The following is a 230,686-nucleotide window of genomic DNA, read 5'->3' as shown; positions in this document are numbered from 1 at the left end:
AGGCCATCACGATCGACACGAGCCCGAAGGGGGCGAACCTCGTGGAATCCGCCGGTCGCGTGCCGCTGCTGATCCGTTTGCACTCCGGCAATTTCCAGTTCGACGGGCTCGAGGACAACGGTGCGGATATCCGTTTCGTCGCCACCGACGATAAAACGCCGTTGAACTATCACATCGAACAGTACGACGCGGTGCTCGGTGTGGCGCTGATCTGGGTGGACGTCCCGCAGATGCCTGCGGGCGCCACCGAGAACATCTGGATGTACTACGGCAACAAGAAGGCGCCCGACGGTGGCAAGGCCGCCGAAACATTCGATCCGGACTACACGCTCGTGTACCACTTCGATGGCGCAGCAGGTACACCGGCGAAAGACGTGACCGCGTACGGCAATAACGCGCAGAACGCGCCGGCGAAGACCGTCGAGGACGGCATCATCGGCAAGGCGGCGAAATTCGACGGCGCTACACCGCTGAACCTGCCGGCCAGTCCGTCGCTCGCCGTGAGCGCAGGTGGCAGCTTCACGTTCAGTGCATGGGTGAAGCCCGCGGCGCTGGCACCGAACACGCTCATCTATGGTCGCCGCGATGGTGCGAATGCACTGCTGATCGGACTTGATAACGGTGCGCCGTTTGCGGAGATCGATGGTATGCCAGGTAGCACGGGGCCCGTGCGGACGCCCGCTGCGCAGCCGGTGCCTGCAAACCAGTGGACATACCTCGCAGTGACGGCCGATGGAAAGAACCTGACCGTCTATGCGAACGGCAAGCAGGTCGCACAGGTTGCGGCAACGTTGCCCGCGCTGACCGGTGCCGCCACGGTCGCCGGCGACGCAGCGGGTTCGACGGCAGGCTTTGCGGGCTTCAGTGGTTCGATCGATGAACTGCGCCTGTCAAAAGTAGCGCGCTCAGCCGCACTGATCTCACTCGACTCGTTCTCCCAAGGTTCGGAATCGAAGCTCGTGAATTACGGCGCGGACGAAAAGCAGTCCGGCTTCGGCTTTGGCTACTTCGGCGTGATCGTCAAGTCGGTGACGGTCGATGCGTGGGTGGTCATCGGCATCCTGCTGGCGATGGCAGCGATCTCGTGGGTCGTGATGTGGAACAAGGCATCGTATGTCGGCACCGTCGACAAGGCGAATAACTACTTTGTGCAGCGTTTCCGTGAAGTAGCGGGCCGGCATCTCGTAGGGCTCGCTCATGTCGACGAGAAGAGCAATGAAGGCAGGCGCCTCTATCAGTCGTCGCTGTATCGGCTGTACAAGGCGGGCGTTCATGAAATCCACAGCCGGGTAGACGGCAACGGCCGCACGGTCATCACGACGGAGTCGATCGAAGCGATCCGCGCATCGATGGATGCCACGCTCGTGCGCGAAAACCAGCGTCTGTCGAAATCGATGGTGCTGCTGACCATCGCGATTTCCGGCGGCCCGTTCCTCGGCCTGCTCGGCACCGTGGTCGGCGTGATGATCACGTTCGCCGCGATTGCCGCCGCGGGCGACGTCAACGTCAACGCGATCGCGCCGGGTATCGCGGCCGCGTTGCTGGCAACGGTGACCGGTCTGTTCGTCGCGATCCCCGCGCTCTTTGGCTACAACTATCTGCTGATCCGCAACAAGAACGTGACCGCGAACATGCAGGTGTTCGTCGATGAATTCGTCACGCGTCTCGCAGAAGCCCATCGTAGCCCCGATCACGCACTGGCTGGCGACTGACCACACGGAGAGCTTCACCATGCAGGTTCAGGACGACGACAAGCCGTATGACGACATCAACATCACACCGATGCTCGATCTCGCATATGTGCTGCTGATCATCTTCATCATCATGACGACCGCGTCGGTGCAGGGCATCAAGGTGGACCTGCCCAAGGCGAGTTCGGCCGCGAGTCTCGCCAAGCCGAAGACCAAGGCGATCACAGTCTCCGATTCGGGGCAGATCTTCCTCGACGCGTACCCCGTGACGATGGACGAACTCGAGAACCGTCTGCGCACCGAGAAGGCGACGAATCCGCAATTCCCGATTGTGCTGAAAGGCGATTCGACGGTGGCTTATCAGAAAGTCATGGACGTACTCGACCTGTTGCGTCGACTCGATCTGTCGCAGGTGGGACTCGTGACCGGCAAGGCGCAGGCCGGGTCGGGTGCGGGCGGCTAGGGGACACGCGATGGAAATGACCTACCCCGACGGCGGTCCTGGCGACGGCCCTGGCCGCTTCATCAAGCCGGTGGTGATCGCGCTGATCGTGATCGGCTTAGGGGCGCTTGTCTGGCACTTCGCCAGCGACACCGCAGGGGTAAAGCGCGCCGAAGCGCCGCAGGTGACCACCGTCATCCCGCTGCCGCCACCGCCGCCCCCTCCGCCGCCGAAGCAGAAGCCGCCGCCCGAAAAGATCGATGAGGTGAAGACACCGGTGGACAAGCCGACGGTCGCACCTAAGCCGTCCGAGACGCCGAAGCCGTCGGACAACCAGCCGAAGCAGATGACGATGAACACGTCTGCGCAGGCCGGTACGGACAACTTCGGCATCGGTGCGGGCGATCGGTCCGGCATGGCGGGTAGCGGCGGTGGAGGCAAGTTCGGCAACGCGAGCTACGCGCAATACATGGTGTACACGCTGCAGCGCGCGATCGAGCAGGACAAGGGCGTGCAGGACGTCGGCGGAACACGCTTCGCGGGCAACCTGAATCTATGGATGGAGCCTTCGGGCCGCATTACGCGGGTGACGGTCGCGCAATCGACCGGCGACCCAAAAATCGATGCAGCCGTGATCGCCGCGGTCGAAGCGCTCGGCCAGGTGGACGAACCACCGCCACCCGCGACGACTTACCCGGTGCTCGTGAAGTTGCTCGGGCGCAAGCCGGGTTGAAACGACATCGACACAGAACAGATCCACGAATTTCGAACCCAGGGGCAGTCCCGATGACAACGGGACAGTGCCGGTAAAAAAACAGCGGTTATGCGGAGAATCAGAATGATTGGCAAGATGAGCTTTCGGGGTGAGGGTACGCGCGGTGGAGGTAAGCACTTTCGCCGCTCGCGCATCAGCGTAGCGGTCTTCACACTCGGCATGGGATGCGCCGCCGTTGCGCATGCACAGTCGCTGGAAACGCAGGCGGGGAATGCGAAGGCTGCGCCGACCGAGAGCGTGGTGATCAACCTGATCAATCTGCTCGTCAAGCGCGGGGTGCTGACACAGGCCAATGCCAACGATCTGATCAGCGAAGCAAAGAGCGAGGCGGCGCAGGCGAAGTCGGCGAACGTAGCCGCTGCTTCGACCACACGTGGCGGCGTAGCGGTAGTGAATGGACCGACCCAGCCCGGCGACGTAGCCGTGCCGTACGTGCCGCAGATCGTGCGCGACCAGATCCGCGATCAGGTCAAGCAGGAAGTGGTCGCGCAGGCGAAGGCCGAAAACTGGGCGCAACCGAATACGTTCCCGGACTGGGTATCGCGCATCAAGCTCGATGGCGATCTGCGCGTGCGTGACGAGTACCACTTCTACGGCAGCGGCAACGCAAACAACATCACGAACTTCGCCGCAATCAATCAGGCCGGCGGATTCGATATCAACGGGAACACGAACAACACGCAGTTTCCGACGCAGAACACGACGCAGAACCGCAACAACCTGGAACGCTATCGCGCGCGCTTCGGCTTGACGGCAACGCTGACCGACGATCTGAGCGCGGGCATCCAGCTCGCCACCGGCAACGACAACGCACCGGTCACGACGACTGCCTACGCGGGTAACAACTTCGGCAAGCAGAACATCTGGCTGAACAAGGCATTCTTCGCGTACAAACCGACGAGCTGGCTCAACGTCGTGGCGGGCCGTTTCGACAATCCGTTCTTCACGTCCGACCTGCTGTTCTCGAACGATCTCGAGATGGACGGTCTCGCGTTCACCTTCAGCCACGATCTGCCCGCGAATCACGACGTCCGCCTGTTCGGCACCTTGGGTATCTTCCCGATCCAGTACTCGGCCAATGGCTTCCCGAACAACAGCACCGACAAGGTCGGTACCGATACGCGCTGGATGTTCGGCGGCCAGTTCGGCGCGGAGTGGAAGATCAACGAGCAGAACCGGTTGAAGGGTGCAGTCGCCTACTACGACTTCCAGAACATGCGCGGCACGCTGTCCTCGCCGTGCGCGATCTATCTCGGCGCGACGAGCTGCGGCACCGACAACGAGGCCTGGGTGCCGGCCGACATGTTCGGCGGCAATACGCTGATCGCGCTGCGCAACATCGTGCAGAACCCGAATCTCGCACCGGGCCTGACACCCGAGTCGCAGCTGTTTGGTCTCGCGTACAACTACCGTTTGCTCGATATCAAGGCGCAATGGGATACGGTGCTGGCCGACCGGGTGAAGGTGCGGCTCGATGGCGAGTTCGTGCGCAACCTTGCGTACAACACGAACAAGGCGTTCAGCGCAGCGTCGCTGCCGGTCAACAACTACGACTCGACCTCGGCGAATGTGAACCAGGGCGACTATCGCAGCGGGCCGAACGGCTTCCTTGCGAAGGTCACGATCGGCGAGCCTGATCCGTCGAGCAAGGGTCAGTGGAACTTCACGATTGCGTACAAGTACCTGCAACCGGACGCGACGCTCGATGCATTCAACGACCCCGACTTCCACCTGGGCGGCACCAATGCGCGCGGTTATATTCTCGGCGCATCGTATGCGGTTGCACGCGATACGTGGCTCTCGGCGCGCTACCTGAGCGCGAAGGAAGTGTACGGACCACCGGTATCGATCGACGTGCTGCAGCTTGAACTGAACGCACGCTTCTGATGAGGCCATCGATGAAGACACGTCATCTCATCGTCGTTTCGACCGGCCTGCTGTTCGGGTTGCTCGGTGCGGCAGGGCCGGCTTCGGCACAAAGTATCGAAGAAAAACTGCGCGCCGCGTTGCGCGCGACCACCGAGCAGTTGCGACAGATCGAGGACACGCAGGCGCAGTTGCAAGCGGACAAGACGAGCGCCGAGCAGCAACGCGACAAGGCGCTCGCGGATCTGAAGCAGGCGCAGTCGCAGCTAGCGGCGACGCAGGGCAAGTCGAGCGGCGAAGCAGCGGCCCAGAGCGCGCTGTCCGCCGAGAAGGCGAGCCACGCGCAGGACACGCAGCAGCTCGCTAAATACAAGTCCTCTTACGAAGAGTTGCTGGCGGTGTCGCGCACGCGCGATGCGGAGCGCACTCAGGCGCAAACCGATCTGAAGACGCGTGACACACAACTGCAAACGTGTCAGGCCAAGAATAGCCAGTTGTATCAGGTGGGGCACGATATTCTGAATGCATACGAACACGTGGGATTCGGCACTTTGCTCTCATCGCGGGAACCGTTCGCACAAAGTGCACGTGTGAAGTACGATGACATCGCGCAGCGCTACGGCGACCAGCTGTATGACGGCAGGTTCGACCCGGCGGCACGGCCGGCCACCGCAGCTTCGGCTACCGGTGCGGCGAGCACGTCGGCGGCGCAGAAGTGACCTTCATCGAGTACACCACCGAAACGGAGACCATGATGAGCAACGAAGCAATCCATTCCAACGGCATCGAAGCCGGCACGAGCAACGCGGGTCTTGCTGCAGTCGACTCGGTGTTCGACGCGATCAGCGCCGAACAACTCGCGGAAATTTTCAAGGCATCGGGTTATCGCGTCACAGCCGCTGAACAGAATGGCGTAGTGCAACTGATGAGCGCGAGCCAGGGCGTTGGGTTTGTCGTGCGCTTTGGCAATGTGGCAACACCGGGCACGGTTCAGACGGCAGGCGATGCGCCGGTCTATCTGGACTACACGCTCAGTTGCGCGCTGCAGGTGCAGGGCGATCTGCCGGCGGATCTGGTACCGAGCTGGAATCGTACGAAGCGTTTTGCACGTCTCGCAGCGCACGCACAATTTCTCGTGCTGGAGCTGGACGTGGTGGTCGCGGGCGGCGTGGCGACCGCACACCTTCGTTCGATGATCGAGTTGTGGGACCGCTTGCTGCAGGAATTCCTGCTGCATCTGCGTAACCGTCCGGCGATGGCGGCTGCCGATGCAGCGGCGGCCGACACGGGCAGCGAGAGTGGATTTCAGGTGCACAACGCGGGAACGACGACGCAATAACGCAGGCTCGCGGGACTGGCTCGCAGGAGCCGATCTGCGTGTGCGGATGAGCGGTGCCTGCGAGTACAGCCTGTGAATGCAAACGATGGGGGCAAGGGTGAAGAAGCTGGCAAGTGTAGTGAGTGGTTTGATGCTGATTCTGCCGGTTGCCGGGCATGCTCAAGGCGATGTGATCGCGAGCACGGCTCAGGCATCGGTTACGCAAACGGACATCGATACGCTGATCAAGTCGTTGAATGCAGACAGTCGCACGCGGCTCGCAGCCGACCCTGCTGCCTTGGACCAGATAGTGCGTTTGACGCTGGCGCAGAAGACGGCGCTTGCCGAAGCGAAGTCAAAAGGTTGGGACAAGCAGCCGCAGGTACAGGCCGCCATCGATCAGGCGCAGCGCGACATCGTCATGCGCAGCTACCTGGGGTCGGTCAGTGCGCCGCCCGCGGGCTATCCGTCGGATGACGAGATTCAGGCCGCATACGACCAGAATCACAACGCGTTCGCGACACCGCGGGCGCTGCGTCTCGCACAGATCTATATCGCTGTGCCCGCCAATGCCGATGCGGCGACGCTCGAAAAAGCCCGCAAGAAGGCCGAAGATCTGGCCAGCCAGGCGCGCAGCGGCGACTTTGCCGCGCTCGCGAAAGCGAATTCTCAGGACCAGGGTAGCGCGGCGAATGGTGGCGATATGGGCTTTGTGCCCGAAACGGTGCTGCTGCCCGCGATTCGCCAGGCCGCGGATGCGCTCAAGCCCGGCCAGATCTCGGCGCCGCTGCGCACGCCGACCGGGTTCCATGTGGTGAAGCTCATCGATACGCGTGCCGCCGGCCTGCGGCCACTCGCAGATGTGAAGGAACAGATTCGCGCGACGCTGCGCGAACAGCGCACGCAGCAAAACGCGCAAGCCTATCTGGCGAAGCTCAGCGCAGCGGCGCCGATCAACGAGGATGCGCTCAAGAAGGCGCTCGCTGCCGCGCAGTAAGCGCAAGGAGAGCGGTCATGGAACACACCGCGCGTGCAGTCAACGGACGACAGGTGGAGCGTCCCGCGGTCGAACCCGCTGTCGTCAAGCCCGAACGCGAGCCGATGATCGATGCGCGGCCGTGGCTCGTCGCAGATGGCGTGGCGCGGCCGTCGCTGTCGCGCTGCCCGCTTTGTCTGGGCGAAGTCTTGCCGGTACTCGGGATACCCGAGTTCGTACGTCACAGGAGCGCGCTTCACGATGCGCGCTGTGTGCTGACAACCCGGACGTATCAGCCGGATGAACTGGTCGTCAGAAAGGCCTACGACGTCGCAGTGGGATTCGCGCACCGGATGCGTTTCGTCCGGCGCTGGGAGTTTCACTATGCAGCCGTGCAGCAGCTTTGTCCGTCGTTCACGATGAAGCGCTTTGCAACGGTGCTGGCGTACGCGGATGTGCTGAATCTGTGGTCGTACCCGAACCTGCGCGAAGAAGATCTGGCGAGCGTACTGCTCGTGCTTACGGGGTTTATGCGGTTAGCGGATTCGGCGGTTAAGGGCGCGCCCGAGTCGGTCGGCTGGGTGCGGTTCTGGTTCGATGCGAGCGTGCGTGACGTGGGCGATCTGTGGGGCGCACGAACAAGTGCGCCCGGGCTCTTTCGCATCGAATACCGGGAGCCGGGGAGCACGCCGTTTCCGACGGGCGCGGATGTGCTCGGCGGGATGCGGGTCGATACGCTGCAGATGCCGTGGACGGAACGCGTGGCTGGGCCTGCGCCTGAGCTGCATGCGGCTGACCGGGCGGCGTTCGGGCGGTTTGTCGCGCGGTCGCACAGGAATTGAGAGTCGTGGGGTGCTGCGAGTACAGCGACGTTGTGGAGCGAGGGGCGAAATGCTATTCAGGCAGGCCGTAACGTTGGTGCTGGTGAGCGTCATGCAGGTGTGCCTGGCGGGCACTTCATATGCGCAAGGCAGCAACGCAACGGCACCCGACATTGCCGCACCGAATGCGTCGTCGGGCACGAAGCCGGTGTGCATTGACGCCGAGGTCGACGGGCAACGGGCGCTGTCGTATGGCTGTCTGAGCGCGCAACTTGCGCCGAAGGCCGCGCCAGCCGCGACAGGTGTGGCTGCTTCCCAGACGGCCGCCGAGGCGCTCGCGAACGGCCCGTCGAACCGTGTGGGCACATTCAACCTGTCCGCCGAGCGGAACCGGTTTGGCTCGAACTGGGGCAAATCTGTCACGCCACAACGGCCGCTGCCGTCGGTTGCTGTGCCGCCTTGACGAGCGGACCGCAGGATGACGAGGGAATACGTGGTGGCCAGGATCGAACGGACGGGGCGGATGCGAGTGGCACGAACGGCACAAACGGCACGGGTGAAGCTCAAGCGAGCGCTACGAGTGGTTGCAGCATGCTGTGCGTTGACGTTGACCAGTGTTGGCATGGCCGCATCGGCGGCGGCCCAGGATGCAGCTGTCGTGCCGACGCAAGCCATGCCTGCACCGGCCATGCCGAACTTCGCGATGCTCGTCAAACGCTATGGCCCCGCGGTGGTGAACATCAGCGTGACGCGCGAAGTACCGCAGATGGGTATCCAGTTGCCGCCTGGCATCGCGCCGGGCAACCCGCTCGCGCCATTTCTTGCCCGCCGTGTGATCGGCAATCGCGAGGAAGTGAACCTCGGTTCCGGTTTTATCGTGAGTGCGGACGGCGTCATCCTGACGAATCGTCACGTGGTGGGAGATGCCAGCACCGTCGACGTGAAACTGACCGACAAGCGCGAATTCAAGGGCAAGGTGATCGGTAGCGATGCGTTGTCGGACGTCGCGGTGATCAGCATCGATGCGCAGAACCTGCCGGCGGTGGTGGCGGGTAATCCAGCCCGTACCGAGGTCGGTGACTGGGTGATGGCGATCGGCTCGCCGTATGGATTTGCGAACACGGTGACGCAGGGCATCGTCAGCGCGAAAGCGCGATCGTTGCCGGGGGCCGCATACATCCCGTTTATCCAGACCGATGTGCCGATCAACCCGGGAAATTCGGGCGGTCCGCTCTTCGATCTGAACGGCCGCGTGATCGCCATCAACTCGATGATCTACTCGAAGACCGGGGGATATCAGGGGCTGGCCTTCGCGATTCCGATCGATGTGGCGCTGGACGTCAAGGATCAACTGCTGCGCACCGGCAAGGTGAGTCGCGGGCAGCTCGGTGTGGCGGTGCAGGAGGTGAGCCAGGCGCTCGCGCGCTCGTTCGGGCTCGCGAAACCGGACGGTGCGTTGATCAGCGCGGTGGCGGCGGGTGGCGCCGGTGCGCAGGCGGGCTTGCAGGCCGGCGACGTGGTGCTGGCGGTAAACGGCAGCGATATCGCAGACTCCGTCGATCTGCTCAGTACGGTGGCGAAGATCAAACCGGGCAGGCAGGCGGACTTGCTGGTGTGGCGCTCGGGGCAGTCGAACCATATCAGGGTGACGGTCGGCGCGCTCGACAGTGCGCCAGACACACCGACAAACGTGCAGACGCCGGCGCGACTAGGCTTGTCTCTCCGGCCGCTGGCACCTGCGGAACAGCAAAAGCTCGGTGTCGACCACGGTCTGCTGATCGAGCAGGTTAGCGGCCGGGCCGCGAACGTGGGCTTGCGGACAGGCGATGTGGTGCTGTCGGTCAACGAGACGCCGGTGGTGACGATCGAAGGGCTCATCAGTGAGATCAACGATGCGCACGATCAGGTCGCGCTGCTGGTTCAGCGCGGAACAGCACGGCTGTATGTGCCGATCGATCTGGGGTGAGCGGCTGAGTCGTCCGGCGCTCAATAACACCGCGCGATATCCCGTGGCATCGCGTGGAATCGCAACACCAAAGGCAGGCGCATGAACGCAAGAGGGCGAAGTAACCCGAGCAGTCGACGTACCCGGCGTAACCGCGGCAACTGGTTCGGCATGCTGATCGCGCTGCTGACGATGACCGGAAGTATGTCCGCCTCGTCGCAAACGCTGAACGTGCCACAACCATGGATCGACTATGCGCATCAGGTAGGACGCCAGTTCCAGGCATCGCTGGAAACGGATGACGAAGCCGCTAACCAGCTGCATCGGTTTCTCGAAGACAGAGTATTGAACGCGAAAGGCGACACGCCGCCGCCGGCCATCGTGGTCCGCGCGTGGATCGGGGCGGACGGTGCGGTGACGCGGGTCGAGTTCGACACGCTGGGCGACGCGAAAGCAGACGCAACCTTGCGACAGATGCTGACCGCACACCCGATCGCCGAACCGCCACCCGCCGACATGCGCCAACCGCTACGCGTACGACTACAAATGACCGCAACCGCCGATCCAGCCTCAGGCGCGGCGGCGACCGCGCCGTGAGCGGCAGGTAAGGCATTTTCTGGAACGATGCAGCGAAACTGACCGACAACGGGGGAGTGGCAATGAGACGCGTGATGTGGAAACCGGTGCAGTTTGCCGGGGCGTTGGGCGGCATTCTGCTGATCCTGGTGGCGTGTGCCCCTGTTGGCAATAGCGGTCTTCCGACGACGACGCCACCCCAGCAGGTGAACGTGGGCTGCACGCTCGATACGTCACGCGACGATGAGCCGTGCATCGAGGCGGCACGGCGCGCCTGCGCCGGCAATGCCCGGTTGCGTACCGTCAACTCCAGAATGGCGATTCCCGTCACCCAGGGCGTCGACCAGCATCCCGCGCCGCTTTACCAGTACTCGGTGACTTACACCTGCGACGCGGCGGCGCCCGGCTGAGGCCCGTCTGACGCCCGTCGGGCAAGGCTCTGCCGGTTTCCGGATCGAGCATTTAAACGTCCCCGATCCACGCCAGGACGTGCTCGCCGTAGCCCCGAATTGCCGGCGATACCCGGCCAAGCCCATCGGTAGACACCCTGATAACGCCAGGCGCTTGAATCCGGGCTAAAATCCGCTCGGATCGAGCCACCAGCCCACGTACTGCGGTATTGCGCCGGCCTGTGAGGTTCCGTCATTGTTCTTAAACGATATATACTGTTTATATTGTTTATCGATCAGGAGGTAGTGATGAGTGAACCCCGCACCGCTGGTGCTGCAAAAAAAGCTGTTCGTCGACCGGCACCTACCCGGGGGCGCGCGGCAGCGGGCGCCAAACGGGCTACTGCGCAGGCCACCGAAGTCGTGAAGAAGACGCCGCGCGCAGCGACTCCGGCAAAAACGGCCAAGGTTGCGAAAACTGCGAAGGTCGCTAAAACCGCCAAGGTCGTGAAAGCGGTGAAAACCACCAAGCCGGTCGCCAAGCCCGTGAAAGCGGTCAAGGAAACCAAGGCCGTGAAAACGACCAAGGCAGTCAAGGTAGCGAAGCCGAAGACCGTTGCGCCGGAAGCAGTAGCACCTGCCAGCGTCGAGGCAAAGACAAAGCGCGTGAAGAAGGAAAAAGTCGTCCGCGACAGCTTCACGATGCCGAAATCCGATTACGAAAAAATCGCCGCACTGAAGCAGAAATGCGTCGAGGAAGGCGTGGCGGTGAAGAAAAGCGAACTGCTGCGAGCCGGTCTTGCGCTGCTCGAATCCGTGCCGACCAAGCGTCTGCTCGAGACGATCGCTGCAGTCGAAACGGTCAAGACGGGACGCCCGTCGAAGTCGTAAGCACGACCATTATCGTGTGATTGCCACGCAGGCAATCGACCGTGACGGCACACCGGTGTCGTCACGGTGTTGTCGTTGCACGCCGCTACGCAGCGGCGCTCATCTTCAGGCGCGTCTTCAAGCGCATCGTCAATATATCCCCGCCGTTCATCGCTCGACCAGAACCTCGGGGATCGCCTCGACCGCCGGCTCGATCGACTGATTGCTGATATACGCCCACAGTTGCTCGGCCGCAGCGCCACGCTGCTTGACGGGCCGATACAGGCGAATCTCCAGCTCGGTTGCCCATGCGTCCGGCCCGGCATGAACCAGCGTGCCCTCGCTCAACTCCTTCGCAATACAGCTTTCGGGCAGCCAGCCGATCCCATGTCCCGCCACCACCATGCCCTTCAACGCCTCCGACATATGCGTTTCGAAGCAGCGATATAGCGCGTACGGTTCGGCGGCATTCATCAGCAGCATCTCGACGACGTTACCGAGAAACGCCCCCGACGAATAAGCCAGCAACGGCAACGGCCGGCCGCTTTTGCCAGGCAGTTCGAACAGCGGCCGGCCATCGCTGCCTGCCGCCGACACCGGCAAGATCCGCTCGACCCCGAGCGTCATAAACGGAAAGTGATTGGGATCGAGCGCGATCGGCAGTTGCGGGTGGTGGTAGCCGATCAGCAGATCGCAATCGCCGGCCACGAGATGCTGCACACCCTCCGGCACATTGACCGCCTGCACGCGCGCCATGATGTTGCCAAACTCGTTGGTCAGGCGTTTCAGCCAGTCGGGGAACAGCGTGAACACCAACGTGTGGGCGACGGCAAAGTGCACCACATGATCGTTTTCGGCGAACTGTTCATAACCGCCGACGAGACTGCGCGCCGCATGCATGCTGCGCAGAATGTCCGCCGCGAGGCTGCGGAACATACGTCCGGCCGGCGTCAACGTGACAGGGTTAACGCTACGGTCGACCAGCTTCGTCCCCATCCATGTTTCGAGCGCCACGATTCGCCTGCTGAAAGCGGACTGGGTCAAATGCCGGCTGCGGGCCGCGCGCGAAAAACTCTTCATCTCCGAGAGGCTGAGAAAGTCTTCCAACCACTTTGCTTCCATATTGCTCACTTGTATTGGATCAATCGACTTCCGGCACGCGTGTCCAGCCAGCGACGCACGATGCCGGCGACACAGCCTGGCAGTCTGGCGCTACGCAATACGAATAATTCGCCCTGTCCGATGCGTTTTTCGCGAAGGGTTAGTCGAAATATGCATGGGCATTGCCTCGATAAATTGGGCTACATACCTTTTGGCTGCATACCCTTGTCATGCGAAGCGGTAGCCCGGCAAGAAGCCTGGCGGTCCATCAACCATCGTCATACACCCCCTGTGGTTGATCGCGAGCTTGTCCGTACGCGATTGCGTACGCGTCTTACGGTATCTCCCCTCGGTTTTTGAAGTCAAGCAAAGTCAAGCGCCCCTGTGAAAGGATGGAATCGATATGACTGCCCTCGATACACAAGCCCCCCCGGCGCCAGCCGCCCCGATGGATACGAAAACCTGGCTCGAATCGCATGAGGCCGGTTATCACAAAACGTTGGGTAATCGTCAGGTCCAGATGATCGCCATCGGCGGCGCTATCGGGACCGGGCTCTTTCTCGGCGCCGGCGCGCGTCTACAGGTGGCCGGCCCGTCGCTCGCCATCGTCTATCTCGTGTGCGGCCTGTTCTCGTTCCTGATCCTGCGCGCGCTCGGCGAACTCGTGATGCACCGGCCCAGCAGCGGCAGCTTCGTGTCGTACGCACGCGAATTCCTCGGCGAAAAGGCCTCGTACGTCGCCGGCTGGATGTACTTTCTGAACTGGGCAATGACCGGCATCGTCGACATCACCGCGGTCGCGCTGTACATGCACTACTGGGGTGCGTTCGGTGGAGTCCCGCAGTGGGTGTTCGCGCTGATCGCGCTGTGCATCGTCGCGGCGATGAACCTGATCGGCGTGAAATGGTTTGCCGAAATGGAGTTCTGGTTTGCGCTGATCAAGGTCGCGGCGATCTCCTTGTTTCTGGTGATCGGCACGGTCATCCTGGGCACCGGCATCCATGTGGGCGGCAACACGACCGGCGTGCACCTGATCAGCCAGAATGGCGGCCTGTTCCCGCACGGCCTGTTGCCTGCGCTGGTGCTGGTGCAGGGCGTGGTCTTCGCGTTCGCCGGAGTCGAACTGGTCGGCACGGCGGCGGGCGAATGCAAGGACGCGCGCAAGGTGCTGCCGCGGGCGATCAACAGTGTGATCTGGCGTATTGCGCTGTTCTATGTGGGAGCGGTGGTGCTGCTGGTTTGCCTGCTACCGTGGAGCGCGTACAAGGCGGGGCAGAGCCCGTTCGTCACGTTCTTCGCTGCGCTTGGCGTGCCGGGCGTGGGGTCGGTGATGAACATCGTGGTGTTGTCGGCGGCCCTGTCGAGCCTGAACTCGGGGCTATATTCGACCGGCCGCGTACTGCGCGCACTGTCGATGGGCGGTTCCGCGCCGAACTTCCTTTCCCGCATGAGTTCCCAATCGGTGCCGTATGCTGGCATTCTGGTGACCGTGGCGATTTACGTCATCGGCGTCGTGCTGAATTATTTTGTTCCGTCGAGCGTGTTCGAAATCGTGCTTAATATCGCGTCGCTCGGTATTCTGAGCACCTGGGGGTTCATCGTGGTCTGCCAGATGAAGTTCCGGGGCGCGGTGGCGCGCGGTGAAGCCGAACCGGTTAGTTTCAGGATGCCCGGCGCGCCGGTAACATCGTGGTTGACGCTCGCGTTTCTGCTCGGCGTGCTGGTGCTGATGGCTTTCGATTACCCGAACGGCACGTGGACCGTGGCGTCGATTCCGGTGGTCGCGGTGCTGCTGGTGGCCGGCTGGTACGGCGTACGTCGCCGCGCAGGCACGATGCTGAGGCCGACCATTCCGTCGGTGGTGCTGACGCAGAGCGTGCTCGAAGACCCGCCGCCGCATCAGTAATACCCGTTGAACCTGTGTGCTGAACCCGTTTGCTGTACCCACTACGGAGAACCGAAGTGAAGCCATTCGACGAGATGCTGACGTCCGGCGATGCAGTGCGTGCGCCCTATGAGCTGCTCAAGCAATGGCTCGATACGCAGGACCCGGCGAACCTGGCGCAGAAAGCCACCGACGCCGAAGGCGTGTTCCGCAAGACCGGCATTACGTTCGCGGTGTACGGCGAAGAAGAAGCGGCCGAGCGGCTGATCCCGTTCGACATCATTCCGCGCATCATTTCCGCGCGCGAGTGGGAGCGCCTGTCGCAGGGCATCGAGCAACGCGTGATGGCGCTCAATGCGTTTCTCGACGATATCTATCACCGTCAGGAGATCGTGCGGGCGGGGCGCATCCCACGCGAGCTGATCACGCAGAACGAAGCGTTTCTGCCGGAGATGATCGGCTTCCGGCCGCCGGGCAATGTCTATACGCACATCATCGGCGTCGATATCGTGCGCACGGCGGAAAACCAGTTCTACGTGCTCGAAGACAACGCGCGCACGCCGTCCGGCGTGTCCTACATGCTGGAAAACCGCGAAACGATGATGCAGCTGTTTCCGGAGCTGTTTCAGCAGGTCAAGGTGCGACCGGTCGAGGTTTATCCGCAGTTGCTGCGCGAGTCGCTGGCGGCGGTGTGCCCGCCGGGCGGCAACGCGTCGAATCCGACCATCGCGGTGCTGACGCCGGGCATCCACAATTCCGCGTACTACGAGCATGCGTTTCTGGCCGACCAGATGGGCGTGCATCTGGTCGAGGGGAGCGACCTGCAGGTGGTCGACGGACGCGTGGCGATGCGTACCACCGAAGGTTTCCGCGCCATCGATGTGCTGTACCGCCGGCTCGACGATGCGTACCTCGACCCGATGACTTTCCGGCACGACTCGGTGCTCGGCGTGGCCGGCATCATGGATGTCTACCGCGCGGGCAACATCACGATCGCGAATGCGCCCGGTACCGGCATCGCCGACGACAAGGCGATCTATTCATACATGCCGGAGATCGTCGAGTTCTACACGGGCCGCCAGTCGATCCTCGAAAACGTGCCGACCTGGCGCTGCTCGGAGCCGGACAGCCTGAAATACGTGCTCGCCCATCTCGACGAACTCGTCGTGAAGGAAGTGCATGGGTCCGGCGGCTACGGCATGCTGGTCGGGCCGGCTGCCTCGAAGCAGGAATGCGAGGACTTTGCACTCAAATTGAAGGCGCGTCCGCACAGCTACATCGCGCAACCCACACTCGCGCTGTCCACCACGCCGATCCTGACTGCGCAAGGTCTCGCACCGCGTCATGTGGATCTGCGGCCGTTCGTGCTGATGTCGGACCGCATTCGCATCACGCCGGGTGGGTTGACGCGGGTGGCATTGAAGGAAGGCTCGCTGGTGGTCAATTCGAGCCAGGGCGGCGGCACGAAAGATACCTGGGTGCTTGCCGCCGACTGAGACCCGCCCGACGCAACGCTACACACGGCGGTTGCCAGAGACGAAGATTCGCAGAGACCCGGCCATCTACACGCCGGGACCGTGCAAAACAGCAACGGGAGTTTGACAGAACATGCTTCTTGGTCGCACTGCAAGCGGGCTCTACTGGATGCACCGCTATATCGAACGCGCGGAGAACATCGCACGCGTCGTCGATGCCGGGTTGCGCATGGCACTGACCAGAGCATCCGACGCGCCGGCGACGTGGTTGTCCGTGGTGGTGACGTCCGGCACGGAAGAGGGGTTCCGCAAGAAACACGACGTCTGCACGGCCGATACCGTGTCCGACTATCTGCTGCGCGACCCCGACAATCCGTCGAGCGTGCTGTCGAGCATCGAAGCCGCACGCTCGAATGCCCGCATGGTGCGCACCGCGCTGACGCGCGAAGCGTGGGAGAGCATCAACGAAGCGTGGATGGTGATCCGCCGCGTGCTGGCGCAGCCGATACGGGCCAGCGAACTGCCGGTCGTGCTGGTTCAGATCAAGCGCGAAGCGGCGCTGATTCGCGGCACGTTCCACGGCACGATGCTGCGCAACGAAATTTTCGATTTCTCGCGCATCGGCACCTTCATCGAACGCGCGGACAACACAGCGCGGATTCTCGACGTCAAATATCACCTGTTGCTGCCGGCCATTTCCTACGTCGGCACGACGCTCGACAACTACCAGTGGGAGTCGATCCTGCGTTCCGTCGATGCACACCGCTCCTACCGCTGGGTCTACGACGTGCAGTACAAGCCGGTGAACATCGCGGACTATCTGATCCTCAACGGGCGCATGCCGCGCTCGCTGAACTTCTGCTACGTGAACATCGTCGAGAACCTGGGGTATCTGGCGCGCGACTACGGCGTGACTCATCCCTGTCAGCAAACGGCCCACACGACACTGGCGACGCTGCGGGACAACACGGTCAAGCGGATCTTCGCAGGCGGCCTGCACGAGTTCCTGACCGGCTTCATCGCGCAGAACAACCGTCTCGGTTTTGAAATCGCCGAAACCTACAACTTCGATTGAGCCCGGCCATGCGCATCGCCATTCGCCACACTTCGCGTTACGAGTATGACCAGCCGGTGCCGTACGCCCTGCAGCGGCTGCGCCTGCGTCCGCAGACGGGAGCCGGGCAGACGGTCGTCGACTGGCGTGTCACCGTCGACAATATCGAGCCGACCGTGACCTACACCGACGGCCTCGGCAACCGCGTCGATTTCGTGCGGCACAAACGCAATATGAGCGAGATCGTCATCGTTGCCGCGGGCACCGTCATCACCGAAGATCGCGCCGGTGTGCTCGGCATGCTCGACGGGATCGCTCCGCCGTGGATCTTCGAACGCGAGACATCGCTCACCCGCGCCGGCGAAGCCATCAAGGCGCTGGCCGAACCTTTACGCTCGGAAACGGCGCAACTGCAGGTTCTGCACGCTCTGATGGGTACCGTTCACGAGCGGATCGCCTACCGGCCAGGCACGACCGAAGTCAAAACCGATGCCGAAACGGCATTGCTGGCCGGACAGGGTGTCTGCCAGGACCATGCGCACGTCTTTATCGCCGTCGCGCGGCAGCTGCGCATGCCTGCTCGCTACGTGTCCGGTTATCTGCTGATGGACGGTGTCGACGAGCAGGCGGCGAGCCATGCGTGGGCGGAGGCTTATATCGACGGGCTCGGCTGGGTCGGCTTCGATGCAGCCAACAACCGCTGTCCCGATGACCACTACGTGCGCATCGCCACGGGCTTCGACTACGGCGATGCGATGCCGGTGTCAGGCATCCGCACGGGGCAGAGTAACGAGGCGCTGACCGTCGAGATCACGGTCCTGCCGGCGCAAGGGCAAAGCCAGAGTCAGAGTCAGGGGTAGCGGAGGGCGCGGCCAGCCCGGGGCTACCCCGCCCAGGGCTACGCGCCGCGACCCAACCAGCCCTCGTCCTCGCCCGCCTGCCCGGCTACAATTCTCCTCGACAGACGCCCGCCAGTCCCGGCGACCCTCGACAATGGAGATTCCATGCAATTCACCATCGGCCAGTTCGACACGCTTCATGCCAGATACCAATCGTATTTCTGCATGCTGCAACCGGGCCCGAGCCGGACGACGTCGGTGAGCGGTATCGAATGGAAGTGGTCGATTTTTCACGACGTCAATGGCACGCCGGACATGAGGGGTGCGGTCGCACAAGGCCGTGCCGATACCGCCGCGCTCGCACAGGATGCGATTAATGCGTGGCTCAGGGATCATCCGTCGGCATAGGCGCTAACCGGACAGCTTGCTTTATTCGATGCGATAATTCGTGTAAATAATTCCGGTTAATGAGTTGAAAATAAAAATTCGGTATTTTGTGGATGCCCGGACAAACTTAATGGCCGGAGCCGTTACTGAAATCCCGATTTGAGTTTTATTGAGAATATCGATTTTTCAAATGAATAATGAAAATGAAAGAAAATTTTCGGTAAATTGAAAGGAAACCGAGCACGGCCTGCCTCCTCAAGGGCCACGGCGTTGCGTTTCTCAAAACGAAAGATTCTGGAAGTTTGTTCACATAAAGCTCACCAATAGCAGGGCAGTTTGATTTTCTTTCGAAAACCAGACACTGCCCAATCTGCATATATTGGTTACTCTTTTAATGCCCGCATAATCCTTGACAAGGTCTTGGGGCACCGCCTATTTTTGCTGTGTCGCCGATTTCCGATGTCACTACTGCGGAAATCAGGACGGGGCTATAAGCATAATTCCAGCCAGCAGTTAGCAATACTCAGCGCATGTCATAGTCAGTTTTAATTCAGGCTCTTAAAAGAAGTTGAATCCCAACCGTCGTGTGCCCCGAGTGCAGCGCGAGTTGTCGGAGTTCCTGCGCGTCTCGCCGGCGCAAGCGGCCTTTGTGAAGCGGTATTGAAACCCACCCACCAAGGATAGAGATGAAGCCAGACAGGAGCTGTACCGGCAACAGCTACGGCCGCCACGGCCGGTTAGCCGGGCTAGGTGCCCTGACGCTAGGGCTCATGGTTCTCGCAGGATGCGGCGGAGGAGACAGCGGTTCATCCACCAGCGCAGCGAACCTCAAACAGGCTGCCAACGCACAGGCCAGCCCGGCACAGGACGCGAAAAGCGCGTCCGCCAATCAACCGTATGTCGATCCGGTGGCCTATTCGATGAATGCCGGCGACGGGCTCACCGCGTCGCAGGTCAGCGAAAAAGCCGCGATCATGCACTACCAGTGGAAGTCGGGCGGCACCACGGTCAACTATACGACTACCACGGGCCACCTGACCGCGATGGATTCGAAGGGCAACGCCGAAGCGTCGATGTCCTACGTCGCGTACACCGCACCGGGCACGAACGGCGCACCGCGACCGGTTACGTTCGTCTACAACGGCGGCCCGGGTTCGTCGTCGATCTGGCTGCGCCTCGGTTCGTTTGCACCGACGCGTGTCGCGACGCCCGATCCGCTGTTCGGCAACAACTGGCCGAACTACCCGCTCGTCGATAACAAGGAAAGCCTGATCGATACGACGGATCTGGTCTTCATCGATCCGCCGGGCACCGGGCTCTCCGAAGCGGTCCTGCCGAACACGAACAGCGTGTACTGGGGCAGCGACCCGGACGTCAACATCATGCGCGACTTCATCGAGCGTTATGTGGCCGTCAACAATCGCAGCAAGTCGCCGCTGTATCTGTACGGAGAGTCGTACGGCACGCCGCGTACCGACATGCTGGCGCTGGCGCTTGAATCGGCCGGCGTACACCTGACGGGGATCACGCTGCAGTCCGCGATCCTGAATTACTTCGCGGATGCGACAGAGGCCGTTGCGATCACGCAGTCGACAGAGGGCCTGCTGCTCGAGACGGATACCGTGGCGGGCTATCTGCCGGGGTATGCGGAGGTCGCGGCGTACTACAACCAGGCGTCGCCGGCGCCGATCAACCAGGGCCTGTACGCGCTGCAGATGGAGCTGTTCGCTACGCTCGCGTACAACCAGCTCCAGCAGTATTCGCAAGCGTGGGTGCTGAGCCAGCTGGGTATACCGGACGCACTGGGTACACCGGTCTTCCCCAGCAATGCAACGCTTCAGTCGTGGACGTGGCCAACGAGCCTGACGCTGCAGGCGCTGCAAGGCTACTTCAACGCGAATCCGTATTCGGCCAGCCTGCTGCCGGGAACGACAATCGGCCGGTATGACGGACGCGTGTCGTTGCCGAATTCGGATCCGCGGTTGCAGAGCGATGGCGACCCGTCGGACATCCTGATCTCGCAGCCGTTCACGAACGCACTCGCGACGCAGTTGCCGGACTATCTCGGCTACACGGCGCCGAATGCGACCTACGTGCCGTTGAACGACAACATCATCGGGGTGTGGGACTTCACCCACGATGGTCAGCCGATGCCCGATACGATCCCCGATCTGCTCGGTGCGCTGCAGCTCAATCCGCGTCTCGCGGTGTTCTCGGAAAACGGCTACCACGATCTGGCGACACCGTTCTTCAGCACCGAGAAGCAACTGGCGCGACTCCAGACCGTACCGGGTCTGAATCCGAAGATACAAGTCGGCTTCTTCCAGGGCGGACACATGATCTATCTGGATGACGTGGCGCGTCCGCAGATGAAGAGCGATCTCAAGACGTTCTACGCGAACCGGCGGATTCCGACTGCGCTGACGTTGCGCGAACTGCCGCCACCGTGGCAGGACGAGAACGCCGCGAGCGTGCCGACCGGTAGCATTCCGACCACCCAGGCGGCAGCGCCCTGATCGATGACGGGATACTCCTTCTTACAGGGAACTCTCTGTTCACCCATTCAATGCGAGTGATCATGTCTCTAACCAATCTATTGCGGCGTATTTCCCCGTTGATCGTACTCGGCGCGGCGATGAGCAGCGCCCATGCACTGCCGCCTCAAGCGGTGGCGCCTGTGACGCTGCCGCATGGCAGTCGAGGTGTCGACGGTCCGTTCTTTCCGCAGAACCGTGTGGCGGCGGTGCTGCCGTCCACCGGTACTACGCTGCAGCAACAGGCGCAGCAGCGCGTCGAAGCGCGACTCGGTGCTAACACCGTGCTCAGCAACGGCGCCTCGGTGACGAAGGCACAGGCGCAAAGCAGCGGCCTGGGTTACGTCTCCAAACACTTCGACGAAATCGACAGTGCCCATACCGGGCGCGTGTCGATGAGCGACGTGCGGACGTATATCCAGAAGCAACAACAGCTACAGCAGCAGTAAGGGCCTCGGACCCATTTATGGGCAGGCCATCGAACGAAACCGGAGTGTCCGCGTGGCACTCCGGTTTTGTTTTGTTGAGGGTTGTAAAAATGACAGCAGTTTGATTTTCTGCGGACTCGCTCGTTTTAATGCTGTGTTCTGCAGTTCAATCTGAATGTATCTCGGCGGGTTTCTCGGTTTTAGTGCAGGCTGGTGCATTTATTGTGTGTAGGTGACATTATTCAATCCAACAGGAAAAATAACTCGCGCTACCTTATGTATTAAGTAGTCGAGAGGATGCGTATTCTCATGGAGCCTTATTAGCCAATCTGATTAACGGGAAAATAACAGAGCCAAGTCGAAACTTTCAGAAAGCCAACATTAGTGATTATTCAATCCAACAGGAAAAATAACTCGCGCTACCTTATGTATTAAGTAGTCGAGAGGATGCGTATTCTCATGGAGCCTTATTAGCCAATCTGATTAACGGGAAAATAACAGAGCCAAGTCGAAACTTTCAGAAAGCCAACATTAGTGCCGCATCAAACCACGCCAGCGCTAAGGATGAGGGTTTTCACTCCTCCGGCAGGGAAATTTTGGTGAGTTTTTTTATGCTAGCTTCGCGATACGTCGGAGCAACAGGATTTTTTTCAAAGTTCATGAGGCGCCCGGCACTGCCTTGGTGATTATTTTTTACGTCCTCATAATCCTTGACAGAGCCTCTGCGGACCACTTATTTTTGCGATGCCGCCGATATGTTCATATCGGCTAAATGGAAATGAAGGCAGCGGAGTGCACACCACTTTAGCTGTCCGGCTGCATTGTTAAATGCGTAGAAGAAATATCTTTAAATCTGGATCTGCAAAAGAAATTTAATCCCGACCGCTGCAGGCCCGCGAGTGTCGCGCGGGTTACCCGCGCCCCGATGCATCACGCCCCGGCTGCGGCGGCCTTTGTGAAACGGTAGCGAAACCCACCACCAAGGATTGAGATGAAACCAGACAGAAGCTGTACTGGCAGCGAGCCTCGCCAGCAGGGCCGGTTCGCCGCACTAGGTGCGATTGCGATCGGCGTCATGGTCCTCGCGGGATGCGGCGGAAGCGATGGCGGTTCGTCATCGAGCGGCGCCGCGAGCCTGAAGCAGACCGCCAACGCGCAGGCCAGCCCGCCGACGGGCAACCAGCCCTACGTCGACCCGGTCGCCTATTCGATGAACGCCGGCGACGGGCTCGCCGCATCGCAGGTGGCCGAAAAAGCGGCCGTGATGAACTACACGTGGACTTCCGGCAGCACCACGGTCAACTACACGACGACCACGGGTCACTTGACCGCGGCGGACTCGAAGGGCAACCCCGAAGCGTCGATGTCGTACGTCGCGTACACCGCGCCGAGCACGAACGGCGCACCGCGACCCGTTACGTTCGTCTATAACGGCGGCCCGGGTTCGTCGTCGATCTGGCTGCGTCTCGGTTCGTTTGCGCCGACGCGTGTCGCGACGCCCGACCCGCTGTTCGGCAACAACTGGCCGAACTACCCGATCGTCAACAACACCGAAAGCCTGATCGACACGACCGACCTGGTCTTCATCGACCCACCGGGAACAGGCCTCTCCGAAGCCGTGCTACCGAACACGAACCAGACGTTCTGGGGTTCCGATCCGGACGTCAACGTGATCCGCGACTTCATCGAGCGCTATATCGCGGTCAACAGTCGCAGCAAGTCGCCGCTGTATCTGTACGGGGAATCGTACGGCACGCCGCGTACCGATATGCTGGCGCTCGCGCTCGAATCGGCTGGCGTACACCTGACGGGGATTACGTTGCAGTCCGCGATCCTGAATTATTTCGCGGATGCGACAGAGGCCGTGGCGATCACGAATTCGCAGGCGGGTCTGCAACTCGCGACCGATACCGTGGAAGGTTACCTGCCCGGTTTCGCGGAGGTGGCGGCGTACTACAACCTCGTATCGCCGGCACCGGCCAGTCAGGCGGCTCTGGCGGCGCAGGTCGAGCAATTCGGTACGGGACAGTACAACCACTTCGGGCAGTACGCGGCGACGTGGGCACTGAGCCAGGACGGCGCTCCTGGGTTCTTTGGTACGCCGGTGTACCCGGCAGCCCGCACGCTGCAGTCGTGGGTCATTCCGTCGAGCCTGACACTGCAGGCGCTGCAAGGCTTCTTCAACTCGAGTCCGCTCGAAACCGCCCTGATTCCGGGTACGACGATCGGCGGGTATGACGGACGCGTGTCGTTGCCGAACTCGGACCCGCGGCTGCAGAGCGACGGCGATCCGTCGGACATCCTGCTCACGCAGCCGTTCGTCAACGCACTCGCGACGCAGTTGCCGAACTACCTCGGCTACACGGCGCCGAACTCGGCGTACGTGCCGCTGAACGACAACATCATCAATGTGTGGGATTTCTCGCACGATGGTCAGCCGATGCCGGACACGATCCCCGATCTGCTGGGCGCACTGCAACTGAACCCGCGGCTCGAGGTGTTCTCGGAAAACGGTTACCACGACCTGGTGACGCCGTTCTTCAATACCGAGAAGCAACTGGCGCGGCTCCAGACAGTGGTCGGTCTCAATCCGAACCTGCAGGTCAGCTTCTTCCAGGGTGGCCACATGATTTATCTGGACGACGTGGCGCGCCCGCAGATGAAAGCGGATCTCGCGCTCTTCTATGGCGCGAGAGCGATCCCCGGTGCACTGACGCTGACGACACTGCCGCTGGCATGGCGTGACGAGGCTGCGCCCGGAACACCGACCGGCAGCACGCCGACCGCCACGGCAACGGCCCCCTGAGCGATGGACGGGAACGCTCTGTTCACCTATTCAATGCGAGTGATCATGTCTCCAATCAAATTGATGCGACGTATTTCCCCGTTGATCGTACTCGGTGCCGCGATGAGCAGCGCCCACGCTCTGCCGCCCCAAGCGGTGGCGCCTGTGACGCTGCCTCATGGCAGCCGGGGTGTCGACGGTCCGTTCTTTCCGCAGAATCGTGTGGCGGCGGTGCTGCCGTCCACCGGTACCACGTTGCAGCAGCAGGCGCAGCAGCGCGTCGAAGCACGACTCGGTGCCAACACCGTGCTGAGCAACGGTGCGTCGGTGACGAAGGCGCAGGCGCAAAGCAGCGGTCTGGGCTACGTCTCCAAACACTTCGACGAAATCGACAGTGCCCATACCGGGCGTGTGTCGATGGCCGATGTGCGGACGTATATCCAGAAGCAACAGCAGTTGCAGCAGCAATAGCGGGCAGGCCGACGCGGGTTCTCGAAGCGCACCCGGCCGCGACCGGGTTGCGTACGAAGTAAGCGAAACCGGAGTGTCGGCACGACACTCCGGTTTTGTCATGTCTGCCGCATCGCGTAAAATTTGCGCTTCGACTCGACGACCCGACTGTTCATGCCCATGCCCCAGGACAAGCCCGGCCCGAAGGAAAGCGAAGGCGTCGCGGTGCTCGACCGGGCCTGCTCGATCCTGTTCGCATTCGGTCCCGACGATGCACCGCTCACGCTCGCCGAACTGGCGGCGCGTACCGGCCTCTACAAAAGCACGCTGCTGCGTCTTGCCGGCTCGCTGATCCAGCATCGGTTGCTGCTGCGTCTCGACGACGGTCGCTATCAGCTCGGGCCCGCTACGTTCATGCTTGGCGCGCTGTACCAGCGCAGTCTGAAGCTCGGCGATATTCTCGTGCCGCTGATGCAGGAGCTTGCGCAGGCGAGCGGCGAGAGCGTGTCGTTCTACGTGCGCGATGAGGCGGTGCGGGTGTGTCTGCATCGCGTCGACTCGACGCATGCGGTGCGTTTTCATGTGCGCGAAGGCGACGTGCTGCCGCTGGAAACCGGATCGGGTGGGCGTGCGTTGCTTGCGTTCGGTGGAGCGGTGGGTGAGCCGTACGAGCAGATTCGGGAGGATTTTTACTGCGTCTCGGTGGGTGAGCGCGATCGCGAAACGGCCGGCATGTCGGCGCCGGTGTTCGGTGTACGCGATGCGCTGCGCGGCGTGCTCACGCTCGCAGGACCCGCTTCGCGGATCGACAGCGCGTTCATCGAGAGCAACCTCGGTGCGCTGTTCGACTGCGCTTCGCGCGCAACCGATGCGCTCGGCGGCGATTCGCGCGGGCTGCGCACTGCGTGGCGCCGCGTGCTCGATCGTCAGTCCAGGTGACGCTCGGGCTGCCCGGTATAGCGATAGGCCATCTGGCGCGGCATCGGCCCTTTGTTGCGCTCGTTGCGCGCGCGTTGTTCCCATGCGTGCGCGAGAATGCCGACCGCCCGCGACAGACAGAACACACCGCGCGCGAGTTCCGGCGCAAAGCCGAGTTCAGCGTAAATCACCGCAGTAGCGCCGTCGATATTCATCGGCACCGGCTTGTTCTTGCGCCGCTGCAATAGCGCTTCGATGCCGCGTGCTATCGCTGCGTATTCCCCGGACACCGTGCCGTTTGCCACCGCCGCATCGACGAGAGCGAGCAGTTTCACGGCGCGTGGATCGACGGGATGAAAGCGATGCCCGAAGCCCGGTAGATATTTGCCGTGAGCGGCAATGAAGGCATCGACGGCCTGTTCGACTGCAGTGTCGAGCGCTACACCCTGCGCGGTGCGGTCGCGCACTGTCTCATAGAGTTCAACCGCCTGCTGGCCAGCGCCGCCGTGCACGTCGTCGAGCGCATTGATGGCGGAGGCCAGCGCGCCGTTCAACGGCAAACCGCAACTCGTGGCCATCCGCGAGATCGCAATCGACGGCGCGTGCGGTCCATGATCGACCGAGGCCACGAGCGCGGCTTCAAAGAGTTGCGCCTTCGGCGCGTCGGGCAACTCGCCGCGCAGCATCAACCAGATCATCTGCGGAAAACTGACCGCGCCGATCAACTCCTGGATCGGGAAGCCGCGCACATTGATCGAGCCCGGATGGATGTCGATGATCGACGTGCTCCAGTAGTCGGCGGCGAGGGCGGCCGTATCGAGCGGTTGTGTCATGGTCAGATCACTCCTTCGGCATGCAGCGCATCGATTTGCGATTCGTCGTAGCCGAGCGCGCTCAAATGGGTTTTTGTATGCGCGGAAAGTGCCGGCGCTGCGGTGGAGGGCGCAGCATCCGCATCGGACAGAAGGAACCCCGCGCGTGTGACGCGCTGGGTTGCGCCGCCTCGCTCGTCGGGCAGTTCGCGCACGAAATGGCGCGACGCCAGATGCGGATGCGCGAGAATTTCCGGCACCGACAGCACACGCCCCGCGGGCACGCCGGCCGCGATCAGTTTCGTTTCCCAGTTTGCCGCGCTGTCGGCGGCAAGCGCGGCTTCGAGTTCCGCCTTAAGCGCCGCGCGGTTCACCTTGCGGGCGTTGCGTTCGGAGAAGCGTGCGTCGCCGGGCAGGTCGGCGCGCCCAAGCAGGGCACACAGACTGACGAACTGTTTCGTTTCGTTGGCTGCGATGTTGAGCAGGCCGTCGCCGGTCTTGAACGTACCCGATGGCGCAGCAGTGAAATTCTCGTTGCCCATTGGCGTCGGGACGACTCCGGCGTTCAGGTAGTTCGACACGACCCAGCCCATCGTCGCGAGCGTCGCTTCGAGCATCGATACGTCGAGCATCCGGCCGCGTCCGCTCGCGCGCGCTTCGACGAGCGCGCCGCAGATGGCCAGCGCCGCTGTCAAACCGCCCACGGTATCGGAAACCGGATAGCCGACTCGCAGCGGGGCGCTGTCGGCGTCGCCGGTCACGCTCATCACACCGGCGATACCTTGAATGATCTGGTCGTAGGCAGGCCGCGACGACAACTCGCCGTCCTGTCCGAAGCCGGAGATCGCGCAATAGACCAGCCGCGGATTCACTTCACTGAGCGCCGCATGATCGAGCCCAAGCCGCGCCATCACACCCGGCCGGAAATTTTCCACCAGCACGTCGGCGGTTTTCACGAGATCGAGCAGGATCGCCTTGCCGCGCGGATCTTTCAGATTCAGCGTCACCGACTGCTTGCCTGCATTCACCGCGACAAACGACGTGCCCATATTACGCGCCGACGCATCCTTGTCGGCGCCGAGCCGCCGCGCGAGATCGCCGCCGTCCGGATGCTCGATCTTGATGACTTCGGCGCCGAGCAGCGCCAGCTGATACGCACAGAACGGGCCGGCCAGGACATTCGATAGATCGAGTACCCGGATGCCGGTCAACGGAAGCGTCATGTCACACCTTGTAGTTCAATTGCGGAGTGTCCGCGGGTTCCGCAGGTCAATGCGAGATTTCGTCGAGGCTCAACTGATTGGTGCGCGGCCCGAACAGCCCGATCGATACCATCACCATCACCATCGACGCGCTGATCAACGCAAACACGCCGGTCGTTTCGAAGTGGCGCAGCGCGAACGCGATCATGAAGCCGGAGAACATCGCGGAGAGCCGCGACATCGAATAGACGAAGCCGACCGCGCGGGCCCGGATGCGCGTCGGGAACAGTTCGGTCTGGTACGCGTGGTAGCCGACCGACAGCAGCGTGCCCGACAACGTGATCAGTACACCGAGCACCATCAGCATGGCGGGCGAGGTCTGCGTGGCGAACAGACTGCCGAACACAGCGATGCCGAGCGCCGACAGCACGATCAACGTCTTGCGTTCGATGCGATCGGCGATCGCCATGCCGAGTAGCGGGCCGAACGGGTTCGAGATCGCGATCACGAACGAGTACAGCAGGCTGTGCGTGATCGTCACGCCCTTCGCGACGAGCAGGGTGGGGACCCACGACGCGAAACCGTAGAAGCCGATCGCCTGGAACAGGTTGAAGATCAGCATCGTGATTGCGCGGCGGCGATAGGGCGGTTGCCAGATCTCGCGAAACGACGCTTTAGTGGTGGCCGGTTCGACGGCCGCGACGGGCGGTGGCAGCGGCTTGCCGTATTGCGCGGCGACCCTGGCTTCGATCGTCGCGAGCACTGCAGACGCCTCCGCCGTGCGACCCTGTTGCGCGAGCCAGCGCGGGCTTTCCGGCAGACGCCGGCGAATCGCCCAGACGACGATCGCGCCGAGCGCCCCTATGATCACGACCCAGCGCCAGCCGTCGAGACCGAAGGGCGCCTGCGGCACCAGCCACCACGCGAGAAACGCCACCGACGGCACCGCGCTGTACTGCACCAGATGCACGAACGCAAATGCGCGGCCGCGCAGATGCTTCGGCATCAACTCGCTGACGTAGGTATCGATCGTGACCAGTTCGACGCCGACACCGATACCGGCGATCAACCGCCACAGGTTGATCATCGGTGCGGTGGTCTGGAACGCCATAATCAACGTGGCGATCGAGTACCACAGCAGCGACACCGTGAAGATGTTCTTGCGGCCGAAGCGGTCCGCCGTGCCGGCCACGACGAAGGTGCCGATAAAGAGCCCCGCAAACGAAGCCGCGACGAACGCGCCGAGCCCCGAGAAACCAAAGAACGATGCCGTCGTCGTCGCATAGAGGCTGCTCTTGACGAGCCCGGGGCCGACATACGCTGTGAAAAACAGGTCGTAGAACTCGAACCAGCCGCCGATCGACAGCAGGAACACGAGCATCCAGACGGTCCGGGTCGCGGGCAGGCGGTCGATGCGCGCATTGATCCCGGGCCCGGCCGCGGCGTTGCCGGGTTGCAGCGTGGACGATGGATCGGGCGCGTCGAACGGCAGGCTTGCCATGGAAATCCTCCGGGTCTCGTTTATCGAACGTCGTTCTGTCTAATAGAACGATGTTCTGTTTGTAGATCGTGCGAGATTAGAGAGGAACGTCGACAGCGGGAATTGGGGTTTCGCCTGAGTCAGTCGTCTTCGTCGAGCCGGTAACCGTGCGTGTAGATCGTGCGCAGGCGCAGGCCATTCACCGGATCGGCGAAGAGCTTCTGACGAATCCGGTAGATATGGGTATCGATGGTTCTCGACGTGCTGTCGATCTCGCGTCCCCACGCGAGTTTCGCGAGCAGATCGCGAGATATGACCCGGCCGGTATTGCGCAGCAGGAACGCGGCGACGTCGAATTCCCTGCCGGTCAGCTCGATCCGTTTGCCGTGCAGCGAGATGCAACGGTGACCCGAGTCCAGGATGTAATTCCCGACGCACAGGACATCCGCGGATTTGATGCTTCGCTGGTGACGACGTAAGAGCGCTTCGACCCGGGCTGTCAGTTCATCGAGGCGAAACGGCTTGGCGATGTAGTCGTCGGCCCCGGCGCGCAGGGCGCGCACGATGTCGACTTCGAGGACGCGGCTGGTCAGAAACAGCACCACCGGCCGATCCCCCAGGTTCACGCGCACCCATTGCAACAACTCGAAGCCATCGATGCCGGGCAATTGCCAGTCGATGATGATGAGATCCGCAAGATGCGTTTTTAGAAACGCTACGGCTTTCTGACCGTCGTTCACGTGATGGATCGGACCTTCGAGCGAACGCATCGCTCGCATCGCCGCTTCGGCATGAGCCGGATCATCTTCAACTAATAAGATGTGCATGATGTTGATCGAATATTTTTGTGGTGTGCACGAAACTCCGGCGATCGACACAGTGAGTTCCGAACGGAACATGTGGGTATATCGTCGCCTCCCCATCGCAGTGAGTAACATGAGTTCACACTATCTTCTTATTGGATTTGTCACGTTTTGTGAATCGTGAATCGTATACGTTTAGTTATCTTGAATTAGTAACTTGATGTTGTTTATCTGTAGAAAATTTTGAGCCGCTCACTCAGATTTATTCGGAGATAGTGGGTGGATGAAATCAGGACACCAGGCGGGCGCGCGATAATTTTTCGCGATTTCGTCTTGATCTGGAGCGCGATCGGGCTGAAAGTGAAAAGCCATCGGAGGAGTGCAACATCATGCGGAAAATAACCACGCGCCCCGTTAGCGGTACGGCGACCTCCCTGACGCTATGTATTGCCGCCGCAATCTGGACGACATCGGCAGATGCGGCTTCATTCGATTGCAAACGTGCCGCCACGCCGGTCGAGCAGGCCATCTGCGCCGATTCTGCGCTGGGCGATGTCGACAGCCAACTTGCTGAGATCTATAAGGACACGCAGGTCGCGTTGCCGGACGCTCAGGCGTCTGAGATCGCACGCATTATCGTGTTGACCTGGGCCAACGAGAGACTAGGGTTTCCTGGGGACGCGGGCGGTGAATGACCGCGTCGTGACCTCTGCTTGTTGCCCGGTTATTGCCCGCTTATTGCCCATTGAGCACCGCACTGACGGCAGCATCCGCCTGCTGCATCGCTGCGTCGTCGACCACCGGCGAGCTGCCCGCGCGCGGTCGCGCTGCCGCAGTCGCGATGTTGCCGTTGCGGTCGTGGGTATCGATCGACACATTCATCGACACACCGAGCGGCAACGGATGCACCGCCGTTTCGGCCGGATCGAGCGAGATCGTCACCGGCAGCCGTTGAACCACCTTGATCCAGTTGCCGGCTGCGTTCTGCGGCGGCAGCATCGAGAACACGCTACCGGTGCCCGGCGCGAGCCCGTCGACCCGTCCATGAAAGACCACGTCCGAGCCGTACAGATCGGCGGTCATCTCCACCGGTTGACCGATGCGTACGTGGCGGATCTGCGCTTCCTTGAAATTGGCCTCGATCCACAATTGCGAGGGCGGCACGACTGCCATCAGTTGCGCGCCCGAGGCAACGGGCTGGCCGATCTGCACCGAGCGCTGCGTGACGCAGCCGGCGACCGGTGCCGCGATCGTCGTGTGTGCGAGGTTCACATAGGCGAGCCGGAACTGCTGCGCAGCGTCGGCGACGGCGGGGCTGGCTTCGGCGCCCGGCGCGGCGCTGCCCTGATTATTTCCACCACCCGCCAATGCACGCCCCGCAGCCAGCTGGTTTTGTGCAGCGGCAAGATTGGCCTGTGCCAGCGACACATTGGCCTGAGCTTTCGCAAACTCCTCGCCCGACACGATATCCGCCGGCGCATTCGAGCGCGCCTTCAGCGCCTGCTTCGCAAGATCGAGATCGACCGTGCGCGCGCGCACCGCATCCTCGTTCATCGCATTCGTGAACCCGCTTTGACGGTTTTGCCGCACGGCCTGCACGAGATTGGCCCGGGCACGTTCGAGCGCGATCTGCGCATCGGTCGGGTCGAGCCGCACAAGCGTCTGTCCGGCCTTCACGCATTCGGTGTCGATCACCGCGACGTCGCGCACGACGCCTGGCGCACGCGCGGCAATCCGCACGATATTGCCCGTCACGTACGCGTTGTCGGTGCTTTCGTCATAGCGGGCCCAGACCAGCCAGTCGATGCCGGCGGCGAGCGCCGCAAGCAGCACGAAGGCCCCGAGCACCGCGAACATCGCGTTGCGTCGGCGGACCTTGCGCGGGTCGCGGACCACTGGAACAACGTCCGCTTCGACCAGATTGTCTCTATGCATTCCCGTGGTTCTCTTTGATGTCGTAGTCGAAGCCGCCGCCCAGTGCGCGGATCAAGGCGATTTTCGCGTCACGCCGTTGCGCGCGCAAGGAAACGAGTTGAATCTGGTCATCGGCGAGCGAGATGCGTGCCGACAGCAGCGTTTCTTCGGGCAGGAGACCGCGCTTGTGCCGCTCGTCGGAGATCCAGACGATGCGGTTGCGCGCGGCGACTACCTGCTCCTGCTCGGCGATCTGCGCGTCGGCGCCGCGCAGCGTGGCGATCGAACGCGCGACCTCGCCGAGTGCCGTATTCAACGCCTGATTGTAGAGCGCGATCATCGTATCGGCGTTCGCCTGTTCGCCATGCAGCTGCGCCCGCAGACGCGGCCGTTCGAAGATCGGCAGCGACACGGCCGGCCCGATCGCGAACAGCGCCGACGAACTGGAAAACAGCGAACCGATATTGAGCGTCGACAGGCCGGCCGTGGCAAGCAGGTCGATGTTCGGATAGAACTGCGCACGGGCGGCGTCGATCCGGCCTTCTGCCGAATCGACGCGCAACCGCGCAGCCACGATATCGGGTCGCCGGCCGAGCAGTTGCAGCGGCAGGTTCGCGGGCAACGGCAGCACTGTCTCGCTGGAGGTTGCCAGCTTCGGACGCGCCAGCGCGAGGCCGCGTTCCGGACCGTTGCCGGTCAGTATGCCGATCTGCAGACGGGTTTGCGTGATCGTGTCTTCGGCCTGTTGTAGCTGCAAACCGAGTTTGATGAGACGAATATGTGCGTCCTGCGCGTCGTAGCCCGTGTCGAGACCGCGGTTCATGCGCGTTTGCATGATCGTGTCGCGGCGCTGTTCGTCTTGCTGCTTCTGCGCGACGAGGTCGCGCAGCGCGTAGTCGGCATCGAGCTGGCCGTATAGCGTGACGACGGAGGTGACCAGCGACAGACGTGCCTGCTGCGCGTCGACCCGCGAGGCATCGCGTGCCGAGACGAGCGAGCGCGTCGCCGCGCGATTGCGGCCCCACAGGTCCAGGTCGTAGTGCGCCACGCCCGTCACGCTCGCCGGTGAAACCCACGGGTCGGTGAACAGGTTGATTGGGACGCTGTTGCCGGCGATATCCACGTTAGTGGCGCCGTCGACCTTCGGCAGACGAGCCTTGAGCGCCGATGCCGTCGCCGTCGCCGAGAGTCCCGAGGTCGAGCCGAACGTCTCGAGCTGAGCCTGAGCGCTGGCGACCCGAGAATTCGCGACATCGATGTCAGGGCTGTTCGCAACCGTTTCGTTGACGAGCGCGACCAGTTGCGGGTCACCGAGTGCGGCGATCCAGTCCGCAGACGGCCACGCCTGCGCAGCCGGTGTCACGGTGCCGAGCGTTTTCGCGAGTGCGTCTGCGGCCGGCGCGCGCATCGTGACCGCATGGCGCGCGGTGCCGTCGTCGACGCACGCGGTGAGCATGAGTGCAAGCACGATCGATGCGAGCGCCGTGCATGCAACGGGTAGGTTCGGGGCGCGCAGTTTCATCGGCGGGACCGTCCGAAGCGGGCGGCAAGACGCGGTCGCGCCTGATCGAGCGGACCGAGCCTTCCGCGCACACCGTCGACAATGCCGCAACCGATGCCCAGCAGTTTCGTCAGCTTGTCCTGCTCGAACAGGGTCACCTGCACGACCTGCCACAGCGTAATCAGATTCGGCACGATGGCGACCGGAAACGAGCGCAGGTATTGCCGACATAGATACATCGCGTTGCGCGCCATGTAGTAGCGGCGAAACGCGGGATGGTTCATCGACGTGACGTGCCAGAACGCGAACCGATGCGTGCGTTTTTCGCCGATCCGGTGGCGCAGCACGAGGTTCGGATCGAGATAGAACGGCACGCCGCGCTTCAACGCGCGCAATGAATACTCGGTGTCGACGTGATCGATGAAGAGCGCTTCGGTGAACGCGCCGAGCTGTTCGTACGCGAGCCGCGAGATCACCGCCCCCGACGACAGCAGAAACGAACAGCGTTGCAGCGGGCCGTCGTCCTGCACGTCGAGCGTGCGGACCGTAAAGCCATTGCTGTACATCTGCGGCAAAAAGCGCTCGGCGTTCTCGTCGTAGATTTGCGGTCCGATCGCAAATGCCTGCGTGCCGAGCCGCGCACACGATGCCTGCATGATCGCGAAGAAATCGTCGCTGGCGCGCGAGTCCTGATCGAATAGCGCGACTGCCGTCGCCCCCTGCGCGAAGAGTCGCGCAAGCCCGCGGTTATAGGCGCCGGCGATGCCGCCGTGGTTCGCGTTGTGCAGATAGTCGATGCCGACGCTGTTCAGCATCACGGGAATTTCGGGGCGCGCATCGGGCGAATTGTCTACCGCGAGCAGCGACGCGCAATGCGCGCGCAGCCCGGCAACGTGTAGCAGTTGCTGATCGGTCGGGCGGTACAGCACGACGAGTGCGCCGAGCGTGCTCGCATCGACGTCATGATCGAGCGATGGTGTAGCCACCTGGGTATCCGTATGACTGGAGCGCCGTTGCATGGGGCTGCCGGTCAATGTGTCCTGGTACGGGATCGGAGTGAGCTTCATGTGGTCAGTGTCCCGCATTGACGCCCGACACGCGCGCGGGTCTGGTCAGCCACATCGTCGCGGCGAGCCCGACACAGACGATGCTGGCCATATAGAAGAGGTCGTTGGTCGCCATCATGTAGGACTGTTGCTGGACGACTTCGCGGATCACCGGCAGCGGGCCGGTAGCGAGGCCCGCATCGTGGACGGACTGCACAAACAGATTGGTCCCGTCGGAAGCTTGCGTGACCGACTGGCGCAGCGTGCCGTAGTGAAACGCGGCGCGACTGTCCCACCAGGTGATGCTCAGCGCGGTGCCGAACGCAGCGGACACCGTACGCAAAAAATTCGATAGACCCGATGCGGCAGCGAGCTTGTGATCGGGCACGCGCGAGACGATCGCCGCGGTCAGCGGAATGAAGAAGCAGGGCAGCCCGATGCCCTGGATCAGCCGCGGCGTGACGATTTGCCAGAACGACATCGTCAGCGTGAAGTGCGCGTTCCACCACAGCACGGCGGCGAAGACGAGAAAGCCGAACGTCGTGACCATCCGCGCGTCGAGCTTCTTGAGGTAGATGCCGATCAGCAGCGAGAACACGAACGCGAGAATGCCGAGCGGCGCCGACGCCATGCCCGCCTGCATCGCGGTGTAGCCCATCACCGTTTGCAGCCAGAGCGGAAAGATCACGCCGATCACCGAGAACGCCATCATGCCGAGCGAGGTGATCGCGACGCCGAACGTGAAGGTCCGGTCGCGAAACAGCGAGAGGTCGATGACCGGCTGCGACTCGGCGGATTCCCAGATCAGCAGCGCCGACAGCGACAACGCGGCGACGACCGCGAGCGTGACGATCAGCGACGAATCGAACCAGCTGTATTCGCGACCCAGATCGAGCACGGCCTGCAACGACCCGACACCGACTACGAGCAGCACGATACCCGGCACGTCGATGCGCGGACGGCGTGCCGGCGCGCGCTCGCGTCGCAGCAGCGACACGCACACGAGGAACGCGAAGATACCGATGGGCAGGTTGATGAAGAAGATCCATGGCCATGAAAAACGATCGATGATCCATCCGCCGAACACCGGCCCGAGGATCGGGGCGAGCAGTACCGTCATCGCCCACAGGGCGAGCGCGAACACCCGCTTTTGCGGCGGGAACGCGCGCAGCAGAATGGTTTGCGACAGCGGTACCATCGGCCCCGAACTGAGGCCCTGCAGCGAGCGGAAAAACACCAGCAGTTCGAGGTTCGGCGCAACCGCGCACATGATCGACGTCAGGGTGAACAGCAGCACCGAGACGATGAAGAGCCGCGCTTCGCCGACCCGCGCCGACAGCCAGCCAGTGAGCGGCACCGCGATGGCCGCCGACACCGAATACGAACTGATCACCCAGGTCGCCTGCGAATTCGCTACGCCCAGGCTGCCTGCTATCGACGGCACCGCGACGTTGGTCACCGTCGAGTCGAGCATCTCGATGAAGGTCGCGAGCGACAGCGCGAACGTCAATAGCGCGAGCCGCGCGCCACGCAGCAAAGGTGGTGCGCCGCCGTTGCCGGCGGGTGAAAGTGAATCTGGACCCGGGCCCGGTACGGAGTCCTGCAACGCGCCCGTCATGCAAACGATTCCAGCTCCGCCACAGCGGGCACGGACGGCACGAAACGCTCGATGTACTGCGCGGCGGCGACACACGCATTCGGCTCGGCAACGATGTGCTGCCGGGCCGTTGCGCACTGGGCGGCAACGCCGGTATCGCGCGTCACGTGGCGCAGCGCCGTGGCAATCGCGCGGCCGTTCGCGGGCCCGTCGATCCGCACGCCGCAACCGGTCTTCTCGATGCGCGCGGCGTTATCGAACTGGTCGTGGGCAAACGGCGTGACGACCTGCGGGATGCCGCTCGCGAAGGCGAGCGCCGCGGTACCGATGCCGCCGTGATGAACGATGGCCGCGCAGCGCGGCAGCAGCGTATGCATCGGCACGAACGGCCGCACGCGCACGTCCGGCATGGCCGCGAGCGACGCCGGCTTGCTGCGCGTGAGCAAGATGGCGCGCGCGCCGGTCAGGCGCAGTGTTTCTTCGACGGCGCCGAAGTAGGCGGCTTCGTCGATCAAGGTCGAGCCGGCAGTGAACACGACCGGCGGCGCACCGGATGAAAGAAAGTCGGCGAGATCGTCGTCGAGCGGCGTAGCGGTGGACTCGACCGGCAACGGAAAGCCGCACAGAAAGCGGTTTGAAGGCCAGTCGGGCTGGGGCTTCGCGAACCAGTCGGGAAACAGGCACAGCACGCCATCCGGCGAATGCAGCCATTTGCCGAGTATCCGTCGTGCCGGTGCCAGGCCGATCTCGTTGCGTACACCGTTCAGTGCCGGTCCGAGCGCCGGGTCGAGCACGGCTTTTTCGATCAGCCGCATCGATGCGATCCGCACCTGCAGCGGCAGCCACATCGGCACGGTGAAGCGCTTGTGCGTAGGCGGCGCGTGCCCGGACAGCAACGTTGAAGGCGATACCTGCACGGACACATACGGCGTGCCGTGCACCTCCTGAACGATGCGTGCGGCGAAGGCCCAGAGCGAGCCGAGCATCACGGTATCGTCGGTGAGCAGTGACGAGAGCGCGTCGACATGCGGACGGATGGACGGCGCGATGACTTTCCAGAGCACGCGAAACGACGTGCGCGGATTCCACAGCGCCGGATTCGCGAGCGCTTCTTCGTATTCCCGCGCGGTGCCGATCGGCACGAACGCGAAACCCTCTGCCTCGACGAGCGGGGCGAACGGCGGGTGCGTGCAGAAGACGACCCGGTGCCCGCGCTGCATGAGCGTGCGGCCGATCGCGAGGAACGGATGAACGTCGCCGGCGGAGCCGATGGCCGTAATAACGATCTGTGCCATGAGTGCGCTCAGTACAGGTCCGGCATGCGCGCCCGGACGGTCTGCGAAGTTCCCGGCAACGGCACGCGAGTGCGGTACGCGACCGGGGCCGGCTGTGCGATCGCGCTGATTGCAGAGCGCGCGAAAGCCACGCTCACGCTCCGTACGAGGTGTTCAGTTCGAGTGGCGCAAACGTTTGCTCTTGCGCTGCGGCGGCAACGAGGACCGGAGCTGCGGTCTGAACCGGCTCGCCGTAAAAGCCGAGAATCTCGTCGCGCACGGCTGCGGCCTGTGAGCGGCCTTCCAGGTCGAGGAAGTGACCTGCGTCGGGGATCGCAGCGAATTGCGCACCTTTGACGTAGGTTGAGATCTGCCGGATATCGCGGGCGGTCGTATGTTCGTCGAGCATGCCGTTGATGAACTTCACCTGGCAGCGGATGTTCGACATCTGCGGCAGATAGACGTCCGGCTGCAACGCGAGAATCTGGTCGACGTGGAACGCGACCTGATCCTGTTCTTCCTTCGGCAGACTGGTCAGATAGCGGTAGTTGAGCAGCTTCACGATACGCGGCAGATTACGCCCGACCGTATCGTTGAGCAGATGCGCGGCCGCCTTGTTTTCACCGCGCGACAGCAGGTCGCGCGCGGTGGTGATGTAGCGGACCATCGCGTCGTTCAGGTACGGCGAAAACGAACAGATCGCCGCGCGGCGAATGCTGCTCGCGCCGCGCGAAAGTGCCAGCAGCGCCGCCAGCCCGCCCCACGAGACCGAACAGAGATAGCCTGGCTTGTAGCGGTGAATCAGCTCGAGCAGGATGTCGACCTCGTCATCCTTGCTGAGCAGAAACGAACGCTTGTTATGTTGCCGGGACTGACCGGCATACGGCAGGTCGAAGCACAGGACGTTGTGATGCGCGCTCATGTACTTGATGGTCTGCCCGAACGACGCAGTTGTCGCCAGTGCACCGTTGATCAGGATCACGCTGTCGCGATCGGCATGGAAGATATGCCGCTCGACGTGCACGTGGAAAGAATTCGCGAGGCGAACGGCTACTTTTTCGACAGGCATGTCCATCTCCACATTCCGGAAGACAAAACGATTCACCGTCACGCCAGGACGCGCGACCTCGAGCGGCGACATCGGGGAAAGCAATGCGCACCGCATTTAAAAGCTGAACTAATCAGTTGCATTGTGCAGTGCAATGCTGTTGGTGTGAATATAGTCTGGCGAAATGGGTAAACGCAAGATAAAAGTAAATAAAATCCATCCAGACATGGGTATTCGTTGGGAAATTAAACAAGATGCATAAATTTAATCAAAGTGACTCGATGGCCCATGTCCAGCACTAATGCAGGGCGCCTGGCCGCGACAGGAAGGTGCATTCGTTGTGCGCAGGCGCTGTGTTTACGCCACAGTTTTTGCCTGGCCTGAGTGGCGTTCATGTCCATGTAACGTGATCGTGAGTGGGCTGTTGCGGCGTGTGGGTGGCCGGCGGGTGAACTGGGCAAACTGCGGAGAACCGCACCGGCTATAGCTAATATGCTAAGCCGGGCAACTCATATGCGCGCGATGACATGTTTGTCGGAACGGCGCCGGGCGCATTCGGGCGACCGCCGTTTCTCGACGCGTGCAGATGAGCGGGCACACCGCGGGCGGCGCTTGCAGTGGGCGGTCTTCTGTTCGTCGCCGACAGGCGAGCGGCTGTCGGCGAGGGCTTCGAGGGGACGGCGGGCGTTTGAATTTACCGATCGAATCATTTTCAGGGTGAATGGGAGGTTTTTGGCGAATTATGGTTTTTTATTCAATTGAATTTGCATAAATTTATCTCGATGTATTATCAAAGATATAACGATTTTACGAATTTATATTGCACCTTGTGCGAGTCTTCCGCATGCGCCGCGACGGTGCCTGTCGCACAGTGTTCGGGCACGGGCCGGGGCGAAGGTGTCGAGAGAAGGTATCCCGGGTAGTGGGCCGTTATGAGCCAGGTAAACCGCTCTACCGGTCGTGGCCCAGCGTCAGGCAAATGAAGGGGACCACGACAGCCAGGTGCATGACGAGACGCTTACCCTGCTCATTCCTGCGTTTCGGAACGGGCGCGGGGCCATGCTTTCGTGGCCCAGCTCATGATGAAAAACGCGAGGGTCAGGCCGATCAGGGTGCCGAGACCCGTTGCCCGACCGTCGACGTAAAACAGTACCGACACTGCGGCCAGCCCGATCGACGCGACGCCGAGCCAGAGCGCGGGCAGCGGGCTGCGTGCCGTGAGCGTCGCTTCGCTCTCGATCTCGACACCGGGTCCCGTCACACCGGGCAGCGTCTGACCGGGTAGAGGATAAGGATCGGCGGTGGATACGGTGCCCGTGCGCCGCCGCGTCCGACCGCTCGCCTTCGCGCCGGGCAGCGCCAGCAGCATCGAGATCACCATCGCGAACAGTGCCCAGCTGAACCCCACCAGGATCATGAGCGGAGTCGACGGCCTGTATTGATGCCGGAAGATCGAAATCGCGGCGCCCAGCAGCCCCACACCGATCACCGAAAACATGATGCCGACCGCCAGAAAGGCGAAGGGGATGCGTTTTTGCTCAATCTGGCTGTTTGCCATGTCTCCCTCCTGTAGGGTGGAAAGCGTATTGTCGCGAGGGTTGCGGCCGCTGCGGGACGAGCCGATATTTTCCCTGAATGGGCGCGGCGCGCGGTCGTTCGGCCAGGGGATACGGGGTTCGGCGGGGGCTCAAAGCGGCGGCGGACTACGAGTATTACGCAATGCGATCCTCTCCATAACCGATACTGATTGTTGTTGAAGCGGATATGGCCCGTTTCTACGATGAGCGCTCGCCGGCCATGCAGCACCCACATTCGACAAGAAAGACACTATCCGGAGACTGTTCATGAATCAGCACGCCAATGAGCACGCGAGGCCCGAACGGGCGATCAAAACGGCGGAGGACGCCATGCGCCTGGTGGAGGCGAGCCGTCTGACGCATATCAAGGTCGGCATGTCGGATATCGACGGAGTCCTGCGTGGCAAGTATCTGCGCAAGGACAAGTTCCTCGGCGCGTTGAAGGCCGGCTTCGGCTTCTGCAACGTCGTGCTGGGCTGGGATCTGGACGACCAGATGTACGACAACACGCGCTACACCGGATGGCATACGGCTTATCCGGACGCGATGGTGCGCATCGTGCCCGAGAGTTGCCGGCGTCTGCCGCTCGAGCCGGGCGACGGCGAAGACATGCTGTTCTTCCTCGCCGAATTCACCGGCGACGCCGAACCGGTGTGTCCGCGCAGGCTGTTGCATCGCGTGCTCAAGCGTGCCGCGGACATGGGCTTCGACGCGTTCGCCGCGCTCGAATACGAATTCTTCATGTTCGAGGAAACACCGCACTCGATCCGCGAGAAGAACTACCGCAACCTGAAGACCTGGACGCCGGGCAACTTCGGTTACTCGGTGTTGCGCAGCACGGTCGAAGGCGATTTCTACAGGCAGTTGCTCGATATGTGCGAGCAGATGGACATGGCGATCGAAGGGCTGCACACCGAAACTGGCCCGGGCGTTCTCGAAGCCGCAATCGCCGTCGATAACGCCGCCGATGCTGCCGACAAGGCGATGCTGTTCAAGACTTTCACGAAGGCCCTTGCACAGAAGAATCAACTGATGGCGACCTTCATGGCGAAGTGGTCGCACGAATACCCGGGGCAAAGCGGTCATATCCATTTGTCGCTGCGCGATGCGCGCACCGGCGAGTCGGTGTTCCACGACGCTAGCCGCCCCCACAACATGAGCGTGCGGCAGGGCGCATTCATGGCGGGCGTGCAGCGCTATCTGCCCGAATTCATGGCGATGTACGCGCAGACGGTGAACAGTTATTCACGGCTCGTGCCCGGCTACTGGGCGCCGCTCGATGCAACCTGGGGCGTCGAGAACCGGACCACCGCGTTGCGGTTGATCCCGGGCTCGGAGAAATCGCAGCGCATCGAGGTGCGCATCGGTTCCGCCGATGCCAATCCCTACATCGCGCTGGCCGCCGCACTGGGTGCCGGCCTGTACGGCATCGAGCAGGCGCTCGAGCCCGACACGATCGTCACGGGCAACGCGTATACACAAACTTTTCCCGATCATCTGAAGCTGCCGTGCACGCTGTGGGAATCGGCGCAGCGGCTGCGTCAGTCGCAGGCGGCGCAGACTTTGTTCGGCGCAGCGTTCGTCGAACATTTCGCGGCCACCCGCGAATGGGAAGATCGTCAATTCCGTAGGCACGTGACCGATTGGGAACTGGCCCGCTACTTCGAAATCATCTGAAGCGACTCTACTCATGAAACAGGAACTGATAACCCTTAGTCCGATCGACGGCAGCGAATACGTGCGTCGTCCGTATGCGAGCGAGTCGCAGATCGCGCAGACACTGCAGCGCGCCCAGTCCGCACAGAAGGCGTGGCGCGACGTACCGTTGAAGGAACGGATGGCGGTGATTGGCAGCGCGGTCGAGCACTTCGTCGCGAACAAGGCCGCGATTGCCGAGGCGATCACGCGGCAGATGGGACGACCGCTGCGCTATACGCCCGGTGAAGTGGAAGGTTTCGCGGCGCGTGCGCGGCACATGATCGCGATTGCCGAAGAATCGCTGAAGCCAGTGCAGGTCGCGCCGCAAGATGGTTTTACGCGCTTTATTGCGCGCGACCCGGTCGGCGTGGTGCTGACGATCGCACCATGGAACTACCCGCTGCTGACAGCGGTGAACAGCATCGTGCCGGCGCTGCTGGCGGGTAATACGGTGATCCTCAAGCACTCGGATCAGACACCGCTATGCGCCGAACTGATCTATCAGGCGTTCGTCGCGGCCGGTGTGCCCGAAGGAGTGTTCCAGTATCTGCATCTCGATCATGAGCGCGTACAACGGCTGATTCGCGCGGACGAGATCGGCTTCGTCGCCTTTACCGGTTCGGTGCGTGGCGGCCGCTCGGTCGAGGAAGCATCGGCGGGGCGCTTTATCGGCGTCGGGCTGGAGCTGGGTGGCAACGATCCGGCCTACGTGCGCGCCGACGCGCAGCTCGATCACGCAGTGGAGACGCTGGTGGACGGCGCGTTCTTCAACTCGGGGCAGTCGTGCTGCGGCATTCAACGCATCTACGTAGCGCAGGCGCTGTACGACGATTTCGTCGAGCGCGCGGTTGCGCTGACGAAGCAGTACGTGCTCGGCAATCCGCTCGATGCGGACACCACGCTCGGTCCGGTTGTACGCACAGCCGCAGCCGACGAGGTCCGTACGATTGTCGGCGAAGCGCTGGCGAAAGGCGCACGCAATCTGATCGATGAAGCGCAGTTCGGCTTGTCGCGAGCCGGGACGCCGTATGTGGCGCCGGGCGTGTTCGTCGATGTGAATCACGGCATGAAACTGATGAACGACGAATGCTTCGGGCCGGTGGTCGGCATCATGCCGGTATCGGGCGACGAGCACGCGATCGAACTGATGAACGATAGCCCTTACGGTTTGACCGCCGCCGTTTTCACCACCGATGAAGACGCGGCGCTGTCGATCGGTCGCCGTGTGGAAACCGGCACCTTCTTTATGAACCGTTGCGACTATCTCGACCCGGCGCTGGCGTGGACCGGTGTGAAGCAGACCGGGCGCGGCGCGACACTGTCGGCGATCGGCTACGAACATCTGACGCGGCCGAAGTCGTTTCATCTGAAAACACGTATTTAAAGCGCCACTCTGAGCGCCATCGAAGGAATCCCCATGTCACTTCCGTCAGCAAACTGGAATTACCCGACCGCGGTCAAGGTCGGCGCGGGCCGTGTCCGCGAACTGTCGCAATGGTGCAAGAGCCTCGGCATGCGCAAGCCGCTGCTGATCACCGATCCGGGGCTCGCATCGCTGCCGCTCATCAACGATGTGCTGCAACAGTGCCGCGCCGATGGCCTCGAAAGCGGGCTGTTTCACCAGATCAAGGGCAATCCGACCGGCAAGAATGTCGAAGACGGCGTGGCGGCCTATAAGGCCGGTGGCCACGACGGCGTGATCGCCTTCGGTGGCGGCTCCGCACTGGATGCGGCCAAGGCCGTCGCGCTGATGGTCGGTCAGGATCGTCCGCTATGGGACTTCGAGGACGTCGGCGACAACTATCTGCGCGTGAACGTGGCTGGCATGGCCCCGGTCGTCGCGGTGCCGACGACGGCCGGGACCGGCTCGGAGGTCGGCCGCGCCTCGGTGATCACCGACGACAGCGCGCACGTGAAGCGCATCATCTTTCACGCGCGCATGTTGCCGGCGATCGTCATTCTCGACCCTGAGTTGACCGTCGGTCTGCCGGCGAAGCTAACAGCCGCGACCGGCATGGATGCGCTGTCGCACAACCTCGAAGCATATTGCTCGCCGTTCTATCACCCGATGGCGGCAGGGATCGCCGTCGAAGGCATCCGGCTCATCAAGCAGTTCCTGCCGCGCGCGGTCAGGGACGGTCGCGATCTCGACGCGCGTCTGCAGATGCTGGTTGCCTCCAGCATGGGCGCTACGGCGTTTCAACGCGGGCTCGGCGGCATGCATGCGCTCGCGCATCCGCTCGGTGCGCTGTACGACGCGCATCACGGCCTGCTGAACGCGATCCTGATGCCTTACGTGCTCAAGGCCAACGAGTCCGTCATCGCCGAACGCATCGAATTGCTTGCACGCTACCTCGAACTTGCTTCGCCGTCGTTCGGCACGTTTCTCGACTGGGTACTGTCGATGCGCGACACGCTCGAGATTCCGCACACGTTGCAGGAAATCGGCATCGACGCCGGCCAGGCAGCGAAGGTCGGTGCAATGGCGGTAGCCGACGGCTCGTCCGGCACCAATCCGATCCAGTTCACCGCCGACGAGTACAGCGAGATTTTCGTCGCGGCGGTGAACGGGTCGTTGTGATATCGCTAGCGCTTATCGGGAGATCGTGTGGCAAGGATCGGGATCGCGGGCTTCTTGCACGAGACGAATACCTTCGCGTCGAGCCGCGCGCGCTTTAGCACGTTCGTCGAAGCCGACGCGTGGCCAGGATTGCTGGTCGGCGCCGAGATGTTCGACGCGGTGGCGGGCGTGAACCTGGCGATCGATGGTTTCATCGAGGCAGCGCGGGATGCACATCAACTGGTCCCGTTGCTGTGGGCTTCCGCGAACCCATGCGGCGTTGTCACCGACGACGCGTTCGAAGCGATCGCCTTCATGCTCGACCGGATGATCCGCGATGCCGGACCGCTCGATGCTTTGTTTCTCGATCTGCATGGTGCGATGGTGACCGAGCATCTGCAGGACGGCGAGGGCGAACTGCTGCGGCGCTTGCGCGAACGTGTCGGCGACGCAATGCCGATTGTCGCCGCACTCGACTTTCACGCGAACATCACGCCGACGATGATCGAGCACGCGAGTGGCTTCGTCGCGTATCGCACCTATCCGCATGTCGACATGGCGCGGACCGGGCGACGCGCATGCGTGCTGCTCGACCGGCTGCTTCAGGGTGACGTGCTCGGGAAGCGCTATCGTCAGTTGCCGTTTCTGATTCCGATGCCATGGCAAAGCACGTTGAGTGAACCGATGTGCGGCCTGGTCGCGCTCAGCGAATCGCTCGAGTCGGAGCGCGTTGCGACGATCGATTTCGTGCCAGGTTTCCCGCTCGCCGATATCTACTACAGCGGTCCGAGCGTGATTGCGTATGGCAGCGATCCGGTTGCGCTCGATATTGCGGTTGAGCAACTGACCGAAGCGGTGCTTGCGAGTCAGGCGGCGTTCGGCGGGTGTCTGCATGCGCCTGCCGTAGCCGTCGAACATGCGCTCACGCACACGCGGCGGGTTGATACGGGACGTGTGATCCTCGCCGACACGCACGACAATCCAGGCGGCGGCGGTGCGGGCAATACCACCGATCTGCTGCACGAATTACTACGGCAAAACGCGCAGCACGTGTGCGCCGGTGTAGTGTGCGATGCAGTGTTCGCCGAGGCGGCGACGCGGGCGGGTATCGGAGCGGTTATCGATGTGTCGTTAGGCGGTTCGAGCAGTAGTTCAAGCGCGGAAGGCGGTGCGCCGCCGCTACAAGGACCGTTCGAGGTGCTGGGGCTCGGCAACGGTCGTTTTATCGGCACCGGGCCGTTCTACCTGGGCTGCCAGATGGACCTCGGGCCAATGGTGCGTGTGCGTTGCGGCGGCCCGCAAGGTATCGATATCGTGGTGTCGAGCCGTAAACAGCAGGCCGCCGATCAGGCGATGTTCCGCCATGTCGGCGCGAATCCTGCTGATTACCGCATCCTCGTGCTGAAAAGCTCGGTGCATTTTCGCGCCGACTTTGCCGCGCTCGCCGACGAGATCCTGATGGTGGCCGCTTCCGGCGTCAACATCGCGGACCTGCGGCAGTTGCGCTATGAGAAGTTGCGGCCTGGTGTCGTCTTGCTGTGAGTTCTACATCGCGACTGTCTCGGCGTCGTGAAAGATCTTTGCCACGATCATCCACTTCCCATCGAACTTCAGCAGGTTGAGGTTATCGATAAAGATCTTCTCGAAGATCCGCACGCGAACCTGTGCGAACGCCATCTCCGGCGACAACACACTGATCTGCAGGACGGAATCGATACGAGGCTGCGACACGCTCTTAGGCGGTTTGCGCACTGCGATTTCCGCACGATACTGGGCAAATGGGCGCAGACTGAATTTGCCGTCTTGCATCCCGAACAGCGAACTGGTCGGATGGAAAATCTGATCGAATTTTTCCAGATCGCACTCGTACATGACGTCGAAGTAAATCTGCAGGGCTTGATGGATATCTGGGATTTCCATGTTGTTCTCCGTTTGGGGTAATGGCTAGGATAGTCCCGTATCGAAGACGTCATCCTCTACATATGCTTCGATCCGATTTCGTCCCTTCTCTTTTGCCGCATAGAGCGCACGATCCGCTGCTTGTAGCAGGAACCCGCCAGTATCGCCTTGTGGCGAATCAAATGTTGCGATTCCAATGCTGATGGAGGCGTAGCGTCCCGTTGACGTCCGATTCTCGATTCGCAACTGGTTGACAGATTCCTGCATGGTGCGCGCCACGATGTTTGCGCCAAGGCGATCTGTATCGGGAAGAATCGCGGCAAATTCCTCGCCTCCATAGCGTGCGAGCAGATCGGTGCGGCGTGGAAGCGCTGCGCGCAATGCCTGAGCAAACTCCGCGAGACAACGATCGCCCGCTTGATGCCCATAGCGATCGTTCAAAGCCTTGAAATGGTCGATGTCGATCATTAACAGCGACAACGCACGGTTCGCACGCACCGCACGAAGCCACTCTGTTTCGAGCGTCCGGTCAAAGGCACGGCGGTTTGCCAACCCGGTCAACGCATCGGTCAGCGAGAGCGCCTCGAGTCTGTCGCGAGCTTGCTGTAAGTCCCTCTGAGCCGTCTCGTAGTTTCGCTGAAGCACCGTGACCCGGAGTCCATACAATACGAAGACCGCAACCAGCACACTCGCGCCGAAGTCGAAGTAGTGTCGCGCGATCTGGATGCTCATAAGCAGCAGTGCGGTGGTAAAGATCACTGGGCTCGCAATATTCAGAAAGTCAGCGAAATTATTCGGGAATCGCGCTTTTGCGGTGTCGGCTCTCTCGCGTGGCAAATGCAAGACAAGGATGCAAAAAAACAGATTGGGCACCACGCCCAGCAACTCGTAGTACGAGGCGTAGGGCAGCTGGCCAGCAATCTTGTTGTGCAAAGCGATCAGGACTGTGTCGACAAACATGTACCAGCAGAACAGGCGATAAAACCGCCTTTCGTCCTCGGTGGTCGCGGCGAACAGCCGCAACACGAGTATCGCGCACATGGCGATGTCGACGTTATTGTAGAAATCGATCAACGCGTCGCCAGAGACAGGATGACGCGCCATATACGTAAATGGGACGACGTCGAAAAGCGTTACGAATACGAGGTAGGCGATGATAACGGCCTGAATGGAGTCTATCCAGAGGAAGGAACGCAAATACGGCTTGCCGCTTGGATGCGACAGGAGAATGACAGTCGGCACATAGTCCAGGATCATCAGAAAGTCAGTGTAGTCAACCTGCAATGGGGTTGGCTGACCTGCTGAGAGACTACTAAGGTAAATCCAGCCACGAAGCACGAGTGCTATCGCGCCCATCAGGACGCTGATCGCGAGCAGCACCCAGTGCCGCTGGAGAGAGACTGCGCGCTGCGCCCTCCAGCAGCACAACGTGAGGACTATAAGGTCTGTTGCGACCAGAAAGAGAAACGTTACTGTCCAACCTCTCATGACATCGTTCCGCGCGGCCATGAGGCCAAGTGCTTCCAGACCGATGAGGCCAGGCGCAAGGAGAACGGAGTATCGAGGCCTGAACGGTTGGCGCAACATAAGCGTTATCCAATCTGCGAATACCTGAGATCGGTTCGCGTTCGGAAATCAGGCAGGCATATGGCGTCGACGTCAGCCCAGCACGATCGACGGCAACAGCCACGGCACATTCGCTTCGATGATCGGCAGGAAACTGGCTTTGAGCAACTGCATGCTGTCTTCAGCCAGTTGTTGCGGCAACAGCCCCAGGTCGTCGACGCGTGCGATCATCGTCAGTTCGCGGAAGAATTCCTCGCCCGGAATCGGGAACAGGCGAAACGCCTGCGAAAATTTCTTGTCCTCGGTCAATCCCGATTGCAACAGACACAGCGGCGTCGTGATGGTCCAGCCGGCATTCGCCATGATCAGCGACATGATCGCAAACGTATTGTCGAGCTGCAGACGCAACGGCGGCTGAATGCCCCATTTCTCCAGTTGCGTTTCGATACTGCGGCCGATCACAGTCGTGTTGCTGTAACGAATGAAATCGCCGCCCACGAGCAGGTTGCGCAGCGAATGGACCGATCCCTTGAAGTTGCTCGGCAGCACCAGCACGAACGGCTCGCGCAGAATGCGCTGGCGGTACAGCAAGGGGCTTTTCTCGACCGGATCGTCGGACACGATGATATCGACGCGTCGCGACAGCAACGCGTCGGCGTGCTGGTGCGACTGCCCGGTCACCATCGACCAGTTCGTCGTGCGCGCCCGGATCGCCGCGAGCAGCCCGGCACCGATACTCGTTGCCAGCGAATCGACAAGCGCAATACGAATGTGCTTGATCGGTTCGCCGCGCGGCTTGCAGAACTCCTGGCTCAGATCTCTCGCTTCGCCGAGCAACGTGCGCGCGCGGTTATAAAACTGGCGTCCGCCTGGCGTGAGCATCGGCGGGCGCTGCGAGCGGTCGAGCAGTTGCAGGTTGAGTGCCTGCTCGAGGTTCGACAGCGTTTGGGAAACGGACGACTGCGTGATGCCGAGCCGCTGCCCGGCCGCAGTCATGCCGCCGGATTCGACGACCACCACGAAGACCTCGAGCGCCTTCAGATCGAAATGGATGCCGCTTTGCATGGGTTGATCGGGTTGCAGTGGGTAAAGACAGCGTTTTTAGGCGCGATCAGTGTAGACGAAACATCTCGCTCGTTCGCCCCGGGCGTTTCCCGATGGGCAAATTTCCATAACTTCCCCATATGAATAAGTATCTTAACCATAGTAGATGTTTATCCTGTTCGTTCATAATATCGGCACACAGCGCTCGGTCTTATCCATGCGCAACCCGATACCAGGCCGACACCAACCCGCACTGGAGACGATTTACTAGCCTTCGCGTACGCTGACGTACCGCCAGGCTGTATCCGCGCTTCCTGCCGGAGCGGCTTCCCCTTTCCCGTGTCAACCGATGAGTCACTGATATGTCCGATACCACCGCTGTCCGTCGCGCGGCGTTTCGCCGCAAGGTCGCTGCCCGCGAGGCACTGCTCGTCGCGGGTGCGTTCAACGCGCTGAGTGCGCGGATCATCGCCGATCTCGGTTTCGAGGCCATTTATCTGACCGGCGCCGGCGTGACCAACATGTCGCTCGGTCTGCCCGACCTGGGCTTCGTGGGCTTGCGCGAGATCGCCGAGCACACTGCGTGGGTGCGCGATGCGGTGTCGCTGCCGATCATCGTCGATGCAGATACGGGGTTTGGCAACGCACTGAACGTACGACATACGGTGCGTACGCTCGAACGATCCGGTGCCGATGCGATCCAGTTCGAAGACCAGGTGATGCCGAAGAAATGCGGACATTTTTCAGGGAAAGAAGTGGTCTCGACGGGAGAAATGCTCGGCAAGATTCGCGCGGCGGTCGATGCACGCACCGATGAGAATCTGCAGATCGTCGCGCGTACCGATGCAGCCGCGGTGCACGGCATCGATGCCGCAATCGAACGCGCGCATCGTTTCGTCGAGGCCGGCGCCGACATTCTCTTTATCGAAGCGACCGAAACGCTGGCCGACGTCGAACGTTTGCCGGGGCTATTCAATGCGCCGCAACTGATCAACATCGTGATTGGCGGAAAGACTCCGACGCTGTCGCGCGATGCGTTGCAGAAGCTGGGTTATGGCGTGGTGCTGTATGCAAACGCCGCATTGCAGGGCGCGGTAAAAGGCATGCAGAACGCGCTGACGACGCTGCGCGACAACGGACAACTGAACGAAGATCCCGCACTGGTCGCGCCGTTTGGCGAACGTCAACGACTGGTCGACAAACCGGCGTTCGACCGGCTCGACGCGCTTTATGCGGACAAGGGCGAATAGCGGGGCACCAGGAAGACGCGAATCATGCGTGCCGGCGGTGTGGTGAACTACGCCGCCTCATAAAAAACGGAGACAACGATGGTTTCAAGGCGGTCGTTCAACGGCGCGCTGGCCGGTCTGGCTGCGTCGCAAATACTCGCGGGATGTGCATCGACGACGGGCGGCGAGGCGCGCCGCATCACGGGCATCGATACGCACGCTCACGTGTTCCTGAAGAATCTGCCGCTGGTTGCTGGCCACCGTTATTCGATCAGCTACGATGCACCGCTCGAGCGCTACCTCGCATTGCTCGATGCACACCGGATGTCGAACGGCGTGCTCATTCAACCCAGCTTTCTCGGCACTGATAACACCTATCTGCTGGCCGCGCTCAAGCAGTATCCGCAGCGCCTGCGCGGCATCGTCGTGCTCGATCCCGCCACCGATGTCGAGCGGATCGCCGAATGGTCGCAAGCGGGCGCGCGCGGGATTCGTCTGAACCTGATCGATCACCCCGATCCCGATTTCTCGACGCAGACGTGGCGCACGTTGTTTCCGCGGTTGCGCGAAGAGGGCTGGCAGATCGAACTGCACGCGGAGGCACGGCGGCTACCGGCGCTGTTGCCGCCGTTGCTCGCTGAAGGTATCGACATATCGATTGACCATTTCGGGCGTCCCGATCCAAAGCTCGGTGCCGCCGACCCCGGCTTCCGCTATCTGCTCACCACGGCGGGTAGCGGGCGCGTGTGGGTCAAGATTTCCGGCGCGTATCGCAACGACGCCCCCGGGCGCTGGCAGGCAACCGGATTGCAACTGATACAACCGCTGCGCGAAACCTTCGGGCCGCGTCGGTTGCTGTGGGGCAGCGACTGGCCACACGTCGGTTATGAGTCGTCGATTAATTACGACGTAGCGTATGCGTACATGGAACAGTTGCTACCCGATGCCGAAGAGCGGCGACAAGTGTTGGTCGACACGCCTGCTGCGTTGTTCCGCTTCTAGCTGATCCCTGTTTCTATCCTGGCCCTCGTGATACTCACGAGCGGCCCGGTGAGCGCGCTACCGCTTGCCTTCATCTCATCCCCATCCAATGTTCGCCCATCTTCCAGAGCATGGGCGACTCCTCACACCGCGGCGAACCAAAAATAAATCCGCATAAGTGACATTTCTTCACATCGCCTGCAATTCGTTTACTTATACCTCAACAAGGTTTCCAAAAGATCGCACGGACATGTGCTCGAACTGCTGATAGTTCCGGGCTCATCGAATACCGTGTGGCACTGCTATCCGACGATCGATCAACTTAAACAACAGGAAATGGCATGCGCAAACGAGTGATGCAGATGATTGGGGGAGTGGCGATCGCGTGGCCTTTCACTGCCGTGCCGTCGGGCCAGATGGCGGGCGCGATGCAGGTGAGTCTTCAGGTCGATCGTGGCTGCGCAATCGCAGGCGTGGTTGGCAGCGCGAATTTTGGCCGGCTCGATTTTGGTGCACAAGGGCCACTCTGGTCCGACTATCTGACGGCCGACAGCAGGGCGACATCTAACGACACCGTGCAGATCATCTGTAGTCCGGAAGTCAGCGGCTTCAGGGTGTCGGTCGACAGCGGCCGCAATGGCAACCAGTCGACCCGCTATCTCGTCAGGCGCGACGCGCTCGGCCACGCGGTCGGTCAGATTCCCTACAACGTCTACCGCGATGCGGCGCGCAGCGAACCGTATGTACCGCTTCTGCCGCAGGCATTCGTCATCGACAGGCGTGGTCGCGGCGTGACGTTGCCGCTGTACGGCGTCGTCAACAGCCGCGACGAGGCGATACCCGCGGGGGACTATCAGGATTTACTCGGCATCACGCTCGACTGGTGAGGCAGGTAAGTACGGCAGGTCGTTTCTTTTAATACTCAAGAAGGAAGTAGCCATGAAAACTCACAGGAAAGTGTGGGCGGCTTTCGCCTGCGCGTCGCTCTGCGCAGGTGTGCACGCGCAGATCAATCCCAATCCCCTCACGGGCGTAATCAACTCGACGTTGGTGCTGGAGAGAGGATGCGCGATCGACGCGGGCCGCGGTTCGGTCGGTCAGGGCAACTGGGGCACGCTCGATTTCGGTACGCAACCGAGTGGTTTCACCGGCTCGCTGAATGCCGCGACGGGTAGAGGGCCGAATTCCACTCAGGTGACCTGCTCGCCGGATATTACGTCCGTGAACGTAACGGTCGACGCGGGGCAGAACGGTGGCGCGGGAACGGGCATCGGCAACGGCACGCGCGCACTCACGAACGGCACGAGCTTTGTCCCCTATGAGGTATTCGCGGACAACCTGAATTCGCGGCAGTACGTGGCAGGCGCGGAGCAGGCTGTCAGGGTTCCGACACCGGGCAGCGCATTCCCGATACCTGTGTTCGGCGTTGCGAACAAAACGAGTTCCTCGGCTCTTGCCGCGGGCACCTATATCGACGTGCTGGGCGTCACGCTCGGCTGGTAAGCACAAGCCGCTTTTAACCGGTTCAGTCCTGCGGTTGGCTTGCGAGCCGCAGGATGAGCCTCTGCTCGTGATCCTCATGAAAATCATTCGACGTGTGGCTTTTCTGCTGGGCATTGCCGTGCTGCCTGCCTCGGGTCACGCACAGACAACCCATAACTTGACGGTGAGCGCCGAGATCGTCCGGGGTTGCAGGGTGGCGGGTGGAGGTCCGCGCAATAACTTTGAGCTCGGCACGCTCAACTTCGGCGTCCATCCCGCAGTCTCAAGGGAGCTGGCAACAGACGCGTTCGTCGATGGTGGAATCCGGTTCGTTTGTACGGGGGGCGCGAGACTCACGATGCGGATCGACGGCGGAGCCAACCCGGATGCGCGCAACACGCAACGCAATCTGGCGAACGGCAGCGCGCGAATCGCGTACCAGATTTTTGCTGACGCCGCTCGCACGCAGGCGATCGGGATAGGGCAGCCAGTAGAGTTCAGGCAGGTATTCGGTGCGGTGACGCTGCCTGGTGGCGCCGTGCCTGCAGGTACCTATACGGACACCCTGCAAATCACTTTGAGTTACTAAAACGATCAGGAATCCAGCATGAATTCACCTATAACAATAAGCGTTTCGTTGTGCCGCACCCGTGCGAGGCGCAGCGCGTGGCTAGCACTCGCAACGGCAATCGCATCTTTCGCGAGCCTGCACGTGTGCGCGGCGATGTCCGTCATGATCTGGCCGATCGATCCCGTCATTGAAAGCGCTCAACGCGCAGCCGCGCTATGGCTGGAAAACCGCGACAACAAACCGGTCACGCTGCAGGTACGGGTGCTCGGCTGGCGCGAAGCGGACTTCAAGGATGTCTATGACGAGGACCAGGATCGCGTTGCCGGCAGTCCGCCAATGACAACGGTACCGCCAGGCAAGCGTCAGCTGATTCGTTTGACCCGTCTCGCCGATGTCGCACCCGGTACCGAGGAAGCCTATCGCGTGCTCATCGACGAAATTCCTCAGCCGGATGAGGACGCGTCCTCGCCATCCAACGTGGTGTCGCTTGGCGTGAAGTTCCAGATGCACTACTCGATACCGCTCTTCGTCTACGGCGACGGCTTATGGCGCAAGGAAGATTCCAGCAAGCGCCGCGATCCCGCCACGGCGGGGCGACCGATACTGCACTGGCATGTCGCGAGTGAAGGCAGCAAGCGCTGGCTGGTGCTGTCGAACCACGGCCCGGTGCACGCGCGAATAACGCAGGTGGCTTTCGATACAAACGGCTCACGTGCCGAATTCGCGGATGGCTTGCTTGGCTATGTGCTGCCCGGTGCGCAGATGCGTTGGGCGCTACCCAATACCGTCAAGCTTGAGACGAAGCCAAAGTTGATTGCGACGGTCAACGGCAAGACTGACGTCGAAATCGAGTCGGCTCCCGCCAATACAAACCAATAAGCCTCACTACACAACCGACGACATGGCGACGGGAGCGATCCAGATGCGATACGACGACCAGCAAGCCCGATGGAAGCTACCCCGGTGTGCGGCGATATGGTCGATGAAAATGCTGTTTGCCGCAGCGGGTAGCGCACATGCGGCCGAATCGACGATGCCTGCAGGTCGCCACGAAGAAGCGCCTCTGTCTGCGAACAACCCGATAAAGAGCGGCACACTCTACCTGGAGCTCGTCGTCAACGAATTGCCGACCGGACATGTGATACCGGTGCGTTATCGGGAGGGTGTTTACGAGGCGTACTCGCGCGATCTCGCGGCGGTATCGGTTCGCACGGGTTCAGCGCCGGATGAGCTAGTCGATCTGAGCCGCCTCGGCGGTGTACAGATGGAGTACGACAGCATCGGGCAGCGTTTGAAGTTGACCGTACCGCCAGACTGGTTGCCGCAACAGTCGGTCGGCCAGGGCAGGCTGTACGACCGTACGCCCGCTGCGGTCAGCTTCGGCATGCTGTTCAACTACGACGTCTATGCCGCAGCGCCGACACTCGGCCCGAGCTCCGCCTCCGCATGGGCCGAACAGCGACTGTTCGACCGCTGGGGAACGGTCGTCAACAACGGTGTCTACCGACGCGATGCCGGCGCTGCTGGCGGTTCGACGAGCCATCGCTATCTGCGCTACGACACCTTCTGGCGCTACTCGGATCAGGACCGCATGCTCTCTTATACGGCGGGCGACCTGATTACCGGCGCGCTGTCGTGGAGCAGCGTCGTGCGGCTGGGTGGTGTGTCGGTGGAACGCGACTTCACAGTGCGCCCCGATATCGTCACGTATCCGCTGCCGCAGTTCTCCGGACAAGCGGCTGTACCGACTGCCGTCGACCTGTTCATCAACGGTAGCAAGACGACCTCGGGTCAGGTCAATCCCGGGCCATTCACGCTGAACGACGTACCGTTCATCAACGGCGCGGGCGAAGCGAGTGTCGTCACGACCGATGCGCTCGGCCGCCAGGTCGCCACGACAGTGCAGTTTTACGTGGCCAACACGCTGTTGCAGAAGGGGCTGTCGGACTATTCGCTGGCCGTCGGTGCGGTGCGTCGCGGCTACGGTATGCAGGCGTTCTCGTACGGCAAATTCGCCGCGTCGGGGACGGCACGCTACGGTCTGACCGATTTTCTGACCGTGGATGGACATGTGGAAGGCGGCGAGCGGTTTGCGCTTGGCGGGCTCGGCTTCGATCTCGGTGTCGGCTTGTTTGGCGTATTCAACGTCGCTGCGTCGCAAAGCCGCCTTGGCTGTTCGTCGGGCCAGCAGTACGCGCTCGGATACAGCTACTCGTCGCAGCACTTCAGCGTAGCGCTGCAACGCGTCCTGCGCACAGCGGGCTACGGCGATCTGTCGGTCTACGATCTACCGTCGAACGTGACATACGGGCTCGTACGCCAGAGCACCCAGGCGACCGGCGCACTGAATCTCGGTGCAATTGGCGGCACGCTCGGCGCCGGCTACTTCGATGTGCGTGGTGCCCATGGCTCGCGTACCCGGATCGTGAATCTGTCGCACTCGCGGCCGATCTTGGGTCGGGCGACCTTGTACGCGTCGGTGAACCGGACGATCGGCAATCAGGGTATCGCCGCGCAGGCACAACTTATCTTGCCACTCGGCAATCAAGGTACGGTCACGACTGGCTTTGCACGCGATGAGAACCGCAGATGGAGCGAGCGTGTGCAATACAGCCGCAACGTACCGAGTGACGGCGGCTTCGGCTGGAATCTCGCTTACGCGGGAGGCGGTTCCCACTATCAGCAGGCAGACGCGACGTGGCGCAATCGCTACTTCCAGGCACAAGGCGGCGCGTACGGTAGCCGTGCAGGCCAGTCGTATACGCGCTGGGCTGAGGTACAGGGTTCGATCGTCATGATGGACGGCAGGGTGTTGCCGGCGAATCGGGTCGACGACGCATTCGTGCTCGTCAGTACCCAGGGCCAGAGAGACATCCCGGTGCGTTACGAGAATCAGCTCGTCGGCACGACCGATCGCTCGGGTCACCTGCTGGTTCCATGGGCGCCGTCTTTTTACGCGGCCAAGTACGAGATCGATCCACTCGGCTTGCCGGGCAATATGCAAGTGCCTGTCGTCGAACGACGGGTCGCGGTGCGTAACCGTAGCGGCGCGCTTGTCACCTTTCCGATAGAGAAGATCGTTTCTGCGCGAATCATGCTGGTTGACGGTGCGGGCACGCCGCTGAAGGTGGGCGCACGTGTCGTGCATGAAGAGAGCAACCAGACCTCGCTAGTTGGGTGGAATGGCGAGACTTACTTCGCGAACCTGTCGGCGTTGAATCATCTGCGTGTCACGACGACGGATGGTCGCGAATGTCGCGCGGCGTTCCCGGTCGATCGGGATGCTGCCGAGATTAGTCGCGTGGGTCCGCTGGTTTGCAGCGAATGAGGGAGGGGGAGAGATGAATACGTTTAATCGACGCTTAAAGTGCTGCGTCACTGCGGGAACCGCGGGGCTGTTTTTCTGCTTTGGGTCGCTTGACGCGCAGGCTCAGTGTTCTGTCGTAGCCGCCACCGATGCTTCATTCGGAACGGCAAGCTCCTTTGCCGTGAGAACCGCGCCGCAGTCCAGTTCAACGATCAACAGCGGTTTAACCTGTAGCGGTGTGATTAGCGGACGGTTTGCTGAAGATACGATGAATATGGTCTTGTCATCACAGAATAGTGGAAGCCTCAGAGGGCCAACAGGTGACACCATGCCGTATCAGATTTATGCCGATGCGAGCGCAGCAATTGCGATCGATTCAAGGGGCGCCAACTGGATATCCGGACAATTGCGTAGCGCTCTCGATAGAATTTTCGGCGGGTCATCTCGGTCACTTCCATTGTTTTTTCGGACCACGCCGGGGGCAAATGTCGCAGCCGGCATCTATACGGACACGATCACCCTCAATTGGACCTGGAGTTATTGCAGAGGTCTTTTTCTAGGTAGTTGTACGACTCGAAATCGAGGATCCGGAACGTCTAGATTCATGTTGACACTGATCGTAACCAACGACTGCGCAATCGCCGCGCGAGACATTAGCTTCGGAGCCGCACAGGACCCTGCCAGTTTTTCTCCGGTGACAGGTGGCATCGGTGTGACGTGCACGAAGGGTCTCACCTATACCGTGGGTATAGGCACCGGCAGCTTCCCCGCCGCAAATGGCCGACGACAGATGGCGAGTAGTGGCGATGGTCGTCTGCAATATGACATCTTCGATGGTGGTGGCGCCAGGGTCTGGGGCAAGACACGAATGGTGTCAGTAGCGTGCGCGCGGCAGATGGCTTATCAGCGCAGCAGTTTCCATTTCGTGCGGCCATCTACGCGGATCAAGACACTCCTCCGGTTGGGACTTATACAGACTCGGTTGTAATTGATGTGCGTTACTAGCAGGCGCCACAAACGTGCGTCACGATTCCGACACCAAGCGCAATCCGCTTGCAACGCCTACACCATGCCGTCGTTTTCGCAAGACTAAAACACATTGTAGAAGCACCCTTCCAGATTCACTCGCCGACCTACGCTGCGAAAATTCAAAGGAGTAAAATGCGCATGCGATAACGAGAACTTAAAGGCGATAAAAATGATCGAGTTTCCGCATGAAGTATGGCTCTGGAGCGCACTTGTCGTCGTTCTGGTGCTGGTAGTCCTGGGGATGATTTTTCGGGCGGCGGGCATTGTCCGCTACGTGCCCAACGACAGCATCGCTGTCATCGAAAAACTATGGAGTTCAAGCGGTTCGGTAAAGATCGGTCTGCTGGCGCTGCATGGGGAAGCAGGCTTTCAGCCCGATCTGCGACGCGGCGGGTTCCATTTCTTTGCACCGTTTCAGTATCGCGTGCATATCCGCCCGATGGTATCGGTGACACAGGGCAAGATCGGTTATGTCTTCGCGCGCGACGGTGTCGATTTGCCCGCGAGTCAGACGCTTGCGAGCAATGGAACCGTCGACGACTTCCGCGATGTCCGCGGGTTCCTCGAACACGGCGGCCAGAAAGGTCCGCAACGTAAAGTGCTTCGCGAAGGTACGCACATTCTGAATCCCGCGCTGTTCGTCGTGATGACCGAAGAAGCGACGTATTCACTGTCACTCGATGCGCAGGAGAAGGGCTATTACGGCAAGATGCGCGATCTGCTCGATGAGCGCGCTGCATTCAAGCCGGTGGTCATCAAGGAAATGGCCGGCGCGCACGACTCCGACCAGCTTGCCATCGTCACGGTGCAGGACGGCCCTGGCTTGCAGAAAGACGAACTGCTCGCACCCGATGTCGGCGACGTGCACAACGCGTTTCAGGAGCCCGAGAAATTTCTCGCGGCCGGTGGCCGGCGTGGGCGTCAGGAGCGCAGCCTGGTCGAGGGCACGTATTACATCAACCGCCTCTTTGCGACTGTCGAATTCATCAAGAAGACCGTGATCCCGGTCGGCTTTGTGGGTGTGGTCGTCTCGTACACTGGGCGCCGCGGCGAAGACCTGTCAGGCACCGAATACAGCCACGGAGAACTCGTCGAGAGCGGTTGCCGCGGTGTGTGGCGCGATCCGCTGATGCCGGGCAAGTACGCGTTCAATACCTACGCCGGCAAGATCGAACTGGTCCCGACCACGAACTTCGTGTTGATGTGGAAAGCGGGTGAAAGCGGATCGAGCTTCGATTCGAATCTGCGCGAGATCACGCTGATCACGAAGGATGCGTTCGAGCCGCAATTGCCGCTGTCGGTCGTGGTCCATATCGACTACCGCAAGGCGCCGATGGTCGTGCAACGTTTCGGCAACGTCGAGCAACTCGTCGAGCAGACGCTCGACCCGATGGTGTCGTCGTATTTCAAGAACGTGTCGCAAACGCGGACCTTCATCGAGCTGATCCAGTCGCGCAGCGAGTTGCAAGGCAACGCATCGCACGATATGCGCGAGCGCTTCCAGGCCTATTCGCTGGAGTTCGAAGAAGTGCTGATCGGCACGCCGAAGCCGCAGGTGGGCGACACGCAGATCGAGAACATCATGGCGCAGTTGCGCGACCGGCAGATTGCGCGCGAACAGGTCGAGACGTTTGCGCAAAAGCAGATCGCCGCCGACAAGCAACGCGAGCTCAACGAAGCCGAGCAACGTGCGGCCAAGCAGAAGGAATTGACGGGATCGCTGGTCGATATTTCGATCAAGGAGAACCAGGGCGCGGCTAGCGTTAAAGCAGCCGAAAAGCGTCGCCAGGAAATCGAGGCGCTCGCGCAGGCCGAGAAATTCCGTCAGGAGATGGAAGGCTCAGGGCGTGCTTCGGCGGTGAAGGCGGTTGGCGAGGCCGAGGCGGCAGCGATCAAGGCGAAGTCCGAAGCACTCGAAGGCGAGGGCGCGGACAAGCAGTTGATGCAAACCGTGATGCTGCGGCTTGCCGAAGCGCTCGAAACATCGAAGGTGCCGCTCGTACCGCAAATTCAACTGGGCGGCGGCAACGACGGCAACGCACTGACTACGTTGATGTCCTTGATGAGTTCGTTGAAGGCCGGTGAACTGACGAAGTCGTTGACTCACAGCGGACCGGACAACGCGTGATCTGGCCACGCCTGCAGGCATGCAGGCGTGGCGATCGATTTCGACCTATCGAATGAAACCCAGGACACTCGCAGCCACTGGCAATGCCAACAACGCACTGGTGCAGGCGGCGCTCGCCGCTTACCACCAGGGCGACGTGAAGCAGGCGGAAGCGCTCTGCCGGCGCGCGCTCGAACACGACGAGCGCAACGGCATTGCCCACAACAATCTGGCCAACCTGTTGCGGCAATCGGGCCGCCGCAGCGAAGCGAAGCTGCATTACGAACGCGCGCTCGCGCAGATGCCGGCTTCGGCGGAAATTCGCAGCAACCTGGCCGGTGTGCTCGAAGATCTGCGCGAGTACGATACGGCCGAAACCGAGTATCGCCGGGCGCTCGCACTTCACCCCGATTTCGCTGAAGCGCGCTTCGATCTCGGGCTGCTGTTGCTGTCCTCCGGACGCTACGCCGAAGGCTGGACGTGTTACGAGGCACGCGCGCAGGTTTTCGCCGAGCATGGCACCTTGCCGTTTCCGCAATGGAGCGGCGAGGACCTGACCGGCAAGAGCCTGTTGCTGCTGCCGGAACAGGGTTACGGCGACACGATCCAGTTCGCGCGTTATGCGCCGCTTTTGAAGGCACGCGGTGTCAAGACACTGTCGATGTTGTGCAAGCCGGAAATCGCTCCGCTACTGCGGACCATCGCAGGTATCGATGAGTTCGTGACGGACCCTGCAGCGCTACGTGTGCACGACTACTGGGATTCGATCATGAGTCTCGCTTGTCGATTCGATACGACGCTCGAGACGATCCCCGCGAAGATTCCCTACGTCGGTGTATTCGCGAAGCGGCTCGAAGCGTGGCGCGAACGTCTGCCTGCCGATGGCGTGCGCGTAGGCCTCGTGTGGAAGGGCAATCCTGACCACGACAACGATGCCGAACGATCGCTGCGTCACTTCTCCGAGCTGTTGCCGCTATGGTCGGTCGACGGCGTTAGCTTTGTCAGCTTGCAGGTCGGCAAGGCGGAGGCAGAGACAGAGACGGACGGCGCCGATGCACAGCAACCGATTCTCCGTCTTGGCAGAGAGATTCGCGATTTCGGCGACACCGCCGCCATCGTCGCGCAGCTCAATCTCGTGATCTGTGTCGATACCGCGGTCGCGCACGTTGCGGGCGCGTTAGGTGTCGCGTGCTGGTTGATGCTGCCGGGTGTGGGCACGGACTGGCGCTGGCACAGGAGCGGCAATCAGTCGGCCTGGTATCCCAAGGACATGTATCTGTTCCGGCAGGGACCAGGCGGATGGCCTGCGTTGATCGACCAGGTGAGAGCAGCGCTTGCGGATGTGATGAAGCGGGACTAGGCCGTCAATGTGTCGCGTCTGCCACCGGACAGGCAGGTAGAGTCGGCAGGTGCTTCAGGCAGCAACTTCAGCATCGGACCTCGTAATCCGCCACGCGCACACCAGTACCACCGCCATCAACACCGACGCGATAAAGAACGCAAGTCCTGGCGCAGGCAATATCGCACCAGGGCGAATCGACCACGCGAAGCTGAGCCCGAACAGAAGCGGCCCGAAGATTGACGCGAGTCCCTGCATTCCCTGAACGGCGCCTTGAAGCTGCCCTTGCTCGGCTGGCGAGAGGCGACGCGTCGCCAGTCCCTGGAGCGCGGGCATGAACAGGTTCATCAACGCATAGACCGGGATAGCGATCAGATAACCGGTTCCCGTCGTCGCGAGCCCGAAGCACGCGTAACCGATAGCGCCCGTGGCTGCACCGATCAGGATGGCACCGCGTTCGCCGACTCTCGCCACGACAGGCCCGACAAGCACCATCTGCACCGCCGAACTGAGCCCGCCGCTCACCATCATCACGAGGCCGACCGTAACGGGACTCCAGCCGTAACGATAGCCGCTGTAGAGAACGAAGATCGCCGGTCCGACCATCCACGCCAGTGAAAAGGTCAGCGAGAGCAGCGACAGGGCGAGCAGGTTCGCGCGCTCCTTGAGAAACAACAACGCACCGAATGGATTGGCCTTGCGCAGATCGAAGTGCGTTGCTCGCAGTGCGGGTGCGAGCGATTCCGGCAGCACGGTAAAACCATAGATCCAGTTGAGCGCAGTCAAGCCGCCCGCGACATAGAAAGGCAGCCGCAGATCGATGCCGGCGAGCAGACCGCCCAGCACAGGACCACCGAGAAACCCGAGACTCAGGGCCGAACCAATCCAGCCGAATGCGCGTGCCCGCTGCTCCGGCGGCGTCACGTCCGCGACGTAGGCATTCGCAGTCGAAAAACTGGCAGCGGTCATTCCGTTCAGTACCCGGCCGACAATCAGCCAGACCATGGTGGGTGCAAGCGCCATGATGAAAAAGTCTGCGGCGAGGCCGAACAGCGAGATCAGCAGCACGGGCCGTCGGCCGATGCGGTCGGAGAGTGCGCCGAGCGCCGGGCCGCAGATCAGTTGCATGACACCCCACACCACGCCGATCAACGTGCTCCATTCGGTGGCGGCCGCAGTGTCGCCGCCGGCAAACGCCTTGATCAGATTCGGCAGGACCGGAAGGACGATGCCGAACGAGACCGCGTTCATCAGCGCGGTGGCGAAGATAAAACCGAATGCTGCGCGGCGCCTTGCGGGCCCCGCGGTTTCTTCGAAGGTTGTCATGCAAGCAGGTCCGGAGAGCGACGAGGCACAGTATCGATGCCTTTATGGCCATCGACAAAATAAAACGACTTCACGCACAGGTGGGGAATTGTTTTATGCGATTTAATGGTTTCTTTCAAACTCAAGTCATTTACTTTCATTCGTATAACAATGCTGATTGAATATGTGTTGAAACAATCTTTATTTTTATCGAGTTGACAAGTTTGATCGCTCGGTGTGCAATTGCCCACCTGCGCGGCGGCTGCCTATTTTAGTGGAATTTCTTATTCGACTAGAGGAATAAGGCATGTCATTGGAGTTATGCGTAATCGCGGTTTTAAGCCCGTGTGAGATTTTCAGTTGAGCCTTTATATAAAGGCTCGACGTGCTGTCGTAAAAAATTTACCGAATCAAGTGTAATTAAATCGCAAGGCGGTATTTTATTCGTCGCTCCCGAGTAACGGGAATACGGATTTGCGAATTGTCGTGCAGAAATACGAAGCTGTTTTTTGGCTGTCACATAGAGATGACTGCAAGTGTGATATGGGCTGCGGCCCGTCATTACATATGAGGAAATGCATTATTTTGTGGGGACGCTTCTCATGACTAGAGTCACGTCGGCACCATCGCTGGTTGCCGTCCAGACAGAGACAGGGATGGAGACAGATGCCGACGTCATGAGCCTGCCTCGATCCACCGCTGCTCCTTTCCAGCGTGTCGATCACATTGCGCTTGCGGTTCGCGACCTGGAAGAGGCCATCCACCTGTTCCGCGACGTGCTCGGTTTCGAACTGAAGAAGCGCAGGCATATCAAGGGCGCGCGTACCGGCATGGTGGCCGCCGAACTCGAGATGAACGATATCCGTTTCGTGCTGTGCCAGGGCACGGAGCCGGAGTCGCAGGTCTCGCAACTGGTCGAGAACTTCGGCGTGGGGATCGCTCATGTGGCGATGCAGGTCGACGACGTCGACGAGGCGGTTCAAACGCTCAGGCAGCGCGGCCTTGCCTTCGATACCAACGTGATCCGCGGCGGTGGCCTGACGCAGGCGTTCTCGTCGCGTTGTGCCAATACCGGCATGAGTTTCGAGCTGATCCGCCGCGATGGTGAGGAAGGTTTCCTGGAGGACAACGTCCAGGAGTTGTTCGACCAGCTCGAGCAGTCCGGCAAGTATTAGGTACCCGCAAAGATACCCGCGAAGATGCCCACGATACCAGGCACACCACGGCCGCGCCCGGCAGTCTCATCTCTTCTCTATTCAGGTCGCATCGAAACGCCATGTCCGCCACTGCACAACCCGACGTGATGAATTTCCTCAACGAGGTCTCGAGCCGGTTTCCGGCCGCGATCTCGCTGGCCGCGGGACGGCCGACTGAGCAGTTCTTCGACCGGCTTCATCCCGGCGCTTTGCTCGACGCGTTGACCCGCTACGAGCAGCACGCGCTGCGTAGCGCGGACGCCGCCGCGGTCCGAACCCGCCTGCTGCAGTACGGCCGGACCGCGGGCATGATCGAGGAACAGATCGCCGCGCAACTGCGGATCGATCAGGACGTACCTGCTCAGGCGGATCGTTTGCTCGTCACCGCCGGTTGTCAGGAAGCGCTGGCCCTGTGTCTGCCCGCGCTCTGTCCCGATCCGACCGATGTGCTGCTGGTGTGCAATCCCACCTATATCGGCGCAACCGGCGTAGCGGCGGGCAACCGCATCGCATTGCACGGGCTGCCGGAGGGCGATGTCGCGCAGGCCGTCGAACAGTCGGTGGCGCAATTGCAGCGCGAAGGCAGGCATGCGCGGGCGCTCTATCTGATTCCCGACTTCGACAATCCGACCGGCCGCGTGCTGGACGAAGCGCAACGACGCGCCATTCTCGCCGTCTGCGCGCGGCATCGCATCGTGGTTCTCGAAGACAACGCGTATGGCCTCTTTCGTTACGACGGGGCTGCCGTACCGCCGATGGCGGCGCTCGACGAAGCCGGCAGCGTGATCTATCTGTCGACCTTCTCGAAGACCTTGAGCCCGGCGTTCCGGGTCGGTGCAGCGGTGCTGCCCGACACGCTGTTCGGCGATCGTGCCGCGCGTCACGCGTTGTGGGAGAACCTCGTGCAACGCAAGAGCTACGTGACGGTGAATACGAGCCCGCTCACGCAGGCGATCGTCGGCGGTCTGCTGCTTGCCGAAGGGGGCAGCCTGCGCAACTGGATTCAACCGATGGCCGGCTGGTACCGCACCAACCGCGACACGATGCTCGATGCACTGCAGTCGACATTCGCGCAGCTGTCGGATGCGATCGGCTGGAATCGTCCTGCTGGTGGCTTCTTTCTGTCGATGGATCTGCCGTTCGAATTCGACGCGCAGGCGGTCACCGACTGTGCGACGCGTTACGGCGTGATCGTGATGCCGATGTCGTTCTTCGCGCTCGATGCGTCGCAGAATCGCCGCATCCGGCTCGCTTTCAGCGCGATGACGCCGCCGCAGATACGTGCGGGTGTAGCAGCGCTTGGCGGCTATGTCGCGCAACGGCTCGAACAGTGTTCGAAATCCGAGATGCATGCGTTTGCCGAAGCGCGCTAAAGCACTAACGCACCAACGCGCCACCGGTCGCAGCAGCGTTCTCACTTCCACAAACAGGTTTTCACGAATCGTTCAGCCATGTGCAAGACGCTCATCATCGATAACTTCGACTCCTTCACCTACAACATCTTCCAGAACATGGGCGAGGTGTGCGGAGAAGAGCCGACCGTGGTCCTCAATACCGCGGATTTCGACGCCGTCGATCTCGACCGCTACGACTGCATCATCGTCTCGCCTGGGCCGGGTACGCCCGCCTGCGCTGCCGATGTCGGAATCAGCGCGAAGGCGATTCACCAGACCCGGGTTCCGCTGCTCGGCGTGTGTCTGGGTCAGCAATGCATGGCTCACCTGCACGACATGGAAGTCGTGCATGCGCCCGAGCCGATGCACGGCCGGGTCAGTGTGATCCAGCACGATGGGCGCGGTGTGTTTCAGGGATTGCCGGCGGCGCTTTCGGTGGTGCGGTACCACTCTCTGGTGGTCAAGGAGGTCAAGGCGCCGTTCGAGCTGACCGCGTGGGACGACGACGGCGTGATCCACGGCATCAGGCACAGGACACGCCCGTTACACGGCGTGCAGTTTCATCCGGAGTCGATATGTACGGAAGCGGGCAGGGATCTGTTCCGCAATTTTCGCGACCTTGCGATGGTGCATAGAAATCAGCGTGCAGCGTGATGACAGTCCGTTTCGGCGGCAGGAATTTGGAAAGGATCAGGCGATGAGCGTTTTTCAGGTCCAGTGCAGAGTACTGGAGGGTTGTCCCGATGCACTGGCGACATTCCGGCAGGTGTTTTCCCGTTCGAGCAGCAGGTTCCTGCTTGAAAGCAGCGTGATCATCGAGGGCTTTTCGCGCTTCTCGTTCATGGGCGATGCATACGGTCCTTCGGGTGAAAGCATCACCTACGACCTGCGCACGCAGCAGGCCACCGTCGAACGCGACGGTAGAAGCGAGACGCTGCGCGTCGCGAGCCTGTTCGATCTGCTGAAGACGAACCTTGAGGCACGCCGGATCGAGGCACCGGCCGGATTGCCGTTCGGTTTCGATCTCGGTTACGCGGGCGTGTTCGGCTATGAACTGAAGTGCGAAACGACCGGCGAGATGGCGTATCAGTCGAGCGCGAACGACGCCGCGTTCATTTTCGCCACCCGGCTCATCGCGCTCGATCATGTCGAACGCAAGACTTATCTGCTGTACCTGACGCAGGACGACGCGCAGCGCGAACAGGCTGCGGTGTGGTTCGACACGGTCGAGCGCGGTTTGCGGGCGCAGGCGGACACGCTGCGCTCGATCGATGTGCGCGAGATGGCGCCGGCAAGAAAGAAACTGTCGTTGCAGGAAGTCGAGGCATGGATCGCGCGTAACGCGCATCTGCGGCACGACCGGCCCACCTATATCGGGAAGATTCGCGAGGCGTTGACGGAAATCGTCAATGGCGAGAGCTACGAAATCTGCCTGACCAACATGATCTCGTTCCCGTTCGAGCGCTCGCCGTTCGATCTCTACTGTGCGATGCGCGAACTCTCGCCCGCGCCGCATGCAGCGTACTTCAGCATCGGCGATTTCGCGCTGGTCGGTTCGTCGCCGGAGCGCTTCCTGAGTGTCGATCGTCACGGTTGTGCGGAGGCGAAGCCGATCAAGGGTACGCGGCCGCGTGGTCGCACACCCGACGAGGATGCTGCATTGATCGAAGACCTGCGGTCGAGCGAAAAGGATCGCGCAGAAAACCTGATGATCGTCGACCTGTTGCGCAACGATCTCGGCCAGGTCTGCACGATCGGTTCGGTGCACGTGCCGAAACTGTTCGACGTCGAAACGTATTCGCATGTGCATCAACTGGTGTCGACGATACGCGGCACGTTGAAACCTGGCGTATCGACGGTCGATTGCATTCGGGCCGCTTTCCCGGGCGGTTCGATGACCGGTGCGCCGAAGAAACGCACGATGGAAATTATCGACCGGCTCGAAGAAGGACCGCGCGGCATCTACTCGGGCGCACTCGGCTGGTTCGGACTCTCGGGTGCCTGCGACTTCAACATCGTCATCCGCTCGGTGCTCATCGACAAAGGCCACGCGCAGCTCGGCGTGGGCGGCGCGATCACCGCGCTGTCGGACCCGGTCGAGGAGTTCGACGAGACGATCGTGAAAGCGCGCGGCGTGGTCGAAGCGATCGAGCGGCTGGCGGCGGAGAAGTCTCACGCGCAGGACGCATCCGACAGGCGCGCGCACCGGGCCGACCCTGCCGCGCTGGCGATCCAGTCGCACGTGAGCGTGTCGACGGAATAACGAAGCGTCGGCGCGTCACACGCTGTCCACGAGATGAGTTTTTGCCATCCGGCCTGGTCGACTGCTTCAGTCCCGGGCCTGGTGGCGTCACGGAGATACCGCTTTGAACCAGACAGTCCTGTTGGGCGAGATTCATCCGCTCACTGCCGCGCAACGAGAGATCTGGCTAGATCAGTCCGTGCATGGAGAAAACGCGCCGATCTACAAGATCGGGGGGTACACACAGATCAACGGCCCGGTCGATCCAGTCTGCTTCGAGCGTGCGGTGAATCTGCTCGTGAAGAAGCACGACGCGTTGCGCATCGTCCTCGTGCCCAGCAACGGCGAAGACGGCGTGCCGCACCAGGCGATCGCGAAGACGTTGAGCGTGCAGGTCCCGCTGCGCGATTTCTCTACCACCGACGACCCTGCCGCCGCAGCGCTCAGTTGGGCACAGCAGCAACTGGCTATTCCGTTTTCACTCGACGGTGAACCGCTTTTTCGCTTCGAACTGCTGAAGCTGAACGACACGCGCTTTTACTTCACGCTGAATTTCCATCACCTGATCGTCGACGGCTGGGCGATCGGGATGCTGGTCGATTCGCTCGGTTCGCTCTACAGCGCGCTGGCAGCGAACGAAGAGCCCGATATATCCGCGCCGTCCTATACCGAGTTCATCGATCAGGACCGTGCGTTCCGCGACTCGCCGCAGTTCGAACGGCAGCGCACATACTGGCTCGACAAATACCGTTCGGTGCCCGACCCGCTGTTCGCACCGCGCTATCGCGAGCGTTTTGGTACATCGGTTGCGCCGAGCGGACACTACGCATTGCGCCTGTCGCGCACGTTTTACGAGCGCATCGTCGGACTCGCGCAGGGATGTGGCTCGACACCGTTTCACGTCATGCTTGGGCTGCTATACGTGTATTTTTCGCGGACGACGCAGCGGGAAGATCTGGCCATCGGTCTGCCGATCCTGAACCGCTCGAATGCGCGGATGAAATCAACGGCAGGGCTGTTCGCAGGCGTGAGCCCCGTGCGGCTGCAGTTCGACTGCACACTGCGTTTCGACGAACTGCTCAAGTCGCTCGGACAGGTGCTCAAGCAGGACTACCGGCATCAGCGATTTCCCGTCAGCGAACTGAACCGCGCGCTCGGATTGTGGCAATCGCAACGGGCGCAGGTGTTCGACATGACGGTGTCGTACGAGCGCGATGACTACGACCTGCGCTTCGGCGACGGCGTTGCGCAGATCAACATGTGCTCGAACGGCCACGAACAGTTGCCGCTGGCGTTGCATATCCGCGAAAACCGGTTCGATGAAAACGTGTGGGTACATTTCATGTACAACCGCGCGTATTTCGAGCACGACGAAGTCACCGGCATTGGCCAGCGATTCGAGCATTTGCTGAAGCAGGTGCTCGACGACGTGACTGTCCCTCTGGCCCGACTTGTGCTGCCGACGCCGGCTGAAGTCGACCAGTTGTTGCAATGGAACGCAAACGGCGGAACGTACGGGCGCGACGAGCCGATACATCGCCTGTTCGAAGCGCGGGTGCAGGAGACGCCCGACGCGATCGCGGTGGAGTACGAAGGACAGCGCCTGACGTACGCCGGGCTGAACGCGCGAGCCAACCGGCTCGCACACCGGTTGATCGCGCTGGGTGTGCAACCCGACGACCGGGTGGCGATCTGCGTGGAACGCGGCCTCGACATGATCGTGGGGCTGCTCGGCATCCTGAAGGCGGGCGCGGGATACGTCCCGCTGGACCCGGCGTATCCGGTCGATCGGCTCGCCTACACGTTGCAGGACAGTGCGCCGCTCGCGGTGCTGGTGCAGGCGGAAACCCGGAGCGTGCTCGGTGAGCTGTCGATGCCGGTGATCGAACTGGGTGCGGGCGCATCGACGGATCAGCCGGCACATAACCCGGCCGTAGCGGGTTTAAGCGCCCGGCATCTCGCGTACGTGATCTATACGTCGGGTTCGACGGGGCAACCGAAGGGCGTGATGATCGAGCACCGCAACGTGACGCGGTTGTTCGCCGCGACCGACGCCTGGTTTGGCTTCGGCGCCAAAGACGTGTGGGCGCTGTTCCACTCGTTTGCATTCGACTTCTCGGTATGGGAGATCTGGGGTGCGCTGCTGCATGGTGGTCGACTGGTCGTCGTGCCCAAACTGACGAGCCGCTCGCCGCACGAATGCTACGCGTTGCTGTGCACGACAGGCGTGACGGTGTTGAACCAGACTCCGGGGGCATTCCGTCAGTTGATCGCAGCACAGGCGGAAAGCGAAGGCACGCATCGGTTCCGGCACGTTATCTTTGGCGGGGAGGCACTTGAAGTCGGCATGCTGAGGCCGTGGTACGCGGAGCCGCGCAATACGCACACGCAACTGGTCAATATGTACGGCATCACCGAGACGACGGTGCACGTCACATACTGGCCGTTGAACGGCGCGGCTGGCACGCCCTTGTGCATCGGACAGCCGATTCCCGATCTCTCGGCCTATGTCGTCGATGAATATCTGAACCCGATGCCTGCCGGCGTGCCGGGCGAGTTGTGCATCGGTGGTGCGGGTCTCGCACGCGGTTACCTGAATCGGCCCGAACTCACCGCGCAACGCTTCATCCGGAATCCGTTCGGCGAGCAGCGCGACGCGCGTCTCTATCGAACCGGCGATCTCGCGAGGTTCCTGCCTGACGGCAAGCTCGAGTATCTCGGACGAATCGACTCGCAGGTCAAGATTCGCGGTTTTCGAATCGAACTCGGCGAGATCGAAGCGGCACTGTCGGCGTTGCCCGGTGTGCGTCAGGCGCTCGTACTCGCTCGCGAAGACGAGCCGGGTGAGAAGCAACTCGTGGCCTACCTCGTCTTCGACAGCGATCATGCGGAACCCGATGGCACCGCGCTGCGTGCCGGACTTGCGCGGACGTTGCCGGACTTCATGCTGCCGGCTCACTTCGTACCGATGGAGCGTTTCCCGTTGACCGCCAACGGGAAGGTCGACCAGAAGGCGCTGCCTCGTCCGGCGCAAACGGTGAATCAGCAGCAGTACGTCGCGCCGCGCGCGGCTATCGAGGAGCGGCTGGCCGCCATCTGGGCGCAGGTGCTGCGACTCGACAGGGTGGGCGTGCACGACAATTTCTTTGCATCGGGCGGCGACTCGATCCGCGCGGTGTCGGTGTTGTCGAAGGCAAAAGAGCAGGGCCTCGAATTCGCACTGGTCGATCTGTTTTCGCATCCGACCATCGCGGACCTGGCGCAGGCGCTGTCGCTCGACGAAACTACCGCGGCCCCGCAAACATCGCTGCTGCAGCTGAGTCCCGCCGATGCGGCCAGGCTGCCCGCGGGCGTCGAAGAAGCCTATCCGCTGACCTCGCTGCAAACAGGGATGGTCTACCACAACCAGCACGCTGCCGAAGATGCCGCGCTGTATCACGATGTGTTCAGCTATCGCTTCGGCGTTCCGCAATGGAATGAAGCGAAGCTGCGTGCCGTGCTCGATGCGTTGGCCCGCAAGCATCCAGTGCTGCGTACGTCTTTCGACTTCCAGCGTTTCGACGAACCGCTGCAACTGGTACACGCCGATGGCGATGTGCCGTTGACCGTCATCGATCTGTCGATGCATGACGACACGGAACAGGAGCGTCAGCTGGCAGCGTTTATAGAGGCAGAGCGGAAAACCACGTTTGCGCTGGACACCGCACCGTTGCTGCGCGTGTTCATCCATCTGCGCGGTGCCAGCGACATTCAATACACGTTGAGTTTTCATCACGCTATCCTCGACGGATGGAGTGTCGCCTCGCTCAATACCGAGCTGTTCCAGGCGTACCTGACATTGCTGGCGAGCGAGCAGACAAGCCTGGTCCTGACGCCGCTCGCGCGCAGCCCGCGAGTCGCCGTCGAATCGGAGCGAAGTGCGCTGGCCTCGCAGGAACATCGGGACTTCTGGCGCGATTACCTGGACGGCCATTCGTTCAGCGCGTTGCCGCCCAGCGATGCTCCAGCCAGTCGGACTGCCGCGCGACCCGAGCTGCGCGTGGCCGTAGAAGAAAAAGTTCGCGCGAGGCTAAGGGAACTCGCGAACAGGTTAGGCGTACCGATGCGCAGCGTGCTGCTGAGCGCCCATTTGCGGGTACTGTCCATGCTGGCCGGGAAAACCGACGTCACCACGGGTCTTGTTTCCAATGTCCGCCAGGAGCAGGCCGACGGCGAGAAGGTGCTGGGTCTGTTTCTCAACACGCTGCCTTTGCGTCAGACACTGGAGCCCGCCAGCTGGGCCAGTTTGATCCAGCAGACGTTCAGGACGGAACTGGCGGTGATCCAGTACCGGAATTACCCCTATTTTCAGCTGCAACTCGATAACGATCGTGCGCCGCTCTACGAAGTCGCGTTCAACTACGTCAACTTCCACGTGTACGAAACGCTCGAAAAAGATGCCGGTTTCGCAGCGCACGGCGGTAGTGGCTTCGAGGCAACGAACTTTGCGCTTTCGGTGAATTTCGCCGATACGTCGAGCGAACTTCTGCTGGATATCAGGCTCGATACGACACGTCTGTCGGCGACGCAGGGAGCGCGGATTCTCGGCTACTACGCCGCGGTTCTCGAAGCGATTGCCGCCGATGAACATGCCGATCACAGCCTGGGCGATTTCCTGTCCGACGCGGAGCGCGAGCAGGTACTGGTTGCGTGGAACGATACCGACGTGCCGTATCCGCGGGACGCGTGCATTCACGAGTTGTTCGAGGCACAGGTGGCCAGTCAACCCGATGCGGTTGCGCTGGTCGTCGAACAGCAGCACGTTAGTTATCGGGAACTCAACGAGCGTGCGAATCGTCTCGCGCATCATCTTCGAACCGTGGGCATCGGGCCAGACACGCGGGTAGCGATCTGTGTCGAACGCAGCGTCGACATGATGGTGGCACTGCTTGCGGTGCTCAAGGCTGGAGGCGCATACGTGCCGCTCGATGCGGACTATCCCGAAGAGCGATTGAGCTTCATGCTGGAAGACGCGGCACCGTCGGCCGTGCTCACGCAGCAAGCCGTGCGTCAACGGCTGGGTGCGCTGCTGGACGCACAGGCGGGCGTGCCGGTACTTGAGCTCGACGGCACATCCCGTCCGTGGGAACAGCAGCAGACGCACAATCTGCCTGCCACGCAGACAGAGCTGAAGCGCGCGCATCTGGCTTACGTGATCTACACGTCGGGTTCCACCGGGCGCCCCAAGGGGGTCATGAACGAACACGGCGCTGTGGTCAATCGTCTGCAATGGATGCAGCAGACCTACGGCCTCGCCGTCGCCGATGTCGTGTTGCAGAAGACGCCGTTCAGCTTCGACGTCTCGGTGTGGGAGTTCTTCTGGCCGCTGCTTGCCGGCGCGCGGATCGTCATGGCAAGTCCGCAGGGACACAAAGACCCGGCGTATCTGAAGTCGTTGATTCAGGCACAACGCGTCACTACGCTGCATTTCGTACCGTCGATGCTGGAAGTGTTCCTGGCACAGGGCGACGCCGGGCAGTGCGAGAGTCTGAGGCGCGTGTTCTGTAGTGGCGAGGCGCTGTCCGGTGCGTTGATTCGCAGGTTCAAGACGCAACTCCGCGCGACGCCGTTGCTCAATCTTTACGGTCCGACGGAAGCCGCGGTCGACGTAACCGCCTGGACATGCGACGAACATGCACCGGTACCGTCGATCGGTAAACCAATCGCCAATACACGCGTCTACCTGCTGAACGGTGCGGGCCGACCGGTGCCGGTGGGCGTGGCGGGCGAGCTGCATATCGCAGGCGTTCAGGTCGCGCGCGGCTATCTGAACCGGCCCGAACTCACGGCGCAGAGATTCGTCGACGATCCATTCAGCGACGTGCCGGGCGCGCGGATGTACAAGACCGGCGACCTGGCTCGCTATCTGCCGGATGGGAACATCGAGTACCTGGGGCGCAACGACGATCAGGTCAAGATTCGCGGATTCCGCATCGAACTCGGCGAGATCGAGGCGAGACTGGCGCAGCACGCGGCAGTCGGCGAGGCCGTGGTGATGGCGCGTGAAGACGGTGCAGGGGACCGGCGGCTCGTCGCGTACTACACGCTGGGCGCAGCATCGAGCCAGACCCATGAGCCGATCGGCGTTGAGGAACTGCGCGCTCATCTGGCAGAGACCTTACCCGAATACATGGTGCCGGCGGCCTATGTTCACCTGGAGCATTTGCCGCTTACGCCGAACGGAAAACTGAGTCGCAAGGCTCTACCGGCACCGGATAGCGATGCGTATGTCCGGCGCGAGTACGAAGCGCCACGAACCGGCATCGAACAGACACTTGCTGCGATCTGGTCGCAGGTCCTGAAGGTGGAGCGTATCGGCCGTCACGACAATTTCTTCGAACTGGGCGGTCACTCGCTGCTGATGGTGAGCCTGATCGAACGTATGCGGGCAACGGGGCTGCGTGCCGATATTCGCACGCTGTTCTCCGCGCCGACGCTGGCCGAACTTGCCGTGTATGCGGATGCGCCTGCCGATGCGGACGCGCGAGCCACACATATCGAAGTGGAGATTCCGCCTAACCTGATTCCACAGGGAGCGCGGCACATCACCCCCGCGTTGCTGAATCTCATTGCACTGGGGCAACACGAGATCGATGTCATCGTGGCCACAGTGCCGGGCGGCGCGGCCAACGTGCAGGACATCTATCCGCTCGCGCCGTTGCAGGAAGGGATTCTGTATCACCATCGTTCGGCATCGCGAGGTGATCCGTACGTGTTGCACGGACTGTTCGGTTTCGCTAGCCGTGCGCATCTGGATGGCTTCGCACGCGCGTTGCAGCGCGTGATCGAGCGGCACGACATCCTGCGTACGGCGATTGTGTGGGAAGGGCTCGACGAACCGGTGCAGGTGGTGTGGCGTGAAGCATCGCTGGGTCTCGACGAGATTGCGCTGAACCCCGACGATGGGGACATCGCGCGGCAGTTGCAGGCGCGTTTCGACACGCGCGAAACCAGGCTGGACGTGCGCCAGGCACCGCTGATGCGGCTCGCCTATGCGCAAGACTCGCAGCACGGTCGCTGGCTCGCGATGCTGCGGTTCCACCACATGGCGCTCGATCATGCAGCGCTCGGTGTCGTGCAGCAGGAAGTGCAGGCGAATCTGCAGAATGAAGCTGCGTCGTTGCCCGAGCCGATGCCTTATCGCGCGTACATTGCGCAGACAACGCACGGCGCGCGGCGCAGTGCAGGACGCGAAGCTCAGGAAGCATTCTTCCGCGAGATGCTGCAGACGATCGACGAGCCGACGTTGCCGTTCGGTCGCGGCGAGGTGCAAGGCGATGGCGGCGATATCGCCGAGCGCAGCGAAGCGCTTTCGGCGGAACTGGCCGGTCGCTTGCGTACGCAGGCGCGGCAACTGGGCGTGAGCGCGGCGAGCCTGTGCCATCTTGCATGGGGGCGCGTGCTTTCGGTGGTGTCGGGACGCGAAGAGGTGGTGTTCGGCACCGTGCTGCTGGGCCGCTTCCAGGGAACGTCGGGCACAGACCGGGCATTGGGGCTCTTTATCAACACGTTGCCGTTGCGAGTCAGCGCAGGAGCGCAGGGCGTGCGAGCCGCGGTCAAGGAGACCGGCGCGCGACTGGCGGCGCTGCTCGAACACGAACATGCATCGCTTGCACTGGCGCAGCGTTGCAGCGGTGTGGCGGCGCCTGCGCCGCTCTTCAGCGCGCTGCTCAACTATCGCCATGGCGACGGACACGAGGCACTGGTTGCGGGACAGCAGACGTGGCAGGGCATCGAGATGCTCGAATCGCATGAGCGGACCAACTATCCGCTCGTGCTGTCGGTGGACGATTTTGGCGTGGGCTTCGGGTTGACCGTACAGGCGTTGTCCGGCATCGACGCACAGCGCGTATGTGGCCATATGCGTACTGCGCTGGAAAGTCTGGTCGACGCATTGGAAAGCGCGCCGCAGACGCCGGTCCGTGCGTTGACGGTGCTGCCGCTGGATGAACGTCGACAGGTGCTCGAAACATTCAACGCGACGTGGACTGGCTGGCCGCAGGATCGCACAGTGCATGGGTCGTTCGAGGCGCAGGCGGCGCAGAACCCGCAAGCAGTCGCGCTCACGTACGAAGAGCGGTCGTTGACGTATGGCGAATTGAACGTGTGGGCCAACCGCCTCGCGCATCGCCTGATCGCGCTCGGCGTGAAACCGGACGACCGGGTGGCGATCTGCGTGGAGCGCAGTCCGGAACTGATCGTCGGGTTGCTCGCGATCCTGAAGTCGGGCGCAGGCTACGTGCCGATGGACCCCGGCTATCCGGCCGAGCGGCTCGCCTACATGTTGAACGACAGCGCCCCCGCGGCAGTGCTGACGCATGCGCGAACGGCGAGCCTTCTTGATGCAGGCGATGTCCCGCGAATCGACATCGATACGCACGATGCGCCTACGGCGGATGAAACCGCGACGCACAACCCGAACCTCGCCACACTCGACACACGACACCTCGCGTATGTGATCTACACGTCGGGTTCAACGGGGCAACCGAAGGGCGTGATGGTCGAGCATCGCAACCTCGGCAATCTGGTGGCCTGGCACAACCGCGCATTCGGCGTGCAACCGGGCAGCCGGTCGAGCGCGACGGCCGGTATCGCTTTCGACGGCAGTGCGTGGGAGATCTGGCCGGTGCTGTGCGGCGGCGGAACCTTGCTGCTGCCGCCAGCATCGACGGCGGGCGATCCGCAGAGCCTGCTGCGCTGGTGGCACGCGCAGAAGCTCGATGTCAGCTTCCTGATTACGCCACTGGCGGAGCTGGCCTATGCGAGCGGCTATGCGAACCCCGATGCGCACACGGTGCTGATCGGCGGAGACCGGCTGAAGCGCTGGCCCGATGCGATGCCCGAAGGGCAGTCGCTCGTCAACAACTACGGTCCGACGGAAAACACCGTGGTTGCCACATCCGGTCTGCTGCAACGGGACGACGCCGTGCTGCACATCGGCCGGCCGATCGCGAACACGCGTCTCTACATTCTGGACGGCCAGGGGCAGCCGATGCCGATCGGTGTGGCGGGCGAGATCCATATCGGCGGTGCACAGGTTGCGCGCGGCTATCTGAATCGTCCGGAGCTGACCGCGGAGCGCTTCGTGCACGATCCGTTCGCCGCCGACCCGTCGGCGCGTATGTACCGCACCGGCGACCTGGGTCGCTGGCTTGCGGATGGCAATGTCGAATACCTGGGGCGCAACGACGACCAGGTGAAGATCCGCGGCTTCCGTATCGAGCTGGGCGAGATCGAAACACGGCTGTCGGAAGTGGCGGGCATACGCGAGGTAGCTGCTTTCGTACGTGAAGATGCCCCTGGCGACCAGAGGCTCGTTGCGTACTACACGAGCGCGGACGGTACCGATGCAACGGATGCACTGCGCACCCACGCGTCGCAGTCGCTGCCGCGCCATATGGTGCCGTCCGCATACGTGGCGCTGCAGCAGATGCCGCTTACGCCGAACGGCAAGCTGGATCGCAAGGCGTTGCCTGCACCCGATGCGCACGCTTACGCGTCGCGCGACCATGAAGCACCGCAAGGCGCAGCCGAGCAGACGCTGGCGCACATCTGGCAGACGCTGCTGGGCGTCGAGCGCGTGAGCCGCCACGACAACTTCTTCGAACTCGGTGGGCACTCGCTGCTCGCAGTACGTCTTGTCGAGCAGATGCGCAGGGCCGGTCTGAACGCCGACGTCCAGGCGCTATTCAGTGCGCCGACGCTGGCCGATCTTGCCGCTGCGCTCGGTGAAACCGACGAAGTGACGGTACCGCCAAACCTGATCCCGTCAGACACGAATCACATCGAACCGTCGATGCTGCCCCTCGTCGATCTGAGTCAGCCCGATATCGATGCGATTGTCGCGACCGTGTCGGGCGGCGCGGCCAACGTGCAGGACATCTATCCGCTGGCACCGCTGCAGGAAGGGTTGCTGTATCACCATCTCGCACAAACGACCGGCGATGCGTACCTGCTGCGTACACGGCTCGCGTTCGACAGCCGCGTGACGCTGGAGCGCTTCGTCGACGCGCTACGGGCCGTGATCGCGCGGCACGACATTCTGCGTACCAGCGTGGCCTGGGAAGGCTTGAGCGAACCGGTGCAGGTGGTCTGGCGTAAAGCAACACTGCCGGTAGACGAAGTGGAACTGGCGGGCGACGAAGATGATGTCGCCGGGCAACTGCTGCAGCGTTTCGACCCGCGGCATCACCGGCTCGACATTCGCCAGGCGCCACCGCTGGCCGTTCATTTCGCGCACGATGCGACAAACCACCGGTGGGTGCTGATGCTGTTGTTCCATCACATCGCGCTCGATCACACGGGTGTCGATATCCTGCTGCAGGAAGTCGACGCGCATCTGAACGACACCTGGTCGACGCTGCAGACGCCGCCGCCGTTTCGCGACTATGTGGCGCATGCGCGCCTCGGTGGACGCGAGCAGAAGAGCGAGGCGTTCTTCCGCGCAATGCTGTCGGATGTCGACGAGCCGACACTGCCTTATGGTCTCTCCGGTTTCGACAGCGATAGCGATGAAATTGCAACGGCCAGTGTCACCGTCGACGATGCGTTGTCTACTCGGTTACGCGCACAGGCTCGCAGGTTGAACGTCAGCGTCGCGAGTCTGTTCCATCTTGCGTGGGGGCATGTGCTCGGCAAGCTGGCCGGTCGCGAAGACGTGGTGTTCGGCACCGTCCTGCTCGGTCGCTGGCAAGGTGTAGCGAACACCGGGCGTGCGATGGGGCTGTTCATCAACACGCTGCCGATCCGGGTAGATATAGGCAGTGCTGGCGTGCAGGAAGCCGCGCTGCGCACACACCGCAGTGTCGCTGGCTTGCTGAGCCACGAACATGCATCGCTGGCACTCGCCCAGCGATGTAGCGGCGTGGCGGCGCCCGCGCCGCTCTTTGGCGCGTTGCTGAATTACCGGCACAGCGCTGAGCCGAACCCCGTGGAAACGGGGCAGACGAAAGGCTGGCACGGTATCGAAGTACTCGACGGCGAGGAACGAACCAACTATCCGTGTGCGGTCAGTGTCGACGACCTCGGTCATGGGTTTCGCCTGACCACGCAGATCGTCGCGCGCTTCGATGCGCAGCGTATATGCGGCTATCTGCATCGCAGTCTTGTCAGTCTCGTGGCCGCACTCGAACGGGCGCCACATACGCGCATGCGCGAGCTTGCGTGGTTGCCGGATGCGGAGCGGCAGCAGTTGCTGGACGACTGGAACGCCACCGGCACGGCATGTCCTTTCGATGAAGGTGTGCATACGCTGTTCGAAGCACAAGCGGCCCGCACGCCTCACGCAATTGCGGTTGTCGATGGCGACCGGTCGCTCAGTTATGCGGCGCTCGACACGCAGGCAAATCGTGCCGCGCGTCGCCTCGTGGAAGAGGGCACGGTGCCCGGCGACCGGGTGGCGATCCTGCTCGATCGCTCGATCGAACTGATCGTCGCGCAACTGGCCGTTCTGAAATGCGGCGCAGCCTACGTGCCGCTCGACCGCAACGCACCGGCCGACCGGCAGGCGTTCATGCTGACCGACTGCGGCGCGCGGCGCGTGCTGACCATCAGCGATTTCGCAGTGCCGGACGGTACGCAGGGTACACAGACACGGCGCATCGATCTGGACACGGTGCTGCTGCATGCGAACGCACGCAACGACAACGTAACGGCACCGCAACTGCAACATGCCGGCGGCGATACGCCGGCCTACATCATGTACACCTCGGGTTCGACCGGGCAGCCGAAAGGCGTGATCGTCGCGCATCGAGGCATCAATCGTCTCGCGCTCAACAACGGCTACGCGGATTTCAATGCGCAGGACCGCATCGCGTTTACATCGAACCCGGCGTTCGACGCCAGCACAATGGAAGTGTGGGGTGCACTGCTGCACGGCGGCTGCCTCGTCGTGGTGTCGCATGCCGATCTGCTCGCACCGGTACAACTGGCCGCGTTGCTGCAGAAAGAGCGCGTCAGCATCCTGCATCTGGTCGCGGGACTGCTGAGTTCCTATGCGGATACGCTCGCGCCGGTTTTCGTGAAGCTGCGCTACCTGCTCACCGGCGGCGATGCAGCCGACGTTCGTGCCGTACAGCGGATCATGCAGAACAGCGCACCGCGGCATCTGGTGCATTGCTACGGTCCAACCGAATCGACCACGTTCGCGACGACCTACGAATTGCGGGCAGATGCGAGCCCCGCCGACGTGCTGCCGATTGGCCGGCCGATTTCAAACACGCGTGTCTATCTGCTCGACGCGTATGGCGAACCGGTTCCGGTCGGCGTGCCTGGTGAACTCTACGTCGGCGGGGCCGGTGTCGCGCTCGGATATCTGAACCTCGATAGCCTGACGGCGCAGCGCTTTGTTGCAGACCCGTTCTCGTCGACGGAGAACGCGCGCATGTACCGGACCGGCGATCTCGCGCGTTATCTACCCGATGGCAACATCCAGTATCTGGGTCGCAACGATGCGCAGGTCAAGATTCGTGGCTTCCGTGTCGAACCCGGCGAGATCGAGACGAAGCTGGCTCGCTACGGTCTGCGCGACGCCGTCGTGATCGCACGCGAAGACACACCCGGAGACAAGCGGCTCGTCGCGTACTACCTCGGCGAAGCGCAGGACGTCGATTCGATTCGCGCGTATCTACGTGGGAGCCTGCCCGAATACATGGTGCCCGCCGCCTACGTGGCGCTTGCGCGGATGCCGCTCACGGCAAACGGCAAGCTCGATCGCAAGGCGTTACCGGCGCCCGACTTCGGCGCATACGGGCAACGCGAATACGAAGCGCCGCGGGGCGACGTCGAGCAGACGCTCGCGCAGATCTGGTCGCAACTGCTGGGTGTGGAGCGGATCGGTCGCGGGGATAACTTCTTCGAACTGGGCGGCCATTCGTTGCTCGCAGTGCGGGTTATTGGCCGCTTGCGTCAGCGGTTCGGCGATGCCGCAACGCTGCGTACGCTGTTCGAAACCCAGAGTCTTGCTGAGTGTGCGACCCGGTTAGGCAGCGGAGGAACTACGGCGAACGCCAGCCCGTTGCGCGTACCGGTCGAACGCGCAGAACGCGGCGATACGTTCCCGCTGTCGTATGTGCAGGAGCGGCTGTGGCTGATCCAGCAACGCGACGGCGGTCGGGCTTACAACATGAACGGCGCGCTGGTACTGGATGGCACGTTGTCGCTGCCGGCGCTGCAGCGAGCGTTCGATTCGCTGGTGGCGCGGCACGAGCCGTTGCGCACGCGTTTCAATTTCGCCGCCGATGCCGATGTGCCGTCGCAATTCATCGATGCGCCGCTTCCGGTTGAGCTCCCGCTGCATGAGGTCGCGCTCGATGGCGTAGCCGCGGCGCTGGACGCTCACGCAACCGTTGAATTCGATCTGCGACGCGGCCCGCTGCTGCAGGTGCGCGTGTTACGGCTGACACCGCAGCAGCACGTCGTGTCGATCGTGATGCATCACATCATCTCGGACGGCTGGTCACTGGGGGTCTTCGTTCGCGATCTGCACGCACTGTACATCGCGCATCTGCATGGGCTCGATGCCACCTCGGCGCTTGCGCCGCTGGCGCTGCAATATGGCGATCACGCACACTGGCAGCGACAGCAGGACTTGCAGGAACACGTCGCTTACTGGACGGCTGCACTGGACGGCTATCGCGAGCCCGTCGACCTCGCTGTGCCCGGTACGCCCTCGGGTGCGGAGCACGGACCGCTTGCCATCGTGCGCAGACAGCTACCGGACAGCCTCGCGGCCGCGCTCGGGCAACTCAGCCGGCAACACGGCACGAGCCTGTTCACGATCTTCCTCGTCGCACTGAATGTGCTGTGTCACCGGCAGAGCGGTCGCGACGATCTGTGCATCGGCACAACGACAGCCGGGCGGGACGATCCGTTGCTCGAGCCGTTGATCGGCTTCTTCGTCAATATCCTGCCGTTGCGCATGAATCTCGCGGGCAATCCGCGTGCCGTGGATCTGCTCGACCAGGCGCGTCGGGTTCTGCTCGACGCGCTCGATCATCAGGCGCTGCCGTTCGAACAGATGATTGCGGCACAACCTGCGCTGCGCCAGGCCGACGGACGTTCACCGGTGCCGATCATGCTCCGGCATCAGACCGTTCCACCGATCGACATGACCGCCTGGGGGGAGGGGCTGACGGTCGACCTCTGGCCCGAGAGCATCGCGTGTCCCGCCCAGTCGGATCTCGATCTGGAAGTTTTCGGCGACGCACACGGACTGGAGATCGTGGCGAATTTCGACAGCGCGCGTTTCGGCGTGCAGCAGATCGACCTGATGCTCGACGTCATGCAGGAGATACTCTTGCGTCTCGCCGACGAACCGGACGCACGGTTGACGACGCTCCTCGAACCGACAGCGATCGAGCAGGCCCTGATCGCACGCGCCAACGATACTGCCCGCGTTTTCGAGGAAACCACGCTCGTGGAACGCTTCGCACGACAGCGGGCGCGGCAGCCCGATGCGCTCGCCTGCCGCTTCGAAGACGAAACTGCAACGTATGCGGAACTGGACCAGCGCAGCGATCTCATCGCGCATGCGCTGCGCCGTCGCGGCATCGAACCAGGCATGCGGATCGCGCTGTATCACCCGCGTTCGATCGATTTTCTGGGCGCGATACTGGCCGCATTCAAGCTCGGATGTCCGTATGTGCCGATCGATCCGTCCTACCCGGCGGCCTATGTGCGCCGCACGCTCGAAGACGCGCAACCGGCTGTGGTGGTCAGCACGTCAGATCTTGCAGCATTGGTGGCGGCAGGGGACGCGGGACCGGCGGTGCTGCGGTTCGATCTCGACCTCGAAGCAGAAGCAGAAGCAGAAGCAGAAGCAGAAGCACCGGCTCCGTTCGACGCAGTGCAATCGCGCCCCGAGGATCTCGCCTATATCGCCTACACGTCGGGCTCGACTGGCCAGCCGAAGGGCGTGCTGGTCGAGCACAGGCAGGTTTTGAACTGCCTGCACGCGCTGTGGGAGCGCACGCCGTTCGCCGCGGACGAAGTAGTCGGCCAGAAGACCTCGATGTCGTTCGTGCCTTCGATCAAGGAGATGCTGTCGGGTCTGCTGGCAGGCGTGCCGCAGGTAATCTTCGCCGATCTCGTCGTGAAGGACGCCCCCGTTTTTGCCGCGGCATTGCGCGAGCATAAGATCACACGTCTGAACCTCGTGCCTTCGCATCTCGCCGTGCTGCTCGATCACGCTGACGATCTCGGGTCGCTGCGTCACGTGACGACGGCCGGTGAACCGCTGCATCGACGCATCCGTCAGCGTTTCGCCGAACTGCTCCCGCACGCGAAGCTGCACAACAACTACGGTTGCAGCGAGTTGAACGACATCAGTTACTGCGAAGGCGCAGGACTGGACGGTCGCGAGGCGGTCGTGTCCGCCGGGCGTCCGATCGCCAACTGCCGTGTGCATGTGCTCGACGATGCGTTGCAACCGGTGCCGGTCGGTACAGCGGGTGCTCTGTTCATCGAAGGAGCGAGCGTCGGGCCCGGTTACTGGAACCGGCCGGACCTCACGGCGGAGCGCTTCGTGCAGCATCCATCGGGGGGGCGTCTGCTGCGCACTGGAGACATCGGGCAATGGCTGCCCGACGGTCAGTTGCTGCACCTCGGCCGCGAAGATTTCCAGATCAAGGTGCGCGGCCAGCGCGTCGAACTGGCGGCCGTCGAACTCGCATTGACCGCGCATCCCGGCATTGCCAGGGCAGCGGCACTGGGTCGGGACCTGGGCACCGGAACGGTTCAACTGATCGCCTTTTACGTTCCAGCTCCCAACGCGCGACCCGATCGCAACGAGATCCATGCGTGGCTGTCGGAGCGCCTGCCCGGTCACATGGTGCCAGGCCGCTTCGTCGCACTGGATGCGTTACCGGCGTTGCCCAACGGCAAACTCGACCGGCTCGCGCTGGCAGCACTCGAACCGGGCGCCGACATTGTCGATGCGGCAACCTGGGAGGCACCGCAAGGCGCGCTCGAAACGACGATTGCGCAGATATGGAGTCATGCGCTCGGCGTGGATCGAGTGGGGCGTCACGACAATTTCTTTGCGCTCGGCGGGCATTCGCTGATGGCGTCGCAGGTTGCCGTGCGGATCGGCGAGAAACTGGGCGTCAAGCTGACGGTGCGCAGCATCTTCGATACGCGCAGTGTGCATAAGCTCGCGCTGCTGGTCGAATCGGAGTTGCGTCCCGAGACGTCACGAGACGTACGCACGCATAAACCTGCAGCGGAATTCGAAGCGTTCAATACCTCGGGCACACAGCGGCCACTGTTCCTCACGCATACCTTGCAAGGCTATTCGTGGTATTTCGAACATCTGGCCGGGCATATCGACGCCTCCATTCCCGTCTACGGTCTGCCGCCCTTGCCACTGGAAATGCCACAACCGCGAACCCTGGAAGCGATAGGGGCCCGCTTCGTCAAGATCATCAAGTCGGTTCAACCGGTTGGACCGTACCGGATCGCCGGCTGGTCGTTTGGCGGACTGATCGCGTATGAAATTGCCACCCAGTTGATCGCGCAGCACGACGAGATCGAGTTCCTCGGCGTGTTCGACACGACGTTGCCTTACCGGACGGAAAACGTCGACGCACACTACGCGAGCCTGATCACGCTGTACTCGTTTGTCGTCAACAACTTCGAGAACTTCGATCCGCAAATACTCGATATCGAAGGCGCGCAAGACCTGGACGCGCTGATCGAGCGCATCGTGCAACAGATCGAACGCAGAAAACGCGAGGGCAATCCGCTGTGGCATCTTGCCTATGAATCGGCCGATGAGAACCGGCTCTTTCTCGAACGGCTGGTCGCACACGGAAATGCGATGAACGAGTGGCGGCCGAAGCCGATCGCGGTGAAAGCGCATGTCTATTCGGCACAGGACGCGAGCATCACGCCGCTGGAAGGGTACACGGAACTACCGTTCGATCTCGGCTGGCAGGCGGTGCTCGAGCCTTCGAACATCGCAGTCATCCCGATTCCGGGTAACCATGAAACCATCGTCAAGATGCATGCAGACGTGCTGGGCAAAAGCATCAGCGATACGTTGAGCACATCGAACCTGGAGGTCGCGGAGCATGGCTGACACGATCACCACGAACACGAGAGACACCATGATTGCACGTGTGACGCGCAGCGAATTTTCGGCTGATTTCTTCAAACAGGGGCGGCCAGCCATCATTACGGATGCGCTGCATGACTGGCAGATTGCGGAGCGCTGGGCACCCGAATACATTGCCCGGATAGCGAAAACGCGGCCCATTACGATGAGCACCTCGCGCGACGGCCAGTATCTGTTCGACCAGTCTTACGACAGCGCCAGATCGCATGCGTTCGAGAGGACGGAGGTCGAATTCGGCGACGCCGCGCAACGCATGCTCGACGAAAACGCGGGCGATCACATCTACGTGATGCAGCAGTCGATACCCGATGTGCTACCCGAACTACTCGACAACGTTATCGTTCCCGAATGGATTGCATCGTCCCGGCCGGCGATTCACTTGTGGTTCGGTCGCAGGACGACCACCCAGTTGCACTTCGATTACTCGAACAATTTTTTTGCGCAACTCTACGGCAGCAAGCAGTTCATCATCTTCGATCCGCGCGAGAGCGAGCGTCTTTATCCCTATCACCATGAAACGGCGACCGCGCATCTGTCGCATGTCGATGCGCTGCAACCCGATCTTGCGCGCTACCCGGATTTCGCTGATGCGTCACCGATGCGCTTCACGATCGATGCTGGCGAACTGCTGTTTCTACCGGCGTTCTGGTGGCATCACGTGCAGGCCGCGGATGTCGCGGTGTCGGTGAACTTCTGGTGGTTCCCCGAGCTGCGGCAGATCCTCGATGCAGGCAATGCGGTACGCGCGCTGCCGAATTTCTACGAGATGGATCGGCTCGCCGGGTTCAAGCAGATGTTTTTGCAGCCAGCCGGGCTGGATTTTCTGACCGGAGCGCAGTTGTTTCTCAGTCACGGTAGAGTCTGGACAGCTTGCTTGCTGGCGCTGGCCGCGTTCGACGAAGCGGCGCGCAATCGCGACGAGCTTCGCACGATCGACAGACCGCACGGATGCCGGTTGAGCGCACTGGCCGCCGATCTGCAGCCGGTCTGCGCGGCACTGGCCGCCGGCGCAAACACGTCGCGTGCAGACCTGACGACAATCGACAGCGTGCCGACGCTTGCTGCGCAAGTGGCGGAGTTTTTTAGTGACGCAAAGATCGATCGCGTGAAGGTCGAAGCGTTGCTCGCGACGATGAAGCCGTCGGCGCAGGCTGTCGCGTTGTGAGCAGTCGTTACATCGGGTTCAGACTCCGGCAGGTCTGCCGGATCTGCTGCACCGAAAAGTTGTCTCTCACACCTGGCATGTTCTGCAAGATGCACTGATGAAAACCGACTTCACGAGGTAGCGCCATGTTGCCGTTTTGATAGAGCGCCTGGCATGAGCTTTTGATCATGCTTGCCGCCGCGCTGCCCTGACTGTTTCGCAGGGATAGCAGCATGCACTGATCGTATTGAGCGTTGCTGCCGAACGCCATGGCGGGCAGCGGTAAAACCAGGGCGGCGGAGAGGAGCCAGCGGGACGCGTTTCGCATAAACATGATTTACGAGTAACGGTAAATCATCGTATCACCTTAAAGCTCGTCATGCGCCGTTGGCTCGCCAGTTACAGCGGCGGTTTGACGCCATTCTTCTCGACCAGCAGGCTGATCGCACTCGTTTGTCCGTGATCGCTGGGAGCCGCGACTGCGAAAATGGCGGCGCCTGGTTTGAGGTCGTCGACAGTTGCAGGCGCGAACGTGACGACAGGCGCCTCTTTCGGCACCGAGACAGTGAGCGTATTGCCGCCATAACTGAGGTTGAGATCACGCCCGTCGGGTTTCTCGGTGACCGACGTGACCGTAGCACCCGTCATCGTGCTCCCCGGCGCCAGGTCCCAGTCGTAATGTCCTTCTCCGGTGCCGCGCCGCTCCTCCCGATACACCATCACCTCGAGCGCTTCGACGCCGTTCGTCGTTGCCGTTGCCGTTGCGGCCGTACCGATGTAGCTGCCGGGTTTGATGAGCGCCCGATCGAAGGGCTTGACCGCGGCGAATCGCGCCCAGCCAGGTAGCGTTAGCTGCACACGTGCGCCTTCACGGGTCAACACGGTGAGCTCACGGCCCTGAACCGATTCGATCCGACCTCGCACATGCGTCGACGCAAAGAACTGGTTGATCTGCGCAGCAATATCGACATGGTCCTCTTCGAGTGCGAAGTGGCCCGTATCGTAGTAGCGGACCGAGGCATCGGGAACGAGCTGTTTCACGGCTTCGGCGCCCGCCGGCAGGAAGATCGGATCGTTCTTGCCCCACACCACGAGCGTGCGCGGCTGGTACGTGCGCAAATATGCCTGCCACGCGGGAAATGCTGCGACGTTCTGCGGAACGTCGAGCTGCAGGTCGGTCATGATGCGGCGGCTATCGGGGTTCGCTAGCGCGACTGCGTCGTTGGTCCACGCATCGGGGTTCAGTGCCGCCGGGTTGCGTGCGCCGTGCTGATAGAGCAGCAGCGCAGTCGCAAGCGACACATGGCTTTCGGCCAATGCACGCTTGGCCGGTGTGATCTCGCCCGAAATCGCTTCGTCGCGCTTGCGTCGTGCGGGATCGACGCCGGCTTCGGCGACGATCGCGTTCTGGAAAATCAGTCCGGAGATCCACTCCGGATGATGCACGGCCATACGCATGCCGACCGGACCGCCAAAGTCGGTCATGTACACGATCAGATGCGGATCGCCGAGACTCGCGACAAACTTTTCGATCACGGCCGTGACGTTATCGAACGTCGGCGTGAAGCGGTCGGCGGGCGGTGCATCGCTATAACCCATGCCTGGATAGTCGGGCGCCACGACATGGAAGTTTTGCGCAATCAGCGGAATCAGATCCCTGAACTCGTGCGACGACGAGGGGAAGCCGTGCAGCAGCAACAGGGTCGGCTTCGACTTGTCCCCGGCCTCGCGGTAGAAGATCTTGATGCCGTCGACGTTCGCGTACTGGTATGAGACGTCGTTAGCCGCCTGGACATCGCCTGCGGAGAAACTGAGGACCGATGCCGCAAGCACGCCCGCGGCAAATCGTATGACTTTAGAGATCGACACGAGAAATTTCCTTTGGTTGATGCGCAAACAATGCCTCGGAGCGTGGGATTTGTATAATTGATCTTCCACGCTGCATGTATTGATGCCATTCATGAGGCAGACGCGATGCGCTTCAACAAGCTCGATTTGAATCAGCTGGTGGTGCTGGACGCGCTACTCGACGAATGCAGCGTGACGAAAGCAGCGAAACGGCTATTTCTGAGCCAGTCCGCCACCAGTTGCGCCATGGCGCGTCTGCGCGAGTATTTCGAGGACGAGTTGCTGGTGCAGATCGGCAAGGCGATGGTGTTGACGCCTCGAGCCGAGAGCCTGAGACATCCGGTCCGCGAGGTGCTGCTGCAGATTCAGTCCATCACCAACGACAATCCCGCCTTCGACCCCGTCAGTTCAGACCGGAAGATCGTGGTGGAAACATCCGACTACGTGACGAGCGTATTTCTGGGCGAAGTCCTGCGGCGAGCCTCCATCGAAGCGCCGCGCATGACGTTCCGTGTGCGTACCGCGGCAACGCTCGGTGTCGTGCATCTGGAAAACGGCGAGATCGATTTGCTCATTACGCCGGACTTCCGCGCCGGGTCGACCCAGCCCGTTGAACTGTTATTCGAGGATTCGTGGTCGTGTGTTGTGTGTGCGGACAACGACCGGATTGGCGAGACGCTGACGTTGGCTCAATACCTCGAGGCGGGTCACGTGATCATGGAGTGGGCAGGGGGCGCTATCGTCACCTCCGACAGCCGTGCAGCCGCAGCGTTGGGATACAACCGTCAAGCGGAGGTGACCGTGGAGACGTTCAACGTTGTCCCGCACTTTCTGATCGGCACGCGCCGGATCGCTACCTTGCAGACCCGTCTTGCATCGTTGCTACAGCGCTATTCGCCATCGCTGCGTGTGCTGCCTTGCCCGTATCCGATTCCGAAACTTGTCGAGGTGGTTCAGTACAACAAGTTCCAGGAGCGTGATCCAGCGTTGATGTGGTTCAGACAGTTGATGCGCGAAGTGGCGCAGGCAAGTTCGGTTCAGATACCCGTCGCGCTCAGCGGTGCAGGCTCAGGTACTGCTTGAGCACATAGTCTTCTCCGGGCCCGTAGCTGTCGGTCAATGCGTGGCCAGGATACTTTTCCCATGACGAGAAAACCGCCCACTGCGGAACGACGTGCAAGGTGTTCTCGATGTGCGTGAAGTTACGGACCGCTGCGTCGAGCCACGCCTGGTTGGTCATCGACGCCGGTGGCGGCCCCGCGTTGTAGATAATGCCGAGCGGAAGATCGACGTCCCGGGCAAAGTCCGCCACCTGCTGCAGGGAGGATGGCCACCGTTGCACACCCCAGTTGATATCGACGTCGGTGAATGCGAGCGGCTTGCCGACCTTCGCGTGGAATGCCGTCATCCAGTGGCGATAATCTTCTTTCCACGTCGGCTGGTCTGTGATGGACGGAAACGGCTCGGCCTCGCCGACGATCGCATCCGGAAATACCTTCAGATACTCGTTCAGGTCCTTCGCCACGCGTTCAGCCACGTTGTCGATCGACGAGTCACAGGCATTCTTCCCGCTGTAGTAATGCCCAAACCACAGCGGCTCATCCATCGCGATATAGCCAACCTCTGCGCCAGCCCGTTTCAGCTTTGCTGCCAGCGTTGCCACCTGGTCGGTCGGAAAATAGCCTTCCACTCCGCCGCCGCAACCTGATGCGTCATAAGCCTGCGCCAGCATCTCGATGCCCAGCGCAACATGCTTCGCCTTCAGGCGCGCGACTACTTTCGCCAGATCCGCATCCGGTATCTTGACCAGCGCCTGCGTGAGGATACCGACGGTAGTGACGTGATCCATGTAGGAGGGCCATGTCCCGTCCGGTTGATAGAAGAGCGTGTCCCAGCTTTGATGACCGGCGGGCGATGAGATCGCGCCCATACTGAACCAGACTTTCGGCATCTGTCCGTCCGGTTCTGCCCTGGCGGCGGTGGCACAACACAGCACGAGCGCGATCGCACCAGACCTGCACAGCCTGCGGATAAGATGGCTTTTCATCGCGTCCCGGCTCCTTCGATGCAAAAAAACAGGCCAGCCGTTTTTGAGGCGGCTGGCCCGTGTACGTCTCTAGCAAAAAACTATCAGGCTTGCGGCGCGGTGTCGTCAGTTGCGTTCGTCGCGTCCGTTGCCGGCGCTTCCTCTTTCTTGTCGAGGAGCGATTCCAGCTTGCCCGCTCCTTCGAAACCCGCAACCGCTGCAATGCCTTTGGTCAGTAGACCCGCATCCGGGTCGACTTTCTCTGCTGCCTCGACTGCTGCAACAGCACCGGCGATTTCGCCAACCGTGTCCAGGATTCCCATGGCACTCCCTCCCTGTGTTGAATGAAAAAGCATCATCTCACAACGCAGGGCATCGTGGCGGATGCCTCGTTTTTGTCAGCAAAATGGAAGCTAACGCGCTGCGCAAAACCGTCGTCAGCGAAGTGGGCAATGGATGACGAGCGCACGGTGCATTTTGCATATCTTATTTTTTACAAAGCACATTCAATTTCCTGCATATTAAACTTCAATAAATTACAAATTCCATCAAAAAAAGTTTGACGCTCGTTTTTTATCTCCGATACTTCAGTTCATCAGAAATCGGACGAATCACCAGTAGAACGAATCAAAACTCAAACGGCATCTTTTCGTTTGTGTTTCCGTAACGCCTTCTTTCCTGACCGGGCCGGGCTGGCTTGAGACGGCCCGGTGTCTCATCGGGTTTCGTGGGGAACCGCCGTGCGTCATGCCGATGCATGGGGGCAAGTTGTTGTCTGTCACTTTGAATTGCTAACCGAGGGGTAATGTCAAATGAATCAGATTTCAGTCAAAACGAAACAACGCAACGCCCGATTAACGATGGCCATCGCCGTCGCCATGGCCGCGGCATTCGGCGCCGCCACCGCGCACGCTGCCGATGGCGGGTGGACCGAAACGAAAACCAAAGGCTTCCTGCCGCTCGTGCAGCAACAGGCGGCCACCGCAGCCTCGACGGACGTCGCTTCGGCGGCGGCTAGCGCCGTGGATCTGGCGCCCGGCGAAACGATCGACGTGTTGCTCGGCTTGAATCTGCGCAACGAAACGCAGCTCGACACGTTCCTGCGCGATCTGCACACACCGGGTTCGCCGCAATACCATCGCTTCGTCACGACGGAACAATTCGCCTCGCAGTACGCGCCGACCCAGCAGCAGGTCGACGCCGTCGTCGCACATTTGCGCAAGGCCGGCTTCGTCAACATCGTCGTGGCGCCGAATCGTCTGCTGGTCTCGGCATCCGGTACCGCAGCCACGGTCAAAGCGGCGTTCCGCACGGGGCTTAAAGGCTTCAGCAAGAACGGCCGCCATGTCTACGCCAACACGGATGCCGCGCAGGTGCCGAACGCGCTGGGCAGTATCGTCGGTTCGGTGCTGGGGCTGCAGAACGTCGAACTGATGCACACGGGTGCGAGCCAGCCGGAAGGGGACACGAGCAATCTGACGATTCCGTCGGGCGCTGCCGCAGTGCCGCACAATCCGACCGAGTTCTCGTCGATCTACGACGCGGGCACCACGCCGACAGCATCGCAAACCACGGTCGGGATTATTTCCGAAGGCAATCTGACGCAAACCGTCTCCGACCTCAACACGTTTGCCGCGAACAACGGACTCGGCACGATCAGCAGCTCGGTGGTGAAGACCGGTTCTTCCGGTAGCTCGTACACCGACACAAGCGGTACGGTCGAGTGGAATATGGACAGCCAGGCGATTGTCGGTGCGGCGGGCGGCAGCGTGCAGAAGGTCGTGTTCTACGACGCCCCGGCGATGACGCTGTCGGCCATCACGGCGGCCTACAACCGGGTCGTGACGGACAACGTGGCGAAGGTGATCAACGTGTCGCTCGGCGTATGCGAATCGTCCGCGCACAGCCAGGGTTCACAGGCCACCGACGATACGATCTTCAAGCAGGCCGTCGCGCAAGGTCAGACCTTCTCGGTGTCGGCCGGAGATCACGGCGCGTATGAGTGCGCAGGCGGCAGTCCGTCGCGCTCGACCTACACGGTCAGCGAACCGGCCACCTCGCCGTATGTGATTGCCGTCGGCGGCACGACAGTCTTCACGCAGGCGTCGAACACGGGGACCTACAACAGCGAGATCGTGTGGAACGATCCGAGCTGGCAGCCGGGCACCGTATGGTCGACGGGTGGCGGTTTCAGTGCGTACGAGAGTGCACCGTCGTGGCAGTCGTCGAGCCTCACGGGATCGACCAAGCGTGGGTTGCCGGACGTCGGCTTTGACGCCGATTTGCGCACGGGCGCGATCCTCGTGGTATCCGGCCAGACGAGCGATACGCTCTGGGGTTCGGGCTATCTGAACAACGAAGGCGGCACGAGCCTTGCCGCGCCGATTTTCACGGGCATCTGGGCGCGACTCGAATCGGCGAACGGCAACAACCTCGGCTTCCCGGCCAGCAGCATCTATCAATATTTCCCCTCGAATGCGTCGGTGGTAAACGACGTAACGTCGGGCAATAACGGTAGCGGCGGATATGGCTACAACGCGAAAGCAGGGTGGGATGCGACGACGGGGTTCGGCAGTATCGATATTTCGAACCTGAATGCGTTCATCCAGAAAACGCCGGACTTCGCGCAGTGATGATTCGTATGCGGATCTGAGTGGTATGTAGGCGGGCGGGCTGCGCCGGTGTGTATGGCGCAGGCCCGCCCGGTTCTATGACGAACCGCCCGCTGCACTCACTACTTCGCAGCCTGCTCGGAAGCCTGTTTCGGCGTCCCCGCGCACTGCGCATGCCGCGGATCGCACAACTGACCGGCAGACCAGCCGCCACCCAGATCGCCGAACAACGAAGCCGCATCGAGCAGACGCTGTTCCTGCACATTCAGCGCAGTCTGCTGATCGCTCAACTGCGTGGCGAGCGCAGTCGCCACGGTGGTGTAGTCGACCGTACCGGCCTGGTACTCGTTGAATGCGATCTTCGAACCCTCGGTTGCATCGCGCACGGCGCTGTCCAGCGCGTCGGCCTGCTGCGCGAGAATGCGCAGACCGGACAGGTCGTTCTCGACGTTGGCGAATGCGTTCAGCACAGTGCCGCGATAGCTGGCCACCGCTGCGTCATAAGCAGCCTTCGCAGCGTCGACTTCCGCGTGGCGTTCGCCGCCATCGAATAGCGTCCCGGTCGCGTTTGCGCCGAGCGACCACACACGATTGGCCGCATGCAGCAAACCGGACAGCGGCGCCTGCGAAAACCCGTCCAGTGCGGACAACGAAATGGTCGGATAGTAGGCCGCCACAGCCACGCCGATTGCGGCGTTCTGGGCCGCCATCGCACGTTCGGCAGCGGCGATATCGGGCCTGCGTTCGAGCAGTGTCGACGGCACGCCGACTGGAATTGTCGGCAGCGTCGGCAACGCCGTGCTATGCGGAATGTCCAGATCTTCCGGGTTCTTGCCGACCAGTACCGCAATCGCGTGCGCGTACTGCGCGCGCGCGACGCCGAGTGAAATCAGGCTCGCCTGCGCGCTTTCGAGTTGTTCGCGCGCCGTGATGAGGTTCGACGGCGGCACGGTGCCGGCGTGATCCTGATCGGCGACGACGCGCAGATATTGCTGGTACGCCTCGACGGTCTTCTGCAGCAGATCGATGTTCGCATCGCTGATGCGCAACTGGATGATGTCGCTCGCGAGCGAAATCTGTTCCGAGAGCGTCGCGTTGGCGAGCGTCGCTTCGTCGACCTGGGCGGTCGCCGCGTTCTGCTCGATCGTACGTCGCACCTGGCCCCACAGATCGAGTGTCCAGCTCGCTGTGCCTTCGAGCGTGCCGGAATTGATGGGTGGCAGATTCGTGCTGGCGGAGCCGGTCGCACTACGCGCACGCGTGGCCGACCCCGTGACTCCGATGGTCGGGAACAACTGGCTGCGCGCCTCCCGCACTTCGGCAAGCGCCTGCTGATAGTTCGCGTAGTCCTGGCGCACGGTCTGGTTCGACACGGACACGAGCGGTTCGAGCTGATCGATCAGCGGATCGTTAAACGCAGTCCACCAGTCGCCCTTCGGTGCGGACGCAGCGGGTTCGGCCTGGGTCCAGCCGGGCAGTTCCTTGTAGGTCGCGGCGACGGGCACGGGGGGCCGGCGATAATCCGGGCCGACCATGCAACCGCCAAGCAGCAAGGCGAGCGCGGCGACCAGCGGCAGACGGGGTGTCTTCATCTTCATGCCTTGGTTTCCGGTGTAGCCGGGGTATCGGGCGTATGCGGGTTTTCCTGCTGTCTGCTCCACGGCATGCGTGCAGACCACCGTGCAAGCCTCGCACGCAAACGGTCGAGGTACAGATAGATCACAGGCGTCGTGTACAGCGTAAAGGCCTGGCTGACGATCAGACCGCCCATCACCGTAATACCGAGCGGCTGGCGCAGCGACGCGCCCTGGCCGATGCCGATCGTGAGCGGCACGGCGCCGAGCACGGCGGCGAAGGTCGTCATCATGATCGGACGCAGCCGCACGACGGCCGCGTTATGCATGGCCTCCCGCGCATTCTGCCCTTCGGTGCGTTGCAGGTGGATCGCGACGTCGACCATCATGATGCCGTTTTTCTTGACGATGCCGATCAGCAGCATGATGCCGATAAAGGCGATCGCCGAGAACGACGTGCCGAACACGAGCATGGCGAGCGTCGCACCGATCAGGGCCGACGGCAGGGTCGAGAGGATCGTGATCGGGTGGATCGCGCTTTCGTAGAGGATACCGAGCACGAGGTAGACCACGAAGAGCGCGGCGAGGATCAGCAGCGGAATGGTCCCGGCCGATTGCGAATACGCTTGCGCCGCGCCGGCAAACGAGCCGTGAATCGAGGCGGGCATGCCAATGTCGCGGGAGGCCTGGTCGAGTATCGCCGAGGCCGTACTGAGCGAGCCGCCGAGCGGCAGATTGAACGACACGGTCGCGGCGACGAGGCCGCTTTGATGGCTCACCTGGGTCGCCGTTTGACTGTTGCTGTAAGTCATGAACGCCGGCAACGGCACCATGGTTTCGGCGGAGGTGCTGTCCGCGCTGCCGCTCGAGCTGCCGCCCTTGCTGTTGGCGATGCTATTGGTGGTCTGGTTCGCTTCGGCGTTCGAGTTCAGCGAGTTGGTGCCGGCGGCCGTGCTCTGCGCGGTATTGACAGCGCTCACCGTGCCGCCGGGCATCTGCGTCTGCTGCGTGCCGTTGGCATTGCCCGCGGCCGTGCTCATGAAGATCTGGTTGAGCGTCTGCGGGTATTGCCAGTATTTCGGCGCGACTTCCATCACGACGAAGTACTGGTTGACCGCGTTATAGATCGTCGACACGGTGCGCTGGCCAAATGCGTCGTACAGCACGTTGTCGATCTGGTTGGGCTGAAAACTGTAGCGCATCGCAGTCGCGCGATTGATGTTGATCAGGGTCTGCAAGCCGTGTTGCTGCAAGTCCGAGTTCACATCCTGAATCTGCGCACGGTGTTTGTTGAGTTCGTCGACGAGCAACGGCGTCCATTTGAACAACGCCGCGGAATCGTCGCTGGTCAGCGTGTACTGATACTCGGCGGCCGACTGCCGGCCGCCGATGCGCAGATCCTGCGCAGCCTGCAGGAACAGCTGCGCGCCGGATACCTGGCTCAACCGCGGACGCAGGCGGTTGACGACCTCGGTGGCGGACGCGTGGCGTTGGGCGAGCGGTTTCAACTCGATGAAGACCTGCGCGGTATTGAGCGCGCGGCCGCCGGTAAAGCCGGCCACCGACGCGACAGCCGGATCGGTTTGCACGATCGCCTGCAACTGCGCGAGTTTCTTCTCCATTGCGGTGAACGAAATGCTCTGGTCCGCGATGATCTGGCCAATCAGGATGCCGTTGTCCTGCTCCGGAAAGAACGTACCCGGCACGAAGCGCAGCAGGAAGATGTTGAGCACGAGCAGACCGATCAGCGTCAGGATGCAGATCAGCGCATGATCGAGTACGGCGTCGAGCGAGCGCGAATAGGCCGCCTTGAAGCGCTCGAACTGGTTTTCCACCCAGAGCCCCCAGCGCGCGCTGGAATGTCCCGCGTTTTTGCGGGTCAGCACGTACGCACACATGGTCGGCGTGACGGTCAGCGAGACCACCAGCGAGATCATGATTGCAATAGAAAGCGTCACCGAAAATTCGTGGAACAGCAGGCCGAGGATGCCGGGCATCAGCAGGATCGGCAGGAACACCGCGATCAGCGACAGGCTCATCGAGACCACGGTGAAGCTCACCTCCTGGCTGCCGCGCAAGGCGGCTTCGCGCGGACTGAGGCCGGCTTCGAGGTAGCGCGTCGCATTTTCCAGCACGACGACGGCATCGTCGACCACGAAGCCCGTACTGATCGTCAACGCCATCAGCGAGAGGTTGTCGATGCTGTAGCCGAGCAGGTACATCGGCCCGAACGTCCCGATGATCGACAGTGGTAACGCGACAGCCGGCACGAGCACCGCGCGCGGCGAGCGCAGGAACACGAACACGACGCCGATCACGAGCAGCACGGCGATGAACAGCGTGCGCAACGTGTCCTGCACCGAGGCATCGACCGATTGCGACGCATCGATCGCGACTTCGACGTGCACGTCTTTCGGCAACGTGGCTTCGATGGACGGCAACACGTTGTTGATCTGCTTGACCGTGTTGACCACGTTGCTGCCGGGCGTCGGATAGATGATCGCCAGCACGGCGGACTTGCCGTTAAAGAGCCCCGCGTTGCGGATGTTTTCGTTCGAATCGATGACCTGCGCGACGTCGCGCAGCATCAGCGGCGCGCCGTTGCGATAGGCGATGACAAGGTCGAGGTAATCCTTCGCCTTGGTGGCCTGATCGTTGGAAGTGACCTGGTAGCGCTGGCCATTTAGATCGAGATGACCTTTCGCGCTGTTGGCGTTGGCGGCACTGATGGCGGCCCGCACGTCTTCGAGGCCGACGCCGTAACTGTTGAGCTTGCCCGGGTCCAGTTCGACGCGCACCGACGGCAGCGCGCCGCCGCCAAGCGTAATCTGGCCCACGCCGGTAACCTGCGACAACTGCTGCTGGATGACCGAATCGGTCGAGTCGTAGAGCTGCGCGAGCGTCAGCGTCTTCGAGGTCAGCGCGAGCACCATGATCGGCGAATCGGCCGGATTGTATTCGCGGTAGATCGGGTTGCTGCGCAGCGTACTCGGCAGGTCGGCGCGGGCGGCCTGGATCGCGGCTTCGACGTCGCGCGCGGCGCCGTTGATGTCGCGGTTCAAACCGAACATCACCACGATCAGCGACGAGCCGACCGAACTCGTCGAGGTCAGCTCGGCCACGTCGGCGATCGTCCCAAGCCGGCGTTCGAGCGGCTCCGCGACGGTCGAGGCCATGATGTCGGGACTCGCGCCGGCCATGCTCGCCTGCACGACGATGACCGGAAACGCGATGTTCGGCAGCGGCGCGACCGGCAGCCGGAAGTAGGCCAGCAAGCCGGACAGCGCAATCGCGATCGCCAGCAAGGTCGTGGCGACCGGTCTGCCGATAAAGAGCGCCGTGATGTTCACTGCGCGCCCTCAGCGATACCGGGCTGCGAATTGCGCCTGCGGCGCACGCGCTCGGCGAGGCGATCGAAGAACAGATAGATGACCGGCGTCGTGAACAGCGTCAGCAACTGGCTCAGCGTCAGCCCGCCGATAATCGCCAGACCGAGCGGCCGGCGCAGCTCGGAACCCGTGCCGGTGCCGAGCAGCAGCGGCAGCGCGCCGAGCATCGCGGCGAGCGTGGTCATCAGGATCGGCCGGAAGCGCAGCAGCGAGGCTTCGAAAATCGCGTCGCGCGGCGACTTGCCGTGGTTGCGCTCGGCGTCGAGCGCGAAGTCCACGATCATGATCGCGTTCTTCTTGACGATACCGATCAGCAGCACGATACCGATGATGCCGATCACGTCGAGGTCGCTGCCCGCGATCATCAGCGCGAGCAACGCGCCGATACCGGCCGACGGCAGCGTCGAGAGGATCGTCACAGGATGGACGAAGCTTTCGTACAGCACGCCGAGCACGATATATACGGCCACCAGCGCGGCGACCAGCAGGTAGACCTCGCTCGACAGCGAATCCTCGAACGCCTGCGCGGCGCCCTGGAACGTGGAGGTGATCGACGGCGGCAGGTTCACGGCCTGCTGGGCGCGCTTGATCTCGTCCACGGCCGTGCTCAGCGACGAGCCCGGCGCGAGGTTGAACGACACCGTGACGGCAGGGAACTGCGCCAGATGGCTGATCACGAGCGGCGACTTGACGACCTTGATCGTCGCGATGCCGTTGAGCGGCACCTGGCCGCTACTGCTCGTCTGGCTCGGTAGATACAGGTTGCCGAGCGACTGCACGGTCGGCAGGGATTCAGGCTTTGCGACCAGGATCACGCGGTACTGATCCGACTGCTGGAAGATCGTCGACACAATGCGCTGGCCGAGCGCGTCATAGAGTGCGTTGTCGATCGTGGCGGGCGTGATGCCGTAGCGCGCGGCCAGTTGCCGGTTGACCTCGACGTTGATGCTTAGGCCGTCGTTGTTCATATCGCTCGTCACGTCGGTGATCGAGGCAATCTTCTGCATCCGCGCGATCAGCTCGGGGACGTACTTCTGGAACGCCTGCTGGCTCGGTCCGCGCAGCACGAACTTGTACTGGTTCGGCGACACCGTGGTGTCGAGCGTCAGGTCCTGCTCGGGCTGCAGGAACAGCTTGATACCAGGGACGTCGGCGACTTCCTGCTGCAGCCGCCGCGCGATCTCTACCGCGCTCAACGAGCGGTCGTCCTTCTGCTTCAGGTTGATCAGGAAGCGACCGTTGTTCAGCGTCGTATTCGTGCCGTCGATCCCCACGTACGACGTCACCGAGGTCACGTCCGGGTCTTTCAGGATCGCTTCGGCGAGCGCGGACTGCCGCTTCGCCATTGCCTGGTAGGACACCGTGTTGTCGGCGACGCTAAGACCCTCGATCACGCCGACGTCCTGGACCGGGAACAGCCCCTTCGGAATCACGACGTACAGGATTCCGGTGAGCGCGAGGGTGAGCACGGCCACGGTCAGCGTCAGCTTCTGGTGATCCAGCACCCAGCGCAAACCGCTCTCGTAGGCGTTCAGCGTCTTGTTGAACAGGTTCTCGCTGACGCGCTCGAAGCGGCTCGGATGCCGTTGCGCCTGGGCCCGCAGAATGCGCGCGCAGAGCATCGGGACGAGTGTCAGCGAAATCACCGCCGAGATGACGATCGTGACCGCGAGCGTGACCGCGAATTCGCTGAACAGTCGCCCGATCACGCCGCCCATGAACAGCAGCGGGATCAGCACGGCGATCAGCGACACGGTCAGCGACAGGATCGTGAAGCCGATCTGCCCGGCACCTTCGAGCGCGGCCTCGAGCGGCGTCTTGCCTTCCTCGAGATAGCGCACGATGTTCTCGATCATCACGATCGAATCGTCGACCACGAAGCCGGTCGCGATGATCAGCGCCATCAGCGACAGGTTGTCGATCGAGTAGTGCAGCTCGTACATCATCGCCAGCGTGGCGATCAGCGAGACCGGTACGGAAATGCTCGGGATCAATGTTGCCGGCACATTGCGCAGGAACACGAAGATCACCATCACCACGAGCCCGATTGCGAGCGCGAGTTCGAACGCGGCGTCGGAGACCGATGAGCGGATCGCCTTCGTACTGTCGGCGACGACCGTGACTTTTACGCCTGCGGGCAACGACGCTTCGAGCGTGGACAACTGCTTCGTGATCTGGTCGACGGTGGCGATCACGTTCGCCCCCGGCTGACGCTGCACGTTGAGAATGATCGCTGGCGAGTGGTTGAACCACGCACCCTGGGCCGTGTCCTGCGCGGCCGTGCTGACGCGGGCGACATCGCGCATGAACACGGGCGCGCCGTTTTGATAGGCGATGACCGTGTCCAGGTACTGTTGCGGATCGGCGATCTGATCGTTGGCGTTGATCGTGTAGTCGAGTTCCGGGCCGTCGAAGTTACCCTTCGGCTGGCTCACATTGACGTTGCCGAGCAGCGTGCGCAGATCGTCGAGACTCAGGCCGTAGGCGGCCAGTTTTTGCGGGTCGGCCTCGACCCGGATAGCCGGCACGTTGCCGCCCGAGGTGGTGACGACACCGACGCCGCTCACCTCGGAGATCTTCATCGCGAGGCGGTTGTTGGCGGCGTCCTGCAACTGCGTCAGCGACATCGACGTGGACGTGACGGCGAGCGTCAGGATCGGCTGGTCGGCCGGGTTCACCTTGGCGTAAGTGGGCGGTGCGGGCAGGCCGCTCGGCAGGTAGCTGTTCGCCGCGTTGATGGCCTGCTGGACGTCCTGTTCCGCAATGTCGAGGTTCAGCGCGAGATCGAACTGCAACGTGATCACCGACGATCCATCCGAGCTGAACGAGGTCATCTGCTGCAGGCCGGGAATTTCGCCGAGCTGCACCTCGAGCGGCGCGGTGACCGTCGTTGCCATCACGTCGGGGCTCGCGCCGGGATAGAAGGTCTGTACCTGGATCGTCGGGTAGTCGACGTCGGGCAGCGCGGAGACCGGTAGAAAGCGCACGGCGACCAGACCCACCATCACGAGGGCGATCACCAGCAGCAAGGTCGCTACCGGCCTCAGCACGAACACGCGGGAAATATTCATCGGCGCGCGGGTCCGTGGTTACGAGGCTTGCGATGCATCGGCGCCTGCCTGGCGATGCGCGGCGTGTTGCGCACGAGCGGCGGATGCGCCTGCGGCGTCGCTTGCCGGCGCGGCGGGTTTGGCACCGGCCACCCTGATCTTCGCGCCGTCGCTCAGGCGGTCCATGCCGTCGGTTACGACGCGGTTGCCGGCGGTGAGTCCGGTCAGGATGACGGTGTTCTTGCCGTCGTTGGGGCCGAGCGTGACCTTGTGCACGGAGACCGTGTTGTCGGCATTGACGAGAAACACGTAGTTGCCGGGCGCGCCGCTCTGCACGGCGGGCGTCGGCACGAGCACGGCGTTCTGCAGCGTGTCGACCTGCAGCTTGACGTTGACGAACTCGTTGGGGAAGAGCGCTTCGTTATCGTTATCGTAAGTCGCACGTAAGGTGACGGTGCCGGTGCTCGTCGCCATCTGGTTGCTGATGGCATACAGCGTACCGGTTGCGATTTCCTTGTTGGTGTCGCTCGTGTACGCGGTCACCGGCAGCTTTGCGCCGGAATTGAAACGCGTCAGCACGGAGGCGAGCGAGTTCTGCGGCACGGTGAATTCGACGGTGGTCGGCTTCATCGTGGTGATGACTACGACGCCGGTCGTGCTCGACGCGGTCACGTAATTGCCGGGATCGACGAGACGCAGGCCCACGCGGCCGGCAACCGGCGCGGTGATGTGGCAATAGACCAGATCGAGTTCGTACTGCGCGATATTGGCCCGATCCGCCTTGACCGCGGCTTCGTCCTGCTGGACCGTGAACTGCTGGTCCACATAGGTTTGTTCGGCGATCGATTTCTGCTGGTTCAACTGCGTATAGCGCGCGAGGTCGGAGCGCGCCTGGGCGAGGCTCGCGAGGTCCTTCGCCAGTTGCGCCTCGGCCTGCTGCTTGTCGATCTCGTACTGGCGCGGGTCGATCTGCACGAGGAACTGGCCTTTCGCCACATCCTCGCCTTCGTGGTAGGCGACCTGTGTGAGGTAGCCGCTTAACTGCGGCAGCACGGTGACGGTTGCGACCGGCGTGACGGTGCCCAGTTCGCTCAGTACTTCGGGCATGTCTCCAAGGGTCGCCGGGGCCACGGTGACGACCTGCGCCGGTGTGGCGACCTTGGGCTTCTTCCCGCGCAACACGTGAACGAGCACCAGCGCGATCACGATCAGCAGTACCAGTACGAGCACGATGCGCCCGTAGTGCCGACGCTGTCCTGGTTGGTTGGACCCGACCTCGCTCATATAACCTCGGTAAAGAGTGATTGCCGCAGACAAATGAGAGCAGCCGCTGCGAAAGGACCCGGTGCCGGGTGTTTAATTGCCATGCAAGATAGCTAACTCAGCAAGCGCTTGACGAGAGAGTCTAGCGAATCGCACGTCGCGTGTTTATACCCGCCTGCTTCTAGAGGTTGCAAGCCGTTACGAAAGCAGCCTGCCGCAACGCTCTGTAAAGAAACCAGGATTTCGCAAGAAAGCGGTGGGCTGGTTTGGGGTGGCACGGACAGAAGAGGGCATGTGTCGTGTAGTGAAGTCCTGAGTCAGGGTTGCGGAAGACCGCGCCGCGATGAGTTCGCTTGTCGGCGCATGTTACGCGTCGAAGGTTGCGGGAAGATTACGCAGAGGAGTGCGGGGAGGTGGGGCGGGTCGTGCAGCGCGGGGGGCGGCGTTTCGGCTTGATCAGGATCGCCAGTGCGAAGCGCCGTTCCTATGCGTTATGCAGGAACGGCGCTTCGATCAATTCACAGGTGCGTTAGCTCATTTCCACGCAATCTCCGGCGACCTGTAGAACGCGACACCGAACGCGTCCCAGCGCTGACCTTGCGTGATCAGTCGTTGCTGGAAGGCCGTCCAGTCGTGCGAGGACAGTTTCGACCAGCCGATCTCCGCCATCGACGCCATGCGCGGGAACGCCATGTAATCGGCATAGACCTGCTGCGTCGCCCATACCGTGTTGTTATCGGGCAGGGCAGTCGAGCCGACGTAGGTCCGGTCGCTCCACAGCGGCGCCTCGAGGCCGGCTATCTGCCGGGCCGGCAAGAGGTTGATCGAACCATCGGTCGACGAGAGCTCGGTAGTCGGATCCCATGAGTAGGATTTCTGCACGCTCGTGTAGCCCTCCCACAGCAGACCCCATGGCGTGAGCTGGCTGTACTTCATGTCGAGGTACGCATGGTCGGCCGGCGAGAAAATGAACTTCGCCCCTTGCGCGATTCCCGATACGGCGTCCTGAACATCCGTAGATTGTGTCGCGGTACCGATCGTTGCGCGGTCCGTATCGTCGCCCCAGTATTCGAGCAGCGTGCCGGCGGGAATCTTCGCGGAGCCGATCTGATGCCAGCCGATCGGCGTTTTCCCGGCCGCGGTGACCGTGCCGGTTGCGGCGCTGACATAGTCGCCGTACTCCGCTGGCGTGATACCCGTCGGGGTTTCGTCGCCGCCCACATGCACGTAAGGTCCCGCCGTCATGCCGGCCAGGCTGCTCAGTACCGTGCCCAGATAACTGCGCATGTTGGCCAGATGGGCCGGATCCGTCAGGCACAACAGGCTCAGCCCAGGACCGTCGAAACCGGAGTAGGGCTGCAGCGCCGTGTTACTGCAGTTCAGGTTGGCAAGCGAAGCCTGGGCCGCGCTGACGTGGCTCGGTCCGTCGATTTCCGGCACAACGGTAATCGAGCGATCGGCGGCGTAGCGCACGATGCCGCGGTAGTCGTCAGCGGTGTAGTACCAGGGACGCGCGGGCACCGTCGGGAAGCTGCTCAGCGTGCTGCCGCTTTGCGTGCTCGCACCGATCGCCGTCAGGGACGGGAGGGCCGAGATCGCGATACGCCAGCCCTGATCGTCCGCGAGGTGCAGGTGCAGCGTGTTGATCTTCAGCAGCGTGATTTCGTCGATGTAGTGCTTGACCTGAGCGACGGTGAAGAAGCGTCGCGAGACATCGAGCATCGCGCCGCGATAGGCGTACCGCGGCCAGTCGGCGATCACCACGCCCGGCGCCGACCACACGCCGACTTGCTGGCTGGTGCTATAGACGGCGTTCGGCAGCAACTGCAGGAGCGTCTGGATGCCCATGTACACGCCGTGTGCGGTCGCCGCGCGAATCACCACGCCGAGTTTTCCGGAGACGAGCGTATAGCCTTCCTGTCCGAGCGCGCCCTGGCGGCTCGCGTCCACGTCCAGCACGATGAAGTTCTCGTGGCGCACGTCGTCACGGCCATTGGCCGCCGGCAAGGTGAAGCCGGTCGATTTGCCGACGATGCCGCGCAGATAGGACACAGCGGCCGTCAGATCGGCGCTTCCGTTGGTGACGATGCGGGTGTCCGCGGAGAGAGTGAAGCTGCCGCTCGGCAGAGCGTGTTCGAACACCGGAACCGGGAGCAACGACGGGGCGTTGGCGTCCGGGCCACTGCCTGCTTTTGCCGCCCTGATCGCGGCGCTGTCATCGAGCGCCGCAGCAATGCTTTTTAATGATGTTGTTTCTTGTAGTGACGCCGCAGCCGCGCTGCTCGATCCGAACGGATCGCAGGTGGCCAGCAACAGAGCGACGGCGCAAAGAACGCCAGGATGCCTCATGTTCGCACTCCAGAAAATGGGGTTGAGATGGTGTTGACGTATCGGCACAGCTTGCGAAGCGCATGCATGCAATCAAAACGGAAACGGGCAATCTCTAATGCGGTGAGGGATGTGGAAGGGTTCGCGCGATCTTTGGCCTGTGGGATATCAGGGCATGAAAAGAAAAACGCTTTTGGCGTGAAAAGAAATTACATCACTAATGATGGGATTCCTGTAATGGTTAACCCTTTTTAAACATTGGCACATTCTGCTGAATTCTCAATAATTCTCAACTTATGCTGGTGAGATTCTTATGGAAGCTTTGATGTAGGTACATGCAGCTTGCATACGGTGCGTTGAACAACAGGAGCCCGGTGTTTATTAAAATTACTAAAATTTTGTCAAATATCTGTTGCAATTCGAAAATCATGGATTAATTCAAACATCTTGACTTGTATAAATCGAGCCATATAAACTGAGTAACACGTTGAAGAGGCATGAGTTTATAAATCAATGTTTATGCAGTCAACTAAACATTGTTCTATTGAATCTGTTTAGCACAATAAATAAACAAAATATAAATGGAGAAGACAGCATGCAATCGAAACAGCGCCGTAGATTCCTTGTGTACAGCACGACATTGGCCGGAAGCGGCTGGCTGGCCGCATGCGGAGATGGTCTCCAGAGCGCGGATAGGGCGCTAGGGGAAGCGGGAGCAGGTGCGACACCGGCTGCGCCCGCAGCGCCAGTGACGCCAGGGGCACCAGGGGCACCAGTGACACCCGGCACGCCAGGACCCGGCGCCATACCCGCATCGCCGCCCGCGAACCTCGCGGCATCGGGCGAGATCGCCGGACAGTGGACGTTCATTGCCGCATCGGAACGTCCGACCCTCACGGGCGCGCAACTGGCAAGCGCTGCCGGCGCGCCCGGCATGTCGGCCGCGACGGTGCCCGGCACCGCGCTGACCAGCATGATCGCGAACGGCAAATACCCCGATCCGTTCTACGGCAAGATCGTCACCGATACGATTCCGGACACGCTGAAGGACACGAACTACTGGTACCGGACAACCTTCGCGACGCCGCCATTGCGGCCCGGCCAGCGCTTGTGGCTGCGCTTCGACGGCGTCAACTACATGGCCAGCATATGGCTCAATGGCGCGCTTGTCGGCACGCTCGAAGGCGCGTTCAAGCACGGCTATTTCGATGTGACGAAGCTCGTCGCGGCCACAGGCGGTGTCGCGTATCTCGCGGTCAGCGCGATCAAGCTCGACTTTTCGGAAGGGCCGCTCAAGCCGAGCTATGCGAGCGGCGTCACGCGAGGCGGCCGTAACGGCGGCCCGACCGGCGTCACGCTGAAGAACGGCCCGACGTTCTTCTGTACCGCCGGATGGGACTGGCTGCCGACAATCCCCGACCGCGACATCGGTATCTGGCAACCGGTGTCGTGGTTCACGACCGGCGCGGTACGCATCGCGGATCTGCGCGTCGACAGCACGCTCGCGGATGACCTGGGCAGTGCCGCGCTGCAACTCGATCTCTCGCTCGACAATCGCTCGGGCACGAGCCTCGCTGCCACGGTGACCGGAAAAATCGGTACGGACATCGCGTTCAGCCACGCGATCACGATCCCCGCAGCCGACCAGCCGACCACGATCACGCTGACGTCGGCCGATGTGCCGCAACTGTCGCTGGCCAATCCGAAGCTGTGGTGGCCGAACGGCTATGGCGAGCCGAATCTGTACGCGGTGTCGGTATCGATTGCGCTGCAGGGACAAGTGTCCGATACGCGGAGCGTCAACATCGGCCTGCGCCGTATCGAGTATTCGCGCAACATCGGCTTCGGACCGCAACTGAGCATCACCGTCAACAAGCTGCCCATTCTTATCATGGGTGGCAACTGGGGGCTCGATGAAGCTCTCAAACGGATTCCGCGCGAACGGCTGTTCAATCAGGTCCGACTGCATCGCGACGCGAATCTGAATCTGATCCGCAACTGGAACGGACAGAGCACGAGTCGTGATTTTTTCGACGCCTGCGATACGTACGGAATTCTCGTCTGGCAGGACTTCTTCTATTCGACGGAAGGGCCGGCACCCGTCAACGTCACGCGCGATCTCGACAATATTCGCGACGTCATCGTCCATTACCGCAATCATCCGTCGGTCCTGTTATGGTGCGGCGGCAATGAGGGCTCGCCGCCGGCGGCGCTCGTCAGCGGACTCGACTCGCTCGTCAAGACGCTCGATCCAAAGCGCCTGTGCCTGACGAGTTCCGCGGGCGACACCGGCGCCGGTGCGGTGAACGGCTACTCGTCGGGCGGCCCGTACAACTGGGAGCCGCCGTCGGCTGCGTTCAGCCGCGGCTACGGTACGTCGAGTACGGCTTTCCACAACGAGGTCGGTTCGCACTCGATCCCGACGCTCGAGTTCGTCCAGGCGATGTTGCCGCCGTCATCGTGGGAATGCCCCGACGATTTCTGGGCGGACCGCGATATCAACGGCAACGGGGCGTACCTGGCGGGACAGCAGGGCGGTGGGGGCTACATCGCGATGACCGGCGCGCGCTACGGCGCGATCGCCAATCTCGCCGACTTCGTCCGCAAGGCGCAGATGATGAACTACGAGTGCATCAGGTCGCTCTACGAAGCGAATGCCGCCGTGATGATCGGACCCGCGACGGGCAAGATCACGTCGCCCGCGACCGGCGTGATCATGTGGATGACGAATCCCGCGCAACCGAGCTTCGTCTGGCAGATGTACAGCCACGATCTCGAACAGCACGCGTCGTTTTTCGCGGTCCAGCATGGTTGCCGTCGTATCAACGCCATTCTCGATGCAAGTACGTTCGATGTGACGATTGCCAACCATACGGCAAAGACGGTATCGGGTAGCGTCGAGATGCGCGTGTACAACCTGGACAGCACACTGGCCGGGAAGGTCACGCAGAACATCGCGAGCGTTGCGTCGACGTCGTATCAGGTCGCAGCGAACCTCGGCACGCAGATCGCTGCCGCGACATCCGACGTCTGCATTGTCACGCTCACGCTGCGCGACGCGAGCGGCGCGACGGTTGCGGACAATCTCTACTGGTGTCAGAAGAATGGGCAGGATACGGACTACACGTTGCTCGACACGATGAAGGCTGCGGCTATTGCGATCCGCGCATCGGCGGCTGAACTCGACGATGTCACCACGCGTATTACGGCGAACGTGCAGAACATCGGCAGTTCGATCGCGCTGATGACGCATTTGCAATTGTTCGATTCGTCGAGCGGTCAGCGCATCCTGCCCGCCTTCTTCAGCGACAACTATCTGAACCTGGTGCCTGGCGCATCGACGCAGATCGTCATCGATGTGCCGCATGCGAAAGGTAAACCGGTTTCGGGCGCGGGGCTGCGCGTCGATGGCTGGAAGCTCGATCGTATGAATTCGAAGCTCGGATTGAGCGGCGTGCCGGTGATCTTCAACGAGAGAGCGCTCGCGGTGACGAGCCCGGTTAGCACTTTCGGCAAGTGTTAGGGGCTATCGATCGATGTGGCAGGAAAGCGCCGACATCCTGATCCGGGCGGCGGCGCACAACTCACCGCCGTCCCGGATACAGCAATTCAGATAGGCGGAAGCGAAGTAATCGCCGCACGGATGGCACGCCGCAGCGCGCCGGCCCGTGCACGATTCTGGCTGGCCACGGTACCGCCCGCTCGCCGCAGAGATTCCTGGTAGACCGCTTCGGTCCGCTCCGCGAACGTCTCCATCGAAAACTGCTGCTCGCTTTTAGTCCGCGCCGCCGCGCCGGCACGCGCGAGCTCCGGGCGGTTGTCGAGCAGGTGCGCGAGCAGTTGTGCCAGATGCGCGTGTCCGCGCGGCGGGACGATCCATCCGTCGACACCGGCGCTGATATTCTCCGGCAGGCCGCCGGCGTCCGAGACGATCATCGGTTTGCCCATCGCCATCATCTCCCGGCACGCGAACGACAGCGTTTCCCGTTGCGAGAGGACAAACCCGACATCGAAGGCGGTCACGAGCGAGCGGACGTCACGCAGCAGGCCCGCGTAAATCACCTGATCGGTCATGCCGAGTTCCGCGACTCGCGCGCGTTGCCGTTCATTGGGCAGGTGACCGGCCAGCGCGATGCGGATGCGCTCGCGTTGCGCTTCGGGCAGCAACGCAACGGCGGCGACCATATCGATCCAGCTCTTGTTGTCGTCCATGCCCGCGGTGCTGCCTACGATCAGCGTATCGTCGGAAAGCTCGGGAAACCAGAATTGCCGGGTCCGGGTGACGGCGGAGGCTCTCGCGGGGATGAAACGCGAAAGATCGACCCCATGATGAACCACCCGCATTGTCTTGCGGCCGTACACCGTTGGCGTCAGGAAGCGTCGCGTGTATTCGGAAACACAAATGACCGAGTCGGTTCCCAGCGTCCCCTTGAGCCATGTGCCAAGGCCGCTCGCGGGCAGATCGTTGTGTTTCGTGAAGACGATGCGCGGGCGGTTTCTGGACATGCCGAGTGTTGCCAGGCCGGCGACGCGGTGATCGGCGGAACCGTTCACGTGCACGACATCGTAGCCATTCAATTCGATCAGACGGCGCAATGCCAGCGCGGTACCGGTCATGCAGCCCAGCGTGTTGCGAAATGAGAAGTCGAAGGCCTCGACTCCAGGCATGTTGCGCGCGCTCTGATACAGCCGGCTCGAGCGCGGCGCAGCAACCGCCACCTGATGACGTCGGCTCAGCACGCGAACCAGATTGAGGATATAGGTCGTATGACCGCCCCCATCCCCGCTGTGAAAGTTTGTGTAGAGTATTTTCATGTACCCACCGCGCCGCGTACCGCATGCTTCAGTTGCTTGATGCCGTAATACGCCGGTCCCCATACCGGGTGGCGATAACGCCAGAGCTTGCGGGCCAGCCACTCGTCGCCCTTGCCGTTGTCCACCACGCGCTGTATCTGATGCCGGTCGCTACCGGGCGCGTTGAGGCGCACGTTGCGGGTCGTGTAGAGGTACTCGTATCCGGCGTCGATGGCCGCGCCGATGTAGTCGGTGTCGTAATAGCCTTCGGGCCAGCACAGGTGCTTCGATTCGATCCCCAGACGTTCGCGCAGGATCGATTTCGCGGTCTCGATGTCGGCGCCGATCATGGCGCGCTTGCTGCCCGTGTCATTGCAGGACAGATCCCAGCGACGATGGCTGTGCGTATGGCTATGGAACTCGAATGTGCCGGCCGCACGCATCGCCTCGATTTCGCTCCAGCGTACCGTTACGTCATCGGCGCGACCGGCCTCGATGAGCCGTTCGCATTCTTCATGCGAGGGTGTCGTGTGCGCGGGGCGCTCGGCGAGCGAGCGGGTCGGACCGTCGTGAATACGCTCGGTCACGAGAAACATCAGCGCGTTGTGCCCGTAGCGGTTGAGGACGGGATGCGCGTGCAGATAGTTGTCGAGATACCCGTCGTCGAACGTCAGCAGGATCGACTTGTCCGGCATGCGCTCGCCGTGCAGATAACCGGCGAACTCGTCGGCTGTGAGCGTGACGTACCCGTTACTTGCCAGCCATTTCATCTGCGAGTCGAGACACGCCGTGGAAATAGACAGCGGTCCGCCCGTCGGAGAGACATGGTGGTAAGTCAGTACGGGTATGGGTCGAGAAAATGAATCAAATGATCGCTTCATTGTTTATGCACACCGAGATACCGTGAACCGGTCATTTGTTTCTGTCCTGACCATTTTCAGGCCACGCTTTGCGCAACTGGAAACAGGTCCCTGTGCGCCATATCCAGAACACCGGATGTGGTCAGGTACGGAGCGTAATCGGACGCGCCGGTGTTGTTTGTCGCGATTTGTAGCGTTTTGTTGAAAGCTGAGTGAAATGACTGCCGGTGGCGGGTTTGTTTTGTCACACGGCGACGAATGCACATAAAAAAAGGCCGCCTGCAAGCAGGCGGCCGTACGGTTTCACACAACATTTCAGGTCGTCGAACGTGACCTTGAAGGTGTCGATTCCCGCTGACTTTCTGGGTTTATCGACGACGTAACCGGGACCGGGTGGGCCGGTCCGAAGTCAACGCTTATTGCCGGCTTATTTCCCGCTCATTGCCGGTTCAGATACTGCTGGACGTCCTTCAGCGAGACCTTGCCGCTTCCCGCGGTATCGATCTGCGAGAAGTTCTTCGCGACGTAGTCAAGGCCGCTCGCCTGCGCCTGCGCTTTCGTCAGCGTGGCGCCGTTAGCGAGCGCACCGTTCGCGGCGAGACTCGTGGACAGGCGCATCTGCGCCTGACGCTGGAGGTCGGCGCCGGTCGTCTCGGAGGCGGGCGTGGCGACCGCTACACGCGGGAAGAACGGGCCGTCGACGCCGCCACCCTTGGGCGGGGTCGCCGTCGACACGGCTTGCAGCGGCACAGCGAACGCGCCGCCAGCAACGGCCGCAAGTGCCAGGAACGAAAGACTGGTGGACAAAAATTTATGCTTCGACATGGTGTTTCTCATCTAAAGAGGAGTCGCGCTCGCGTGCGACCAGCTGCACGCGAGCCCAGGCGTCGTCAACGGGCGGCGGCTTTGACAGTGGCTTTCATCGCAGCCACGGTGGTAGCCGTGTTCGCGGGATGCTCGTCAGTCCACGGCGCCGACAGTTGCGCCAGTGACAGCGAAGCCGTGAGCGGCTTGTTCTGGTAGTACGACACGAGATCCGCCTGCATCTTCGGCCGCGCGACGTTGTCCAGATAGATCATGTGGCCGCCCTGATAGAACGTCAGCTGGATGTTCGGATTGAGCCCCGGAACCGTCTGCAGCCGTGCCAGTTCCTTTTCCGTTTCGAAGTACGGCGTCGCGAGGTCGTGATAGCCGTTTTCCGACAGCACCTTCAGTTGCGGATTGAGCGTCAGCGCGGCGAGCAGATCGGGGATCGTGTCAGGTTGCGGCTGGCCGCCGTGACTGAAATTCCACACACCGATGATGTCGTCGTTCAGCAGCGAGAACGTCGCATTGGGTGCTGTGTAACCGAGGTAGCCGGGCATCTGCGTGGCGAGCGCGTTCGTGAACGGCGTGTTGATCAGGATGTCCGACGGATCGTTGTCGCTCGCGAGACGCGGATCGCTGTTCGGCAGGATGACGCGTCCATCGTACCGGCCGATCGTCGAGCCGGGCACGAGCACCGTCTGCCCCGGCGACGCTTCCGTGTCGTAGTAGTACTGGAAGTAGCCGCTCAACGCCGCATTCGTCAAGCCCGTCTGACCCGACCACGACGCAAGCGTCGCGGCATCGATCACCACCTGAGGGTTCGCCGTCGAGTACTGCACGATCTGTGCGTATTGACCGGTCACGAAACTCTGGATCTGCTGGGTGTACGCGCCGAGATTGGTCGGCGACGGCGAGACCTGATTGAAATACGCAGCCACTGCGGCGTACGACGGGATCGAACCGGCAGAGGTGTCGCCGGTCGAGGCCATGTAGTTCAGGATCGACGACTGCAGCACGATCCCGGTCAGATGGACGCCGGCGGATTCGAGCGACAGCGCGAGCATGTCCGTGCGCGGCGTACCGTACGATTCGCCGTACAGATAGATCGGCGAGCTGGCGCGGTTGTTGGCCGTCAGGTAGCGGCGGATGAAATCGCGCATCACGCTGACGTCCGGATCGGTGCCCCAGAACGTCTTGTTGGTGTTCGGCTGGATCGCTTCGGACAGACCGGTACCGGGCGGGTCGATGTACACGAGATCGGTCGTCGCGATCAGGCTTTCCTGGTTGTCGACGATCGGGAAATTGGGCCAGCCGGTCAGCAGCGGGTCGGGTGTCGCGACGCGGGTCGGCGCAAACGAACCGAGGCGCAGCCAGACCGAAGACGAACCCGGGCCGCCGTTATAGACGAACGTGACGGGGCGCGGCGAACCATCCGCACTGGGGGCGGTGTACGCGACGTAGGACATGCTCGCTTCCGCATTGCCGCCCGGATCGGACGCGGTCAGGTGACCCATCGTCGTCGTGTAGTTAACGGTAGTGCCGTTGGCCGACCACTGGTGATGCATGACGGCCGCATGTTCGTTCACTTGTGCCGCAGCGAGACCGTCGCCGGCTTTTGACGAGTAGGCCGTGTTGTCGACAAACGGCTGGTCGGCCGGCGTCGTGATGTCGTCGTTACATCCGGTCAGCGCGAGTGCTGCCGTCAGCGCGGCGACGCCAAGACCGATATGCGTAACGAGCCCGCGCGGATGGCGCTGGATCTGGCGAATGTTCGACGAACCCGTTAGTGACGGGTGTTGTGAATCGTGGGTGCCCTGCATCGCTTCCTTTCCTCTTCGTGAGAGTGCCGTGTCTGCCCAGCACGTTGGCGCAAGTCAATACGCGCTGGCGCGAGGGTGTCTCCGCGCAGCGGCTTCTTATATTTTTTAGTCAAGCTAATTAAACAGGCTCTACCTGTCACAACCGGAGTGCCGTGGCGGTCTGTTCCGCGCGGCGATTAATGACGTAGAGAACTCGGGGGTCGTGCCGAATGGAGCGAGACAATATCACAGCGTTCGCGACTCTTTGTCACATTCCGCTGGTACGGCAAGCGAGCCGGACGCCGCCGGATTTGAAAGTCTTTTCGGCTCAGTGGGTTATCGCTTTTATGCCCAATCAACCTTACAGTTTCTAACCCGGTGTGGACGGGAAAACGGGTGGTTCGAGAAAAAAATAACCCGCGGGTGTGGTTGGCGATCTGCTGTGTTCCGCTGTGCTCAATACCCAAGCGAATTTCACGCCAATATCGCTTTCGGGTGCCGGGAAAATACAAAGATCACGTGAAAGTCCTTGCTGCGATTACTCGTCGGTCTTTCAGACGGACTGACTGAGAATCGCCGGATTGACAAACCTCCACTTATGCATTTCAATCGCTTCAAATCGCCGCTCGATGGCGGCTGTGAGACATTTGAAAGAAAATACCAAGCATTGCGATATGCCTGAGACGAGTTGACGAAAATAGTCCATCAATCCGTTTCTGAAAGGCAATATTCATATTCATGACATGCTCCACCAGACTGTCTGGTGCTGATACGGGTGCCCTTCGAAATTATTATCCGCGCAACGCAAAGGCAATTGTCGGTTGACTAAAACCGGGGCGGCGCACGCGCGCCGGTTTTAGATAATCTGCAATTTTTGCCGCTACCGATTTGAGCAGGGAGTAAATAATGACCGTTACGGTTACACCGTTATTCGATGCAGAATCCCCCGAGCCGGACAAGCGGACTGAAAACCTTTCGGCGTCGCTCGACGCCGTCGTGGCCGCTTCGTCCCCGGCGGTCGTGCCGGCATCTCTGCCGAGCGAAGACGACATCACCAATCTGGGCGCGAGCAGCCGCAATACGTATGCAACGATCACAAGCAGCCTGCTGTCGCAGCACAAATCGGCCGATGCCGGCGAAATGGGCGCGAAGCTCACCGAACTGATCTCGACGGCCAAGGGGCTCGACCCGGAGCAGGCGAAGCATGGGCTAATGGACAGGGCGGTCGGGTTCTTCAAAGGGCAGCGCGAACAGCTGCTCGCCCACATGCAGTCGGTCCAGGCGCGCATGAATACGCTCACCGAGCAAATGGACCGGATGGCCGCCGAACAACGCGATCGCATCCACACGCTCAATGATCTGCAGCAGGCCAACCTGCATCAGCACGAGCAGTTGCAGGCGGCCGTCCAGCAAGGACAGACCTGGCTGCAGGCGATCGCCACGGCGCTGGCGGCACCGCTCGATACGACCGATCCGTTCGCCGCGCAACAGCGCACAGCCATCCAGCACACCAATCAGCGGCTCGAAGTCGCCGTCAACGACTTGCAGAACGGCATGACGCTCGCGAAGCAACAGGCGCTCGAAATCCAGCAGACGCAGGACAATGCGCGCGCGATTCTCGACGAATTCGAGCGGGCCAAGACGACGGTGATCCCGGCATTGACTTCGTTGCTGACGCAACAACTGATCCAGATCGAACAGAAGCACGCGCTGGCAACCGACGACATGCTGCGCTCCACACTCGATGCCGCCATGCGTCAGTCGGCCCAGACGCTCGGCGAAAACACGGTGCAGGTGGCGACCTTGCAGCAAAAGTCGCTGATCAGCACGACGACGCTCGAAGATTGCCAGAAGATCCTCGAGGCGAGCGCCGACAAGGTGAAGCAGCTCGAGGAAGCCGGGCGTCAGCAGCGTATCGCTGACGGTCAGAAACGCACTGAGATCGAACAGCGGCTGCTCGCGCAGGTTTCGAATCCGCGGTGATCACTTAAGGATACTTTTCCACATGGCTGTCGATCTGCATAAAAAAGCCGAGCGCGCGGGTATTGTCCTGAAGAAGCAGGGCATCGCCAGTCCGCCAAGACTGCGCGTCGGTCTGATGATGGATATCTCGGGCTCGATGCGAGGGCTCTATAACGACGGTACCGTTCAGGAGGTCGTCAATCACGTGCTGGGACTCGCGATGGCGTTCGATCCAACGCACCGGCTCGACGTCTTCGTGTTCGACCACAAGTACGCGCAACTGCCGTTGCCGGCGACGCCCGACAATTTCCACGATTACGTCGAGCGCCAGATCCTGACCGAAGACGAAATACCGAAGTTCGGCACGACGCGCTACTCGGGCGTGATCCACGCGTTTCAGGATCACTACTTCGGCCTCGATCCGAAGCATCAGGAACACCGCCAGCACAAACCGGGCTTGCTCGGACGGCTCTTTCACCATCAGTCAGGCGCGGAGCCGCAGGTCGACCCGTCGCTCGCGAAGATTCCGGTGCTGGGGCTGCTGATTACCGATGGCGACAACGAGGACCATCGCGAAGCGGAAGTGGCTATCCGGCGCTCGGAGGATTTCAACGTGTTCTGGTCGCTGGTCGGCGTGGGCGAGCATCGTTTCGAGTTTCTGCGGCGCATGGACCGCGAGTTCGAAGATTCCGAATTCGTCGATCTCGAGCACCTGAACATCTCGGACGAACAACTCTATGCGGAGCTGGTGAGTCCGAAGCTCGTGCAGTGGTTGAAGGGTCACCCGCCCATGTAACCGCGATAACCGCGATAACTGCGGTATTCGCAGGCACTCCAGAACCTACCCGGGACGTGCAAGGCTCGACACCTCCCGCAGGACACCAGAGTCATTTCTATATGGAATTCGAACGTGATTAACCTGCAAAAAAACCAGGGCATCAACCTCTCGAAGGATCATGCCCACGTGCGGCGCTTTCTCGTGGACACGAAGTGGGACGTCAATGCGGCGGCACAAAGCCGTCTCGACCAGTTCGAGGTCAACGTCAGCGCCTTCCTGCTCAATCACAAGACCGGCAAGCCGCTGGCCGCCCGCGACGAAGACTTCGTGTTCTACAACAACCGCCAGGATCCGACCGGCGCCGTCGTGCATCGTCCGGACGACTGGCAGGACGGCGACGATGCGATGACGCTCGACCTCGACATCCTGGCTGCGCAGAATCCCGGTGTCGACGAAGTGTCGCTGATCGTCGAGATCTACGAAGGCCTGAAGCGCAGGCAGAATTTCGGTCACATCAATCACACGACCGCGGTCATCAACGACGCCGATACGAAGACGCCGATCGCGCAGTTCCGCCTGACCGAAGACGATGCGACCTATACGGCCGTACAGATGGGCTCGTTCGTGCGCGAAAACGGCGACTGGCATTTCAAGGCCATCGGCACCGGCTACAATAAGGGCCTTGCCGCATTCCTGAGCGCCTATGGCCTGCAGGCTGCAGACGAGGAATAAGCGAGCCATCAACGAGTTGCGCATGCAACGAGCGGTGCCGTCCAGACGGGCGGCACCGCTGCTTTGCGCAGCTGACCCGATCAGGACGACGTCGTGGACCCCAAACCCTTGTTCGATGAAGAGGAGCCGCTCAAACCGGAGCCGCTCTTCGGGGATACGGGATCGGCCACGGTAACGCCGCTGCCGCTTGAATTTCCCGATGCGCCGGCGGCTGCGCCACAGCCGCCAACCCAACCGCAAACGTCGCAAGCACCGCAAGTTGCGGCGCTTGATCTGTCCGGTACGCCGGACCCAGCGCCGGCTCGCTCATTTGCACCGGACCTTGCACTCGACCTTGGTCCCGACACACCGACACCGGCACCGGTGACGGCGTCGCCCATGACCGCCACCGCCAGCGCCGCGATTCCCATCGACGAGCATCCCAGCATCGCGCAGGCGATGGTACGCGGCACGGAAAAGTTTCCGGACGTGATGCGCGACTACGGCTATCTGGTGAGAAACAACCTCAACCGGATCGTGCCGCTCGATTTCCGCACGCTCACCGATTTCGGCAGCGATACCTTGTCGCGCGCAGCGGATCTGATCGGGCAGGTCGTGAAGGTCAGTCAGAGCCTGCACGATCTCGGCGCCGAAGATCTGATCAAGGACATTCTCGAGAAGGCGGGGAACGCCGGCAAACACAAATCGATGCTGAACCTGCTGGTCAGCCACACGTTCGATCCTCAAGCCGCGATGCTGCAACTGACGGACATCGCCCAGGCGATCCGGCAGTCGCTTACCCAGGTCGACACGATCGACGATCTGCTCTCGCGCGTGCGGATGACGCTGACGGTCGAAACGGCCACGATCGGGATCGTCGACGACATGGCCGATCGCGGCACGATGGGCGACATGCTGGCGCGCAAGGCCAGCGCAATGACGACGTCGCTGCAGGAAGTGGACATGGCGATACGGCAGGCCGCGAATATCCGCAGGCAGGCCGAAGAATGGGTGATGCGCTGTGACGAAGTGAGAACGCTGACGCTGCCTGCAATGGGCTTTCGCAGCAGTCTGGGGTAAAGGTGTTTTTAACGGGGCTTCGGGCGATAAGGGCCACGCATCGTTCGATCCGAATATGAAGAAGACAGGCGGCACATGCTCGCCAACGAAAACCGGGAAATATAACAAATGGGCTTGCTGCGCTTTCTGTTGATGTTGCCGATCCGGATCGTTGCCGGCCTGATGCATCTGCTCGGCTGGGTACTTCGTCCCATCGTGGGTAAGGTGTCGTGGTCCGCGCCGGCCTGGCTGCCGGTGTCCGTGGCGTTCACGAAGCGGCGGCCATGGCACGTCGGCGGCGGTGCGCTCGCCGTCATCGTGCTCGCACTGGCAAGCTGGTTTGGCTGGCAGTGGTATCAGCATCGTCCGAAACCGGTCGAACCCGAGCACATCACCTTCAGCGTGAAGGCGCCGCCGGTCACCCGTTATGTCGGCGATGACGGCACACCGAAGATCACGATCTCGCCGCTCGAGATCGACATGTCGCATTCCGCGGCGCCCATCGAGCTGGTCGGCAAACCGGTCGTCAAGGGCATCACGATGAAGCCGGCGCTCAAGGGCGACTGGATCTGGGTGGACGACCACACGCTGCGCTTTACCCCGGCCGCCGACTGGCCCGTCGGCGTGCATGTCACGGTGACGTTCGACATCGCTCAGGTATTCGCGCCGCACGTGCTGATGGCCGACGACCACATCGACTTCGACGTGCAGGCGTTCACGGCAACGATCGGCTCCGGCGAGTTCTATCAGGACCCGCGCATCGAGACCGCGAAGAAAACCATCATCCCGATCAGCTTCAACTACCCGGTCGATGCCGCGCAGTTCGAAAAGCGCATCGCGTTGGGACTGGTCGGCCGCGATGGCAAGTCGTCGCCGCTGCGCTACACCGTGGTGTACGACGCGGCGAAGCTGAATGCGTGGATACATTCGGAACCGCTCAGCCTGCCGCACGACGACACATCGGTGGCGCTCACGCTCGACAAGGGCCTGCGCAGTTCGCGCGGCGGCGATGGTACGAAGGACCCGCTACAGACCTCCGTGCGCGTGCCGGGTCTGTACAGCCTCACGGTCAGCAATATTGCGCCAACGCTCGTCGACAACGATCGCTATGAACCCGAGCAGGTGCTGCTGACGGAGATCAGCAACCCGGTGCAGGGTGCGGATCTGAGTAGCCGCGTGAAGGCCTGGGTATTGCCGAAGCGCAACCCCAAGGTCGAACAATCCGACGACGATCCGCCGTACGAATGGGGGCCGTCGGAAGTCAGCGAAACCGTTCTGCGTCAATCGAAGCCGCTCGCGCTCGCGCTGGTGCCGACCGAAGACGACTACGCGGCGCTGCAAAGCTTCAAGTACCACGCCGATCCGGGGCAGCGCGTGTACGTCCAGGTGGGAGCCGGCCTGAAGGGCTTCGGCGGATATCTGCTCGGCAGTCCGGTGACGCAGGCCTTTACGGTGCCGCCTTATCCGAAGTTGCTGCGCTTCATGGCCAACGGCTCGCTACTGTCGTTGACGGGCAGCAAGCAGGTGTCGGTCGTGTCGCGCAATCTGCCTGGCATGAAGCTGGAAATCGGCCGCGTGCTGCCGGGTCAGTTGCAGCATCTGGTGAGCTTCAACGAGGGGACGTACTCGCAGCCGCAGCTCTCGTACAACTTCAGCGAAGACCACATCGTCGAGCGCTTCGACCAGAAACGCGTGTTCCCGGCCGCGGACCCCGGCAAGGCGCACTACGAAGGGATCGATCTTGGCCAGTATCTGAAGAGCGGCAAGCGCGGGGTATTCCTGCTGCATCTATCGGGCTACGACCCGGTGGCGGAAAAGAAGAAAGCGGACGCGGCTGCAAAGGCGAAAGCTGACGGCGATTCGCAGGATGCCGACAGCTCGGACAATTCCGACTCGGACAACTCGAATAGCGCGGACAGTTCCAGCAATTCCGACAGCGGCGATAGCGACGACAGCGCCATGCCCACCGACACCCGCATGATCGTGGTGACCGACCTCGGCATGCTGGTCAAGAAGGGGCTGGACGGCAGCCAGGACGTGTTCATCCAGTCGATCAGCACCGGTCAGCCGGTCAGCGGCGCCAGCGTTTCGGTGCTCGCCGTGAACGGCCAGGCGCTCTACACGCAGACAACAGCTGCAGACGGCATGGTGCATTTCCCGGCGCTCAAGGGGCTTGATCGCGACAAGCGCCCCGAGCTGTACACCGTGCAGAAGGATGACGACCTGTCGTTCCTGCCGGTCGCCGGTCAGGACCGGCAACTGGACTTCTCGCGCTTCGACGTCGGCGGCGAACGCAATCCGACGAGCCAGGGGCAGCTGTCCGCCTATCTGTTCTCCGATCGGGGCATCTACCGTCCGGGCGATCTGTTCCATATCGGCACGATCGTGCGCGCGGCAAACTGGACGCGTAGCCCGGCCGGCATTCCGCTGCAGGCGGAGATCGTGGACCCGCGCGGCATCACGGTGAAGACGCAGCCGGTTTCCGTCGATGCATCGGGCTTTAGCGAGCTGCAATACACGACGACCGACACGGCGCCGACCGGTGCGTGGACAGTGAACCTCTACATCGTCAAGGACGGCAAGGTGGCCGACGACCCGATCGGCTCGACCACCGTGCAGGTCAAGGAATTCCTGCCCGACCGCATGAAGGTCGAGGCAAAGCTGTCGCAGCAGGTCGCCGACGGCTGGGTCAAACCGGATGGGCTGAAAGGGATTGTCGATGCACAGAACCTGTTCGGTACGCCCGCAGCGGATCGGCGTGTCGAAGCTTCGCTGACATTGCGCCCGGTGTGGCCGACGTTCCGCAGCTGGCAGGGGTATTACTTCTTCGATGTACGGCGCGCGAAAGAGGGCTACACGACGACGTTGCAGGACGGCAAGACCGATGACAAAGGCCACGCGGAATTCGACCTCGATCTGAAGAAGTATGCCGATGCGACGTATCAGTTGTATTTCCTGACCAAAGCCTACGAGGCCGACGGCGGCCGTAACGTCGCGGCCAATGCGCAGACGCTTGTATCGAGCAACAACTGGCTCGTCGGCTACAAGAGCGTCGACGATCTCAGCTACGTGCAACGAGGCAGTCCACGCACGGTGAAACTGATCGCCATCGACCCTCACGCGAAAGCGATCGAGCTGAAGGACCTGCGCGCGCAACTGGTCGAGCGTCGCTACATCTCGGTGCTGACGAAGCAGGATTCTGGCGTCTACAAATACGATTCGCGTCTGAAAGAAGTGCCGGTCGACGACAAGCCGCTGACAATCCCGGCCGCCGGCCTCGATTACACGCTGCCAACCGACAAGCCCGGCGACTACGCGCTGCTGATCCGCACGGCGGACGGCACCGAAGTCAACCGCGTGCAGTTCTCGGTAGCGGGCCAGGCCAACGTATCGCGCTCGCTCGATCGCAACGCGGAATTGCAGATCAATCTGAGCAAGACGGACTACGCACCTGGAGAAACCGTCGACGTCGCGATCCGCGCGCCTTATGCGGGGAGCGGCCTGATCACGATCGAGCGCGACAAGGTCTACGCGCATGCGTGGTTCCATGCGAGCACGACCAGTTCGGTCCAGCACATCACAGTGCCGGCTGGTTTCGAGGGCAACGGCTACATCAACGTGCAGTACGTGCGCGATCCGTCGTCCGACGAGATCTTCATGAGCCCGCTTAGTTACGGCGTCGTGCCTTTCTCGGTGAATGTGGATGCGCGGCGCAATGCGTTGACGGTGGATAGCCCGGCGCTCGTCAAACCCGGCCAGACGGTGACGTTCAATCTGCATTCGGCACATCCCGCCAAAGTCGTGGTGTTCGCGGTGGACGAAGGCATTCTGCAGGTCGCGGGCTACAAGCTCGGCGATCCGCTCAAGTACTTCTTCCGCAAACGGATGCTCGAGGTCGGAACGTCGCAGATTCTCGACCTGATCCTGCCTGACTTCGCCAAGCTGATGCAGGCGGCCGCACCGGGCGGCGACGCTAACGACGCGATCGGCCGGCAACTGAATCCGTTCAAACGCAAACGCGACAAGCCGGTGGTGTACTGGTCGGGGATCGTCGACGTCGATGGCGACAAGGCGTTCAGCTACACCGTGCCCGATTATTTCAACGGCAAGCTGCGCGTGATGGCGGTAGCGGTGTCGCCGGACCTCGTCGGCACGTTCGAAGGCTCGACGATCGTGCGCGGCGACTTCGTGCTGTCGCCGAACGTACCGACGACGCTGGCCCCCGGCGACGAGGCAGAAGTCAGCGTTGGCGTCGCGAACAATCTGACCGGCGGCGGCGACAAGCCGGTGCCGGTTGCAGTCGCGCTGAAGACGGGCCCGCAGTTGCAGGTGCTCGGTGCAGCCGTGCAGAGCGTGAACCTTGCGTCCATGCATGAAGGGGTCGTGACATTCCGCGTCAAGGCGACCGACAAACCCGGTTCGGGCAATCTGACTTTCGGCGCACGGTATGGCGACAAGTCCGCCGTGCAGAGCGTCGATCTGTCGGTGCGCCCCGCGGCGCCGTTCCGCACCGAAGTCGACGTCGCGCGTGTCGACCCAGGGATGAAATCGAATCTGCCGAATCTGCGCAACATGTACGACGCTTACTCGTCGCGCGAGGCGAGTATTTCGACCGTTCCGGTCGTACTGTCGGAAGCGTTGACGTCGTATCTGGTCAACCTCCAGAACTATTGCAGCGAGCAACTCGTCAGTGCCGCGGTGCCGCGTCTCATCGCGCAGAACTGGCCGACGCTGCCGTCGCTCTCGAGCGCGTTGCAGCCACGCCTCGCCGACGCTCCGATCACGAACGACGCCGCGCTTGCGCAGTTCCTTGACGTGTTGCGCTCGCGGCAGAACGCGCAGGGCGGCTTTGGTGTCTGGACCGCGACACCGGACGCCGATCCGTTCATCTCGGCTTACGCGATGAACGTGCTGATCGATGCGCGCGACCGTAGCATGGCAGTGCCGAAGGACATGATCGATGCGGGCAATCAGTATCTGCAGAAACTCGCCGCCGACGACAGCCTCGAGTCGCTCGAGCTGATCCGGCAACGCGCTTACGCGGTGTATCTGCTGACCCGGCAAGGCAACGTAACGACCAACAGCCTCGCGGCCGTGCAGAAGCGCTTGCAGGAGGCGTTCCCGAATGACTGGAAGAACGATCTCGCCGCCGCGTGGCTGGCCGCGTCGTATGAGTTGCTCAAACAGGACAAGGCAGCCAGTCAATTAATTGCCGGGCCACAGCGGCTGCTCGAGCGCAAGCCTAAAGACGACGCTTACGCGTACGGCTATTACATCGACCCGTTGACGCGCGACGCCAGCGTGCTTTATCTGCTGGCGAAGCACTTCCCGGATCGCGCCCACAACCTGTCGCCGAACGTGATGGAAAACATCTCGAGACCGCTTGCGGACAATCAGTTCAATACGCTTTCGTCGGCGATGACGATCATGGCGCTCGACGCTTACGCGAGTTCGAATGCGATTGGCCTCGACAAACTGGAGATCGACGAACTGCATGCCGATGGCAGCGCAAAGGACATTTCGTCGGTCGAAGCCAACCTGTGGCGAGCGGGAACCTGGAGCAAGGCGGCGACCCAGTTGCGCTTTGTCAACGGTGGGCCGCTGCCTGCCTGGCGCATTGCCACCCAGTCCGGTTACGACCGCGGCGCGCCGGACAAGGCGATCAAGAACGGGCTCGAAATCGTGCGCGAATATACCGGTACGGACGGCAAGCCGCTCGACAAGGTCACGACCGGTCAGGAAATCGATGTGCATGTGAAGATCCGTGCGACCGGCGACAAGGGCGTCGGCAATGTCGCGATCGTCGATCTGTTGCCGGGCGGGTTCGATCCGGTGCTGTCGTCGCCGCCTGCGCCGGACGCGCAGGACAGCAGCGCTGCGCAAGCCCAGCAGGGGGACAGCGGCAATACCGACAACACGGACAACTCCGGCGATCAGTCCTCGCAGGGCGACGATAGTGGGGATAGTGGAGCAAGCAGCGCTGCGGCGACACCGGCGTGGCGCTCGCCGGTCGGTCTGGCGACATCGACATGGAAGCCGGAGTATGCCGATATTCGCGAGGATCGTGTCGTGATCTACGGTACGGCGACGCCAGACGTGCGCGAGTTTGTCTACCGGATCAAGGCAAGCAATGCCGGGCGTTACATCGTTCCGCCCGCATACGGCGAGTCGATGTACGACCGCCGCGTGCAGGCGAGGTCGCCGGGCGGGGCAACGCTCACGGTCGTCGCGCCCACACCCTGACCGACATGCGGCGTGCGGGGCGTCGACGATGACACCCCGCCGCTGCGTGGCCGACCCGTTGCGCGAATCCGTCTTCAAAGAAGTCTATGGTTCTGTTTCGTTCCGTGCTGTACGGCCTTGGCCGCTGGATGCATCGCTGGCAGAACTGGCTGTCCGGGCTGCTGCTCGTGGCGGCCGCGCTTGTCGGATGCAGGCTGTGGCCGCATGCGACGTTGCAGAGCTGGAAGCCGTCGTCGGTTGCGGTGTTCGACGATCGCGGCCGGTTGCTGCGGCTTGCGCTGTCTAAAGACGATCGCTACCGGCTGTGGGTGCCGCTCGACCAGATGTCGCCGCGGCTCGTCGACGCGGTGCTGCTGCATGAGGACCGCTGGTATCGCTGGCACCCCGGCTTCAATCCCTATGGACTCGCGCGCGGTGCATGGGTGACCTATGTGCGCGGCGGCAATCCGCAGGGCGGCTCGACCATCACGATGCAGCTCGCGCGTTCGCTGTGGCGCATCAATACGCGCACGCCGCTCGGCAAGATGAAGCAGATTGCCCGCGCGATCGAACTGGAACTGTTCTATTCGAAGCGGCAGATTCTCGAAGCGTATCTGAACGACGCGCCTTATGGACGCAATGTCGAAGGCGCGGGGACCGCGAGTCTCGTCTATTTCGACAAACCGGTAAGCTCATTGAGCCTGCCCGAAGTGCTCGCGCTTGCGGTGATTCCCCAAGACCCGGTGCGCCGCTTGCGTAACGCGGCGCAAGCCGAACTGATCAACCCGCAATTGACAACGTCGCGCAACCGGCTCTACGCGCGCTGGCTGAAGTCGCATCCACAGGATGCGGCACTCGGTCCGCTGTTTGCGTTGCCACTGACGCTGAGGCAACCGGCGCAGTTGCCCTTCGATGCGCCGCATGCCGTCGATCAGGCACTGGCCGCGCAACGCGCGCTCGGAGAGCGTTCGGACGGCCCGGCTGTGAGCGACTCATCACGCCTCGTTACGACCATCGATCTCGATCTGCAGCGCAGTCTCGAACGCCAGATCAATCTCTATGTTGCGCGCAACAATACGCACGGTGTGCGCAACGCATCGGCGATTCTCGTCGATACACGCGACATGGGCATCAAGGCACTGGTCGGATCGGCTGGTTTCTTCGATCGCTCGATACAGGGGCAGGTGAACGGCACGCTCGCGCGCCGCTCGCCGGGCTCGACGCTCAAGCCGTTTATCTATGCACTCGGTTTCGATCAGGGCGTACTGCATCCGCAGACCGTGTTGCGCGATGTGCCGAGCTGGTTCGGACCGTATGCACCGGAGAATTTCGACGGCCATTTTCTGGGACCGATTACCGCGACGGACGCGCTGAACCGTAGCCGCAATGTGCCTGCCGTATGGGTTGCATCGCAGTTGCATCAGCCCGACCTGTATCAGTTCCTCCAGCAGGCCGGGGTGGCGCGCATGGCGAGTTCGCAGCACTACGGTCTTGCGCTCGTACTGGGCGGCGGTGAAGTCAGCATGCAGGAGCTGGCCGCCATGTACGCCATGCTTGCGAATCGCGGTGTGCTGAGGCCGCTGCGGTTGAATGCCGCCGATCCGGTGGTCGAAGGCAAGCGGCTATTGAGCGCCGAGGCCAGCTTCATGGTCATGGACATGCTGCGTCAGCATCTGCGGCCGGACGAAACCACGGGCGCGCAACCGTCGCATCTGCCGGTGTACTGGAAGACGGGGACGTCGTGGGCGTTTCGCGATGCGTGGACCGCCGGCAGCTTCGGCCCGTATGTACTGATTGTCTGGGTCGGCAACTTCGACAGTACGAGTAATCCGGCGTTTGTCGGTGTCGATGCGGCGGCGCCGCTGTTTTTCCAGATCGTCGATAGTGTGGAGGCCGAGCATCCCGATCTCGTCGAACCCGTGCGGCGCGGAAAGTTGAATGTGAAACGCGTGCAGATCTGTCTGGCGAGCGGCGACCTGCCGAATCAATGGTGTCCGCAGAAAGGCTGGACGTGGTTTATTCCCGGTACGTCGCCGATCCGCGTCAGCACTGTGCATCGGCCCATGGTGATCGACGACGCGACCGGATTGCCCGCGTGTCCGCCGTATGCGGGCAAGCGCACGCATGAGGAAGTGTACGAATTCTGGTCGTCGGATTTGCAGCAGGTATTTGCCGAAGCGGGGATTCCGCGCCGCAAGCCGCCACAGAATCCAGCATGCACGGGAGCAGGCGCACCGGACGACGATCCACCGCAGATCACATCGCCGTTGCGCGGCAGCGAGTACACGATGCGTTTGACACGAACCGGCGACACGCGCATCGCGCTCAAGGCGACGGCCGACGCCAGCGTGCATACGCTGTACTGGTTCGTCAACAACGGCTATGTGGGACGTGCGGCGCTTGGCGATGCGTTGTACTGGCAACCCGCCACGGCAGGCAATTACCGGGTACGCGTCGTCGACGATCACGGGCGCAACGACGAACGTCCTCTTACGGTCGGACTGGTGGAGTGAGGCAGGGCGGTAGTGCACGAAACATCTCACTGACGTTCGTACATTCGATGACAGAAAAATCATGAAGTGGTCACGTCCGCAAAGCGTTCGCTCTGCAGAATATATTCACCGACGACGCATTTCTCCAGCGTCGAAGGGGTCTCAAGGGTAGCGCGATGGACGGATGACTGTCGCGAACTCTGACGCACTCCGAGTCAGAGTAGTCATTCCGCTTGGCCAGTCCGGAATCTCCGGGCTGGCGCTTTTTTTGTGGCTGCCGGTTTGGGACACGCGTTGCGCGTCAGTGCGACGAGCCATCAATTGACAGACATCCATCAAACCTTCGTCTATCGGCCGAGCGGCAAACGGTAATCGCGGCGCGGCGTTTCTGGACCGCCTTTCACAGTCCGAAGTGGACATGTCGGTCCAGAACAGTATGCGTAACTACTTCAAGGGTGTCGAATGTGTGATTCGCAAGCCTGTACGACGATGGCATCAGCGCCGACCCGTCGATTGTTCCTGCGCATGAGCGGTGCGTCGGCATTCGCCGCCGCGCTGACTGGCAATCTGGCTGTTGCTGCGGAACCCATCGTGCTCCCCAAGCCGCAAAACGCGTTGTCACCGGACGCTGCGGCCACGAGTCTGATGGAGGGAAATGCGCGGTATGTGTCGGGGGTAACCCGGCGTCACGATTTCGTTCACGAGCGAGAGGCGCTCAACAACGGACAGAATCCTTTTGCTGCTGTACTGAGCTGTGCCGATTCGCGAATCGCGCCCGAGTATGCGTTCGATAGCGCGCGCGGCGATCTATTCGTCACGCGCGTCGCGGGAAATTTCGTCAATGGCGACGTGTTGGGCAGCCTTGAGTACGCTGTCGTGGTGTTGAACGTACCGATCATTCTCGTGCTCGGACACGACCGGTGTGGCGCGGTGGATGCCGCGGTCAAGGTTGCGACGAAGGAAGCGACGTATCCCGGAATGATCCATTCACTCGTAACGACGATGCTGCCCGCGGTGGAGAAGGTCAAAGGCAAAACCACCAACCTGCTGGATGCGGCGATCGCGCAGAACGTTCGCGACAGCATGGCCAACCTGGTTGCGCAATCGGCGATCATTCAAGAGGCAAAGAAGGCCGGGAAGCTGAAGGTGATCGGAGGTGTTTACCGCCTGTCCACCGGAAAGGTCGATCTCCTCGAGTCATGAAGGTTTTCCCGGTTTCGAGCGCCCGATCGGGGCGACGAATCTGGACCGTGCATATCGCAAAAATAATCGACGAAGCTAATTAATGGCGCTATGCACGTGTGTCTCGTCGGGGTGCGACGTCGCATACCGTTTCCTTATCTTGAAACGCACCTGCGCAGGCCATCGCTTTACGTGAGAAAGCAGATTCTGCGACACGAAAGGTGCGCCGACATGATCGCCAGATGACATTCCGGTCATCTCCCGCGCGAGTCATGCTTCGTTTTTTTAGTGAGATACGGCGGGAAACTACTTGGGACAGCCAACTGATGGCGATCGGGGCGTATTCCGTGACGAGTTGTCGCATCGGACAAGCGTTGTTTCTTCGCACTCCGTATGCAAATCGTAAGGCCATCAACTAGACTTTCACTTTGAAAGGTTTGGGCTCGCAAGGCACACACCGCTTTACTGGAGGCCATAGGGCTCCACTGTCCCACCCAGGTCGCAGGACCTGTTTTTACAAGGAATCTCCCTCATGAAAAGAACGCTGATATTTGCTGCAGTTGCCGCTTCGTTTGCCGGCACTGCACACGCACAAAGCAGCGTCACGCTGTACGGCCTGATCGATGCGGGCCTCACCTACACGAGCAATGTCGGTGGCGACGCCAACTGGGAACAGAAGAGCGGCAGCATCAACCAGAGCCGCTGGGGTCTGCGCGGCGCTGAAGACCTCGGTGGCGGTCTGAAGGCAATCTTCACACTCGAAAGCGGTTTCGAACTGGGCAATGGACGCGTTGCGAACAATGGCGGCTTGTTTAACCGCCAGGCGTTCGTTGGTCTCTCAGGGGAATTCGGTACCGTGACGCTGGGCCGTCAGTACGACGCGGTGCAGGACTATCTGGCACCGCTCACCGCGACGGGTAGCTGGGGCGGCACCTATTTCGCGCACGTGGGCAACCTGGACAACCTGAACACGAACGACGGCTCGTCGGTGAACAACTCGGTCAAGTTCGCAAGTGCGAATTACTCCGGTCTCACGTTCGGCGGTACCTACGGTTTCTCGAATCAAGCCGGCGCGTTCGCCAACAATCGCGAGTACAGCGTGGGGGCGGCTTACAAGAACAGCGGGCTGCGCGTCGCCGCAGCGTATGCACAGCAGAACAACGCAGGTGCAACTAACGTCTTCACGGATGCGTCCAACGGCGGTGCTTCGGACTTTGGTTCCCTCGGCCGGCAACGTCAGTTTGGTGTCGGCGCAGGCTACACGTACGGCCCGGTGGAAGCCGGCGTTGCATGGACGCAGGCACGGATCGACAACCTGCCCACAGGCGGCTCGTTCCGGGTGAACAACTATGAGGTGAACGGTAAGTACAATCTGACGCCGGCGCTTGGTCTCGGCGTCGCGTACACGTTCTCGGATCTGCGTGATTCCGCGCTTGGTGGCGACAGCAAGAATCGCTTCCACCAGATCGGCGCGCAGGCCGACTACTCGCTCACGAAGCGTACGGATGTGTACACCCAGGTGGTCTACCAGCGCGCGACGGGTGACGGGGCAGGTGCGTCGATCTATAGCGGCAATGCACTCAACGCTGTAGGGTCCAGTTCGCGCGATCAGACGGCTGCAACAGTAGGCCTGCGTCATCGCTTCTGACGCGTAGAGCTACACCAGGCTGATGGACGAGGGAGGCGCCCGCGAGGGCGCCTCCCTCTTTTTGTCGGAAGCCTGAGTAGCAGGTGGAAGGGTGACGAGCTGGTACGAACGAGCGTGGATGCGTGGATGCGTGGATACGAGACTAAGAAATCGAACGTCTCTTTGCAAAGCGAAGCTAACAGGAATTCGCTTCACAGCCACTCGAAGCATTGAGGGCGTGCAAGAGATGCGGTGACGTATGACGACGGACGGGGAAGATCCACAGACCACATGAGACACGCCGCTTGACCGGAACGGCACCAAGCGGCGTAGACGAATTCACTACACTGACGCACTGCCACGTACAACACGTGACAGTGAATTTCCCAGCTTACCGGCTGCGCTGAAACATCCGGAACCCGGTATACGGCGCGGCTTCCTGAACTATGGGCTCAAGCTGCCGGCATTCGACATGAATACCGCGCGCAGGCGCCTCGCGCACGAACTCATCGATCAACTCCCGCACGTCCGGATCGATAAAGTCGGCACGACTACCATCCACAACGACGGTCGCGTGATCGGGAACCGACTTCAGATGCGCCTTCAGGCTCACCTTCGCGAGAAACGACACGTCCTTGCGGAAAGACAGCAGGAAGTGATCGTCGTGTCGCGCCATCGTGATCGGTCGTTGCATGTGCGCTCGAACCGCGAGGATGATGCTGCAGACAATGCCGAGCACGATACCGATCAGCAGGTCGGTCAGCAGCACGCCTACGATCGTCACGATAAACGGCACGAAACGCGCACTACCTTGCTTTGCGACATCCGCGAACATCGACGGTTTGGCGAGCTTCAACCCCGTGAAGATCAGGATCGCGGCGAGACAGGCGAGCGGAATCAGGTTGATCACGGCAGTCAACGCGAACACGCTGACGAGCAGCAGCACCCCGTGCACGAACGCCGACCAGCGGCTCTGCGCCCCCGCGTGAACATTGGCCGAACTGCGCACGATCACGGAAGTGATCGGCAGTGCACCCAGTACGCCTGCCACCATGTTGCCGATACCTTGCGCTTTCAGCTCACGGTCGGGCTGCGCAGCGCGCTTCTTTGGATCGATCTGTTCGACCGCCTCGAGACTAAGCAACGTTTCCAGACTCGCGACGATCGCGATGGTGACTGCGAGGCGCCACACATCGGGGTTCATCAATTGCGAGAGCGCGGGCCAGTTGAACGCCTGTTCCAGTGCCGCAAACGAAGCCAGCGAAGGCAACGACACGCGATACTCGGCTGGCGGCGCAAGGCCGGGTGCAGCGACGTCCAGCAACAACGTCACTCCAATGCCGAGTGCGACAACCGCAAGCGGCGCAGGCACGGCACGCACCAGCGCGAAGCGTCGCATGCTTTTGGTGTCCCAGCTGGCGAGGATCGCTATCGACAGCAACGCCACCGCGCAGGCAGACAGCGAGAGCGCGCCGAACGGAGTGTCGATGGTGCCGGCTGCTGCATTCAGTGCGTCTGCATTGCCGTTGGCAAGCCCGGCCGCGAGCGGTAGCTGCTTGATGATCAGCAGCAGACCGATTGCGGCCAGCATGCCCTTGATGACCGACGAAGGCACATAGGCGGCGAAACGCCCGGTCTTGAGCATCCCGAAGCCGAACTGAATGGCGCCCGCGAGCAGTACCGCCATCAGGAACGAAGAGAAACTGCCGAGCCTTGCGATTCCGTCGACGACGATCACCACGAGCCCGGCGGCCGGGCCGCTGACGCTCAGATGCGAACCGCTAAGCAGCGCGACAACGAGCCCGCCGATAATGCCGGCCAGCAGACCGGCGAACGGCTCGACGCCCGACGCGTTGGCAATGCCGAGACACAGCGGTAATGCAACGAGAAAGACGACGGTGCCGGCAAACATGTCGCGTGGAAACGATGCAAACTGTTCGCGTAGGGTCATAGGGTTTGAATTCCAGAAGTTTCTTTGTGAGAGATAAAAGGTCGATGTCAGGCACGCGACTGGAACATCGCGCTATCAACGAGCCATCGTCTCCACCGCATGCAGATACTCGCGTACCGACACCATGCGGCTACTTGTCGCACCGTGCGGCAGATGAGGATCTCCGGACATCAGCACTTTGATACGGCCGTCGTGCAGCCCGAAAATCCAGCCGTGCACGCGCGGTGCATGATCGGCGTCGCGCACGATCGAAGTGGCGCGGATCGCGCGGACCTGCGCCATCACGTTGAGTTCCGCCAGACGGTTGACCCGCTCGTCGATACCCGCGAGCTCCTCCAGTTCCTCGTCGTGCGTGTGGGCAAGCGAGCACAACGGCGCAATACGCCTCGCGACATGCGGCAGATCCGACGGCACGGGTAGCAGCGCAGCCTTGACGCCGCCGCAGCCATAGTGCCCGCAGACGATGATGTCCGGCACCTTCAGGACCTTGACTGCGTACTCAAGCACGCTCATGGCGTTGTCGTCGGTAGGCGAAAACAGGTTCGCGATGTTGCGGTGAACGAATAGATCGCCGGGCGAGCAATTTGTGACGATCTCTGCAGGCACGCGGCTATCCGAACAGCCGATCCAGAGTGCTTTGGGACTCTGGCCGAGTGCCAGACCCTCGAAAAATGCCGGATCGCCGTGCGCCGATTCGGTGGCCCATGCAATGTTTTCCAGCAGCATGCGTTTCGTGCGGTTCATTGGGTGCTCCAGTGATGTGTTGTCCGCTTGCGCGGAACTACACGGTCGGATGGATGTCTGTTGCAGTGGACTTTTATTACAATTTGCCTTCATCGCTCCGCTTGCCGGCGGATCAACAGGCCTGAATCGAGACGATGTATCCGCTAGCGAAGGCGCATACATCGAGACTTCAGTGACCTAATCTAGCGATGACCCAGTGCGCGTGCATGACCGCCAGATGAGAAATTCGTCATGTGCTAACGCGCTGTGCAATACCTGCAATGGAAAAAATAGAAATGCGAATTCTGATCGTTGAAGACGAGGTTAAAACAGGGGCGTATCTGCAAAAAGGCCTGAATGAAGCGGGTTTTGTGACGGACTGGGTGCACGACGGCGTGACCGGCCTGCACCAGGCGAGCACCGAGGCTTATGACCTCGTCGTGCTCGACGTCATGCTCCCGGGTCTCGATGGATGGTCGGTGCTGTCCGCGTTAAGACGCACACACATGACGCCGGTGCTGTTGCTCACGGCCCGCGGCGACACCAGCGACAAGGTTAAAGGTCTCGAGATGGGCGCCGACGATTACGTCGTGAAGCCCTTCGATTTCGTCGAACTGCTCGCGCGCATTCGCACGATCCTGCGCAGAGGGAAGGGCCGCGATCCGTCGGTTCTGCAGGTGGCCGATCTTGAACTCGATATCACGCGTCGTAAGGCGACACGCCAGGGCGATACGATTCTTCTTACCGCGAAGGAATTCACGCTGCTGTGGTTGCTCATGCGGCGCGAAGGCGAGGTACTGCCGCGCTCGACCATCGCGTCGCAGGTCTGGGACATCAACTTCAGCAGCGACACCAACGTCGTCGATTCCGCCGTGAGACGGGTCCGGGCGAAGATCGACGATCTGTATCCGACCAAGCTGATCCACACGGTGCGCGGCATGGGATATGTGCTGGAGTGTCGCGAGTGAAACGGATGACCTACTGGTTTCTGCCACGTACGCTGAGCGTTCGACTGGCCATCCTGTTCGCGCTCGCGAGCTCGATCCTGCTCGCCTTCAACGGGTTGTGTCTGTACGCGGCGCTCAAGCAGAACATCACCGCCGACGCTGCACAGCAGATCTATATGACGTTGTCCGCGACGCGTTCGCACCTCGTCACGGAGCACAGCGAAGAGTCTGTTGCGAGTCATGGTCCCGCGTGGTTCGATCCATTCCATGCGCACGACAACATCGAAATGGCGATCTATGCCGCGGACGGGCGCGAACTCGTGCGCACTGCGCGCTTCAGGCTGCGTGAGGGCATCCTCGTCGATTCGGGCCGCGATCGTCCGCGAGCTGTCGATCGAACCTACGGCGTGTTCCGCTACGTCAGCGAGTCGGTGCCGCTGGTGGGTTCGGAGGGTCGCGCCGTTCGTGTGGTGGTTCAGTACGACGGTAGCCGTCAGGCGGCCTTGCTTCGTACCTATTCGATCAACGTCATGCTGGTCACCCTGCTTGGTGCGATTGCTTCCGCGCTGATCGCGTATGCACTTGCGAAGTTTGGTCTACGGCCGCTGAAGTTGCTCGCGGCGCGCGCCGATCAGGTGTCGTGCAGCAAGTTGATACAACCGTTGCCGGACATTCTCATGGCCGATGAGATGCTCGCACTGAACCAGGCATTCAACCGGATGCTGCAGCGCCTCGACGATTCCTTCGCGCGCCTGTCGCGCTTTTCCTCCGATCTCGCTCACGACATGCGAACGCCGCTAACCAACCTGCTCGCCGAGTCTCAGGTGGCTTTGTCGAGACCACGGGAATCACACGAGTACCGCACCGTGATCGAATCGGGCATTGATGAAACGCAACGCCTGTCAAGGATGATCGATGACATGCTGTTCCTCGCGCGATCCGAAAATCGCGCGGATCGCGTGAACTTCGTGCGGATAGATACGCATGAGGAAGCAGCGCGGGTTGCTGGATACTACGAGACGCTTGCCAGCGAGAAGGGTGTCGCTATTCGCGTAACGGGGAAAGCGCAGATCGACGGGAACCAGTTGCTCGTGCAGCGCGCGTTGAGCAACCTGATATCGAATGCGCTCGCGCATGCGCCGATGGGCAGCGAAATCCTCGTGCAGTGTACGGAGCGCGACGCGGTATCGGAAGTCGCCGTTGTCGATACTGGGCCGGGTATCGGCGCCGAGCATCTCGGGCGTATTTTCGATCGCTTTTACCGGGTCGATCCGGCGCGCCATGAATCGGCGTTGGGTTCGGGGCTCGGACTGGCGATCGTCAGTTCAATCATGGACGAACACGATGGCGAGTGCTCGGTGACAAGCGAGCCTGGTGTGCGCACGGCGTTCGTGCTGAGTTTCAAGCGGCCTTAGATCCAGCCGGCAAGAGAAACGGCACAGCTAGCGAAATCTCACAGCGCCGGATGAGTGCGGCAACTACATGCATCATCCGGCTTTCGCTTTCGTCGCCGTGCCAGTCAAGCTGCATTTACGAGCCGAAGTAGATATTGCAGAAGCTAACCGGTCCGACGCAGTGCGGGTTGCCGTGCGGCATCGGCAGCCCGTGCGGCTTCTCTCCAGCTTGCTGCGATCCGGCAGGCACACCGCCGTAGCTGCTCTTTGCCGCTTGCGCCTTGACCAGGTGTTCGTAGATCGGATGAACCGCCGGATAGGACGCGTCGGTCACGTAGCCGAGCCCGTTGGCCTGGGCTTCGATGAGTTGCTGTTTGACTTCAGCGCGTGTGAGACCTTGAGCCTGAACGGCCGCAGTAGAAAAGAGCAGGGCCGAAGCAAGGATGAGCGTGGTGATGGATTTCATGTACGACTCCAGTTATCTGTGGGACAGGCATGCGCCCATTGACGCATCTTCCCGATTGAGTAGTAAGGCGCTCACAAGCGCCACGTTGCTTACTTACCGGCGTTGTGGCGCTCGTACGCGGCATAGCGCGCCTTGTTGCGTTCGATGGTGCGTTCGTTCGGCGGGTAGTTCACGTCGTTCGTCGGCACGAGACCATTTCGTTGCGCCTCGATCAGTTCCTGACGGACCTCAGCACGCGTCTTGCCGTGATGCTTCGGCTTGACCTTCTTGTGCGTGTCCGTAGCGCCGGTGTGCACGTGGGAGTGCGGGGCTGACTTGTGCTGGTCCACTTCTGCGGAAGCCAGGGGGGAGAGGAAGGCGGCGAGCAGGCCAATCCCAAGTACGTTTCGAACTTTCATTTGAGCCTCCTTTAAGGTCGGTGCCGTGATTGACTCCGAGTGACTTCAGTGTGGCGTTCAGACGAATCCTCAACGTGATCTCAGGATGATGTTTCTGTCAGAAATGCTTTCTGGAGCGGGGATTTCAAATGGGTGTCACAAAGAGCCGGTAACGGCGGGCTTCGATATGCTTCGATCCGCGTCGAAGCATCCCGAAGAAAAAGACACTTAAGCTAGGGCCACTTCCTGCCCAAGCGATACCCCCATGACCCCACACACCGATAGCGGGCGCTGAGCATGGCCGAACTCGTTTCCGGCCGCAGCACTGCACAGCGTGTTCTGGCCGCGACCAGCATCAGCTATACGGTCGTTCTGCTCGATGCATCCATCGTCAACGTCGCGCTTGCGGCAATTCGCCACACGCTGCACAGCGACGTCGCGGGTCTGCAATGGATCGTCAACGCCTACACGCTGACGTTTGCGAGTCTGCTGATGACGGGCGGCACGCTCGGCGACCGCCTCGGCGCACGCAACGTCTACTTTGCCGGGCTCGCGATATTCGCGCTTGCATCGGCGCTGTGCGGGCTCGCCCCGAACCTCGCCACGCTGGCGCTTGCACGCGCGTTGCAGGGCGTCGGTAGCGCGATGCTCGTGCCATGCTCGCTTGCGCTCATCAACGATGCCTATCCTGTACCGGCCGAACGAGCCGCGGCTATCAGCGTCTGGATGGGCTGCGGTGGTGTCGCGATGGCTTCGGGGCCGCTCGTGGGTGGGCTGTTGATCCATCTGTTCGGCTGGCGCGGCATCTTCTTCGTAAACGTGCCGATTGGGTTACTGGGGCTGTGGCTCACGCTCTCGGTGGATCGAACAGCAGCCTCGCGCACGCGCTATTTCGATCTGGCAGGGCAGGTGGCCGTTGTCGTCGCGTTAGGCACGTTGATCGGCGTGCTGATCGAAGGGCCTGTGGTGGGATGGCAATCGGTGCCGATACGCCTCGGTATCGCGACGAGTTGCATCGCGTGGGCAGCGTTCTTTTTCATCGAAACCCATACGCGCAATCCGATGCTGCCGCTGCAGTTGTTCCGCAATGCGCTGTTCTCGGGGTCGACGGTCGTGTCGATGGCATCGGCGTTTATCTTCTACGGCATGCTGTTCACGTTCAGCCTCTACTACCAGCAGGTGCGCGGCTATTCCGCTCTCGACACCGGCCTCGCGTTCCTGCCGATGACCGGTATGGTGGCGCTCGGCGGCTTGCTGTCGAGCCGGTTCGTGAAGCTTCTGGGCGCGCGGCAGTCGATGTGTATCGCGTTCGGTCTCTATGCGGCGGGTGCGCTCGGGATGATGCTTTCGACGGCCAGTTCGCCGTACTGGCGTGCCGTGTTGCCGTTGCTCGCGATCGGCCTGGCATCGGGTTTCATTTCGCCGGCCGCCACGTCGCCAGCGCTCGGCACTGTCGAAAAGAGCCGCGCGGGCGTGGCGGCGGCCGTGCTGAATTCGGCCAGGCAAAGCGGCTCCGCGCTCGGCGTTGCGATTGTCGGCACGTTCATCTCGACCGTGCACGTGTTCCAGTCGGCGATGAACGCAGTGCTCGGCATTGTCGTCGTGCTGTCGGTGGCGGCCGCGTTTGTGTGGTGGGCGACGTCGCGACCGATATCGACCGGTGCGCGTCAAGCGCAGTGATGCGACGCTGGCGACATCGCAGGGACCGAGAATGCGCCGGAGTAACCAGCGCTTCCCGTTCCCGGACAATCCCTCAATCGTCCACCGCCACGCAACTGAACACGACCGCCGATTCCGGCGGCAGCGGCGGCACCGGCAAGCCGAGATCGCGCAACGTCGCGCCGGACAGCACGACACCCTCATCGGCCAGTGCCGCGAGAAGCCCCGACGGCTTTGCAAAATGCGGTGCCACGGGCATGTGCAGGATCTTCACGCGATAGCGGCGCTCTGCATCGAGCCCCCGCACGAGAAGCGGTGCGATATAGCGATTCGCACTTTCGAACCGCCGATAAACCGTAACGAGCGCCGCGCCGAGATCGCGAGCGACGATCTGCACCCACGCCAGCGACGGTTCGATATCTCCCTGCCGGAGCGTGCCGCTATGCGCGACGCCGCGCCACTCCTTGAAGAGCGCAATCCAGCGCGTCAGTTCGGCGCGTTCATCGGCGTCGAGCAGACGCACGTCCATTTCCAGACCAAGGTGACCCGGTAACGCCACCGCCGCGCGAAACGCCATGCTATGGCGACGGCCTGTCGTGTGCGAATCGGCGGGACCGATGTGCGCGCCCATGATCTCGGGCGGGAAGAAGCGCGTGAATCCGCGCTGGATGCCGATACGTGTCAGCGCGTCGTTGGAGTCGCTAGTCCAGATGCGATGCGTGTGCTGCAGCGCGCCGAAATCGGCGCGACCGCCGCCGGATGCACAACTCTCTATCTCGAGTGCGGGGAAATGGTCACGCAGGCGCGCCAGCAAGCGGTAGTACGCCTCGGTCTGACGACGATACGCAGCTCGACCGCGGTGTCCAGCCGAGGCGAGATCGCGATTCATATCCCACTTCAGATAGGCAATCGGATACTCGCGCAACAACACACTGAGCGTCGCGAACAGGTAGTTCGCCACTGCTGGATTGGCCAGATCGAGAACGAGCTGATTGCGACCGGTGATCAACGGGCGGCCCTCCAGTTGCATCGCCCAGTCGGGATGCCCGCGATACAGATCGCTATCCGGATTGACCATCTCCGGTTCGACCCATAAGCCGAATTGCATGCCGAGCCCGCGCACGTGATCGACGAGCGGTGCCAGTCCTTGCGGATATTTGCGCGCATCGGGCCACCAGTCGCCGAGCGCCGCGCGGTCGTTGTCGCGCCGATGGAACCAGCCGTCGTCGAGGACGAAGCGCTCGACGCCGAGTTGCGCCGCAGCGCTCGCAAGCGACTTCAGATCCTCCGGATCGTGCTCGCAATACACGGCTTCCCACGTGTTTAAGTGCACTGGACGAGCTGTCATCGTGCCGCCGGGCCACGCAAGGACATGTTCTCGCACGAACCGATGAAAACCGGCGCTCAGACCGTTGAGCCCCTGCGTGCTGAACGACAGATACGCGGTAGGCGTCCGGTAACGTGCGCCTTTCTCGAGCACGACTTCGCCGGGCGCGAGCCATTCGCCGATCTGGAGTTGTCGCCGGCCGTCGGCGAGCGGCTCGATCAGCATCGTATGATTGCCGCTCCAGCCCAGGTGGGCGCCGAGCACCGGGCCGTCGTCGTCGGCGAGTGTGCTGCCCACGATGACGCCGGGAAAGCTGTCATGCGAGGTACGTCCACGGCGGTTGTCCCGCCGCCAGGTAGCGATACCGAGTGGCTCGCGGTTTTCCTGGAACTCGAGCGTCCATCTGCCACTGAACCCCAGCACCTGATCCATGCCAGGCGCAAGCGGAACGCAGGCCGCGGCCAGCCAGTCCAGCCGGAACGGCGTATCGGCGCGATTCTCGATTTCGGCCCATGCGCTGACCACACCGGAAGTCGGGTCGAGCGTATAGCTCAGCGTCAACCCAAGACCCGCGACGTCGTCACTCAACGCGATCCGCAACGCGTGCTCGTCCCAGTTCAGGTCGTCTTCGCGAAAATCCTGCACCCAGTCGAGGTCGCCGCCGCTTGCAGGTCGACTGCCGGCGAGAGCCGGCTGGTTGAACCATCCCAGGCCGTGAATGGGCAGCAACGTAAGCGGTGGGTCGTTGGCCAGTATCGTCGGAGGAAGGGGCCGCGCAGCTGCGGCGGGCCACGCATCGGCAAGCGCGTCGACAAGCGGTGTAGCGAGCGGATCGGCACTCGCGCCGAGTTTCGCGCCGAAATGCCGCCACACAGGCAGAGCGCCGTTGGGTTCGAGAACGAGGCTGATGGCATCGCCAGTCAGATGAATGAGGCGTGTTGCGTGCATGCGTTTATCCCTTGGTGGCGCCCATGGTCAAGCCGGCGATGAAGTCTCTTTGCTTGAGAAAGAAAATGGCAACGGGCGGCAGGGCTGCGACGAGCGAGCCGGCGGCCACCAGGTGCCACTGCGCGACCCATTGACCGTTCAGCGCCCTGAGGCCGGCCGTGACCGGCATCGCGTGATCGCCCTGGATCAGCACGGTGGCCCAGAAATAGTCGTTCCAGACAAACGTGAAGATGAGGATCGAGACAGCCGCGATGGCCGGCCGCACGAGCGGCAAGACAACGCGCCGAAAAATCTGCCACTCGGTGGCGCCGTCCATGCGGGCGGCGTCGATAAGTTCGCCCGGCAGTTCCAGAATGAAATTGCGCATGAAGAATGTGCAGAAGCCGCTTTGAAACGCGGTGTGAAACAGCACCAGTCCGAGCACCGAGTCATACAGACCGAGGTGCAGACTCAGCGTGCGAACCGGCACCATGAGAATCTGGAACGGCACGAAGTTGCCGGCAACGAACAGAAAGAACACTGGCAGGTTCATGCGAAACCGGTAGATGCCGAGCGCGAAGCCGGACAGGCAGCTCAGCGCGACCGCACCGATCACAGCAGGAACGGTGATCAAAAAACTGTTGAGCAGATAGCGGGCTAACGGCGTGCCCTGAAAGATCGCGAGATAGTTCGATGCAATCTGCCACTGCGTGGGGGTGCCCCAGTAATTGCCCGCGAAGATGTCGGCGGGACCGCGCAGCGAGGTCAGCGCGATGGCGATGAGCGGCAGCAGCCAGACGACGAGCAATACCGGAAGCGCGATGCGGTAAAGCCATTGCACCGGTTGGCTGGTTTGCGCGATGGGCGTCGGAAACATCAGCGGTGCTCCTTTTCCTGCCGGTAGATGCGCACGAGCACGAAGCCGATGTAGAGCAGCATGATCAGGAACAGCACGGTTGCGATGGCCGAGCCGTAACCCATCCGGAAGCCGTACTCGCTGAGCGCCTGTTCGTACATGTAATAGGCCAGCACACGCGACGATCCGTACGGGCCGCCTTGCGTCATGATCGAGATCATGTCGAAGCTGCGCAACGCGCCAACCACGGTCACGACCACCGCCACGAAGGTCGCCGGGCGCAATTGCGGCAACACGATGCGCGTGAGCATCGTCCAGCCCTTTGCGCCCTCTAGCCGTGCCGCTTCGATCAGATCGGTGCGCACGTTGTTGAGGCCCGTCAGATAGAGAATCATGCAGTAGGCGATCTGCGGGTAGAGACCCGCGACGACGATGCCGTAGGTCGCGTAGCGCCCGTCGGAAAGCACGGCGATGCCATGCAGGCCGAGCAGGTGCAGGAGATGCGCGAGCAGGCCATTGGTCGGATCGTAAAACCAGCTGAACACGAGCCCGATCACAGCCTGCGAAATCACGAACGGAAAGAAAAACAGCGATTTGACGAGGCGAATGCCAAACACCTGCTGGTTGAGAAACAGCGCCATGAAGAGACCGGCAGGGATGGCGAGCATGAAGCCGATCAGCCAGATCAGGTTGTTTCTCAACGCGCCCCAGAAATCGGGATCGTGATACAGCTCGACATAGTTTGCGATGCCGATAAAGCTCGCCTTGCCGAGTCCGTCCCAGTTGTACAGGCTCAGCGCGAGCGACTCGATGACCGGCACGATCACATACACCGTGAATGCGATCAGTGCCGGTGCCAGGAAGAGCCACGGCGCAAGCGAGCGCTGGTGGCGCTCCCAGAACGCCGCGAGGCTGCGGCGAGGGGTGGACTCCGCGGATGAGGGCCTGTGCGGGTATGCGTCGGCCCCCGAATGCCGTCCGGTCATTTGTAGACCCGCTGACGGACCTGCTCGAGACGCGTCAGCACCGCTTCGCGTGCGTCGGGTTGCAGCATGTAGTGCTGAAAGCCGTCCATACCCGCTTTGGCCATCTCGGCGGGCGCATCGCGATCATAGAACTGCGAGAGTCCGGCTGCATCGGCCAGCATCGCCGCACCGGCTTTCAGGTACGGGTCGGTGGGGGCGGGTGCGTTGCGGCTGACCGGCAGTTCCTCTGTCATCGCACCGAACTTCGCCTGCACGTCGGCACGTGACATATACGTCAGGAAGCGTCGTGCGTCGGCCTTGTTCTTTGCTTTCGACGGGATATGAACGGTTTCGATCGGCGCTTCTTCCGCGCGTGGCAGGTTCGGCGTAATGGCGGGGAACGGCATGAAGCCAAGTCGGTCTTCACCGAGTCCCGCCTCTTTCATCGGCGCTACTGCGAAGGTGCCCATCAGGTACATGGCCGCTTCGCCCTTCACGAGTGCCGGCACAGCTTCCTGCCAGGTGTAGGACGCATGATTGGCAAGGAAGTAACCCGGTTTGGTCAACTCGTCCCAGCGATCGAACACGGCTTCGACGCGCTTGTCCGTGTACGGAATCTTGCCGCTCGTCAGATCCATGTGGAACGCGAAGCCGTTCACGCGCATGTCCAGATAGTCGAACCAGCTCGCCGTGGTCCACGTCTGCTTCGTGCCGATCGCGAACGGCGTGATGCCGTTGGCCTTGAGTTTCGCGCACGCATCGAGTAACGCCTTCCACGTGGTTGGCGGCTCGATGCCGAGCTTCGCGAAGAGATCCTTGCGGTAGTAGATGCCCCACGCGTAGTAGGTGTAGGGGATGCCCCACTTCTTGCCGTTGAGCGTCATAGCCGGTGCGGCGCTTTTCAGGCTCTGGTCCAGGCCGTTTTTAGCCCAGATGTCGGACACATCCTCGAACAGGCCCGCATCGACGAATGGCGCCATCCGGTGGCCGGCGTACCACGTCACGACGTCGGGCGGTTCCGCGGAAAGAAAGTTGCGAATCGAGGTCTTGTAGCCTTCGGTGTCGAACGTGTTGACCTTCACGTCGACGTCGGGATTCTCCGCTGAGAAACCCTTCACGACCGCATCGAATGCGGTTCTCACCGAAGTATCCGCCGCGTTCGAATTGATCACGAGTGTGCCGGCCTGGGCATACGACATCGCCGCCGCGAGCAGTAGCGATGCGGCGCCGGTCAGCGCGGTTTTTGCCATTTTCATTGTGTCTCCTCCAGTTGCGTTTCTGATATGTCAGTGGGGAAATGCCATTGGAAGTGCCAGATCTTCGGTACAGCGTGTCAGTGCATCGCCGCGCGCATCGAAGACATGTAGCGACGTAGCGGGGATCGATATCGGCAGTCGCTGTCCGGCATCGGCGCTCGCGTTGCCGGGCAGCTTGACGACCCAGGGCGCGAGCGGATCGCCGCTGTCCAGATAGACGTAGGTGCTTTCGCCGAGCCGCTCCTGCCACCGGACCTCGCGCACCAGATGCTGCGCGTCGGCGCCGTTGCCATTGCCATTGCCGGTACCGACGCCGGCGTGCTCCGGCCGGATGCCGAGCGTCAATGCTTCGCCCGGTTGCAGGCGTCGTGCGTCGACCGATGCGATCAACGTTTCACCGGTGTCGAGACGGACCTGCGCGTGTTGTTCGCTGGCGGACACCAGCCGGGCGGCAATGAAGTTCATTTTCGGCGACCCGATAAAGCCCGCGACGAAGCGATTGCGCGGCCGGTGATACAGCTCGAGCGGCGGCCCGCATTGCGCGATGCTGCCTTCCTGTTCGACGGCTGTGCCGGCATTGAGCAGCACGATGCGATCGGCAAGCGTCATCGCTTCGACCTGATCGTGTGTCACGTAGATGCTCGATGCGCCGTCGATGCCGCGATGTATGCGGGCGATTTCATGGCGCGTTTGCAGTCGCAACGACGCGTCGAGATTGGACAACGGTTCGTCGAACAGAAACACGCCCGGCTGGCGCACAAGTGCCCGACCGATCGCCACGCGCTGCCGCTGCCCACCCGACAGCGCCTTGGGCAAACGATCGAGCAGATGTTCGAGTTGCAGGGCCTGCGCTGTCGTATGGACCTTCTCGTCGATCACGCTCTTCTTCAGCTTCGCCAGCGTCAGACCGAACGAGAGATTTTCATACACGGTCATGTGCGGAAACAGCGCGTAGCTCTGGAACACCATCGCGATGCCGCGCTTCGCGGCCGGCACATCGTTCATGCGCCGGCCGCCGACGAACAGGTCGCCCGTCGTCAACGCTTCGAGTCCGGCGATCATGCGCAGCAAAGTCGATTTGCCACAGCCCGATGCGCCAACGAACACGCAGAACTCACCGGGCGCGATCTCCAGATCGACGTTGCGCACCACTGCCGCATGACGCCCGGCGGGACCATACGATTTGCCGACGCCCTTGAGCGCAATACTTGCCATGAATAACTCCGCCTGCGGGTCTGGTTACGACGTCATTGCGGCGCGGAGGCCGTGGTTGCCGTGGTGGCCGATGCGTTCACATCGTTGGTTTTCAGACGGCAACTGGACGGTGCGTCGACGACAGCGGTTTCGCCAGGTTGTACGGTCAGATCAGCGTAGGTGAACGTCGGACCTTGACGGCCTTCGGGTTGCACGATCCGGCCGATCCGGTGTTGTCCACGAACCGTCAGGCACAGATAGGCGCCGGGGAATCCGGCATGCCACAGATAAGGCGCCGCGCGGGTCTGACTCGTGTTCGTCAGCGTGCTGCGAGTCTTGCCGTCCTGCCGCAAGGTGATCGAGCCGTTACCGACCGGAATACTCGCCACCTGTAGCCAGCCGATGTCGGACGGCAACTGCGAGACCGTCGAGACTGCACGCTGCGCCGCATCGGGCTGCACGCCTAACAATCCATCGATCACCTGGCTCACGAGCGTGAACGAAGTCTCCGGATAGTCGCCATTGAGAAACCCGCCCGAATGCAAATCGTTGATGCGGTTATAGACGTACTGCATCCACGCCCATGCGGTCGTACCGTCGTTGACGGTGAAGAACGCGTCGGGCAGATACGTGACGGCTTCGAGATTCGGCGGCGTGGAGGTGAGGGCCGTCGCGTTGAGCCAGGACATGTACTGGTCGCGTCGGTTGCCGGGCGCCATGATGCCTTTCATCGGCGCGAACCAGCTCATTTCGGAGCCCCATGCAGTAGAGCCCACCGAGTCGATGTTGTAGCTGCGGATCACCGCGAGTGGGTTCGACGGCGGCACGCTCCACGTCGTGTTGTAGTAGCTGTAAAGATCGGCGGCTTTTTCAGCGTAGGTTCTTGCCGATGCAAAGTCGCGCCGCGCCGCGGAGAGCGAGGACATCGCGAGATAGGCCTGGTATTGCGTCGAGACGGCGTCGGTGGCTTCGACTGGATCGTCTCCTGCGCTTTCGTTATAGCTCGCTACACCGAGGAAGATGTTGCCGCCGTTCTCCTGCGCGAGATTGATCTGCCGGCCATGTACCTTGCCGTCGGGGATGAGACCCGTGTGCGCCGCAATGAACGCGCTCACGGTGTTGGCGACGAAGCCTGTCAGAGCAGGGTTGGTTGCGTAGTCGGCGTCGCCGGTCCAGCGGTAGCCGTCGTTCATGCGCTGCGAGAGGTCGAACGGAGCGGGCAGTTCGCGGACGAAGTTGGTGTCGCTCTTGTAGTCGGTGGTGCCGGTCGAACCGTCGAAATTGATGGCCCACAGCGGAAAATAGCCACGGCTAGCGGTTGCCGAGGTAGCGAAACCTTCGAGCATCGTCTTGTTCTGCACATCGAGCCCGAGCATGTGCGCGCCGAGGAACTGATGGGCGAAATCGCGCGAGTAGTAATACGAGCGGAACGGATAGCCCGCCCAGTACGACGGTGTGTAGACACCGGTGCCGCTGCCGCTGCGATTGTTCTCATCCATGTTGACGACACCGGCCGTGCCGGTCTGCCGCACCCAGGAATTGGCCTTCACTTTCGCCCAGTCGAACATCGCCACGACGGTCGGATTCGACGAGGTGATCTGCGGGTCGTTCGGTGCGGACGGCACGACTTCGATATCGTCGATATTGATCCAGCCGCGTCCGCTCGATGAGGCGAACGTGATCGTGACCGTGTCGCCGGCTGTGACGGCGATGCGCGGCAGCGTGTACTTGACGTACACACCGGTGGCTAGCGTTGCAGGGAGCGTGATTGTTTGCGCCGGTGCGCTGCCGCTCCTGATCGAGAACGTTCCGCCAGTGCCGTTGGGCAACGCTGCGATCCATGCCGAGAAATCGTAGGAGCCTGTGACCGTCGATTGAACAGATTGCGAAACCGAATAGCCGTCGCCCTGATCGAGAAATGCCAGATGCGCGCCCGAATGCGGATTGTTGGTCGCACACCCTGCGCCGGAAGTAACAACCCACCAGGATGAACAGGCGTAGCCCGATCCGGCCTGCTCGAAACCTTGATCGTTGAATTGCAGTACCGGCGTGGTCGCCGCCCTTGCACCAGGTGCGGCGGCAAGCGAGGCGAAGAGGGCGATTGCAGCGAGACGGCCAACACGTAATTGCTGTTTCGACGAACCTGCACGTGAGATGCTGTTCATGAGTCTTGTCTCCTCCGGGGGATGTCGTTCTGGTCGACTACGATAGAGATAGCGATACGGTTGCCGGTGTATCGCATGCCCACCGGTTCCACCGATCACTGCAACTTCGTTCTGCGGCACACGCTTTCAGGTCGGGCTCGCACCGCAAGAGCGCCTGACCACCAACGGCACGATCGCTTTCACGTGTGCCCTTGCCGACGATTCGCCGGCCATGATTCGTAGCAGCATCGCGGCTGCTTCACTGCCTTCGGTGAAGGGCTCCGTGCGCATCGTCGTCAGCGGCGGTGCGGCGTACGCGGCGAGCGGAATGTCGTCGTAGCCGACAATCGCCATGTCGTCCGGAATGCTTAAGCCCGCGTCGCGCAGCGCGGCCATCGCACCGAATGCGATCGTGTCGTTGCCTGCGAACAGCGCCGTCACGCCAGAGCTGCGCGCGAGAATCGCGCGCATCGATTCGGCGCCGCTCTGGGCGCTGTAGTTACCGTACGAGACCCATGCGGGATCGACCTCGAGATCGGCGGCCTGCATCGCATCGCGAAAGCCGAGCAGACGTTCGCGCACGATCGGATAGTCGTCGTGGGCGAAAGCGATGTGCGCGATGCGCCGATGACCGAGCGCAAGAAGATGTTCGGTAGCCCGACGCGCGGCGTCGCGATTGTCCGCGTCGATGCTGTGGACGTTGTCGTGCCCGGTCAGATTCGATCCGAAGACGATCAGCGGGAAGCCATTGCCGGCGGCGTCGTTCAGATAGCTGAAATCGGCCTGACGCGGGTTCAGCGCGATCAGCCCATCGATCCGTCCGCTGTCGACGAGGTTCAGGCACGCGCCGGCCGGGGCGGCGTGATTGAGCGGTTCGAACAACACCTTGTAGCCGCTTGCCTGGCACGTCAGCGTGACGCCGGTCAGAAAGCGCGGAATGTAGGCGTCGACATTGGCATGTACCTGATCGTCGTGCGGCATGAGCAAGCCGATGGTCTGGGTGGCACCGCTCGCGAGCGACAGCGCCATGGCATTGGGCACATAGCCGAGTTGCCGGGCAGCCGCGAGGACGCGTTCCCGGGTCTCGTCGCTGATCCCCATACCGGGGACATTGTTGAGCACGAACGAGACGGTGGTGCGGGACACGTTTGCAAGGGTTGCGACCTGGTGGCTGGTGGCGCGCTTCATCGACTTTTCATCAGACTTTTTGGGCCAGCTAACACGTGTTAGCTGCAGATTCAAAAAAATGGCTGCTGACAGCCACCGGTGCGTCGAATATCGCCAAAACACCCTAGCTAACGCGAGTTAGTAGAGTAGATTCTCGAGGGGATAAAAAGCAAGCTTCCTGTTCCAGGGAATTCCCGGGGTGGCTTCGGCTGGCATCTCAATTTCTGGCGACAATTTGCCGCGCTATGCGACGTATGAGCGCGAGCGCAAGTTCGATAAAGTTCGCGATTGAGAAAAACCATCAACGTCCATCGAAGAAGGCTGCACGGCTCGCGAGTCGAAGCGGCCTGCCCAAGAGTTTCTCCATACTGCGCGTCGCTCTTTTTCGCCGACATTGATCCGGCGCGGAACATCCTCAAGTATTGACAATGAAGATTCGCAAGCACAAAGAGAAATGGCTGGTACCGGCCTGCTTCGCCATTGCGTTGACGGCACAGGCCGAGCCGCTATCCCGACAGGATCCCGACACCGATACGGACGAAACCGCCGCTAGCGAGCAGGACAGAACCGCCGCTGCAAGATCGAAACGAACCGCGCCCGCAAGCACCGAAGACTCGACATTCGTACTAGGCGCCATCGAGGTAAGCGCAGTGCGTACCGGACCGCTTTCGACACGAAACATCCTGAGCTCTGTCGATCGCGTCGAAGCGAACCGTATCGAGAACCAGAACGTGCGCAGCCCGTGGGAGCTCTTTGGCCAGATGCCGGGCGTCCTGCTCACCGACTTCAATCAAGGCACGACCTCGGGCAAGATCTCGTTTCGCGGCTTTAACGGCGAGAGCGAGATCAATGCAGTCAAACTGCTGATCGACGGCATTCCATCGAACAGCAACGATGGCAGCATGCCGTTCATGGATGCGGTCTTTCCGCTCGAGATCGAATCGCTGGAAACCGTGCGCGGCACCAACGACCCCCGCTATGGCCTGCACAACATTGCCGGTAACGCGACCATCACGACGCTGAATGGCGGCAACTACGCCAAAGGCCGCGTCGGTTACGGAAGCTACAGCACGTACAACGCGGAAGCAGTCGCCGGTCACGAGAGCGACACGTTCTCGCAAAACTATGCGTTCGGCTATCGTCGTTCGCAAGGCTACCGGGATCATTCGGACATGGACAAGGTAGGGGTCGCGGGCAAGTGGTTTTACAGCCCGAGCGCGGCAGTGCGACTGGGACTCTCCGCGCGTTACGGTCGAACCGCCGCCGACGAGCCGGGCTATCTGACCCAGGCCGACGCGCACAGCAATCCGACCGGCTCTTACGCATTCAACAACACCGATCAGGCAACGCGCGAAACCGGTCAGTACGCCGCGTATTTCGATGTCGATCTGACTGACCGGTTGTCCTCGTCGTCGAAAGCCTATTTCAACACCTACAGGGATCGCCGCTGGGTCAGGTTCTCCGCATCCGTCAGCCAGCAGGAGCGCTTCTCGGATGAACAGCAGTTAGGTTTTCTGAGTTCCCTGACGTACCGCCCCCACACGACGGGGTTGCCATGGATCAAGGATCTCGCGCTGGAAGCGGGCGTCAGCGGCGAGTGGCAAAACAATCGCAGCCAGCGCTGGCTGACGCGAGACCAGGTACGCACGTCGCAAACCCGCGATCAGACGTTTTCGTACGACACCACAGGCGCCTATGTGCAGGCCACCTTCAAGCCGTTCGACACGCTCAAGCTGATTCCAGCCTACCGCGTCGATATGGCGAGCGGCCATCTGACGAACCATCTGTCAGGCCAACGCTACGACATGAACGACTACGGCGTGATCCAGCAGCCGAAGTTCAGCGCGGTCTACACGCCGTGGTCCGGCTACAGCTTCTACGGAAACTACGGGCGGACGTTTCAGATCGGGGTCGGTGCGGGAGCCTACAAGATTCCGCCGCGCGTGACGGACCTCGCACCTTCGGTCAACGACGGCTGGGAAGTCGGTCTCAAGTTCAGCCCGTTCGAGCGGCTGGACGGACGCGTAGCGTACTGGGAGCAAACTGCTTCCAACGAGGTGCGCCGCAAGGCGAACGATCCCACCGGCGACTTCGACAATCTCGGCAAGACGAAGCGCAAGGGTTTCGACGTGCAGGCCAATCTGCTGCTCGCGCGCGACCTTAGCGTGTGGTTTGCCTATACCTACCAGATGGCCCGCATTGTCGATCCTGGCCCAACCAGTCTGGGGAGCTCCGGCAAGCAGGTAGACCACGTACCGAATCACCTGGTATCCGCCGGCGCGGACTATCAGGCCACCCCGGACCTGCGCCTGTCGACATGGGGCAACGCGCAGAGCGCGTACTACCTCGAACCGACCAATTCGACCGGCAAGTTCGGTTCTTCTGTGCGGTTCAATGCGAGTGCGTCGTACCGGTTTTCGAAAGCGGTGACATTAGATGTGCAGCTAACCAATCTGCTCAACCGTTACAACGAGTACGTCTGGTATGACGGCGTGCAGACGCTGCATTCGCCGGCAGCGGGCCGTGCTGCTTTTGCTTCGCTCACCATGAGTTATTGACGTTGTATCCTTCGCCGGTACGGCAGCGGAATTGCTCTCGGAGCACGCTCCTGTGCCGTCGGCGTCATGAAGCCGGCAATGTGTGTCCCACTTCCCGTTGCAAGGGGCATCGCCATGCTGCGATCGTTTGTAGAACTCCGCCAGCCGGCGGACAGGAATGCGCTGATAGCGGCCGACGACGGGCACGCCACGCTCGCGGGCGGCGGCAACTACGCGATGCCGTGGCATTGGCACGATTGTATGATGTTCATCCTGCCGAGCCACGGAACCGTCGAACTCAAGCATGAAGATCAGCGTAAAGGCACGTGGCTGTCGCAGGACCGCTTTGCGGTGGTGCCGGCCGACAGGGCACACCAGACTCAGGCCGGCTGCGGCGCGCACAATCACATCGCGCTCTACGTTACCGACGAAGCACTTCGCCGGCTCGATACCGGTACCGGTTCGCTCAACGAATTCCGCCGGCGCACGCGCACCACGGCGCTCGTGCGCCGAACCTCTGCGATTCGCGCGCTACAGGAACTGTCGATGCGCAGCGATATCGGCGCTTACGGTAACTCGAGCATCCGCCATGCGCTGTCGTCGGCGTTGCTGATGCAGTGCATTGCCGAGGTGATCACCGGCAAGACGATGCCAGCCACGTCGCCGCGCGAGCATGGCATGGCACTGGTTACGGATCTGAAAGCGTTCGTGATCCGGCACGCCGACCAGAACATCCCGCTCGATGCGCTGGAGAAGCGCTTCGGCATCTCCCGGCGACACATCACCCGCCTGTTTCGCGAAGATACCGGTTTGTCGATCGGTGAGTTTCAACAGCGGGCGCGTTACGAGAATGCGTGCAGGCTTCTGGCCGAAACGGATCTTCCAGTCGGCGAGGTGGCATTCCGCGTCGGATTCGACAGCGGCGCCGCACTCGCGCGCGCCATGCGCCGCATCGGTGGGCATTCGCCATCCGATGTGCGTACACCGATGGCCCGTTCGATCAAAAGGTAAGGCCCGTTCGAACGCGCAGTCTGCCGTCGTTCCCCCTAAACTGACCGAACAGAAAAACATTCCTCGGTCAGCGGGGCAATACCGTCATGCATCAACGCCACAGAGTCGAGCTGGTCAATGTGTTCGCAGCGGGTCCCGGCGGCGGTAACCCTGCGCCGATCGTCGTCGACGCCGCCGGTATGTCCGACGAGCAGATGCGCGAGGTCGCCCGCCACTATGGCCATGAGAGCGGTTTTGTCTTTCCCGCAGCGCCGGATTCAGGCTGCGACTTCGAGTTTCGCTTCTGGGTCCCCAACCACGAGATGTCGATGTGCGGACACGCAACGGTCGGCGCACTCTGGCTGCTCGAGCGGATCGGGCGGTTGCAGCGGGATCATGTTTCCATCTGGACTCGAAGTGGCCGCGTCGATGCACGCATTACGCGTGATGCGACCGGTGCCACTGCTGTTGAGATTTCTCAACCGGCGGGTCGTATTGAAGCGTTGCCTGACGCGGAACAGAATCGCGCGGACATTCTCGATGTACTCGGCATCGTCAGCGAGCAACTAGCCGCACTGCCGATTCAAAACGCGTGCACCAGTCGCGTCAAGACGCTGATTCCGCTGGCCAGCGCAAGCGACCTCGATGCGCTTGAACCGCGGCTCGACAAGGTAGAAGCGCTATGCGAGCGGATCGGGTCCACGGGGCTCTATCCCTACGTCACGCTGGATGCGAGCCGGCAAATCTTCGACGCAAGGCAATTTCCGAAATCTTCGGGCTATCCGGAGGATGCGGCGACCGGTATTGCGGCATCGGCTCTCGCCTTCGGGCTTCTGTCAAACGATATGGTCGAGGCATCCGATCGCGTCATTACGATTCGTCAGGGGCGTGTCATGCAGCGTCCGTCGGAGATTCTGGTTCGCTTCAGTCTCTACGCCGGGCGCCCGGATCGCTCCTGGCTGGGCGGCATCGTCCAGCTCGAACAGAACGGGAGGACCTCGTCATGATGGCCGATATCGCTACACGCGTTGCACAGTTAGGTCTCGTACTGCCCGCGCTGCCGTCGCCACGCGGGGCGTACCTCGGCGCGGTCGTGCACGATGGGATCGTCTATGTGAGCGGGCAGGTGAGCCGCGTCGGTGATGAGGTCGTCACAGGCCCGGTCGATCGGAATACGCCCGACGACGTTATCCGCAATGCGGCGCAGGCCTGCGTGCTGCGCGCACTGAGCGTGCTGGCCGCGACGGCCGCACCGACCGCTTCAGTGGAACGCATCCTGTTCCTGCGCGGCTTCGTCAACTCCACACCCGATTTCAGACATCACGGCAGAGTGATGGACTTCGTCTCGACGTTGCTCTACGACATATTCGGCGAAAGCGGACGATGCGCGAGGTCGGCAGTCGGCGTCGCGAGTCTGCCGGACAGTGGTCTGCTCGAGATCGAACTCACGGTGACATTGACACCGGAACCTCGTCTGCGTCTATAGCGGCGATCTATAACCTGCAGCAGCCAAGCAGCATGAGACGACCTGAGCTAGTGCAGCTCTGGAAGGCTCTCGATCGCCTATCTCCCGTGGAGGCACCTATGAATCGTCGTCAACTTCTGCAAACCGGCCTTGCTGCCATTCCTGCAATCGGTCTTTCCCGCTTCGCGAAAGCAGCCAGTGCGGAACTGATCGTCGGTTCCAACGTAGGTGGCCCACCGTTTACGTTCAAACAGGGCGATACCTATACCGGCTTCGATATCGATACCTGGGCTGAGGTGGCGAAAGGGTTGAACGTCAAGTGGCGTGTGCAACCGATGGAGTTCGGTGCCCTGATTCCCGCGCTGCAGACCCGCAACATCGACGTCGTGATTTCCCAGCTATTCATCAAGCCGGAGCGCCAGAAAGTCATCGATTTCTCCGATCCGTACTACAACAGCGGACTGATCGCGGTGACGCGCATCGATAACGCCACGATCAAGACCTCCGCTGATCTGGCCGGCAAAAGCATCGGCACCGAAACGGGCACGATCGCTGTCGACTACATCAAGAATCACATCAAGGACGCGACACTCGAACAGTTGCCAGGCATCAATAACGCGCTGCTGGCGCTTGAAGCAGGTCGCACCGATGCGGTCGTCTACGACAAGCCCGTGTTGCTTTACTACGCGAAAACGGCCGGCAAAGGCAAGGTGCGAGTCGTGCTGCCGGCGCTCGAAGGTCGAGACGTCGGGATCGGCTTTCAGAAGGGGAGCCCGCTCGTCGCGCCGGTAAACGTTCAGCTTGCTGCGATGAAAGCCGATGGACGATTGAAGGCGCTGAATCTGAAATGGTTCGGAGAGGACACGGCGTCATGAACTTTGACTGGACGGTCGTCGTTTCCGCGCTGCCGGATCTGCTCGAAGGTCTGCGACTTACGCTTGTGATTGCGCTGGCGGGTCTGGTCGGGGGTGTTGCGCTCGGTATTTTCTCGGGCGTGGTCCTGACCTACGGGAGCTGGTTGCCGGCCGCGCCGGCTCACGCGTATGTCGCGTTGATTCGCGGGACACCGATCGTCGTTCAGGTCATGTTTGTATACTTTGCGTTGCCCATCATGATGGGGATCCGCATCAGCGCGACGAGCGCGGCGATCACCACGCTGATCGTCAATTCGGGCGCCTATAACGCGGAGATCGTTCGCGGGGCACTCGGTAGTGTGCCGATCGGGTTGCGCGAAGCCGGCCTCGCGATGGGTATTCCGTTTCGTACGGTTCTTGCCCGTGTTATCGCGCCGGTTGCGTTCCGTCGCGCGCTGCCGGCCATGGGAAACCAGTTCGTCAGTCTGGTCAAGGACACCTCGATTTTCCTCGTCATCGGTGTCGGCGAACTCACGCGGCGCGGTCAGGAAATCATGGCCGAGAACTTCCGGGCGGTTGAGATCTGGACCGCGGTGGCAGTCATTTATCTGATCGTGATCAGTCTGCTTGCGCTTGGTCTGCGGGTGCTTGAACGGGGAGTACGTCTGCCATGAGCATGATCGAATTTCAGGGCGCCTCGAAGCAGTTTGGCGCACACGTCGTCCTGCAGCCGATCGATCTCGCCATAGAACGCGGCGAGGTCGCAGTTGTCATCGGTCCTTCGGGATCGGGGAAATCGACGATGCTTCGTTGCATCAACGTGCTCGAGAAAATCAGCGGCGGCGATCTGCGTGTCGACAATGTCAGCGTACTGGGTTCTCCGAACGAAGTCCGGTCGATCCGGCTCGAAGCGGGCATGGTCTTCCAGCAGTTCAACCTCTTTCCGAATCTGACGGCCATGCAGAACGTCATGTTCGGACCCAGGTGGGCGCGCGGTCGTTCAAAGGCAGAGGCACGCGACATCGCCGCCGCGCTGCTACAGAAAGTCGGCCTCGCCGAGCGGATGAATCACTATCCATCGCAGCTTTCGGGCGGTCAGCAGCAACGTGTTGCGATTGCGCGTGCGCTTGCCGTCCAGCCGAAACTCATGCTCTTCGACGAGCCCACTTCGGCACTCGATCCGGAGTTGCGGCAGGAAGTGCTGAGGGTCATGCAGACACTCGCCAACGACGGCATGACGATGGTCGTCGTGACACATGAGATGGGTTTCGCGCAACGTGTCGGTTCCCGCCTGCTGTTCATGGACGCTGGACGCGTGGTCCACGACGGCAAGCCCGCCGAGTTGTTGTCGGCGCCGCCCAGCGAACGCTTTCGCGATTTTCTACAGCACGTGCATTAGGTTTGCTCGGAGATGTATCGCGCGCAGGTGTAAGTAGGGGTTTTTTAGGGGAGTGTGCAGCAGGTATGGTCAATTCCAGTTTCGAAAACCGCTACGGGTTTCGCCGGGATAGTGTCCAGCTTGGCAACTGGCGGGAAGCACCGTGGAATGCCTGGGCGTTCTGTCATGTTCATGAGCTCGTCCCGACCGCGCACATACGGGCGATGCCCGGCTTGATCGAAACACCGCCTATCGACGCCACGGCGCTGACCGCGCACGAGTTCATAGCGGACGGTCAACGCCGGACGATTGCCGGTGTGCTAAGGCAAACATCGACCGATGCACTCATCGTCATGAAAGCGGGCAGGTTCGTCGCCGATTTCCACGCGCCGCATTTCACGTCGCAAAGCAGGCATATCCTGTTCTCGGCCAGCAAGTCGGTCGCGGGTCTTCTTGCCGGCATGCTGGTCGATGATGGGCTTCTCGATCCTCGCGCACTCGTCTCGTACTATGTGCCGGAACTGGCGCGCTCGGCCTTTGGTGACGCCACGGTGCGACACGTACTCGACATGCGCACCAGTCTCGCGTTTAGCGAGGACTATCTGGATCCGCGCGGCGACTTTGCGCGCTACCGCAGGGCGGGGCTGCTGGATCCGCAACTCGACGGAGAAAAACCGCAAACGGTAATCGACTTTCTCGCTTCCGTGCAGAAAGGCGCAGGCGATCACGGGGGCCGTTCCAGTACGGTTCGCCGAATTCAGATGTTCTTGGCCTTCTGATCGAACGCGCATCCGGGGAACGCTATGCAGATTTCGCGGCAACGCGTCTGTGGCAACCGCTAGGGCTTCATCAGGATGGCCGTGTCACCGTGGATATCGTCGGCACCGCGCGCTCGGGTGGCGGACTGTGCATGACTGCCCGCGACCTCGCGAGGATTGGCGAGTTGATGCGCGTCGGGGGCACTGTCAACGGGCGAACGCTGGTATCGGCGGACTGGGTGAACGATACGCTTGCCGGTGGCAGCTTCGAGGCATGGAAACACGGAAATTTCGTGGCCTGGTTGCCGCACGGCAGGTATCGGAACCAGTGGTATCAGGTTGGCAATGCGAGCGGCGCGTTCTTTGCCGTCGGCATACATGGCCAGTGGCTATACGTCGACCCCACCAGGGAGACGGTGATTGCCAAATTCTCCTCACAACCCCAGCCCACCGATGACGATACGAAGCATCTGAATCTCGCGTTGTTCGATGAGATTTCAATGATGTATTGAGGCGCGGCAAACGTCGAGGTGTATCGTGCGGGTAGACACGCGAGCGCGATTCATGCGCAACCGTCGAATTCCCGAACAAGAATCGAACCAGAGAGGTGGCAGTGCAAAATCAACGCGTACAGCTCGCGATCGATGCGAACAGCGTAGCGTGGGTCACCCTGTCGCGCCCGGCGCAGCACAATGCCGTGGACTTCGCGATGCTGGACGAGATGGCCGCCGTGCAGCGCCGACTTCGTCGGGACAAGACTGTGCGCGGTGCGATTATTCACGGGGAAGGGCCATCGTTCTGCGCGGGTCTGGATTTCAAAAGCGTGTTCTCTTCGAAGCGCAAGCTCTTGCGCTCGGTGCTCTCGCTGTATGCGCCACGCAGGAATATTTTTCAGCGCTGGAGCATGGGCTGGCGCGATCTTCCGTTTCCAGTCATCGCAGTCGTCCACGGGCATTGTTATGGGGCAGGGATGCAGCTTGCGCTCGGTGCGGATCAGCGGATTGCCGCAGCGGACGCGAAGATGTCATTGATGGAAGTGAAGTGGGGACTGGTACCCGACATGGGTGGCCCAACGCTCCTGCGTGAGCTGATGTCGATCGATGTGGCAAAAGAGCTGGTGTTGAGCGGGCGCGTGGTATCGGGCGCGGAAGCGGTCCAGTTGGGACTCGCGAGCCGGGTCGAAGACGATCCGCTGGCGGCTGCTGCAGCACAGATAGCAGTGTGGGCACAACGATCGCCTGACGCGCTGGCCGCCGGCAAATTTCTGCTGCAGAGTGCATGGAGCGGAAGCGAATCCTCGGCGCTCGCGGCAGAACGACGGTGGCAACGCAGAATCATCGGACGCTGGAATCAGCGGCTTGCAATGCGGCTTGGGCTCAAGAAGGGGAGTGACGAGGCGTTTCGACCGCGTACGGTTCAAAAGTAGACCTGTCGTGCTGACTTGCGGCGCCTGGTCGTAGGCATTGCGGTGTTGTTACGCGCTACATTTTGCGATGCCTTTGATATCTGTTGTCAGACATCTATGGCGGCCCTCATTTCTCCATACAACACTTCTGCGGGAAGGCGGGAACGCCCACCTTCCTGGCAGAATCGCTAGCCGCCTTTTCGCCTTTACCGCACACGAAGCAGAATTGCGCTTGCAGCGGGGACCTTTACCGAATAGTTGTCACTTGAGTCTGGGGTTAGCGGAGCATACGACTCCGGCTGCCAGCTCCCGTTTACGTTGATAAGTTGATTATTCAGGACCGAATTTTGTACGCCTTGCAAACCGGCTGTCGCGCCCGACGTGGACACGGGGCCACTGGTCAGACGGATATAATCCGCGCTCTGCGATGTCATCCCGGGATTTATATTCGCCTTGATCGCCTGGGTGGGTTCTTTATTGATAATCACAATCGATTCCACCTCACTCGCTGATTGAGATTTGCCATTCGATCCGGCGTTGGGGATGACGGCAAAAGCAACCACCTGCAAACCATCCGGAACAGAAACGACGACGCTCTGAGGGCTAACTACAGACGCTCCCTGAGAATTGCTGTCGGCCTGTAACGCGAGCGAGAAAAGCTTCATGCCATAGAACACCGGCATGACCTTTGTGACTTGCCCTTTTGAAATCTGAAGCGGCGTATAGGCGTTCTGAAAAGTGCCGTTCAACGTCGGGTCTAGCTGCTCCGGATTCGTGTCGTCCTGGACGTGAAAATTGATGCCATGTGCGCCTTGCTGGGCGGCACAAAACATATATTCAAGCGTCCAGAGCGACGAAGCAAAACTGTCGCTCACGCCGACACGACCGCCGGCGTAATAGCTGTTTGTTTCATCAAGCCGCCAGCCATCGGACACTGACTTGCTTGCCTGTTCCAGGCTTGCCATGCTCGTTTGCAGAGACGACGGGCAAGCCTTGGATAGCATGTCGGCAATGGTCGAGCTAGACGCTGCGCCGGAGCCCAGATAGCGATGTGCGGTGACCTGTGTGAGCAATCCGCTCGCAACAGAATCGGAAACGATGGTATTGATAAGCGACGATGTGAGACTGCCCGTGGCCGGTCCTACAAATCTTGCGATTTTTTGTGGACTACCTTGAATCGCCTTCGCATAGTTGAGCCAGTCGGGAAGGTAATAGGTCGAAGCGATACCCGCGATGTCGGGTTCGTTGCCGATCTCCATTCCATACAATGCGCTGCCCAGGGCACCCGCGGCGTAACTGGCTTCCTGCACGTCGGCGGCGATATCGCTCGCGTATGAGGGGGAATTAAAGGTTTTAGCTGTTGGATCCGATTTGAAGAAGTTATACGAGGCAGGCACGGCATAGATTACGTTCCAGCCGGTGTTGTGGATCATCTGTGCCAGTGCATCGATATCGGGAGGCGAGACTTTTCCACCAGGTGATGGCTGACCATTTATCAACGGTCCGCGATCCTTTATATCTCCGGGCTTATCGCCGTAGCCTCCGGTACCGCTCGGATCCCACACCGCATAGGCCAGTGAATTGGCGCCTATCCGGAAACTTCCTCGCAGGCTAAGCAGATTTAGTAGTTTATAGAGGTTATTGCCGCCATCGCCTGGATTTTGCACGTGGAATAACGGGGAATAGATCACTGACTTTTCCCAACTCAAGCCGATAAAATTCGGCAGAACCGGCACCGCGGCGATTTGTGTTGATACTGCGACTGAAACCGTGGCGAACGCACTGTCGGGCATCTGATTGACGTTGTCGGAGGCAAACTGGGCGGGAGGCGTACTGGAGCCGCCAGCCGGCGGCGGAGCCGTGTTTGATGCGGTCACGGCAGTGATGCCGCCACCGCAACCGGCAAGCATCGAACACGAGAGTGCGGTCAGAGAAACCAGCAGGCGCAAGCAGGGTGTCGAAGTATTTTTTTCTGACATGGCGTTACCTGAGTTAATGATTGCGGAGATCGGAAATCCGACAGATTCGCGGACTCCTTTAATTAAAAGCGATCATTCTTTGCGCTCAGTAGCACCCCGAAACCGAATGCGCACTACAAGACTCTGGCGGGCTCCCATCGCCACATGGCACCGTTGAAGAATCAAATCGAGTCGGTGAAATCGGATATTTTGCTCTTTGTCATATGTCGTCGTACAACATTATGGTGAAAAAGCAATCCTGGGAAATGGGGGTATACCCATGAAAGCAATACTTGTCGCGTAGCCGACAGAATGCGCGATAGATGGAAACAACAGGCGTACTGAAGATCGTGGTTGCTTCAAGCGGTCTTTTTCAAGGAAACCCACATGGTGATGACCGCGTTGAAGACGGCTTCACCCGCACGGTCCTCGACCTTGACGTTGACTTCAAACTCGCCGGCGTCCGGCCACTGCGCGAGAGTGACGGGCTCGGCAATCGCGACGAGATCGGTAGTCGCTTTCTTCAGGTATTGAACCGCCATGCCTTTCGGAATCCAGCGGTGGGTTCGCGGAACCGATACTTCGGTCAACATGCCGCCGGCCACTTCCGCCATGTTGCACATGGCGATCGCGTGTACCGAACCGAGGTGATTGAGCACCGATCGATGCTTGCTTATCTTCACACGGCAATACCCGGGACGAAGCTCTGTGATCGTCGGACTGATGCTCGCGAAGTACGGCGCTCTCAAGCACACCAGGCGAGAAAAAAGCCACTTGCCAGCGGGCTTCGAAGATAAACGCGTCCAGAGAGACGAGACATCGATTGCCATGCGGATCGTCCTTATTCGGTGTGGGGTGCGGTGGCTTCGTTTTCCTCGACTCTCCATCCTGGCCCAGGCAGCGCCCTGACTTCGCGCGGATCGAGAGGCTCGCCGCACTCGGAACAGACTGTCAATGGATGAAACACGTGGCCGCACGTACGGTGTTTTAGCAACATGGGCGGTCCGTTGCCGTCGTCCTTCCAGCGATCGCCCCATGCAGTAAGCGCGAGCAGCACCGGATACAGATCGAGGCCCTGTTCCGTCAGCCGGTATTCGAAGCGCACCGGTCGTTCTTGATACGAACTTCTGACCATAATGTCTTCTTCGACCAGACGCGCCAGCCGTTCGGCAAGCACATGGCGCGTGAGACCCAGTTGCGACTGAAACTCGTCGAAGCGGCGCATGCCGAGGAATGCATTGCGCAGTATCAGCAGGGTCCAGCGATCCCCGATCACAGCCAGTGTGCGCGCCACCGAACAGGGCATCGAGCCCACATCGCTCCATTTCATGGACAGTTTCCTTGATCATCGATGCAAATAGTGCGTTCCATTATAGAACTGGCTCTCGAATCTATTGGGAGCTTTTGCATTGACATCGGAAGTATCGCTGCTGACAATCAGTTCCAATTTAGAACTCAGTGTCCGCAGATCAATGTCAGGAGCTTCCCGATGAATCCGCTTTCGATGTCAGGTCTTGAGTTGTTGCGCGCCGGAGCCGCCGGCGATTTTCCTCGTGCGTCTATTTCGGAGACGATTCCGATGACGCTCGACGAAGTCGACAGCGGTTACATCAAGATGACCGCCCGGGCCGATGGCCGTCACCTCAACCCGTTGGGTGGGGTACATGGAGGCTTTGCCGCGACGGTGCTCGATTCGGTGACGGGTTGTGCCGTACACACTATGCTAGAAGCGGGAGTGGGCTACGGCACCATCGATCTACACGTAAAGATGCTGCGCCCGGTGCCGCGCGATGTGGACCTGGTGGCAGAAGGCCGCGTGATCAATCTCTCGAAGAACCTCGGTGTCGCCGAAGGATCGCTGAAAACGCCCGACGGCAAGATCGTCGCGCATGCGTCGGCGACCTGTTTGATCAAGCGTCCGGAGTAGTGAGGACGCCGCGTTGCCTGAGCGTCATGGTCGACTCACCACCACTATACCGCGCGCGAGACCGCTGACGGAGTCGACAGCAAGCGCCGCCTGGTACAACTGGGTAACCGGCACCCATACCGCCGGGTATTTGTAACGCGCGACGTCGAGCAGGAGGGCGCTATCGCTCGCGGGATCAAAGGCGGCGAGCGGTGACCAATGCCCGCCGCCTGCTTCGCCAATCTGCGTGCGGTGGAAGTTCAGTAAAGCGAATCGGTCGCGACGCCCGGTGGTGTCGCGTACAAGATCGCGAAATTGCTCGAGTGTTAGATCGCTGGCATGGAATGGATGCACGGAGACCGCGAAGTGGCCAAGCACGGCGCCAAGCTGGTCGAGCGTCATGCCCTCATGCGACACCCTGAGCGGATCGGCCAGTTGCGGATCGACGGAGTGAAAGAAGTCGTCCTGCGTGAAATAAGGGAACCCGGGGTACAACGCAGTTTTTGGCCGCGGGATATTCAGCGCATTCAGCACCATTACCGACGTTGCGACGGAACAGTACGCCTCGTTTTTCTGCGTCTCGAAGTACTGGGATAACGGCCAGTAAGACTGGTTGTCGGCCGTCGAGAGCAGGCGTTGCTGACCGGCTGGCTGCGTCAGTGGAACTAGGTTTGACGGGACCGGCAATGAGCCGTCGGCGTGAACCGCAACCGACGTGGTCGCCGCTGCACCGGTGTCGACGTTCGCCGTCGGTGCCTGCGAGACCTGTAACGGCGCGCAGGCAGCAAGACAAGTGGCAAGCGCGGCTGCAAGTGCAACAGCACGCCATGACGCAAGTGTCTTGTGCCGACGTGAGTGGATGAGAAAACGTTCGCGCATCCCGAAGCTCTCGTAAGGTTGTACTCGACCTTATCGATTGTGGCATGCCGCGACGAGTCTCACACGCCGACCTTCGCTTCGAGTTCCGCAACACGCTTGCGCAGCGCACGGTCTTCGCTGAAGCGACTTGTTTCGTCGCGAATCACGGCGACGATGCCCGTTACATCACCTTGCGGCGAATGCAGCAGCGCGACGGTGAAAGCGATCGACATCGAGCGGCCGCTCTTGTCGACCGCGGGCACTTTCAACAGATCGTGCCCGTAGCGCGTTTCGCCGGTCGCCATCGTCTTGTTGTAGCCGTCCCAATGGCGGCCGCGTAGCCGTTCGGGAATGATCAGATCCAGCGACTGGCCGAGCGCTTCTGCCTGGGTAAAGCCGAACATGCGCTCTGCCGCGGGATTCCACAGTGTGATGGCGCCGTGCGCGTCGGAGATCACGACCGCGTCGCCGATCGCGTTCACGAGTTGTTCGAAATCGATGGTCGTGGGCATGGTGGGGAGTCCGGTGATTCAAGCGCCGCCGCCCGCTGGATGGGCGGGCGGCGGCAAGCAGATGCGTCGACAGTATCAGTTCGGCGTCAGACTGCCTGACCTTCGTGCATGTGCGCGATCTGCTCACGCGTGTAGCCGAGCTGTGTCAGGACCTCGTCGGTATGCTCGCCGAGCAGCGGCGACCCGGTAATCTCCGGCTTCAGGTCGGAGAACTTAATCGGGCTGCCGACCGTCAGATACGTGCCACGCACCTTGTGCGGCACTTCGACGATCGTCCCGCTCGCGCGCAGCGATTCGTCGTTGGCGAGTTCCTTCATCGTCAGCACCGGCGCGCACGGAATGTCGAACTTACGCAGGATGTCGACCGCTTCGAACTTGGTCTTGTCCGCGAGCCATACTTCGATCGTGTCGAAGATAGCGGTGATGTGCGGTTGACGCGCTTTCGGCGTGTTGTATTGCGGATCGTCGATCCACTCCGGCTTGCCGATCGCGCGGCAGATCGGCGCCCACGCGTGGCCCTGGATCGTGAAGTAGATGTAGGCGTTCGGATCGGTTTGCCAGCCCTTGCACTTGAGCACCCAGCCAGGCTGGCCGCCACCGCCCGCATTGCCGCCGCGCGGCACGACGTCGCTGAACGTGCCGTGCGGGTACTGCGGATATTCCTCGAGGAAGCCAAGGCGATCGAGCCGCTGCTGGTCGCGCAACTTCACGCGGCACAGGTTCAGCACGCTGTCCTGCATCGACACAGCCACTCTTTGCCCTTTGCCTGTTTGTTGCCGTCCGATGATCGCCGTCAGAATGCCGATGGCGAGGTGCATGCCGGTGTTGCTGTCGCCGAGCGCGGCGGCGCTAACCGTCGGCGGGCCGTCCCAGAAGCCGGTGGTCGACGCGGCGCCGCCCGCGCATTGCGCGACGTTCTCGTAGACCTTCAGGTCGTCGTAGTGGTGGCCGTCGCTAAAGCCCTTTACGGACGCGACGATCATCTTCGGATTCAGATCGCGAATCACGTCCCATGAAAAACCCATCCGGTCGAGCGCGCCCGGGCCGAAATTCTCGACCAGTACGTCCGATTCCTTGATCAGCTTTTCTAGCACTTCCTTGCCTTCGGGCTTCTTCGTGTCGAGCGTCAACGAACGCTTGTTGCTGTTGAGCATCGTGAAGTAGAGCGCATCGGCTTCGGGAATATCGCGCAGCTGGTTGCGCGTCACGTCGCCCGAACCAGGTCGCTCGACCTTGATCACGTCGGCGCCGAACCACGCCAGTAGCTGCGTGCACGCAGGGCCGGCCTGGACGTGCGTGAAGTCGATGATCCTGATGCCTTCGAGTGGTTTCTTGCTCACGGTATTTCTCCAGAGTGGCTTGCTTGGCTTACTTTTCTTGCGCTTACTTTTTCATGGCCGCGCTTTGCGGATTCAGATTCGTTAGACGGCCGCTTTCGGTACCGGCCGCTTCGTCGATGACGGCGTTGATCAGCGTCGGCTTGCCCGAGCGGATCGCCGCTTCAAGCGCATGTGTGAGTTCCTCGGGCGTGGTTGCGTTGAAACCCGCTCCGCCGAATGCCTCGATCATCTTGTCGTAGCGCGCGTTCTTCACGAACACGGTCGGCGCGACGTCCTTGCCGCCAGTCGGGTTCACGTCGGTGCCGCGATACACGCCGTTGTTGTTGAACACGATCGTGCAGACCGGTAGTTCGTAGCGGCAGATGGTTTCGATTTCCATCCCGCTGAAGCCGAATGCACTGTCGCCTTCGATCGCGACGACCTGCTTGCCGCTCGTCACCGCGGCTCCGATCGCGAAGCCCATGCCGATGCCCATGATTCCCCACGTGCCGGAATCGAAGCGCTTGCGCGGCTGGGCCATATCGATGATCGAGCGTGCGTAGTCGAGGGTGTTGGCGCCTTCGTTGACGACGTTGATGTCGGGATGCGCTTTCAGTACGTCGCGGATCGCACGCAGTGCGCTATGGAAGCCCATCGGCGACGGGTTCTTCGCGAGCGTCGCGGCCATCTTTTCGAGGTTCTTGTTCTTGCGGTCGTCGACCGCGCCGGTCCATTCAGTGGACGGCTTCCGGAAGCCCGCACCGAGACCCGCGACCAGCGCCGACACGCACGAACCGATATCGCCGATCACCGGTGCGGCGATCGCAACGTTGCTGTCGATCTCGGTCGGTGAAATATCGACTTGCACGAACTGCTTGGGCGCCGCGCCCCACGTCTTGCCCTTGCCGTGCGAGAGCAGCCAGTTCAGGCGCGCGCCGATCAGCACGACGCAGTCGGCCTCCTGCAACACGAACGAGCGCGCTGCGGACGCGCACTGCGGATGCGTGTCGGGCAGAAGGCCCTTCGCCATCGACATCGGCAGATACGGAATGCCGCTCTTTTCGACTAGCGCGCGAATTTGCGCATCGGCCTGCGCGTAGGCGGCGCCCTTGCCAAGCAGGATCAGCGGACGCTTTGCATGACGGATCACATCGAGTGCGCGCGTGACCGAATCGGGCGAGGGCAACTGGCTCGGGGCGGCGTCGACGACCTTGATCAGCGACTGCTGGGCCTTTACGGCATCGATGGTCTGCGCGAGCAGCTTCGCGGGAAGGTCGAGGTACACGCCACCGGGGCGACCCGACACGGCAGCGCGTATCGCGCGCGCGATGCCCACGCCGATGTCTTCCGCGTGCAGCACGCGGTAGGCCGCCTTCGCATACGGCTTCGCAGCGTTCAACTGGTCCATCTCTTCGTAATCGCCCTGTTGCAGGTCGACGATCTCGCGTTCGCTCGATCCGCTGATCAGGATCATCGGGAAGCAGTTGGTGGTTGCATTCGCGAGGGCCGTGAGGCCGTTGAGGAAGCCCGGCGCGGAGACGGTAAGACAGACGCCCGGCTTCTTCGTCATGTAGCCCGAGATTGCCGCCGCGTTGCCGGCGTTCTGCTCGTGGCGAAAGCCAATGAAGCGCATGCCTTCGGCCTGGGCGAGACGCGCGAGGTCGGTGATCGGAATGCCGACGAGACCGAAAATCGTGTCGATATCGTTGAGCTTGAGAGCGTCGATGACGAGATGAAAACCATCGGTCGTAGCGGGAGCGTGGTGGGGTTCGTCGGCCGTGATTTCAGGGCGGGCGATTTCGGCAGTGGACATTACTTCTTCTCCGGTTCGTTGTTGGCTGTTCGGGTGTCGCGTGGAGTCACTTCACGCCGATTGTTTGCTCGTGGCTGTGCGAGCGGTTCTGATGGTCGTTTTGCATGTGCGTTGATCGCTGGCATCACTCGTTCGAACCCAGTGGTGCCGGCCTGAACGCACCGGCGAACGCGATCTGTTCGCTTTCCTTCGCCGAGTTCTCGATCCAGCGGCGCCGCATCGGCGCGAGCACGAATTTCGCGGAGACACTGCCGGCGATCGCAATACACGCCGCCGCGATAAACACGACGTTCCAGCCACCGTGCGCGGACAGCAGCGATGCAACCGGCACCAGCATCGCGGCCGTGCCCTTCGCGGTGTACAGCGTGCCGGCATTGGCCGCCGCGTACTTGCTGCCGAACGTATCGGCGCACGTGGCCGGGAAATTCGAGAAGATGTCGCCGTAGAACAGAAAGATCAGCCCGGAGAACACGATGAACAGCGTCGGGTTGTGGCCGAAGTGCATCAGGCCGAGCAGCGCGAGTCCTTCGCCGAGGAACGTGAGAAACATCGTGTTCTCGCGGCCGATGCGATCGGAAATCGCACCGCACAGCGGACGCGTGAAGCCGTTGCAGAGGTTGTTGACCGATAGCGTCATCGTCAGCAGCGGCAGCGTCACGGCGAAGAACGACATCGGCATCGAAGCGAAACCGTATTCCTTCGCGATCGGTCCGATCTGCGCGGTGGCGATGATGCCGCCGGTCGCCACGCAGACGAACATCGCGTACATCACCCAGAACACCGGCGAGCGGATCATTTCACCGGTCGTGTAGTCGATCTTCGTCGCGACGACACGTTTGATACCGCGTGCAAAGGCAGGCGGATTCGGCTGGACGAGCAGGGTGGCAAGCAACAGGATCGCGGCGCCCTGGAAGAGGCCGAAGAAGACGAATGCGTGCTGATAGCCCGCGTGCTGGATCATGTTGCCGATAGGGATCGCGGTGAGCGCAGCGCCGGCGCCGAAGCCCGCCGCCGTGAGGCCGGCTGCAAGACCGCGCCGGTCGGGAAACCACTTCAGCGCGTTGCCGACGCAGGTGCCGTACACGCAACCGGCACCGACGCCCGAGATCACCGCGGCAAGATAGAGGACCGGCAGGTTCGGTGCGTACGCATCGAGCACCCAGCCGAGTGCGGCGCAGATCGCCCCGCCGATCACGACCGGACGTGGACCGAAGCGATCGACGAGCCAGCCTTCGATCGGCACGAGCCACGTTTCGGTCACGATGAAAATGGAGAACGCAGTCTGGATCGCAGCGAGCCCCAGTGATGCTGCGCGTTCATCGGCTCGACAAACAACGTCCACGCGTATTGAAGATTGGCCACGAGGCCCATGCAGATCACACCGATCGCGAGCTGCACCCAGCGACTATGCCGTCGCGCGGTATACGCGCCGGCCACTGCGTTGTCTGGCTGTGCCAATTCTTCGTCTCCGTTCATGACTTCGCATACTGCGGATCACTGCATGGCTCTTGTGTCGCCGCCGACAGAAGCGGTGATAGAAGCGGCGACGGGCCTGGAAGCAATGACGTTCAGGCATGGTGGCGACATTTGTGCTATTGCAAAAGTCAAACATTTTTATGGTTTGCATAAGGTGTCGTGAATGGACGCCTGGCAAGTCTTGACGTGCCGCAACATGACGCGCGACGTCGAAACGGCAATCAATGCAGTGGGGGCGCTAAGGATGGATGTGCGCTACCGCATGCAGGCAATTGCAGTGCAGCACGAACACAGGGAAGAGGGACGCGCAGCGACTCCGTCGGAGTCGCGCGGCGATTTGCAATCGGGGTTAGTCGGGGGATGGATTATCGCGTGTTGCGCTGCCTTACCGCCAGGACGCCATGGTCTGGAACACGCCATCGCGTCTGACCAGCGCGTGCAAAAGTGCTGCCGCGAGGTGCAGCACGATCAGCGCAAAGAAACACAGTGCGAGCACTCGGTGTGCGTTCCACAGCAGCGTGTGCAGGCTGTCGCTATGCGGCAGGAAGGAGGGCAGATGGATGCCGAATACCACGACCGGATAGTCCGCCGCCGACAGCATGCCCCAACCGATCAGCGGCAGCGCAATCATCAGGATGTAGAACGCGAGATGCGACAGGTGCGCGGCAAGTTTCATCGGTTCCGGCATCGACGTGGGCAGCGGCGGTGCGCCGCGCGTCAACCTGACAACAACGCGGATCAGCGCCAGCACCAGTATCGCGATGCCGAGCGGTTTATGAACCGATACCAGCGAAAGGTAAGTAGGGCGCACAGTCGACACCATTCCGACGCCGATAAACAGCATCGCCAGAATGCAGATCGCCATGATCCAGTGAAGCGCGCGCTGCAGCGGTGTGAAGCGATTGAGTGTCGAGCTCATTGCGTGTCTCCTGCCGCTGGGTGCCGCGGATAGTTCTTCTCCTCCGCCGTGCGCCGGTCGAACGATACGGCATAGGCTGCGGAGCGCGCGGCGGGAAACGGATCGTCTGAAACGTGCATGCCGGCTGGCAGGACGGTCGGGTCGAAGTTGAGATCGCGGCACGGTCCGTCGGCTTCGGGCTCGATGGTGTTGACCACGAGTGTTCCTGCTTCTACCTTGCGTCGATCGTCAGGCCAGGCCTTGGTGGGGTCGGCGGTCGGATCGCCGGGATTGGCTAGCGTGAAGACGAGTGTCCATCGTTGCGGAGCGCTGTGCACACGCTGCGTGATATCCGTATCGAGGAAGTCGGCGCCGCGTGCCTTCAACTCATCGGGAGAGATGGCCTCGGGGTGCGCAGCTGGCACGAAAGACCAGCGCACAGCCTGCGTCTCGCCAGCAGCATTGGTGAAAACGAAGCTATTGAGGCTGTTGTATTGTTCCTGCGCATAAGAAGCCGTCCACGGCGCACTGCCTGCCCACTTCGCAAAATTGCCGAACTCCGGGTGCGCACCGATGAAATTCTTCATCGCGTCCGGGTTGCTCTTGTCGCCCACTGCTTTAAGCAAGCCGTAGAACGCTTGAGGTGTGGACACCGCGAAGAACGGCGCGTCGATCATCGCCGTGCGCCACTCGCTTCCATTCCCGGCCACGATGCGCAGACTGAGGCCGCGTACCCGAACCGTACCGTCGGGCGCGGTGGGAACCGGTGTCGCGAGGTTAAAACGTCCTGTGACAGGGTACGAGCCGGTAGCAAGCATCGGCGCTGTGGACAGGCTCGCCGCCGCACCATTCGATTCGAAGCTGCCGGTGAAACAGATGCCTTTGGCATGATTGCGGCGATAGCCGAGCGCTGGGCCGCCCGGCGGCGCCAGTGCGTTCACGAGTTTGGCAGGAGTCAGGCGATTCGGGCTGAGCCAGCCTCCCGTGTAGGCAAAGGCTGCGACAAGCGCAACTACGATAACGGCAATCAGGACCAGCGAGCGAAGTGGGGACGCGCTGGAAGTCGGTCTGTCGGCCATCGATCTCTCCGGGGCAACGATTCGGCTGAGTCGAAATCTAGCAGGCTCGCGACAATTGCGCCATCAAACTGTACAAAGGGTGCAAGCTCGCGGCCGCTCACGATGGGCTTGGTCGATTCTTCGGATGCTCGCTCGGCTACACCGCCTGCTCCTGCTCCTGCTTCGCGGCACGCTGCGGTATCAGCACGATGCACACCACGATAAAAGCAAGCAGGATTCCTGACGCAGACAATCTGCTGATGTGCAGCCCTCCCTGCGCCACCGGCTTGTCGAGAAAGTCGCCCAAGGTCGCACCGAGTGGCCGCGTCAAAATGAACGCTGCCCAGAACAACGCCGTACGCGATACGCGGGTCGAGAAATAGAGCGCGGCAACCACCACCAGACCGGCGCCAAACAGCATCGCACCATATTCGTATCCAATGCCCAGACCGCCGCGGTCGTCGCCCGCGACCCAGTCTCCGAGCGCGGTGCCGAGCGTCTGCGAGAACAGGATCGTGATCCAGTAGAACCATTCGGCTTTGGCGGTGACGATGCTTCCGACCGAGACCGTCCCCTCCGATCGATACCATATCGCCAGGCTCGCGATCAGCAACGCGACGACAATGGCGGTGCCTCCGGGATAACCGACACCGAGCGACCGATCGGCGAAATCCGCCATCGTCGTGCCTAGCGTAGTCGTGGCGACAATCGTTGCCCAGTACAGAAAGCGCCGAAAATCGCTTGCCTTTACCTGCGCAGAAACGAGGCCAACGAACAACACGAGGAAGATCGCCGAACCCACCAGGTATCCGAGGTTCAGCGACATCGACACCCAGTCGCCGCCGGTTTCCCCCAGCGTCGTGGCGGCCACCTTGATCACCCAGAAACCGAGCGTCACTTCGGGAACCTTGCTGGCGGCCTGCCTCGCGAAGCTCACACTACTTCCATTCATGTCGGAGTTCCTCTCTATCGAAGATTCGCGGGGCGTTGTTGGCACAAGGTCTTGCGCCGCACGCCTGCGAGGTTGATCGCACAACCTGCGAATCTAGTCGATGAAAGGTTAACGTTTGCTTAACCGCACCGATACGCGTTAATCCGCACTACCCACGCTATCCGCCTGAACCGCGTCGCGCCGATAGCCCGAGGTCGCGAGCAACAAGCTGCGCGTGTATTCATGCTCGACCTGCTGCGCGCGAATCGACGCGATATCGAGCTGCTCGACGATTTCGCCATTGCGCATGACGGCAACACGCTGGCAGAGAAAGCCAACCACAGCGAAATTGTGGCTGACCAGCACCATGGTCAGATGACGCTCGCGATGAAGCCGTCGCAGCAGGTTGAGAATCTCGGCCTGCACGGACACATCGAGCGCGGACGTGGGCTCATCGAGCAGCAGTACGCGCGGTTCGACAATCAACGCCCGCGCGATCGCAACGCGCTGCCGCTGGCCTCCCGACAACTGATGCGGATAACGGAAGCGATACGCGGGACCGAGGCCCACTTCGCGCAGCGCGTCGACGATGCGTTGATCCTGCCGGTCGATGCGATTGATGGCGAGCGGTTCGCGCAGGGTTTGATCGACCGTGAAACGCGGATGCAGCGAGCCATACGGGTCCTGAAACACCATCTGCACATCGCGTCGAAACGAGCGGTCGATCTTTTCTCCCGGCACATGCGAGCCGACCTTCACGTGGCCGCCCGCGATCGGCGCAAGGCCCGTTAGCGCGCGCAGGATCGTCGACTTGCCGGAGCCGGATTCACCGACCAGTCCGAACACTTCTCCTTCGTCGACATGAAAACTCGCCTCGCGCACTGCATCGAAGTAACCGGTCTTCGTCCTGAAGCGAACCGTTAGGGCGTTGACGTCGATCATGTTGGCGTTCCCGTCGGATGCGTTTGCCGGTGCGGATGCGTAAGCCATGCGGCATCCCGCTCGAGCACCGGCAGTTCATCGGGCGGATTGACGAGCGGGGGATTGGCCGCAAGCAGACCGCGCGTATAGGGATGCTGGGCGTGGACGAGATCGCGTGCCGCACAGGTTTCCACCACGCGCCCTGCGTACATCACGACTACGCGATCGCAGAACGACATCACGAGCGGCAGATCATGGCTGATAAAAATGAGGCCCGTGTCGTGCTTTGCGATCATTTCGTCGAGCACGCCAAGCACCTGCATCGAGACGAGCACGTCGAGCGCGCTGGTCGGCTCGTCGGCGATAAGCAGTCGCGGGCCGGACGACACCATCATCGCGATCATCACGCGTTGCCCCATGCCGCCCGACAATTCGTGCGGGTACGTATCGGCGACCCGCTCCGGATCGCGGATGTGCACAGCTGCCAGTGCCGCGACGATCTTCTCGCGCATTTCGCGGCGGCCGAGCTTCGGGCCATGCAGGACGAACGCCTCGCGCATCTGCTGCGCGACGGTCATCACCGGGTTCAGCGAGTATTTCGGGTCCTGCAGGATCATGCCCATCTGCTGGCCGCATAGTTGCCGGCGCTTGCGTGCCGACATCGTCAGCAGATCCTGACCATCGAACTTCATCGTCTGCGCAGCGAATTGCGCGTTAGCCGGCAGCAGGCCAAGCAACGCTCGTCCGGTCAACGATTTACCCGAACCGGATTCGCCGACGATGCCAAGCCGCTCGCCACGCTGGAGCGTCAGCGACAGGCCACGCACGGCCTCCGTCAATTCGCCGTCGTGACCGCGAAAGCCGACGCGCAGGTCGTCGATTTCACACAACGGTTGGGTCATATCGGCGGACATGATCAGCCTCCGTGGCGCGGATCGAAGACGTCACGCAGACCGTCGCCGAGCAGGTTGAAGGCGAGGCTCACCAGCAGAATGGCACAGCCTGGAACAGTGGCCACCCACCACGCGTCGAGCAGCACGTTGCGACCCGAGGCGACCATGTAACCCCACTCGGGGCTTGGCGGTTGTGTGCCGAGGCCGAGAAACCCGAGACCCGCGACAGTGAGAATGACGCCGGCCATATCGAGCGTCGCACGCACGATTACCGACGACGAGCACAGCGGCACGATATAGCGCAACAGGATGCGCGGCCGCGACGCACCCTGTAGCCGCGCGACGTGTATGAAATCGGCTTGCACGAGTCGCAGGGTTTCCGCCCGTGCAAGACGTGCATAGGCCGGCCACGCCGTAATCGAAATCGCGATCACCGCGTTGATGACACCTGGTCCTAGCGCGGCCGCGAATGCGAGCGCAAGCACGATCTTCGGAAACGCGAGCGCCACGTCGGTGATCCGCATCAGCACATTGTCGACCCAGCCGCCAAAGAAACCGGCTGTGGTGCCGATCAGCAGACCGACCGGCACCACGATCACCACGACGAGTATCGCGATCGAAAGCGTGAGCCGCGAACCGTAGATCAACCGCGAAAAGATGTCGCGACCCAACTGGTCGGTGCCGAACCAGTGCGACGGCGAAGCGGGCGGTAGAAGGCGGTCGGAGAGGACTTGCTGCAGCGGATCGTGCGGCGCAACCAACGGCCCGATCGCGGCGACGATGATCAACAAGGCAAGAATCGCGAGGCCGAACACGGACAGCGGATTGCTCGCGAAGCGTTGCCAGCGTCGATAGGCGAGGCCGAACGCCGCCTGTTTGCGCGACGCGGGCGTGTCGCTCAGCAGCCAGTCTTTCCATCGTCGGGGCGTGGCATTCATCGGCCAGTCCTGCGTTTGCGTTGAGTGATAAGAAGTCCCCGGGATATCAGCGGGCGCGCGGATCGAACACGCGATAGAGCGCATCGGTCAGCAGATTGAGTGCGATGAACGTGACACCGATCACGAGCGTGCTGCCCAGCACGGCGTTCATATCGGCATTCAACAGCGCTCCTGTCAGATACGAACCGATACCGGGCCAGGCGAAGACGATTTCGGTCAACACCGAGCCCTCGAGGAGATAGCTGTAGGTGAGTGCGATGACGGTCAGCAACGGCACGGCGATATTGCCGAACGCGTGACGCCAGATCACCCGACGCTCGGGCAAACCTTTCGCGCGCGCCGTGACGATGTACTCCTGGCTCATCTGTTCGAGCATGAATGAACGCGTCATCCGGCTTAGATAGGCAACCGAGTAGTAACCGAGGATGGCCGCAGGCAGCGCGATATGCGAGAACGCGTTGAAGAACACGTCCCATTCGCCGGCAATCAGCGAATCGACCAGCAGGCTGCCCGTATGCGTATCGACCATGCCGTCGAACACGGGATCGATGCGCCCTGGGCCTGCTACCCAATGCAGCTTTGCATAGAACAGCAGGAGTCCCATCAGCCCTAGCCAGAACACCGGCACCGAACTGCCGACGAGACCGACAAAACGTGCAACGTGATCGATCCAGCGGTTGTGGCGCACGGCGGCGGCGACACCTAGCGGCACGCCGATCAGCACACCGATGATGGTGGACAGCGTCGCGAGCTCGAGCGTTGCGGGGAACACACGCTGGATGTCTTCGATGACCGGGTGTGCCGTCAGCAGCGACATACCGAAGTTGCCGTGCAGCACATCGCGCGCATAGATCAGGAACTGCACGACGAGTGGCCTGTCGAGCCCAAGCTGCAGTCGCGCGGCCGCGTAGGCTGTCGCCGACGCACGATCGCCGAGAATGGCCAGTACCGGATCGATCGGAATCTTGCGACCGATCACGAATGTGACTGCCAGCAATCCGGTGAAGGTGATGGCGAGCGTGATGATCCAGCGCACGAGACGCAAGGTCCAGCGCACGCTGGTACGTTCGGCTGAAAGCACACGCATGCGCTCGAGCGTCGTGAGGGGAGTCGACATGATGGGTTCCCCGGTCGAAGGCGAAGCCACGACGGCTTCACCTTCACCGCATACGTTACTGCTTCTTCAGATTGCGATACGACACGAGGTCGTTGATCGGACCCACCTCGAGCCCCGTCACGCCCGGACGTGCGGCCACCTGCGCGACCTGCTGGAACATGATCACGAAGGGGGAGTTGGCCAGCATCTGCTTCTGCATCGTCTGGTACAGCTCGGCGCGCTTCGTGGTCGACGATTCGGCGAGCGCCGCGTTGGTTTCCTTCGTCAGCTCGGGAATATCCCATGAGTTGCGCCACGCGAGCATCTTGTACGCCGACTTCTCGGAATTGTCCGGATTCCACGCGAAGCCCTGCGCGTTGCTGTGCGGATCGATGTAGTCCGCCGCCCATTCGCCGATATAGATGTCGTGCGAGCGCGAGCGATACTTCGCAAGCGTCTGCTTGTTGTCACCGGGGATGAGCTGAACCTTGATACCGGCCTGAGCGAGATTCGCCTGCACGGCTTCGGCGATTTCGCCATACGGGTAGCCGTTACGCACGTCCATCGTTACGGAGAAGCCATTTGGAAGCCCGGCTTTTGCGAGCAGCGCCTTGGCCTTCGCGACGTTCTGCTGGTACGGATTCGTGTTCAGCGCGCCGAGAAAACCTTCCGGAAGGAATGTTTCGTGCACCTTGTAGGTGGTCTTCGCGACATTGCTCTGGATGCCGTTATAGTCGATCAGCCACTTCATCGCTTGCTGCACTTCCGGTTTTGCGAGGTTCGGATTCTTGACGTTGAGGCCGAGATACAGCAGCGTCGCTTGCGGCACCGCGGTCGCAGATGCCTTGCCGGATTTCGTCAGGGCGGCGAGATCGTCGGGACTCAGGTTGCGGGCTACGTCGACGTCGCCGTTTTCGAGCAGCAGCCGCTGGCTCGACGCTTCCGGCACGTGACGCAGCACAATGCGCTTCATCGCGAGCGGCAAGCGATAACCGTCGAAGCGCTGCAGCACGATGCTGTCGTTGGCCGTCCACTTGACGAGCTTGTAGGCGCCGGAGCCCGCCTCGTTCGTGCGCAGCCAGTCGTTGCCGAAGTCATTGCCTTTCTGATGCGAGAGCAACAACTGCTTGTCCACCACCGATGCAGGCCACGCACCGAGCACGTTCAGGACAAAGGTCGGAGCGTATTTCTGGTCTGTCGTCACACTGACGGTTGCGTCATCACCCTTCTTGACGTTGTTGAGCACGTTGTCTTTGGTCAGACCGATGCCTTGCAGCACGGCGGCCGCACCTTTGTCGAGCAGGACCGTGCGCTGGATCGACCAGGCGACGTCATCGGCGCTCAACGGGTTGCCTGAGTGGAACTTGAGACCGGAACGGAGTTTGAACGTGAAGGTCAGTCCATCGGGGCTGACGGTCCACGACTGCGCGACATCGCCGTTGAACTTCGACGGGTCTTTCAGATCGACCCGCACCAGCCGGTCATAGGTATTGGCCACATATTCTTCGGGCACGAGTTCGTAGACTTCGCCGGGATCGAGCGTGGTGAATTCGTCGAGGAAGGTCGCCATGACGAACATGTCTTTCGGTGTCGCCGCAGCGGCGGGGTTCGCGACAGTGAACGACAGGGTCAAGACGGAGGCGATCGCTGCGGCCGCCAATGCATTGCGCAATACCGGTTTCATACTCACTCCATAGGGGATGGGGTAGAGCTTGCCAGAAAAAAAAGCCACTACATGAGACGCAATGGGCCGCTTGCGCTGTCGTCGATTAGAGGCAGCGCGCGCGAGCCAGGCAGCTCGTAATGCCACCATTCGCTTTTGATATGCGTGAAGCCCGCAGCATGCATGATGCCGAGCAGTAATAGACGGTTGCGCTGCACGGGTCCGGGAAGACCCGGATGAAAGTGTTCGGACTCGATCGTCATGGCGTCGAAACCCGTGCCCATGTCGAGTTCGCTGCCGCTGGCATCGAGCAGAGTCAGGTCGATCGCGGTGCCGCGGCTGTGGTTCGAACCACGACCGGGTTCGGCGATGTAAGTGGGATCGGGCAGGAAATCCCAGAGCACCTGTTGTGCTTCGCGCGGGCGGTAGGCGTCGAAAATCCGTAGTGTCAGGGCGGCGTCGCGAGCAATTTCAATCGCCTTGCGCAACCGGGTTTCGGCGGGTTCGAGCAGCAGGCAGTGGGCTTCTTTGTAGATGGCTTTGCCGGTGAGGTTGCGCGAGGTGGCATAGACGAGATCGAGGTCGACGCCATGCGTGGCGGGCGTGATTTCGATAAGTCGCGGTTCGGTCATGGAGGGCGGGGTGGGGTGTCGGATACTTGATGCTTTATGAATGCGCAGTATAAGCTCGACTTTCGATAGCGCGGTAGTGTCTGCGAGCCGCCGAAAGGGGGAGCGATGTCTATCAGAATCGGCACTGCGTCGTGGACCGATGCGACGCTTATCAAGAGCGGGCGTTTCTATCCGAAGGGCTGCACAAGTGCTGAGGCTCGTCTGAGGTTCTACGCCAGTCAGTTCGCTCTGGTCGAAGTCGACTCGTCCTACTACGCGATGCCGAGCGCCAGCAATAGCGCGCTATGGGTCGAGCGCACACCCGATGGTTTCATCTTCAACATGAAGGCGTTCCGCCTGTTCACGGGTCATCAGACCGAGCGAAAGTTTTTCCCGAAGGATCTGCAGGGCGAGTTGCCTCAGACGGGCAAGCCCAATCTGTACTATCGCGATGTGCCTGCGCCGGTGATTGAGGAAATGTGGGCTCGATATTTCGAAGCGATCGAGCCGCTACGCGCGGCGGGCAAACTCGGTGCGGTGTTGTTCCAGTTTGCGCCGTGGATGACGAGCGAGCCGAAGGACAGGGCGCATGTCGAGCACTGCGCCGAACGAATGCATCCTTACCTGACAGCCTTTGAATTCCGCAGCAAAAGCTGGGCGGATAGCGATGGGCGGGGTAACGCGGAATGTTCGCGTAGGCGGTTCTCTTTTCGCACTCGCGCATCCCCTCTGCCGCGCGATACCCACAATGTCACTACGTTAAGCATCAGTCTGGTTTTTACTCTTTCATCCATGGAGAACACATGCCACGCCCACTCTCATTCCATTCGGGCAACATCGCGCTCCGGAACGCCCAGCGCTCCGATGAAGATCTCACCACGGTAGTGAACAATGCGCGCAAACCCGCCGGAATCCAAAGGCTGGCAGCAGCGGGCTACCATCGTGCCGCCCCCGAAAATTCCGCCGACTACAGCACAGAAGATGTCCGGAACTACTTCAACTTTGATTTCAACGTTGCGCCAGAACGTCCCGCTACTCCATCAACACCACGGCCTCGAGCGGCATTGCCTTCGAGTCAACAACTGACTCCGGATCGGGCCGCCGGCAATGCCATCGGGATTGACGAGGTCATGCAGCGACAGCGTGTCGGTCTGAGTGACACGCGGAGAGACACGTTCGCGGGCAAGCTCAACGGCTTCAGCCGCTGGTTGGGCGAGAACCATGGAATGACCTTCGAGCAGTTCAGCGGTTCATCCGCGGATAAACGGCTCGCGCTGGTTGACAGCTTTGGGATGGCTTATACCGCAGCTAGCCTGCGAACTGCGCTGCGTAGCGCCGGCCTGCTGTAATCCCGTCTGCGGCATTGAACGCGTCGTCGATAGCCTGTGCGCGTTGGGTGCAAGTGATTGTGAGTGCCTTGTAGATGACGGCCCCGCCACGCGGGGTTTTTTCATTGATGGCCCGCCCAAAGCGCATATTTCGAAGTGGCGCAAACCCTGACGCTCGACGCAATGGCTCGTGGCTACGAAGAGGCGTTTCTCGATGCAATTTCAAAACGACAACTCGGTTAGGGACTTTTCGTTAGCAGCCTCGCTGCTGGCGGAAAAGGGACGGCGGACGAAAACCCGGATTACCTCAAGGTAGTTCACGTACTCGTACGAAAAACGCGTCCGAGCGGTCAAGCTCCACGGGCTGTTGACTACCCCGAGAGGGAACCGATGGTTTGGCCCCTCTCGAAGCCGCGTTGAACGAGTGAAAACGCGTGTGCCCTATGCAATTGTCCGAACGACACCGCCGTCGACACGCAACGAACTACCTGTTGTCGCGGACGCCTGCTCCGAGCAGACATAGACGACCAGGTTGGCGACTTCTTCGGTTGTCGCGAAGCGATTGAGGAGCGTGGTCGGGCGATTCGTTTTCAGGAACTGCTGCTCGGCTTCCTTACGCGTAATGCCTTGCGCATCCGCGTTCGCCTGCGCCCAACCACCCATGATCTCCGAATTCGTCGGACCAGGAAGAACCGAATTCACGGTGACGCCCGTTCCGCCGACCACCTCGGCCAGGCCCCTCGCAATGGCGAGCTGAGCGGTCTTGGTCGTGGCGTAGTCGATCATGTCCTTGGGGATGGCAAGCGCGGACTCGCTGCTGATGAAGACGACGCGCCCCCAACCGCGCTTCATCATGTTCGGCACATAGTGGCGGGAGGCGCGAATGCCGCTCATGACGTTCAGTTCGAAGAGATCGATCCACTCGCGGTCCTCAATTTCGAAGAAGGACTTCGGACGCCCCGTACCCACATTGTTGACGAGAATGTCCGCATCCGGCGCCCGCGCGAACAACTCCGCCGCGCCTTCCGGGGTCGCAAGATCGGCGATGACGCCGGTGAACTCCGTCTTTGGCAAGAGTTCGCGAAGCTCCCGAAGCGCCGTGGAGACACGCTTCTCAGTGCGACCGTTGATCACAACCGCGGCGCCTGCGCGCCCCAATCCTTCCGCAATGGCTCGGCCGATACCCGCCGTTGACCCGGTAACGACGGCCTTGCGGCCAGTGAGATCGATATTCATGGCACCAGTCCTTCAACGTGTGGAGAAGGCTGGATTGTGGGTGATGCCGGAACTGATGATAATGGCCTGAACTATCATAATATTAATTCCACAAGAGAATTAATGTGGGTCGATTCAACGAATTGCCGCCACATCGGTTGTCGAGGCCAGATTGAAATGTCCGGGTTCCGGCTTTTTAGAAATGTCCGGTTTCAAGGTTCATGAATCTCTATCTGAAAGGGCTTTTAAATACCGGGCCAACCCGCGTTCCGGCGGTCGCGAGGATCGCGGCGTTCAGGTCCTCCCGCGTCAGTTCGCGCTGTGTCCGGGTGCCTACCTTGCGCTCCTTCAGGCGCGGCGCCTCGCCCTGGTTCGTCCTCGACGGCGAACCGGAGATACGCCGGTTATCACGTTGCGCCTGGATCACCTGCGCCATCTGCAACGTGTGTCCCAGCCGCTTGTTATCGACTACAGCCGCCTGGTCAATCTCGGAGAGCCGGTCATACGGCACACAGGGCAGGGCAGCGCCATTGACGCGGATCTCGATGCGCCCGTCCGGGTACTCAAATACGTCCAGATAGCGGTGAATCAGGCTGCGGTTTGCAACCGTGTCCTCAAGCAGATAGATCACCCGGTCATACTGCACCCGTCAATACCTTCGACACGCGCCGCGGCACGCGACATGTCAGGATCAGATCGAGATCGTCATCCGCACGTAACGGCCGGTGTGCATCGAATGTGCTCCTGGGCACCTTGCCAAACCGGCCGTTGAAGTCAGCCATGAAGTGGGGCGCATAAGCGTTGGCCGCTTCCTTTGTGCTGATGCCGCGCAGGCGCAGCTCCTTGACAAGCCGGTCCTGCAACGTCAGGTTCGCGCGCTCGACGCGTCCCTTCGCCTGACTGCTGTTCGCACAGAATGTGTCCACATTCAACTCGTACAACGCCCGCCCGAACTGCGTCACGCCCTTGCCAGGCGTCGCTGAATGGCTGTTGCAATGAAATACGCTGGCCTTGTCGCTATACAGTGCCACCGGCTTGCCATACTGTTCAAGGTAGCGGCGCGTCGCCTCGAAATAACTGAAAGTCGACTCGGTGGCCGTGAAGTGCAACTCCATCAACCGGCCTGTTGCGTCGTCGATGAATACCAGCAACGTGCACGCCGGCGCGCGCTCCTCAAACCACCGGTGATCGCTGCCATCAATCTGGATCAGTTCGCCCAGACACGCGCGGCGGTTCCTCGGCTGATGAAGCTTCGCTGGCCGCAGCTTGCGGGGAATCCACAGCCCGGCCTCACGCATCCAGCGCCGCACGGTTTCCTTGCCCAGTACCATACCGTGGCATTCAGCAAGTTTCTCGCACGCCAGCGTCGGCCCGAAATCGGCATAGCGCTCACGCACCAGCGCCATGGCACGCGCCCGTAGATCGATGGGCAACTCACGGTTACTGGGCTGTCCACGTCGCGCCGATACCAGCCCGGCGGGACCAGCGGCTTCATAGCGCCTCACCAGCCGGCTGACCTGAGCTCACATAGCTGCAGGCGTTCGGCTGCCAGCACGATCGTCAGACCGTGCTCGACGACTGCCTCGATGACCTTCACACGCTCGAGCTCGTGCATGCTTATCGTGATGAATCCACGTCCGTTCATGTCCGGCTCCCGGGCTGTGCGTCATGCCTGAGCATGCGCCACAGCTACAGCCCGGGGCCGCGAACCGGACATTTCTAATGAGCCAGAACCAGACATTACTAAAAAGCTCTGACATCGATTAGATTGATAAATTACGTTATGTTAAATACAAAATCACGAACATCGTTAGCCGCTTTCCAAGCCTGCCGGTATCCGCAGTTCGACAAATCCCGCCTCTAACCCAGACGAAGTCAGCTAGCCGCGGCCAGCAGCGCAGCGGAGGCCAAATGTGGATCGGCGCTGCGCTCGTATTCCGCGACCCAGGACGGATAGTTGTGCAAATTCGCAATCTTGCTGGGATGAAAACCTGGCAGCATGTACCGGACAATCCCGGGAATCATGCGGGATTTCACGCCATTGAAGCCGTATAGCCACCCAAGATTCTTGAGCTTGAGCATCCTTCGCTCGATCCAGTTGAAGCCATCGGCTTTCAGCATCTGGTCCGTGAAGTAGCCCGTAACCCGGTTCAATTGCCAGATGACACGGAGCATCGCGCCGATGCGGCTCCGGTAGCTGATTCGCGTGACGGAAGTCATGACATCGAAGACAACCGACTTGTGCTCCATTTCCTCGATGGCGTGCCAGGCCCACAGCGCACGCATCCTCGGCTCCATGCCTTTAGTCACGACTTTTCGGGCAAAGAACGAGTCGGCGAGCGAGGCCGTGGCATCGAAGGATTCCGGAGCTCGCATCTGGAAGCGCTCACGGCGCAACGGGTAGTCGGCCGACTCCGCTCCCCTGCATGCGTGGTGAGCATTGCTCAGGTTCGGCTGGTGTCGTTAATGACACAGGATGCGAGGGCGGCGCAACACTTCGTCAGCGAGACGCTGGGATCGCTGGCCACGGCGTCGCCGATCCTGCAGAAATCGTTGCGAGTCTTCCTCGAGTGCGGCTCCAATGCAACGGAGGCGGCGGAACTGCTACATAGCCACCGCAATACCCTGCTACGCCGGCTGGAGAAAGCGGAGGAGCTGTTGCCGCGCCCGCTAAGGAAATGCCGGCTAGATGTGGCAGCCGCGCTGGAAGTGCTGGCCTGGACTCAAAACGAGGAGTAGGTAATCGATCGATAACCATAATCGACCTTCAAAGAAATCGACCGTACTGGAAATCAGCAGAAACACAACGACCCTGGGCGGCATTGCACAGTGCTCTGTCCGTCAAATAAAAAATCGACGTTTTTCGAAAATCGGGCAACCACCATTCCGAGGATTTTCAAAATTTCTCAAATTGTCTGATTCAGCGGGTTGTCACAAAATCTCCAGTCACCACAATTGATTTATATAAATCAATGATTCAATTCGAAATATGAAAGGTTTCTTTCGAAAAGCCTTATCATCCAATACATAAAGCCATCCCCGGTTTTGACGGAAAATCTAGCGTACCAACAGGAATCTCCCAGGCAATACGACTCAAGAGACTCTTTCAATATGCCAACGCAGCAATGTTTCTTCCAATACTCAAGCAACTCGCCAGAATCTCACGTACGTATTTCTGTCATCCGGGCGACCCTTGACAAAGTCCATCGCCCCAGCCTATTTTCCCCATGGCTTCACCATTAAAAATCCATTCACCTTAAACCACTACACAAGATAAATAAATTTCACCAGCTGGTCTGCAGGTTTATGCACTTTAGATTCGTGGTTTTAAATTCAGAAAGCAGTTCAATCCCGGCTGCTGGTCTCGACACGTCCAGTTGACGCCAGCGGTCTTTGCGAAACGGTATCTGAACCCACCACCAAGGATAAAGATGAAACCAGACAGGAGATGTGCCGGCAATCGCCGTGGCGCTGCGCCAGGCAAGATCACGACCATTGCAGCCATGGTAATCGGCGCCATGGCGCTCGCCGCATGCGGCAGCGGGGATGGCTCTTCAAGCAGTGCCGCGAACCTGAAGCAGACCGCTAACGCGAAAGCCGCCCAGGTAGCAGCCAACCAGACCTACGTCGATCCCGTTGCCTATTCGATGAATGCGAACGACAGTCTCGACGCGTCGCAAGTCGCCGAGAAGGCTGCCGTGATGAACTACACGTGGACCTCCGGCAGCACCACGGTCAATTACACGACCACCACGGGTCACCTGACCGCATCCGACTCGAGTGGCAATCCCGAAGCATCGATGTCGTATGTCGCGTACACCGCGCCCAGCACGAACGGTGCACCGCGCCCGGTGACGTTCGTCTACAACGGCGGCCCGGGTTCATCGTCGATCTGGCTGCGTCTCGGCTCGTTTGCCCCGACGCGTGTCGCCACGCCCGACCCGCTGTTCGGCACCAACTGGCCGAACTATCCGCTCGTCAACAACGCTGAAAGTCTGATCGATACGACGGATCTCGTCTTCATCGATCCGCCGGGAACCGGGCTCTCCGAAGCCGTGTCGCCGAACACGAACCAGACGTTCTGGGGTTCCGATCCGGACGTCACCGTGATGCGCGATTTCATCGAGCGCTATCTAACGGTGAATAGTCGCAGCAGCTCGCCGATCTACCTTTATGGCGAATCCTATGGCACGCCGCGTACCGACATGCTCGCGTTGTCGCTCGAAACAGCCGGCGTACATCTGACGGGGATCACGCTGCAGTCCGCGATCCTGAATTACTTCGCGGATGCCACGGAAGCCGTTGCCGTCGAGAATTCGACCGCCGGTCTCGCGCTTGCCACCGACACCGTGGCCGGCTACATGCCCGGTTATGCGGAGGTGGCGGCGTACTACAACCAGGTATCGCCGGCACCGGCTAGCCAGAGCGCCTACGCGACGCAGATGGCGCAGTTCGTCACGACCGAGTACAGCGCTTTCAATAGCTATTCGCAGTCGTGGGTGCTGAGCCAGATCGGCGACCCCGATGCACTGGGCAGGCCGGTATTCCCTTCGTCGAAGACGCTCACGTCGTGGGAGCAACCGTCCAGCCTGACCCTGCAGGCACTGAAGGGTTACTTCAACGCGAATCCGTTCTCAGGCAGTCTGATATCGGGAACGACGATCGGCCGCTACGATGGACGCGTGTCGCTGCCGAATTCGGACTCGCGGCTGCAAAGCGATGGCGACCCGTCGGACATCCTGATTTCGCAGCCGTTCACGAACGCCCTCGCGACACAGATGCCGAACTACCTCGGTTATACGGCGCCGAATGCGACCTACGTGCCGTTGAACGACAACATCATCGGTAGCTGGGACTTCTCGCACGACGGACAGGCTTTGCCGGATACGATCCCCGACCTGCTCGGCGCGCTGCAGCTCAATCCGCAGCTGGCTGTGTTCTCCGAAAACGGCTATCACGATCTGGCCACGCCGTTCTTCAATACCGAGAAGCAGCTCGCGCGGCTCCAGACCGTATCGGGTCTGAATCCGAACCTGCAGGTCAGCTTCTTCCAGGGCGGTCACATGATCTATCTGGATGACGTTGCTCGCCCGCAGATGAAGTCGGACCTGGCGCTCTTCTATCAGAACGCAGCGATTCCGGGGGCGCTCACGCTCAAGACGTTGCCGGCACCCTGGTCTGACGAGGCCGCGGCCAGCACGCCAACGGCCAACGCGGCGACTACCGGGGCGAAGGCACCGTGATCGATGGCGGGATACTCCTTCTTACGGGAACCCTCTGCTCACCCATTCAATGAGAGTGATCATGTCTTTAATCAAATTGATGCGACGTATTTCCCCGTTGATCGTGCTCGGCGCTGTAATGAGTAGCGCTCACGCGCTGCCGCCTCAAGCGGTAGCTGCGGTGACGCTGCCGCATGGCAGTCACGGCGTCGACGGTCCGTTCTTTCCGCAGAACCGTGTGGCGGCTGTGCTCCCCTCCACTGGTGCGACCCTGCAGCAGCAGGCGCAGCAGCGCGTCGAAGCTCGGCTCGGTGCCAACACCGTGCTGAGTAACGGCGCTTCTGTGACGAAGGCGCAGGCGCAAAGCAGCGGTCTGGGGTATGTCTCGAAGCACTTCGATGCAATCGATAGCGCCCATACCGGGCGCGTATCGATGGCCGATGTGCGGACGTATATTCAGAAGCAGCAACTGCAACAGCAGTAAGCGGCTTTCATTCGAAGTAGGCGAAACCGGGGTGTCGATCAAGGCACTCCGGTTTTGCCTCGATCATTGCGGTGTACCACTCATTCGAGGTCCGCGTCGATGCGCTCGATAAGACCATCGGCGTTGATTGCGATCTTGAGCGTCCCGATCTCGTGGCCAAAGTTACCCGTGAAATCGAGGCGCGCAACGGCATTGAAGTTGTCCAGTTGCTCGAGCGACAGAAGCTTGCTGGCGGTTTTATAACCGACGAAAAACTGCTCGATATACAGGCGAACACCGTCGGTGCCGACAAAGGCGTCGCCAACCGAAACGTCGTCGATGACTGCATCGGACGCGAAGAGGGCCAACGCTCCCTCGACGTCGAATGCGTTGACGGTCTGGATGAATGTATCGACAAGCTTCTTCATATCAGTGCTGCCATTCCTTGTAGACGAATTCGAGGCTGTAGCCGTCGGGATCGCGAACCTGGGCCGCGTAGTAACGCGGGTCGTAGTGAAGCTGCGGTCCCGGAGGATGGATTTCGCTGGCGCCTGCGGCCATCGCCGCCGCGAAGGCCGCATCGACCTCGCTCTTGCCGTCGGCGACGAAACCGACATGGGCCGCACGCCCTTCAACCGTACCTTCGCGCAGCCAGAAGAACACGCGAGCGTTCTTGCCGAAACCCTTGAGATTGGGGTGGCCGGCAGGGCCTTGCCGGCCGTCGTAGTCGAGCGCATGGGCGATGCGGAGCGGCGCGAGTGCCTTCTCGTAGAACGCAATCGAACGATCGATATCGCTGACGGATATGAATACGTGATCGAGCATGGGGCTCTCCCCTCCTTTGTATCTGGTGAGCGCTAAGATACAACGATCGACCCACGCGCGCTCACCCGATCCTCCCCAAAGCTTGCCTGTTTCTGCTTTCGCACCCGGTTCCTTACCACCACCATTCCATCTGCGTTCCGACCGTCGAACCGGTACGCGAGGTGCCGAAAATTCCCGTCGTCGACAGCGGATCGCCCGGTGCCGCCGCAGCCTGTGCGGCCTGGTTCCAGTGCGCATAGGTGTAGAAGACACGCAGCTCGGGTCGCGACCAGAACGAACGGTCCATCGCCAGTGTCAACGCGACGCTCGCCTTGAGCAGCTTACGGGTCGGGCCACCCGATGGCGTCACGAGGTCGTGGCCGAAGTCGCCCTGCAGCTTGATGTGCTGAGTGAACGCGTAAGCCGGTCGCACGCCCATCGACACCCAGGTTTGCGAGCCGCCCGACGGCGCGATGTCGCGCTGATAAATACCGACCACCTGGCCGCCGAAGTCGCGCGTTGCCTGCCAGTCGAATGCGTCGAGCACACGCAGGCTCTTGTAGCGGTGGTCGTTGCTAAGCGTACCGGTGTAGCTAAGACCGGTTCCGGGGCCCGTCCCGTACTGGAACGCGAGCTTGTTTTTCCCGCCGAGCAGGTTGGACTGGACATGCTGCATAGTGATCGACCAGCCGCTATGCGCGTCCTGCATCAAGCCGTTCGAGCCGCTCACAGGTGCGCGCGCCGGAATATACGACAACCCGAACTGCAGCTCGCCGTCCCGGTTCGGATGCACACCGGACAATTGCAGGTCATGGCGGGTGGCGTAATACTGCGCGTTGACCGTATCCTTGCGAAACAGCCCGTAACTGAGCTTGAGGCCGCCGCCGATCGACACGTTCTCGATGCCCGCGCCAAGGCCGGTCGGATTCCAGTAGAAGAAATCATTCGCGTAGACGTCATGGCGCCGGTAGTAGATCCTGCCGAACCAGATACGCGCGGCGTCGAGGCCGGGGATATCGGTCAACTGCACATACGACTGCGGCAAGCGGATGTTGCCCTGGTTGCCGTTGCTCGTATGAAAAGTCGGTACTCGATCGAGCGAGTTGACGAGACTCGCCATTCCCACCGCCGACAACTGCATGCCATTCGAGAACTTGTACAGCGTCTGGTCGATCTCCAGCTCGCCATACACCTGACATTCGTTACCGAGCCGGTATTTGATCAACGCGCCCGCCAACTGGTAGCAGGCTTGCGAGTGGCCATCGCTCGCGCCGACGCCTGCCCGAAAATAGCCATGGAATACGGTCCACGGCGTGAGCTGGTTCCATGCCGATGAAGGCGTCGGCGTCACCGTGCCCGTCGGGCTGGTGTCGGTTTGCACCACGCCCGTAGACTGGCTCATACCGGCCGGTTCCGCGTTGCCAGCATCCGCCAGCGTCATCACCAGAGGGCGTGACAAGGCGGCCGAATCGGCAGGTGCCGTCGCGACAGTCGCAACGGGCGCAGCATGCAGGACCGTCGAACATGTCGTCATCGATATCGCCACCGCAAACCGCCGCACGCCGGGCACCCTCTTTCTTGATGAATTGATCATGGTTGTCTCCAAACCTGTTTTCTGGCGTACGTGCTATGCGCGCGCCTTTTTCTTTTGATTAAACGCACCCGTTTTTTGGCGCGCACGAAGACCGGCATGCCGGCGTTGTCGCCGGATGCCTGCCTCAATGCTGGGTACGATGGGTCGACTACTAACTTGACGTGCGTGAGCCCGCCGGCATCGCTATCCGACTACGCCGACATCGAGCACGGGCGCTTCGAGCGATGTGCGCCCCGCTGCCGGTGGTCGAACGCGAACCGGTTGACCTGACGCGGCACTCGCATAGATCGCGTCGAGAATCTCCATCACGACGAGACCTTCCTCACCCGGTGCGGGATGTGGCGTGTCGCTCAGAATCGCTTCGGCGTAGTCGTACATTGCCGAGCGTGCGATGGTTCCGGAGGGGTTCAGGCGCATGTCGAACTGCGCGCCGTTTTGCTCCATAAAGATATGCGCGTCGAACGTGTAGCCTTCGTTCAGGTTTTTCTGCAGCAACCCCGCTTTGGTACCGAGCAGGCGGGTTTCCATCAGCTCGGCTTCCTGGATGTTGGTCGCCCACGATGCCTCGAGCGCGAGCGTCGCGCCGTTGTCGAAGCGGATCAGCGCCGCGGCCAGATCCTCGACGTCGAAGGTCTTGCCCGATTGTTCGGCGAGCTCGCGGGCGATCGGATCGTAAGCGCAGCCCATCACCCAGACGGGCTTCGGATAACCCATCAGCCACAACGCGAGGTCGAGCCGGTGCACACCGAGATCGATAAGCGGGCCGCCGCCCGCGAGCGACTTCGTGCCGAACCAGCCGCCGAAGCCAGGCATGCCGCGCCGGCGATGCCAGACCGTGCGGCCGAAATAGAAGTCGCCGAAAAGGTCGGCGTCGACCTGGGCTTTAAGCGCCCGCGATTGGGCGCTAAAGCGATACGAGAAGTTGATCATTAACCGCTTGCCGGCCCGCTGCGCAGCGGCGAGCATGGCGCGCCCCTCCTCCGCATTCATCGCCATCGGCTTTTCGCACAGCACATGACAGCCGGCGCCGAGTGCAGCGAGCGTCAACTCCTTGTGAAACTTGTTCGGCGTACAGACGCTCACCACGTCGAGCCGCTCAGCGTTGAGCATCGTCTGCGCATCCGCATAACGCGCATCGATCGAGAATTCGTCGCCGACCTTCGCGAGGCGTTTCGCATCGGGATCGGCAATCGCCACCACGTCGACGTCTGGATGCTCGCGCCAGCCCTCGATATGCTTGAGGCCGACGCCCAGTCCGATCACGCCGACCCGGAGACGCCGGTCGCGCAGCGTAACGGCGGCTTCCGGCAACTCCACCTTGTAATCGTCGTTCACGCGATGTCTCCCGTGGATTGCCGGATCCCGACCTTCGCGAATGCGTTGCCGTTGTCGCTCAGCGTTTCGAGCGGGGCGGACTGTGGGCAATGGTCGACAAAATTCACACGCGGCGCTGCCCACTGCACGGCATTGGCCAGCACCTGCTGAACGTCGCGGTTGTGATAGGTCGGATAGGCCTCGTGGCCCGGACGGAAGTAGAAAATCCGGCCGTGTCCGCGTTCCCAGCAGCAACCGGAACGGAACACCTCGCCGCCTTCGAACCACGAGATGAAAATCGTCTGGTCCGGCTGCGGAATGTCGAAGCGCTCGCCGTACATCTCTTCGTTCGGCAACTCGAAATATTCGCCGAGACCCGCGGCGATCGGGTGCGAGCGCTCGACGACCCACACGCGCTCCTTCTCGGCTGCTTCGCGCCACTTCAGCGAACAGTTGGTGCCCATCAGGCGCCGGAAGATCTTCGAGAAGTGTCCAGAGTGCAGCACGATCAGCCCCATTCCTTCGAGAACCCGGCGCTGCACGCGCTCGACGATCTCATCGTCGACTTTCGAGTGCGCTTTATGCCCCCACCACACGAGCACGTCGCACGTCGCGAGACGCGCCTCGCTCAAGCCGTGTTCCGGTTGATCGAGCGTGGCCGTGCCAATCTCGAGCGGTAGCGTGCCATGCCCCAGCGCGGGTATCTCGCGTAACGCAGCGGCGATCGTCGCGTGGATGCCCTCCGGATAGATCGCGCGTATTTCGGGTTCTTCGCGTTCGTGCTCGAATTCGTTCCACACGATCACTGAAAGTTTCTTGTTGAACATATCTGGTCCTTGTCTGGAATCAACTTACCGATTTGACGGCGGCTGCAAGCCCGAGCCGCCTGAAACTGCTGAACACCTGGCCGGCCGCATGCGCCGCATCGGCGGCATCGGCCGGGCACACCATCACGCGAGGGCCAGCGAGCCCGCGCCCTGTTCATGTACCGCGCGCGTCGCCGCCCGTCCGTCCCGATGAAACAGATGCAGTGCATCGGGCGCGAGAGCGAACGGCAGACGTTGGCCGATATGGATGTAGCCTGGCGCAGTCTTCGCAACCAGCGGGTGCGCGGACAACTTCGTATCGAGATACACATACGTGTGTTCGCCCATCTGCTCGACGTGCACGACTTCTCCGCTCAACTGCCCACCGCCCATCCGGATATGTTCGGGACGCACGCCCAGCGTCACGTCCTCGCCGATCACGAGATCGTCCGCACACACATTGGCGTCGAGCCCTATGCCGCGTGCCGACACGCGCACCACCGATGCGTCGGCGCCGACGAACGTCGCCGGGATGAAATTCATCGACGGCGAGCCGATGAACCCCGCGACGAACTGGTTCGCGGGTCGGTGATAGAGATCGAGCGGAGAACCGACCTGCGCGACGCTCGCCACGCCACTACGTCCTTCGAGCGGACGCAGCAGCACGATCTTGTCGGCAAGCGTCATCGCCTCGACCTGGTCGTGCGTCACGTAGATCATGCTGGCGCTATTGAGGTTGCGATGCAGCCTCGCGATCTCGACGCGCGTCTTCACGCGCAGCGATGCATCGAGGTTCGACAGCGGCTCGTCGAACAGAAACACTTTCGGCTTGCGTACGATCGCGCGTCCGATCGCTACACGTTGCCGTTGCCCGCCCGACAACGCGGCAGGCCTGCGCTCGAGCAGTTCGCCCAGGTGCAGCGCCTGCGAAGCGGCGTGGACACGCCGCGCCAGTTCATCCTTCGGCAGACGCAGATGCCGCAGGCCGAATGCCATGTTTTCATACACGGTCATGTGCGGATAGAGCGCATAGCTTTGAAACACCATCGCAATGTCGCGCTTGGCCGGCGGTAATTCATTGACGCGTCGCCCGTCGATCGAGATGTCACCCGCACAGGGTTCCTCGAGACCCGCGACGAGGCGCAGCAGCGTTGACTTCCCGCATCCCGACGGGCCGATGAACACACAGAACTCACCTGCTTCGACACAAAGATCGACATCGGACAGTACCGGTGTCGCGCCGAATTTCTTTTGCAGACCGGTCAACCTGATCTCGCTCATTTCGCTTTCCTCTGAAGCCAAGGCTTCAATGTGATCACAGTGCGACCGGCTTAACCTTTGATCGCGCCCGCGGTCAGTCCCGACACGATGTGGCGCTGGAACAGCAGCACGAGCATCACGAGCGGCACGGTGACGATGACGGACGCGGCCATGATGGTTCCCCACGGAAGTTCGTAGCTACTCGACCCGGTGATCATCGTGATCGCCACCGGTACCGTGCGTTGCCCCGACGAGATCGTGAACGTCAGCGCGAACAGAAACTCGTTCCAGGCCGCGACGAACGCGAGCAGCGAGGTGGCGGCAAGCGCGGGCCGCAGCAGCGGCATGAAGATGCGGAAGATCAGCGTCAGCACGCCGACGCCGTCGACGAGCGCCGCTTCCTCCAGTTCGCGCGGCAGCTCACGCATGAAGGTGACAAGCACCCAGACCGTGAACGGCAACGTAAAAATCAGATCGGCGATGATGAGCGCCGGCAGGCGATCGTAGAGACCGAGTGCGCGGATCAGCTCGAAGAGACCGGAGAGGATGGCGACCTGCGGGAACATCGATACACCGAGAATGCACATCATCAGCACGCCGCGGCCACGAAAGGACACACGCCCGAGCGCATACGCAGCCAGCACCGATACGCCCAGCGACAACGCCACCACGCCGCCCGCCACCAGCGCCGAATTCAACAGGTAGGCGCCAACCGGTTGATCGCGAAACAGTTCCGCATAGTTGTCGAGTGACAGTCGCGTCGGCCACAGCGACGCATCGAACAGCGCGTTGCCTTGTCTGAGCGAACTACCGGCCATGTAGACGAACGGGAACAGCGAGACGATCAGCACGAGGCCGGACAACAGGTAATACGCAGCGACTTCCAGGGGATGCTTTCTCATGTCATATCCCTCGCATGCGGTTGCGGCCGATCACCATGTACGCGGACGTGAACAGCACGACGATCAGAAAGAGCAACGTGGCCGCCGCTGAACCGAACCCGACCTGCTGGAAATCGATCAGTTGTTCGCGTACATACACCGACATGCTTTTGGTCAGCCGGCTGTTCGACGTCATCACGTAGATCAGATCGAATATGCGCAGCGCGTCGAGCGAACGAAAGATCATCGCCACCAGCACGCCCGGCATGATGAGCGGCAGTGTCACCCGGGCGAACACACGCCAGCGCGGTACGCCGTCGACACGTGCCGCTTCGTAGCAGTCGCGTGGCACTGTCTGCAAGGCGGCCAGCATCAGCAGCGCCATGAACGGCGTGGTCTTCCACACATCGACAAAGACGATCGTCGGGAACACGAGGTGTGGATCTGCGGTGAAGGCGAGCGGCTCGCCGATCAGATGCAGGTTCATCAGGATTGCATTGACCACGCCGAACTGGTCGTTCAGCATCCAGCTCCAGATTTTCGCGGACACGACGGTAGGAATGGCCCACGGCACGAGCACCGCCGCACGCAGCAAGGTACGGATGCGCGACGGCGTGTCGAGCAGCAGCGCGACGCCAAGGCCCGCGAACGTTTCCAGCACAACCGATACGATCGAGAACATCAGCGTGTTTGCAACGGCCTGCCACCACGCCGGATCGCGCAGCACGCCGCTCTCGCCTATGTAGTTGGCGAGCCCGACGAACCGGTGTGCCGACAGGTCGGACAACTGTGTGTCGGTCAGGCTGAACCAGATCGTACGGGCGAGCGGCCAGCCTGCGATCGCCGCCAGCATCAGCAGCGCAGGCAACATCAGCAGCCACGCTTCGCGCCGCCGCGTCTGGGCAAGACCCGAACTGGTCGGTCTGGTCGACATGTTTTGCATGTCAGCGCCAGGTGCCATTCGGTGCCAGCCGTTTGAGCGAGACCGCGAGCTTCGCGAGCGCCCCCGACGCGTTGTCGCTACCCGCCAGCACGTCATGCGCAGCGTTCCAGAACTGGTTGCTGACCTGGTTGTACTTCGGCCCCGTCACCGTCGATGGACGCGCCACCGCCGTGTTGAACGTTGGCAGTAGCTCCGCCATGAACGGGTTGGCCTGAAGTACGTCCTTGTCTTCGTAGAGCGCGGGAATGGTCGGATTGAACGAGGCCTGAACCGCGCGCATCTTCTGCACGTCGGCGCTCGACAGGTACATCACGAGATCGGCGGCCAGCTTCGGATTCGGCGAATAGCGCGACACGGCGAGCTGCCAGCCGCCGAGCGTTGCGCTCGACTTGCCGTCCGCACCACCTTTCGGCAACGGCGCGACGCCTACCTTGCCCTTGATCGAGCTGTTGGCCTTGTTCGCGATCGACCATGCGTAGGGCCAGTTGCGCATGAACAGCGCATTGCCCGACTGGAACACGCCGCGCGCCTCTTCCTCGCCATAGTTCAGTACCGCGCGCGGGCTGATCGTGCCCACCCATTTCGCGGCAAGATCGAGCGCGCGGGCGGCCGCGGGATTATCGATCGTGACACGGCCCTCGCCGTCGATCACGTCGCCGCCGTTGTGGCTGCTCACCCATTCGAGCGCATTGCAGGTCAGCCCTTCATACGCCCGGCCCTGCCAGACATAGCCCCACATCTTCTCGTTGCCGGCTGCCCGCTCGGCGCTCTGGATCTTGCGCGCGGTGGCGTCAAGCTCTTCCCAGGTCGTGGGTACTTTCAGGTGATGCTTCTCAAGCAGATCCTTGCGGTAATAGAGCAGCCCTGTATCGATGAACCACGGCATCGCGACCAGCTTGCCGTTCACGGTATCGTTCGCAACGACGCTTGGGAACGACTGGTGCTCCTGGCCGTTGCTGTACGGCTTGAGATCGATAAGGTGACTGGCGAGAATGCCGGGCCAGACCGTATCGATCTGCATCACATCGATCTTGTCGGAGCCGCTGCCAAGAAGCTGCTGATAAAGCGCCAGGGTTTCGTTGGAGCTGTTCGGCATGTTGATGAACTCGACCTCGTTACCGGTCTTCTCCGCCCAGTGCTTCGCCGATATCTGACAGACTTCCTGGTCCACGCCCGCCGAGCCGCAGGCGATGCGCAGCGTTGCCGCAGCCACCGGGCCGACGCTGAGCGCGAGTGCCATCGTGAGCAAGCCTGTCTTGATCGTGACCATCCGTGTCTCCATGTTTTGTTTGTCTCTTCTGCGACAGCGGCTGCATCGGGTGCGAGCCGGTCCGTCGCGTGGGTGTATCAGACACGAGCTGGGTTAATCGACAATTTCGAGAGAGGGTCGCGCTGTTAACAATCGAAACAATCGGCGTGGCCGCGCCCGCTCACGAGACGTCGTAGCGGACAGCGGCGGTGCGAGCCGGCCGGCGTAGTAACGCCGCAAGCGTGTCGAGATTGAACGGCTTCGCGATGAACGGCAGATCGGGGTTCCAGGCCGGGTGTGTCTGATGCACTTCAGGCGGCAACCCCGACGTCAATGCAATCTGCTGGAGCGGCCAGCGTCGCGCCAGCTCGGCTGCAAACTCGATCCCGCTGCCGCTCGCACCGAGTGAAATATCGGACAGCACGAGCGTCACCGGGCCGTGCATATCGAGCCATTGCAGTGCGTGCGCACCGCTCGCCACCGCGTCGGCCCGCACGCCGAGTGCGGCGAACTGGGCGAGCGCGGTATCCCTCACGTCGGCGTCGTCTTCCACCACCAATACATGCGCATCCGTCATCTGCATTGGCGTTCGCGGCGGTTCGGCCGACAGCGCTCCGACGTGGGACGGCGCATCGCTCGCGGGTAGCCACAATTCGACGCGGGTTCCCTGGCCGGGCGTACTGTGAATCCGCAGATCGCCGCCGCTCTGTCGCACAAACCCATACACGCTGCTAAGACCGAGGCCGCTGCCCTCGCCTGCCGCTCGTGTCGTGAAGAACGGTTCGATCACCTTGTGGAGCAGCACGGAGGGAATGCCGCAGCCGGTATCGTCGATTGCCAGCACGACCGCTGGCGGCACGCTGTCGCTGCCGCTTGCCGGCGCGGCGCGATACGCGGACAGGGTGAGCGTGCCCCCATTCGGCATCGCAGCCGTGCTGTTGAGCGCCAGATTCAGCACGGCATTCTCCAGTTGCCCGCGATCGACATTGACCCACAACGGCACGCCAGGCAAATCGAGCGCAACGCTGACCTGCGCCCCCGCCGAATACTCGACGAGATCGAGCATGTCGAGCAGCATCGTTTCGACCGAGATGCGCTCCGCCTGCAACGGCTGTCGCCGGGCGAACGCGAGGAGCCGCCGCGTCAGGCGCGACGCCCGCTCGGCCGCGCGACGCGCGCGTTCGGTCATCACGAGCGCTTCGGGCTGGGTCTGCAAACGCGGCAGCAACAGTTCGAGATTGCCGAGAATCGCCACGAGGAAATTATTGAAATCGTGGGCAACGCCGCCGGTTAGCTGGCCGAGTACGTCCATCTTCTGGGCCTGCCGTAACTCCGCCTCCACTGCGCGCCGGCTCGTTACATCGCGGCACACGGCGACCCAGCCGCCATCCGGCAGCGGCTGACTGTGAAACTCCAGAATGCGCTGGTTGCGGATATGAAATTCCGCCGACGCGGCAATCCGCGCGCCGTCCACGGTATAGGTGGCGCTGTTGTGCGATACCTGCCGCCAGCGAGCCGGCCGGTCCACCAGACGGCGCAGCACATTGAGCGGTGTGCCCGGATGGAGCACCTCGGGTGCGCATCCCAGCAAGGTCGCGAAGGTCGGGTTCCAGGCGATCAGTCGCCCGTGAGCGTCGTGCACGGACACGCCGTCGTTCATCGAATTCAGCACCGATTCCTGCAACCGGCGCTGCGCTTCCATGCCTTGCGTAAGACGCTGTTTTTCCAGCAGGTTGGTGCGGAATATCTCGAACGCGCGCGCCAGTTCGCCGACTTCATCGGGCCGGTGCGTGGAGGGAATCTGGCCAGACGTATCGCCGGCAGCGAGGCGCCCCATGACGCGCGTCATCGCCTGCAGCTTCTGCAGAATCCGGTTCACATAGGCGACCCCCACAAGCGCGACCGCGACGCCCGCGATCGCGAGCAGCAGGAGACCGGAGAGGCTCGAGAGCGCGACCTTGCGCACCTCGTCGCTGCGCTCCCGCGCGATCTGCCGCAGGTGCTCGACGTAGCGGGCCGCCTTGCCGCTCAGGTGATCGGAATGCCCGCGCAGCAGCGTCACGAGATAGCTGGTCTGCGCCTCGCTCGACAGGAACTCGCGCCGCACCGCGAACGCGTTGCGCGGGCCGTTGTCGACCTGCGCGAGCGCCTCGGCGAGTTGCGGCTGGCGTGCATCCTCGCCGCGCGCTGTCACCTGCAACCACAATGCCTCGTTGTCGCCCTCGGCCGCGCCGAGCTCGGCTGCATTGGCCGCCTGCAGCGCGCTCGTCGTGCGTGCCCACACCTCGAGCAAGGTCGGCGCGCTTTGCGCGAACACGCTTTTTCTGCGCATGATCGCGTCGCCGATCTGATCGGTGGTCGAGCGCAGGCCGGCGAGCTCTTCGCGCAGTTGCCGCTGCCGGGCGGAGACGACGAGCAGGCGCGCGAGGTCCTGATCGATGGCATCGAGTTCGTCGGTTACGGCGAGATTGTCGGCAGCCTGCTTCGACAGACCAGGCGAGAGCCGCCGGATGTCGCCGAGCAGCCCGCTCAGCAGCTCGGCGTCGTTATGCAGCAGATCCGATGAATCGGTGAGTGTCATGCCCGGTGCGACGGCGGCGAGCTGGGCGACCTTGTCGGAAAGTTCTAGCGCCCGTGCGATCTCCGGCACGACGTTGGCCTCGTATTCGTCGAGTGCGTCCTGATTCGCCCGCATCCCGAGCACGCCGACGCCAACCACGGCAAGCGTGATGCCGAACAGGACGAGAAACGTCGCGACCAGCTTGGCACGCACGCTGACGGGCAACGCACGAGCCTTCAGGGCGGCCCACATCGGACTACAGCCGGGTTACGGCGGCCGAGAACATATACCCGACGCCGCGTTGCGTCCGGATATACACCGGCTGGCCGGGATTCGGCTCGATCTTGCGACGCAGGCGCAGGATCAGCACGTCGATCGTTCGGTCATAGACATCGATATCGACGCCGCGTGTGTGTTCGAGCAACTGGTCGCGCGACCAGATGCGCGACGGCTGCTGCACCATCGCGGCAAGCAACGCGAATTCGCCCTGGGTGAGCGTGCATTCGTCGCCGTTGCGGCTCAGCGTGCGGGCCGCCAGATCGAGCAACCAGCCGCCGAACGAAAAGCGCGGCCCACTTGTCAGCGCACCGGATGGGCGCGGCATCGACAGCTCGGTTGTGCGCCGCAACTGTGCGCGCACGCGCGCCAGCAGTTCGCGCCCGGAGAACGGCTTGGTGACGAAATCGTCGGCGGCCGTCTCGAGACCCAGCACCCGGTCGGTCTCGTCACCAAGACCGCTGATCATGATGATCGGCATGTCCGACTGGCGGCGCAGTTCACGGGCGACGGTCAGGCCGTCCTCCCCGCGCAACTTCAGATCAAGAATGACGAGCGAATGCGGTGCTGCCTGCAAGCGCGCCTGCATGCTCGACGCGTTCTCGACCGCCGAAACTGCGAACCCCGCTTCCTCCAGCAAACCTTGCAGCCAGTGACGTACCTCGGGGTCGTCATCCAGCACTGCGATGCGGTGCTTGTCCATTACTTCCTGTCCCCGTCGATATGATTATGAGATGCCCGTTTGGCATCGCCCGTGTTTGGGCGACATTTATACCAGATCGCCTGGAGGACGACGAAGCGCCGCTGGCACCTCGCTATCTCCGGTACAGCATCGGGTTTATCACTCCAGCAGATAAACGTATCCGATTTGCTTCGTTGCCCTCGCCCCTGTGCGCCGGTAGATTTGGCGCATCGCGCCCCGACCCACGGGCTGGCGTCTACGCTCCGGCTGAACGAAGAAAGGTGACATGCCGTTCGGACGGCAAGCTCGCCTCGATTCATTCACATGCTGACCGGAGTATCGATGCAGTTCACTCTTCTCCCGACCGCGTTTGCGTCGTCTTTCGCGCGTCGCGTCATCGCAACCCTGCTCACGATTTCAATCGGTACAACGGCAAGCCTCATCGCTGCCGCACCGGCACGCGCCGAAGGGCAGATCCGCATCGCCGAGCAGTTCGGCGTGGTCTATCTGCTGCTGAACGTCGCGCGCGACCAGAAATTCATCGAGAGCGAGGGACGCAAGCAGGGACTCGACATCAAGGTGGACTGGATCAGGCTGTCGGGTGGCGCGGCGGTCAACGACGCGCTGCTCTCCGGCGCCATCGATATCGCGGGAGCAGGCGTTGGTCCATTGCTGACGATCTGGGATCGTACCCACGGCAGACAAAACGTTAAGGGCGTTGCCTCGCTCGGCAATCTGCCCTACTACCTCGTCTCCAACAACCCGAACGTGAAAACGATTGCCGACTTCACCGAGAAAGACCGGATCGCAGTCCCGGCGGTCAACGTGTCGGTGCAATCGCGTGTATTGCAGTTCGCCGCGGCGAAACAGTGGGGCGACAAGGACTACAACCGCCTCGACAGGTTTACGCAGGCGATTCCGCATCCCGATGCGGCCGCCGCGATCATCGCCGGCGGCACGGAGATCACCGGGCATTTCGGCAATCCGCCGTTTCAGGAGCAGGAACTCGCAGGCAATCCGAAAGCGCACATCGTGCTGAGTTCCTACGACGTACTCGGTGGCCCGAGTTCGGCGACGGTGCTATACGCCACCGAGAAATTCCGCGACGCCAACCCGAAGACGTATCGCGCGTTCGTCGATGCGCTCGCCGACGCGGCGCGCTTTGTCACGGCCAACCCGGACGCCGCTGCCGACATCTATATCCGCGTGAACCAGTCGAAGATCGACCGCAACCTGTTGTTGAAGGTGATCAAAAATCCGCAGGTGCAGTTCAAGGTCGCACCGCAGAATACGTTCGCACTGGCGCAGTTCATGTATCGCGTCGGCGCGATCAAAAACGAACCGAAGTCATGGAAGGATTACTTCTTCGAAGACCCTGCTACGGCCTCAGGAAGCTGACATTGCGCCTGCATTCCAGCCTGACCTACTCACCTGGACCGATCTGATGGTGGCCAATCCCACGCTTTTATTTCCCGCTGCATCCGATGTGCCAAGTGCACCCGACGGCGACGATCCGGCACAGATCGCAGCGCCTGCGCAAACCAGCGAAAAACTCCTGGTCGTGGACCGCGTCAACCTCGAATACCGCACCCGCGAACGGATCGTGCGTGCAACCCATCAGGTCAGTTTCGACGTCTACGGCGGCGATCGTTTCGTGCTGCTCGGTCCATCGGGCTGCGGTAAATCGACACTGCTCAAAGCGGTTGCTGGGTTTATCGAACCGACCTCCGGCAGCATTTCGCTGGATGGCCAACGGGTACACGCACCCGGCCCCGACCGTATCGTGGTGTTCCAGGAGTTCGACCAGTTGCCGCCATGGAAGACGGTGCTGCAAAACGTCGTGTTTCCGTTGCGTGTGGCGAGGAAACTGTCGCGTGCCGAAGCCAGCGAACGTGCGCTGCACTACCTCGACAAGGTTGGGCTTGCATCGTTTGCGAAGGCGTATCCGCATACCTTGTCGGGCGGGATGAAGCAGCGTGTAGCGATTGCGCGTGCGCTCGCAATGCAGCCACGCGTGCTGCTGATGGATGAACCGTTCGCAGCGCTCGATGCGTTGACCCGTCGCAAGATGCAGGAAGAGCTGCTGCGTCTGTGGGAAGAGGTGAATTTCACGCTGCTGTTCGTCACACATTCGATCGAGGAGGCGCTGATTGTCGGCAACCGAATTCTGCTGCTGTCGCCGCATCCGGGCCGGGTGCGAGCTGAGGTCAACAGTCATCAATACACGCAGGACAGTACCGGGCGCAGCGATTTTCAGCGCAGCGCCGAGCGCATTCATCGCTTGCTGTTCGAACCAACGGAGTCCGCTCAATGAACTCGCCTGCCAGGCTGCTGCCGCCCGTTCGCGAAGAATACGAACACCCACTCGAGCCGCTCGGCGATATCGCTGTCGATGCACCGCTGCCGCTCGGCAAACGGATTTTCGCGCAGACCTGGTTGCGCAAGACGCTGATTGCGCTCGTGCTCGTGGTCATATGGGAATTCGCGGCGCGTGCAGTCGACAACGATCTGTTGCTGCCAACCTTCACCGCTACGCTCAATGCATTCGTCCAGGGCATCCTGTCCGGCGAGTTGCTGCAAAAAACCGCTAACTCGATGTCGGTACTGCTGCGCGGCTATCTGCTCGGGGTTGCATTCGCGTTCGTGCTGACTTCGCTAGCGGTTTCGACCCGCATCGGTCGCGATCTGCTGACCATGCTGACCGCGATGTTCAATCCGCTACCGTCGATCGCTTTGCTGCCGCTCGCGCTGTTGTGGTTCGGTCTCGGCACCGGCAGCCTGCTGTTCGTGCTGGTGCACGCGGTGTTGTGGCCGCTTGCGCTCAATACCTACGCGGGCTTCCAGGCGGTGCCGGCGACGCTGCGCATGACGGGCCGCAACTATGGTCTGACGGGCTTGCGTCACGTCCTGTCGATTCTCATACCGGCCGCGCTACCGTCGATACTCTCCGGCTTGCGGGTCGGCTGGGCCTTCGCATGGCGCACCCTGATCGCCGCCGAACTCGTGTTTGGCGCGAGTTCGGGCAGCGGCGGTCTCGGCTGGTACATCTTCGAGAACCGCAACGAGCTGTATACGGATCGGGTTTTCGCTGGGCTTGCGGCGGTTATCGTGATCGGTCTGCTGATCGAGCATCTGGTGTTCGATACGCTCGAGCGGATTACCGTGCGCCGCTGGGGCTTGCAGCAGTAAAACGGTCACCGCAACTCACAGTCGCCCCGGTCGCGGATCGACGACGAATCCGCCGCGGTTCGGCATTTTCACCGCCGGTAGCGACTGCGCATCGAGGCGCGTATCCGCGGGGACGATGCCGTTCTGGTTGAGCAGGAAGGCGCAAACGGCGTACACGTCGTCGGCGGATAGCGACTCGGGCGCGTTGTACGGCATCGCGCGGCGGATATAGTCGAACAAGGTCGTGGCATACGGCCAGTAACTGCCGACCGTGCGCTTCGGTTTCGCGCCCGCGAGCGTACCCTGCCCGCCCACCAGCGCGTCGCCGATCAAACCTTGTCCTTGCGCGCCGTGGCATGCGGCGCACTGAGCTGCGAACACATGCGCCCCTGTCGCGACATCGCCGCTGCCGGCGGGCAGGCCGCGGCCATCGGGCGCAACGTCGATGTTCCATGGCGCGACGTCCTGCTCCGACAGTGGCGTGCCGATGTCGTGCGCTGCATAGGCGCCCGGTACAAACGAACCTGCGATGACAAGCAGGCCAGCCAGAAGCCTGCGCGGCAAGAAATTACGCATTGCGCACCTCGCCGCTCGCATCGATACGCCATTGCTGAATCGCGTTGTAGTGGTACTGCGAATTCAGCCCGCGTGCGGCGACCAGTGCTTCGCGTGTGGGCTGCACGTAACCGGTCGAATCGGTAGCGCGTGACAGGATCGCCGCGGGCGCACCCTGCCAGAGCCAGTCAGCCTGAAAGCGCGTGAGCGCGCGATCGCGCGGCGTCCCGTCGAGGCGCGCCAGTTGCCACGTCGCGCCCGCATCCGTCGATACTTCGACCTTGCGAATCGCACCGCGCCCCGACCACGCAAGACCACTAATCGGGTAATAGCCCTGCGTGGTCAGGCGATGTCCTGGCGACGGCCTCGTGATCACCGACTTCGCATCCATCTCGAACGCAAACTGGCGAGCGGTGCCGTCTGCCATCAAGCTCGTGTACTTCGAGGTTTCCTCGCGAGTCTGCAACGGCGCATCGACAAACTTCAGGCGGCGCAGCCATTTGACGTTCGTATTGCCTTCGAACCCCGGCACGATCAGGCGCAACGGATAGCCGTTTTCCGGACGCAGGCGCTCGCCGTTTTGCGCATAGACGACCAGCGCCCGATCGAGAATGCGTTCGAGCGGCAAGCTGCGTGTCATCGCCGCGGCATCCGCGCCCTCGGCCAGCATCCAGCCGCCGCGTGCACCGTTCGACGTCGACAGACCGCCAACTTCTTCGAGCAAGGTCGACAGGCGCACGCCCGTCCATTCGCAACACGAGAGCAAACCGTGTGTGAGTTGCACCGGTTGGCCGCTCGGTCCATTCCACTCGCTGCCGGTGTTGCCCGAACATTCGATGAAATGAATGCGCGACTCGGATGGAAGACGGACCAGATCGTCCATCGTGAACAGTTTCGGTTCGCGCACGAGGCCATGAATCGCGAGGCGGTGCCGATCGGGATCGATATCGGGCACGCCGCCGTGATGCCGCTCGTAAACAAGGCCATTCGGCGTGATCGTGCCGTATAGATCCGCTAGCGGCGTCATCGATGAAGCGGACCCCGGCAATGGCCACGTGCGCGCACTACGGCGCACGACCTCGGACTCATGTAGCGACGGCAATCCGTAAGGGTGTTCGAGTATCGGGGCGCCCGGAATACGGCTCCACGGTGCGACCTCGAGCGTCGGGTTTGCTGCGCCGGCGCGCCGCGCGGCGATCAGTCCGCTTGCTGCGAGCCCGCCCAGCAAACGGCGGCGGCCGCGTGAGGTGGGTGGATTGGGGGATGTGTTGCGAATCTTTGTCATCGGCGTCATTGCCTCGCGAACCAGCTGGCCATCGTAGCAACGGATGCACCGTCGCCAAAGCGACCAATCGTTATATCGATCGCACGCGAAACCCGTCCGCTACCCCGCACTGCACATCGACAACCGGAATTGCATCGCGTGCCGGATTATGTTTATTGAATAGTCAATCTGCACTTAATGGGAATTCCAATTCCGTGAAGTCATAAATTCTTCAAACTTTACGATTTATAAATTTCCTCGAAAGCGTATCGCAAGAAATATTCATTTACACAAATTTATGGCTCGATAATAAATCCTGAATATGATTCACCGAAAATTTCACGACCTGACACAGATGGTCTTTGAGTCTTCTTCTGTGGGATTCTAGCCTTCGTGCTTGATTATTCCACATGCATATCTCCTGCAATCCGGGTGATCCGAAGAAATCTCACTACCTCGCTCACTCTCTATACCGTCGAAAGCAGGAATTTAATTCAACTTAAACTGCGACAAACGATCCGATTTTCGAAAACTAATTGGCACTTCATGCGCCTTACATTATTACCAGGGATAAGGATGAAACGAAACAGGAACGGTACTAACAGCGGCAATCGCCGGCACGGCCGATTGGTTGTACTGGGTGCGATGGCGATCGGCGTCATGGCACTCGCGGGATGCGGCGCAGGAGACGGGAGTTCATCATCCGGCAGCGCCGCGAACCTGAAGCAGACCGCTAGCCAGCAGTCCAGTTCACCAACCGGCAATCAACCGTATGTCGATCCGGTGGCCTATTCGATGGGTGCGACCGATGGTCTCGCTGCATCGCAGGTCTCCGAGAAGGCTGCCGTCATGCAGCACCAGTGGACCTCCGGCAAGACCACGGTCAACTACACGACTACTGCCGGCCATCTGAGCGCAACGGATGCAAATGGCAATCCCGAAGCGTCGATGTCCTATTTCGCGTACACCGCGCCGAGCACGAACGGCGCGCCGCGACCGGTTACCTTCATCTATAGCGGCGGCCCGGGGTCGTCGGCGATCTGGCTGCACCTCGGTTCGTTCGCGCCAACGCGCGTCGCCACGCCCGACCCGCTGTTCGGCAACTGGCCGAACTATCCCCGCGTCGACAACGCGGACAGTCTGATTGCCACGACGGACCTCGTGTACATCGACCCGCCGGGCACCGGGCTCTCCGAAGCGGTCCTGCCGAACACGAACAAGACGTTCTGGACGTTCGATTCGGATGTCAACGTCATGCGCGACTTCATCGAGCGCTATATCGCGGTCAACCAGCGCAGCGCGTCGCCGCTGTATCTCTACGGCGAATCGTACGGCACGGCGCGTACCGATACGCTGGCACTGGCGCTCGAATCCGCCGGCGTACACCTGAAGGGAATCGTGCTGCAATCGTCGATCCTGAATCTGTTCGCCGATGCAACGGACGCCGCCATCGAGGATTTCCCCGCAGGTCTCGCGCTCGCGACGGACACTCTGGCCGGCTACCTGCCGAGTTATGCGGAGGTCGCGGCGTACTACGACCAGGCTTCACCGGCACCGATCGATCAGGGCCTGTATGCACTGCAGGTGGAACTGTTCGTGACGGCGCAATACCGCACGTTGCAAAACTATTCGCAGTCGTGGACGCTCAGCCAGATCGGTGCGCCCAATGCCCTCGGTACGCCGGTGTTCCCCTCTACGCAGACGCTGCAATCGTGGGAACTACCGTCGAGCTTGACGATGCAGGCGCTGCAAGGCTACTTCAACGCGACGCCTTACTCGACCAGTCTGATACCCGGTTCGAAGATCGGTCGATACGATGGACGTGTGTCGCTGCCAGTTTCCGATCCGCGATTGCAGACCGATGCCGACCCATCGGACATCCTGGTCGAGACGCCATTCGCGAACGCACTGGCCACCCAGATGCCGGACTACTTCGGCTATACAGCGCCGAACGCGGCCTACGTGCCGTTTAACAGCAACATCATCTTCAGCTGGGATTACTCGCATGCCGGACAGGCGTTGGCCGATACGATCCCTGATCTGCTCGGCGCGCTGACGCTCAATCCGCAGCTCGCGGTGTACTCGGAAAACGGTTTCTACGATCTGGCGGCACCGTTCTTCAATACCGAGAAGCAACTGGCGCGACTGCAGACCGTGCCGGGTCTGAATCCGAACCTGCAGGTCAGCTTCTTCCAGGGCGGACATATGACCTATCTGGATGACACAGGCCGCCCGCAGATGGCAACGGATCTCGCACGTTTCTATAAAGGCAGACCGATTCCGGGTGCGCTGACGCTGTGGACCCTGCCTCGTGCATGGCGCGACGAGGCGGCGGCCAGCACACCGACCGGCAGCACGCCGGTTACCCAGGCCGCCGCGCCCTGAGCGATGGTGGGATACTGCCTGTTACGAGCCCCCGGCTCACCCATGCGATGCGAGTGATCATGTCTCTTACTGGATTGTTGCGGCGTATCTCGCCGTTGATCGTGCTTGGTGCGGTCATCAGTTGTGCCCATGCGCTGCCGCCTCAAGCGGTGGCGCCGGTGACGCTGCCCCAGGGACGAGGGGGCGTCGACGGCCCGTTCTTCCCGCAAAACCGCGTGCCGGCGGTACTCCCGTCCACCGGTACGAGCCTGCAGCAGCAGGCGCAGCAACGGGTCGAAGCGCAGCTCGGCGCCAATACGGCGCTCAGCAACGGCGCGTCGATCACGAAAGCGCAGGCGCAAAGCGATGGTCTCGGCTACGTCGCCGAACACTTCGATGCGATCGACAGCGGCCATACCGGGCGGGTGTCGATGAGCGACGTGCGGGCATATCTGCAGAAACAACAAACGCCGCAGTGAACCGCGAACTGGCATAGGAGCAGCCACGTGTCGATAACGGTGACGAATAATACCCGGATAATATTTATATCCGCTTTAACCCGGGTATTATTCGCGCATTCACACCGAACATCGACCGGAGCCTTCCATGCCAGACCTCCCTGAGGCCCATTGCTCAACGGGCTTCGACCCACCCGCTATCTCGAACCGACTCATGACGCCGCGCGCGCATTCGCGATGCGCAACGACGTCGCCGCGTTCCCGACACCCGCGTCTCACGCGCCCTACCTAGCCGGAATCGGGCACCGCACGGCGGCGCTCGAGGACTCGCGTCTGCTACCGCTAGCGGAAGTCTCGACGCTCGTCGCGTAACCGCCCACCTCCCGTTTCACTCAACGCTTCAACGTTGCTCCGGGCGATTTGCCGCACCGGAATGGCAGCGCTTTGCCAAAGGAATCGATCGTGCCGCCGATCGTGCCGCCTACAGCCAGTCTCGCGCTCCCCCAACCTCGCCCGTTGTGGCGGACCTACCTCGCCATCCTCGTGCCGATGATGCTGACCAATATCCTGCGCCTGTCATCCTGGGCGACGCGACGATCTATGCACGACTGATGTTGCTGGGCATGCCGGTGATCTTTCTCTTGTGGTTGACCACCTCGATGAGCCGCGGCACCGGCGACGCGGTCACACCGCTATGGACGCTGGCGCTCGCCACCGGTCTCGCGCTTGTTTTCACACCGGCGCTGATCCGCGGATGGTGGGGGCTGCCGCAACTGGGCGTAGCCAGCGCCGCGGTCTCGACGTTGCTGGCGTTCACGCTTGCGCTCGTCTGGTCGATGCTGCACTGGCGGCGCATCGGCCATCCGCTGGCGCTGTACGAAGCGCTGCTGCGCAATGTACGGCTCGATCGCGGTATCGCGCGCAGCATCTTGCGTATCGGTGTGCCGTCTTCCTTGCAGATGCTCACGATGGCCACCGCGGAGATCGTGTTGCTCGGCATGGTCAACCGTCATGGCTCGCACGCGACCGCGGCTTACGGCGCGGTTAATCAGGTGATGAGCTGGATCCAGTTGCCGGCGATGTCGCTGGGCATTACCACGTCCATACTCGCGTCGCACGCTATCGGAGCTGGGAAGACAGAGCGGCTTGGTCGTATCGTGCGTACCGGCCTCTCGTTGAACCTCGCGGTCACGGGGAGTTTCGTGGCCGGCGCTTATGCGCTCGCGCCGACGGTGATCGGGCTGTTCCTGAAAGACGACGCGGTGATTGCGCTCGCGCTGCAGCTGCTGCATATCGTCGGCTGGAGCGTCGTGGTGCTGGGTCTTACGAATGTACTCGTCGGTGTGATGCGCGCGAGCGGTACCGTGCTCGGTCCTACGGGGCTCGGTATGTTTGCGATTCTGTGTATCGAGTTGCCGGTCGCGACGTGGTTGAATTTCCGCATCGGGATGTCGGGCATCTGGTGGGCGTATGCGGTGACTTTTGTTGCGATGCTTGGGTTGCAGAGTCTTTTCTATCGATGGGTGTGGAGTCGCAGGGAGGTTCGGCGGCTGTCTACTTGATTAACCGCAAGCCCGCCGACCTGGCGGCTTTCCCATCGAATGTCGCTGTGTACTCGCAATGTGCGTCATGGCAAACGCGCTCGATGAGGCAGTCCGCGAAGTCGGCCTTCGAGGAAGTGAACGCCCGAAGGGCTTTCCAGACCGTCCCCGCAGCTTCGACAGACAACTCTTTAGTTCGAAGGAGACCTTCGACCACTTGCGCGATCTGATCGCGATCTGCCGCATATAAGCTCGAGAGAACCCAGATGACCTCGACCAGGGCGACCTGTGTGACGTAACCTGGCTCCTCCACCGTCAGTGACTCAATCAATGCATTCGCCTTCGGCGATTGTGTCTTGTCATCCTGGGCGATGTATCGGACGAGAACGTTTGTATCGAGACCGATCATCAACCGTTCGCTCCGCGCGCGGCAATGGCCGCATTCATGTCCTCGACAGACACGGGCCTGGCTGGCTTACCGACAAGCCCCTTGAGCGATTCGACGGATTTTGTCGCTGGCACTAGCTCGTAGCGACCCGTGTCGTCGTTGAGGACGAATTCGATTCTGTCGCCGGTTCCCAATCCCAGATCGCTCCGCACGCCGACCGGAATCGTAACCTGCCCCTTTGACGTAATTGTCGCGAACGCCATCGCGTTCTCCTTGATTTCGAGTTTCCTTACTCTAAGGTAAGGAGGGAGAGAAATCAAGGTCTTCATGTGGGAATTTTTGCGACCCCTGTCGCACTACCAGTGGCTCAGGATCGTCCACGCACGCAGCCCTTTCATGCCTGCAACTTCACTGTCCCTCTCCCGACGCACTGTCGCCCCGCGCCGCGACCGTTGTCGTGCAGTCATTGCTACCGCGCAGGCGCGGGCCCGCCGCAACATTAGCCCCGGAGCATCCAGCCACCGGCTGCTTCACCCCATCGAGATCGGAGAAGTCATGATCCGATAACTCCGCCGAATCGATCTCCGCGGTCGTCCGCGCAGTCGATTCCGCGAGCGGTGTCGTCAAATCGCGACCTGCGCCGCTGTCATAGACGACATAGATGAGCAAGACAACGCAGGCGGTCACCGAGAGCAACAAGATGATCCAGGCAACCCGGTCTGCCCAGTACAGACGGTCGTTTTCCAGCGTCGCGTAGGTGGAAATCGTCGGGCGCAGGTTTGTGTGTTGCAGGACAGTCGTGCCGCGAAGCTCAAGGGTTGTGTCGTTGTGCGTCCAGCGCTGGCCGCGCAAAGCAGAACCATCGCCATCGCGATCTTTCGCGCGACGATCGCTCAAAGACGCGACCTGACACGACTCCGACGAACGCGCCTCTGAAAAACACCTGATCATGAAATCTCGCGCAATCGATAACTATGCGTGGTGGGCATGCAGCCGGGTTCCGGCACTTCACCGCAGTATCGCGGAACGCCGGTGGCGAATTCAAGGGCTGCGATTGGTATGCGATCCGCCGTCGACATTTCCGACGAAACGCATTACCTGATCTGATTTGACGCGCACCCCCGCAGGGTTCGCGTAAGGAACCAAACCTAGTCGAGCAACCCAGCCATAGTTGCTTTCTCAACCGCTTCGTTGATTCGCGATACGCCGATTTTTCGATTGATGCGCTGATAGACCGACTTATACACAGTATGGATCGAGATGCCGAACTGCTCGGCAACGTTGCCCGCATCGCCCCATATCGCAAGGTCTTGAGGACGATGGTTTCGTCCGCGGTGAGGTGATACGCGAACTCGGCGGTCTTGCGCAGGTGGCTCACCTGCCAGTCGAGCAATGCGGCAGACAGCGCTCGCAGGAGAATCCGGTTGTCCCACAGCGTCTGCTCGCCGGCCGGCGCCGCGATATCGTTGCTGACCTGTAGCATGCCGATCAACCCGCGGTTGATATGCGCCGGCAACACGATGCCGCTGACAAAACCATGGGTTTTCGCCTCGGTCCTCAACCAGTGGTCTTCGCGGTGCAGGTTGATCTGCGAAGTGACGGCCGGCGCGACGTTGTTGCGCGCATAGACGATCCACGCATCGTTCATGTACCAGAGCCGGGCCAGATATTGCTGCAGCCACGCCGGACGGCAACCCGCCAGGTAGCGGGTTTCGACGGCATCGCCCGTTGCGCTGTTGTCGCCGTCAAAGCGCAGCCATTGATAGACGAACTGCGTGCCGCCCAGCGCCGCGACGATCGCGCGGGCCTTGAAGAGCAATTGGCCTTCCGAGCGACACGCGGCGAGTTCGCCGATGGCGTGTATCGGATCGCCGTGGTCTATCGACGGTAATTCGCTCGCGGCAGCTTCGACGTAGTGCCGGCGCAGCGCTTCGTAGATGCGCTGAAGTTTGGGCTCGTACGGATCGGCAGCCGCGAAATCGAAAAGATCGGCCGCGCGGTCGATCGGTACGACCTGGTTGAATATCGTCCCGTCGCGCTGCTTCAACTCACGCTCGATCACGAAGCCCGACGCGTCAAGCGACAGGCACAGGCGAACGTGTTCCTTGAACACCTGGCATTCGCCTTCGTACAGCTTTCCTGGCTGGATCGTCTCGGACACACCGGCGTGCATTACGCTTCCTCACATCGAGGGCTGTTCCTCATTCCGGAAAAGCCTCATGGAAAGACCCGCTTCTGCGCTCTACAGCGCGAAGCGTTGCCAGCCAGTCGATCTGATCCTGCCGTCCGGCTTCGGCGACGAGCACATCGAGATCCAACTCTTCGCACAAACCCGCGAGCCCTCTCACCACCGCGCATGCCACCGGGTCGCCGGGTATGGCCTCGATCAGATCCGGTCCGACGAACATGCCGTCGACGGCGACGATCGTGACATTGGAAAACGAGGAACTGGACGACACCGTGGCGAGCACCTTCACGCCGGCCGCCCGGATCGCCGCGAGCTTGCCGAGCACGCCGTGCGCAAGCTGATCGAGCCGTCCGCGGATGACGAGCCGCAACGCGTCAGGTTCCAGTCCGTATTCGCGCAGGTTGTCGGTGACGCAACCGAGCAGGTCGCCGTCGATCAGTTGTGTCGATGGGATCGTGACGGTAACGCGGGGCGTGTCGTAGCCTGCGTCGCGTCGCGCGCGGATCTCCGCGCACACTTCCCGCAACTGGAATTCGCCGAGCTGTACGCCGAAGCCGGACGACTCGGCCATCGGCAGCAACTCGTTCTCGCCGACCGCGCCCACACCGGGCCGGTTCCAGCACACGCAAGCGTGCACGCCTGACGGCACGCCATCGGCGCGAACCGTACGCTGGAACTGCAAGACGAATTCCTTGCGAATGAAGCCGTACTGAATCGATTGATAGAACTCGAGCCCGCGCTCCGCGCGCTCGGACAGCTCACGCGTGTACTGACAAAACGCGCTGATGTCCTTGCCCTTGCCGACGGCTTTTGCCGCGTACATCGCGAGATCGGCATGCGTGAGCAGATCGAACTCCGTGTCTTCAGCTTGCTCGTGCACCGCTATGCCGACGCTGGCGCGCATCCGGTAGCTGATCGCCCGCAGCACATAAGCCATCTGAAAGTCTTCGACAATCCGGTCTGTCAGCTCGCTTGCGCGATCCTGCGCGGCATCGCCCTCACCCTCGCCTTCCACCAGAATCACGAATTCGTCGCCGCCGATGCGGGTCACTTCATGGTGCTCGCCCGCGACCCGATGCAGCCGCTGCGCAACCATCTTCAGCAACTGGTCGCCGTCGCTGTGTCCAAGCGAATCGTTGATCCGTTTGAAGTTGTCGAGGTCGATCAGCAGAATGGCCAGCGTACCGACGCTTTCGGGCTTCGACGTCAGATCCTGAAGCCGTTGCGTCAGATAGTTACGATTGCGCAAACCCGTCAAGGTGTCAGTGTTGGCCAGTTTGGCGAGGCGTTCGCGGGCATCGCGTTCTTCGGTAATGTCGATACCGGAACACACCAGATAGATATCGTCTTCGCGACTTCCGGTGCGCACGAACTTGTTGCGGAACTGAAAGAGTCGCGGCCCCTTGACCGTTTTCACCGTTCGTTCGACTGCGTAGGCTTCGCCGCGGTTGAAAAAGCCGTCGATGTTCTGCCGCGACGCACTACCTTCCTCCGCGGACATGAACAGCTCCCACACGTTCTTGCCAATGACGTCCGTTTCGCGCAGCCCCGCGTATTCTTCCGCGAGCCGGTTAAACCGTTGAATGCTCCCTTCGCGGTTCACGATGACGACGAGCGAGTTCACTTCGGACAACACCGTCTCGGCAAACGACAACCCGCGTGCGAGGTCGTTTGCGACTGCTTCGCTGTTGGTGCTCGGCGATCCGGTCCCGCCCCACGTCGTCCGGTCGAGCTTGCGACCCACAAGATAGAGGCGCATTGCGTGGCCGGCGAGCGTGACGTCGATCGAAAGTGTCGACGTTACGCCGGTCAGCGCGCGGATATTGTCGGCCTGTTCTGCGCTCAACATGACGGAGTCGACAGCCGGTCCGGTAATCGGACTCAGCTCGAGCGCGTTGCTGTCGGCTCTTAATCGCCATCGAGGGCTCAACGTCGCAAATTTCTCTCTGAGCAGAGCGAGCGCGTCGTCTTGAAGTCCGTCCATAGGCCCTGAGTAAGGAAGTGAATTGACGCACGGTGTGCAGAACTGCGAGGCGTCTAGGGTGATGCAGAGCGGACGACATTGTCAAGGCAACGAACGCGAGGCGAAATCAGAACCCCATCACACTGACCGCCAGTCCGCCGCTCTCGCGGTTGCGCAATGTCAGCGTTACCGCGTGCCGCTGCGCAACGCGTGCGGCGATCGCGAGTCCCAGTCCGCTGCCCTGTCCCTGAGCACCCTCGCCACGATAGAACCGGTCGAGTACGCGCTCGAGTTCCGCCTCGGGAATACCAGGCCCGGTATCAACGACTGCAAAACCGATACCTTGCCCGGTGCGCTGCAGGATCACATCGACCTTGCCACCGGCGGGTGTGTGCCGGATCGCGTTGTCGACCAGATTGCCGAGCAGCACGCTCAGCCCGTGCGGTTCGGCCTGTACCGGGTAGGGATCATTGGGTCCGCTTGCTGCCTCGCACTCGAGACCGAGGTCGATCTGCTTCGCTTCCGCGAGCAGCGAGAAATCGCCCACCGTCTGCTCGCCAATGCGCCGCAGGCTGACGGGCACCATCTGCGCCACCGGTTGCGCGTCTTCGCGGGCGAGCGTCAGCAGTTGCTGCACCAGATGGATGATGCGATTCAACCGTCCTTCGATGCGCTCCAGCACCGGTCCCTCGCCTTGCAACGTGCCGTCGCGCGACGCGGCCTGTAATTGCAGCTTCAGCGCCGCGAGCGGCGAGCGCAGTTCGTGCGCGGCATCGGCGATAAACGTGCGTTGTGCCTGCGATGCCACGCTGAGCCGTCGCAGCAGATCGTTCACTGCATCGACGAGCGGCCGGATCTCGACTGGCACGGGGCCGTCCAGTTGCAATGCATCGAGCGATTCGATCGAGCGTGTTGCGAGCGCACGCGACAATCCGCCGATCGGCGCAAGCCCGCGCGCAACCACCAGCAGCACGAGCACAATCGTCACCGGCACCAGCACACCGAGCGGCCACAACGTATGCAACGCAAGACGCAATGCGAGGTCTTCGCGCACCGAGAACGGTTGCGCCACCTGGATGAACCGCTGCGACTGCTGCACGCCGAACATCCTCCAGTGATATTCGGCGCGTTCGATCGAATGAAAACCGGCCGGCTGGCGCTCCGGCACAGCTGTCTGGTGCGAGTGGTAAACCAGCTTGCCGTCGAGGTCCCAGATCTCAATGATGATGCGGTCGTCGGCGAGGTCGCCGAGATCGGGGCTGCGGTTCGCGTCGCTACCGGTAGACGCGATGTTCGCCGGCAGCGAGAGTGCCACCGTGCGCAGTTCGTAGTCGAACAGTTCGCTCGCCTCCTGGCGCGCAGTATGGAAGATGCCGAAGCCTGCGATAACCGATGCGCTCGCGAGGCCGAAAATCAGCCAGCCGAGCAGCCAGCGGCGTATCGACGCCATCAGATTCTCTTCAACCGGTAGCCCACGCCGCGCACCGTCACGACCTGCTCCGTCCCGATCTTGCGTCGCAGGCTATGCACGTGGACTTCGATCGTGTTGCTGCCCACTTCCTCGCCCCATCCATACAGTTTTTCCTCAAGCTCGGTTTTCGTGAAGACCCGCGTCGGCTCTTCGATCAAGGCCTGCAGCAGCGCGAACTCGCGCGGCACCAGCGGCAGCTGTTCGCCGCTCTTCGTGACTTCGTGCGCGGCCGGGTCGAGCGTGAGCTCTCCGTGCGCGTAGACCGGCTGTTTCTGGCCGGTACGTCGGCGCAATAGTGCGCGTACCCGCGCGGCGAGTTCGTCGAGATCGAAAGGCTTGATCAGGTAATCGTCCGCGCCAGTGTCGAGTCCGCGAATGCGTTCATCCACAGCGTCGCGCGCGGTCAGGATGATAACCGGCGCGATGCCGCCTGCCTTGCGATAGGCGCCGAGCACGTCGATGCCATCCTTCTTCGGCAGGCTCAGGTCCAGTAACACGAGATCGTACACGTCGTTGCCGAGCGACAGTTCGGCAGCGCGGCCGTCCTGAGCCCAATCGATCGCGTAGCCCGCCCGGCGCATCGATTCAAGCACGGTTTCGGCGATCATTTCGTCATCTTCGACCAGCAGCAGTCGCATTGTCGTTCCTGTCCGGTTCTGGGTGCCTGCATTGTCGAGGCTTACAGCTTAACGCGTCCTTAAGCGTTGCTTAAGGACGCGGCCGGCAGAATCGATTGATGTTGCGATGCGTCGACGCGTTGACCCGTCAACGCGGACGGGAGCGTCGCACGGCTGGGAAGTGTCAGGACTCGGCTAGCACGAACGGCCGGCCGGTAAAACGCAGATGCAGTACCACCAGTTCGCGCCGCGGACAATCGTGCGACACCGCGACTGGACGTGCGCGCTGGCTTTGGACGGTCGCGTGAGCGCTTTGCACGGCGGCATCGTACGCGAGCTGCGCGAAGCGGCGTGCGCCGATGACGGCGATGCCGATCAGCACGACTGCGCAAATGCGGAATGAGGTGGAATCAAACGTCTGTTCGGACAGCGGAGACACGAGCAAGGCCAGCAGCGCGACGACCTGTATGCCCATCGCCGCGAAGCACGCGGCCATCAGATGGACTCGCAACATGTCGACAATGACCAGCTTCATGGCATGACCTGATGTGACGCACGACAGGAACGACGCCGCGCTTTCATTTCCGTTTCGCCGATCTCGCCGCGCTGCATCGTGCTATTTGCACCGCGAGACGACCTGTTCGACATGCGGTTCATCGTATCGATTCAAGCTGAAGGTAACCTTAAGGATGACGACGTGAACGATCTGCAACGGGCGCTTGCCGTTACCGTGCATGACAACCGGTAAGCTTCTGCAAGGAACTCTCTCATGCGAGTGTTACTCGTTGAAGACGACGATCTGATCGGTTGCGGAATCGAAGCGGGCCTGCGCCAGGCAGGCTTCGCCGTCGACTGGGCACACGACGGCCGCAAGGCCGATCTCGCACTCGCCACCACAACCTATGCACTGGTCATACTCGATCTCGGTCTGCCGAAAATCTCCGGCATGACCTTGCTGAGGCAACTGCGCGACGCCGGTAACGATGTGCCGGTGCTCGTTCTCACCGCGAAAGGCACGGTGCTCGATCGAGTAGATGGACTCGAGGCCGGCGCCGACGACTATCTTGGCAAACCGTTCGATCTCGTCGAACTGCTCGCGCGCTGCCGTGCGCTGTTGCGCCGTTCGCAGGGACGCAGCGTCGAATTGATCCGGCATGGCGATCTGAGCGTCAACCCTGCCACGCAAACCGCCATGCTCGCAGACGCTCGTGTCACATTGACGTCGCGCGAGTGGGCGATCCTGATCCAGTTGCTGACCCATCGCGGCATTCCTCAATCGCGCTCGCAGCTCGAAGAGAGCCTTTACGGCTGGCAGGAAGAGATCGAAAGCAACGCGATCGAAGTGCATGTGTCGAATCTGCGCAAGAAACTCGGGGCCGCACTGATCCGCACGGTGCGCGGTATCGGCTACGTGGTCGAACGCCCGTGATGTGGTCGTCGATCCGTCGTCGTTTGATGCTGCTGATCCTCGCAGGCCTCGCGCTGATCTGGGGTCTTGCGCTGGTGTCGAGTTACCGGCAGGCCACACGCGAAGTGGCGGAGTGGGAAGAGGCACGCCTCGCGGAGCTCGCGCAGATCCTCGCGCAACTCGGTCAGGCAGATCTCGTCACGCTGGCCAATGCACGGATCGATGTGCGTGAAGAAGAGAAAGGCGGCGACCCCGGCGCAAACGACGAAGACGATGACGACACGCTGCCGCGCGACGCCTTGTTTCAGGTCCGCGACGCGCAGGGCCACGCGCTCGCAGGCAGTCCGCAACTCCATGTATTGCACGCGTGGGACCTGCCATTACCGGCGTCGAGCGGCGCGCGAACTATCGTGCTTGGCAACGCCGCATGGCACACGTTCACGCTGCGTGAAGCGCCCTTTGGACACACGGTGCGCGTGTTCGAGCCCGCCAATACGCGCAGCGATCTGGTGAGCGGTGTCGCGCTGCGGATCGCGCGGCCGATGGTCATCGCGTTGCCGGTTCTGGCGCTGCTGGTGTGGTTCGGTATCGGCTGGAGTCTCGCACCGTTGCGCACGCTGTCAACGGCCATTCGTGCACGCGATGTCAACCGCCTCGAGTCCGTCGACATCGGCCGCGCGCCCACCGAGGTGCGGCCGCTCGTCGATGCGATCAATCTCGTACTGTCGCGTCTGCAACTATCGCTCGAACGCGAACGCGCCTTCACGGCCAACGCGGCCCACGAGCTGAAGACCCCGCTTGCTGCGATCAAGGTGCAGGCGCAAGTCGCATTGGGCGAGCCGGACGCATCGCTGCAACGTCTCGCCATGGAGCGTGTCGTGCAGGGTGTGGATCGCAGCGCCCGGCTCGCCGATCAGCTGTTGCTGCTCGCGCGGCTCGACGAGCACGACAAGATGCCTGGTGCCGCACTCAAACCCGCTGTCGTGGCACAAGACGCGATACTGGCACACAAGGGTCGCGTGCAACAGGCGCGTATGTCCGTTGCACTGCGCGGCAGCCTCGATGCGCAGATCGCCGCCGAGCCGGTACTGATCGGCATCCTGCTCGACAACCTCATCGACAATGCGATCAAGTACGGACGCCCCGGCGGCCATATCGAAGTCGACATACGCGAAGAGGTCGGCCGTGTTTGCGTGAGCGTTCGCGACGATGGCCCGGGAGTCGCTACCGGCGACCTCGCACATCTCACGAGCCGTTTTTTTCGTGCTACCGGCACGCACGCGACGGGCAGTGGACTGGGTCTGTCGATCGTCGCACGCATCGCCGAACACTTCGACGCGAACCTGCATCTCGGTAGCGGCATCGGCGGTCGCGGGCTGGCCGTCGACGTGTCGTTTCCCGACTACGTCGCCGCGCGCTGAGGCCCGGGCGCCGCCTGCCCCAACCGCGCCGACGATTCAGCGAATTGCCACGCGAACAAACCGGGAACGAAGATCAGCAGGTCGCGAACGCGGCGTGCACCCGCGAGAGCAAGACAGGTCGCCGGATCGAGACCGAATGCAGCGCCGATCAGAATGAAACCGCCCTCCTGCACGCCGAGCCCACCGGGCACGAAGAACGCAGCGCTGCTCACGGCCTGAATCAGCGATTCGATTACCACTGCCTCGATCAGCGTCACATGTGCGCCGAGAAAATGCAGCGCGAGCCAGATCTCGACAGCGGTCAGCACGCATTGCAGCGGTTGCCAGAAAAACAGATAGCGCAGCACAACCGCGCGCCTGCGCCAGATCAGCTTGATCGCCTGATCGATCTGCGCGGACTGCCCGACGAGCGCGGCCAGCTTGCCGCTCGTCATGCGGTTGAGAACCCGCGTCGCCCGCTCGAACGGACTCGCATGCTGGACCACTGCGAACAGCACGAGCAGCGGCGTCAGTGCGACGACACCCCATGCGAGCTGCCCGGCCAGACGCAACGTATCCGACTGCGCATGCGCGAACAGATAGCCGATGCCGGCCAGCGTGAACAGCAACTGACTGATCACGGTCAACTGCATATCGACGATCAGGCCGCCCGCTGCCGTCGACGGCCGCACACCGCGACGTCGAAGCATCCGGAACGATACGACCTCGCCACCGATACGCGCGACCGGCAACATGCTGTTCACCGACTCGCGAATCCACACCAGATGCAGCATCGCCGCGAGCGACGGTCGGTTTGCGCCGCGCATCAGCGAACGCCAGTCGCAGGCGTTAGCGAGCATCGGCAGCAGATGGGCGATGGCGGCGAGCAGCACGCCTGCGCCCGCGGTGCGCAACAGTCCGAACACCGCTGCGGGGTGACTGCTCCACACGAGCCACAGCGAGACCAGCAGACCGGCGAGCGCCGTCGCACGGCCCAGGTGTTTCATCGAAGCTGCGCTGTCGGGCGCGCTCTCGTTGTCGCCGTCGCCGCGCCAACCTGGAAGTCCGCGCATCATCCGTTGCCCACCGGTCGTTCGTCCTGCACCGCCGTCAGCAGCCCATCGCCGTCGACGTCGAAACGAAAGCCGCGCCACATCACGCGCGACGAGCGGAAGCTGAAGACGAAAATCGCGAACGAAACAAGGTCCCAGAACGGCAGTAACCACAGACCGCCATGCGCCTGGCGCAACGCGCGGTCAGACGACATCTTCAGTGCGAGCCGCGTACAGATAGCCGCCGGCACCAGCAGCCACGACCACGTCAGCGCGCCTGACAGCAGCACGGCAAGCAGCGCAAACGCTAGCGGATGCATCAACGCAGAGCCGACATGACCAAGCGGATCGATGCTGCGGATCGTGCGACTCCAGCGCAGTTCATGCGAGATCAACTGACGCGCACTGGTTTCGACGCATGCATGTGCAATCGCAAACGGCGGGACCACGACCTTCTCGCCGATCATGCGTACCGCTTCGCCGATCGCGTGATCTTCGGCGAGATGGTGCACGAAAGGCGCGAATCCACCGATCTTCTCAAGCGTGTCGCGACGCATTGCAATCGTCTGGCCGAAGCACGGGCGCGCAAGTCCGAGCGTCAGTCCGGTCACGACGCCAGGTAGAAAGTGATAGTTGATCGCCTTGGCCGATAGACGCGGCCAGAAGCCAGGATCGGGCTGCCCACGATAGGCACACGTGACGAGACCGACGCCAGGGTTCTGCAGTTCGCCGACCAGATGGCGCAGATATTCAGGTGGCACGCTTACGTCGCTGTCGGCGAACACGAGCACGTCGTGTTGCGCCTGCGGCAGCATGTTGAGGATATTGCTGATCTTGCGGTTCGGACCGTACAGGCGCGCATCGGCGACGACCGTCATATGCGCATCGGGATGCAGGCGTCGAATCTCATCGACAACCAGCAGCGCAGGATCATTCGAATCGTGCACGCCAAACAGGAATTGCACCGGACCAGGATAGTCCTGCTCGCAAAAACTCCGCAGATTGGCAAGCAGTGCCCACTCGTTGCCGTGCAAAGGTTTAACGATAGTGACCGGCGGAAAGCTCGTCGGCTCGGCCACCGGCCGTGCAAAGAAACGGCCGATCAGGACCGCCGCGAGCACCGTATAGACGATGCCAAGCACCGCCCCCACGCCGCACGCATAAGCGAGCACGAGGGCGATCAAGTGGGCGGTAATCACGCCTCGTGCGCACGCAGGAAGCGGAAGAACTCGACGCCTTCGCGCAGACGCCGCTTCATCATCTCCCAGCTCGTCAGCATCTCGCGCACGATCTCCCAGATCTTCGACGGCCGGAAATAGAACTGCCGGTAGAAGCGCTCCAGCTGGTGGTAGATCTCGTCGCGTGACAGATGCGGATAGCCGATTGCGGCCAGTTGCACACCCGAGCGGCTCACGAGGTTGATTACCTTGTTCTCTTCGAGCCAGCCGTTTTCGACCGCCTGGTTATACAGCGTCGTGCCCGGATAAGGCGCCGCCAGCGAGACCTGGATCGTGTGCGGATTGATTTCCTTCGCGTACTCGATCGTCTTGACGATCGTCTCCTGCGTCTCGCCCGGTAGCCCCAGGATAAACGTGCCGTGGATCTTGATACCGAGCGTGCGGCAGTCTTCGCTGAAGCGGCGCGCGATGTCCGTGCGCAGTCCCTTCTTGATGTTCAGCAGGATCTGGTCGTCGCCCGATTCATAGCCCACGAGCAGCAGGCGCAAGCCGTTTTCCTTCATGATCTTCAGCGTCGCGTACGGCACGTTGGCCTTCGCGTTGCACGACCACGTCACGCCGAGCTTGCCCAGTCCGCGCGCGATCTCTTCGACACGCGGCTTGAAGTCGGTGAACGTGTCGTCGTCGAACATGATCTCCTTCACTTCAGGCATGTTGTCGCGGATCCACTTCACTTCTTCGAGCACGTTCTCCACCGAGCGTGTGCGATAACGATGGCCGCCCACTGTCTGCGGCCACAGGCAGAACGTGCACTTCGAGCGGCAACCGCGGCCCGTGTAGATCGACACATACGGATGCTTCAGATAACCGATGAAGTAGTTATCGATCTTCAGGTCGCGTTTATAGACCGGCGCGACGAACGGGAGCTCGTCCATGTTCTCGAGGATCGGACGCGCGCCGTTGTGTTCGATGGAGCCATCCGCCGCGCGATAGCTCAGGCCCAGGATCTGCGCGAACGGCTTGCCTTCGGCGACTTCCTGGCAGGTGAAATCGAACTCTTCGCGACAGACGAAATCGATCGCTTCCGATGCCGTCAGCGAGTTATGCGGATCGACCGCAACCTTCGCGCCGACCATGCCGATCAGCACGTCCGGGCGACGCTTCTTGAGGTCTTCGGCAAAGAGCGCATCGGTGGGAAAGGACGGCGTGCTCGTATGGATCACGACCAGCTCGTAGTCTTGCGCGATGTCGAGTGTCGCGTCGACAGACAACTCGTCGGCGGGTGCGTCGAGCACGCGGCTACCGGGTACGAGCGCCGCGGGCTGCGCGAGCCACGTCGGGTACCAGAACGAGCGGATCTCGCGCTTCGCCTGATAGCGCGAACCCGCGCCGCCGTCGAAACCGTCATACGACGGTGCCTGCAAAAACAGCGTTTTCATGAATGCTCCGGCCAACCTCGACAGGCGCCGAGCGGGTTGTCGGCGCCTCGTGAACCGCTTCCCCGCAGGCTGCGCAGGCGATGGCGCGAATGGTACGGGGCAAAGCTGAAGGAAACCTTAAGGGCGCGCCTCGGGGCGCGACACGTAGTCTGCTTAGCTCGCGTGACTTCTACATGTCGCACACAGACCGAACAGAACGAGCTGACGATCAGCTAACTGAAAGTCCAGGTCGCTGGCAATCGCAGCCTGACGCGCATCGATCACGGGATCGAAAAATTCCTGAACGCATCCGCAGCCGGTGCAGATCAGATGATCGTGGCGCTTGCCGTCGCTCAGCTCGTACACCATGCGGCCATCGCCGAACGTCACGCTCGCAAGCAGTCCAACGTCGACCAGTTGCCCCAGCACGCGATAGACCGTAGGCAGACTCATATGACGGACTTCTTCGGTGACGCGCCGGTAGATCTGCTCCGCGCTCAGATGCACATGGCCGTGCGTGCGAAACAGATCGAGTACCAGAACGCGCGGACGTGTGGCTCGCAGCCCGACGTTCTGCAAATCTTCGTGAATGGTCATGAGGGTGACATCGTGCTGTGAGCGCCGGTTCTTGGCGGATGCGTGCCCGTGCGGGCACTCGACCGGCGCAGCGGTCGCTTCCTTTCGGCGCGTAGCTGTCAGGAAGCGCGGCATAGATCGCGGCTACTATCGACGCAGCTTGCTTAAGGGAACCTTAAGTGCGTGGTGGACGGCGGGTGCGGTGTGGATTGGGGATTGGTTCGGCGGGCCACGTCGGCCGGTTACATCAACGCGCCTCTATCGGTGCGTTGCAGCGGATGAATGCCGTGCGCCGAACCTTGCAACAGATAACCCGCGAGACGCGGGACGACACTCACCCACTCCTGTGCGTAACCGTCCGTCGCGAGTATCAGCCGATGCGTGGTGGCGCAATCGCCATCGAACGAGATCGAATACTCGCCGATCACGATCCGTTCCCCGGGCTCGAGTTGCGTGTCGTCGTCGCACTCCGGTTCGTGAGGAAGCACGACCAGCTCGCCGTCGCCACAACAGAGCGAGCTTTCATACGCGGCGATACCGCTCGTGCTTCGGCCGAGGAAGTCGACGGGTTCCGAGGTCTTGTTCACGAGCCAGAGCGCCTGCAGATCCGAACACCGGTCGAGGTAGGGAATCGCCAGGTAAAGGCCCGCCGGCGCATCGTCGAGATAGCGATCGAGATTGGCCGCAGCGAGCCTGTCCGCAAGCAGACGCCGGCGGTCAGCCAGCTCGGCGAAGAGATCTTCGTCGTCTTCGTCGTCGTCCGGCCGGTACCCTGCAAAGGTTTCGAGCGCATCGCAGGCGGTGTAGAGCCGGGAATATCGATCGATGTCGGCCGCAAGCGCCACACTCACATCGGGGTGACACTGATCCACTACCCAGCGCTTGATATTGAACACCGCTGTTTCTGTCGACCTTGCCATATCCACTCGAATGTCATCAAAAGATTGCCGGCAGATGCGGGGAACCCGACATCAGGCGATCACGCACCACGACGCGCATTAAAGACCGACTTCCCTCGGGTCGAGCTTGGACATCGGCACCGCGCACTCCATGACGATCTCGAGCGCAGCGCCGGGATCGATGACCGCTTTCGACACATCCATCGCAGCCTGTATCGCGAGGCCATACGCGACGTGCCACTCGGACGGCCCGTTGCAATGCTTCTGAACGGCGGGCTGGATCAGCGACCAGAACGTCCTGATGTAGTCGACGGGCAGGTCCTTGACCGGTCTGCCCTCGGGAAAGCGCGGCACGCCGAAATCGGTGCCGCCGCAGGTCCGGCTGACATGCGCGAATATTGCGGACAGATCGGGGGGCGTGCCGCCCAGTTTGCGCGCGTGGCTCGCGCTCAGGGACCAGACCGAATACTGGCTCTCGGCCAGCATCTCGTTGAGCGCATCGCCAAAATAGAAGACGCGCCCATCGAGCGTTCTGACCACATGCAAAGGCGGCAATGCGTTCGCCCGCCGCGAATATTCGTCGCGTATGCCCATCTGGCAGGAGAAACCGGCAAGCGAGCCGAGCACACCGAAGAGCGTCTCCACCGGCACGCCCTGCCGGCTCTTGAGCAGCTTCATCAGCGTGCGCGAAATCTCCTTGCTGGCGGCTTTCACGCCGGCCATCGACGCGCAGGTCCGCTGTGCCGCGATGGCAGGCACTCTTGCGGCCCCTGACGAAGCCGGGCCGGACGAAAAGGTCTGTCGCACCGCCGCGGCCTTGCTGGCATCGACAGAGTCGGTTCGCACACTACGTCGCCTGCTGAACGGATTCTCGAACATCGCTTTTCCCTTTTTGGTGCATCGCATGCGCGGGTGTCGTCACTGGCCGTGGTACGAACCGGCTGCACCCGGCACTTACAACAAGACGATCAAGCTGGGCACGGCTTTCATTCGAAACGTCGTTTTATGCACATTGAATCTTCTGAACGACTTTCTGGAAGACACAAATGATACTAATCGGTCCACTTCGGCCGCTTGATCGCTTGAGACGGGCTGAGTCTGCCATCTGGCGTCACCAGTCGCATCTTTTATGGGATAACAAAGGAGAATTGAGCTTTGAAGTATCGTTTTTCGATACTGTGATGCGTGAATAGGACAGGTAGCCGGCATGGCGAAGCGCCGCGGCTTCACACGTCATCGCGGCCGATGACGTGTTCCTTCTCCAGCATTGGACATCCGCCGGACCATCACGGCGACGGCGCGTGGACACCTTGCGTCGTGCCAGTGACGACCGGGCACGATGCCGGTACCGCACGATCGAGCAGCACGGCCATGCCGCAGTCCGACGTGAACATACCGAGGTTGTCGTGCCCGATGCCTGGCACTTCGACCACTTTCTGCTCGAGACCGGACGGATGTCGCCGTTTCAGATAGTCGAAGTACGCGAGCCCGCGCGCGAGACGATAAGGGCCTTGCGCCATGGCGGCACAGGAGCGATCGATGAAATGCGTGTAAGGATCCGTATCGGCTTCGCCGAGCAGATACACGACATTGCGCGCAACATACCGCGATTCGAGATCCTGCGGATTCTGCGAGGAAACGTAGGTCGGCGCGGACTTGAGACCATATCGCCACTGCGTCGCACGAGGACAGGCATCGGCCAGACTGACCGGCCGTTCGTCGTCGAAGTACAGGTAGTTCGACGAATTTGCGACGACATAGCGGACCGAGACGCCGGCGCGAACCAGCGCTTCTCCCTCACGCCCCACCACGGCATACCGCTGCACGAACTGGGCACCCGCCGAATGACCGAGCACGACCACGGTCGACAACGCGGGGTAAAGACGCCGGTCGGCGAAATGCGCGAGCAATGCATCGAACGCCGTGAAGGAGCTGATCGCGCCAGGCTGGCGTGCCGGCTCGCCGCCTTTCCATCCCTCCTGCGTCCAGGCGAGCGTCGACGCGGGAAGCGCGAATGCCCGCGCATCGGATTCGGTCAAAAACTGCGGTGCGACGACCATCGTCCCTTCGCCGAGGGCACCGGCCTTTTCGAGGATCTTCTGCCCGGTTGCATAGTAGACGTCGGCATTTCTGAGCGTGCCGTGAACCACGATGAAGACGCGCTTCACATCGGGCGCAGTTTCATCGATCGGGCGACTGGCATAGATGGGCAGTACCGCGCTTGCCTCCGGTGTATCGACGGGTATGCGCTGATTCGCGACTGCCTTGACGGGCGCGTTGAGCACGTCGTGCTGGGAGGCTGCATGGGCGGGCCGGGCACCGCCCAGCAAGATTGCGCCTGCGAACCAGACAGCCATGAATAGCGCGATCGACAACCGCTTTCTGCTGGCCGGTCGCGCAGTAGCGGGCAAGGTTCGATCAACGACAACGGAAGTAAGTGGCATATCGGTGGCCCGCGGTCCTCGGTGAAGGGGATAAAAATAGTCACCGATACCGGGAAAATCGTCAATTCGGCTCGACGCACAACGCAGAATGCCACATCGGCAAGACCACGAACAAAACGGCCGCATGCACAAGGCAGGCGGCCGTCTCATTGCTTCACAACGCAGCGCAACGCATCTGCGCATTGCGCGAGACGCGTCACAGCGGGTCCACGTTTACTTCGACGACTCCAGATAACGCTTCACATCGTCGGCGGTTACTTTGCCGGTGCCGTTGCGGTCGATCGTCTTGAAGTTATTGGCCACGTAACCGAGCCCGGCTTGCTGCGCCTGAGCCTGGGTCATCGCGCCCTGCCCCAGCGCCGTCGACTTGAGGCTCGCATCGAGCCGCGCATCCGCTTGCTGGTCGAGCGTCGTACCGGTGGACGGTGTCTGCTTTGCCATCGGCAGGCGCGTCGGGAAAAACGGACCATCCACACCACCATGTCCGCTGGCATTCGCCGGGGCAACTGCCTGCGTGTCGCCGGCCGCATACGCGCCCGATACGACGCCGAGCAACCCCGCGATCAGGCAGACCCGCACTGTCATACGCATCGTCATTGTGTTTCTCCTGTTAGGCGCGAATACACAGCTACGCAGCTACGCAGTCCCGCAGCGCAAAACGTCGCTGCGCATTCGCCATGATTTAGTTTGCAGCGGCCTTCACCGCGCTCGACACAGTCGCCACATTCGTGGCAGCCGGCGTATTCGCAGGCGTCGCGTCGGGCCATGCGTTACCCAACCCGGCCAGCGTCGTCGCACCCTTCACTGCACCGCTCTGGTAGTACTGCACGAGGTCGGGCATCAATTGCTGACGCGAACCGTCATCGAGGTAAATCATGTGGCCGCCCGTGTATTCCTTGATCTGCACGTCGGCCTGCAGATTCGCCACCGTCTTCAGGCGAGCCAGTTCATGTTCGGTGTTGACGTACGGCGTAGCCAGGTCATGCCAGCCGTGCAGCGTCAGCACCTTCAGCGCGGGGTTCAGCTTGATCGCGGCAAGCAGGTCCGGCACCGTATCGGGCAACACCTGTCCGCCGTGCGAGAAGTCCCACGCGTTGATGACGTCGTTGTTCAACGGGACATACGTCGCATTCGGCGCCTTGTACTTGAGCACGTTCGGCATCTGCGTCGCGAGCACATTCGTGAACGGCGTCGAGATCAGGATGTCGGACGGATCGGAATCGCTTGCGAGTCGCGGGTCCGAATTCGGCAGCGACACGCGTCCGTCATACCGGCCGATCGTCGAACCCGGCACCAGCGACGTGCCATAGAACGCGTTGCCGAAATACGCATTCAGCGCGGATACCGACATGCCGGTCAGACTGCTCCACTGCGCATAGGTGGGCGAATCGGGGAAAATCGGATTCGGCACGAGCGGCGAGCCGGCGAATTCGAACGTCTGCCCGTACTTCGCGAGCGTGTCGTACTGGGTCGTGACGAAGCTGCTCAGTTCCGGCGCGTAAGCAAGCGGGCTCGCCGGCGCCGGGCTGACCTGGCCAAAGAACGCGGCGACTTGCGCAAACGACGGGAACAGACCGGCCATCGAATCGGTGCTGTATTTGAGCGCCGAAGTGTTGTCGCCGAAGGTCTGCGCGAGGTTCGGCATGCCAGAGAAGTAATTCAGAATCGGCGATTGCAATACGACACCGGTCAGATGCACGCCGGCCGTTTCGAGCGCGAGCGACAGCATCGCGGTACGCGGACCGCCATACGATTCCCCGTACAGGTAGGTCGGCGAACCGGCACGATGATTCGCCGCGATATAGCGCTTGATGAAGTCGCGCATCACGTTGACGTCCGGGTCCGCGCCCCAGAATGTCTTGTTGGTGTTCGGCAGGATCGCTTCGGACAGACCGGTACCGGGCGGATCGATAAACACCATGTCGGTGGTCGCGATCAGGCTTTCCTTGTTCGGCACTTCCGGATAGTTCGGCCAGTTGCCCATGTAGGGATCGGGCGTCGCGACCCGGGTCGGTGCAAACGAACCGAGGCGCAGCCAGATCGATGCCGATCCAGGGCCGCCGTTATAGAAGAACGTCACCGGGCGGTTCGAGCCGTCCTGGCTAGGCGCCGTGTAGGCCACATACGACATCGACGCTTCAGGCTGGCCCGACGGACTGGTTGCCGTCAGGTGACCCGTGGTCGTCGTGTAGGCGATGTTCTTGCCGCTGCCATCGGTCCATTGATGATATGCGACGGCGACCTGTTCATTGGCCTGCGCGGCATTCAATCCGTCGCCGGCCTTGGCGGAATAGGCGGTGTTGTCGACGGTCGGCTGATCGGCTGCGGTGTTGACATCGCCGCCGCAGCCGGACAGTGCAAGCGCGAGTGTCAACGCACTGACGCCGAGACCGATCTGCGTGACGCGTCCAAGCGGCTGACGGCGCCGGGTATGGCGCGCTGTCGACGTCGCAGATAGCGGGAGATAGTGGGAATCGTGGGTGCCTTGCATTGCTTCTTTTCCTCCTTGTGAGAGTGCCGTGTTTATCCAGCGTGCTTGCCCAGGCTCAGCCGCATGGACGTGCGGGAGCCTCCGCGCGAGCGGTGTCTCTGTGTATTAAGTATGTCTAGCTAATCTGCTTTTACTGGCCGCGACCGGAGTGCCGTGACGAACTGACAATCCGTCTCGCCTTGCGGGAGATCGCTTGGTGAACAACAGGTGGTGCCTTACCGGCCCTTACGAATTGAGCGTGACGATATCACAGGGTTTGTAATCGTTTGTCACATCTCGGTGGTAGGTATCGGCGGCAAAAATCGTGGTGATTTGAAAGTCGTTTTGCCTCAGCGGTTTAACGCTTTTATGCCCAGCAGAAGAGCGATTTCTTCTGAGCCGGATTCGACGTGCAACAACACGGGAAGAAAAAAATAAATCGCCCGCGCCTCTCTTGCAAGGGACGCGGGCGATTCAGGGAACTAGCTGCTGCAATCAATCAGGCTTCGACCAGTGCCTCGTCGCGCGGGCTTTCTTCTTCGACCGAGCTGCGGATCAGATGATCGAATGCGCCGAGTGCGGCTTTCGCCCCTTCCCCCACGGCGATCACGATCTGCTTGAACGGCACCGTCGTTACATCGCCGGCGGCGAATACGCCGGGCACCGACGTTGCGCCCTTCGCATCGATGACGATCTCGCCGTGCTTCGACAGATCGACAGTGCCTTTCAGCCACTCGGTATTCGGCACGAGGCCGATCTGCACGAACACACCTTCGAGTTCGACGTGTTTCGTCTCGCCCGATACGCGTTCCCGGTAGACGATACCGTTGACCTTGCGGCCGTCGCCGGTAATCTCGACGGTCTGAGCCTGCGTGACGATCGTCACGTTTGCGAGGCTGCGCAGCTTGCGTTGCAGCACCTCGTCGGCACGCAGTTGCGCGTTGTATTCGAATAGCGTCACATGGCTCACGATACCGGCCAGATCGATGGCCGCCTCGACACCCGAGTTACCCCCGCCGATCACCGCCACGCGCTTGCCCTTGAACAACGGACCATCGCAATGCGGGCAATACGCGACGCCATGATTGCGATACTCGCGCTCGCCCGGCACACCGATTTCGCGCCAGCGCGCGCCGGTCGCGAGCACGATCGTCTTTGCGCGCAGCACTGCGCCGCTCGCCAGATGCACTTCGTGAATGCGGCCTGGAATCAGCGCTTCGGCGCGCTGCACATCCATGATGTCGACTTCGTAGCTTTTCACGTGCTGTTCGAGCGCGGTCGCGAACTTCGGTCCTTCGGTTTCCTGCACTGAGACAAAGTTTTCGATGGCGAGCGTATCGAGCACCTGGCCGCCAAAGCGTTCGGCCACCACTCCGGTCGCAATGCCCTTGCGTGCCGAATAGATCGCGGCCGCCGCACCAGCCGGACCGCCGCCGACAATCAACGTGTCGAACACCGGCTTGTTCTGCAACGCTTTGGCTGCGCGTGCGCCAGCGCCGCTATCGAGCTTCGCGAGAATTTCCTTCACACCGCTGCGACCCTGACCGAATACCTCACCGTTCATGTACACGGTCGGGACGGCCATGATCTGGCGCGTCTCGACCTCGTCCTGAAACAGCGCGCCATCGATCGTGACCTGCTGGATGCGCGGGTTGATCAGCGCCATCACGTTCAGCGCCTGCACGACTTCCGGGCAGTTCTGGCACGACAGCGAAATATAGGTTTCGAAACGATAGTCGCCATCGAGCTCGCGAATCTGCTCGATCACCGCATCGTCGAGCTTGACCGGATGGCCGCCCACCTGCAGCAGCGCCAGCACGAGCGACGTGAATTCATGGCCGAGCGGAATGCCGGCAAAGCGAATACCCGTGTCCTTGCCCGGCTCGCCGATCGAGAACGACGGCTTGCGTTGTTCATCGCCGCGACGTTCGATAACCGTCACGCGTGCCGACAGCGACGCGACGTCGTTCAGCAGCGCGAGCAGTTCCTGCGATTTCGCACTGTCGTCGACCGACGCAACCAGTTCGATCGGCCGGGTGAGCTTTTCCAGGTACGTCTTTAACTGAGTCTTGAGATTGGCATCCAGCATGGCGATTTCGATTCCGTGGCGATGAGGGACAGCACGGCGTCAGCGCCGCGCAATGCAGTAGAGAAAGCGTGTGAATCAGCGGCGAACCGACGGCAGCGAGGCCGACGGACCGCTTGCGGGCGCGCCGCCAAACGACGCGCCGCATGAAGACTTGAAGCGCTTAGATCTTGCCGATCAGATCGAGCGAAGGCGTCAGCGTTTCAGCGCCCGGGGTCCACTTCGCGGGGCACACTTCGCCCGGATGCGCGGCGATGTATTGCGCGGCCTGCACCTTGCGCAGCAGTTCGCTCGCGTCGCGGCCGATGCCGTTGTCGTGGATCTCGCACAGCTTGATCTCGCCGTGCGGGTTGATCACGAACGTGCCACGCAGCGCCATGCCTTCTTCTTCGATCAGCACGTCGAAGTTGCGCGACAGCGTGAGCGTCGGATCGCCGATCATCGGATAACGGATCTTGCCGATCGTGTCCGACGTGTCGTGCCATGCCTTGTGCGTGAAATGCGTATCGGTCGATACGCCGTAGATTTCGACGCCGAGTTTCTGGAATTCGGCGTAACGGTCAGCCAGGTCGCCAAGTTCGGTCGGGCACACGAACGTGAAGTCGGCCGGATAGAACACGACGACCGACCACTTGCCTTTCAGGCTTTCTTCGGTGACCGGCACGAATTCGCCGTGGTGATAAGCGGTTGCCTTGAAGGGCTTGATCTGGCTGTTGATGATCGGCATTACTGGGTCCTTTATGGGAAGGGGTTAGAACATGGACGCAGTATGAAGGTGGCGCTTAATTTGTAAAAATTGATTGATTTCATTCAATCAATTGCAAAAAACTATAACTCGCCGAAACCCGCACCCAGCCTAGCCGATCGCCTGCAGTAGCTGCTGCCGCACGGCCGCCGTGATGCCCGGATGGCGCCCGCTTTCGAGCATGCCGATCACCCGCGCGGCCGGACGGAACGGCAGCGGCAACGCCACCACCGACCGCTCGCGTGTCCACGCGACGTGCTTCAGCAGCGGCACGATCGAGATGCCGACGTTCTGCCGCACGAGATCGATGATCGCCGCCACCGAATTGACCTCCAGCACTTCGTTCGGCTTCACGCGCATCCTGCGCAACGTCTGCTCGACTTTCGCCCCGGTATCCGAGGCGCGGTCGAAGCGCAGAAACGGCCGGCTTTTCAGCAGCGCCCCGACGTCCGCGTGTGCCGACGCGATCCGTGTGCTGGCGAGCAGCATCAGCGGTTCTTCGTAGAGCGGCGTCCATTGCACGCGTACCGGGATGTCGCGCTGCGGCTCGACCACAAGCACCGCATCGAGTTCACCCGCCTCCGCCTGCTCTGCCAGCGCGCCCGAGTAGCCGAGCACGAGCTTGACCTCGAGCGCCGGATGGCGCGCCTTCAGCGCCACCAGACTTTCAGTCAGAAAGCCCATTGCCGAAACGATCGCGCCGACCGTGATCGTGCCGGCGATTTCCTCCGTGGCATCGGCGTCGGCCAGCATCGCCTCGTAAGCCGCGACGATCCTGCGCGCGTGCGGTATCAGCGCGCGACCGGCCGGCGTCAGCGTGACGACGCGGCGCGAGCGGTCGAACAGCGGGCGTCGCAGTTCGTCTTCGAGTGCGCGCATCTGCTGCCCGACGGCGGCCTGGGTCAATGCGACGCGGTCGGCGGCCGCGGCCAGCGAGCCGTGCTTTTCGACGGCGAGGAAAGTACGCAGAAAACGGATCGTGCTCATTGGAAAACGGCTGGCGCCGACCTCTCAAAGCTAAAGAGTTATTTTATCTTTGGTAAAGATAAATCAATTAGTGTTTTTGAATGGGTGAATCCACAATAGCTGCACGACGTTCACTACTCCCTGCCCATCATGTCCAATCCCGCACACGAAACCCCCGGCGACGCCAACGCCCGCGCCCAGGCGCTATACGACTACGGCTCGACCACCGTATTCGCCAGCCGCAACGATCCGCGCTTCGCGTACACGCTCTACGTCCCGCCCGCCCTCCAGGCCCCGTCCAACGACGTCGAACTCGTTGTCGCAATGCACGGTACAGGTCGTCAGTTCATCGGCTATCGCGATGCGTTCGCGGAGTTCGGCCGCTGGAACAATTGCATGGTGCTGTGCCCGCTGTTTCCGGTCGGCGTACTCGGCGACGGCAATCGCAGCGGCTACAAACATTTGATAGAAGGCGACATTCATTACGACCGCGTACTGCTCGACATGATCGACGAGGTTGGCAGCCGCTACGGCAAGACCTTCGATAGTTTTGCGCTGTTCGGTTATTCCGGCGGCGGACAGTTCGTCAATCGTTTTGCCTATCTGCATCCGGAGCGCCTGTGGGCGGCGTCGATCGGCGCACCGGGCTCCGTCACGCTGCTCGACGCAGGGCGCGACTGGTGGGTCGGACTGCGTGGCTTCGAGCAGCGCTTCGGCAAGCGCTTCGATCTCGATGCGTTACGCCGTGTGCCGGTGCAGATGGTAGTCGGCAAGGCGGATCTGGAAACGTGGGAGATCACGTTTCAGGAAGGCGTCGGCAGCTACATGCCGGGTGCGAACGATGCGGGCGCAACGCGTCCCGAGCGGCTCAAAACGCTGCAGAAAACGTTCGAAGCCGCGGGCGTCAATGTGCAGTTCGACGAGTTGCCCAACGTTGCGCACAACGGGATGCAGGCCGTCGAAGCCGTGCAGGAATTCTTCGCGAAAACGTTGCGTGCGCGACGCGCACGAACGGTGCGATAGCAACGACATATCGCCCGCACGAGGCGCAAGAGGAGACAACCGATGAATCCCGATTCCGTTGCGGACGCACCCTCCCCGTCTTCGCCGGCGCGATCGCTCACGCCTCGCGAGATGCGTCGTGCAATCGTCACATCGGTGCTCGGTAACGGCTTCGAGTGGTTCGACTTCATGGCCTACGCGTACTTTGCGAAAGTCATCGGTCAGGTGTTTTTTCCCGGCGGCAACAGCATTGCGTCGTTATCGCTTGCGCTCGCAACATTTGCGCTTGGCTTCGTGGTGAGGCCGTTCGGCGGCGTGCTGCTCGGCATTTACGCGGATCGTGCCGGCCGCGCCCGCGCGTTCTCGCTGCTGATGCTGATGATGGCCACCGGCACGCTATTGCTCGGACTCGCGCCGGGCTACGCGACGATCGGCATCGCCGCGCCGCTGCTGGTTCTGCTCGCGCGGCTGATACAGGGTCTTGCGATAGGCGGTCAGTTCAGCATGTCGGCGGTTATCGTGGTGGAGAGCGCGCCGCCCGGCAAGAAGATGTTCTACGGCAGCTTCAACATGTCGGCGCAGGCGCTTGCGACGCTGCTGTCGGCGGGTCTCAGCTATCTGCTGACCGACCACCTCAGTACCGCTGCACTGACCAGTTGGGGCTGGCGCGTCCCGTTCCTGATCGGCACGCTTGTCGGACCGCTCGGCTTCTATATTCGTCACCGGGTCAGCGAATCGCCCGAGTTCGACGCGCTACGCAAACTGCCACGTGAAAAGACAGTGGGACTCGGCGCCGCGCGCAACTTCATCGACAAACAGGGTGACGCCGCGCTGTGCGCGATCGGCGTGATGGTGATCGGCACGGCGTCGAGCTATCTGTGGAACGCGTATATGCCGGTGTACGTCGAGCGCCAGTTGCATCTGCCGATGAAGTGGGCGTTGTTCGGCACGTTCGTCGCGAGCAGTCTGAACTTCGTGCTGTTTCCGTTTGCAGGGAAACTGGTGGACCGCATCGGTGCTTATCGTCTGTTTTACCCGGTCGTGATTACGTGGGCTGTATGCACGCTGCCGTTGTTCTGGTTCATCGTATCGGCGCCGTCGGCCGGCAGACTACTGACCGCGCAGATCGTCGCGGCGCTGTTTCAGGTCGCGATCGCGGCGGGGCATCCGGGCATGCTCGCCACACTGTTTCCGGCGCACGCACGCACGACCGGCGTGGCGCTCTCGTACAACCTTGCCGTTACGCTGTTCGGCGGCATGGCGCCGCTCACGGTAACGCTGCTCACGCAGCAGACCGGCAGCCGTTTCGTTCCCGCCTTCTATGTGATTGCCGCCGCGTTGATCTCGCTGGCACTCGTGCGCTTCACGCGGACCGGCCAGGCCGCGCTCGCGGCCGATCGCGCTCGCCGTGCAGAGCGCGTGAAAACGACCTCACTGACGGCATTCCCTGCCGATTAACTGCTGCTGCAGCCCCCACAACTGCTTGAGCAACTGCTCGAGCTACAACTGCTGCCCGAGCTACAGCTACTGCCGGAACTGCAACTGCTGCCGGAGCTGCCCGAGACCGTGCCAGCAGATATCGCGCTCGCCGGCGCCAGAGAAAAATTTCTTGCGTACGCGCTCCACGGCGTGCCGAACAACGCAGCCGAACCGATGATCGCCGTTTGCCAGAGAACCACCTCCGGGCCGGGCGCGCGTCCGCGGCTCGCGCCGTCCAGCACGATCGGCCGCAGTATCGCCCGGCCGGCCGCCGACACACCGCCGCGCCCGATGCCCACCAACCGCCACAGCAGCAAGCGGTACGCGATATAAAAGCCGACGAGGCTCAGCAGCAGTAAACCGATCGGCCGGCCTCGTTCGATTCCGACGCCCGCCTTGATCACGCCGACCAGCACCACAACCAGACACAACGCACTCGCGAACCGCTTCAGGAGCCGCATGTCGCCCTTGCCCCACCACCAGCCCGCCGCACCCATCCGCTGGGTCAAGTCAGGCTCGCGCTGCGCGATCCGCCGGCATAGCGTCGTGTAACTCGCACGTCCGTTAACCATGTAGCGCAACCAGTTCATCTCGCCCGCGTACACGCTGCTCTCCTGCTGCTTGCCAACTACTACGTCGGGCTCGTGGCGGCGGCTTCTATCGAGCGTGATCAGTTCCTCATGCATCATTTCGAGAATCGCCACGTGTGCCATGCGCGCCGTACCGCCGAGCATGTAGGCCGCTTCATGCGGCAACGGCCGGCCCGCGTTCGGTGATCCACCTGCGGGTCCCGAGCGATAGCGCAGATAGACGATGCGATGCACGATCCACAGCAGTGCCAGCGCGGCAACGCAGAACATCAGGTAGAAATGCAGAAAGGCCGGGCCGGCGTAATCGAATATGTTGTTTTGTTCGACGTAAGCGCAACTCGTCAGCGCAAGCAGTGCGGTTGCCGCGCTCATCGTTCGGTGCGATGCGCACAACGATCGCACGGCTGCACGCAGATCGTTGCCACTTTTTGCATGTTGTGCGGCAGGCCGCGGCCAGATGTCTTCGGGCGGCGATTCGCCAAAAGTTTGCGTGTAGCTATCGAGCGTCTGCGCGTAAAGCGATGCATAGGCAACGGCCTCACCCGCAGCACCGTTACCGGGCTCGTGATGCAGCGGTGCGCCCAGGACACGATCGCAAAACACTCCCCAGTACTCGCGCGTGTACTCGAGATGTAAATGCCAGACAGCGTCGATGGCTTTCGACGGTGTCGCAACATGCGCGGCTGTCTGCGTGAGAAACACGAAGCGCTTGTACTCGACGATCACGCGCAAGGTGTGTTCACGCGACCACCCTTCGCGTTCGGCGAGACGCCGGCTGAACGGCAGCGCGGTATCGGGCACATCGAGACTGTAGGCTTCGAGGCGCTGGTGGAGCGCATCGAAGTCAGGTGATATCGGTGGCAGAGAACCGGCGGGACGGGCTGGCGCGCGTGTCATCGGCATGGCTCCTGATCCGCGCACCCGCCGCGTGGCGCGACGCACGCGAGCGGATGCACGGATCGTATCGACGGGGTCTGGGACGGCATCCGGCTACTGCCGGTTACCGGTTTGCCGGCATTGTCACATACCCGTCGAAGGGTACCGATGGTTCGCTTATCGTTCGCTTACGGCCGAACAGTTACGGCAGCAACTGGTCCAGCAGCGGCGACGCAAAGATCCGCTGCGGATCGTACTGGTTGAGCGTGTTGTGCGCCGTATCCCAGTTGCTCGTAGCCGGCTGACCGTCGCGATACAGGTTGGGAATCGTCGTACCGAGCATCGTGCTGTCCTGCCACGCGGCGCTGTTCGTGTAGGCCCAACCCTTCGACCATTCCGGGCGCACCGTTGCGTATGAACCGGTGTAGTTCGACAGCATCCATTGCTCGATCTCGCGATAGAACTGGTCCGCGAGCGGCGTGCCCGGCAGCGTCAGGATATCGAACCAGACAGCGGTGTCCCATT

180 protein-coding genes and 3 pseudogenes (2 of these 183 running past the window's edge) are annotated in these 230,686 nt (G+C 61.6%); 88 read left to right on the top strand and 95 right to left on the bottom strand.

The genetic code is table 11. The annotated features are described in order from the left end of the window. The 13 genes from FNZ07_RS11990 to FNZ07_RS34045 all read left to right on the top strand — a co-directional run. Positions 1-1,712: the 3' portion of a DUF2341 domain-containing protein gene (locus FNZ07_RS11990; RefSeq protein ID WP_091006563.1), read on the top strand. It extends 103 nt beyond the left edge of the window; 1,712 of the gene's 1,815 nt are visible here — the last part of the coding sequence; its start codon lies off the left edge, out of view; its stop codon occupies positions 1,710-1,712. 19 nt (positions 1,713-1,731) lie between these two features. Beyond that, positions 1,732-2,154, top strand: coding sequence for an ExbD/TolR family protein (locus FNZ07_RS11985; protein ID WP_091006562.1), 423 nt, complete (start codon positions 1,732-1,734; stop codon positions 2,152-2,154). Between the two features lie 16 nt (positions 2,155-2,170). Continuing rightward, entirely contained in the window at positions 2,171-2,866 is a 696-nt protein-coding gene (locus FNZ07_RS11980; protein ID WP_245811297.1) for an energy transducer TonB family protein, read from the top strand. Positions 2,867-2,971: 105 nt separating this feature from the next. Continuing rightward, the gene (locus FNZ07_RS11975; protein ID WP_091006559.1) at positions 2,972-4,795 is read left to right on the top strand and encodes a putative porin; all 1,824 of its coding nucleotides are present in this window, start codon (positions 2,972-2,974) and stop codon (positions 4,793-4,795) included. A gap of 11 nt (positions 4,796-4,806) precedes the next feature. Then, positions 4,807-5,493, top strand: a complete 687-nt coding sequence (locus FNZ07_RS11970; RefSeq protein WP_091008715.1) for a hypothetical protein — start codon at positions 4,807-4,809, stop codon at positions 5,491-5,493. A 35-nt stretch (positions 5,494-5,528) separates the two neighbouring features. Then, the gene (locus FNZ07_RS11965) at positions 5,529-6,113 is read left to right on the top strand and encodes a YbjN domain-containing protein (protein WP_091008713.1); all 585 of its coding nucleotides are present in this window, start codon (positions 5,529-5,531) and stop codon (positions 6,111-6,113) included. A 97-nt stretch (positions 6,114-6,210) separates the two neighbouring features. Next, positions 6,211-7,089, top strand: a complete 879-nt coding sequence (locus FNZ07_RS11960) for a peptidylprolyl isomerase (protein WP_245811296.1) — start codon at positions 6,211-6,213, stop codon at positions 7,087-7,089. A 17-nt stretch (positions 7,090-7,106) separates the two neighbouring features. Beyond that, on the top strand, positions 7,107-7,910 hold the full coding sequence (locus FNZ07_RS11955) for a hypothetical protein (RefSeq protein ID WP_091006557.1): 804 nt from the start codon (positions 7,107-7,109) through the stop codon (positions 7,908-7,910). Positions 7,911-7,959: 49 nt separating this feature from the next. Then, a complete protein-coding gene (locus FNZ07_RS11950; protein WP_245811295.1) occupies positions 7,960-8,352 on the top strand; it encodes a hypothetical protein in 393 nt (130 codons plus the stop codon). Between the two features lie 60 nt (positions 8,353-8,412). Then, a complete protein-coding gene (locus FNZ07_RS11945) occupies positions 8,413-9,855 on the top strand; it encodes a Do family serine endopeptidase (RefSeq protein WP_407670567.1) in 1,443 nt (480 codons plus the stop codon). Between the two features lie 81 nt (positions 9,856-9,936). Continuing rightward, the gene (locus FNZ07_RS11940) at positions 9,937-10,431 is read left to right on the top strand and encodes a YbaB/EbfC family DNA-binding protein (protein WP_245811294.1); all 495 of its coding nucleotides are present in this window, start codon (positions 9,937-9,939) and stop codon (positions 10,429-10,431) included. A 62-nt stretch (positions 10,432-10,493) separates the two neighbouring features. Then, a complete protein-coding gene (locus FNZ07_RS11935) occupies positions 10,494-10,820 on the top strand; it encodes a hypothetical protein (protein ID WP_143097998.1) in 327 nt (108 codons plus the stop codon). Between the two features lie 288 nt (positions 10,821-11,108). Further along, the gene (locus FNZ07_RS34045) at positions 11,109-11,690 is read left to right on the top strand and encodes a hypothetical protein (protein ID WP_322788627.1); all 582 of its coding nucleotides are present in this window, start codon (positions 11,109-11,111) and stop codon (positions 11,688-11,690) included. Positions 11,691-11,837: 147 nt separating this feature from the next. Here FNZ07_RS34045 and FNZ07_RS11925 read toward each other — a convergent pair whose 3' ends face one another. Then, positions 11,838-12,791 carry a LysR substrate-binding domain-containing protein gene (locus FNZ07_RS11925; RefSeq protein WP_091006550.1) on the bottom strand — a complete coding sequence of 318 codons (954 nt, stop codon included), beginning with the start codon at positions 12,789-12,791 and terminating at the stop codon, positions 11,838-11,840. A 427-nt stretch (positions 12,792-13,218) separates the two neighbouring features. Here FNZ07_RS11925 and ansP point away from each other — a divergent pair, with 427 nt between their 5' ends. The 10 genes from ansP (at position 13,219) to FNZ07_RS11875 (ending at position 25,546) form a co-directional block, all read left to right on the top strand. After that, positions 13,219-14,676, top strand: a complete 1,458-nt coding sequence (gene ansP / locus FNZ07_RS11920; protein ID WP_091006549.1) for an L-asparagine permease — start codon at positions 13,219-13,221, stop codon at positions 14,674-14,676. Between the two features lie 56 nt (positions 14,677-14,732). Further along, positions 14,733-16,151, top strand: coding sequence for a circularly permuted type 2 ATP-grasp protein (locus FNZ07_RS11915; protein ID WP_091006547.1), 1,419 nt, complete (start codon positions 14,733-14,735; stop codon positions 16,149-16,151). A 112-nt stretch (positions 16,152-16,263) separates the two neighbouring features. Continuing rightward, complete coding sequence (locus FNZ07_RS11910) at positions 16,264-17,205, top strand: alpha-E domain-containing protein (RefSeq protein WP_091006545.1); 942 nt, start codon at positions 16,264-16,266, stop codon at positions 17,203-17,205. 8 nt (positions 17,206-17,213) lie between these two features. Continuing rightward, positions 17,214-18,044, top strand: coding sequence for a transglutaminase family protein (locus FNZ07_RS11905; RefSeq protein ID WP_091006543.1), 831 nt, complete (start codon positions 17,214-17,216; stop codon positions 18,042-18,044). A gap of 144 nt (positions 18,045-18,188) precedes the next feature. Then, positions 18,189-18,431 (top strand): hypothetical protein, encoded by a 243-nt coding sequence (locus FNZ07_RS11900; protein WP_091006542.1) that lies wholly within the window; start codon positions 18,189-18,191, stop codon positions 18,429-18,431. A 665-nt stretch (positions 18,432-19,096) separates the two neighbouring features. Continuing rightward, positions 19,097-20,926 carry a S10 family serine carboxypeptidase-like protein gene (locus tag FNZ07_RS11895; protein ID WP_091006540.1) on the top strand — a complete coding sequence of 610 codons (1,830 nt, stop codon included), beginning with the start codon at positions 19,097-19,099 and terminating at the stop codon, positions 20,924-20,926. A 62-nt stretch (positions 20,927-20,988) separates the two neighbouring features. After that, complete coding sequence (locus FNZ07_RS11890; protein WP_245811293.1) at positions 20,989-21,393, top strand: 2-oxoglutarate dehydrogenase; 405 nt, start codon at positions 20,989-20,991, stop codon at positions 21,391-21,393. Between the two features lie 970 nt (positions 21,394-22,363). Next, positions 22,364-24,178, top strand: a complete 1,815-nt coding sequence (locus tag FNZ07_RS11885; protein ID WP_091006539.1) for a S10 family serine carboxypeptidase-like protein — start codon at positions 22,364-22,366, stop codon at positions 24,176-24,178. Between the two features lie 45 nt (positions 24,179-24,223). Next, a complete protein-coding gene (locus tag FNZ07_RS11880; RefSeq protein ID WP_245811292.1) occupies positions 24,224-24,628 on the top strand; it encodes a 2-oxoglutarate dehydrogenase in 405 nt (134 codons plus the stop codon). Positions 24,629-24,781: 153 nt separating this feature from the next. Beyond that, positions 24,782-25,546, top strand: a complete 765-nt coding sequence (locus tag FNZ07_RS11875; RefSeq protein WP_091008701.1) for an IclR family transcriptional regulator — start codon at positions 24,782-24,784, stop codon at positions 25,544-25,546. Here FNZ07_RS11875 and FNZ07_RS11870 read toward each other — a convergent pair. The 4 genes from FNZ07_RS11870 to FNZ07_RS11855 form a co-directional block, all read right to left on the bottom strand. Continuing rightward, complete coding sequence (locus FNZ07_RS11870; protein WP_091006537.1) at positions 25,534-26,358, bottom strand: citryl-CoA lyase; 825 nt, start codon at positions 26,356-26,358, stop codon at positions 25,534-25,536. The genes FNZ07_RS11875 and FNZ07_RS11870 overlap by 13 nt on opposite strands. 2 nt (positions 26,359-26,360) lie before the next feature. Continuing rightward, entirely contained in the window at positions 26,361-27,560 is a 1,200-nt protein-coding gene (locus tag FNZ07_RS11865; RefSeq protein WP_091006536.1) for a CaiB/BaiF CoA transferase family protein, read from the bottom strand. A gap of 46 nt (positions 27,561-27,606) precedes the next feature. Then, a complete protein-coding gene (locus FNZ07_RS11860) occupies positions 27,607-29,040 on the bottom strand; it encodes an MFS transporter (RefSeq protein ID WP_091006534.1) in 1,434 nt (477 codons plus the stop codon). A 119-nt stretch (positions 29,041-29,159) separates the two neighbouring features. Next, positions 29,160-29,846, bottom strand: a complete 687-nt coding sequence (locus FNZ07_RS11855) for a response regulator transcription factor (RefSeq protein ID WP_091008698.1) — start codon at positions 29,844-29,846, stop codon at positions 29,160-29,162. 365 nt (positions 29,847-30,211) lie between these two features. Between FNZ07_RS11855 and FNZ07_RS11850 the strand changes: the two genes are divergently transcribed. Next, positions 30,212-30,517: a lysozyme inhibitor LprI family protein gene (locus FNZ07_RS11850; RefSeq protein ID WP_091006532.1), complete on the top strand. Its 306-nt coding sequence runs from the start codon at positions 30,212-30,214 to the stop codon at positions 30,515-30,517. A 40-nt stretch (positions 30,518-30,557) separates the two neighbouring features. Here FNZ07_RS11850 and FNZ07_RS11845 read toward each other — a convergent pair whose 3' ends face one another. The 7 genes from FNZ07_RS11845 to FNZ07_RS11815 form a co-directional block, all read right to left on the bottom strand. Then, entirely contained in the window at positions 30,558-31,757 is a 1,200-nt protein-coding gene (locus tag FNZ07_RS11845; protein WP_091006531.1) for an HlyD family efflux transporter periplasmic adaptor subunit, read from the bottom strand. Beyond that, positions 31,750-33,258, bottom strand: a complete 1,509-nt coding sequence (locus FNZ07_RS11840; protein WP_091006529.1) for an efflux transporter outer membrane subunit — start codon at positions 33,256-33,258, stop codon at positions 31,750-31,752. Before FNZ07_RS11840 ends, FNZ07_RS11845 begins: the two co-directional genes overlap by 8 nt. Beyond that, the gene (locus FNZ07_RS11835) at positions 33,255-34,304 is read right to left on the bottom strand and encodes a glycosyltransferase family 2 protein (protein WP_245811291.1); all 1,050 of its coding nucleotides are present in this window, start codon (positions 34,302-34,304) and stop codon (positions 33,255-33,257) included. Before FNZ07_RS11835 ends, FNZ07_RS11840 begins: the two co-directional genes overlap by 4 nt. Before the next feature lie 4 nt (positions 34,305-34,308). After that, positions 34,309-35,901 carry a DHA2 family efflux MFS transporter permease subunit gene (locus tag FNZ07_RS11830; protein WP_091006528.1) on the bottom strand — a complete coding sequence of 531 codons (1,593 nt, stop codon included), beginning with the start codon at positions 35,899-35,901 and terminating at the stop codon, positions 34,309-34,311. Next, entirely contained in the window at positions 35,898-37,175 is a 1,278-nt protein-coding gene (locus tag FNZ07_RS11825) for a glycosyltransferase (RefSeq protein WP_091006525.1), read from the bottom strand. Before FNZ07_RS11825 ends, FNZ07_RS11830 begins: the two co-directional genes overlap by 4 nt. 133 nt (positions 37,176-37,308) lie before the next feature. Further along, positions 37,309-38,223: an alpha/beta fold hydrolase gene (locus FNZ07_RS11820; protein WP_091008692.1), complete on the bottom strand. Its 915-nt coding sequence runs from the start codon at positions 38,221-38,223 to the stop codon at positions 37,309-37,311. Positions 38,224-39,229: 1,006 nt separating this feature from the next. Continuing rightward, positions 39,230-39,760 (bottom strand): hypothetical protein, encoded by a 531-nt coding sequence (locus FNZ07_RS11815; RefSeq protein ID WP_091006523.1) that lies wholly within the window; start codon positions 39,758-39,760, stop codon positions 39,230-39,232. A gap of 286 nt (positions 39,761-40,046) precedes the next feature. Here FNZ07_RS11815 and FNZ07_RS11810 point away from each other — a divergent pair, with 286 nt between their 5' ends. Genes FNZ07_RS11810 through FNZ07_RS11795 form a run of 4 tightly spaced genes read left to right on the top strand, consistent with a single transcriptional unit; the run spans position 40,047 to position 45,579 of the window. Beyond that, positions 40,047-41,456 carry a glutamine synthetase family protein gene (locus FNZ07_RS11810; RefSeq protein ID WP_091006521.1) on the top strand — a complete coding sequence of 470 codons (1,410 nt, stop codon included), beginning with the start codon at positions 40,047-40,049 and terminating at the stop codon, positions 41,454-41,456. A gap of 13 nt (positions 41,457-41,469) precedes the next feature. Next, complete coding sequence (locus FNZ07_RS11805; protein WP_091006519.1) at positions 41,470-42,861, top strand: aldehyde dehydrogenase family protein; 1,392 nt, start codon at positions 41,470-41,472, stop codon at positions 42,859-42,861. Between the two features lie 33 nt (positions 42,862-42,894). Beyond that, positions 42,895-44,058: an iron-containing alcohol dehydrogenase gene (locus FNZ07_RS11800; protein WP_091006518.1), complete on the top strand. Its 1,164-nt coding sequence runs from the start codon at positions 42,895-42,897 to the stop codon at positions 44,056-44,058. A gap of 27 nt (positions 44,059-44,085) precedes the next feature. After that, positions 44,086-45,579: a M81 family metallopeptidase gene (locus FNZ07_RS11795; protein WP_091006516.1), complete on the top strand. Its 1,494-nt coding sequence runs from the start codon at positions 44,086-44,088 to the stop codon at positions 45,577-45,579. Between the two features lie 3 nt (positions 45,580-45,582). On the opposite strand, the gene FNZ07_RS11790 is transcribed toward FNZ07_RS11795, so the two are convergent. The 3 genes from FNZ07_RS11790 to FNZ07_RS11780 all read right to left on the bottom strand — a co-directional run bounded on the left by FNZ07_RS11790 (position 45,583) and on the right by FNZ07_RS11780 (position 48,567). Continuing rightward, complete coding sequence (locus tag FNZ07_RS11790) at positions 45,583-45,957, bottom strand: nuclear transport factor 2 family protein (RefSeq protein WP_091006514.1); 375 nt, start codon at positions 45,955-45,957, stop codon at positions 45,583-45,585. 24 nt (positions 45,958-45,981) lie between these two features. Continuing rightward, positions 45,982-47,316: a GGDEF domain-containing protein gene (locus FNZ07_RS11785; protein ID WP_170275724.1), complete on the bottom strand. Its 1,335-nt coding sequence runs from the start codon at positions 47,314-47,316 to the stop codon at positions 45,982-45,984. 279 nt (positions 47,317-47,595) lie between these two features. Continuing rightward, positions 47,596-48,567 (bottom strand): LysR family transcriptional regulator, encoded by a 972-nt coding sequence (locus FNZ07_RS11780; protein ID WP_091006510.1) that lies wholly within the window; start codon positions 48,565-48,567, stop codon positions 47,596-47,598. Positions 48,568-48,908: 341 nt separating this feature from the next. On the opposite strand from FNZ07_RS11780, the gene FNZ07_RS11775 reads away from it, so the two are divergent. The 11 genes and pseudogenes from FNZ07_RS11775 to FNZ07_RS11730 all read left to right on the top strand — a co-directional run bounded on the left by FNZ07_RS11775 (position 48,909) and on the right by FNZ07_RS11730 (position 60,612). Continuing rightward, positions 48,909-49,796 carry an isocitrate lyase/PEP mutase family protein gene (locus FNZ07_RS11775; RefSeq protein WP_091006508.1) on the top strand — a complete coding sequence of 296 codons (888 nt, stop codon included), beginning with the start codon at positions 48,909-48,911 and terminating at the stop codon, positions 49,794-49,796. A 78-nt stretch (positions 49,797-49,874) separates the two neighbouring features. Next, positions 49,875-50,777 carry an amidohydrolase family protein gene (locus FNZ07_RS11770; RefSeq protein WP_091006506.1) on the top strand — a complete coding sequence of 301 codons (903 nt, stop codon included), beginning with the start codon at positions 49,875-49,877 and terminating at the stop codon, positions 50,775-50,777. A gap of 320 nt (positions 50,778-51,097) precedes the next feature. Next, positions 51,098-51,643 carry a Csu type fimbrial protein gene (locus FNZ07_RS11765; protein WP_091006503.1) on the top strand — a complete coding sequence of 182 codons (546 nt, stop codon included), beginning with the start codon at positions 51,098-51,100 and terminating at the stop codon, positions 51,641-51,643. Between the two features lie 52 nt (positions 51,644-51,695). Further along, entirely contained in the window at positions 51,696-52,259 is a 564-nt protein-coding gene (locus FNZ07_RS11760; RefSeq protein WP_091006502.1) for a spore coat protein U domain-containing protein, read from the top strand. 76 nt (positions 52,260-52,335) lie between these two features. Next, a complete protein-coding gene (locus FNZ07_RS11755; protein ID WP_091006500.1) occupies positions 52,336-52,827 on the top strand; it encodes a Csu type fimbrial protein in 492 nt (163 codons plus the stop codon). An 18-nt stretch (positions 52,828-52,845) separates the two neighbouring features. Further along, positions 52,846-53,688, top strand: a complete 843-nt coding sequence (locus tag FNZ07_RS11750; protein WP_091006498.1) for a fimbrial biogenesis chaperone — start codon at positions 52,846-52,848, stop codon at positions 53,686-53,688. Positions 53,689-53,731: 43 nt separating this feature from the next. Beyond that, on the top strand, positions 53,732-56,137 hold the full coding sequence (locus FNZ07_RS11745) for a fimbria/pilus outer membrane usher protein (protein ID WP_322788626.1): 2,406 nt from the start codon (positions 53,732-53,734) through the stop codon (positions 56,135-56,137). Further along, positions 56,052-56,579 (top strand): annotated as a pseudogene (locus tag FNZ07_RS34040) (spore coat protein U domain-containing protein); the annotation flags it as partial. The gene FNZ07_RS11745 and the pseudogene FNZ07_RS34040, both read left to right, overlap by 86 nt. Before the next feature lie 141 nt (positions 56,580-56,720). Beyond that, positions 56,721-57,104, top strand: coding sequence for a Csu type fimbrial protein (locus tag FNZ07_RS34035; RefSeq protein WP_249040662.1), 384 nt, complete (start codon positions 56,721-56,723; stop codon positions 57,102-57,104). A gap of 210 nt (positions 57,105-57,314) precedes the next feature. Then, complete coding sequence (locus FNZ07_RS11735; RefSeq protein WP_091006492.1) at positions 57,315-59,273, top strand: SPFH domain-containing protein; 1,959 nt, start codon at positions 57,315-57,317, stop codon at positions 59,271-59,273. 52 nt (positions 59,274-59,325) lie between these two features. Then, positions 59,326-60,612 (top strand): tetratricopeptide repeat protein, encoded by a 1,287-nt coding sequence (locus FNZ07_RS11730; protein WP_170275723.1) that lies wholly within the window; start codon positions 59,326-59,328, stop codon positions 60,610-60,612. Between the two features lie 54 nt (positions 60,613-60,666). On the opposite strand, the gene FNZ07_RS11725 is transcribed toward FNZ07_RS11730, so the two are convergent. Next, entirely contained in the window at positions 60,667-61,917 is a 1,251-nt protein-coding gene (locus FNZ07_RS11725) for an MFS transporter (RefSeq protein WP_091006488.1), read from the bottom strand. A 581-nt stretch (positions 61,918-62,498) separates the two neighbouring features. Here FNZ07_RS11725 and FNZ07_RS11720 point away from each other — a divergent pair. The 6 genes from FNZ07_RS11720 (at position 62,499) to FNZ07_RS11700 (ending at position 85,045) form a co-directional block, all read left to right on the top strand. Then, complete coding sequence (locus FNZ07_RS11720) at positions 62,499-63,071, top strand: VOC family protein (protein WP_245811290.1); 573 nt, start codon at positions 62,499-62,501, stop codon at positions 63,069-63,071. Between the two features lie 101 nt (positions 63,072-63,172). Beyond that, on the top strand, positions 63,173-64,465 hold the full coding sequence (locus tag FNZ07_RS11715) for an aminotransferase-like domain-containing protein (protein ID WP_091006484.1): 1,293 nt from the start codon (positions 63,173-63,175) through the stop codon (positions 64,463-64,465). A 78-nt stretch (positions 64,466-64,543) separates the two neighbouring features. Then, entirely contained in the window at positions 64,544-65,140 is a 597-nt protein-coding gene (locus FNZ07_RS33870; protein ID WP_211367835.1) for an anthranilate synthase component II, read from the top strand. 43 nt (positions 65,141-65,183) lie between these two features. Next, positions 65,184-66,749, top strand: a complete 1,566-nt coding sequence (gene pabB, locus FNZ07_RS11710; protein WP_211367833.1) for an aminodeoxychorismate synthase component I — start codon at positions 65,184-65,186, stop codon at positions 66,747-66,749. Positions 66,750-66,852: 103 nt separating this feature from the next. Beyond that, entirely contained in the window at positions 66,853-83,844 is a 16,992-nt protein-coding gene (locus FNZ07_RS11705; RefSeq protein WP_091006482.1) for a non-ribosomal peptide synthetase, read from the top strand. Next, positions 83,837-85,045: a cupin-like domain-containing protein gene (locus FNZ07_RS11700; protein WP_091006481.1), complete on the top strand. Its 1,209-nt coding sequence runs from the start codon at positions 83,837-83,839 to the stop codon at positions 85,043-85,045. The genes FNZ07_RS11705 and FNZ07_RS11700 overlap by 8 nt, the downstream gene beginning before the upstream one ends. A gap of 7 nt (positions 85,046-85,052) precedes the next feature. Here FNZ07_RS11700 and FNZ07_RS11695 read toward each other — a convergent pair whose 3' ends face one another. Further along, positions 85,053-85,352, bottom strand: coding sequence for a VF_A0006 family four-cysteine protein (locus FNZ07_RS11695; protein ID WP_091008690.1), 300 nt, complete (start codon positions 85,350-85,352; stop codon positions 85,053-85,055). 71 nt (positions 85,353-85,423) lie between these two features. Next, positions 85,424-86,893, bottom strand: coding sequence for an alpha/beta fold hydrolase (locus FNZ07_RS11690; RefSeq protein WP_170275722.1), 1,470 nt, complete (start codon positions 86,891-86,893; stop codon positions 85,424-85,426). Positions 86,894-86,998: 105 nt separating this feature from the next. Between FNZ07_RS11690 and FNZ07_RS11685 the strand changes: the two genes are divergently transcribed. Further along, positions 86,999-87,955, top strand: coding sequence for a LysR family transcriptional regulator (locus FNZ07_RS11685; protein ID WP_091006478.1), 957 nt, complete (start codon positions 86,999-87,001; stop codon positions 87,953-87,955). On the opposite strand, the gene FNZ07_RS11680 is transcribed toward FNZ07_RS11685, so the two are convergent. Both FNZ07_RS11680 and FNZ07_RS11675 read right to left on the bottom strand, forming a co-directional pair. Then, positions 87,927-88,919: a hypothetical protein gene (locus tag FNZ07_RS11680; protein WP_091006476.1), complete on the bottom strand. Its 993-nt coding sequence runs from the start codon at positions 88,917-88,919 to the stop codon at positions 87,927-87,929. The genes FNZ07_RS11685 and FNZ07_RS11680 overlap by 29 nt on opposite strands. 83 nt (positions 88,920-89,002) lie before the next feature. Beyond that, positions 89,003-89,221 carry a hypothetical protein gene (locus FNZ07_RS11675; RefSeq protein WP_091006474.1) on the bottom strand — a complete coding sequence of 73 codons (219 nt, stop codon included), beginning with the start codon at positions 89,219-89,221 and terminating at the stop codon, positions 89,003-89,005. Positions 89,222-89,710: 489 nt separating this feature from the next. Here FNZ07_RS11675 and FNZ07_RS11670 point away from each other — a divergent pair, with 489 nt between their 5' ends. Further along, a complete protein-coding gene (locus tag FNZ07_RS11670) occupies positions 89,711-91,531 on the top strand; it encodes a S53 family peptidase (protein WP_091006473.1) in 1,821 nt (606 codons plus the stop codon). Between the two features lie 101 nt (positions 91,532-91,632). On the opposite strand, the gene FNZ07_RS11665 is transcribed toward FNZ07_RS11670, so the two are convergent. From FNZ07_RS11665 to FNZ07_RS11645, 5 genes are all read right to left on the bottom strand, one after another. Beyond that, positions 91,633-93,102: an efflux transporter outer membrane subunit gene (locus FNZ07_RS11665; RefSeq protein ID WP_091008687.1), complete on the bottom strand. Its 1,470-nt coding sequence runs from the start codon at positions 93,100-93,102 to the stop codon at positions 91,633-91,635. Between the two features lie 2 nt (positions 93,103-93,104). After that, positions 93,105-96,434 (bottom strand): efflux RND transporter permease subunit, encoded by a 3,330-nt coding sequence (locus FNZ07_RS11660; protein ID WP_091006471.1) that lies wholly within the window; start codon positions 96,432-96,434, stop codon positions 93,105-93,107. Then, positions 96,431-99,544, bottom strand: coding sequence for an efflux RND transporter permease subunit (locus tag FNZ07_RS11655; protein ID WP_091006469.1), 3,114 nt, complete (start codon positions 99,542-99,544; stop codon positions 96,431-96,433). Before FNZ07_RS11655 ends, FNZ07_RS11660 begins: the two co-directional genes overlap by 4 nt. An 18-nt stretch (positions 99,545-99,562) precedes the next feature. After that, positions 99,563-100,807, bottom strand: coding sequence for an efflux RND transporter periplasmic adaptor subunit (locus FNZ07_RS11650; protein ID WP_091006467.1), 1,245 nt, complete (start codon positions 100,805-100,807; stop codon positions 99,563-99,565). Positions 100,808-101,320: 513 nt separating this feature from the next. Continuing rightward, the gene (locus FNZ07_RS11645) at positions 101,321-103,135 is read right to left on the bottom strand and encodes a beta-N-acetylhexosaminidase (RefSeq protein ID WP_091006466.1); all 1,815 of its coding nucleotides are present in this window, start codon (positions 103,133-103,135) and stop codon (positions 101,321-101,323) included. A gap of 574 nt (positions 103,136-103,709) precedes the next feature. On the opposite strand from FNZ07_RS11645, the gene FNZ07_RS11640 reads away from it, so the two are divergent. Then, on the top strand, positions 103,710-106,637 hold the full coding sequence (locus tag FNZ07_RS11640) for a glycoside hydrolase family 2 protein (protein WP_091006464.1): 2,928 nt from the start codon (positions 103,710-103,712) through the stop codon (positions 106,635-106,637). 86 nt (positions 106,638-106,723) lie between these two features. Here the strand turns inward: FNZ07_RS11640 and FNZ07_RS11635 are convergent, their stop codons facing one another. The 4 genes from FNZ07_RS11635 to FNZ07_RS11620 form a co-directional block, all read right to left on the bottom strand. Further along, on the bottom strand, positions 106,724-107,929 hold the full coding sequence (locus FNZ07_RS11635) for a glycosyltransferase (RefSeq protein ID WP_091006463.1): 1,206 nt from the start codon (positions 107,927-107,929) through the stop codon (positions 106,724-106,726). Then, a complete protein-coding gene (locus FNZ07_RS11630; protein ID WP_245811287.1) occupies positions 107,926-108,678 on the bottom strand; it encodes a polysaccharide deacetylase family protein in 753 nt (250 codons plus the stop codon). The genes FNZ07_RS11635 and FNZ07_RS11630 overlap by 4 nt, the downstream gene beginning before the upstream one ends. Before the next feature lie 528 nt (positions 108,679-109,206). Further along, positions 109,207-109,593, bottom strand: coding sequence for a hypothetical protein (locus tag FNZ07_RS11625; protein WP_091006460.1), 387 nt, complete (start codon positions 109,591-109,593; stop codon positions 109,207-109,209). Positions 109,594-109,658: 65 nt separating this feature from the next. Further along, positions 109,659-111,395 (bottom strand): S10 family serine carboxypeptidase-like protein, encoded by a 1,737-nt coding sequence (locus tag FNZ07_RS11620; protein ID WP_143097997.1) that lies wholly within the window; start codon positions 111,393-111,395, stop codon positions 109,659-109,661. Between the two features lie 885 nt (positions 111,396-112,280). On the opposite strand from FNZ07_RS11620, the gene FNZ07_RS11615 reads away from it, so the two are divergent. The 8 genes from FNZ07_RS11615 (at position 112,281) to FNZ07_RS11580 (ending at position 127,428) form a co-directional block, all read left to right on the top strand. Beyond that, positions 112,281-113,357 (top strand): toxic anion resistance protein, encoded by a 1,077-nt coding sequence (locus tag FNZ07_RS11615; RefSeq protein ID WP_091006458.1) that lies wholly within the window; start codon positions 112,281-112,283, stop codon positions 113,355-113,357. Between the two features lie 22 nt (positions 113,358-113,379). Continuing rightward, a complete protein-coding gene (locus FNZ07_RS11610; RefSeq protein WP_091006457.1) occupies positions 113,380-114,132 on the top strand; it encodes a VWA domain-containing protein in 753 nt (250 codons plus the stop codon). A 114-nt stretch (positions 114,133-114,246) separates the two neighbouring features. Beyond that, on the top strand, positions 114,247-114,846 hold the full coding sequence (locus FNZ07_RS11605; protein WP_170275720.1) for a TerD family protein: 600 nt from the start codon (positions 114,247-114,249) through the stop codon (positions 114,844-114,846). Between the two features lie 93 nt (positions 114,847-114,939). Further along, positions 114,940-115,905, top strand: coding sequence for a hypothetical protein (locus FNZ07_RS11600; RefSeq protein WP_143097996.1), 966 nt, complete (start codon positions 114,940-114,942; stop codon positions 115,903-115,905). A 108-nt stretch (positions 115,906-116,013) separates the two neighbouring features. Further along, positions 116,014-122,127 carry an MG2 domain-containing protein gene (locus FNZ07_RS11595; protein ID WP_091006452.1) on the top strand — a complete coding sequence of 2,038 codons (6,114 nt, stop codon included), beginning with the start codon at positions 116,014-116,016 and terminating at the stop codon, positions 122,125-122,127. Positions 122,128-122,213: 86 nt separating this feature from the next. Further along, complete coding sequence (gene pbpC / locus FNZ07_RS11590) at positions 122,214-124,619, top strand: penicillin-binding protein 1C (RefSeq protein WP_211367831.1); 2,406 nt, start codon at positions 122,214-122,216, stop codon at positions 124,617-124,619. Positions 124,620-125,087: 468 nt separating this feature from the next. Beyond that, on the top strand, positions 125,088-125,801 hold the full coding sequence (locus FNZ07_RS11585; RefSeq protein WP_245811286.1) for a carbonic anhydrase: 714 nt from the start codon (positions 125,088-125,090) through the stop codon (positions 125,799-125,801). A gap of 511 nt (positions 125,802-126,312) precedes the next feature. Next, positions 126,313-127,428, top strand: a complete 1,116-nt coding sequence (locus FNZ07_RS11580; protein ID WP_091006447.1) for a porin — start codon at positions 126,313-126,315, stop codon at positions 127,426-127,428. A 370-nt stretch (positions 127,429-127,798) separates the two neighbouring features. Here the strand turns inward: FNZ07_RS11580 and FNZ07_RS11575 are convergent, their stop codons facing one another. Next, positions 127,799-129,358, bottom strand: coding sequence for a SulP family inorganic anion transporter (locus FNZ07_RS11575; RefSeq protein ID WP_091006446.1), 1,560 nt, complete (start codon positions 129,356-129,358; stop codon positions 127,799-127,801). A gap of 75 nt (positions 129,359-129,433) precedes the next feature. Beyond that, complete coding sequence (locus tag FNZ07_RS11570) at positions 129,434-130,102, bottom strand: carbonic anhydrase (protein WP_091006444.1); 669 nt, start codon at positions 130,100-130,102, stop codon at positions 129,434-129,436. 275 nt (positions 130,103-130,377) lie between these two features. Between FNZ07_RS11570 and irlR the strand changes: the two genes are divergently transcribed. Next, entirely contained in the window at positions 130,378-131,049 is a 672-nt protein-coding gene (gene irlR / locus FNZ07_RS11565) for a heavy metal response regulator transcription factor IrlR (RefSeq protein WP_091006442.1), read from the top strand. 5 nt (positions 131,050-131,054) lie between these two features. Then, complete coding sequence (locus tag FNZ07_RS11560; RefSeq protein ID WP_091006440.1) at positions 131,055-132,443, top strand: heavy metal sensor histidine kinase; 1,389 nt, start codon at positions 131,055-131,057, stop codon at positions 132,441-132,443. A gap of 115 nt (positions 132,444-132,558) precedes the next feature. Here the strand turns inward: FNZ07_RS11560 and FNZ07_RS11555 are convergent, their stop codons facing one another. Then, complete coding sequence (locus FNZ07_RS11555) at positions 132,559-132,888, bottom strand: DUF4148 domain-containing protein (RefSeq protein WP_091006438.1); 330 nt, start codon at positions 132,886-132,888, stop codon at positions 132,559-132,561. An 89-nt stretch (positions 132,889-132,977) separates the two neighbouring features. Further along, positions 132,978-133,286 carry a DUF4148 domain-containing protein gene (locus FNZ07_RS11550; protein WP_091006435.1) on the bottom strand — a complete coding sequence of 103 codons (309 nt, stop codon included), beginning with the start codon at positions 133,284-133,286 and terminating at the stop codon, positions 132,978-132,980. A gap of 276 nt (positions 133,287-133,562) precedes the next feature. Between FNZ07_RS11550 and FNZ07_RS11545 the strand changes: the two genes are divergently transcribed. Beyond that, positions 133,563-134,945 carry an MFS transporter gene (locus FNZ07_RS11545; protein WP_091006433.1) on the top strand — a complete coding sequence of 461 codons (1,383 nt, stop codon included), beginning with the start codon at positions 133,563-133,565 and terminating at the stop codon, positions 134,943-134,945. A gap of 73 nt (positions 134,946-135,018) precedes the next feature. Here FNZ07_RS11545 and FNZ07_RS11540 read toward each other — a convergent pair whose 3' ends face one another. The 7 genes from FNZ07_RS11540 to FNZ07_RS11510 all read right to left on the bottom strand — a co-directional run bounded on the left by FNZ07_RS11540 (position 135,019) and on the right by FNZ07_RS11510 (position 144,781). Further along, on the bottom strand, positions 135,019-137,199 hold the full coding sequence (locus tag FNZ07_RS11540) for an alpha-galactosidase (RefSeq protein ID WP_091006432.1): 2,181 nt from the start codon (positions 137,197-137,199) through the stop codon (positions 135,019-135,021). A gap of 4 nt (positions 137,200-137,203) precedes the next feature. Then, positions 137,204-138,055, bottom strand: coding sequence for a carbohydrate ABC transporter permease (locus FNZ07_RS11535; protein ID WP_091006430.1), 852 nt, complete (start codon positions 138,053-138,055; stop codon positions 137,204-137,206). Further along, a complete protein-coding gene (locus tag FNZ07_RS11530) occupies positions 138,055-139,020 on the bottom strand; it encodes a carbohydrate ABC transporter permease (RefSeq protein WP_091006428.1) in 966 nt (321 codons plus the stop codon). Before FNZ07_RS11530 ends, FNZ07_RS11535 begins: the two co-directional genes overlap by 1 nt. Continuing rightward, positions 139,017-140,198, bottom strand: coding sequence for an ABC transporter substrate-binding protein (locus FNZ07_RS11525; RefSeq protein WP_322788629.1), 1,182 nt, complete (start codon positions 140,196-140,198; stop codon positions 139,017-139,019). The genes FNZ07_RS11530 and FNZ07_RS11525 overlap by 4 nt, the downstream gene beginning before the upstream one ends. An 87-nt stretch (positions 140,199-140,285) precedes the next feature. Next, complete coding sequence (locus FNZ07_RS11520; RefSeq protein WP_091006424.1) at positions 140,286-141,470, bottom strand: ABC transporter ATP-binding protein; 1,185 nt, start codon at positions 141,468-141,470, stop codon at positions 140,286-140,288. A gap of 32 nt (positions 141,471-141,502) precedes the next feature. After that, the gene (locus FNZ07_RS34030) at positions 141,503-143,614 is read right to left on the bottom strand and encodes a carbohydrate-binding protein (protein WP_245811285.1); all 2,112 of its coding nucleotides are present in this window, start codon (positions 143,612-143,614) and stop codon (positions 141,503-141,505) included. 126 nt (positions 143,615-143,740) lie between these two features. Beyond that, a complete protein-coding gene (locus FNZ07_RS11510; protein ID WP_091006423.1) occupies positions 143,741-144,781 on the bottom strand; it encodes a LacI family DNA-binding transcriptional regulator in 1,041 nt (346 codons plus the stop codon). A gap of 407 nt (positions 144,782-145,188) precedes the next feature. On the opposite strand from FNZ07_RS11510, the gene FNZ07_RS11505 reads away from it, so the two are divergent. The 10 genes from FNZ07_RS11505 (at position 145,189) to FNZ07_RS11465 (ending at position 154,168) form a co-directional block, all read left to right on the top strand. After that, positions 145,189-147,318, top strand: coding sequence for a TonB-dependent receptor (locus tag FNZ07_RS11505; protein ID WP_091006421.1), 2,130 nt, complete (start codon positions 145,189-145,191; stop codon positions 147,316-147,318). Positions 147,319-147,432: 114 nt separating this feature from the next. Further along, positions 147,433-148,308: a helix-turn-helix domain-containing protein gene (locus tag FNZ07_RS11500; protein ID WP_170275719.1), complete on the top strand. Its 876-nt coding sequence runs from the start codon at positions 147,433-147,435 to the stop codon at positions 148,306-148,308. An 86-nt stretch (positions 148,309-148,394) separates the two neighbouring features. Beyond that, the gene (locus tag FNZ07_RS11495; protein ID WP_091006418.1) at positions 148,395-149,294 is read left to right on the top strand and encodes a PhzF family phenazine biosynthesis protein; all 900 of its coding nucleotides are present in this window, start codon (positions 148,395-148,397) and stop codon (positions 149,292-149,294) included. Next, on the top strand, positions 149,291-149,773 hold the full coding sequence (locus FNZ07_RS11490) for a RidA family protein (protein ID WP_245811284.1): 483 nt from the start codon (positions 149,291-149,293) through the stop codon (positions 149,771-149,773). The genes FNZ07_RS11495 and FNZ07_RS11490 overlap by 4 nt, the downstream gene beginning before the upstream one ends. Positions 149,774-149,871: 98 nt before the next feature. Next, positions 149,872-150,627, top strand: coding sequence for a transporter substrate-binding domain-containing protein (locus FNZ07_RS11485; RefSeq protein WP_091006414.1), 756 nt, complete (start codon positions 149,872-149,874; stop codon positions 150,625-150,627). Further along, positions 150,624-151,280, top strand: a complete 657-nt coding sequence (locus FNZ07_RS11480; protein ID WP_091006412.1) for an ABC transporter permease subunit — start codon at positions 150,624-150,626, stop codon at positions 151,278-151,280. Before FNZ07_RS11485 ends, FNZ07_RS11480 begins: the two co-directional genes overlap by 4 nt. Beyond that, the gene (gene glnQ / locus FNZ07_RS11475) at positions 151,277-152,005 is read left to right on the top strand and encodes a glutamine ABC transporter ATP-binding protein GlnQ (protein ID WP_091006410.1); all 729 of its coding nucleotides are present in this window, start codon (positions 151,277-151,279) and stop codon (positions 152,003-152,005) included. The genes FNZ07_RS11480 and glnQ overlap by 4 nt, the downstream gene beginning before the upstream one ends. A 65-nt stretch (positions 152,006-152,070) precedes the next feature. Next, positions 152,071-152,763 (top strand): serine hydrolase domain-containing protein, encoded by a 693-nt coding sequence (locus FNZ07_RS34375; protein ID WP_211367829.1) that lies wholly within the window; start codon positions 152,071-152,073, stop codon positions 152,761-152,763. After that, positions 152,760-153,254 (top strand): serine hydrolase, encoded by a 495-nt coding sequence (locus FNZ07_RS34270; protein ID WP_409373391.1) that lies wholly within the window; start codon positions 152,760-152,762, stop codon positions 153,252-153,254. The genes FNZ07_RS34375 and FNZ07_RS34270 overlap by 4 nt, the downstream gene beginning before the upstream one ends. A 101-nt stretch (positions 153,255-153,355) precedes the next feature. Continuing rightward, positions 153,356-154,168, top strand: coding sequence for a crotonase/enoyl-CoA hydratase family protein (locus FNZ07_RS11465; protein WP_211367827.1), 813 nt, complete (start codon positions 153,356-153,358; stop codon positions 154,166-154,168). A gap of 185 nt (positions 154,169-154,353) precedes the next feature. Here FNZ07_RS11465 and FNZ07_RS11460 read toward each other — a convergent pair whose 3' ends face one another. The 3 genes from FNZ07_RS11460 to FNZ07_RS11450 all read right to left on the bottom strand — a co-directional run bounded on the left by FNZ07_RS11460 (position 154,354) and on the right by FNZ07_RS11450 (position 157,435). After that, the gene (locus tag FNZ07_RS11460; RefSeq protein ID WP_143097995.1) at positions 154,354-156,126 is read right to left on the bottom strand and encodes a hypothetical protein; all 1,773 of its coding nucleotides are present in this window, start codon (positions 156,124-156,126) and stop codon (positions 154,354-154,356) included. 338 nt (positions 156,127-156,464) lie between these two features. Then, the gene (locus FNZ07_RS11455) at positions 156,465-156,935 is read right to left on the bottom strand and encodes a hotdog fold domain-containing protein (protein WP_091006403.1); all 471 of its coding nucleotides are present in this window, start codon (positions 156,933-156,935) and stop codon (positions 156,465-156,467) included. Positions 156,936-156,946: 11 nt separating this feature from the next. Further along, positions 156,947-157,435 carry a winged helix-turn-helix transcriptional regulator gene (locus FNZ07_RS11450; RefSeq protein WP_091006401.1) on the bottom strand — a complete coding sequence of 163 codons (489 nt, stop codon included), beginning with the start codon at positions 157,433-157,435 and terminating at the stop codon, positions 156,947-156,949. A 159-nt stretch (positions 157,436-157,594) separates the two neighbouring features. Between FNZ07_RS11450 and FNZ07_RS11445 the strand changes: the two genes are divergently transcribed. Then, positions 157,595-158,032, top strand: a complete 438-nt coding sequence (locus tag FNZ07_RS11445) for a PaaI family thioesterase (protein WP_091006400.1) — start codon at positions 157,595-157,597, stop codon at positions 158,030-158,032. Positions 158,033-158,056: 24 nt separating this feature from the next. Here FNZ07_RS11445 and FNZ07_RS11440 read toward each other — a convergent pair whose 3' ends face one another. The 5 genes and pseudogenes from FNZ07_RS11440 to oxlT all read right to left on the bottom strand — a co-directional run bounded on the left by FNZ07_RS11440 (position 158,057) and on the right by oxlT (position 163,989). Then, positions 158,057-158,890 carry a phytochelatin synthase family protein gene (locus FNZ07_RS11440; RefSeq protein ID WP_091006398.1) on the bottom strand — a complete coding sequence of 278 codons (834 nt, stop codon included), beginning with the start codon at positions 158,888-158,890 and terminating at the stop codon, positions 158,057-158,059. A 59-nt stretch (positions 158,891-158,949) separates the two neighbouring features. Next, entirely contained in the window at positions 158,950-159,381 is a 432-nt protein-coding gene (locus tag FNZ07_RS11435) for a PAS domain-containing protein (protein WP_091006396.1), read from the bottom strand. A gap of 86 nt (positions 159,382-159,467) precedes the next feature. After that, complete coding sequence (frc, locus tag FNZ07_RS11430; RefSeq protein ID WP_091006395.1) at positions 159,468-160,721, bottom strand: formyl-CoA transferase; 1,254 nt, start codon at positions 160,719-160,721, stop codon at positions 159,468-159,470. Between the two features lie 43 nt (positions 160,722-160,764). Beyond that, positions 160,765-162,513 carry an oxalyl-CoA decarboxylase gene (oxc, locus tag FNZ07_RS11425; protein WP_245811283.1) on the bottom strand — a complete coding sequence of 583 codons (1,749 nt, stop codon included), beginning with the start codon at positions 162,511-162,513 and terminating at the stop codon, positions 160,765-160,767. Positions 162,514-162,637: 124 nt separating this feature from the next. Next, a pseudogene (gene oxlT, locus FNZ07_RS11420) lies at positions 162,638-163,989 on the bottom strand (oxalate/formate MFS antiporter). A gap of 25 nt (positions 163,990-164,014) precedes the next feature. Between oxlT and FNZ07_RS33595 the strand changes: the two are divergent. Continuing rightward, positions 164,015-164,152, top strand: coding sequence for a hypothetical protein (locus tag FNZ07_RS33595; protein ID WP_170275718.1), 138 nt, complete (start codon positions 164,015-164,017; stop codon positions 164,150-164,152). Positions 164,153-164,374: 222 nt separating this feature from the next. Here the strand turns inward: FNZ07_RS33595 and FNZ07_RS11415 are convergent, their stop codons facing one another. The 9 genes from FNZ07_RS11415 to ddpX form a co-directional block, all read right to left on the bottom strand. Continuing rightward, complete coding sequence (locus FNZ07_RS11415) at positions 164,375-164,908, bottom strand: cytochrome b (RefSeq protein WP_091006391.1); 534 nt, start codon at positions 164,906-164,908, stop codon at positions 164,375-164,377. Continuing rightward, the gene (locus FNZ07_RS11410) at positions 164,905-165,966 is read right to left on the bottom strand and encodes a catalase family peroxidase (RefSeq protein WP_091006390.1); all 1,062 of its coding nucleotides are present in this window, start codon (positions 165,964-165,966) and stop codon (positions 164,905-164,907) included. Before FNZ07_RS11410 ends, FNZ07_RS11415 begins: the two co-directional genes overlap by 4 nt. A gap of 136 nt (positions 165,967-166,102) precedes the next feature. Then, positions 166,103-166,897, bottom strand: a complete 795-nt coding sequence (locus FNZ07_RS11405; RefSeq protein WP_091006388.1) for a COG4705 family protein — start codon at positions 166,895-166,897, stop codon at positions 166,103-166,105. A gap of 138 nt (positions 166,898-167,035) precedes the next feature. Next, complete coding sequence (locus FNZ07_RS11400; RefSeq protein WP_091006386.1) at positions 167,036-167,818, bottom strand: ABC transporter ATP-binding protein; 783 nt, start codon at positions 167,816-167,818, stop codon at positions 167,036-167,038. Continuing rightward, a complete protein-coding gene (locus FNZ07_RS11395; RefSeq protein WP_091006385.1) occupies positions 167,815-168,711 on the bottom strand; it encodes an ABC transporter ATP-binding protein in 897 nt (298 codons plus the stop codon). The genes FNZ07_RS11400 and FNZ07_RS11395 overlap by 4 nt, the downstream gene beginning before the upstream one ends. A 2-nt stretch (positions 168,712-168,713) precedes the next feature. Further along, the gene (nikC, locus tag FNZ07_RS11390) at positions 168,714-169,628 is read right to left on the bottom strand and encodes a nickel transporter permease (protein ID WP_091006384.1); all 915 of its coding nucleotides are present in this window, start codon (positions 169,626-169,628) and stop codon (positions 168,714-168,716) included. A 46-nt stretch (positions 169,629-169,674) separates the two neighbouring features. Further along, entirely contained in the window at positions 169,675-170,745 is a 1,071-nt protein-coding gene (locus FNZ07_RS11385; RefSeq protein ID WP_091006382.1) for an ABC transporter permease, read from the bottom strand. 55 nt (positions 170,746-170,800) lie between these two features. After that, a complete protein-coding gene (locus FNZ07_RS11380; RefSeq protein WP_091006379.1) occupies positions 170,801-172,408 on the bottom strand; it encodes an ABC transporter substrate-binding protein in 1,608 nt (535 codons plus the stop codon). Between the two features lie 47 nt (positions 172,409-172,455). Next, complete coding sequence (gene ddpX / locus FNZ07_RS11375; protein WP_091006376.1) at positions 172,456-173,019, bottom strand: D-alanyl-D-alanine dipeptidase; 564 nt, start codon at positions 173,017-173,019, stop codon at positions 172,456-172,458. Positions 173,020-173,124: 105 nt separating this feature from the next. On the opposite strand from ddpX, the gene FNZ07_RS11370 reads away from it, so the two are divergent. Next, complete coding sequence (locus tag FNZ07_RS11370) at positions 173,125-173,883, top strand: DUF72 domain-containing protein (protein ID WP_091006373.1); 759 nt, start codon at positions 173,125-173,127, stop codon at positions 173,881-173,883. Further along, positions 173,802-174,347 carry a hypothetical protein gene (locus FNZ07_RS11365; RefSeq protein WP_143097994.1) on the top strand — a complete coding sequence of 182 codons (546 nt, stop codon included), beginning with the start codon at positions 173,802-173,804 and terminating at the stop codon, positions 174,345-174,347. The genes FNZ07_RS11370 and FNZ07_RS11365 overlap by 82 nt, the downstream gene beginning before the upstream one ends. 420 nt (positions 174,348-174,767) lie before the next feature. On the opposite strand, the gene FNZ07_RS11360 is transcribed toward FNZ07_RS11365, so the two are convergent. From FNZ07_RS11360 to FNZ07_RS34020, 3 genes and pseudogenes are all read right to left on the bottom strand, one after another. After that, positions 174,768-175,562: an SDR family NAD(P)-dependent oxidoreductase gene (locus FNZ07_RS11360; RefSeq protein WP_091006368.1), complete on the bottom strand. Its 795-nt coding sequence runs from the start codon at positions 175,560-175,562 to the stop codon at positions 174,768-174,770. Between the two features lie 208 nt (positions 175,563-175,770). After that, positions 175,771-177,186 (bottom strand): annotated as a pseudogene (locus FNZ07_RS11355) (ISNCY family transposase). 230 nt (positions 177,187-177,416) lie between these two features. After that, positions 177,417-177,917, bottom strand: coding sequence for a metal-dependent hydrolase (locus FNZ07_RS34020; RefSeq protein WP_245811282.1), 501 nt, complete (start codon positions 177,915-177,917; stop codon positions 177,417-177,419). A 57-nt stretch (positions 177,918-177,974) separates the two neighbouring features. Between FNZ07_RS34020 and FNZ07_RS34015 the strand changes: the two genes are divergently transcribed. The 3 genes from FNZ07_RS34015 to FNZ07_RS11340 all read left to right on the top strand — a co-directional run bounded on the left by FNZ07_RS34015 (position 177,975) and on the right by FNZ07_RS11340 (position 181,247). Further along, positions 177,975-178,280 carry a helix-turn-helix domain-containing protein gene (locus FNZ07_RS34015; protein ID WP_245811281.1) on the top strand — a complete coding sequence of 102 codons (306 nt, stop codon included), beginning with the start codon at positions 177,975-177,977 and terminating at the stop codon, positions 178,278-178,280. A gap of 692 nt (positions 178,281-178,972) precedes the next feature. Then, positions 178,973-180,784: a S10 family serine carboxypeptidase-like protein gene (locus tag FNZ07_RS11345; RefSeq protein ID WP_091006361.1), complete on the top strand. Its 1,812-nt coding sequence runs from the start codon at positions 178,973-178,975 to the stop codon at positions 180,782-180,784. Positions 180,785-180,845: 61 nt separating this feature from the next. After that, the gene (locus FNZ07_RS11340) at positions 180,846-181,247 is read left to right on the top strand and encodes a 2-oxoglutarate dehydrogenase (RefSeq protein ID WP_245811279.1); all 402 of its coding nucleotides are present in this window, start codon (positions 180,846-180,848) and stop codon (positions 181,245-181,247) included. A gap of 80 nt (positions 181,248-181,327) precedes the next feature. Here the strand turns inward: FNZ07_RS11340 and FNZ07_RS11335 are convergent, their stop codons facing one another. From FNZ07_RS11335 to FNZ07_RS11325, 3 genes are all read right to left on the bottom strand, one after another. Next, entirely contained in the window at positions 181,328-181,654 is a 327-nt protein-coding gene (locus FNZ07_RS11335; RefSeq protein WP_091006355.1) for a nuclear transport factor 2 family protein, read from the bottom strand. A gap of 1 nt (position 181,655) precedes the next feature. Next, complete coding sequence (locus FNZ07_RS11330; protein WP_091006352.1) at positions 181,656-182,051, bottom strand: VOC family protein; 396 nt, start codon at positions 182,049-182,051, stop codon at positions 181,656-181,658. A gap of 112 nt (positions 182,052-182,163) precedes the next feature. Next, positions 182,164-183,432: a maltoporin gene (locus tag FNZ07_RS11325; RefSeq protein ID WP_091008679.1), complete on the bottom strand. Its 1,269-nt coding sequence runs from the start codon at positions 183,430-183,432 to the stop codon at positions 182,164-182,166. Positions 183,433-183,448: 16 nt separating this feature from the next. Here FNZ07_RS11325 and FNZ07_RS34010 point away from each other — a divergent pair, with 16 nt between their 5' ends. Continuing rightward, positions 183,449-183,682, top strand: coding sequence for a hypothetical protein (locus FNZ07_RS34010; protein WP_143097993.1), 234 nt, complete (start codon positions 183,449-183,451; stop codon positions 183,680-183,682). A 125-nt stretch (positions 183,683-183,807) separates the two neighbouring features. On the opposite strand, the gene FNZ07_RS11315 is transcribed toward FNZ07_RS34010, so the two are convergent. From FNZ07_RS11315 to FNZ07_RS11280, 8 genes are all read right to left on the bottom strand, one after another. Next, complete coding sequence (locus FNZ07_RS11315) at positions 183,808-184,959, bottom strand: Gfo/Idh/MocA family protein (RefSeq protein WP_091006348.1); 1,152 nt, start codon at positions 184,957-184,959, stop codon at positions 183,808-183,810. Then, the gene (locus FNZ07_RS11310; protein WP_091006345.1) at positions 184,956-185,765 is read right to left on the bottom strand and encodes a ThuA domain-containing protein; all 810 of its coding nucleotides are present in this window, start codon (positions 185,763-185,765) and stop codon (positions 184,956-184,958) included. The genes FNZ07_RS11315 and FNZ07_RS11310 overlap by 4 nt, the downstream gene beginning before the upstream one ends. A gap of 123 nt (positions 185,766-185,888) precedes the next feature. After that, positions 185,889-187,025: an ABC transporter ATP-binding protein gene (locus FNZ07_RS11305; protein ID WP_091006341.1), complete on the bottom strand. Its 1,137-nt coding sequence runs from the start codon at positions 187,023-187,025 to the stop codon at positions 185,889-185,891. Positions 187,026-187,075: 50 nt separating this feature from the next. Further along, positions 187,076-187,906: a carbohydrate ABC transporter permease gene (locus FNZ07_RS11300; protein WP_091006338.1), complete on the bottom strand. Its 831-nt coding sequence runs from the start codon at positions 187,904-187,906 to the stop codon at positions 187,076-187,078. A 1-nt stretch (position 187,907) separates the two neighbouring features. After that, positions 187,908-188,828, bottom strand: a complete 921-nt coding sequence (locus FNZ07_RS11295; protein ID WP_245811278.1) for a carbohydrate ABC transporter permease — start codon at positions 188,826-188,828, stop codon at positions 187,908-187,910. A gap of 1 nt (position 188,829) precedes the next feature. Beyond that, positions 188,830-190,098, bottom strand: coding sequence for an ABC transporter substrate-binding protein (locus FNZ07_RS11290; protein ID WP_170275717.1), 1,269 nt, complete (start codon positions 190,096-190,098; stop codon positions 188,830-188,832). Between the two features lie 160 nt (positions 190,099-190,258). Next, positions 190,259-192,889: a PAS-domain containing protein gene (locus FNZ07_RS11285; protein ID WP_091006332.1), complete on the bottom strand. Its 2,631-nt coding sequence runs from the start codon at positions 192,887-192,889 to the stop codon at positions 190,259-190,261. A 4-nt stretch (positions 192,890-192,893) separates the two neighbouring features. Beyond that, positions 192,894-193,616: a response regulator gene (locus tag FNZ07_RS11280; RefSeq protein ID WP_091006329.1), complete on the bottom strand. Its 723-nt coding sequence runs from the start codon at positions 193,614-193,616 to the stop codon at positions 192,894-192,896. A gap of 321 nt (positions 193,617-193,937) precedes the next feature. On the opposite strand from FNZ07_RS11280, the gene FNZ07_RS11275 reads away from it, so the two are divergent. The 3 genes from FNZ07_RS11275 to FNZ07_RS11265 are packed head-to-tail and all read left to right on the top strand — an operon-like array spanning position 193,938 to position 196,784. Further along, entirely contained in the window at positions 193,938-194,993 is a 1,056-nt protein-coding gene (locus tag FNZ07_RS11275) for an ABC transporter substrate-binding protein (protein ID WP_091008674.1), read from the top strand. Between the two features lie 46 nt (positions 194,994-195,039). Further along, entirely contained in the window at positions 195,040-195,909 is an 870-nt protein-coding gene (locus FNZ07_RS11270) for an ABC transporter ATP-binding protein (protein WP_091006326.1), read from the top strand. Next, a complete protein-coding gene (locus FNZ07_RS11265; protein ID WP_091006323.1) occupies positions 195,906-196,784 on the top strand; it encodes an ABC transporter permease in 879 nt (292 codons plus the stop codon). The genes FNZ07_RS11270 and FNZ07_RS11265 overlap by 4 nt, the downstream gene beginning before the upstream one ends. Positions 196,785-196,799: 15 nt before the next feature. Here the strand turns inward: FNZ07_RS11265 and FNZ07_RS11260 are convergent, their stop codons facing one another. Then, the gene (locus FNZ07_RS11260; protein WP_091006320.1) at positions 196,800-197,339 is read right to left on the bottom strand and encodes a c-type cytochrome; all 540 of its coding nucleotides are present in this window, start codon (positions 197,337-197,339) and stop codon (positions 196,800-196,802) included. After that, on the bottom strand, positions 197,332-198,603 hold the full coding sequence (gene soxC, locus FNZ07_RS11255) for a sulfite dehydrogenase (protein WP_407670566.1): 1,272 nt from the start codon (positions 198,601-198,603) through the stop codon (positions 197,332-197,334). The genes FNZ07_RS11260 and soxC overlap by 8 nt, the downstream gene beginning before the upstream one ends. Positions 198,604-199,158: 555 nt before the next feature. Between soxC and FNZ07_RS11250 the strand changes: the two genes are divergently transcribed. From FNZ07_RS11250 to FNZ07_RS11235, 4 genes are all read left to right on the top strand, one after another. After that, entirely contained in the window at positions 199,159-200,967 is a 1,809-nt protein-coding gene (locus tag FNZ07_RS11250; RefSeq protein ID WP_091006314.1) for a S10 family serine carboxypeptidase-like protein, read from the top strand. A gap of 59 nt (positions 200,968-201,026) precedes the next feature. After that, complete coding sequence (locus FNZ07_RS11245; protein ID WP_245811276.1) at positions 201,027-201,425, top strand: 2-oxoglutarate dehydrogenase; 399 nt, start codon at positions 201,027-201,029, stop codon at positions 201,423-201,425. A 150-nt stretch (positions 201,426-201,575) separates the two neighbouring features. After that, complete coding sequence (locus tag FNZ07_RS33850) at positions 201,576-201,776, top strand: hypothetical protein (RefSeq protein WP_211367822.1); 201 nt, start codon at positions 201,576-201,578, stop codon at positions 201,774-201,776. Positions 201,777-202,015: 239 nt separating this feature from the next. After that, positions 202,016-202,966: an MATE family efflux transporter gene (locus FNZ07_RS11235; protein ID WP_091006307.1), complete on the top strand. Its 951-nt coding sequence runs from the start codon at positions 202,016-202,018 to the stop codon at positions 202,964-202,966. On the opposite strand, the gene FNZ07_RS11230 is transcribed toward FNZ07_RS11235, so the two are convergent. The 8 genes from FNZ07_RS11230 to FNZ07_RS11195 form a co-directional block, all read right to left on the bottom strand. Then, positions 202,959-203,354, bottom strand: a complete 396-nt coding sequence (locus FNZ07_RS11230; protein WP_091006304.1) for a PIN domain-containing protein — start codon at positions 203,352-203,354, stop codon at positions 202,959-202,961. The genes FNZ07_RS11235 and FNZ07_RS11230 overlap by 8 nt on opposite strands. Further along, positions 203,354-203,596 (bottom strand): AbrB/MazE/SpoVT family DNA-binding domain-containing protein, encoded by a 243-nt coding sequence (locus tag FNZ07_RS11225; RefSeq protein WP_091006301.1) that lies wholly within the window; start codon positions 203,594-203,596, stop codon positions 203,354-203,356. Before FNZ07_RS11225 ends, FNZ07_RS11230 begins: the two co-directional genes overlap by 1 nt. 145 nt (positions 203,597-203,741) lie before the next feature. After that, a complete protein-coding gene (locus FNZ07_RS11220; RefSeq protein ID WP_143097992.1) occupies positions 203,742-204,230 on the bottom strand; it encodes a hypothetical protein in 489 nt (162 codons plus the stop codon). Continuing rightward, the gene (locus FNZ07_RS11215) at positions 204,145-205,506 is read right to left on the bottom strand and encodes an autoinducer binding domain-containing protein (protein WP_245811274.1); all 1,362 of its coding nucleotides are present in this window, start codon (positions 205,504-205,506) and stop codon (positions 204,145-204,147) included. Before FNZ07_RS11215 ends, FNZ07_RS11220 begins: the two co-directional genes overlap by 86 nt. Before the next feature lie 28 nt (positions 205,507-205,534). Further along, positions 205,535-207,505, bottom strand: a complete 1,971-nt coding sequence (locus FNZ07_RS11210; RefSeq protein ID WP_091006293.1) for a diguanylate cyclase domain-containing protein — start codon at positions 207,503-207,505, stop codon at positions 205,535-205,537. Positions 207,506-207,611: 106 nt separating this feature from the next. Beyond that, the gene (locus FNZ07_RS11205; RefSeq protein WP_091006290.1) at positions 207,612-208,934 is read right to left on the bottom strand and encodes an ATP-binding protein; all 1,323 of its coding nucleotides are present in this window, start codon (positions 208,932-208,934) and stop codon (positions 207,612-207,614) included. Further along, entirely contained in the window at positions 208,934-209,593 is a 660-nt protein-coding gene (locus FNZ07_RS11200; protein WP_091006287.1) for a response regulator, read from the bottom strand. Before FNZ07_RS11200 ends, FNZ07_RS11205 begins: the two co-directional genes overlap by 1 nt. A 163-nt stretch (positions 209,594-209,756) precedes the next feature. Next, positions 209,757-210,107, bottom strand: coding sequence for a hypothetical protein (locus FNZ07_RS11195; RefSeq protein WP_091006283.1), 351 nt, complete (start codon positions 210,105-210,107; stop codon positions 209,757-209,759). A 234-nt stretch (positions 210,108-210,341) separates the two neighbouring features. On the opposite strand from FNZ07_RS11195, the gene FNZ07_RS11190 reads away from it, so the two are divergent. Continuing rightward, the gene (locus FNZ07_RS11190; protein ID WP_091006280.1) at positions 210,342-211,001 is read left to right on the top strand and encodes a response regulator; all 660 of its coding nucleotides are present in this window, start codon (positions 210,342-210,344) and stop codon (positions 210,999-211,001) included. Next, positions 210,998-212,401: an ATP-binding protein gene (locus tag FNZ07_RS11185; protein ID WP_091006276.1), complete on the top strand. Its 1,404-nt coding sequence runs from the start codon at positions 210,998-211,000 to the stop codon at positions 212,399-212,401. Before FNZ07_RS11190 ends, FNZ07_RS11185 begins: the two co-directional genes overlap by 4 nt. Here the strand turns inward: FNZ07_RS11185 and FNZ07_RS11180 are convergent. From FNZ07_RS11180 to FNZ07_RS11125, 12 genes are all read right to left on the bottom strand, one after another. Beyond that, entirely contained in the window at positions 212,383-213,387 is a 1,005-nt protein-coding gene (locus FNZ07_RS11180) for a lysylphosphatidylglycerol synthase domain-containing protein (RefSeq protein WP_091008672.1), read from the bottom strand. The two genes, FNZ07_RS11185 and FNZ07_RS11180, sit on opposite strands and share 19 nt — an antisense overlap. 65 nt (positions 213,388-213,452) lie before the next feature. Beyond that, positions 213,453-214,631 carry a bacteriohopanetetrol glucosamine biosynthesis glycosyltransferase HpnI gene (gene hpnI / locus FNZ07_RS11175; protein WP_091006274.1) on the bottom strand — a complete coding sequence of 393 codons (1,179 nt, stop codon included), beginning with the start codon at positions 214,629-214,631 and terminating at the stop codon, positions 213,453-213,455. Next, complete coding sequence (hpnJ, locus tag FNZ07_RS11170) at positions 214,628-216,049, bottom strand: hopanoid biosynthesis associated radical SAM protein HpnJ (RefSeq protein ID WP_091006271.1); 1,422 nt, start codon at positions 216,047-216,049, stop codon at positions 214,628-214,630. The genes hpnI and hpnJ overlap by 4 nt, the downstream gene beginning before the upstream one ends. Positions 216,050-216,202: 153 nt before the next feature. Continuing rightward, positions 216,203-216,625 (bottom strand): Fur family transcriptional regulator, encoded by a 423-nt coding sequence (locus FNZ07_RS11165; protein ID WP_091006267.1) that lies wholly within the window; start codon positions 216,623-216,625, stop codon positions 216,203-216,205. Between the two features lie 221 nt (positions 216,626-216,846). Then, entirely contained in the window at positions 216,847-217,524 is a 678-nt protein-coding gene (locus FNZ07_RS11160) for a hypothetical protein (RefSeq protein WP_091006264.1), read from the bottom strand. 78 nt (positions 217,525-217,602) lie between these two features. After that, positions 217,603-218,349 (bottom strand): hypothetical protein, encoded by a 747-nt coding sequence (locus FNZ07_RS11155; RefSeq protein ID WP_143097991.1) that lies wholly within the window; start codon positions 218,347-218,349, stop codon positions 217,603-217,605. A 440-nt stretch (positions 218,350-218,789) separates the two neighbouring features. Then, positions 218,790-219,947, bottom strand: a complete 1,158-nt coding sequence (locus FNZ07_RS11150; protein ID WP_091006256.1) for a hypothetical protein — start codon at positions 219,945-219,947, stop codon at positions 218,790-218,792. A 213-nt stretch (positions 219,948-220,160) separates the two neighbouring features. Beyond that, positions 220,161-220,544, bottom strand: a complete 384-nt coding sequence (locus FNZ07_RS11145; protein WP_245811273.1) for an EF-hand domain-containing protein — start codon at positions 220,542-220,544, stop codon at positions 220,161-220,163. A gap of 85 nt (positions 220,545-220,629) precedes the next feature. Next, complete coding sequence (locus tag FNZ07_RS11140) at positions 220,630-222,438, bottom strand: S10 family serine carboxypeptidase-like protein (protein WP_143097990.1); 1,809 nt, start codon at positions 222,436-222,438, stop codon at positions 220,630-220,632. Between the two features lie 478 nt (positions 222,439-222,916). Further along, positions 222,917-224,506 carry an alkyl hydroperoxide reductase subunit F gene (gene ahpF / locus FNZ07_RS11135; protein WP_091006253.1) on the bottom strand — a complete coding sequence of 530 codons (1,590 nt, stop codon included), beginning with the start codon at positions 224,504-224,506 and terminating at the stop codon, positions 222,917-222,919. Between the two features lie 160 nt (positions 224,507-224,666). Next, entirely contained in the window at positions 224,667-225,230 is a 564-nt protein-coding gene (gene ahpC, locus FNZ07_RS11130; protein ID WP_091006251.1) for an alkyl hydroperoxide reductase subunit C, read from the bottom strand. Positions 225,231-225,359: 129 nt separating this feature from the next. Next, a complete protein-coding gene (locus tag FNZ07_RS11125; protein ID WP_091006248.1) occupies positions 225,360-226,235 on the bottom strand; it encodes a LysR substrate-binding domain-containing protein in 876 nt (291 codons plus the stop codon). Between the two features lie 129 nt (positions 226,236-226,364). Here FNZ07_RS11125 and FNZ07_RS11120 point away from each other — a divergent pair, with 129 nt between their 5' ends. Both FNZ07_RS11120 and FNZ07_RS11115 read left to right on the top strand, forming a co-directional pair. After that, entirely contained in the window at positions 226,365-227,237 is an 873-nt protein-coding gene (locus tag FNZ07_RS11120) for an alpha/beta hydrolase (protein WP_091006245.1), read from the top strand. A gap of 42 nt (positions 227,238-227,279) precedes the next feature. Beyond that, positions 227,280-228,674: an MFS transporter gene (locus FNZ07_RS11115; RefSeq protein WP_091006243.1), complete on the top strand. Its 1,395-nt coding sequence runs from the start codon at positions 227,280-227,282 to the stop codon at positions 228,672-228,674. On the opposite strand, the gene FNZ07_RS11110 is transcribed toward FNZ07_RS11115, so the two are convergent. Together FNZ07_RS11110 and FNZ07_RS11105 are read right to left on the bottom strand one after the other, a co-directional pair. Beyond that, positions 228,671-230,182: a TIGR04222 domain-containing membrane protein gene (locus FNZ07_RS11110; protein WP_170275716.1), complete on the bottom strand. Its 1,512-nt coding sequence runs from the start codon at positions 230,180-230,182 to the stop codon at positions 228,671-228,673. The two genes, FNZ07_RS11115 and FNZ07_RS11110, sit on opposite strands and share 4 nt — an antisense overlap. 181 nt (positions 230,183-230,363) lie before the next feature. After that, positions 230,364-230,686: the 3' end of a cholesterol oxidase substrate-binding domain-containing protein gene (locus tag FNZ07_RS11105; RefSeq protein ID WP_091006237.1), read on the bottom strand. It continues 1,429 nt past the right edge of the window; only the last 323 of its 1,752 coding nucleotides appear in the window; its start codon lies beyond the right edge, outside the window; the stop codon is at positions 230,364-230,366.

This window comes from Paraburkholderia megapolitana (assembly GCF_007556815.1).
Lineage (GTDB): Bacteria > Pseudomonadota > Gammaproteobacteria > Burkholderiales > Burkholderiaceae > Paraburkholderia > Paraburkholderia megapolitana.
The sequence above is the reverse complement of the archived record's forward strand: the minus strand, read 5'-3'. Positions and strand labels throughout refer to the sequence as shown.

Bases quoted from the DNA above. Each gene is read 5' to 3' on its own strand.
- FNZ07_RS11985 (WP_091006562.1), top strand. From the start codon at position 1,732: ATGCAGGTTCAGGACGACGACAAGCCGTATGACGACATCAACATCACA.
- FNZ07_RS11980 (WP_245811297.1), top strand. From the start codon at position 2,171: ATGACCTACCCCGACGGCGGTCCTGGCGACGGCCCTGGCCGCTTCATC.
- FNZ07_RS11975 (WP_091006559.1), top strand. From the start codon at position 2,972: ATGATTGGCAAGATGAGCTTTCGGGGTGAGGGTACGCGCGGTGGAGGT.
- FNZ07_RS11970 (WP_091008715.1), top strand. From the start codon at position 4,807: ATGAAGACACGTCATCTCATCGTCGTTTCGACCGGCCTGCTGTTCGGG.
- FNZ07_RS11965 (WP_091008713.1), top strand. From the start codon at position 5,529: ATGAGCAACGAAGCAATCCATTCCAACGGCATCGAAGCCGGCACGAGC.
- FNZ07_RS11955 (WP_091006557.1), top strand. From the start codon at position 7,107: ATGGAACACACCGCGCGTGCAGTCAACGGACGACAGGTGGAGCGTCCC.
- FNZ07_RS11950 (WP_245811295.1), top strand. From the start codon at position 7,960: ATGCTATTCAGGCAGGCCGTAACGTTGGTGCTGGTGAGCGTCATGCAG.
- FNZ07_RS11945 (WP_407670567.1), top strand. From the start codon at position 8,413: ATGCGAGTGGCACGAACGGCACAAACGGCACGGGTGAAGCTCAAGCGA.
- FNZ07_RS11940 (WP_245811294.1), top strand. From the start codon at position 9,937: ATGAACGCAAGAGGGCGAAGTAACCCGAGCAGTCGACGTACCCGGCGT.
- FNZ07_RS11935 (WP_143097998.1), top strand. From the start codon at position 10,494: ATGAGACGCGTGATGTGGAAACCGGTGCAGTTTGCCGGGGCGTTGGGC.
- FNZ07_RS34045 (WP_322788627.1), top strand. From the start codon at position 11,109: ATGAGTGAACCCCGCACCGCTGGTGCTGCAAAAAAAGCTGTTCGTCGA.
- FNZ07_RS11925 (WP_091006550.1), bottom strand. From the start codon at position 12,791: ATGGAAGCAAAGTGGTTGGAAGACTTTCTCAGCCTCTCGGAGATGAAG.
- ansP (WP_091006549.1), top strand. From the start codon at position 13,219: ATGGATACGAAAACCTGGCTCGAATCGCATGAGGCCGGTTATCACAAA.
- FNZ07_RS11910 (WP_091006545.1), top strand. From the start codon at position 16,264: ATGCTTCTTGGTCGCACTGCAAGCGGGCTCTACTGGATGCACCGCTAT.
- FNZ07_RS11905 (WP_091006543.1), top strand. From the start codon at position 17,214: ATGCGCATCGCCATTCGCCACACTTCGCGTTACGAGTATGACCAGCCG.
- FNZ07_RS11900 (WP_091006542.1), top strand. From the start codon at position 18,189: ATGCAATTCACCATCGGCCAGTTCGACACGCTTCATGCCAGATACCAA.
- FNZ07_RS11895 (WP_091006540.1), top strand. From the start codon at position 19,097: ATGAAGCCAGACAGGAGCTGTACCGGCAACAGCTACGGCCGCCACGGC.
- FNZ07_RS11890 (WP_245811293.1), top strand. From the start codon at position 20,989: ATGTCTCTAACCAATCTATTGCGGCGTATTTCCCCGTTGATCGTACTC.
- FNZ07_RS11885 (WP_091006539.1), top strand. From the start codon at position 22,364: ATGAAACCAGACAGAAGCTGTACTGGCAGCGAGCCTCGCCAGCAGGGC.
- FNZ07_RS11880 (WP_245811292.1), top strand. From the start codon at position 24,224: ATGTCTCCAATCAAATTGATGCGACGTATTTCCCCGTTGATCGTACTC.
- FNZ07_RS11875 (WP_091008701.1), top strand. From the start codon at position 24,782: ATGCCCATGCCCCAGGACAAGCCCGGCCCGAAGGAAAGCGAAGGCGTC.
- FNZ07_RS11870 (WP_091006537.1), bottom strand. From the start codon at position 26,358: ATGACACAACCGCTCGATACGGCCGCCCTCGCCGCCGACTACTGGAGC.
- FNZ07_RS11865 (WP_091006536.1), bottom strand. From the start codon at position 27,560: ATGACGCTTCCGTTGACCGGCATCCGGGTACTCGATCTATCGAATGTC.
- FNZ07_RS11860 (WP_091006534.1), bottom strand. From the start codon at position 29,040: ATGGCAAGCCTGCCGTTCGACGCGCCCGATCCATCGTCCACGCTGCAA.
- FNZ07_RS11855 (WP_091008698.1), bottom strand. From the start codon at position 29,846: ATGCACATCTTATTAGTTGAAGATGATCCGGCTCATGCCGAAGCGGCG.
- FNZ07_RS11850 (WP_091006532.1), top strand. From the start codon at position 30,212: ATGCGGAAAATAACCACGCGCCCCGTTAGCGGTACGGCGACCTCCCTG.
- FNZ07_RS11845 (WP_091006531.1), bottom strand. From the start codon at position 31,757: ATGCATAGAGACAATCTGGTCGAAGCGGACGTTGTTCCAGTGGTCCGC.
- FNZ07_RS11840 (WP_091006529.1), bottom strand. From the start codon at position 33,258: ATGAAACTGCGCGCCCCGAACCTACCCGTTGCATGCACGGCGCTCGCA.
- FNZ07_RS11835 (WP_245811291.1), bottom strand. From the start codon at position 34,304: ATGAAGCTCACTCCGATCCCGTACCAGGACACATTGACCGGCAGCCCC.
- FNZ07_RS11830 (WP_091006528.1), bottom strand. From the start codon at position 35,901: ATGACGGGCGCGTTGCAGGACTCCGTACCGGGCCCGGGTCCAGATTCA.
- FNZ07_RS11825 (WP_091006525.1), bottom strand. From the start codon at position 37,175: ATGGCACAGATCGTTATTACGGCCATCGGCTCCGCCGGCGACGTTCAT.
- FNZ07_RS11820 (WP_091008692.1), bottom strand. From the start codon at position 38,223: ATGCCTGTCGAAAAAGTAGCCGTTCGCCTCGCGAATTCTTTCCACGTG.
- FNZ07_RS11815 (WP_091006523.1), bottom strand. From the start codon at position 39,760: ATGGCAAACAGCCAGATTGAGCAAAAACGCATCCCCTTCGCCTTTCTG.
- FNZ07_RS11810 (WP_091006521.1), top strand. From the start codon at position 40,047: ATGAATCAGCACGCCAATGAGCACGCGAGGCCCGAACGGGCGATCAAA.
- FNZ07_RS11805 (WP_091006519.1), top strand. From the start codon at position 41,470: ATGAAACAGGAACTGATAACCCTTAGTCCGATCGACGGCAGCGAATAC.
- FNZ07_RS11800 (WP_091006518.1), top strand. From the start codon at position 42,895: ATGTCACTTCCGTCAGCAAACTGGAATTACCCGACCGCGGTCAAGGTC.
- FNZ07_RS11790 (WP_091006514.1), bottom strand. From the start codon at position 45,957: ATGGAAATCCCAGATATCCATCAAGCCCTGCAGATTTACTTCGACGTC.
- FNZ07_RS11780 (WP_091006510.1), bottom strand. From the start codon at position 48,567: ATGCAAAGCGGCATCCATTTCGATCTGAAGGCGCTCGAGGTCTTCGTG.
- FNZ07_RS11775 (WP_091006508.1), top strand. From the start codon at position 48,909: ATGTCCGATACCACCGCTGTCCGTCGCGCGGCGTTTCGCCGCAAGGTC.
- FNZ07_RS11770 (WP_091006506.1), top strand. From the start codon at position 49,875: ATGGTTTCAAGGCGGTCGTTCAACGGCGCGCTGGCCGGTCTGGCTGCG.
- FNZ07_RS11765 (WP_091006503.1), top strand. From the start codon at position 51,098: ATGCGCAAACGAGTGATGCAGATGATTGGGGGAGTGGCGATCGCGTGG.
- FNZ07_RS11760 (WP_091006502.1), top strand. From the start codon at position 51,696: ATGAAAACTCACAGGAAAGTGTGGGCGGCTTTCGCCTGCGCGTCGCTC.
- FNZ07_RS11755 (WP_091006500.1), top strand. From the start codon at position 52,336: ATGAAAATCATTCGACGTGTGGCTTTTCTGCTGGGCATTGCCGTGCTG.
- FNZ07_RS11750 (WP_091006498.1), top strand. From the start codon at position 52,846: ATGAATTCACCTATAACAATAAGCGTTTCGTTGTGCCGCACCCGTGCG.
- FNZ07_RS11745 (WP_322788626.1), top strand. From the start codon at position 53,732: ATGCGATACGACGACCAGCAAGCCCGATGGAAGCTACCCCGGTGTGCG.
- FNZ07_RS34035 (WP_249040662.1), top strand. From the start codon at position 56,721: ATGTTGACACTGATCGTAACCAACGACTGCGCAATCGCCGCGCGAGAC.
- FNZ07_RS11735 (WP_091006492.1), top strand. From the start codon at position 57,315: ATGATCGAGTTTCCGCATGAAGTATGGCTCTGGAGCGCACTTGTCGTC.
- FNZ07_RS11730 (WP_170275723.1), top strand. From the start codon at position 59,326: ATGAAACCCAGGACACTCGCAGCCACTGGCAATGCCAACAACGCACTG.
- FNZ07_RS11725 (WP_091006488.1), bottom strand. From the start codon at position 61,917: ATGACAACCTTCGAAGAAACCGCGGGGCCCGCAAGGCGCCGCGCAGCA.
- FNZ07_RS11720 (WP_245811290.1), top strand. From the start codon at position 62,499: ATGACTAGAGTCACGTCGGCACCATCGCTGGTTGCCGTCCAGACAGAG.
- FNZ07_RS11715 (WP_091006484.1), top strand. From the start codon at position 63,173: ATGTCCGCCACTGCACAACCCGACGTGATGAATTTCCTCAACGAGGTC.
- FNZ07_RS33870 (WP_211367835.1), top strand. From the start codon at position 64,544: ATGTGCAAGACGCTCATCATCGATAACTTCGACTCCTTCACCTACAAC.
- pabB (WP_211367833.1), top strand. From the start codon at position 65,184: ATGAGCGTTTTTCAGGTCCAGTGCAGAGTACTGGAGGGTTGTCCCGAT.
- FNZ07_RS11700 (WP_091006481.1), top strand. From the start codon at position 83,837: ATGGCTGACACGATCACCACGAACACGAGAGACACCATGATTGCACGT.
- FNZ07_RS11695 (WP_091008690.1), bottom strand. From the start codon at position 85,352: ATGCGAAACGCGTCCCGCTGGCTCCTCTCCGCCGCCCTGGTTTTACCG.
- FNZ07_RS11685 (WP_091006478.1), top strand. From the start codon at position 86,999: ATGCGCTTCAACAAGCTCGATTTGAATCAGCTGGTGGTGCTGGACGCG.
- FNZ07_RS11680 (WP_091006476.1), bottom strand. From the start codon at position 88,919: ATGAAAAGCCATCTTATCCGCAGGCTGTGCAGGTCTGGTGCGATCGCG.
- FNZ07_RS11675 (WP_091006474.1), bottom strand. From the start codon at position 89,221: ATGGGAATCCTGGACACGGTTGGCGAAATCGCCGGTGCTGTTGCAGCA.
- FNZ07_RS11670 (WP_091006473.1), top strand. From the start codon at position 89,711: ATGAATCAGATTTCAGTCAAAACGAAACAACGCAACGCCCGATTAACG.
- FNZ07_RS11665 (WP_091008687.1), bottom strand. From the start codon at position 93,102: ATGAAGACACCCCGTCTGCCGCTGGTCGCCGCGCTCGCCTTGCTGCTT.
- FNZ07_RS11655 (WP_091006469.1), bottom strand. From the start codon at position 99,544: ATGAATATTTCCCGCGTGTTCGTGCTGAGGCCGGTAGCGACCTTGCTG.
- FNZ07_RS11650 (WP_091006467.1), bottom strand. From the start codon at position 100,807: ATGAGCGAGGTCGGGTCCAACCAACCAGGACAGCGTCGGCACTACGGG.
- FNZ07_RS11645 (WP_091006466.1), bottom strand. From the start codon at position 103,135: ATGAGGCATCCTGGCGTTCTTTGCGCCGTCGCTCTGTTGCTGGCCACC.
- FNZ07_RS11640 (WP_091006464.1), top strand. From the start codon at position 103,710: ATGCAATCGAAACAGCGCCGTAGATTCCTTGTGTACAGCACGACATTG.
- FNZ07_RS11635 (WP_091006463.1), bottom strand. From the start codon at position 107,929: ATGAAAATACTCTACACAAACTTTCACAGCGGGGATGGGGGCGGTCAT.
- FNZ07_RS11630 (WP_245811287.1), bottom strand. From the start codon at position 108,678: ATGAAATGGCTGGCAAGTAACGGGTACGTCACGCTCACAGCCGACGAG.
- FNZ07_RS11625 (WP_091006460.1), bottom strand. From the start codon at position 109,593: ATGTCGAAGCATAAATTTTTGTCCACCAGTCTTTCGTTCCTGGCACTT.
- FNZ07_RS11620 (WP_143097997.1), bottom strand. From the start codon at position 111,395: ATGCAGGGCACCCACGATTCACAACACCCGTCACTAACGGGTTCGTCG.
- FNZ07_RS11615 (WP_091006458.1), top strand. From the start codon at position 112,281: ATGACCGTTACGGTTACACCGTTATTCGATGCAGAATCCCCCGAGCCG.
- FNZ07_RS11610 (WP_091006457.1), top strand. From the start codon at position 113,380: ATGGCTGTCGATCTGCATAAAAAAGCCGAGCGCGCGGGTATTGTCCTG.
- FNZ07_RS11595 (WP_091006452.1), top strand. From the start codon at position 116,014: ATGGGCTTGCTGCGCTTTCTGTTGATGTTGCCGATCCGGATCGTTGCC.
- pbpC (WP_211367831.1), top strand. From the start codon at position 122,214: ATGGTTCTGTTTCGTTCCGTGCTGTACGGCCTTGGCCGCTGGATGCAT.
- FNZ07_RS11585 (WP_245811286.1), top strand. From the start codon at position 125,088: ATGGCATCAGCGCCGACCCGTCGATTGTTCCTGCGCATGAGCGGTGCG.
- FNZ07_RS11580 (WP_091006447.1), top strand. From the start codon at position 126,313: ATGAAAAGAACGCTGATATTTGCTGCAGTTGCCGCTTCGTTTGCCGGC.
- FNZ07_RS11575 (WP_091006446.1), bottom strand. From the start codon at position 129,358: ATGACCCTACGCGAACAGTTTGCATCGTTTCCACGCGACATGTTTGCC.
- FNZ07_RS11570 (WP_091006444.1), bottom strand. From the start codon at position 130,102: ATGAACCGCACGAAACGCATGCTGCTGGAAAACATTGCATGGGCCACC.
- irlR (WP_091006442.1), top strand. From the start codon at position 130,378: ATGCGAATTCTGATCGTTGAAGACGAGGTTAAAACAGGGGCGTATCTG.
- FNZ07_RS11560 (WP_091006440.1), top strand. From the start codon at position 131,055: ATGACCTACTGGTTTCTGCCACGTACGCTGAGCGTTCGACTGGCCATC.
- FNZ07_RS11555 (WP_091006438.1), bottom strand. From the start codon at position 132,888: ATGAAATCCATCACCACGCTCATCCTTGCTTCGGCCCTGCTCTTTTCT.
- FNZ07_RS11550 (WP_091006435.1), bottom strand. From the start codon at position 133,286: ATGAAAGTTCGAAACGTACTTGGGATTGGCCTGCTCGCCGCCTTCCTC.
- FNZ07_RS11545 (WP_091006433.1), top strand. From the start codon at position 133,563: ATGGCCGAACTCGTTTCCGGCCGCAGCACTGCACAGCGTGTTCTGGCC.
- FNZ07_RS11540 (WP_091006432.1), bottom strand. From the start codon at position 137,199: ATGCACGCAACACGCCTCATTCATCTGACTGGCGATGCCATCAGCCTC.
- FNZ07_RS11535 (WP_091006430.1), bottom strand. From the start codon at position 138,055: ATGTTTCCGACGCCCATCGCGCAAACCAGCCAACCGGTGCAATGGCTT.
- FNZ07_RS11530 (WP_091006428.1), bottom strand. From the start codon at position 139,020: ATGACCGGACGGCATTCGGGGGCCGACGCATACCCGCACAGGCCCTCA.
- FNZ07_RS11525 (WP_322788629.1), bottom strand. From the start codon at position 140,198: ATGTCGTATGCCCAGGCCGGCACACTCGTGATCAATTCGAACGCGGCG.
- FNZ07_RS11520 (WP_091006424.1), bottom strand. From the start codon at position 141,470: ATGGCAAGTATTGCGCTCAAGGGCGTCGGCAAATCGTATGGTCCCGCC.
- FNZ07_RS34030 (WP_245811285.1), bottom strand. From the start codon at position 143,614: ATGAACAGCATCTCACGTGCAGGTTCGTCGAAACAGCAATTACGTGTT.
- FNZ07_RS11510 (WP_091006423.1), bottom strand. From the start codon at position 144,781: ATGAAGCGCGCCACCAGCCACCAGGTCGCAACCCTTGCAAACGTGTCC.
- FNZ07_RS11505 (WP_091006421.1), top strand. From the start codon at position 145,189: ATGAAGATTCGCAAGCACAAAGAGAAATGGCTGGTACCGGCCTGCTTC.
- FNZ07_RS11500 (WP_170275719.1), top strand. From the start codon at position 147,433: ATGCTGCGATCGTTTGTAGAACTCCGCCAGCCGGCGGACAGGAATGCG.
- FNZ07_RS11495 (WP_091006418.1), top strand. From the start codon at position 148,395: ATGCATCAACGCCACAGAGTCGAGCTGGTCAATGTGTTCGCAGCGGGT.
- FNZ07_RS11490 (WP_245811284.1), top strand. From the start codon at position 149,291: ATGATGGCCGATATCGCTACACGCGTTGCACAGTTAGGTCTCGTACTG.
- FNZ07_RS11485 (WP_091006414.1), top strand. From the start codon at position 149,872: ATGAATCGTCGTCAACTTCTGCAAACCGGCCTTGCTGCCATTCCTGCA.
- FNZ07_RS11480 (WP_091006412.1), top strand. From the start codon at position 150,624: ATGAACTTTGACTGGACGGTCGTCGTTTCCGCGCTGCCGGATCTGCTC.
- glnQ (WP_091006410.1), top strand. From the start codon at position 151,277: ATGAGCATGATCGAATTTCAGGGCGCCTCGAAGCAGTTTGGCGCACAC.
- FNZ07_RS34375 (WP_211367829.1), top strand. From the start codon at position 152,071: ATGGTCAATTCCAGTTTCGAAAACCGCTACGGGTTTCGCCGGGATAGT.
- FNZ07_RS11460 (WP_143097995.1), bottom strand. From the start codon at position 156,126: ATGTCAGAAAAAAATACTTCGACACCCTGCTTGCGCCTGCTGGTTTCT.
- FNZ07_RS11455 (WP_091006403.1), bottom strand. From the start codon at position 156,935: ATGGCAATCGATGTCTCGTCTCTCTGGACGCGTTTATCTTCGAAGCCC.
- FNZ07_RS11450 (WP_091006401.1), bottom strand. From the start codon at position 157,435: ATGAAATGGAGCGATGTGGGCTCGATGCCCTGTTCGGTGGCGCGCACA.
- FNZ07_RS11445 (WP_091006400.1), top strand. From the start codon at position 157,595: ATGAATCCGCTTTCGATGTCAGGTCTTGAGTTGTTGCGCGCCGGAGCC.
- FNZ07_RS11440 (WP_091006398.1), bottom strand. From the start codon at position 158,890: ATGCGCGAACGTTTTCTCATCCACTCACGTCGGCACAAGACACTTGCG.
- FNZ07_RS11435 (WP_091006396.1), bottom strand. From the start codon at position 159,381: ATGCCCACGACCATCGATTTCGAACAACTCGTGAACGCGATCGGCGAC.
- oxc (WP_245811283.1), bottom strand. From the start codon at position 162,513: ATGTCCACTGCCGAAATCGCCCGCCCTGAAATCACGGCCGACGAACCC.
- FNZ07_RS33595 (WP_170275718.1), top strand. From the start codon at position 164,015: ATGGCTCTTGTGTCGCCGCCGACAGAAGCGGTGATAGAAGCGGCGACG.
- FNZ07_RS11415 (WP_091006391.1), bottom strand. From the start codon at position 164,908: ATGAGCTCGACACTCAATCGCTTCACACCGCTGCAGCGCGCGCTTCAC.
- FNZ07_RS11410 (WP_091006390.1), bottom strand. From the start codon at position 165,966: ATGGCCGACAGACCGACTTCCAGCGCGTCCCCACTTCGCTCGCTGGTC.
- FNZ07_RS11405 (WP_091006388.1), bottom strand. From the start codon at position 166,897: ATGAATGGAAGTAGTGTGAGCTTCGCGAGGCAGGCCGCCAGCAAGGTT.
- FNZ07_RS11400 (WP_091006386.1), bottom strand. From the start codon at position 167,818: ATGATCGACGTCAACGCCCTAACGGTTCGCTTCAGGACGAAGACCGGT.
- FNZ07_RS11395 (WP_091006385.1), bottom strand. From the start codon at position 168,711: ATGTCCGCCGATATGACCCAACCGTTGTGTGAAATCGACGACCTGCGC.
- nikC (WP_091006384.1), bottom strand. From the start codon at position 169,628: ATGAATGCCACGCCCCGACGATGGAAAGACTGGCTGCTGAGCGACACG.
- FNZ07_RS11385 (WP_091006382.1), bottom strand. From the start codon at position 170,745: ATGTCGACTCCCCTCACGACGCTCGAGCGCATGCGTGTGCTTTCAGCC.
- FNZ07_RS11380 (WP_091006379.1), bottom strand. From the start codon at position 172,408: ATGAAACCGGTATTGCGCAATGCATTGGCGGCCGCAGCGATCGCCTCC.
- ddpX (WP_091006376.1), bottom strand. From the start codon at position 173,019: ATGACCGAACCGCGACTTATCGAAATCACGCCCGCCACGCATGGCGTC.
- FNZ07_RS11370 (WP_091006373.1), top strand. From the start codon at position 173,125: ATGTCTATCAGAATCGGCACTGCGTCGTGGACCGATGCGACGCTTATC.
- FNZ07_RS11365 (WP_143097994.1), top strand. From the start codon at position 173,802: ATGCCACGCCCACTCTCATTCCATTCGGGCAACATCGCGCTCCGGAAC.
- FNZ07_RS11360 (WP_091006368.1), bottom strand. From the start codon at position 175,562: ATGAATATCGATCTCACTGGCCGCAAGGCCGTCGTTACCGGGTCAACG.
- FNZ07_RS34020 (WP_245811282.1), bottom strand. From the start codon at position 177,917: ATGCGAGCTCCGGAATCCTTCGATGCCACGGCCTCGCTCGCCGACTCG.
- FNZ07_RS11345 (WP_091006361.1), top strand. From the start codon at position 178,973: ATGAAACCAGACAGGAGATGTGCCGGCAATCGCCGTGGCGCTGCGCCA.
- FNZ07_RS11340 (WP_245811279.1), top strand. From the start codon at position 180,846: ATGTCTTTAATCAAATTGATGCGACGTATTTCCCCGTTGATCGTGCTC.
- FNZ07_RS11335 (WP_091006355.1), bottom strand. From the start codon at position 181,654: ATGAAGAAGCTTGTCGATACATTCATCCAGACCGTCAACGCATTCGAC.
- FNZ07_RS11330 (WP_091006352.1), bottom strand. From the start codon at position 182,051: ATGCTCGATCACGTATTCATATCCGTCAGCGATATCGATCGTTCGATT.
- FNZ07_RS11325 (WP_091008679.1), bottom strand. From the start codon at position 183,432: ATGAGCCAGTCTACGGGCGTGGTGCAAACCGACACCAGCCCGACGGGC.
- FNZ07_RS11310 (WP_091006345.1), bottom strand. From the start codon at position 185,765: ATGTTCAACAAGAAACTTTCAGTGATCGTGTGGAACGAATTCGAGCAC.
- FNZ07_RS11305 (WP_091006341.1), bottom strand. From the start codon at position 187,025: ATGAGCGAGATCAGGTTGACCGGTCTGCAAAAGAAATTCGGCGCGACA.
- FNZ07_RS11300 (WP_091006338.1), bottom strand. From the start codon at position 187,906: ATGAGAAAGCATCCCCTGGAAGTCGCTGCGTATTACCTGTTGTCCGGC.
- FNZ07_RS11295 (WP_245811278.1), bottom strand. From the start codon at position 188,828: ATGCAAAACATGTCGACCAGACCGACCAGTTCGGGTCTTGCCCAGACG.
- FNZ07_RS11290 (WP_170275717.1), bottom strand. From the start codon at position 190,098: ATGGTCACGATCAAGACAGGCTTGCTCACGATGGCACTCGCGCTCAGC.
- FNZ07_RS11285 (WP_091006332.1), bottom strand. From the start codon at position 192,889: ATGTGGGCCGCCCTGAAGGCTCGTGCGTTGCCCGTCAGCGTGCGTGCC.
- FNZ07_RS11280 (WP_091006329.1), bottom strand. From the start codon at position 193,616: ATGGACAAGCACCGCATCGCAGTGCTGGATGACGACCCCGAGGTACGT.
- FNZ07_RS11275 (WP_091008674.1), top strand. From the start codon at position 193,938: ATGCAGTTCACTCTTCTCCCGACCGCGTTTGCGTCGTCTTTCGCGCGT.
- FNZ07_RS11270 (WP_091006326.1), top strand. From the start codon at position 195,040: ATGGTGGCCAATCCCACGCTTTTATTTCCCGCTGCATCCGATGTGCCA.
- FNZ07_RS11265 (WP_091006323.1), top strand. From the start codon at position 195,906: ATGAACTCGCCTGCCAGGCTGCTGCCGCCCGTTCGCGAAGAATACGAA.
- FNZ07_RS11260 (WP_091006320.1), bottom strand. From the start codon at position 197,339: ATGCGTAATTTCTTGCCGCGCAGGCTTCTGGCTGGCCTGCTTGTCATC.
- soxC (WP_407670566.1), bottom strand. From the start codon at position 198,603: ATGACAAAGATTCGCAACACATCCCCCAATCCACCCACCTCACGCGGC.
- FNZ07_RS11250 (WP_091006314.1), top strand. From the start codon at position 199,159: ATGAAACGAAACAGGAACGGTACTAACAGCGGCAATCGCCGGCACGGC.
- FNZ07_RS11245 (WP_245811276.1), top strand. From the start codon at position 201,027: ATGTCTCTTACTGGATTGTTGCGGCGTATCTCGCCGTTGATCGTGCTT.
- FNZ07_RS11235 (WP_091006307.1), top strand. From the start codon at position 202,016: ATGTTGCTGGGCATGCCGGTGATCTTTCTCTTGTGGTTGACCACCTCG.
- FNZ07_RS11230 (WP_091006304.1), bottom strand. From the start codon at position 203,354: ATGATCGGTCTCGATACAAACGTTCTCGTCCGATACATCGCCCAGGAT.
- FNZ07_RS11225 (WP_091006301.1), bottom strand. From the start codon at position 203,596: ATGGCGTTCGCGACAATTACGTCAAAGGGGCAGGTTACGATTCCGGTC.
- FNZ07_RS11215 (WP_245811274.1), bottom strand. From the start codon at position 205,506: ATGCACGCCGGTGTGTCCGAGACGATCCAGCCAGGAAAGCTGTACGAA.
- FNZ07_RS11210 (WP_091006293.1), bottom strand. From the start codon at position 207,505: ATGGACGGACTTCAAGACGACGCGCTCGCTCTGCTCAGAGAGAAATTT.
- FNZ07_RS11205 (WP_091006290.1), bottom strand. From the start codon at position 208,934: ATGGCGTCGATACGCCGCTGGCTGCTCGGCTGGCTGATTTTCGGCCTC.
- FNZ07_RS11200 (WP_091006287.1), bottom strand. From the start codon at position 209,593: ATGCGACTGCTGCTGGTCGAAGATGACGAAATGATCGCCGAAACCGTG.
- FNZ07_RS11195 (WP_091006283.1), bottom strand. From the start codon at position 210,107: ATGAAGCTGGTCATTGTCGACATGTTGCGAGTCCATCTGATGGCCGCG.
- FNZ07_RS11190 (WP_091006280.1), top strand. From the start codon at position 210,342: ATGCGAGTGTTACTCGTTGAAGACGACGATCTGATCGGTTGCGGAATC.
- FNZ07_RS11180 (WP_091008672.1), bottom strand. From the start codon at position 213,387: ATGAAACACCTGGGCCGTGCGACGGCGCTCGCCGGTCTGCTGGTCTCG.
- hpnJ (WP_091006271.1), bottom strand. From the start codon at position 216,049: ATGAAAACGCTGTTTTTGCAGGCACCGTCGTATGACGGTTTCGACGGC.
- FNZ07_RS11165 (WP_091006267.1), bottom strand. From the start codon at position 216,625: ATGACCATTCACGAAGATTTGCAGAACGTCGGGCTGCGAGCCACACGT.
- FNZ07_RS11160 (WP_091006264.1), bottom strand. From the start codon at position 217,524: ATGGCAAGGTCGACAGAAACAGCGGTGTTCAATATCAAGCGCTGGGTA.
- FNZ07_RS11150 (WP_091006256.1), bottom strand. From the start codon at position 219,947: ATGCCACTTACTTCCGTTGTCGTTGATCGAACCTTGCCCGCTACTGCG.
- FNZ07_RS11145 (WP_245811273.1), bottom strand. From the start codon at position 220,544: ATGACGATGCGTATGACAGTGCGGGTCTGCCTGATCGCGGGGTTGCTC.
- FNZ07_RS11140 (WP_143097990.1), bottom strand. From the start codon at position 222,438: ATGCAAGGCACCCACGATTCCCACTATCTCCCGCTATCTGCGACGTCG.
- ahpF (WP_091006253.1), bottom strand. From the start codon at position 224,506: ATGCTGGATGCCAATCTCAAGACTCAGTTAAAGACGTACCTGGAAAAG.
- ahpC (WP_091006251.1), bottom strand. From the start codon at position 225,230: ATGCCGATCATCAACAGCCAGATCAAGCCCTTCAAGGCAACCGCTTAT.
- FNZ07_RS11125 (WP_091006248.1), bottom strand. From the start codon at position 226,235: ATGAGCACGATCCGTTTTCTGCGTACTTTCCTCGCCGTCGAAAAGCAC.
- FNZ07_RS11120 (WP_091006245.1), top strand. From the start codon at position 226,365: ATGTCCAATCCCGCACACGAAACCCCCGGCGACGCCAACGCCCGCGCC.
- FNZ07_RS11115 (WP_091006243.1), top strand. From the start codon at position 227,280: ATGAATCCCGATTCCGTTGCGGACGCACCCTCCCCGTCTTCGCCGGCG.
- FNZ07_RS11110 (WP_170275716.1), bottom strand. From the start codon at position 230,182: ATGACACGCGCGCCAGCCCGTCCCGCCGGTTCTCTGCCACCGATATCA.